This window comes from Nostoc sp. DedSLP04, assembly GCF_034530775.1.
Taxonomy (GTDB): Bacteria; Cyanobacteriota; Cyanobacteriia; order Cyanobacteriales; family Nostocaceae; genus Nostoc.
On sequence record NZ_JAVRCL010000003.1, the window covers coordinates 1 to 230,686 of the forward strand.

Annotated in this window: 196 protein-coding genes and 3 pseudogenes; 100 read left to right on the top strand and 99 right to left on the bottom strand. The window is 41.0% G+C overall.

Features of this window, described 5'->3' with window-relative positions; genetic code table 11:
- Positions 1–283 (top strand): annotated as a pseudogene (locus RMX89_RS02275) (hypothetical protein); the annotation flags it as partial.
- A 68-nt stretch (positions 284–351) separates the two neighbouring features.
- Here the strand turns inward: RMX89_RS02275 and RMX89_RS02280 are convergent.
- A complete protein-coding gene (locus tag RMX89_RS02280) occupies positions 352–1,308 on the bottom strand; it encodes an ABC transporter substrate-binding protein (protein ID WP_322687764.1) in 957 nt (318 codons plus the stop codon).
- Positions 1,309–1,402: 94 nt separating this feature from the next.
- Here RMX89_RS02280 and RMX89_RS02285 point away from each other — a divergent pair, with 94 nt between their 5' ends.
- Complete coding sequence (locus tag RMX89_RS02285; RefSeq protein WP_322687765.1) at positions 1,403–2,848, top strand: MFS transporter; 1,446 nt, start codon at positions 1,403–1,405, stop codon at positions 2,846–2,848.
- 200 nt (positions 2,849–3,048) lie between these two features.
- On the top strand, positions 3,049–3,852 hold the full coding sequence (locus RMX89_RS02290; protein ID WP_322687766.1) for a phytanoyl-CoA dioxygenase family protein: 804 nt from the start codon (positions 3,049–3,051) through the stop codon (positions 3,850–3,852).
- Positions 3,853–4,171: 319 nt separating this feature from the next.
- On the opposite strand, the gene RMX89_RS02295 is transcribed toward RMX89_RS02290, so the two are convergent.
- The 5 genes from RMX89_RS02295 to RMX89_RS02315 form a co-directional block, all read right to left on the bottom strand.
- Positions 4,172–5,083: a beta-1,6-N-acetylglucosaminyltransferase gene (locus RMX89_RS02295; RefSeq protein WP_322687767.1), complete on the bottom strand. Its 912-nt coding sequence runs from the start codon at positions 5,081–5,083 to the stop codon at positions 4,172–4,174.
- Positions 5,084–5,470: 387 nt separating this feature from the next.
- Positions 5,471–6,523, bottom strand: coding sequence for a D-alanine--D-alanine ligase (locus tag RMX89_RS02300; RefSeq protein ID WP_322675535.1), 1,053 nt, complete (start codon positions 6,521–6,523; stop codon positions 5,471–5,473).
- Between the two features lie 236 nt (positions 6,524–6,759).
- Positions 6,760–8,157, bottom strand: a complete 1,398-nt coding sequence (locus tag RMX89_RS02305; RefSeq protein ID WP_322687768.1) for an ATP-grasp domain-containing protein — start codon at positions 8,155–8,157, stop codon at positions 6,760–6,762.
- A 59-nt stretch (positions 8,158–8,216) separates the two neighbouring features.
- Positions 8,217–9,050, bottom strand: coding sequence for an O-methyltransferase (locus RMX89_RS02310; protein WP_322675537.1), 834 nt, complete (start codon positions 9,048–9,050; stop codon positions 8,217–8,219).
- Between the two features lie 4 nt (positions 9,051–9,054).
- The gene (locus tag RMX89_RS02315) at positions 9,055–10,284 is read right to left on the bottom strand and encodes a sedoheptulose 7-phosphate cyclase (protein ID WP_322687769.1); all 1,230 of its coding nucleotides are present in this window, start codon (positions 10,282–10,284) and stop codon (positions 9,055–9,057) included.
- Between the two features lie 2,332 nt (positions 10,285–12,616).
- Between RMX89_RS02315 and RMX89_RS02320 the strand changes: the two genes are divergently transcribed.
- Both RMX89_RS02320 and RMX89_RS02325 read left to right on the top strand, forming a co-directional pair.
- The gene (locus tag RMX89_RS02320; RefSeq protein ID WP_322675540.1) at positions 12,617–13,108 is read left to right on the top strand and encodes a hypothetical protein; all 492 of its coding nucleotides are present in this window, start codon (positions 12,617–12,619) and stop codon (positions 13,106–13,108) included.
- Between the two features lie 1,401 nt (positions 13,109–14,509).
- Positions 14,510–15,616 (top strand): response regulator, encoded by a 1,107-nt coding sequence (locus tag RMX89_RS02325; RefSeq protein ID WP_322687770.1) that lies wholly within the window; start codon positions 14,510–14,512, stop codon positions 15,614–15,616.
- A gap of 131 nt (positions 15,617–15,747) precedes the next feature.
- Here the strand turns inward: RMX89_RS02325 and RMX89_RS02330 are convergent, their stop codons facing one another.
- The gene (locus tag RMX89_RS02330; RefSeq protein ID WP_322687771.1) at positions 15,748–18,333 is read right to left on the bottom strand and encodes a GAF domain-containing protein; all 2,586 of its coding nucleotides are present in this window, start codon (positions 18,331–18,333) and stop codon (positions 15,748–15,750) included.
- Between the two features lie 595 nt (positions 18,334–18,928).
- Positions 18,929–19,897, bottom strand: a complete 969-nt coding sequence (locus tag RMX89_RS02335; protein ID WP_322687772.1) for a hypothetical protein — start codon at positions 19,895–19,897, stop codon at positions 18,929–18,931.
- Positions 19,898–20,477: 580 nt separating this feature from the next.
- Between RMX89_RS02335 and RMX89_RS02340 the strand changes: the two genes are divergently transcribed.
- The 5 genes from RMX89_RS02340 (at position 20,478) to RMX89_RS02360 (ending at position 27,800) form a co-directional block, all read left to right on the top strand.
- Positions 20,478–21,371, top strand: coding sequence for a hypothetical protein (locus RMX89_RS02340; protein ID WP_322687773.1), 894 nt, complete (start codon positions 20,478–20,480; stop codon positions 21,369–21,371).
- Between the two features lie 12 nt (positions 21,372–21,383).
- Positions 21,384–22,361, top strand: a complete 978-nt coding sequence (locus RMX89_RS02345; RefSeq protein WP_322675545.1) for an SDR family NAD(P)-dependent oxidoreductase — start codon at positions 21,384–21,386, stop codon at positions 22,359–22,361.
- A gap of 87 nt (positions 22,362–22,448) precedes the next feature.
- Complete coding sequence (locus tag RMX89_RS02350) at positions 22,449–22,793, top strand: hypothetical protein (protein ID WP_322687774.1); 345 nt, start codon at positions 22,449–22,451, stop codon at positions 22,791–22,793.
- A gap of 93 nt (positions 22,794–22,886) precedes the next feature.
- Positions 22,887–25,226 (top strand): cation:proton antiporter, encoded by a 2,340-nt coding sequence (locus RMX89_RS02355; protein WP_322687775.1) that lies wholly within the window; start codon positions 22,887–22,889, stop codon positions 25,224–25,226.
- A gap of 783 nt (positions 25,227–26,009) precedes the next feature.
- The gene (locus RMX89_RS02360) at positions 26,010–27,800 is read left to right on the top strand and encodes a diguanylate cyclase domain-containing protein (RefSeq protein WP_322687776.1); all 1,791 of its coding nucleotides are present in this window, start codon (positions 26,010–26,012) and stop codon (positions 27,798–27,800) included.
- Positions 27,801–27,988: 188 nt separating this feature from the next.
- Here the strand turns inward: RMX89_RS02360 and RMX89_RS02365 are convergent, their stop codons facing one another.
- Positions 27,989–28,207, bottom strand: a complete 219-nt coding sequence (locus tag RMX89_RS02365; RefSeq protein ID WP_322687777.1) for an Hfq-related RNA-binding protein — start codon at positions 28,205–28,207, stop codon at positions 27,989–27,991.
- A 69-nt stretch (positions 28,208–28,276) separates the two neighbouring features.
- Here RMX89_RS02365 and dapF point away from each other — a divergent pair, with 69 nt between their 5' ends.
- Complete coding sequence (gene dapF / locus RMX89_RS02370) at positions 28,277–29,116, top strand: diaminopimelate epimerase (RefSeq protein WP_322687778.1); 840 nt, start codon at positions 28,277–28,279, stop codon at positions 29,114–29,116.
- Positions 29,117–29,211: 95 nt separating this feature from the next.
- On the opposite strand, the gene RMX89_RS02375 is transcribed toward dapF, so the two are convergent.
- The 3 genes from RMX89_RS02375 to ada all read right to left on the bottom strand — a co-directional run bounded on the left by RMX89_RS02375 (position 29,212) and on the right by ada (position 31,992).
- Positions 29,212–30,204 carry a DMT family transporter gene (locus RMX89_RS02375; protein ID WP_322687779.1) on the bottom strand — a complete coding sequence of 331 codons (993 nt, stop codon included), beginning with the start codon at positions 30,202–30,204 and terminating at the stop codon, positions 29,212–29,214.
- A gap of 86 nt (positions 30,205–30,290) precedes the next feature.
- On the bottom strand, positions 30,291–30,929 hold the full coding sequence (locus RMX89_RS02380) for a DNA-3-methyladenine glycosylase 2 family protein (protein ID WP_322687780.1): 639 nt from the start codon (positions 30,927–30,929) through the stop codon (positions 30,291–30,293).
- Complete coding sequence (gene ada, locus RMX89_RS02385) at positions 30,913–31,992, bottom strand: bifunctional DNA-binding transcriptional regulator/O6-methylguanine-DNA methyltransferase Ada (RefSeq protein WP_322687781.1); 1,080 nt, start codon at positions 31,990–31,992, stop codon at positions 30,913–30,915. The genes RMX89_RS02380 and ada overlap by 17 nt, the downstream gene beginning before the upstream one ends.
- A gap of 311 nt (positions 31,993–32,303) precedes the next feature.
- Between ada and RMX89_RS02390 the strand changes: the two genes are divergently transcribed.
- Together RMX89_RS02390 and RMX89_RS02395 are read left to right on the top strand one after the other, a co-directional pair.
- The gene (locus tag RMX89_RS02390; protein ID WP_322687782.1) at positions 32,304–34,925 is read left to right on the top strand and encodes a PAS domain S-box protein; all 2,622 of its coding nucleotides are present in this window, start codon (positions 32,304–32,306) and stop codon (positions 34,923–34,925) included.
- A 63-nt stretch (positions 34,926–34,988) separates the two neighbouring features.
- Positions 34,989–36,767, top strand: coding sequence for an ATP-binding protein (locus tag RMX89_RS02395; RefSeq protein WP_322687783.1), 1,779 nt, complete (start codon positions 34,989–34,991; stop codon positions 36,765–36,767).
- 106 nt (positions 36,768–36,873) lie between these two features.
- Here RMX89_RS02395 and RMX89_RS02400 read toward each other — a convergent pair whose 3' ends face one another.
- Complete coding sequence (locus RMX89_RS02400; RefSeq protein WP_322687784.1) at positions 36,874–37,479, bottom strand: hypothetical protein; 606 nt, start codon at positions 37,477–37,479, stop codon at positions 36,874–36,876.
- A gap of 145 nt (positions 37,480–37,624) precedes the next feature.
- The gene (locus tag RMX89_RS02405; RefSeq protein ID WP_322687785.1) at positions 37,625–38,194 is read right to left on the bottom strand and encodes a Uma2 family endonuclease; all 570 of its coding nucleotides are present in this window, start codon (positions 38,192–38,194) and stop codon (positions 37,625–37,627) included.
- Positions 38,195–38,310: 116 nt separating this feature from the next.
- Between RMX89_RS02405 and ureE the strand changes: the two genes are divergently transcribed.
- The 3 genes from ureE to ureG all read left to right on the top strand — a co-directional run bounded on the left by ureE (position 38,311) and on the right by ureG (position 40,132).
- The gene (ureE, locus tag RMX89_RS02410) at positions 38,311–38,757 is read left to right on the top strand and encodes an urease accessory protein UreE (RefSeq protein ID WP_322687786.1); all 447 of its coding nucleotides are present in this window, start codon (positions 38,311–38,313) and stop codon (positions 38,755–38,757) included.
- Positions 38,732–39,424, top strand: coding sequence for an urease accessory protein UreF (locus RMX89_RS02415; RefSeq protein ID WP_322687787.1), 693 nt, complete (start codon positions 38,732–38,734; stop codon positions 39,422–39,424). The genes ureE and RMX89_RS02415 overlap by 26 nt, the downstream gene beginning before the upstream one ends.
- A gap of 111 nt (positions 39,425–39,535) precedes the next feature.
- Positions 39,536–40,132 carry an urease accessory protein UreG gene (ureG, locus tag RMX89_RS02420; protein WP_322687918.1) on the top strand — a complete coding sequence of 199 codons (597 nt, stop codon included), beginning with the start codon at positions 39,536–39,538 and terminating at the stop codon, positions 40,130–40,132.
- Between the two features lie 320 nt (positions 40,133–40,452).
- On the opposite strand, the gene RMX89_RS02425 is transcribed toward ureG, so the two are convergent.
- The 4 genes from RMX89_RS02425 to RMX89_RS02440 form a co-directional block, all read right to left on the bottom strand.
- On the bottom strand, positions 40,453–42,339 hold the full coding sequence (locus tag RMX89_RS02425; protein ID WP_322687788.1) for an ABC transporter ATP-binding protein: 1,887 nt from the start codon (positions 42,337–42,339) through the stop codon (positions 40,453–40,455).
- A 235-nt stretch (positions 42,340–42,574) separates the two neighbouring features.
- Positions 42,575–43,318 (bottom strand): class I SAM-dependent methyltransferase, encoded by a 744-nt coding sequence (locus RMX89_RS02430; protein ID WP_322675168.1) that lies wholly within the window; start codon positions 43,316–43,318, stop codon positions 42,575–42,577.
- A 336-nt stretch (positions 43,319–43,654) separates the two neighbouring features.
- Positions 43,655–44,227, bottom strand: a complete 573-nt coding sequence (locus RMX89_RS02435) for a single-stranded DNA-binding protein (RefSeq protein WP_322687789.1) — start codon at positions 44,225–44,227, stop codon at positions 43,655–43,657.
- A gap of 272 nt (positions 44,228–44,499) precedes the next feature.
- Positions 44,500–45,756, bottom strand: coding sequence for an FAD-dependent oxidoreductase (locus RMX89_RS02440; protein WP_322687790.1), 1,257 nt, complete (start codon positions 45,754–45,756; stop codon positions 44,500–44,502).
- A 302-nt stretch (positions 45,757–46,058) separates the two neighbouring features.
- On the opposite strand from RMX89_RS02440, the gene RMX89_RS02445 reads away from it, so the two are divergent.
- Complete coding sequence (locus tag RMX89_RS02445) at positions 46,059–47,402, top strand: ABC transporter ATP-binding protein (RefSeq protein WP_322687791.1); 1,344 nt, start codon at positions 46,059–46,061, stop codon at positions 47,400–47,402.
- Positions 47,403–47,469: 67 nt separating this feature from the next.
- Here RMX89_RS02445 and RMX89_RS02450 read toward each other — a convergent pair whose 3' ends face one another.
- From RMX89_RS02450 to fldA, 4 genes are all read right to left on the bottom strand, one after another.
- Positions 47,470–47,775: a DUF5615 family PIN-like protein gene (locus tag RMX89_RS02450; protein ID WP_322687792.1), complete on the bottom strand. Its 306-nt coding sequence runs from the start codon at positions 47,773–47,775 to the stop codon at positions 47,470–47,472.
- Positions 47,772–48,002 carry a DUF433 domain-containing protein gene (locus tag RMX89_RS02455; RefSeq protein ID WP_322685343.1) on the bottom strand — a complete coding sequence of 77 codons (231 nt, stop codon included), beginning with the start codon at positions 48,000–48,002 and terminating at the stop codon, positions 47,772–47,774. The genes RMX89_RS02450 and RMX89_RS02455 overlap by 4 nt, the downstream gene beginning before the upstream one ends.
- A gap of 181 nt (positions 48,003–48,183) precedes the next feature.
- Complete coding sequence (locus RMX89_RS02460; protein ID WP_322687793.1) at positions 48,184–48,933, bottom strand: alpha/beta fold hydrolase; 750 nt, start codon at positions 48,931–48,933, stop codon at positions 48,184–48,186.
- Positions 48,934–49,005: 72 nt separating this feature from the next.
- Positions 49,006–49,518: a flavodoxin FldA gene (fldA, locus tag RMX89_RS02465; protein WP_322685341.1), complete on the bottom strand. Its 513-nt coding sequence runs from the start codon at positions 49,516–49,518 to the stop codon at positions 49,006–49,008.
- A 535-nt stretch (positions 49,519–50,053) separates the two neighbouring features.
- Between fldA and RMX89_RS02470 the strand changes: the two genes are divergently transcribed.
- Both RMX89_RS02470 and RMX89_RS02475 read left to right on the top strand, forming a co-directional pair.
- Positions 50,054–50,272: a hypothetical protein gene (locus tag RMX89_RS02470; protein WP_322675176.1), complete on the top strand. Its 219-nt coding sequence runs from the start codon at positions 50,054–50,056 to the stop codon at positions 50,270–50,272.
- 47 nt (positions 50,273–50,319) lie between these two features.
- On the top strand, positions 50,320–50,988 hold the full coding sequence (locus tag RMX89_RS02475) for an HAD family hydrolase (RefSeq protein ID WP_322675177.1): 669 nt from the start codon (positions 50,320–50,322) through the stop codon (positions 50,986–50,988).
- 474 nt (positions 50,989–51,462) lie between these two features.
- Here the strand turns inward: RMX89_RS02475 and RMX89_RS02480 are convergent, their stop codons facing one another.
- The 3 genes from RMX89_RS02480 to RMX89_RS02490 form a co-directional block, all read right to left on the bottom strand.
- Complete coding sequence (locus RMX89_RS02480) at positions 51,463–53,991, bottom strand: mannose-1-phosphate guanyltransferase (protein ID WP_322675178.1); 2,529 nt, start codon at positions 53,989–53,991, stop codon at positions 51,463–51,465.
- A gap of 247 nt (positions 53,992–54,238) precedes the next feature.
- Positions 54,239–56,098: a glycosyltransferase gene (locus tag RMX89_RS02485; RefSeq protein ID WP_322687794.1), complete on the bottom strand. Its 1,860-nt coding sequence runs from the start codon at positions 56,096–56,098 to the stop codon at positions 54,239–54,241.
- Positions 56,099–56,200: 102 nt separating this feature from the next.
- A complete protein-coding gene (locus RMX89_RS02490; RefSeq protein ID WP_322687795.1) occupies positions 56,201–57,439 on the bottom strand; it encodes a glycosyltransferase family 2 protein in 1,239 nt (412 codons plus the stop codon).
- Positions 57,440–58,349: 910 nt separating this feature from the next.
- Here RMX89_RS02490 and RMX89_RS02495 point away from each other — a divergent pair.
- From RMX89_RS02495 to RMX89_RS02540, 10 genes are all read left to right on the top strand, one after another.
- Entirely contained in the window at positions 58,350–59,273 is a 924-nt protein-coding gene (locus tag RMX89_RS02495; protein WP_322687796.1) for an energy-coupling factor ABC transporter permease, read from the top strand.
- Positions 59,266–59,919, top strand: coding sequence for an energy-coupling factor transporter transmembrane protein EcfT (locus RMX89_RS02500; protein ID WP_322670687.1), 654 nt, complete (start codon positions 59,266–59,268; stop codon positions 59,917–59,919). Before RMX89_RS02495 ends, RMX89_RS02500 begins: the two co-directional genes overlap by 8 nt.
- Positions 59,920–60,011: 92 nt before the next feature.
- Positions 60,012–60,776 (top strand): ABC transporter ATP-binding protein, encoded by a 765-nt coding sequence (locus tag RMX89_RS02505; RefSeq protein ID WP_322687797.1) that lies wholly within the window; start codon positions 60,012–60,014, stop codon positions 60,774–60,776.
- Between the two features lie 165 nt (positions 60,777–60,941).
- Entirely contained in the window at positions 60,942–61,418 is a 477-nt protein-coding gene (locus RMX89_RS02510; protein WP_322670689.1) for a hypothetical protein, read from the top strand.
- A gap of 300 nt (positions 61,419–61,718) precedes the next feature.
- The gene (locus RMX89_RS02515; RefSeq protein WP_322687798.1) at positions 61,719–63,626 is read left to right on the top strand and encodes an iron uptake porin; all 1,908 of its coding nucleotides are present in this window, start codon (positions 61,719–61,721) and stop codon (positions 63,624–63,626) included.
- 140 nt (positions 63,627–63,766) lie between these two features.
- Positions 63,767–64,966 (top strand): hypothetical protein, encoded by a 1,200-nt coding sequence (locus tag RMX89_RS02520; protein ID WP_322687799.1) that lies wholly within the window; start codon positions 63,767–63,769, stop codon positions 64,964–64,966.
- 78 nt (positions 64,967–65,044) lie between these two features.
- Positions 65,045–65,269 (top strand): hypothetical protein, encoded by a 225-nt coding sequence (locus RMX89_RS02525; RefSeq protein ID WP_322670692.1) that lies wholly within the window; start codon positions 65,045–65,047, stop codon positions 65,267–65,269.
- 185 nt (positions 65,270–65,454) lie between these two features.
- Positions 65,455–66,111, top strand: a complete 657-nt coding sequence (locus RMX89_RS02530) for a DUF1361 domain-containing protein (protein WP_322670693.1) — start codon at positions 65,455–65,457, stop codon at positions 66,109–66,111.
- Positions 66,112–66,339: 228 nt separating this feature from the next.
- Positions 66,340–67,512: a hypothetical protein gene (locus RMX89_RS02535; RefSeq protein ID WP_322687800.1), complete on the top strand. Its 1,173-nt coding sequence runs from the start codon at positions 66,340–66,342 to the stop codon at positions 67,510–67,512.
- A 50-nt stretch (positions 67,513–67,562) separates the two neighbouring features.
- Positions 67,563–68,381 carry a hypothetical protein gene (locus tag RMX89_RS02540; RefSeq protein WP_322687801.1) on the top strand — a complete coding sequence of 273 codons (819 nt, stop codon included), beginning with the start codon at positions 67,563–67,565 and terminating at the stop codon, positions 68,379–68,381.
- 40 nt (positions 68,382–68,421) lie between these two features.
- On the opposite strand, the gene RMX89_RS02545 is transcribed toward RMX89_RS02540, so the two are convergent.
- Positions 68,422–70,773, bottom strand: coding sequence for a putative PEP-binding protein (locus tag RMX89_RS02545; RefSeq protein ID WP_322687802.1), 2,352 nt, complete (start codon positions 70,771–70,773; stop codon positions 68,422–68,424).
- Positions 70,774–71,443: 670 nt separating this feature from the next.
- On the opposite strand from RMX89_RS02545, the gene RMX89_RS02550 reads away from it, so the two are divergent.
- Positions 71,444–71,905, top strand: a complete 462-nt coding sequence (locus tag RMX89_RS02550) for an MgtC/SapB family protein (protein ID WP_322670697.1) — start codon at positions 71,444–71,446, stop codon at positions 71,903–71,905.
- Between the two features lie 146 nt (positions 71,906–72,051).
- Here RMX89_RS02550 and recF read toward each other — a convergent pair whose 3' ends face one another.
- Positions 72,052–73,176 (bottom strand): DNA replication/repair protein RecF, encoded by a 1,125-nt coding sequence (recF, locus tag RMX89_RS02555; protein WP_322687803.1) that lies wholly within the window; start codon positions 73,174–73,176, stop codon positions 72,052–72,054.
- 83 nt (positions 73,177–73,259) lie between these two features.
- Positions 73,260–76,118, bottom strand: a complete 2,859-nt coding sequence (locus RMX89_RS02560) for a cation-translocating P-type ATPase (protein ID WP_322687919.1) — start codon at positions 76,116–76,118, stop codon at positions 73,260–73,262.
- 439 nt (positions 76,119–76,557) lie between these two features.
- Between RMX89_RS02560 and RMX89_RS02565 the strand changes: the two genes are divergently transcribed.
- Positions 76,558–78,228: a transglutaminase family protein gene (locus RMX89_RS02565; protein ID WP_322670700.1), complete on the top strand. Its 1,671-nt coding sequence runs from the start codon at positions 76,558–76,560 to the stop codon at positions 78,226–78,228.
- A 72-nt stretch (positions 78,229–78,300) separates the two neighbouring features.
- On the opposite strand, the gene RMX89_RS02570 is transcribed toward RMX89_RS02565, so the two are convergent.
- The 4 genes from RMX89_RS02570 to RMX89_RS02585 form a co-directional block, all read right to left on the bottom strand.
- A complete protein-coding gene (locus RMX89_RS02570) occupies positions 78,301–78,996 on the bottom strand; it encodes a hypothetical protein (protein WP_322687804.1) in 696 nt (231 codons plus the stop codon).
- A gap of 73 nt (positions 78,997–79,069) precedes the next feature.
- Positions 79,070–79,765: a hypothetical protein gene (locus RMX89_RS02575; protein WP_322687805.1), complete on the bottom strand. Its 696-nt coding sequence runs from the start codon at positions 79,763–79,765 to the stop codon at positions 79,070–79,072.
- A gap of 64 nt (positions 79,766–79,829) precedes the next feature.
- Positions 79,830–80,546 (bottom strand): hypothetical protein, encoded by a 717-nt coding sequence (locus RMX89_RS02580; RefSeq protein ID WP_322687806.1) that lies wholly within the window; start codon positions 80,544–80,546, stop codon positions 79,830–79,832.
- Between the two features lie 230 nt (positions 80,547–80,776).
- Positions 80,777–81,640: a PD-(D/E)XK nuclease family protein gene (locus RMX89_RS02585; protein ID WP_322687807.1), complete on the bottom strand. Its 864-nt coding sequence runs from the start codon at positions 81,638–81,640 to the stop codon at positions 80,777–80,779.
- 146 nt (positions 81,641–81,786) lie between these two features.
- Between RMX89_RS02585 and RMX89_RS02590 the strand changes: the two genes are divergently transcribed.
- The 4 genes from RMX89_RS02590 to RMX89_RS02605 all read left to right on the top strand — a co-directional run bounded on the left by RMX89_RS02590 (position 81,787) and on the right by RMX89_RS02605 (position 84,278).
- Positions 81,787–83,211, top strand: a complete 1,425-nt coding sequence (locus tag RMX89_RS02590; protein ID WP_322687808.1) for a phosphoglucomutase/phosphomannomutase family protein — start codon at positions 81,787–81,789, stop codon at positions 83,209–83,211.
- 131 nt (positions 83,212–83,342) lie between these two features.
- Complete coding sequence (locus tag RMX89_RS02595) at positions 83,343–83,618, top strand: LapA family protein (RefSeq protein ID WP_322685324.1); 276 nt, start codon at positions 83,343–83,345, stop codon at positions 83,616–83,618.
- Positions 83,619–83,631: 13 nt separating this feature from the next.
- Positions 83,632–83,838: a DUF433 domain-containing protein gene (locus RMX89_RS02600; protein WP_322687809.1), complete on the top strand. Its 207-nt coding sequence runs from the start codon at positions 83,632–83,634 to the stop codon at positions 83,836–83,838.
- Entirely contained in the window at positions 83,835–84,278 is a 444-nt protein-coding gene (locus RMX89_RS02605) for a DUF29 domain-containing protein (protein WP_322687810.1), read from the top strand. Before RMX89_RS02600 ends, RMX89_RS02605 begins: the two co-directional genes overlap by 4 nt.
- Before the next feature lie 46 nt (positions 84,279–84,324).
- On the opposite strand, the gene RMX89_RS02610 is transcribed toward RMX89_RS02605, so the two are convergent.
- Positions 84,325–84,567 carry a CopG family transcriptional regulator gene (locus tag RMX89_RS02610; RefSeq protein ID WP_322687811.1) on the bottom strand — a complete coding sequence of 81 codons (243 nt, stop codon included), beginning with the start codon at positions 84,565–84,567 and terminating at the stop codon, positions 84,325–84,327.
- A gap of 214 nt (positions 84,568–84,781) precedes the next feature.
- Here RMX89_RS02610 and RMX89_RS02615 point away from each other — a divergent pair, with 214 nt between their 5' ends.
- Positions 84,782–85,195: a mCpol domain-containing protein gene (locus RMX89_RS02615; protein ID WP_322687812.1), complete on the top strand. Its 414-nt coding sequence runs from the start codon at positions 84,782–84,784 to the stop codon at positions 85,193–85,195.
- On the top strand, positions 85,158–85,907 hold the full coding sequence (locus tag RMX89_RS02620; protein ID WP_322687813.1) for a hypothetical protein: 750 nt from the start codon (positions 85,158–85,160) through the stop codon (positions 85,905–85,907). Before RMX89_RS02615 ends, RMX89_RS02620 begins: the two co-directional genes overlap by 38 nt.
- A gap of 201 nt (positions 85,908–86,108) precedes the next feature.
- On the opposite strand, the gene RMX89_RS02625 is transcribed toward RMX89_RS02620, so the two are convergent.
- The 3 genes from RMX89_RS02625 to RMX89_RS02635 form a co-directional block, all read right to left on the bottom strand.
- The gene (locus tag RMX89_RS02625; protein ID WP_322687814.1) at positions 86,109–86,306 is read right to left on the bottom strand and encodes a DUF433 domain-containing protein; all 198 of its coding nucleotides are present in this window, start codon (positions 86,304–86,306) and stop codon (positions 86,109–86,111) included.
- A 122-nt stretch (positions 86,307–86,428) separates the two neighbouring features.
- Complete coding sequence (locus RMX89_RS02630) at positions 86,429–87,139, bottom strand: hypothetical protein (RefSeq protein WP_322687815.1); 711 nt, start codon at positions 87,137–87,139, stop codon at positions 86,429–86,431.
- A 150-nt stretch (positions 87,140–87,289) separates the two neighbouring features.
- Positions 87,290–88,015, bottom strand: a complete 726-nt coding sequence (locus RMX89_RS02635) for a Uma2 family endonuclease (protein ID WP_322687920.1) — start codon at positions 88,013–88,015, stop codon at positions 87,290–87,292.
- A 413-nt stretch (positions 88,016–88,428) separates the two neighbouring features.
- On the opposite strand from RMX89_RS02635, the gene RMX89_RS02640 reads away from it, so the two are divergent.
- Positions 88,429–91,029, top strand: a complete 2,601-nt coding sequence (locus RMX89_RS02640; RefSeq protein ID WP_322687816.1) for an ATP-binding protein — start codon at positions 88,429–88,431, stop codon at positions 91,027–91,029.
- Between the two features lie 8 nt (positions 91,030–91,037).
- Positions 91,038–92,012 (top strand): DUF4351 domain-containing protein, encoded by a 975-nt coding sequence (locus tag RMX89_RS02645; RefSeq protein WP_322687817.1) that lies wholly within the window; start codon positions 91,038–91,040, stop codon positions 92,010–92,012.
- 186 nt (positions 92,013–92,198) lie between these two features.
- Here RMX89_RS02645 and RMX89_RS02650 read toward each other — a convergent pair whose 3' ends face one another.
- Entirely contained in the window at positions 92,199–93,776 is a 1,578-nt protein-coding gene (locus RMX89_RS02650) for an NAD(P)H-quinone oxidoreductase subunit 4 (RefSeq protein ID WP_322687818.1), read from the bottom strand.
- A 486-nt stretch (positions 93,777–94,262) separates the two neighbouring features.
- Here RMX89_RS02650 and RMX89_RS02655 point away from each other — a divergent pair.
- Positions 94,263–94,478, top strand: a pseudogene (locus RMX89_RS02655) (hypothetical protein).
- Between the two features lie 22 nt (positions 94,479–94,500).
- Here RMX89_RS02655 and RMX89_RS02660 read toward each other — a convergent pair.
- Together RMX89_RS02660 and RMX89_RS02665 are read right to left on the bottom strand one after the other, a co-directional pair.
- Positions 94,501–94,728 carry a type II toxin-antitoxin system MqsA family antitoxin gene (locus tag RMX89_RS02660; RefSeq protein WP_322687819.1) on the bottom strand — a complete coding sequence of 76 codons (228 nt, stop codon included), beginning with the start codon at positions 94,726–94,728 and terminating at the stop codon, positions 94,501–94,503.
- Complete coding sequence (locus tag RMX89_RS02665) at positions 94,725–95,012, bottom strand: DUF4258 domain-containing protein (RefSeq protein WP_322687820.1); 288 nt, start codon at positions 95,010–95,012, stop codon at positions 94,725–94,727. Before RMX89_RS02665 ends, RMX89_RS02660 begins: the two co-directional genes overlap by 4 nt.
- A gap of 442 nt (positions 95,013–95,454) precedes the next feature.
- On the opposite strand from RMX89_RS02665, the gene RMX89_RS02670 reads away from it, so the two are divergent.
- Positions 95,455–96,324: a hypothetical protein gene (locus tag RMX89_RS02670; protein ID WP_322687821.1), complete on the top strand. Its 870-nt coding sequence runs from the start codon at positions 95,455–95,457 to the stop codon at positions 96,322–96,324.
- Between the two features lie 37 nt (positions 96,325–96,361).
- On the opposite strand, the gene RMX89_RS02675 is transcribed toward RMX89_RS02670, so the two are convergent.
- From RMX89_RS02675 to RMX89_RS02690, 4 genes are all read right to left on the bottom strand, one after another.
- On the bottom strand, positions 96,362–96,982 hold the full coding sequence (locus RMX89_RS02675) for a hypothetical protein (RefSeq protein ID WP_322687822.1): 621 nt from the start codon (positions 96,980–96,982) through the stop codon (positions 96,362–96,364).
- Between the two features lie 256 nt (positions 96,983–97,238).
- On the bottom strand, positions 97,239–99,341 hold the full coding sequence (locus tag RMX89_RS02680) for an NAD(P)H-quinone oxidoreductase subunit 5 (RefSeq protein WP_322687823.1): 2,103 nt from the start codon (positions 99,339–99,341) through the stop codon (positions 97,239–97,241).
- The gene (locus RMX89_RS02685) at positions 99,341–99,475 is read right to left on the bottom strand and encodes a hypothetical protein (protein WP_322687824.1); all 135 of its coding nucleotides are present in this window, start codon (positions 99,473–99,475) and stop codon (positions 99,341–99,343) included. The genes RMX89_RS02680 and RMX89_RS02685 overlap by 1 nt, the downstream gene beginning before the upstream one ends.
- Positions 99,476–99,594: 119 nt before the next feature.
- Entirely contained in the window at positions 99,595–99,981 is a 387-nt protein-coding gene (locus RMX89_RS02690) for a thioredoxin family protein (protein WP_322670715.1), read from the bottom strand.
- 179 nt (positions 99,982–100,160) lie between these two features.
- Between RMX89_RS02690 and RMX89_RS02695 the strand changes: the two genes are divergently transcribed.
- Positions 100,161–100,334, top strand: a complete 174-nt coding sequence (locus RMX89_RS02695) for a hypothetical protein (RefSeq protein WP_322685314.1) — start codon at positions 100,161–100,163, stop codon at positions 100,332–100,334.
- A 257-nt stretch (positions 100,335–100,591) separates the two neighbouring features.
- On the opposite strand, the gene RMX89_RS02700 is transcribed toward RMX89_RS02695, so the two are convergent.
- A complete protein-coding gene (locus tag RMX89_RS02700; protein WP_322687825.1) occupies positions 100,592–101,308 on the bottom strand; it encodes an NnrU family protein in 717 nt (238 codons plus the stop codon).
- A 212-nt stretch (positions 101,309–101,520) separates the two neighbouring features.
- Here RMX89_RS02700 and RMX89_RS02705 point away from each other — a divergent pair, with 212 nt between their 5' ends.
- From RMX89_RS02705 to RMX89_RS02725, 5 genes are all read left to right on the top strand, one after another.
- The gene (locus RMX89_RS02705) at positions 101,521–102,534 is read left to right on the top strand and encodes a LysR family transcriptional regulator (protein ID WP_322670717.1); all 1,014 of its coding nucleotides are present in this window, start codon (positions 101,521–101,523) and stop codon (positions 102,532–102,534) included.
- A 225-nt stretch (positions 102,535–102,759) separates the two neighbouring features.
- Positions 102,760–104,160: a protein kinase domain-containing protein gene (locus RMX89_RS02710; RefSeq protein ID WP_322687826.1), complete on the top strand. Its 1,401-nt coding sequence runs from the start codon at positions 102,760–102,762 to the stop codon at positions 104,158–104,160.
- Between the two features lie 28 nt (positions 104,161–104,188).
- Complete coding sequence (locus tag RMX89_RS02715) at positions 104,189–105,235, top strand: PstS family phosphate ABC transporter substrate-binding protein (protein ID WP_322687827.1); 1,047 nt, start codon at positions 104,189–104,191, stop codon at positions 105,233–105,235.
- Between the two features lie 71 nt (positions 105,236–105,306).
- Complete coding sequence (locus RMX89_RS02720; protein WP_322687828.1) at positions 105,307–106,704, top strand: ABC transporter substrate-binding protein; 1,398 nt, start codon at positions 105,307–105,309, stop codon at positions 106,702–106,704.
- Between the two features lie 303 nt (positions 106,705–107,007).
- Positions 107,008–108,054, top strand: coding sequence for a PstS family phosphate ABC transporter substrate-binding protein (locus RMX89_RS02725; protein ID WP_322687829.1), 1,047 nt, complete (start codon positions 107,008–107,010; stop codon positions 108,052–108,054).
- 56 nt (positions 108,055–108,110) lie between these two features.
- On the opposite strand, the gene RMX89_RS02730 is transcribed toward RMX89_RS02725, so the two are convergent.
- Entirely contained in the window at positions 108,111–108,830 is a 720-nt protein-coding gene (locus RMX89_RS02730) for a Crp/Fnr family transcriptional regulator (protein WP_012412419.1), read from the bottom strand.
- A 525-nt stretch (positions 108,831–109,355) separates the two neighbouring features.
- Here RMX89_RS02730 and RMX89_RS02735 point away from each other — a divergent pair.
- A complete protein-coding gene (locus tag RMX89_RS02735; protein ID WP_322670722.1) occupies positions 109,356–110,192 on the top strand; it encodes a DALR anticodon-binding domain-containing protein in 837 nt (278 codons plus the stop codon).
- 185 nt (positions 110,193–110,377) lie between these two features.
- On the opposite strand, the gene RMX89_RS02740 is transcribed toward RMX89_RS02735, so the two are convergent.
- The 4 genes from RMX89_RS02740 to RMX89_RS02755 form a co-directional block, all read right to left on the bottom strand.
- Complete coding sequence (locus tag RMX89_RS02740; RefSeq protein WP_322687830.1) at positions 110,378–111,229, bottom strand: Cof-type HAD-IIB family hydrolase; 852 nt, start codon at positions 111,227–111,229, stop codon at positions 110,378–110,380.
- A 273-nt stretch (positions 111,230–111,502) separates the two neighbouring features.
- Complete coding sequence (locus tag RMX89_RS02745) at positions 111,503–112,207, bottom strand: choice-of-anchor E domain-containing protein (RefSeq protein WP_322687831.1); 705 nt, start codon at positions 112,205–112,207, stop codon at positions 111,503–111,505.
- 582 nt (positions 112,208–112,789) lie between these two features.
- A complete protein-coding gene (locus RMX89_RS02750; protein WP_322687832.1) occupies positions 112,790–114,166 on the bottom strand; it encodes a dihydrolipoyl dehydrogenase family protein in 1,377 nt (458 codons plus the stop codon).
- Between the two features lie 240 nt (positions 114,167–114,406).
- Positions 114,407–115,231, bottom strand: coding sequence for an alpha/beta hydrolase (locus tag RMX89_RS02755; RefSeq protein WP_322687833.1), 825 nt, complete (start codon positions 115,229–115,231; stop codon positions 114,407–114,409).
- 328 nt (positions 115,232–115,559) lie between these two features.
- On the opposite strand from RMX89_RS02755, the gene polA reads away from it, so the two are divergent.
- Complete coding sequence (gene polA, locus RMX89_RS02760) at positions 115,560–118,505, top strand: DNA polymerase I (protein ID WP_322687834.1); 2,946 nt, start codon at positions 115,560–115,562, stop codon at positions 118,503–118,505.
- A gap of 131 nt (positions 118,506–118,636) precedes the next feature.
- Here polA and RMX89_RS02765 read toward each other — a convergent pair whose 3' ends face one another.
- From RMX89_RS02765 to RMX89_RS02775, 3 genes and pseudogenes are all read right to left on the bottom strand, one after another.
- On the bottom strand, positions 118,637–118,828 hold the full coding sequence (locus RMX89_RS02765; RefSeq protein WP_322687835.1) for a hypothetical protein: 192 nt from the start codon (positions 118,826–118,828) through the stop codon (positions 118,637–118,639).
- Between the two features lie 114 nt (positions 118,829–118,942).
- Positions 118,943–119,293, bottom strand: a pseudogene (locus RMX89_RS34425) (class I SAM-dependent methyltransferase); the annotation flags it as partial.
- A gap of 51 nt (positions 119,294–119,344) precedes the next feature.
- On the bottom strand, positions 119,345–119,521 hold the full coding sequence (locus tag RMX89_RS02775) for a hypothetical protein (RefSeq protein ID WP_322687837.1): 177 nt from the start codon (positions 119,519–119,521) through the stop codon (positions 119,345–119,347).
- Positions 119,522–119,590: 69 nt separating this feature from the next.
- On the opposite strand from RMX89_RS02775, the gene RMX89_RS02780 reads away from it, so the two are divergent.
- The gene (locus tag RMX89_RS02780) at positions 119,591–120,526 is read left to right on the top strand and encodes an ABC transporter substrate-binding protein (protein WP_322687838.1); all 936 of its coding nucleotides are present in this window, start codon (positions 119,591–119,593) and stop codon (positions 120,524–120,526) included.
- A gap of 164 nt (positions 120,527–120,690) precedes the next feature.
- Positions 120,691–121,263, top strand: coding sequence for a hypothetical protein (locus RMX89_RS02785; protein WP_322687839.1), 573 nt, complete (start codon positions 120,691–120,693; stop codon positions 121,261–121,263).
- A gap of 216 nt (positions 121,264–121,479) precedes the next feature.
- On the opposite strand, the gene RMX89_RS02790 is transcribed toward RMX89_RS02785, so the two are convergent.
- The 5 genes from RMX89_RS02790 to RMX89_RS02810 form a co-directional block, all read right to left on the bottom strand.
- Positions 121,480–121,917, bottom strand: coding sequence for a hypothetical protein (locus RMX89_RS02790; RefSeq protein WP_322687840.1), 438 nt, complete (start codon positions 121,915–121,917; stop codon positions 121,480–121,482).
- Between the two features lie 261 nt (positions 121,918–122,178).
- Positions 122,179–123,147 carry an FTR1 family protein gene (locus RMX89_RS02795; protein WP_322687841.1) on the bottom strand — a complete coding sequence of 323 codons (969 nt, stop codon included), beginning with the start codon at positions 123,145–123,147 and terminating at the stop codon, positions 122,179–122,181.
- A 172-nt stretch (positions 123,148–123,319) separates the two neighbouring features.
- A complete protein-coding gene (locus tag RMX89_RS02800; RefSeq protein ID WP_322687842.1) occupies positions 123,320–123,757 on the bottom strand; it encodes a ferritin-like domain-containing protein in 438 nt (145 codons plus the stop codon).
- Positions 123,758–123,936: 179 nt separating this feature from the next.
- Positions 123,937–124,974 (bottom strand): helix-hairpin-helix domain-containing protein, encoded by a 1,038-nt coding sequence (locus RMX89_RS02805; RefSeq protein WP_322685297.1) that lies wholly within the window; start codon positions 124,972–124,974, stop codon positions 123,937–123,939.
- Between the two features lie 183 nt (positions 124,975–125,157).
- The gene (locus RMX89_RS02810) at positions 125,158–126,183 is read right to left on the bottom strand and encodes a multicopper oxidase domain-containing protein (protein ID WP_322670734.1); all 1,026 of its coding nucleotides are present in this window, start codon (positions 126,181–126,183) and stop codon (positions 125,158–125,160) included.
- A 702-nt stretch (positions 126,184–126,885) separates the two neighbouring features.
- Between RMX89_RS02810 and RMX89_RS02815 the strand changes: the two genes are divergently transcribed.
- The 4 genes from RMX89_RS02815 to psb27 all read left to right on the top strand — a co-directional run bounded on the left by RMX89_RS02815 (position 126,886) and on the right by psb27 (position 130,594).
- Complete coding sequence (locus RMX89_RS02815) at positions 126,886–127,077, top strand: CbtB domain-containing protein (protein ID WP_322670735.1); 192 nt, start codon at positions 126,886–126,888, stop codon at positions 127,075–127,077.
- A 300-nt stretch (positions 127,078–127,377) separates the two neighbouring features.
- Positions 127,378–128,547 (top strand): hypothetical protein, encoded by a 1,170-nt coding sequence (locus RMX89_RS02820; RefSeq protein WP_322687843.1) that lies wholly within the window; start codon positions 127,378–127,380, stop codon positions 128,545–128,547.
- A 270-nt stretch (positions 128,548–128,817) separates the two neighbouring features.
- Positions 128,818–129,963, top strand: coding sequence for a 7,8-didemethyl-8-hydroxy-5-deazariboflavin synthase subunit CofH (gene cofH / locus RMX89_RS02825; protein WP_322687844.1), 1,146 nt, complete (start codon positions 128,818–128,820; stop codon positions 129,961–129,963).
- 226 nt (positions 129,964–130,189) lie between these two features.
- Positions 130,190–130,594, top strand: coding sequence for a photosystem II protein Psb27 (gene psb27 / locus RMX89_RS02830; protein ID WP_190240755.1), 405 nt, complete (start codon positions 130,190–130,192; stop codon positions 130,592–130,594).
- A 176-nt stretch (positions 130,595–130,770) separates the two neighbouring features.
- On the opposite strand, the gene RMX89_RS02835 is transcribed toward psb27, so the two are convergent.
- Complete coding sequence (locus RMX89_RS02835; RefSeq protein ID WP_322687845.1) at positions 130,771–131,385, bottom strand: hypothetical protein; 615 nt, start codon at positions 131,383–131,385, stop codon at positions 130,771–130,773.
- 218 nt (positions 131,386–131,603) lie between these two features.
- Positions 131,604–133,262: a tyrosinase family protein gene (locus RMX89_RS02840; RefSeq protein ID WP_322687846.1), complete on the bottom strand. Its 1,659-nt coding sequence runs from the start codon at positions 133,260–133,262 to the stop codon at positions 131,604–131,606.
- 718 nt (positions 133,263–133,980) lie between these two features.
- Here RMX89_RS02840 and RMX89_RS02845 point away from each other — a divergent pair.
- Both RMX89_RS02845 and RMX89_RS02850 read left to right on the top strand, forming a co-directional pair.
- Positions 133,981–134,364 carry a hypothetical protein gene (locus RMX89_RS02845; RefSeq protein WP_322687847.1) on the top strand — a complete coding sequence of 128 codons (384 nt, stop codon included), beginning with the start codon at positions 133,981–133,983 and terminating at the stop codon, positions 134,362–134,364.
- 212 nt (positions 134,365–134,576) lie between these two features.
- Positions 134,577–136,073 carry a family 10 glycosylhydrolase gene (locus RMX89_RS02850; RefSeq protein ID WP_322687848.1) on the top strand — a complete coding sequence of 499 codons (1,497 nt, stop codon included), beginning with the start codon at positions 134,577–134,579 and terminating at the stop codon, positions 136,071–136,073.
- 111 nt (positions 136,074–136,184) lie between these two features.
- Here RMX89_RS02850 and RMX89_RS02855 read toward each other — a convergent pair whose 3' ends face one another.
- From RMX89_RS02855 to RMX89_RS02870, 4 genes are all read right to left on the bottom strand, one after another.
- On the bottom strand, positions 136,185–136,811 hold the full coding sequence (locus tag RMX89_RS02855; RefSeq protein WP_322687849.1) for a chloramphenicol phosphotransferase CPT family protein: 627 nt from the start codon (positions 136,809–136,811) through the stop codon (positions 136,185–136,187).
- Positions 136,812–137,129: 318 nt separating this feature from the next.
- Positions 137,130–137,726 (bottom strand): molybdenum cofactor guanylyltransferase, encoded by a 597-nt coding sequence (locus RMX89_RS02860; RefSeq protein WP_322687850.1) that lies wholly within the window; start codon positions 137,724–137,726, stop codon positions 137,130–137,132.
- A gap of 108 nt (positions 137,727–137,834) precedes the next feature.
- Positions 137,835–139,892 (bottom strand): thioredoxin domain-containing protein, encoded by a 2,058-nt coding sequence (locus RMX89_RS02865; protein WP_322687851.1) that lies wholly within the window; start codon positions 139,890–139,892, stop codon positions 137,835–137,837.
- Positions 139,893–140,248: 356 nt separating this feature from the next.
- Positions 140,249–140,404: a hypothetical protein gene (locus RMX89_RS02870; RefSeq protein WP_322670745.1), complete on the bottom strand. Its 156-nt coding sequence runs from the start codon at positions 140,402–140,404 to the stop codon at positions 140,249–140,251.
- A gap of 478 nt (positions 140,405–140,882) precedes the next feature.
- Between RMX89_RS02870 and clpP the strand changes: the two genes are divergently transcribed.
- Positions 140,883–141,494 carry an ATP-dependent Clp endopeptidase proteolytic subunit ClpP gene (gene clpP, locus RMX89_RS02875; RefSeq protein ID WP_322670746.1) on the top strand — a complete coding sequence of 204 codons (612 nt, stop codon included), beginning with the start codon at positions 140,883–140,885 and terminating at the stop codon, positions 141,492–141,494.
- A gap of 942 nt (positions 141,495–142,436) precedes the next feature.
- Here clpP and RMX89_RS02880 read toward each other — a convergent pair.
- A complete protein-coding gene (locus RMX89_RS02880; RefSeq protein WP_322687852.1) occupies positions 142,437–143,291 on the bottom strand; it encodes a hypothetical protein in 855 nt (284 codons plus the stop codon).
- Positions 143,292–143,392: 101 nt separating this feature from the next.
- Positions 143,393–144,277, bottom strand: a complete 885-nt coding sequence (locus RMX89_RS02885) for a hypothetical protein (RefSeq protein ID WP_322687853.1) — start codon at positions 144,275–144,277, stop codon at positions 143,393–143,395.
- A gap of 1,028 nt (positions 144,278–145,305) precedes the next feature.
- Between RMX89_RS02885 and RMX89_RS02890 the strand changes: the two genes are divergently transcribed.
- From RMX89_RS02890 to RMX89_RS02900, 3 genes are all read left to right on the top strand, one after another.
- A complete protein-coding gene (locus tag RMX89_RS02890) occupies positions 145,306–147,660 on the top strand; it encodes a ribonuclease R family protein (protein ID WP_322687854.1) in 2,355 nt (784 codons plus the stop codon).
- A gap of 17 nt (positions 147,661–147,677) precedes the next feature.
- Positions 147,678–148,298, top strand: a complete 621-nt coding sequence (locus tag RMX89_RS02895; protein WP_179065018.1) for a flavin prenyltransferase UbiX — start codon at positions 147,678–147,680, stop codon at positions 148,296–148,298.
- A gap of 291 nt (positions 148,299–148,589) precedes the next feature.
- Complete coding sequence (locus RMX89_RS02900) at positions 148,590–149,291, top strand: LapA family protein (protein ID WP_322683450.1); 702 nt, start codon at positions 148,590–148,592, stop codon at positions 149,289–149,291.
- 19 nt (positions 149,292–149,310) lie between these two features.
- Here RMX89_RS02900 and RMX89_RS02905 read toward each other — a convergent pair whose 3' ends face one another.
- Positions 149,311–149,505 carry a hypothetical protein gene (locus RMX89_RS02905; protein WP_322683364.1) on the bottom strand — a complete coding sequence of 65 codons (195 nt, stop codon included), beginning with the start codon at positions 149,503–149,505 and terminating at the stop codon, positions 149,311–149,313.
- 797 nt (positions 149,506–150,302) lie between these two features.
- Between RMX89_RS02905 and RMX89_RS02910 the strand changes: the two genes are divergently transcribed.
- On the top strand, positions 150,303–150,848 hold the full coding sequence (locus tag RMX89_RS02910) for a shikimate kinase (protein ID WP_322687921.1): 546 nt from the start codon (positions 150,303–150,305) through the stop codon (positions 150,846–150,848).
- Between the two features lie 11 nt (positions 150,849–150,859).
- Here RMX89_RS02910 and RMX89_RS02915 read toward each other — a convergent pair whose 3' ends face one another.
- A complete protein-coding gene (locus RMX89_RS02915; protein ID WP_322687855.1) occupies positions 150,860–151,483 on the bottom strand; it encodes a Uma2 family endonuclease in 624 nt (207 codons plus the stop codon).
- 500 nt (positions 151,484–151,983) lie between these two features.
- Between RMX89_RS02915 and argB the strand changes: the two genes are divergently transcribed.
- Positions 151,984–152,880 carry an acetylglutamate kinase gene (gene argB, locus RMX89_RS02920; RefSeq protein ID WP_322687856.1) on the top strand — a complete coding sequence of 299 codons (897 nt, stop codon included), beginning with the start codon at positions 151,984–151,986 and terminating at the stop codon, positions 152,878–152,880.
- A 71-nt stretch (positions 152,881–152,951) separates the two neighbouring features.
- On the opposite strand, the gene RMX89_RS02925 is transcribed toward argB, so the two are convergent.
- Entirely contained in the window at positions 152,952–153,407 is a 456-nt protein-coding gene (locus RMX89_RS02925; RefSeq protein ID WP_322687857.1) for a hypothetical protein, read from the bottom strand.
- 169 nt (positions 153,408–153,576) lie between these two features.
- Between RMX89_RS02925 and RMX89_RS02930 the strand changes: the two genes are divergently transcribed.
- The 3 genes from RMX89_RS02930 (at position 153,577) to pyrE (ending at position 155,818) form a co-directional block, all read left to right on the top strand.
- On the top strand, positions 153,577–154,119 hold the full coding sequence (locus RMX89_RS02930; RefSeq protein ID WP_322687858.1) for a tetratricopeptide repeat protein: 543 nt from the start codon (positions 153,577–153,579) through the stop codon (positions 154,117–154,119).
- A gap of 180 nt (positions 154,120–154,299) precedes the next feature.
- Positions 154,300–155,202 carry a DUF3153 domain-containing protein gene (locus tag RMX89_RS02935; protein ID WP_322687859.1) on the top strand — a complete coding sequence of 301 codons (903 nt, stop codon included), beginning with the start codon at positions 154,300–154,302 and terminating at the stop codon, positions 155,200–155,202.
- An 82-nt stretch (positions 155,203–155,284) separates the two neighbouring features.
- On the top strand, positions 155,285–155,818 hold the full coding sequence (pyrE, locus tag RMX89_RS02940) for an orotate phosphoribosyltransferase (protein ID WP_322687860.1): 534 nt from the start codon (positions 155,285–155,287) through the stop codon (positions 155,816–155,818).
- 75 nt (positions 155,819–155,893) lie between these two features.
- Here pyrE and RMX89_RS02945 read toward each other — a convergent pair whose 3' ends face one another.
- On the bottom strand, positions 155,894–156,247 hold the full coding sequence (locus tag RMX89_RS02945) for a helix-turn-helix domain-containing protein (protein ID WP_322670761.1): 354 nt from the start codon (positions 156,245–156,247) through the stop codon (positions 155,894–155,896).
- A 147-nt stretch (positions 156,248–156,394) separates the two neighbouring features.
- On the opposite strand from RMX89_RS02945, the gene RMX89_RS02950 reads away from it, so the two are divergent.
- On the top strand, positions 156,395–157,012 hold the full coding sequence (locus tag RMX89_RS02950) for an FMN-dependent NADH-azoreductase (RefSeq protein ID WP_322687861.1): 618 nt from the start codon (positions 156,395–156,397) through the stop codon (positions 157,010–157,012).
- Between the two features lie 144 nt (positions 157,013–157,156).
- Here the strand turns inward: RMX89_RS02950 and pdxH are convergent, their stop codons facing one another.
- The gene (pdxH, locus tag RMX89_RS02955) at positions 157,157–157,801 is read right to left on the bottom strand and encodes a pyridoxamine 5'-phosphate oxidase (RefSeq protein WP_322670763.1); all 645 of its coding nucleotides are present in this window, start codon (positions 157,799–157,801) and stop codon (positions 157,157–157,159) included.
- A 127-nt stretch (positions 157,802–157,928) separates the two neighbouring features.
- Here pdxH and RMX89_RS02960 point away from each other — a divergent pair, with 127 nt between their 5' ends.
- The 4 genes from RMX89_RS02960 to RMX89_RS02975 all read left to right on the top strand — a co-directional run bounded on the left by RMX89_RS02960 (position 157,929) and on the right by RMX89_RS02975 (position 161,900).
- A complete protein-coding gene (locus RMX89_RS02960; protein ID WP_322683372.1) occupies positions 157,929–159,014 on the top strand; it encodes an AI-2E family transporter in 1,086 nt (361 codons plus the stop codon).
- A gap of 123 nt (positions 159,015–159,137) precedes the next feature.
- On the top strand, positions 159,138–159,272 hold the full coding sequence (locus RMX89_RS02965; RefSeq protein ID WP_322687862.1) for a hypothetical protein: 135 nt from the start codon (positions 159,138–159,140) through the stop codon (positions 159,270–159,272).
- Between the two features lie 83 nt (positions 159,273–159,355).
- Positions 159,356–160,186, top strand: coding sequence for a ScpA family protein (locus RMX89_RS02970; protein ID WP_322670765.1), 831 nt, complete (start codon positions 159,356–159,358; stop codon positions 160,184–160,186).
- A 544-nt stretch (positions 160,187–160,730) separates the two neighbouring features.
- The gene (locus RMX89_RS02975) at positions 160,731–161,900 is read left to right on the top strand and encodes an NDP-sugar synthase (RefSeq protein ID WP_322670766.1); all 1,170 of its coding nucleotides are present in this window, start codon (positions 160,731–160,733) and stop codon (positions 161,898–161,900) included.
- 126 nt (positions 161,901–162,026) lie between these two features.
- Here the strand turns inward: RMX89_RS02975 and speA are convergent, their stop codons facing one another.
- Complete coding sequence (speA, locus tag RMX89_RS02980) at positions 162,027–164,048, bottom strand: biosynthetic arginine decarboxylase (protein ID WP_322670767.1); 2,022 nt, start codon at positions 164,046–164,048, stop codon at positions 162,027–162,029.
- A 262-nt stretch (positions 164,049–164,310) separates the two neighbouring features.
- Here speA and ndk point away from each other — a divergent pair, with 262 nt between their 5' ends.
- A complete protein-coding gene (gene ndk / locus RMX89_RS02985; RefSeq protein ID WP_322687863.1) occupies positions 164,311–164,760 on the top strand; it encodes a nucleoside-diphosphate kinase in 450 nt (149 codons plus the stop codon).
- Between the two features lie 83 nt (positions 164,761–164,843).
- Here ndk and RMX89_RS02990 read toward each other — a convergent pair whose 3' ends face one another.
- From RMX89_RS02990 to RMX89_RS03015, 6 genes are all read right to left on the bottom strand, one after another.
- Positions 164,844–165,566, bottom strand: coding sequence for a TerC family protein (locus RMX89_RS02990; RefSeq protein WP_322687864.1), 723 nt, complete (start codon positions 165,564–165,566; stop codon positions 164,844–164,846).
- Positions 165,567–166,032: 466 nt separating this feature from the next.
- Complete coding sequence (locus RMX89_RS02995) at positions 166,033–166,332, bottom strand: hypothetical protein (protein ID WP_322683374.1); 300 nt, start codon at positions 166,330–166,332, stop codon at positions 166,033–166,035.
- A gap of 751 nt (positions 166,333–167,083) precedes the next feature.
- A complete protein-coding gene (locus tag RMX89_RS03000; RefSeq protein WP_322687865.1) occupies positions 167,084–167,323 on the bottom strand; it encodes a hypothetical protein in 240 nt (79 codons plus the stop codon).
- Between the two features lie 11 nt (positions 167,324–167,334).
- Positions 167,335–167,751, bottom strand: coding sequence for a hypothetical protein (locus RMX89_RS03005; protein ID WP_322687866.1), 417 nt, complete (start codon positions 167,749–167,751; stop codon positions 167,335–167,337).
- A gap of 631 nt (positions 167,752–168,382) precedes the next feature.
- On the bottom strand, positions 168,383–168,823 hold the full coding sequence (locus RMX89_RS03010; RefSeq protein ID WP_322687922.1) for a hypothetical protein: 441 nt from the start codon (positions 168,821–168,823) through the stop codon (positions 168,383–168,385).
- 67 nt (positions 168,824–168,890) lie between these two features.
- Complete coding sequence (locus RMX89_RS03015) at positions 168,891–169,580, bottom strand: hypothetical protein (protein WP_322683378.1); 690 nt, start codon at positions 169,578–169,580, stop codon at positions 168,891–168,893.
- Between the two features lie 451 nt (positions 169,581–170,031).
- On the opposite strand from RMX89_RS03015, the gene RMX89_RS03020 reads away from it, so the two are divergent.
- The gene (locus RMX89_RS03020) at positions 170,032–170,730 is read left to right on the top strand and encodes a DUF305 domain-containing protein (RefSeq protein ID WP_322683379.1); all 699 of its coding nucleotides are present in this window, start codon (positions 170,032–170,034) and stop codon (positions 170,728–170,730) included.
- A gap of 29 nt (positions 170,731–170,759) precedes the next feature.
- Here the strand turns inward: RMX89_RS03020 and RMX89_RS03025 are convergent, their stop codons facing one another.
- Both RMX89_RS03025 and RMX89_RS03030 read right to left on the bottom strand, forming a co-directional pair.
- The gene (locus RMX89_RS03025; protein WP_322687867.1) at positions 170,760–171,344 is read right to left on the bottom strand and encodes a Uma2 family endonuclease; all 585 of its coding nucleotides are present in this window, start codon (positions 171,342–171,344) and stop codon (positions 170,760–170,762) included.
- Positions 171,345–171,460: 116 nt separating this feature from the next.
- On the bottom strand, positions 171,461–172,099 hold the full coding sequence (locus tag RMX89_RS03030) for a peroxiredoxin (protein WP_012412697.1): 639 nt from the start codon (positions 172,097–172,099) through the stop codon (positions 171,461–171,463).
- A gap of 542 nt (positions 172,100–172,641) precedes the next feature.
- Here RMX89_RS03030 and RMX89_RS03035 point away from each other — a divergent pair.
- The 4 genes from RMX89_RS03035 to RMX89_RS03050 all read left to right on the top strand — a co-directional run bounded on the left by RMX89_RS03035 (position 172,642) and on the right by RMX89_RS03050 (position 176,897).
- Complete coding sequence (locus RMX89_RS03035) at positions 172,642–173,355, top strand: hypothetical protein (RefSeq protein ID WP_322687868.1); 714 nt, start codon at positions 172,642–172,644, stop codon at positions 173,353–173,355.
- Between the two features lie 243 nt (positions 173,356–173,598).
- On the top strand, positions 173,599–176,040 hold the full coding sequence (locus RMX89_RS03040; RefSeq protein WP_322687869.1) for a DUF4350 domain-containing protein: 2,442 nt from the start codon (positions 173,599–173,601) through the stop codon (positions 176,038–176,040).
- Between the two features lie 4 nt (positions 176,041–176,044).
- On the top strand, positions 176,045–176,299 hold the full coding sequence (locus RMX89_RS03045) for a hypothetical protein (RefSeq protein WP_322687870.1): 255 nt from the start codon (positions 176,045–176,047) through the stop codon (positions 176,297–176,299).
- 76 nt (positions 176,300–176,375) lie between these two features.
- Positions 176,376–176,897 (top strand): hypothetical protein, encoded by a 522-nt coding sequence (locus RMX89_RS03050; protein WP_322687871.1) that lies wholly within the window; start codon positions 176,376–176,378, stop codon positions 176,895–176,897.
- 27 nt (positions 176,898–176,924) lie between these two features.
- Here RMX89_RS03050 and RMX89_RS03055 read toward each other — a convergent pair whose 3' ends face one another.
- Together RMX89_RS03055 and RMX89_RS03060 are read right to left on the bottom strand one after the other, a co-directional pair.
- Entirely contained in the window at positions 176,925–178,295 is a 1,371-nt protein-coding gene (locus RMX89_RS03055) for a CHAT domain-containing protein (RefSeq protein ID WP_322687872.1), read from the bottom strand.
- 108 nt (positions 178,296–178,403) lie between these two features.
- Entirely contained in the window at positions 178,404–179,315 is a 912-nt protein-coding gene (locus RMX89_RS03060; RefSeq protein WP_322687873.1) for a hypothetical protein, read from the bottom strand.
- Positions 179,316–179,826: 511 nt separating this feature from the next.
- Here RMX89_RS03060 and RMX89_RS03065 point away from each other — a divergent pair.
- Complete coding sequence (locus RMX89_RS03065) at positions 179,827–180,291, top strand: hypothetical protein (RefSeq protein WP_322687874.1); 465 nt, start codon at positions 179,827–179,829, stop codon at positions 180,289–180,291.
- Positions 180,292–180,352: 61 nt separating this feature from the next.
- Here the strand turns inward: RMX89_RS03065 and hpsP are convergent, their stop codons facing one another.
- The 6 genes from hpsP to RMX89_RS03095 all read right to left on the bottom strand — a co-directional run bounded on the left by hpsP (position 180,353) and on the right by RMX89_RS03095 (position 188,167).
- Positions 180,353–181,522 (bottom strand): hormogonium polysaccharide biosynthesis glycosyltransferase HpsP, encoded by a 1,170-nt coding sequence (gene hpsP, locus RMX89_RS03070; protein ID WP_322687923.1) that lies wholly within the window; start codon positions 181,520–181,522, stop codon positions 180,353–180,355.
- 70 nt (positions 181,523–181,592) lie between these two features.
- Positions 181,593–182,768: a hormogonium polysaccharide biosynthesis glycosyltransferase HpsO gene (hpsO, locus tag RMX89_RS03075; protein ID WP_322687875.1), complete on the bottom strand. Its 1,176-nt coding sequence runs from the start codon at positions 182,766–182,768 to the stop codon at positions 181,593–181,595.
- Positions 182,769–182,820: 52 nt separating this feature from the next.
- Positions 182,821–183,801, bottom strand: coding sequence for a hormogonium polysaccharide biosynthesis glycosyltransferase HpsN (gene hpsN, locus RMX89_RS03080; protein ID WP_322670782.1), 981 nt, complete (start codon positions 183,799–183,801; stop codon positions 182,821–182,823).
- Positions 183,802–184,071: 270 nt separating this feature from the next.
- A complete protein-coding gene (hpsL, locus tag RMX89_RS03085; RefSeq protein WP_322687876.1) occupies positions 184,072–185,727 on the bottom strand; it encodes a hormogonium polysaccharide biosynthesis protein HpsL in 1,656 nt (551 codons plus the stop codon).
- A gap of 531 nt (positions 185,728–186,258) precedes the next feature.
- Positions 186,259–187,035, bottom strand: a complete 777-nt coding sequence (locus RMX89_RS03090) for a glycosyltransferase family A protein (RefSeq protein ID WP_322687877.1) — start codon at positions 187,033–187,035, stop codon at positions 186,259–186,261.
- A 340-nt stretch (positions 187,036–187,375) separates the two neighbouring features.
- Entirely contained in the window at positions 187,376–188,167 is a 792-nt protein-coding gene (locus RMX89_RS03095) for a hypothetical protein (protein ID WP_322670785.1), read from the bottom strand.
- 153 nt (positions 188,168–188,320) lie between these two features.
- Between RMX89_RS03095 and RMX89_RS03100 the strand changes: the two genes are divergently transcribed.
- From RMX89_RS03100 to RMX89_RS03110, 3 genes are all read left to right on the top strand, one after another.
- Positions 188,321–189,220 (top strand): hypothetical protein, encoded by a 900-nt coding sequence (locus RMX89_RS03100; protein WP_322687878.1) that lies wholly within the window; start codon positions 188,321–188,323, stop codon positions 189,218–189,220.
- 14 nt (positions 189,221–189,234) lie between these two features.
- Entirely contained in the window at positions 189,235–191,157 is a 1,923-nt protein-coding gene (locus RMX89_RS03105) for a plasmid segregation protein ParM (protein ID WP_322687879.1), read from the top strand.
- A 288-nt stretch (positions 191,158–191,445) separates the two neighbouring features.
- On the top strand, positions 191,446–192,270 hold the full coding sequence (locus RMX89_RS03110) for a M90 family metallopeptidase (protein ID WP_322687880.1): 825 nt from the start codon (positions 191,446–191,448) through the stop codon (positions 192,268–192,270).
- A 302-nt stretch (positions 192,271–192,572) separates the two neighbouring features.
- Here RMX89_RS03110 and RMX89_RS03115 read toward each other — a convergent pair whose 3' ends face one another.
- Positions 192,573–193,028, bottom strand: coding sequence for an EVE domain-containing protein (locus RMX89_RS03115; protein WP_322687881.1), 456 nt, complete (start codon positions 193,026–193,028; stop codon positions 192,573–192,575).
- A gap of 134 nt (positions 193,029–193,162) precedes the next feature.
- On the bottom strand, positions 193,163–193,807 hold the full coding sequence (locus tag RMX89_RS03120) for a class I SAM-dependent methyltransferase (protein WP_322687882.1): 645 nt from the start codon (positions 193,805–193,807) through the stop codon (positions 193,163–193,165).
- A 128-nt stretch (positions 193,808–193,935) separates the two neighbouring features.
- On the opposite strand from RMX89_RS03120, the gene RMX89_RS03125 reads away from it, so the two are divergent.
- The gene (locus tag RMX89_RS03125; protein ID WP_322687883.1) at positions 193,936–195,594 is read left to right on the top strand and encodes an ArnT family glycosyltransferase; all 1,659 of its coding nucleotides are present in this window, start codon (positions 193,936–193,938) and stop codon (positions 195,592–195,594) included.
- A gap of 10 nt (positions 195,595–195,604) precedes the next feature.
- On the opposite strand, the gene RMX89_RS03130 is transcribed toward RMX89_RS03125, so the two are convergent.
- On the bottom strand, positions 195,605–197,332 hold the full coding sequence (locus RMX89_RS03130) for a hypothetical protein (protein WP_322687884.1): 1,728 nt from the start codon (positions 197,330–197,332) through the stop codon (positions 195,605–195,607).
- 483 nt (positions 197,333–197,815) lie between these two features.
- On the opposite strand from RMX89_RS03130, the gene RMX89_RS03135 reads away from it, so the two are divergent.
- The 5 genes from RMX89_RS03135 to RMX89_RS03155 all read left to right on the top strand — a co-directional run bounded on the left by RMX89_RS03135 (position 197,816) and on the right by RMX89_RS03155 (position 203,706).
- Positions 197,816–198,283: a MarR family winged helix-turn-helix transcriptional regulator gene (locus RMX89_RS03135; protein WP_094348154.1), complete on the top strand. Its 468-nt coding sequence runs from the start codon at positions 197,816–197,818 to the stop codon at positions 198,281–198,283.
- A 161-nt stretch (positions 198,284–198,444) separates the two neighbouring features.
- On the top strand, positions 198,445–199,917 hold the full coding sequence (locus RMX89_RS03140) for an HlyD family efflux transporter periplasmic adaptor subunit (protein ID WP_322670793.1): 1,473 nt from the start codon (positions 198,445–198,447) through the stop codon (positions 199,915–199,917).
- 130 nt (positions 199,918–200,047) lie between these two features.
- A complete protein-coding gene (locus RMX89_RS03145; protein ID WP_322687885.1) occupies positions 200,048–201,307 on the top strand; it encodes an MFS transporter in 1,260 nt (419 codons plus the stop codon).
- 171 nt (positions 201,308–201,478) lie between these two features.
- Positions 201,479–203,074 carry a DHA2 family efflux MFS transporter permease subunit gene (locus RMX89_RS03150; protein WP_322687886.1) on the top strand — a complete coding sequence of 532 codons (1,596 nt, stop codon included), beginning with the start codon at positions 201,479–201,481 and terminating at the stop codon, positions 203,072–203,074.
- A 50-nt stretch (positions 203,075–203,124) separates the two neighbouring features.
- Positions 203,125–203,706 carry a Uma2 family endonuclease gene (locus tag RMX89_RS03155; RefSeq protein ID WP_322687887.1) on the top strand — a complete coding sequence of 194 codons (582 nt, stop codon included), beginning with the start codon at positions 203,125–203,127 and terminating at the stop codon, positions 203,704–203,706.
- On the opposite strand, the gene RMX89_RS03160 is transcribed toward RMX89_RS03155, so the two are convergent.
- From RMX89_RS03160 to acs, 3 genes are all read right to left on the bottom strand, one after another.
- A complete protein-coding gene (locus RMX89_RS03160) occupies positions 203,703–204,482 on the bottom strand; it encodes a Uma2 family endonuclease (protein ID WP_322687888.1) in 780 nt (259 codons plus the stop codon). The genes RMX89_RS03155 and RMX89_RS03160 overlap by 4 nt on opposite strands.
- A gap of 560 nt (positions 204,483–205,042) precedes the next feature.
- The gene (locus tag RMX89_RS03165; protein ID WP_322670798.1) at positions 205,043–205,723 is read right to left on the bottom strand and encodes a tetratricopeptide repeat protein; all 681 of its coding nucleotides are present in this window, start codon (positions 205,721–205,723) and stop codon (positions 205,043–205,045) included.
- A gap of 129 nt (positions 205,724–205,852) precedes the next feature.
- Complete coding sequence (gene acs / locus RMX89_RS03170) at positions 205,853–207,826, bottom strand: acetate--CoA ligase (protein ID WP_322687889.1); 1,974 nt, start codon at positions 207,824–207,826, stop codon at positions 205,853–205,855.
- A 542-nt stretch (positions 207,827–208,368) separates the two neighbouring features.
- Between acs and RMX89_RS03175 the strand changes: the two genes are divergently transcribed.
- The 3 genes from RMX89_RS03175 to RMX89_RS03185 all read left to right on the top strand — a co-directional run bounded on the left by RMX89_RS03175 (position 208,369) and on the right by RMX89_RS03185 (position 211,157).
- Positions 208,369–209,943, top strand: coding sequence for an adenosine deaminase (locus RMX89_RS03175; RefSeq protein ID WP_322687890.1), 1,575 nt, complete (start codon positions 208,369–208,371; stop codon positions 209,941–209,943).
- Positions 209,944–210,064: 121 nt separating this feature from the next.
- Positions 210,065–210,205, top strand: coding sequence for a hypothetical protein (locus RMX89_RS03180; RefSeq protein ID WP_322687891.1), 141 nt, complete (start codon positions 210,065–210,067; stop codon positions 210,203–210,205).
- A gap of 94 nt (positions 210,206–210,299) precedes the next feature.
- The gene (locus RMX89_RS03185; protein WP_322687892.1) at positions 210,300–211,157 is read left to right on the top strand and encodes a sulfurtransferase; all 858 of its coding nucleotides are present in this window, start codon (positions 210,300–210,302) and stop codon (positions 211,155–211,157) included.
- A gap of 40 nt (positions 211,158–211,197) precedes the next feature.
- Here RMX89_RS03185 and RMX89_RS03190 read toward each other — a convergent pair whose 3' ends face one another.
- Both RMX89_RS03190 and hpf read right to left on the bottom strand, forming a co-directional pair.
- Positions 211,198–211,389, bottom strand: a complete 192-nt coding sequence (locus RMX89_RS03190; RefSeq protein ID WP_292860261.1) for a hypothetical protein — start codon at positions 211,387–211,389, stop codon at positions 211,198–211,200.
- Positions 211,390–212,097: 708 nt separating this feature from the next.
- Positions 212,098–212,745: a ribosome hibernation-promoting factor, HPF/YfiA family gene (gene hpf, locus RMX89_RS03195; RefSeq protein WP_322687893.1), complete on the bottom strand. Its 648-nt coding sequence runs from the start codon at positions 212,743–212,745 to the stop codon at positions 212,098–212,100.
- Positions 212,746–213,365: 620 nt separating this feature from the next.
- Between hpf and lipB the strand changes: the two genes are divergently transcribed.
- Positions 213,366–214,058 (top strand): lipoyl(octanoyl) transferase LipB, encoded by a 693-nt coding sequence (gene lipB, locus RMX89_RS03200; protein WP_322687894.1) that lies wholly within the window; start codon positions 213,366–213,368, stop codon positions 214,056–214,058.
- Between the two features lie 264 nt (positions 214,059–214,322).
- Positions 214,323–214,523 carry a hypothetical protein gene (locus RMX89_RS03205; protein ID WP_322670805.1) on the top strand — a complete coding sequence of 67 codons (201 nt, stop codon included), beginning with the start codon at positions 214,323–214,325 and terminating at the stop codon, positions 214,521–214,523.
- A 175-nt stretch (positions 214,524–214,698) separates the two neighbouring features.
- Here RMX89_RS03205 and RMX89_RS03210 read toward each other — a convergent pair whose 3' ends face one another.
- Positions 214,699–215,463, bottom strand: a complete 765-nt coding sequence (locus tag RMX89_RS03210; RefSeq protein ID WP_322687895.1) for an amino acid ABC transporter ATP-binding protein — start codon at positions 215,461–215,463, stop codon at positions 214,699–214,701.
- Between the two features lie 77 nt (positions 215,464–215,540).
- Between RMX89_RS03210 and RMX89_RS03215 the strand changes: the two genes are divergently transcribed.
- The 4 genes from RMX89_RS03215 to RMX89_RS03230 all read left to right on the top strand — a co-directional run bounded on the left by RMX89_RS03215 (position 215,541) and on the right by RMX89_RS03230 (position 220,502).
- The gene (locus tag RMX89_RS03215) at positions 215,541–217,040 is read left to right on the top strand and encodes an ABC transporter permease subunit (RefSeq protein WP_322687896.1); all 1,500 of its coding nucleotides are present in this window, start codon (positions 215,541–215,543) and stop codon (positions 217,038–217,040) included.
- A 473-nt stretch (positions 217,041–217,513) separates the two neighbouring features.
- Positions 217,514–219,037 (top strand): SulP family inorganic anion transporter, encoded by a 1,524-nt coding sequence (locus tag RMX89_RS03220; protein ID WP_322687897.1) that lies wholly within the window; start codon positions 217,514–217,516, stop codon positions 219,035–219,037.
- 150 nt (positions 219,038–219,187) lie between these two features.
- On the top strand, positions 219,188–219,823 hold the full coding sequence (locus RMX89_RS03225) for a restriction endonuclease subunit R (RefSeq protein WP_322687898.1): 636 nt from the start codon (positions 219,188–219,190) through the stop codon (positions 219,821–219,823).
- A 55-nt stretch (positions 219,824–219,878) separates the two neighbouring features.
- The gene (locus RMX89_RS03230; protein WP_322687899.1) at positions 219,879–220,502 is read left to right on the top strand and encodes a Uma2 family endonuclease; all 624 of its coding nucleotides are present in this window, start codon (positions 219,879–219,881) and stop codon (positions 220,500–220,502) included.
- A 160-nt stretch (positions 220,503–220,662) separates the two neighbouring features.
- On the opposite strand, the gene RMX89_RS03235 is transcribed toward RMX89_RS03230, so the two are convergent.
- Positions 220,663–221,706, bottom strand: coding sequence for a glycerate kinase (locus RMX89_RS03235; protein ID WP_322687900.1), 1,044 nt, complete (start codon positions 221,704–221,706; stop codon positions 220,663–220,665).
- Between the two features lie 15 nt (positions 221,707–221,721).
- Positions 221,722–222,054 carry a DUF565 domain-containing protein gene (locus tag RMX89_RS03240; protein ID WP_322670812.1) on the bottom strand — a complete coding sequence of 111 codons (333 nt, stop codon included), beginning with the start codon at positions 222,052–222,054 and terminating at the stop codon, positions 221,722–221,724.
- 726 nt (positions 222,055–222,780) lie between these two features.
- Here RMX89_RS03240 and RMX89_RS03245 point away from each other — a divergent pair.
- Both RMX89_RS03245 and RMX89_RS03250 read left to right on the top strand, forming a co-directional pair.
- Entirely contained in the window at positions 222,781–223,419 is a 639-nt protein-coding gene (locus tag RMX89_RS03245; RefSeq protein ID WP_322687901.1) for a hypothetical protein, read from the top strand.
- A 268-nt stretch (positions 223,420–223,687) separates the two neighbouring features.
- On the top strand, positions 223,688–225,634 hold the full coding sequence (locus RMX89_RS03250; RefSeq protein ID WP_322687902.1) for a glycosyltransferase family 39 protein: 1,947 nt from the start codon (positions 223,688–223,690) through the stop codon (positions 225,632–225,634).
- Positions 225,635–225,748: 114 nt separating this feature from the next.
- Here the strand turns inward: RMX89_RS03250 and RMX89_RS03255 are convergent, their stop codons facing one another.
- Positions 225,749–229,084, bottom strand: a complete 3,336-nt coding sequence (locus RMX89_RS03255; RefSeq protein ID WP_416211957.1) for an ATP-binding protein — start codon at positions 229,082–229,084, stop codon at positions 225,749–225,751.
- 562 nt (positions 229,085–229,646) lie between these two features.
- On the opposite strand from RMX89_RS03255, the gene RMX89_RS03260 reads away from it, so the two are divergent.
- Together RMX89_RS03260 and kaiB are read left to right on the top strand one after the other, a co-directional pair.
- Positions 229,647–230,228 carry a KaiA family protein gene (locus tag RMX89_RS03260; protein ID WP_322670815.1) on the top strand — a complete coding sequence of 194 codons (582 nt, stop codon included), beginning with the start codon at positions 229,647–229,649 and terminating at the stop codon, positions 230,226–230,228.
- A gap of 109 nt (positions 230,229–230,337) precedes the next feature.
- Positions 230,338–230,652 carry a circadian clock protein KaiB gene (kaiB, locus tag RMX89_RS03265; protein ID WP_322670816.1) on the top strand — a complete coding sequence of 105 codons (315 nt, stop codon included), beginning with the start codon at positions 230,338–230,340 and terminating at the stop codon, positions 230,650–230,652.
- Positions 230,653–230,686 lie beyond the last annotated feature (34 nt).

Consider the following 230,686-nt stretch of genomic DNA (forward strand, 5'->3'; position numbering starts at 1 on the left):
TTTTGAGGTACTTGAAAGTCGTTTTGAGGTACTTGAAAGTCGTTTTGAGGTACTTCCAAATAAAAAAACATACAATTATTTCTTGTGGGGTGGACATCTTGTCCGCCCCAAGCCTTGGGCGGGCGAGACGCCCACCCCACAAGATTGGATAATTTATTTCTTGGTAATCCCTAAAACAGGGTTTCAAAGCCTCTCTCCGCTTCGGGGAGAGGTTTGGAGAGGGGTAAAAACCATGCTACAAAACGATAAATCAAGACTTATGTATTTTTCTTTTTTCGTATGAAACCACCCTGCTTCCTTACCAAGGAAGGGGGAGAATTTAAAGCCTCTCTCCTGCAAGGAGAATTGGTATTAGTATGCTTCATCGACGAAATCCTTGGCGTTGGTTACGTCGAAGAGTCTGTCTTTGAGAATAATCCGAGGAGGAATTTTCTTGCCAGCAAAATACTCTTCCATTGTGGCGAAAACAAGCGGGCCAAAACGCGGGTTCGACTCGACACTAACACCAAGCTCACCACGAATTATCGCCTCAAGTGCAGTTTTTTGACCATCGATTGAACCGACCATTACATCCTTACCAGGCTTCATACCTGCGGATTTGAGAGCCTGGATGGCACCCAATGCCATTTCGTCGTTGTGAGCATACACTGCGGTAATGTCGGAACCTTTGGCCTGGATGATGTTTTCCATTACACGCACTGCCGCAGCCCGCGAAAAATCTGCCGTCTGCGTAGCGATGATTTTCATGTTGGGATAACTGGCGATCGCATTACGAAACCCCTTAGCCCGATCGATTGCAACCGATGAACCCGCTGTTCCTGTGAGTTCCACGATGGATGCCTTACCGTTGGTCGTCTGGGCTAGCCATTCACCAACGCGGCGACCTTGGGCGATAAAATCCGACCCAAGAAAGCTGACGAAATGTTCGCCTGGTCTTCCTGCCGCTTCACGGTCGATGAGAAAAACCGGTATTTTTGCTGCTCTCGCTGCTTCGAGGGCGGGCGTAAGACCTTCATACTCGCGTGGAGCAAGAAATATCACATCAACTTGTCGTGCGATTAGATCCTCAATGTCGGCAAATTGCTTCGATGTCTGTCCCTGAGCATCTGTCATCAGAAAATCATAAGTTTTCTGACGCTTGGCGGCCTCCTCCTTAATGCTGTTGGTTTCGGCAATGCGCCACGGCCCAATGTTTTCCGTTTGTGAAAATCCGACAATTTTTTTTGTTTTTTCGCGTATACAGCCAGACAGCGAGAAAGCCGAAACAATAATCACAACGTAGGCGCTAAATACCAATAACTTTGGCATATAAGCTCCGATATCTACAGCTCAAAAGCCTAAACTTAGTATAGTACATGTGTATGATGCGTAAATCCTAATTATTTTCTTAAATACTAGATTTATGGATTCTTCTCAAATTGAAACAGGTGCGCCTCTTTCTATAGAAATTGCTCAGATTGCTTCACCATCCCCAACACTCTCTCCTAGCTCAACACTCAGCCCTCGTATTCCTAAAGATGCTGTTCGCACCAGTTTGAGTGCTTCTACTATCGATGGTGTTTTCGCAGCACTTTTCTCTATTGGTACTGGCGCAATTTTGCTAGGTAATTTCTTGGTGGAGTTAGATGCCAGTCCAGTGGTATTTGGCATGGTGAGTTCTATCCCCATGTTGGTGAATCTTTTTCAGCCGATGGGTGCTTATTTGTCTGAACGCAGCACTAGCCGTTTTCAGTATTCGCTTCGCACTCATGGGATTGGTCGGCTACTATGGCTGATTTTAGTAATTGGCATTGTTAGCTTTAGTTGGGGAGGGCTTAATTCCAACCAATTAGTGATATTGTCGCTTTTGATTCTCGTATGCAGCAATTTTTTAGGAGGATTAGGAGCCGCATCTTGGTTGAGTTGGATGGCAATGTTAGTTCCACGGCAATTACGAGGTAGATATTTCGGGCTACGCAATAGCCTTGCTAACTTAACCGAGTTGGTCGGTTTGCCAATAGCTGGTCTTGCTGTATCACATTGGTACGGGGGAGCTATTCAAGGTTATGGGGTGGTTTTGTTCTTAGGCATTATCTTTGGAATTGTGAGCTTGGGGTGTCAGTATTTTCAGGTTGATATAAACCCTCAACTACAAAATACTTATTATGCTAACTCATCTCAAACCAGTGAGATTCAGTCGGACTTAGCACCAAATGAACCTGCTGAGATATCTGAACCAATCTCTCTGCCGCAAATGCCAACTCCTCAAAATCAGATAGATAGCAGCATTTGGAAAAACTCTAATTTTTTGGTGTTTCTACTTTATTTCGGCTCATGGACATTTGCTGTTAATCTAAGTGCCCCGTTTTTTAACCTCTACTTGCTAGACACACTGAATTTGGATGTGAGTTGGGTAACTTTCTACAACAGTCTGCGAGCAGGAGCACACATGCTAATGCTGATCGTCTGGGGTAGATTAGCAGATAAAATAGGCAATCGTCCGATTCTAATTTCTAATGGAATTCTCATTGCAGTCATACCTTGGCTGTGGCTGAAGATGGGTTCTAGTCCTCTCGATCTTTGGCTATGGTTGCCGCTGTTACACATTTTTATTGGAGCTAATTGGGGAGGAGTTGACTTGTGTAACAACAATCTTCAGATAGAGATTGCACCAGTGAAAAATCAGTCTATATATTTTGCGATCGCAGCAGCTGTTGCTGGGGCAAGTGGTGCTTTAGGAGCAACTATCGGTGGCTTCATCGCTCAATTTGCTGGGTCTTTTGGCATAGCAGAAGTATTTATTGTATCTGGTGTATTACGATTAGCTTCACTTGTGCCACTCATTGTTAAAAAAGACTTAGGTAGTTAGGATGAAATCTCTTTGTTGCGGATATGAACACAAAAAGTTGTACTCAACTTGGAGATTTATCCGCCTATAGGAAGAACTGCTAACTTCTATCTTTACTTTACAGTAATAAAGATTTATAACTTAGTGACTAAGTTAATGTCAGTAAAGCAGATTCTAGAAATCTGTTATTACATAAATCTGACTTTATTCGTTTTTTCGTAATGCTTAAGGTAGACAAATCAAAAATCACCACCCAACAAGTTGAAGCTTTCGAGCGAGACGGCGTTATCTGCGTCAAAAATGTTTTGGATGACATCTGGGTAGAACGGATGCGAACAGCCGTTGATAAGAATGTATTAATCCCCGGCCCTTTAGAAGTTAAGGGTATTCCCAGACCAGAAGGTCATGTGGAACATACCAGTAGCTTATGGCTCACCGATGCTGATTTCCGTGCTTTGGCTTTTGAATCTCCGCTAGCATCCCTCGCCGCTCAAGTCTTGAAATCAGAAAAACTGAACTTTTTGACCGACGGTTTCTTTGTTAAAAAGCCGAAAACAAACAGCCGTGTTGGGTGGCATAACGACCTACCTTACTGGCCGATACAAGGCTGGCAGTGTTGTAAAATTTGGCTGGCTTTAGATAGTGCCAACCAAGAAAATGGTCGATTAGAGTATATCAAAGCCTCTCATCAATGGGGCAAAGAGTTACGTGAAGGATCAAACCCCTCCTGGTTTGTAGAGCCAGAACCTCGCGAAATTTTGTCTTGGGATATGGAGCCTGGAGATTGCTTGGTTCATCATTTTCTGACAATTCATCATTCAGTAACCAACATATCTTCTACACAACGACGTGCAGTAGTTACCAATTGGACTGGCGATGATGTTACTTACTATCACCGCCCGAAAGCATGGCCTTTCAGACCTGTTGAAGAAATTGATTTACCAGAATTGAATTCATTCAAAACCAAAAAATCTGGTGAGCCGATAGACTGCGATATATTTCCTAGAGTTGAACTGCATCGCTAGTTGAAAATCGCTACTACTGTGTCAAGTTTAAATTGATCGAGAAGCAAGTTCGTAGTAAGTTCGCGCGATCTTCTCCCAAAGGGAGAGGCTTCTCTTTCAGAGACGCTAACCCAAAGCGTCTCCTAAACCAGGGAGTTTCCCTACGAGCGATTAATGAACTCGAAGGGTAATCCCTCTTTTAAGAAACAAGTCAAATCCTCTTCCCTTCTGCCTTCTGCCTTCTGCCTCCTGCCTTGTTTCTCAGGAGAGGGATAAGGACTATAGTCCTTATTTTTTCAACACGAAAATGCTTACTACAAACCTTCAAAATATGTAATCGCTAGGATGTAATCTTATCAAGTTCATCAAGAATGTTACTATCTATATCAATGTCAAATTTCCGAGCAAAGTGAGCAGATGATGCAAGTAAATTTGGCAAGTCTTCCATAAGCAATGTCTTGGGATGACAACCTCCATCTGACCAATCAATGTAGCGTCGTCGGTCGTTTTGCAGCTTCAGATGAGATGCATTAGCAAGTACAGTTTGAAAATACGACTCATCTGTATACTTAAGCTTACTGTAGTACAAGGTTAAGGCATTTTTCTTACTGTGAAAATCGATAATGTATTTAGCAGCTTTACTATTGGCACAAAACCATTGACTTCCACTGAAACAAGCAAGTTGTTTTGAAAAAGGAAGGAATGGTTTTGTCAATAGTGGATGTTCAAAGCATATTTCTAGATTCAGATGTGCCAGATATGTTTTTGAGTAATGAAAAGAAAATGATTTTGTACAGTATCGTTGATAAGAATTTTTCAGCCACAACATATTCGGTTTTAGATCAGATTTATAAGTTTTATATGTGATTTGCTCGTATTGAATATAGGCATCATATTGACTTGAGGCTAGTTCGTCCAATATTTGCTTTGCAGTTTTAATGGGATAGTCTGCGCCACTGAGTAATACAAACCAATCCGGTGGATTTGGAACTTCATACATTAATTGAAGTGCTTGTATTGTGGCTTCTACTAAAGTAAAATTTGCCCACTTTGTTTGTAGATGAGGGCGTACTAATAAAACATTTTTTGACAGGGTATCTACAGATAAATCACATTTTGAAAAATCATGGTGACACACAATTAGAGGATAGTTAAACATACTATTTAACTTATTTATTAGTCTGTAAATTTGTAGAGGTTTTGTATGAGTTAGTAAAATAAAACCTATAGGATTGCTGGGAGAATTAGACATTTGCTTAAGTTGTGTATATTGAAAATATTTTAAAATATGTATGTTTCTGTGAATAATAGTTTCTCGGTTGAGTGAGGTATAAGCTAATCGTCATTTAAATTGCACCATTTTCATGGTAATAAAAGCTGCAAATCTTCCCCCTTGCTCCCTGCCCCCCTGCGATCTCAATGTGCTTTCTTATATGCTTAACAGCTTAGTAACCCCTCCCAACAAGCGAGGAGCTTGCTCTGATGTACCTCATGTGATTAGGAAATGCTATAAACATTTGTTAGTAGTTGAATAAGGGTTTAGTCTAGCTGCATTCAAATAGCGATAGGAGAGCGATCGCTGATTAATGCTGCGATCGCTCTCCAACCCACTACAAGCAGGAAAACCTATAGCAAGAAATCACGAGCAATTCTGCAACACCTTTTGATTACTGCCCAAGGTTTCATTGATAGCTGCGATTAATAACTCATCTAAAGGAATTCCGGCTGCTTTCGCCATAGAGGAAATCACACTTTTAGGGGCAAAAGAACAATACAACCCGGCTTCTAAGAACCAAGGTTCTCCCTCTGGGTCGATGCGGAAGTCAAATAAACTGTAGTGGCGACAACCCAAAGCCTGATGACACTTCTTAGCTACTTGTTGAACCTTTTGGGTAATTGGATCGTTAGGGTCTACAATCCAAGACTTTTTATTATCTTTAGCAGCAAAACCCAAGTTGCCATCGTCCGTTTGTTTGAGTTTTTCAGCATGGTTGCGGATGGGTTTGGAATGGGGGTCTAACAGATACTCTTCAAGGGGTAAATTTACTAGTTCCCCATCTCTGACAATAATGCCACATCTGACTTCTCGACCGAGTTCAATAAATTCTTCTACGATGACCTCATCTGAATATTCAAATGCTTTCTTCAGGGCAGCATCATAGTCGGTAGCTTCTTTGACTAAATCCATCCCTAAAGAGTTATCGGAACTTACGGGTTTAACGATCGCAGGAGGTGTGATTGTCGGCGTGTCTCCTTGGCGAAGCAGTTCTCCACGAGGCACTTTTACCCCTGCGGCTTCAACAATTGCTTTAGTTCTGCCTTTGTGCGCCGTTATTGCCATGATATCTGGAGTATTGCCAATGTAAGGAATCTCCAGCAAGTCGAATAAAGCGCGGTATTCAGTCATTCCAGGGATACAAAACATTTGTGGTAACACGAGGTCAATGTTTTGTGCTGTTAGAAACTGTATAGCATCAGCCAGAGTCATCGGTTTGGTGTCAGCAATATCTTTAGAGCTGAGGGAAGGAGGAAATCGCCATTGGCGATCGGGTGTGATGTATGCAATTTGAAAATCATATTGCGATCGCTCTGCCATTGCTGCGAGACAGTCTTGGGCATAAAGGCGTGACAAATCACAGTAAAAATTATTGTATGCAGACCCAACTAAATGAAGGATACGAAGTACTGGCATGATTCATCTTCCTATGTATTGTTAGAATTTATATAGCGGTTCTTAGTTGAGTGGGCTATAAAAACCCCACCCCCAACCCCCTCCCCGCAAGCGAAGAGGGGGCTACGATCTACTAAATTCTTCTTCAATTACGAATTACGAATTACGAACTTGTACTGAGCTTGTCCTGAGCTTGTCCTGAGCGCAGCCTCTCGTAGAGAAGAATTACGAATTACGAATTACGAATTACGAATTATTTAATCGCCACCTAATTCCACCAGTTTGCCAATGTTAAAATCTATTTTTACCCAGCCTTTGAGTTGTTGCAGATTCTTCAGTAAAAGTAAGGGAATCTGCCAATGATGCAAAGTCAAAAATGGTACAGGATCGTCAAGACTGTAAATAGCATCAGTGCCCCGCACTAAAGTATTAACCGATGTTTGCAATTGTTTCCAGGAACGGATACCAGTTAGTCGCCAGATTTCGTGATATAGGAAGTAAGTCGGCTTGCTACTTGCTAAAGGTTCCAGAGGTGCAGCTAGGGGAGTTTTACCAAGATAGGCATCTGCAACACCAGGGTGATTGTAGAACATTGTGATTGCCGAATGGGTACGAGGATTGCATTCAATGGCGTAAACAGTACCGTCTTCAGCTTGGATAAAGTCGAAAGAAACTTGTCCAGTCAGTGCCAAACTCTTGACGAAGTGTTGCACCCATTGACGGATTTGGGGATTTTCGACGTTTTCATAGTTGATTTGAAAAGCAGAAGAGTTTGAACAGCAATGCAATCTTAATTCCCCATCCCGCACTGTACTATGTGTGCATAGCTCAATACCCGGAATAAACTCTTGCATAATCCAAGGTTTTTCTGGACTGATGGGTAAACTGTTGACAAAGGCTGCTGTCTCTTCTGGGGTGTCGCAGGGAAGTTTGGTTAAATTTAAGCGGCGAACGGAGTCGTAATCAATACTTTTTAGAATATATTTGCGGGTTTCTTGACTAAAATCGAAATTAATAACTTGTTGAGGATCTGTAATTTTAAACGATTTGGGGACAGATAAACCAAGCGATCGCGCCCGATCGGTAAAGGCAAATTTATCATCTAACATTTTGGTTATATCTGGATCGAAGTGGAAAACTTCGCAGTATTCTGATAATACAGGTTTTGCTAAAGAGTCGTAATAGCTAGCGACAGGACTGCATACAGGTACATAAACGTCAACCTTTTCTTGCTTGACGATTTCTACTAGCGCCTGGATATAGCCTTCTGGGTCTGATTGCGGAGCCGGAACTGTATAAAAACGACTTACCGCTTTTGAGAATCTATGACCAGACAACCAGTATTTGTGACCTTCAATCAAAATAACTCTGTGTCCTGCGGCATGGAAAGAACGGGCAAGTTGCAATGCTTTAGTCATCTTGGCTCCACTTACCAAGATAGTCTGAGGATGAGCAGCTACGATCGCTTTTTTCGTAAATGGCGATTGCACAATGCCCCACAGCAAAGATATCAATACTATCAACGCATTGAACGGCAAGGCTATTAGTAATAATGTCAGAGTACCAAGAGTTTTGAATAGAGCTACTACCTTAACCCTAACACCTGTTGATGATGTTGGAGATTCAGGCAGAGATAAAGAAATTGATTGTGCCATAAGTCTTTCCTTTGTGTTTATTGTAGAGACGTTGCATTGCAACGTCTCTACAAACTTTGTTACACCACGCGTCTAATTAGCGTTATACCATCTCGGATGGGTAATAGAACTTGTTCTACACGAGGATCGGCGGCGACAACGCGGTTGAACTGAGCGATCGCTTCACCGTTGGCGGTGCGTTGTTCGGGTGGTAGGTAAACTTGTCCCTGCAACAAAGTGTTATCCACACAGATTAAACCGTCGAGAGTCAGTAAGTTACTATCCAAAATGATCTGGAAGTAATCTACATACTCTTTTTTATCTGCATCAATGAAGATCAGATCGAATACTTCTTTTCTAGCAGCCAGCTTGTGGAGTGTTTCTAGAGCAGGTGCTACTTCTACAACAATTTTGTCGCCGTGGGGAGACTCACTAAAGCAAGCTTGAGCAAATTCAGCAACATAAGCATCTACTTCGCAACCGATAAGTTGCCCATCACTTGGTAATGCTTCTGCCATTGCTAAAGCTGAATACCCTGTGAACATTCCTACTTCTAGAATGCGCTTTGCTTTGGTGATATGAACAAACATTTTCAATGTCTGTCCTTCCAGATGTCCTGAGAGCATTTCTTGCTCTAGTTGACGCACTGTTTCACCATCACTGAAGCGTTTGCTCCAGTCTTCAATGCTTGTTTTTTGCGCTAATGCTGTTAATGCGCTCGATTCCGGGGTGGTGTAATCATCCAAGTAGGGATCTAAACCCGTCGCTAATTGAACTCCCTGCCGCAAAGAATCTAATATCTCTACAGGAATGTTCTTCTCTTCTGCTAATTTGAGGGTTTGCTGTAGCTGGGCTACTAAGATACTGTGTGGCGTTATCGGTCTAGCTGTTTCTCGCCCTAAAACACTCGTCATATCTTCACACCCCTACTAGCTTGCCTTTTTGACTTTCAATGTATGCGTCAACCCCTTCTCCGCCACGAGGGTATTTAGCACAAAGACGTTTGTGTTCAGCTAGGGCAGCATCAAGTTCTTCACGAGTTAGATCGTTGGCAAAGAAGCACTCACCAATCGGACGAGGCATGGCTGCGCGTTGTTTGCCATCTCGTGTCAAGCTTATAGACTGAGTTGCATACCAGAGCAAATCCCCATCTAAAAGAGGATGATCGAGTGATAAACCGATACGACTCATCAAGTCTAGGATGCGATCGCGCTCTTCTGTGGAGATATAGCCGCGTTGTGCTGCAATGGTTGCAGACAAAGCCATATCTATATTGACCGCATGACCATGATATAGAGGTATCTGAGGTGCTAATTCTAGGGTAGGACTCCAAGTGTGACCGTAGGCAATGACGCGATCGAGGTCTATTTCATGCAAGTTAGGAGTCTCTAACTCCAACATAGTTTTGATTGCTTCATAGTTAACTTTATGGGCAATCTCTTTAATTTCCGGTGTTGCATTCACATGTCCAAAATGAGTGGAAAGCAGTTCTTCGCCATATTCGTATAGCAGTTCAAAGACTTCCAAGTTAGAAACTACCGCAATTTTCACCAACTCTGCCATCCCATTGCGAACTTGAGCAGTTGGCAAGGTTTTTAAGAATGAGAAATCCAGAATCACTTTCAAAGGTGCATGATATGCTCCCAAGCGATTTTTTTCTTTACGATGATTAACTGCTACCTTAATTGCTACACCTGCATCAATTAAACCAATCAACGTGGTAGGAATGCGGATATAGTTGCTCTTGCGACGGTAAGCAGCACAAGCAAATCCAGCCACATCAGTAACTAGACCACCACCGACAACTAAAACTGGTTCTTTACGAACTAAGCCGAAGTTCGAAAAAGCGTCAACAATTTTTTCAAAGGTTGCCAGGGTTTTAGCCGGTTCTGTAATGATGATCGGAAATACTGTCAGTTCAATGTCATAGTGTCTAAAATATGACTTGATTTGATCGCCATAAAGTTCATGAACATTGGCATCAATTACAATCAGACAGCGACCAAATTTGGCGTAGCTATCTGCAATTTCTCGGTTTTCAATATCAAATGCACCGTTCACATAGACAAGACTAAAATCGATTTTTTCGTAACCTTGCACGTGAAACGCAGTTTCGGTAGCTTCAAATGATGCTTGTACCTTATTCATTGTGTTGCCCTTATTCCAATTAAAAAGTTGTGAGATTTCGGTAATAGTTGCGATTTACCCTAATGTATGCCAGCAAACAACTATGCTTTTTACCCTTTCAGATAAAAGACAGGAAAAAATTAGCTTTTAATAAAAAGCTAACGTTTATTACTGACTGGCAATGTTTTTAAACAACATCATTCATTTGAGTAAATTCTGTAGATGGGTTAACCTTTAATTCGGCATAACCTCAAACAAGTCAACTAGCCCTACTAGCAGTATATTCGCACAATACTTGCCTGCTTCTGCTGTGGATTGTTGACTTGAAATTTGGGAAATTAATCTGAATTCAGATTTATTCCACTACATGTAAATATAGTGGCTTTCCAACTGTACCATTCCGCAAAAATTTTAGTCTAGACAACTGATTGTATCGTCGATCTCCAAGCTTCAATTTGAGATTAGAACCCTGATTAATCGTTAGTTCGCTATTTATTAGCATTAGTCTCAAACCTTATATTACTAAACTCGCTACATTCTATTTGCTTCATAATAACAGTGGACTTTTAGTAAGTTTACCTGAATTTTTATTAACTCCACTATATTTGTCTCTAACAACCTTCCGATCGCTAGACTTTGCAAAACTCATATCTTAGTAAACTACTCATATTGTTTATCATTGTCTATCTCTAGGCTGACATTTGATATGACAGAAATGATTAATCCTCATCTCGCTGTTTATTTGCAAGTCTCAAACCATAAAATGGCTAAAAACAAAGATGACTTACTGCATTCTATTCAAAATGTCAGCACAATACCTCTTTGATGGGTAAAATTAATACTCAATAATCAGCATACTTTCCTTAGCAACTCCCGAAAATTCTGAATTTAAATGTATCTGAGTTCCTTGTAACAAAAGCTTAACTTTTTTAAGGAATACTTGTGTGTATTAAAGGTTTCTAAGTTTGCTGAAATTGCCTTCTTAGCCCTAAATTAAGCCTTTTCAGCTTAAACCAACAATTAATTTACTAATTGGTAACTGAAAAGTACAACACAAATCATTACATTACATTAATACAAATCATAACATCTGTAAATATATTTAAGTCAATCCACCATGCGAAGTGTACTGGATAACCAAATATCTACAAAAAATATGTCTCAAGATAGATACTTTATACAAGAATATATTATCAAAATCTATATCTAATATCGTATCCGACTAAAGATTTATCATTTAGATCGCAGTTATTGCTGGGGGAAAGAGGCTTTTGGGATTTTTGCACAGATGCGGTAATCATAAGTAATTAACCGGACTTGATATAATAGACATCTGGTGAATTTACAGGTATTTTCAGGTAAATAGACCACGCGGTAGGGGCGCAAGTCCTTGCACCCTTACGACAGGTGTGGTTCAAATACATAAAAACTGCTGTAATTATGGGTGATGTTGCTCGAAATCCGTCGCTTTTGCCGGTTATAGATGCACGTACATACAATAAACTTCTTGGCATTGTCGGGAAAAGGGGCGGGGGAAAGGGGGAAAGATTTGTTATTTTCACTTTCCCCAATAAAGATGAGTCATTTTTCCCGCAAGAGTGCAAAAAGAACTTTTGCTCATAGGTCTAATGTTTCACTTTTGCAGGCAGATTCACGGGTAAAAGCTCGCGATTTACCGAATGAACTCAACAGTACACTAATTCACATATAGGACTCATATTTTATTTTTGAAAAAAACTCAGTACAGCTTTATTCCTTCTTCCCAGTCCCCATTACCCCTTATCCCCAGAGGGGGCCCCACCATCCCCAGTCCCCAGTCCCCAGTCCCTACGATTAATTCAGAAATCAAATCAGATTGCTATAGATAGTAAAATATTGCCACGATATGCGATCGCAAGTGGCGTAGTCTAAGATATTGTGGAACACAGGCTGTTTTTATATCATATCTGCGTTCAAAAATGACAATGTTACTGTTGTGTTAGATAGCTGTCAAAGGAGGGAATGAGTGAGTGCGATCGCTTAGTTACTTTACAATAAAAAGTTAAGTATTTATAAATATTGGGATTGAGTTCATAATTAAAAAACAACCTATACATAAATAACTCTTAACCCAAGCGTATTGAGTTATAGATTCTAAAGAGTTGCTCAAGGGTTATGCTTGAGTATTTCTCGCAGAAAAAATCTATTTAAATTGCTTTTTATAAAATCTTAAGATTTCTTAACTTAGGTTAAAAAATCTTGGTATTAACTTCAGAATGTTAAGAGCGATCGCTTTGTAAAGGTTAGTTGATATTAGTTGTCAAATTGCTTGTGAAGTTAGAAACTAAAGAAATACAACACACGCAATTATTTTATGACTGCTATTTCTAACATTGAATTCAAACGACCAATTTGGCAAACCGCGATCGTATTGACCTTGGGCTTTTGGCTCAGTGCTAGTCTAGTTTTGGACTGGGTAATTATGCCTAGCCTTTATCTTTCTGGGATGATGAGTCAAGCTGGTTTTACGACAGCAGGCTATGCGATTTTTTGGAACTTCAATCGGATGGAATTATTATCAGCTGCTGTAGTGCTGACTGGGGCACTAGCTTTGAGCAAAACCCGATATCACTGGAGTATTGGCAGTATTGTTTTATCTGTGCTGCTGTTGACTATCGCTGTACTTGACACCTATTTCTTAACTCCGCAGATGTGCGCTATAGGAGTTCAACTCAACCTATTTGAAGCTGCTGCTGCTATTCCATCGACAATGAATTTACTACACGGTAGTTATTGGCTGCTAGAAGTAGTGAAGTTGATAGCTGGTGGTACACTTTTAAGCTGGTGCTGGCGGGAGCAATTTTAAGTAGATGGAGAAAGTATAACGGTGAGAATGTCCACTTATAAATCTCACGCTAAAGACGCAAAGAATTTCCTTTGCGTCTTTTCACTACATATATCTTATGGGTTGATGAATGTGATGTTTACGACAGGCTATGCCTAAGCGTACAATTTTGTATTTATATTTGTGATTTTTCAAACTTAGGATTTTTCGGATAAATTGCTACCATAAAATAATTGAGTTTTTTATAAGTGTGATTCGATAAGCAAAGATATAATTATCTTTTACTATACATTTTCAGCTTTCCCGGACATTTTAACAAATAAATATTTATAACAATTTTCTGGAAAATGATATCAATTAGTTTTCATGTTTACTTTACTGATTATCATGAAGTTTATATATTTCTGCTAATTTTTTTTGGAAATTATAGTAATCTAAGTTTTAGTGAGTATGTTACTTGTTATCTACCATCTAGCTGAAAACAGCTATTTTGCAAGGTATCTACTACTAATCAAGAATTTCCCTGTAAGTTCTTGAATTTATCACTCCAATTTGTGCAGGGTGACTATTTAGGTTCACACAACATTAAAACCCGTTTCCAGTACTTATGAAGAGATTCCCTTCTGCTGATTTAGTCGCCTGCGCATCTCACCACACACCATCATGGCGGCAATTATCAGCATCATTCTTGGGCGGAGGTTTACCATTATTGTTGTGCAAGCGATAATTTTGCCAAATCCCAAGACTAATTGCTCTACAATCACAAACTTAAGTAAGATATTGAGCTTTTGGAATGCTTAGTTTTGAATAATACTTTTTTTCTTGTGAAGTTGCCCTCAAGAATAAACTTCTTGAAAAAGTACCCAACGACTTTCGTCACGGATATAAAAACATACTTCGTCAGCGCGGAATTAATGCTTATAAGTCTTGATAGAGAAACATTTACCTTTACATCGCAGTAAATTTTAATCGCTCCAGACTTTAGGATTAGGGACAAAACACTTTTGCAAAAGAATTCAAGTATCTATAATTTTAGGCTACAAAATACGGATAACAATGATACTTTTGTGACTGATGGGCGAGAGCCAATGGTCTTTGTGTGGCACTTGAGTTACTGTTAGATTGGCTAGATTAGCTAAAGATACAGAAAACCAATCTAATTTTTGAAATACTATATCCTGGCAACTAGTCGGGCAATTTTGCTATTGGTCAGTAGCATTAATTGGTTTAGTTGTAAGTTGTGGATTATAGCTTAACAGAGATTGGTGAATTAAGAGTTGGGGGGTGTGGAATCTCTGTACTAACTCAAATATGACCGCTATATTTATCTGAATAGTGCTTTCAACAAAGTCACGCTGAATTCCGAAAAGGTAATTCACTAATTTTGCCTGCAAATGTTAATTTTATTTCAGAGCGATCGCAATGAAGACACTTCCGATTAGTAGATACAGATTTTTCCAAAAGCTCCAGCCCCTAACTTTGTTGAAAAAAATTACTGGTAAGTCGGTTACTGGTTGTTTACAGGTGTTTAGCACATCAGGCTCTTGGTCAATATATGTAGATGAGGGGAAACTAATTTATGCCAGCTACTCAGAGAAAATGTTTGAGCCGCTTTACAGAAATTTGCAACGTTTGAGTCAGCAAATTTCTACTCTCCCTGACGGAATCAAAGATCAGTTGCGGGCGATATTTGAAACTGGTATTGAAAATCAGGCAATACCGAACCCAGATTATCTGGCTATTTGTTGGTTAGTCAATCAGAAATATATCAGTTCTTCTCAAGCAGCAATGCTGATAGAGCAATTAGCGCTAGAAGTTCTAGAGTTATTTCTGAATTTAGAGGAGGGAAGTTATGAATTTATTCCTGAGAGTTTTCTAGATGATATGCCAAAGTTTTGTCATCTAAATGTTCGTTTATTAGTTGAACGATGTTTAACGCCCCAAAATGTTCGCGTTAGCGTCTCTGAAAGAGAAGCGGTTTATCGTCAAACATCATCAAGTTATCAATCACATACCTCACAATTTTTCCAAATAAATGAACTACAATCTAAAGCCAAAACTACGCCAAAATTGCCTAAAATACACAGCTTTAAACCAGCAGCCTACTCGATTAATACTAATGAATACAGAGGTCAGCAAATCATCCAACCGCCTGCTGACAGAAAAATCTACACAATCTTGTGTATTGATGACAGTCCTACGGTATTGAATGCTATTAAAAGTTATTTAGATGAGCAAACCTTTTCTGTTATCGGAGTCAATGATTCTTTAAAGGCTCTAATGCAGATTATCCGTATAAAACCCGACATAATTTTGTTGGATATATCCATGCCTAATCTCGATGGATATGAACTCTGCTCTTTGCTGCGTAAACACTCATATTTTAAAAATACACCTGTGATTATGGTGTCAGAAAAAGTAGGATTTCTAGATAGAGCTAAAGCGAAGATGGTCAGAGCATCAGGCTATTTAAGTAAGCCTTTTAAACAAGGAGATTTACTAAAAGTTATTTTTCAACATATTGTTTAATTTCCTAATATAGCAACTCACTCCATTTAAACATGCCTATTATTTTAGATATTTAAGACAAATAATCAGTTAATCTATATCTTCTTTAAAATTGGTATTAGTTACAAGCCCTAATCGAAAAGTCGGTGGAGTTATTTTTCCTGAAATGTCCAGACTCCTTCATCCCAATCTGATTCTGTTGGGGGTGATTGTAACCAATGCTGACAACGCAACAGATGCAACATAGCAGCTTTGTCCTGGCTGTCTGCTGCCAAAACTAGGGCAAATTCAGCTCTAGCACGGTTAAAATCGCGTTTGAGGTAATATTCGCGTCCTTTGTGATAATGCTCAATCACTTGCAATTTTTCGCTTTCAATTGGATTGGAACGCAAACCCAGTAATTCGTATATGGCTACTGGTTCGTTTCTACCCTTAACACGAATGTAATCTAGTTCCCTAGCCCAAATATTATCTTGGCAAGGTTTAAAAGTGTTATGGCTAATAATAATATCGCAACCATACTGTTTACTAACACTTTCTAATCGTGAGCCAAGATTAACGCCATCACCAATGGCGGTAAATTCCATCCGTTTACTAGAGCCAATATTCCCACTAATCACGGTATCTGAGTTGATGCCAATACCGATTTTAATTCTAGGCTTATTATCTATATGGCGACGTTGATTAAATTCGTGTAGGCGATCGCGCATTTCTAAGGATGTTTGTACTGCCATCCAAGCGTGTTCTTCTAATGGTAGAGGAGAACCAAATACAGCCATGATGGCATCGCCGATATATTTGTCAAGAGTGCCTTTATGTTTAAAAACTGCCTCCACCATTGATTCAAAATATTCATTGAGCATACTCACCACTTCTTCTGCTTCCAAGTTTTCTGTTAATGTGGTGTAGCCGCGAATATCGGAAAATAAAATCGAAACTTCTTTGCGATCGCCTCCGAGTTTAGCATCATCTAATTTCAGCAATTCTTCGGCTAATTCCTGGGTCATGTAGCGGTACATTGTACTCTTGAGCCGCTTTTCATCACTAATATCTTCCATCACTACCAGCGCTCCCCGGACTTGCTCTTGGTCGCTAGCATCGGCAATGGTGTTAATCGATAAATTAATACTATGCTGCTCTGTACCAGTGCCGATAAGCGTGCGATCGGGGTAATATTGTTGACGACCTTTTAAGTCAACTGCATGTAAAGCATCCTGATACCACTTGCTAAAGTCGCCTTCTTTGATGCCGATCGCGTCAGTAACTAATTTACCTTCTAAACGGTCATCTACTCCCAGTCCTAGCAAACGTTGGGCGCTTTCATTGGCGGCGATAATTAACCCAGTTTTATCAGTGGACACCACGCCATTGGAAAGACTACGCAGAATATCCCGTTGCATTTGTTCTTGTTGCTTGACTGTGGCAAATAACTGAGCATTTTGCAGCGCGACTCCCGCTTGAATATTAAAAGCTTCCATGAACTCTTCATCGTTGCGGTCAAAGCTAGCTTGGAAGCAGTCGGGAGCTTTGGGCCAATCAGCTGGATTATAAGGGGGAAAATCCCCGGATTTCTTTTTATTTACGAGTTGGGTAACACCAATCAGTTGTTGATCGGCATTAAATACTGGCATACAAAGCAAGCTACAGGTGCGATAGCCATTTTGCTGGTCTAGTTTTTGGGCTGTCTCTGAGTCAGGATCATAGTACAAATCAAAGCCAATATTCAACTTCTTACCAGAAGCCGCTACTATCCCAGCAAAGCCTTTACCTACAGGGACTCGTAACTCTTTGGTTGAACCATCATCCTGAGTGATTTTCGTCCACAATTCATCACGATCGTGGTCTATTAACCATAGTGTACTGCGATCGGCATTCATCAGTTCCTTGGCTTCATCCATCACCCGCTTCAGGGTGTCTTCTAAGTCAAGACTGCTTTGAGAAAGTGACTTGATTGCCTTCATTAGCGCCGCTACTGCTCTTTGTTTTTGAGTAGCTACATAAAAAGAGCGCGAGGACTCTAAAATCAGACAAATCGAAGGAGCAAATTCTTGAAATAATTGTTCGTCAGCACGGGTAAAACCTTTGGTATCAATGCGCTCTGCAAGTGGAGCATCATAATGATTCTTAGATTTTAATTTATTCAGTAATTGCACTACTGCAACTAATTGCCCATGTTCATTTAAGAGTGGCAAAGCTAGCATGGTGTAGGTGCGATAGCCAGTTCTCTTTTCTTGTTCTTGGGCAAAATGCGATCGCGGATCGTTATAAAAATCAAAGGGAATATTGATAACTTCTTTAAAAGTGGCGACTTCACCACCAATACCTTTATTTGCGGGAATGCGAATTTCTAAAGAGCGACCGCCCTCGCCCTCAGCTAAAATTGACCAAAGTTCTTGTTTTTCTTCATCCAATAAAAATATTGTCGTTCGGTCTGCCCCCAGTAATTCCCCGGTTTTCAAGGTAATCGAATGCAACATTTCTTGCAAAATGGTTTCAAACCCATGCGAATCCAGCATTGATAGGGTTTGATGGACAATCTGTAATTTTTGCTCGACATCCTTAACGACCTGTTTAAAAGTATCTTGAGTCAGGGGAGCAAGAAACGTAGAAAAAGTTCCTTGTCTTGTGGCAAGAGCACCCACAGGAGCAGAATTTGCTGTTAATTCGAGGTTTTCTTGGTTGTTACCACCAATAATTAAATCGGTGGTTTCCCCATAACTTCCTTGATACGCTGGCATAACTGGTATTTTATCTAACAGAATGAGGTTTTAGATTTAACAATGAGATTAAATTTATGTAAGTGGTGTTAAAAGCAACAATTGCTTGACATTATCCATAGTTTAATCGCTTGTTTAGCCAGCGTCATCCTGTGAATAAACGCTCAAGTTGATTACCAACAAGCATGGCTTGACCAAAACCCCTTCCCACTGCGATCAATAGGGGGTTAGACCCCTCACATAAACGAGAAAACAATATTTTCCACAGGCGAGAGATTGTTAGTGTAGCCTCATAATATTTTTCAGAAACAGACTAATGAGCATTGCTGTATCCGTAAGATATAGTCGATTTATCTGAAAATAGCTGGATGATGTAAGTGATTATACGTAAACTCTTCTTGCTCAACTGCGATCGTTTCCTGTCGCAGATATGTTAGCTGGAAAAAGAAGTGTTGAGTAAAAAATACTAGTACAGGTCGGCGGTAATAAACCACTTTATTTGTCTGTTATGATGCCTGTGTCCGACTACCAGAGCAAACGCATCTTATTTCCTAATAAAAAATAAACATATAAAAGCACATTTTTTTGGTCTAATCGCTCCCTTCTTTACATAATATCATTCAGAATCAGTACTCGAAAAAGGATTTGTACAATAGAAAGAATAAGGATTATCATAATCACGATAGTGAGGTACTGTAAACTTATTATTATCTTCAGAAGCTTTGATTCGGCAATATGGTTCTAAGTTGAGGTCTATCATATAATCGTTACCACCTCCTAAAGTAGATTTAACTTCTTTAGTTTTGTTTGAAATCGAAAAATGACAAACCCATCGATGTACTGGATAAGCATGTGGTTTGTTTGTTAAAATTTCAGCCCTTCCTGGTTTTATAGTATCTCCTTTACTCTTGTCAAAAAGAGAGTTATCTTTAGCATATTTTTGCATCTGTACTACTATAGTACTGTGCTTACATACTTCGTTCATTTCCATTTTTTTATCAGCACTTTTCTTAGTATAATCTTCATTAATATATTCACCAAAAACAGGCGTATATCTCAAATAAATGTCCCTTTTAGATATATTTTTCTTTTCATCTTCTATTGAGTATTCACAACTAAATGGTAACAGATTCACATTTTTACTATCCTCAAATGCTTTATATGAACCAGTTACAATACCTGATTTTTTCTTGGTTTCTAATTCTTCTTCTATCAACTTTATAGTTTCTTGACATATTTTATTTTGGTAAGTTGAATCAGAAATTCTATTGATTATAAAATTTTGATATAAATTTCCACCCGTTAAAAATACAATCAAAAAAATTAATGAATTGGCAATAAAAGGGTGATTACTTAAAAAATGTGCAAAAAATGTATTATTTATAAACTTAAAATAAGGAGAATTAGGAAATATACTGTTAAATAAGTGATAAATAATATTATTTTGCTCAGAAGAATTTTGATCTGGTGTATTAGAAGAGTTTGGGTCTGGTGTATTAGAAGAATTTGGGCCTGGTGTATTAGAAGAATTTGGATCTGGTGTATTAGAAGAATTCGGATCTGGTTTCTTAGGTGTATTAGACATAACGTTAATTTTTAATTATTTGGATATTTTTTCATTTAATTGAAAACATTGAGAATAAGAAGAAGTTTACTCCAGTTATCAAAAGTGATGTTCATGCAAGTACATTGAGTCTAATGACGACCCATTTGGTTAAAATCCCTATCTGCTTTAATACAAATCCTAAATTGTTTATTACGCTTTCCGAGGAAAAAATCTATCTTAGGGAATAGTTAAGAATGAGAGGCCCTAAGGTCGATAGAATAAGCTTTTCAAGCCAATGCATACTAAGTATATACACTGTCTTCAAAGTATCCTATTTTTGCCATTACCCTTAAGTCACCACCTTTAGATTTACTTTATAAATAGCCTATAAAGACTTTATTCCCTACTAGCAACTTGCTTATCCATCAATTTACTCTTGACAGAGTACTACTAGCTCATAAATATTCATTTTTCTACAACTAGAGTTAATTAAAAATATTAAGCACAATATTATCTCAGCCAAACATAAATATAAAATCAGATTCAATCTTTGAGTTGACCCATATTTACATGGGATGGAACATTCACCCTATTGTTATCAATCCACAGGATTATTTTAATGAAAAAATTAAAGACTCAAGTATTTTTAGGCTTGACAGGTGCATTTTTGGCAGTCGGATATTCCAGTTTGCTAGCTAGAGAAATTCCCATACAGAGTACATCAAACCTCAGAAAGAATTTAGTAGCGCAATTAGAAACTAATCCAAATGTCAATGAGTATTTGGAGAAAAATAAACCAGAAAGTTATAACGCGCTGAAAAGGCAGTTAGATGCAGCGATTGAGGATGCAAAAAGACCGAGTGAAGATAAAGTCATAAAAAATCTTTGGTCATTGTCAAAAACTAATCCTCAAATAAAGTGGAGAGAAAATAACGGCAAAATTGAATATTTGATGGCGAGTTGGAAATATGTCAAAAACCCAATAGAGGATTGGAAAGTAGGTACAAAAAAAAGTATAGAAGCAAGGACTTGGTTAACAGCCGTTCCTCAAGTTAAGGAATTTTGTCAAAATTGTAAGGGGATCGGTATAAATATTCCCGGTAATATTATGCTTTCTCTAAGGTTACAGCAGTATTTAGGCTTAATTTTAAATAGAAATTCCAATAAGACGCATTTTGTCGAAATGTGGGTGAAAGCTGAAGATTTAAGTAGACCATGTGTCGATCCAGAAATTAATGATTCTAGTTGTAATGTTTTTAAAATCCCGATTTCTGCTAGTTATCCGATTTTGCAAGAGATATACACAACTTCTTATGCCGTTGCTAGTCAAGAACATTATCCTTGGACGGGTTTAGGTTACACCTATGATTGGGGAAATCCGAAAAAACCTCGTGAAGGAGCTAGTGAATTTCTGATCGACGGAACTAAAGAAAAACCGATAGAAGTAGAAGTTGTTTCAGTCACAGCCACGAAAGAATATTGTAATAATCAATATTTAACGCTAAAAAATTAGAAATGAGCGCTCATGAAACACCTTGAAGGTAAAGTGGCTTTGGTAACAGGTGCGACGCGGGGAATTGGTAGAGGAATTGCCATTGGTCTTGGTGAAGCAGGTGCAACTGTATACGTCACGGGTCGCAGCCTCAACAACTCTTCCAGTGAAGGAGTTTCAGGAAGTCTTAGTGAAACGAAATCAGCCATTGAGGAAGTCGGTGGTGTATGCATTCCCGTCCAAGTAGACCACAGCGAGGATGAGCAGGTGCGTTTGCTTTTCGATCGCATTCAAGATGAGCAGAATGGACAACTCGATTTACTGGTAAATAATGCTTACTCAGGAGTTCAGGCATTAAAAGACGCTCAAGGACAGCCTTTTTGGGATTCTGAACCAAGTCTTTGGGATGCTAGCAATAATGTTGGTCTTCGCAGCCACTATGTTGCAAGTGTTTTTGCAGCTCGGATGATGACTAAGCGTAACTCTGGATTAATTTGTACTATTTCCTCGTGGGGTAGTATGTTTTATCTGTTTAATACAGTTTATGGTGTTGGCAAAGCAGCTTGCGATCGCCTAGCTGCTAATATGGCTGTTGAGTTAGAACCCCATAACGTCACTTCTGTTTCTATTTGGCCGGGTATTGTTGGTACTGAGCTTTTTTCTAGTTTTGCTTCCCAAATGAATCAAACAAATGCTACTGACCTGAAAACCTCATTTTTAAGCGATCGCTACAACTGGGAAACTCCCTTATTTACTGGACGAGCGATCGCTGCACTTGCTGGTGAGCCAAATGTTATCCGCCGTACAGGACGCGTGCAGATTGTTGCCGAACTGGCTAAGAAATATAATCTTGTAGATGAAAATGGGCATCAGCCCGCATCATTACGCTCTCTGCGTTTTGTACTGCCTGTTGCATTGCCTGTACTGAGAAAGTATTTATGGCTCATACCCGATATTAAAGTGCCGTGGTCGCTACTATTATTGAATGCCCTCGGTTCGCCTAAAATTTAATGGGCATTGGGCATGGAGCCAGAAGAGATGCGTCTTAAATAATGCAACAATAAGTCTTTGATACTCGTGCATGAGTATTTGAACTGGATGAATCCACCTTTTTACTCCGTTAACGAGTATTTGAACTGGATGAATCCACCTTTGAACTCCGTTAACGAGTGTTTGAACTGGATGAATCCACCTTTTTACTCCGTTGACGAGTATTTGAACTGGATGAATCCACCTTTGAACTCCGTTAACGAGTGTTTGAACTGGATGAATCCACCTTTTATCTCCATCAACGAGTATTTGAACTGGATGAATCCACCTTTTTACTCCGTTGACGAGTATTTGAACTGGATGAATCCACCTTTGATACTCGTGAATCAAAATACCTGCAAAAACCTTGATGTATCCTTTCTGCTCACCTACTGTCTGCCCCTTTTAAGATAAGCAAATTTTGCCACCCCTTCAGCAAACAAGCTGTTTGAGATTGTAAAACTTTGTATTCTGAATTAATAGGTCTTAATAGTTCTTTTAAAACTGGTGCAAGAAGATTTTCGGTTAATTGTTGATTTAGTTTTAGTTCTAGGCGTTGCAGCCTGTGGCGGACTATTAGCGGCACTTTTGCAACAACCCGTGTTGCTGGGGTATCTCATTGGGGGGATAGTCATTGGGCCAACGGGACTGGGATTGATTAAAGAACTGATTCAAGTAGAGACTCTGGCACAGTTCGGGGTCGCCTTTTTGTTATTCGCCTTGGGTGTGGAATTTTCCTTTGCGGAACTCAAGAAGGTAAAAGCGATCGCTCTTGGTGGAGGTGGACTCCAGATTGCTTTGACGATTTTGGTGACAGTTTTAGTCTGCGGGTTAAGTGGAGCCTGGGGAGCCTTACCTGCGAAGGGGATGTTTTTGGGGTGTATTCTGTCCCTGTCTTCCACAGCGGTTGTCCTTAAGTGCTTGATGGAGCGTAACGAAACAGAAACGCCCCACGGGCAAGTGATGCTGGGAATTTTAGTTGTTCAGGACTTGGCACTAGGACTAATGTTAGCAGTCTTACCAGCCCTCAACCAACCAGCAGAAACTATTGGCATTGCTGTCCTAACAGCGTTAGGTTCGATTGCTTTATTTGCTGCTGGGGCTGTAGCTGTGGGGATTTGGCTGATACCGCCTTTGTTGCAACTGCTAGCCCGTACCGAAAGTAAAGAACTATTTTTATTAGGGGTTGTAGCCCTGTGTTTAGGCATTGCCCTGTTGACAGAGCATTTGGGACTATCCATTGAAATGGGGGCATTTGTCGCGGGTTTGATGATTTCTGAGGTAGAGTACGCCGACCAAACCCTGACTTATGTCGAACCACTGCGAGATATCTTTGCCAGTTTGTTTTTTGCCGCCATTGGGATGTTAATTGACCCAGTGTTTTTGTGGAACAACCTGGAATTAATTTTGGTATTAGTGGCAATAGTTTTCGTCGGTAAATTTTTGATTATTACGCCCTTAGTGAAACTGTTCCGCTATCCTTTGAAAACAGCCATAATCGCCGGTTTGGGATTGGCGCAAATTGGGGAATTTTCTTTTGTTCTCGCTAGTGAAGGGCAGTCTTTGGGGCTGGTGTCTCGACAAATATACTTATTAATTTTGGGAACTACCGCAGTCACTCTGATGCTGACTCCTTTTGTACTGCGGCTAGTGCCATTTTTATTTAACTTTGCCGAATCAATGCCTTGGTTAAAACCGTACTTAGAAGAAGATGAGGTGCAGGATGTGTCGGAAGATTTGCCTCTCAAAGACCATGTAGTAGTTTGTGGTTATGGGCGAGTCGGCAAGAATTTGGTGAAGTTGTTGCAGCAACACGACCTACCTGTGCTAGTAATCGACCAATCGGAGAGGAGAATTCAGCAGTTGCGCGAGGCTGGGGTGTCTTATGTCTATGGTAATTGCGTTAGTTTACACGTTTTGGAAACTGCCGGGGTGAATCATGCCAAAGGAATGGCGATCGCACTCCCAGATCCCATAAGTACTCGTCTTTGCTTGAAACGCGCTTTAGAATTGCGCCCAGAATTAGATTTGGTTGTCCGTGCTACCCAGGATAAAAATATTGAGGTGCTGTATCAATTGGGAGCCAGGGAAGTTGTACAACCAGAGTTTGAAGCTAGCTTAGAAATGGCAACCTATTTATTGACTGGCTTAGGCTTGTTGTCGCCGCCTGTAGTCCAACGAGAAATGCAGCAAATCCGCAACGATCATTATTTAGATTTGCGCCCAGAGCGCTCTGCAACTGAAGTTGCTCGTGATTTGCGCCAAGCCACCCGCGATTTAAATCAGCGCTGGTATCCTCTGCCATCGAATTCGCCCTTAATTGGCATGAGCATAGAAGAAGCAGATATGCGCTATTTAACAGGAGTGAGTTTGATGGCGATTCGCCGCGCTAACGGCGAAGAAATCGATTATCCCAAAAATCAAACCAAATTGGCAGAAGGCGATCGCTTGCTGGTAGTGGGAGCTGATGAAGAACTGGCAGCTTTGGCAGAATTCGCTAAGGGACAAGTGGCTGTTCCCGGAGAAAATAGTGCTTGTCAGTGGGTTACAGTCAATGCAGACGCGCCAACACTAGGTAAAACCCTTGCAGATTTAGATATCGCCAAGCAATATGGAGTCCAAGTACAAGCGATCCGGCGAGATGGCAAGTTTATCCGCTATCCTGATGGCGGCATGGATTTGCAAGTCGGCGACCAAGTATTATTATGTGGCGGCTTGACAGGTCTGAGTCAACTACAACAATTGTTTGCGATCGCAAATTCAGTACCCCTGTCTATCCCAGTGGTGAAAGCTGGTGAAGCAGAAGCGCTCAAAGACTTTTTACCTGCCGATAGAGTGACTGATTGAACTTTAAGACTCCGCAAATTTAAAATTCGGCTTGCCCCACACCCTCGTCGTTGGGGTCAATCCAAAATCCAAAATCCAAAATCCAAAATTGATTGACTGCTCTAAATTTACGTGAGTTCGATGAACCTCTCCCTCCTACAGGGAAAGGGAGCAACGAGGAATTAGGGTTTTAGCTCTTTTCTGGGTGTCCAAGAGGGGTTGGGGGAGAGGTCAAAAAAGGGCTTGTCGAACTCACGTTAAATTTTGATTCTCTTTTGCAGAAAAGTATTTAATGGGGTCATCTGCTTGATTTTTGTCAATCGCAGAAGTTTTTGGTCTATTGAATTTGATTACCTTGTTTGAGAAGGAACTTCCAAGAAATAAATTATTCAAATAAACGAACCACTCCAGACACAGAGAACACAGAGGAATAAGGAGGAGAGAGTTTTTTCGCCAGTTTTTTGAGTGAGTATTTTTTTATTTGGAAGTCCTTAACTGAATCTATCTAAGAACTAAGTTTTATTTTTTACAAATTTATTCTGTCTTTACAATACTTTTTTATCTCATATTTTCAGTTATCAGATACTTTGGCGATAATGATATTTACTGTACTGTATTTACAGTACTTTATCCCAAATTATTTGTGATAAAGCTTTTTAAGACTTAATGACAAAAGTCAGATGAAGAGAAGCGATCGCGAAACTTTCTTACGCGATAATGGTTATAAACTAAGAAAAACTACGTTTTTACATCGTTGTAGCTATATTTTTTCATTTTTAAAATATTACTGAAATTATACTTATAATGTTGTACACAAGTTTACGTATTATTACTAGAGCATCTGCTAATTTACTCTGTAAGCTTTTAGGACAGCCTAGTGTTAGTAATTTAGAAACTCAACTCCATGAGAAACAAGTTCAAATTCAGCAGCTAGAAGAGCAAGAAAGGGCGCTTTACCGAGTTATTAGTAAAATTCGAGCTTCTCTTGAGTTAGAAACAATTTTTCGTACAACCACAAAGGAAACTTGCAAGTTACTCCGAGTCGAACGGATTGCCGTTTATCGTTTCTATGAAAACTGGGGTGGAGAATTTGTTAGCGACTTTGAGTTTGCAGAGACTGGATGGGATGATGTAGATACATTAGGAAAAAATACAGTTTGGAATGACTCTTATCTACAAGAAAATCAAGGTGGACGGTATCGTAATAATGAAACTTTAGTTGTTTCAGATGTTTACGCAGCAGGCTTATCTCAATGCCATTTAGAAATTTTACAACAGTTCCATATTCGAGCTTATGCAACTGCATCAATTTTTGTGGGAAAAAAACTGTGGGGAGTGCTTGCTGCTTATCAGCACTCACAGCCACATGAATGGAAACAATTAGAAATTCAGTTTCTGTCTCAGATTGCGACGCAGTTAGGATTTGCAGTTAAACAAGCAGAATTTTTAGCTCAAGCAGAACAAAAAGCAGCAGAACTGTATAAAGCAAATCAGCAGCAGGATATTCTGTTTAATTTAGTTGCTGAAATTCGTGAATCTCTGAATATAGACATTTTATTTAAGACTACTGTACGAGAAATTCGTAAGGCTCTACGGAGCGATCGCGTCAGTATCTTTCGATTTGATCTGGGATCGAACTATACCTCTGGTGAATTTGTCTCCGAGAATGTATTGCCTGACTACGATTCTACGATCGCCATTAAGGTAAAGGATAATTGTTTTGGTGAAAAATATGCAGTTGCTTATCACCAAGGGCGTATACAGGTAGTATCAGATATTTATCAAGCTGGGCTAAAAGATTGCCACATTCAACTGTTAGAGCAATTTCAAATCAAGGCACAAATTGTTGCACCTTTAATGAAAGGAAAAACTTTATGGGGATTACTATGCGTTCATCAGTGCCATTTTCCGCGCGAATGGAAAAAGTCGGAAATTCAATTTATCCACCAGTTAGCTGCTCAGTTTAATGTAGCTTTAGAACATTCTGAATTATTAGAGCAATTCCGCTCTCAAGCTAATCAACTTGCTCAAGCAAACAATGCTTTAGAACTAGCAAATTCTCAGTTAGAAAAACTTAGTAAGCTAGATGCTCTAACCCAAATCGCCAACCGTCATTGTTTCGATCAGTTTTTAGTTCAGGAATGGGATCGACTAAAACTAAGTGAAAATTATTTATCTTTAATTATATTTGATATTGACTATTTTAAGAATTATAACGATTCTTATGGACATCTAGCTGGGGATGAATGCTTAATACAAGTTGCTCGTGCAGCACAATCTGTATTAAAGCGTCCTACCGATCTACTAGCTCGTTATGGTGGTGAAGAATTTGTTGTAATTTTACCAAATACGAACGAATCAGGTGCGATTAAAGTAACTAAGTTGATTCAAAAATCTATTCAAGAATTAAAGATTCCCCATAAAAATAATAATGGGTTTCAATATTTTGTGACCGTCAGTTTAGGTGTTGCCATTCAAAAACCAACAGATAATAGTTCATCTCAAAATTTAATTAACGCCGCCGACAAAGCTTTATATAAAGCTAAAGAACAAGGACGTAATCGGTGGGTTTGTGCTGCAAAAACCTGGGTCTAGTGATGAAATAATTAAAAATACACAACTATAATTATGGGATACAAGCCCACAATAAATAAAGAATTGCTTCGAGATGCGAGGTGCAAGGCATCTTTATTCCAAGCCCACGGCTTAAGCCGTAGGCTTGAATTTTTAATCCGAGTGAAGCAAATGATAAAGCGATAGGTTGTGGTGTTTTTGCCTCACTCCTAACTCACTTTCGGCTTGATGTAGGCGATCGCTTGTTTCCAAACGGTGGTTTGCTGGCTGTTTTCATCCGCAATACAGATACATTGTGGATCTTGCCATAAAACTTTTCCTGTGAGTACATCACCAGTCAGCAGCTTTAACTCTATTGGCGTTGTTTGTTTAATCAGGTTTTGGACTTGTCTAATGCTGGGTAAAGTGGTGTCAAATTCGGTAAGCATTTTTAGTAAAGATGAACCTACAAGGCAAAATAAAGAGTAACTAATCCTTGATAATTCATCCTTGAAGAAATGGCAATCGAATTTACTAAGTATCATGGTCTAGGCAACGACTTTATTTTGATTGACAATCGCTCGTCATCTGTGCCTGTAGTGACTCCAGAGCAAGCCATCAAGTTGTGCGATCGCCACTTTGGTATCGGTGCTGATGGTGTAATTTTTGCCCTACCTGGAGAAAACGGCACTGACTACACTATGCGGATTTTTAATTCCGATGGTTCTGAACCAGAAATGTGTGGTAATGGCATTCGCTGTTTAGCTGGCTTTTTAGCAGACTTAGAAGGGGAATCCCGAAATCAAGACTCATATCGCATTCATACTTTGGGTGGTGTAATGACTCCCCAACTTTTATCTGATGGTCAAGTTAAAGTAGATATGGGTTTACCCAGGTTACTCGCTAGCGAAATTCCTACCACTCTTGCACCCGATGAAGAAAAAGTTATTTCTGTGCCGTTAGAGGTGGCGGGGCAAACTTGGGAAGTCACCTGTGTAAATATGGGAAATCCGCACTGCATTACCTTTGTGGAAGATGTCGCAGCAATTGAGCTAGAAAGCATCGGCCCAAAATTTGAGCATCACCCAGTTTTTCCCCAACGCATAAATACCGAATTTATTCAAGTGGTACGTCGTGACTATTTGAAAATGCGGGTATGGGAACGGGGTGCTGGAATTACCTTAGCTTGTGGTACTGGTGCTTGTGCTTCCTTGGTAGCTGGTGTGCTAACCGGGAAATGCGATCGCACCGCCACTGTAGAATTACCTGGTGGCCCCTTGGAAATTGAATGGTCAGAAGTAGACCAACGAGTTTACATGACAGGCCCGGCCCAAAAGGTATTCACTGGTAAACTGTAACCAGCTTCTCATTGGCATTACTCAAGTATTTCGAGGTTTGTAGTAAGCACTTTAGTGCTTAGAAAATTAGGACTTTAGTCCTTACTACAAACTTTTTAAGATTCATTTTCTGCTGAAGATTGCATATGGGTATTAACTTTAGATTGCACAGATTCTTTATTAGAAATTGCGAGATATATACCCCCTAAAATTAGAGCCAATCCTAACAAGTTAAAAATACTCAAGTTTTCCGAGAAAAGTATCCAAGCAAGAATCGCAACAATCACAGGATTGAGTAGTAAGAGTAAAGAGATAAATCCTGATGAAAAATTTTTGAGGCTGTATACAATTAGCCCATGACCCAAGGCTTCGCAAATAGCAGCTAGCGCAAATACTACTAACCACCCCGACAAAGTAACTGGGAAAACTTGTTTTTCCAAGATTAGCACTACTGGTATCATCAATGAAGTTGCGATCGCACAGCGCCACACGAGAATGGCGATCATTGAAAACTTATTACCAATCTGCTCGATAAGTAAAAAGTTTGCTGCATAAAATATCGATGAGATGAGGGCAACAGCATCACCTGTAATATTATTATTAGAACGCAATAAATCTTCAAATCCGACTGCGATCGCACCGATTATAGCTAAGATTAGACCGATGATAAATTTGCGCCCAAAAATTTGATTAAAAAATAGCCATCCTCCTAAAGTAGTAAATAGCGGATTGAGGCTACCTAACGCATTAGCATTCGCAGCACCAGTCTGAGTTAACGCCCAAGTCCAAGATAATCGACCTAATACATGAACTAGACCCACTGCGATTAAAAGCGCTATCTCTTTGGTTGGATAAGGCTGTGGTAATACAGGTTTATCATCTGTAATTTGAGTTCGTACTTGGTTAATTCCACTCCATAATCCAAAGATAATAGTCGCTATCCATAAGCGATTAAATAATGTAGCAACAGCGCTCATTTCTCTAACAGCGACTTTAATAAATATTGCTGTTGAAGATAAAGCTAATAATGCAATTATTACTATGATTATCGGCAGGATTTTTGAAGTTTTATCATTTTCTGGTGTTAGGCTTAATTGATTTTCTGCCATTTAGTTTATATTTATTATACGAACTGCCATCTATCTCTACGAGACGCTTCTGGGTTCGCGCAGCGTCTGGTTAGAGAAGTGAGCAATTATTTGGGATTATTCAGGTAATAATGCCATAGAAGTCTTGCCGCAACTGCTCGCCACGGTCGCCAGTGCTGTGTCATTGCTTCTAGTTGCACTGGTGTTGGACGCGTCGCCAAGTTTTTGAGTTTTTGTAGAGCAATTGCGATCGCTAAATCGCCTTTAGGAAAGACATCAGGACGTTGCAGCGCCATGAGCAAATAAATATCAACTGTCCAGTCTCCGATACCTTTGAGACGCTTTAACTCAGTTCTGATCGTATTTTCGTCCATTCTTTCCAGCTTGCTGAGGTCAAGCTGACCAGTTGCAATAGCATTCGCCAACCCACGACAGTATAAAATTTTTTGCCGACTGAATCCAATCGCTCTTAATTGAACATCATCCAATATCAGAAAATTTTCTGGTGTCAGAGTGACAACAACCCCACATAATCTGGTAAATATAGCCTTTGCAGCCGCTACAGAAACTTGTTGTTCCAGAATGATGCACAGAAGTGTTGTAAAACCCGCTTCTCTTTTCCACATCGGTGGAGGCCCCAGTGTTTCTAAAATCCGAGCCAAATCGCGATCGAGTTTGGCAAGCACCATTAAACCACGGGTAAGACTTTCTTCTGTCAACGATTCTAGTTCAGGTGTTTGAGTCATCTTTGAGAAATTTCGATTCTTGTGTAAGCAGTTTTTGTTTGCGCTCAATTCCCCAGTGATAACCACCAAGACTGCCATCACTCCGCAGCACCCGATGACACGGTACAATTAGCGCGATCGGATTAGCGCCACAAGCATTACCTACAGCGCGGACTGCTTGGGGCTTGGCAAGATTACGGGCGATATCAGTGTAAGTGCGGGTTTCGCCATAAGGAATTTTTTGTAATGCTTGCCAAACCTGTTTCTGAAATGCTGTCCCACGAACATCAAGTGGTAAATCAAGATTTGTTTCACCTCCTGCAATGAAGTCGAGGATTGCTTGTATCCATTCCTTGTGTGTGCGATCGTCACGCACGATCTGCGCTTGGTAAAATTCCTGGTTCAAAATGTGTTCAAGCTTGTCTGCTTCATCACCTAGTTTAACGGCACAGATACCCTTCTCTGTTGTTGCCACCAGCAAATATCCTAGCGAACATGGAGCGATCGCATAAACAATGTTGATTGTTTTTCCAGCTTGTTGGTAAATTTTTGGTGTCATTCCTAATTGTTTAGGTGCTTTCTCATACAGTTGACTACTTGAACCATACCCAGTATCGTAAACTGCATCAGCAATTTCTTCCCCCGACTGAAGACGCTGTTTCAATCGCTGGCTACGCAGCGCATCTGCATATTGAAAAGGCGATACACCAATTATCTGCTTGAATATTCTTTGTAGGTAACTAGGACTCATTTCTACCTGAGAGGATAATTCCGATAGGGTTGGTATGCGATCGACTTGTGCTTCAATATATCGACATACTGCTAAGATTTTGGCTGTATTTGGAACTATTTCAGATTGTGGTTGACAGCGCTTACAAGGTCGAAAACCTGCAATTTCAGCATCTTGTACCGACTGAAAAAAACAAACTTGATTCCGATTCGGTCTGCGACTAGGGCAAATAGGTCGGCAATAAATGCCTGTAGAGCGAACACCGTAAAAAAACTTACCTTCAAAAGCGGAGTCTCGATTGAGAACTGCTTCCCATAGTGTTTCTTCTAAAAGTTGTGTCTGTTGTAATTGCATTCATCGCTCCTCAAATCTATTGCAAAGTACCCCGACTTTGGATTGCCCATGATTAGTTTTTGCCTTTAGGTAAAACTAGATTAAATGTATCGTTCAACTACTTTCTATCTGATTGTTGCGATCGAAGTTGATTATCTCAGGGTATTCTGTCAGCACTCCTAAAGTCATTCGCTTTTTGACAAATGGTTCACCCGATTGGGTGAATGCGATCGCAGCATCCAGAACTACGCTGAAAGTATAGCCACTTTTTTGCTCTTAGCGATGTCTACGACGGGCTACGCCTACGTGCTGACAGCTAAAAAACTTTTACAATGGCTATGATTACCTTGAATATTATGCCAATTGCTTATATATCAAAGGGTCTAAGAGTGGATGAAATTGTAAAATCATCGCAGAAACCAGATTTTCTACCAGAGAAGATCCCCCTGCTGGAAACAATTGCTGCCAATTTACCGGGAATGATTTTCCAAATTCTCCAACGGCAGGATGGTTCTGTATTTATTCCTTATATTAGTTCTGGTTGTAAATATTTGTATGAATTAGAACCAGAGGCTATACAGCCAGACTTTCAGATGTTATGCAAACTGATTTATCCACAAGATATAAAAGCTTTTACAGAATCTATTGCTGTTTGTCGTACTACTCTTACACCTTGGCATTGGGAAAGTCGGATTGTTACGCCTAGTGGCAAACTTAAATGGATTCAAGGTACTTTGCAGCCAGAATTACAAGCAGCAGGTGATTTTCTTTGGCATGGCTTGGTTATGGATATTACAGATCGAAAACAAGCCCAAGAAAAATTGCTTGAGAGTGAGGCACGATATAAAGCAGTTTTGGATGCTATCCCCGATTTGATGTTTCGCATCAGCCGCGATGGCGAGTATCTAGATTTAAAAAGTGAGGGTGCAAATATCACTCTTTCGAGAGAAGAAATAGTTGGAAAAAATTTGCAAGAGTTATTGCCGAGTGATGTTGCAGCTATTAGCCAAGTAGCGATCGCTAAAACTTTAGATTCGGGAATTTTGCAAACTTGTGAATATCAACTACCAACATCTTTGGGAAACAGAGATTATGAGGCGCGATTGGTAGTTAGTGGTACAGATGAAGTACTAGCAATTGTCCGAGACATCACAGATCGCAAACAAGGGGAAGTCGCTTTACAAAATCTTGCCCAAAAATTTGCTAAAGCTTTTAGTTGCAGCCCCGATTCAATTACCATTAGCACGCTGCAAGAAGGACGCTTTATCGAAGTTAACGACAGTTTTGTGAATCTTTCAGGTTATGGGCGAGATGAGGCAATTGGTAAAACTTCTTTTGAATTAAATCTTTGGGTACACGATCGCGATCGCCTAAACTTAGTGCAAGAGTTGCAAAGCACGGGAGTTGCTCGTAACTTAGAAATTGATTTTCGGAAAAAATCTGGCGAGATAATTACAACGCTGCTGTCAGCCGAAGTCATTGATTTGAATGGTATTCCTGCCATTTTAGCAGTGCATCACGACATTACAGAACGCAAACAAGTAGAAGCACAATTACGCTTTTGTGCCCAACGCGATCGCTTGTTGGCAGAAACCCTAGTGCGAATTCGATCTTCACTGAAATTAGAGGAAATTCTTCAAACCACCGTGACGGAAGTCAGGCAATTTCTGCAAGCAGATCGAGTTTTCATTGGTTTAAATAATGCTAATTTAGGAGTCAAAACTCTTGCTGAATCAGTAGATCCTAAATATCCATCAGTTTCAGGTTGGTCTACTAAAGATGAAGCTTATCTACAAGAATTAAGAAACTTATTAAAAGATAATCGTGTGCGTGTGGTTGAAGACGTAACGCAAATATCAGCATCTCCCAAAGTAAAAGCACACTGTCAAAAATTCCAAACGAAGGCTAGCTTGGCTGTACCAATTATGCTAGGCAATGAATTATTTGGGGCGTTAATTGCCAATCAATGCTCAGGGCCGCGTCATTGGCAGCCAATAGAAATTGATTTGTTACAGCAGATGTCAGAACAGCTAGCGATCGCGATTCAACAAAGTCAGATATGCCAAAAGCTAGCAGAACTCAACACTAATTTAGAATACCAAGTCCAAGAACGGACAGCACAGTTGCAGCAGAAAATGCAAGAAGTTGAAAATTTGCATCGTGTCAAAGATGTTGTTTTGCACACAGTTGCCCACGATTTACGAACTTCCGTGATGGGTAACTTGATGGTGTTAAAGAATTTGTTAAATCAAGGGCAGGGGAGCAGGGGGCAGGGAGACAAGGGGACAAAGGGACAAGGAGGACAAGGGGACAATGAAAATAACCTTGCCCAATGCCCAATGCCCAATTCCCAATCCCCAATCCCAATATCTCGCTCAATCATCGAGCGAATGATTCAGGGCAACGATCGCCAACTAACAATGATTAACTCATTGCTAGAAATTAATTCCTGTGAAAAACAGGGTATTGAGATCAAACTCGAACCAGTGCAATTTAGCACCTTACTGGGAAGTACATTTGCCCAGTTGGAACCCATGCTGACACAAAATCAAGCGACTCTGAAGAACTTGGTTCGGGCAGACTTACCGTTAGTCATGGCAGATGAGATTCGATTGCAGAAAGTTGTGGTAAATTTGATCGCACATAGCTTACAAAATAATCCGCCAGGATTAAATTTTACCCTGAGCGCCACCGTTGAAGGGGGAATGATTCGCACTCAGATTCAAGATGACGGTGTGGGAATGAGTAAAGTAGAGTGCGATCGCCTCTTCGATCTGCATGTCCGCGATCCTCAAGATTGCTGCTCTACAAGCATTGGCTTAAAAATGTATCTTTGTCGGAAAGTTATTAAGGCGCATGGCGGCGAAATCGGGGTTATAAATAACCGCAAGCGTGGGTTAACTTTCTGGTTTACACTACCTTTAGCAACTTCATCCGCAACAAATCGCCCATAAATCACCAAAAAATGAGAGGGTGTTATTTATGGCAATGTTGAGTAAAGGAAACACCCTCAAGATATGGGCAAAGTTGCTCGGATGCTATTGGCTACTCCATTGACAACAGTGCAAAGGTGGTGGAGAAAAACCTTTTTTGCACCAACAACTGATGAAATCGTTACTCTTTACAGAGTTTGGCGTAACCGTTTTTTGTGGCAAAGATTACGTTTATGGTTATGGCTGGCGCTGATTTGTCTGTTGTCTTTTACTTTGCGAGACATTTACGGCCTGTTTTTTCCATTTGCAGAGTTGCAGCCGTTGCCAGAAGTACTTAGAACTCAACGCCTGGTAATTAATGTTGCAATGCTTGCAAGTATAATTATTTGCTTTGCTTTACATAAAACTAAATTAGGTCGTCATCGTCCAGATTTATTATTTTTGGGGTCTTCTTGGTCACTTAGTTTAGCGTCGCAGTTGTTTGCAACCATCAGAGGTTTCGCACTACCCGATACCATCGGCTGGTCGCTGTTGTTCTTGAGCCAAGCTGTGTTGATGCCTGTTTGCTGGATTCTTCACTTGCTGACTCAAGTGAGTGTGCTGATTTACTATTTCGGTGTGAATACAGTACTTGGGCTAAAAACACCAATCCCCGACCACCCAGAAATATATAATGTAACGTTCATTTTATATATTTTCTGGTTTTGTACTATATGTGACATCGGTGTTTATCTGTACGATCGCCTGCAACGCTCTGAATTTTTCGCCCGCCAAGAACTAGAATCTGCCTACCAAAAACTCAAAGTTGCGGAAGCTAAATATCGCAGCATTTTTGAAAATGCCGTTGAAGGAATTTTTCAAAGCAGTCCCGATGGACGTTACATTACGGCAAATCCGGCTTTAGCGAGAATTTATGGCTACTCCTTAGTAGACGAGGTGACAGCAAATTTTACTGATATTGAACAATTGTACGTTGACCCGAACCGCCGAGCAGAATTTGTGCGCCTGATGGAAAAGTATGGCAGCGTTTCCGATTTCGAGTCCCAAATTTATCGTCAAGACGGGAGTATTGTCTGGATTTCCGAAAAAGCTTATACAGTCCGTGATGAACAAGGAAAACTGCTTTACTACGAAGGTTTGATTGAAGACATTACCCAGCGCAAGCAAACTGAAGAAGAACTACGAGTGTTTTTCCATGCAGTTTCCCACGACTTACGCAACCCAGTACTAGGTACTTTAATGGTGTTGAAGAATTTGCTGGCCCGTTCAGAGGAAAATATTACGATTTCCCGCTCAATTTTAGAGCGAATGATTCAAAGTTGCGATCGCCAACTGAAATTAATTAATTCGTTGATGGAAACTCACATCAGTGAGGTGCAAGGTGTTGTTTTACAACGTCAAACCGTACAATTACTGCCAGTTGTCGAAGCTGCGATCGCAGATTTAGAGCCATTGCTAGAACAAAATCAAGCCAAGCTGACAAATCTAGTATCCGCAGATTTGCCATTAGTGAATGTAGATCCCACGCAACTATGGCGAGTTTTTTCTAACTTAATTGTCAATGCTTTGAAACATAATCCTCCAGAATTGCTTTTGACAATCAATGCTACCCGTCAGGATGACATGATTTATTGTACTGTTAGTGATAATGGCGTGGGCATTAGTCAACAACAAAGCGATCGGCTTTTTGACCTTTACTTTCGGGGTACAAGTATCGGCAATTCTGTAAGTTTGGGATTAGGATTGTATCTATGTAAGCAAATTATCCATGCTCACGGTGGCGAAATTGGTGTGAACAGTGCATTGAATGCAGGGGCAACATTTTGGTTTACCTTACCAATTAGTAGCCCATTTACAGAGTGAAGTTGTTAATTAAACCTTTTTGTTATCAAAAATATTTTTTTAACGAACCAGGAAGCAAGAAGGAAGAAAAGGAGTAATTTTGTGATGAGATAGAAGAGTAATAATTCTAATTTTTATCATTCATCAGCCTCACAAATAACTTACCTAATGCAGAAATGCAAACATTGATATGAACTACATCATATCCACTAATCGGAATTCCAGTTGAGGAGACTTCTGTCAATCCAGATCCAATTAAATTTCCTAAATAATCACTATTATTAGTATTGTTGATTAACTTATTTAAGTCTTCGACAAAGGCAATATTTACAGCAGATGCTAACCGCCTGAAAGTTTCTAGATTAATTTTTTCTTTTATGAGATTTAAAAATAACTCAGCTAGTATTTGAGTTTTGTCTAAATCATCAATTCGGTCAATAATTAAGACTAAACACTCACCTAACTTTGATTTTTTTTCAGGTTCATCATCTAAAGTTTTGAGAAAACTCTGCTTTTCTCTCAGGGTAACTTTGTCTAAATATAAAAGGAATTTTTTTATCTTTGTTAGAAATATGCGATCGCTAACAGTTTTTCCTATATTAGCAGCCTTCATGGCCAAGCTAAGAAAGGGAATGTCTTTAAGCAGCCCATCTTCCATCAAGGAGTCAATAACCACTTCTGCGATCTCTGTAAATAACTCAAGTGATTGTGAAGTAATTTCTGAGTCTTTCATCTTTGTAAGTAGCTAAACAAAATTAATTACATAGTTTTTACCAAATTTTCTGAGGATTTTTTCAACAGATGCGATAAAAGGTTCTCAATTTTTGTAAGTATCTATATCTAGCAGGTGGTTTCCATAAATATTATCGAATTTGCGATTATTCAGGAAAAAAGAAACGAATAGAACAACAAAATCCGGGTAAAAGTGGCGATGTTATTTCATCATCGCCTAATAAAGTAGCAACTAAAACCAACTGTGCTTTTTCTCGCCGATAAACTTCAACTTGTTTAGTGAAGCGATCGACAATCCAATACTCACGCACGCCTTGAACTGAATACAGTTTCAGTTTTGCTTCCTTGTCTCGAAGTTCGTTTTGTTTACCTGGGGATAAAACCTCTATTACTAACTCTGGTGCGCCTGTCAAATGTCCTGCTTCATCTTCAATTTGCGCCAGTCGTTCTCGACTTACCCAAACTACATCCGGTATAACGCTATCTGCTTGCGAAAAAATCACGCCTGGAGCCACAATTGTTTCCCCTAAACCACTCAAATCTGACCAAACATCGAGTTTTCGAGCAATTTTTACACTAACTTGTTGATGACGGCGGTGAGGTGGGCGAGTCACAAAGAGTTCTCCATTAATAATTTCATAGCGCGTCCACTCATTTTCGGGTAGAAGCTCTAAATCGTGAATTGTCCAGCGTACTCCCTCAATGGCTTGGTTCATAATTGTCCCCATTTAGCTCGTTGCCTTTGTTTAATTTTATCTTTTCTTCCGGCAAGGCAGATATTGTATTTAAATTAGAACCATAATGAAAAGCAAAAGTTCAGGCGAAACTCTGTATGCTGACATTTACCCAACTTAAACCACCTAATTACGATGCCGCTGTTGCTTTTACTCTGGCGCTAACAGCAGAAGAACGCACCCGCAGTCGTCATCGCTTTGAAACGGCAGATGGTAAGGTTGTGTTTTTACATTTACCCAGAGGAACTGTTTTACACGATGGCGATATTCTGCAAGAAGAAACCCATAGCAGTTTAATCAGAATTACTGCCAAACCAGAACTAGTAATGACTGCTTTTGCCCAAACATCACTTTTATTATTACGGGCAGCATACCATCTAGGAAATCGCCATGTACCTGTAGAAATTACTCCAACTTATTTACGCTTGTCTTCAGATTCAGTTTTACGCACTATGTTGGAACAATTGGGGTTAGAAGTTAAAGAAGAAATTTTACCGTTTCAGCCAGAATTAGGAGCTTATGGACAACACCATCATCCTCACTGATAGCCATCTTTTGAGTATTTTGCAGCTGGCTAGCCCTGCTTTACCTGTAGGAGCATATAGTTATTCTGAAGGTTTGGAAATGCTGGTAGAAAATGGTATGATCGCTAACCACACACATCTCAAAGATTGGTTAAAAGCAGAGTTGCTCTACGGGGCAATTCGGTTAGAGGCGGCGGTGATGGTACGATCGCAGCAATCCGTAAAAATGAATGATTTAGAATCGCTATGCCGTTGGAACCTGTGGTTGTCGGCTGCTAGGGAAACAGAAGAATTACGTGCCTCTAGTTGGCAAATGGGGCGATCGCTCATCCAATTACTTGGTAAACTAGAACCGCAGATTATGCCTATTGCCAATGCTGTGGGTAATCCTTGCAATTATGCGATCGCTTTTGGTATTGCCGTTGCCCATTGGCAAATCAGCATCCAAGCCGCATTACTCGCATATCTGCATAGTTGGGCAAGTAATTTGATTACTGTTGGCGTGAAACTGATCCCCCTTGGACAAACCGCAGGACAGCAGTTATTGCTAGATTTGCAACCATTACTCAGTGCTGCGACATTAGAAATTCTCGCGTTGGATGACGATCAACTCGCCTGTTGTAGTTGGGGTTTATCGCTGGCGAGTATGCAGCATGAAACGCAGTATACAAGGTTATTTAGGAGTTAGTCAAAATAATTCGTAATTCGTAATTCGTAATTCGTAATTCGTAATACTTCGACTTCGCTCAGTACAAGTTCGTAATTCGTAATTATTACAAAGGACAAATGACAAATGAAAATAAATGCATTTCGAGTGGGAGTTGCTGGGCCAGTGGGTTCGGGGAAGACAGCTTTAGTGGATGCTTTGTGTAAGGGGTTGCGCGAGCAGTATCAGGTTGCGGTGGTGACGAATGATATTTATACTCAGGAGGATGCTCAGTTTTTAGTGCGTTCTCAGGCGTTGGCTAGCGATCGCATTTTGGGTGTAGAGACTGGTGGTTGTCCTCACACTGCTATCCGCGAAGATGCTTCGATGAATTTGGCGGCAATTGAACAATTAGAAGAACGTTTTATCGATTTGGATTTGGTCTTTTTGGAAAGTGGCGGCGATAATTTAGCTGCTACTTTTAGTCCAGAATTGGTGGATTTAACAATTTACGTCATCGATGTTGCGGCTGGTGATAAAATTCCCCGCAAGGGTGGCCCCGGTATTACTAAATCTGATTTATTGGTGATTAACAAAACTGACCTAGCACCTTATGTTGGTGCAGATTTAAGTGTGATGGAACGAGATGCTAAAAAAATGCGCGGCGATAAACCTTTTATTTTTACTAATTTAAAAACTCACTCTGGACTTGCAGATGTAATTAACTTTGTTTGCACCAATATCTGTTGAAAAAGAATTCAGAATTCAGAAGTCAGAATTCAGAAGTCAGAATCAAGACAATTAAATCTGACGTGAGTTCGACAAGCCCTTTTTTGACCTCTCCCCCAACCCCTCTTGGACACGGAGAGGGGAGCCAAAACCCGAATTTTTCGTTGCTCCTCCCTTTCCCTGTGGGAGGGAGAGGTTCATCGAACTCACGTTAAATCTGCATATTTAATGGGTGTGTAAAAACGCCGTTTATTCAGATGTTTGCATCGCTACCCCTTGGCTATGCGCCACTTGTACAGAATTCATGCTCAATTCTGACTCCTGACTTTTGAATTCTGTTTCTATAAAGCCTTCTGATGACGACTTCGCACCCGTTCAGCACTACCGGTAGGAATCGCAGCAATTAATTTTTGCGTGTATTCCTCTTTAGGTTCTTGGTAGATGCTTTCGGCTGTCCCTTCTTCAACAATTTTACCGCGATTCATGACTAAAATGCGATCGCTCATAAATTTCACTACACTTAAATCGTGAGAAATAAAGATATAAGTAAGCTGAAAGTCTGACTGTAATTCTTTGAGAAGATTTAATACCTGCGCCTGTACTGAAACATCTAGCGCTGAAACTGACTCATCGCAGATGATAAACTTAGGATTTAACGCCAAAGAACGAGCTATGCAAATCCGTTGGCGTTGACCGCCAGAAAACTGATGAGGATAGCGGTTAATCGCATCTGCACTCAACCCCACCCGTTCTAAAAGTTCGACTACTCGCTGTCGTCGTTGTTGTTTTGTCTTCCCAACAGCGTGAATTAACAAAGGTTCCATTACCGCGTCCCCAACCTTCATTCGGGGATCGAGGGAACTAAAAGGATTTTGGAAGACTATTTGCATTTCCCGCCGCAGTTTTTGCAACCGTTCTCCTTTGAGACTAGTAATATCTTGTTTCTCAAAGATAATCTGACCACTCATCGGTTCAATTAATCGCAGCAAGGTTCTGCCAAGGGTCGTTTTACCGCAACCAGATTCTCCCACCAAACCTAGTGTTTCTCCTGGTTTAACATCAAAAGAAACGCCATTAACTGCCATATTATAACTTTTTATACTACCGAACACCCCACGCACTGGAAAACTAACTTTCAGGTTGCGGATTTGCAGCAGGGGTTCTTTCTCATTAAAGTTTGCCAATCTTGCAGCAATCTCTTCTTTGGTAACTTCTGTGGGTTGTGCGGGTTCTTTCGGCTGAATTACTACTTGTCCCGTTGGCGTCTCTTCTGCACTCATGTAGTCGGAAACAGTGAGTAATTTTTGGGGACGGCGGTTGAGTGTGGGGCGACAAGCTATCAAACCTTTAGTATATGGATGCTTGGGACTACTGAAAATTTGCCCAGAAGTACCAGATTCAACAACTTTACCTCTATACATCACCGCTACTTGGTCAGCAATTTCTGAAATTAGCCCCAAATCGTGGGTGATAAAAATCATTGCCATGTCACGGCTTTGCTGCAATTCTCGCATTAACTCCAAAATAGTCGCTTGCACCGTCACATCCAAAGCTGTGGTTGGTTCATCGGCGATTAAGATTAATGGGTTGCAAGAAATTGCCATTGCAATCATTACCCGTTGCAACTGACCTCCAGAGAGTTCATGAGGATAGCGTTCCAGCATGGCTTCTTTGTGTTCTTTAACCAACTGTGCCAACTTTGGCCCATCTGGTTTAGATAATTTGGCGTTGGTTTGATGCCAAGTTTCGATATACTGCTGCTGGATATCCTCATCGCTAGGTAGAAGTTTAACCTCTTGCAGACCTGCGATCGCAATTTGTCGTGCTTGGGCTGCTGACACATTTTGATGCCGCATAATCGCTTCTGTTAGCTGAAACCCGATGTTATAAACCGGATTAAGCGAACTCATCGGTTCTTGAAAAATCATGGCGATGTCGCCACCCCGGTGTAACTGCATTTGCTCAGGAGGCAATGTTCCCAAATCGATGGGGTTGCCATTTTCCTGCGGACGAAACCAGATTTCACCGCCACTCACTATGCCAGGAGTTTGCAACAAACCCATCACAGCTAAGGCTGTCACCGATTTACCACTCCCCGATTCTCCTACTATTCCTAGAGTCTCACCTCGATGCAGCGCAAAGGAAATACCATCCAAAGCTCTGACAGTGTTGCCATCACCGGGAAATTCAACTTGGAGATTGCGAACCTCTAGGACAGTTTCTCTCATAGGAGTTGGGTAGGAATATTATCTTAAAATTATTTGGATTTTAACAATAGTTTTGATCTATTATGTGCGTAAATTTGGTTTTTATACTCTCGGCAGTGTTCACTGCTAAAACTTTAACCACAATTGACATCACATACTTCCACAATATACATACATTTGCGATGTAGAACTGCTTGCGATCGTTCACAAGTACAACTTACAGTTAGCCATTATCTGCCGAAGTGCGAGACTTTATCTATACTTTATAAGCAATAACCAACAGTTGAGGAGCATCAAAACCACCCTGAAGCACAAGGTCGTGTACGATCTGCCATCCCTTTCGAGTAAACAACAATTCCCAAAACGATGGGCTGGATTCTGAGTATAGTTGTCTCCAGTAAAGCAACTCACTACGAGTCAAAAAACACTGGTCACAACGGTAATAATCTACACAAAAACCTGTTGTTTCCAGAAGCGTAAATATTTGCTCGTGAGTGAAAGCATGAAGGTGGTATGGATCAAAATGACGCGTTTCACCTAGTGGTACAGACATCATCAATATACCATTGCTAGTTAAATAATTACTGAGTTGTCTTAAAAAATAGGTCGGATTTTTTAAATGTTCTATCGTCTCAAAGGAGATAACAACGTCAAAAGGCTCTGAACACTCAAATTGCTCTGCATCAGCGCAAATGAACTCTATTCCGGGTATTTGGTAGTGTTTATTAGCATATTCCACAATCTGGGAGCATATATCAACTCCAACTACACTGCTTGCGCCTGCCACACGAAGCATTTGGCTACCATATCCACTGCCACATGCTATATCTAGAACTCTTTTTCCCAAGACATACTTAGTTGCAGTTTCGTAGCGTCCAAGATGTAGCTCCACGATCTTGCGACTAGCCGAATCGTTAGCCATGCGTTTGGGAATCAAGCGTTCCCAAGTTACAGCCAGGTTATCCAAAGCTTCAACTGAACTGCTAATAAAGTTACTCATATAATTTACGGTTAACAAAGCGCTAGTGTTTTATTGTGAGAGTTTTCAATTATACATAGCTGCCAGTAACTCTAACCCTGCCTTCACACCAAGTACTCTTGTGTACGATCTAGCTAGGGTGTTGATTTTGTTGGAAATACCATCAGAATTTCTCATGTAATTTTTGTGTCGTTAGCAGAACCAGATAAATGCAGAATTAGTATCAGCGATGCCTCACGACAAAACCCAAAGCGTCAACGCAGACAAAAAAATAGCACATCTTCAAGGATGGCTATTTGTAGAAATTATCTAATGTAATGTTAGTTAGTAAATTGAATACACGCTCAACTACCAACTTTAGAACGGAATATCATCTGGATCTGGTTCTTCCTCTTTCACTGCTGGATAAGTAGTTCGCTCATAATTTGTGGATTGGGGTACGGGTTCGTAAGTTTTCGTTTGGGGAGCAACGCCAACAGGATTTGTCGCTGGAGTAGGTGCTGGACGTGGTGACTCGTAACTGGGAACCTCTTTCTGTGCTGGACGAGATGCTGATGGTTGTCGAGGAGCAGTTTCAGTAAATGATGGAGTTACGTTTGTTGAGGGTAATGGATCGGTATTAAAACTACCTCCAACAGATTGAATTTGTTGTACTGTCAATTCAGCGCGTTTTTCTTTAAAACCTTCTTGACGATCGACAGTATTCATAGTTAAACGTCCTACCAAGATGACGCGATCGCCTTGGTGGTAATTTTGCTGAATTTCTGTCGCTAAATTCCCCCAGCCGACAACTTTCAGGGTGGCTGGCGGATCTTCTGGTTTCTGGGAATTGGGAAACTGCACCAGCATTTCCGTGACTCCCAGATTATCTGCTGTATAACGGAGTTGCGGCTCGTTCATAATTTCCGCCATCAAAACGCAGCTGTTCATTAAAATTACTCCTGACTGCAAAAAGTACTGATTGAAAAAGAGGGATTTTTCTATGTAGTGCCAATTAATATCTAAATATGTTTAATTGTTTGCATTTTTTAATAATGCGTGAGTTTTTAGTCCTTTCTAGCATAAAAGCCAAGCGATCGCTTTGAACAGCATTGAGTATACTGTTCGCCACCCTCGCTTGACTAAATTGAGCATTCAATTCTGCATAGAGTAGTATAATTGTACCACTAAGTTAATTAAATAGAAAAATTTCTTGCCAAGAATTAAGCCTTGACGCGAACTGGAAAAACACCCAAGGCGATCAACCTGGCTGGAAGGTCGCGCAAGATGGGTAAGCGCAAAAATCCGGGTGGTACAAAGGTGCGATTTGAGGTGATAACCGGGGCCAATACCCGCTTTTGGATAAAAGTTTGAAACGCCTGAATAATGCGTGTGGGCAATTCGCGTTGACGTTGTACTTTTGCTAGGTCGCTAAGTTGTACTTGTCGGTTCTTGAGCGGTTTGCTGAGTACATTCGCTGCAACTACAGCATCTTGAATCGCGTAGTTAATCCCAACTCCACCCACAGGGGACATTATATGAGCTGCATCACCAATGAGTAATAGTCCTGGACGATACCAGCGTTTGACGCGGCTGGACTCTACTGAAAGAAAAGCTACTTGTGACCAGTCATGTAAATTTTCGATGCGTTGCTGGAATTCTGGTACTACTTCCACAACCGATTTTTTTAATTCCTCCAAACCCGCAGCCCTTAGTTGTTGATAGCCTCCCTTGGGGATGACATCGGCAACTTGCCACTCATCACCACGGTCAAGCATGGCGATTAGCTTACCTTGACCAAAGCGCCCCATTCCCCCTTCAGGGTCTTCTGGCTGACGCGGTAGGCGAAACCAGAGGACATCCATTGGCGGCGAAGTTTCGATGGATTCAAACTCACCCAAGTGGCGTAAACGTGAGTGGCGACCGTCTGCACCCACTGTCAGTATTGCCCGGATTTCATGCCAACCACCGCCTCCTCGATAGCGGACACCTTGAATTACGCCATTTTCACTAATTAATTCCTGCACATTCGCACCCATTACTAGATGGAAACTAGGATATTTTTGTGCTTCTTGGGTGATGAACTCCAAGAATTTTACCTGGGGAAGCATTGTAATGTAGGGATAATGGGTTTTCAGATGGCTAAAATCTGCGAATGTGAGAGTATCTTGAGGAGTTTGAATACTAATTTGGCGCATTTTGGTATGGGGAAGTTCTAACAAGCGATCGCTAAGTCCCAATTCCTCCATAATTTCCATCACCGATGGATGAATCGTATCGCCGCGAAAGTCGCGATCGAAGTCTTTGTGTGCTTCCAGCAGCATCACCGAAATGCCTTGACGCGCTAACAACAGCCCCAATACTGCTCCTGCTGGCCCTCCACCCACAATGCAACAATCTGTAGTTTGTACGTCTACAATGTCATGGACAGGATTAATACTTGGGTCTTGAGAAATATTTTTAGGTACATCGGTAGTCATCACAACACCTCTTGATAGCCCTAAAATTCAGGATAGTTTGCTTTTGATAATGCAAGCTGTTTTTTTAACTTTTCGTATTTACCCTGAAGGTGTATTATGATGGGCGCTAAACTGTCATTGGTCATTAGTCATTAGTCATTAGTCCAAATCCAATGCCCAATGACGCCACTTGCTCCACTTGGTGAGCGAGTCCGGTCTTGTTGTTTCAACAAAGAGGAACTCGCGAACCCGAAGGGGGAGACCCCAAGACCGCAGTGGCTTCCCCATGCCCAATGCCCAATCCCCAATGACAATAATTAGTTGTGTCCCAAGTTATTTTAGAAAACGTTTATAAAAGTTTTTCCTCGCGTAAAGGGGAAAGTGTTACCTCACAAACCCAATCTCCTCTCACGCCTGGGGAAAAAATCGATGTAGCCCAAGAGCGGGCGGAAAGTGTCAATGTTTTGCGGCGGATTAATCTAACGATCGCAGATGGCGAGTTTATGGTGCTGGTAGGGCCTTCTGGATGTGGTAAAAGTACCTTGCTGCGGTTAATAGCCGGGTTAGAAACGATGACTGGCGGTAATATCTGGATAGGCGATCGCTTAATCAATGACCTACCACCCAAGGAACGCGACATCGCAATGGTGTTCCAAAATTACGCCCTTTATCCTCACATGACGGTGTATGACAACATCGCTTTTGGGTTGCGCCGCAGGGAAAGCAGGGGAGCAGCACTTCGGCTACGCTCAGTGACCGAGGAGCAGGGGAGCAGAGGAGATACTTCCTCGTCTCTTTATTTTCGGACGTGGGCGGAAAATCTTTTTGTAGGAGCGACCAGAAAGTTTCCTAAAGGACTGCGCTACATTTCTGACAAAGAACGGGCGGTGAACGAGCAGGTGCGTAGTGTTGCTCAACTGTTGCAAATCGAAACATTGCTGAATCGCTTACCCAAACAACTATCTGGCGGACAAAGACAACGGGTTGCATTGGGAAGAGCGATCGCGCGTGACCCGCAAGTATTCTTAATGGATGAACCACTTTCTAATTTAGATGCCAAACTGCGGGCGGAAACCCGCGCCCAAATTGTCAAATTGCAGCGCCAATTGGGGACAACGACAATTTACGTTACCCATGACCAAACAGAAGCGATGACAATGGGCGATCGCATTGCGATTATGTCTGAGGGTAAAATTCAGCAAGTTGCTTCTCCCTTAGAACTTTACAACCGTCCTGCCAACCTTTTTGTAGCAGAGTTCATTGGTTCGCCACCGATGAATTTTATTCCTGTAGAATTTCATGCCCCGCAGTTGATTACTTATTCCCAGTTTCGTTTCACTCTCCCAGAGGTTTGGGCAAAAGCCTTACAAAAATATGATGGGAAAACTCTAATTTTAGGCATCCGTCCAGAACACTTTAACTTGAGTATGCCTGCAACCAAAAATCTACCAGTGCAAGTAGATTTGGTAGAGAATCTCGGCAATGATTCCTTTCTCGCTGTTAAGATTGCCGAACCAGGATCTAAACCTGGTACTACAGCGAATTACCTACAAGTGCGAATACCACCAGACCGATTTGTACAACCTGGTGAGCAACTTTGGTTATCGCTAACCCCAGAGAAAATTCACTTTTTTGATCCAGAAACCGAGTTAGCAATATTTCCCTAAGACTATCCGCGCCTAATTGGTAGAATACGCACCCTAGATTGAGCTTGGTCAACAGTGACCAATGCGCCTATTCTAGTGAAGACTCAAACTGATTCACGGCTGAAATAACTAGATTTTCAATACTATTCGGCAAAACATCCTGGGTACGAACCTGAATAACACTGGGAGTATCGGCACCTGTAGCAGCTAGTAAGGAACCGAAGTCTAAATCGTGAGTAAAGACGATATATTCATTAGTTCTTGCCCACTGCATAATTATTGAATCTTTCTCACGAGGATCGCCAACTGTAGACCAGTGGACAGAGGAGATATTATACCTCTCAAAAACCGCAACCCAATCAGGAGAAAGGTTCATATCAATCAAAATTTTCATGCACTTCTAAGAGGGACTTCAATCTCTTCAGCCCGCCATGCAGCGTAGGCAAGTGCCTCATAGATGTCGGCTTCTTCGAGGTAGGGATATGCTTTGAGAATGTCGCTATTACTGTGTCCAGATGCTATTAACCCGACGATGGTACCAACAGTAATACGCATTCCCCGAATACAGGGTTTGCCACCCATCACTTCAGGATTGCGAGTAATTCTAGTGAGATTTTGCATAATTTTTGTAAAGTATTATATTGAGCATTTTAACTTTCACAAGTGCGATCGAATTGGTAAAAAAGTGCTTTCAACTGTAAAGTAGCGATGCCTACGGCGGCAAGCTACGCACCCCATTACACCCCAAATTTCATCGGTGCGTAGCCGTAAGGCTGTCGTCAGACATCGCACCTCAAAGTTACTAATTTATAGAAGTGCTAAAAGATAGTGCAGATGCTTCTAGTAAATGCGGATGGTGACTTTGCCAAAAACTCAAAATTTGTTCGCCAACCTGTTGAGGATAAAAATAGTGAAAAAAATGATACCCTTCTGGGTATTCCCAGAGTTTATCTTCTGGCTTGAACCAATTTAACCAGTCATGCAATACAGTTGAGTTGACTACCGGATCGCTCTTGCTACCACATACCATCATTGGCATAGAAACTCCACCTTTGGGTAAATAAACCAACTTAAATAAAGAGTGTGACGTGGGAGATTGTTCTAAATCTTTATCTAAGGCAGCTACTAACTTTTTAGTGGTATGAGGTGGTTGATTGCCAAATAGACTGCGAACGCTGCTTGCTAGAATTAGTTCACGGCTGATGCTAAAAAGTTGTCGTTGAAAGTAATAGTGAGCTTGCCAATTGTTTGCAGGTTGAGCAGCTACAGCCAGCAGAGTTAGCGATCGCACTTTTTGCGGAAATCGCCGCGCAAAGGTTAAGGCGATCGCACCACCCATAGCATGACCTGCTAAATGCACGGGGCCGCGGCATTCTAAAAATTCATACAGTAAATCTACAGCTTGATCTATGGAACTGGCTTCATCTTTAGTTTGCTGATATTCCCACTGAGCAATATTTATATAACTAGATAAATATTCAAGTAATGGTTTATCAAAACGCTGCAAAACAGGACTGGCACTTAACCATAAAACATCAAATGAATCAGACATAAATACCTATAACTTCTAAATTAAATTATCAGTTTAAACAAAGGCGTACAGCTAGCTGTACGCCCTAAATCTCTACAAACCAAATTCTGTTTTTAACTGAGCAACCCAAGTTTTAATTCGCTCGTCTGTTAAATCAGATTGACTACCTTCATCAAGCGCCAATCCGACAAATTTGCCATTTCTCAAAGCTCTAGAATTCTCAAAGTCATATCCCTCAGTTGGCCAGTAACCAACAGTTTTACCGCCCCGTTGGGAAATCTTTTCTTCCAGAATTCCTATTGCATCTTGGAAGTTATCGGCATAACCATATTGATCTCCATCACCAAAATAGGCAACTAGCTTTCCACTAAAATCTATTTCATCTAGATCGGAGAAAAAGCCTTCCCAATCGCTCTGAAGTTGACCAATATCCCAAGTAGGAGAGCCAATAATCAGCAAGTCATACTCATCAAAAGTACTACTATCCGCCTCGTAAATGGGATGTAATGTTACAACATCACCACCAAACTCATCCCGAATTTTTTCAGCATCAGATTCAGTGTTGCCAGTTTGAGTCCCGTAAAATAAACCAATTTTTTTTGACATATTGACACCTGAAAAATAAATAGTTGTGTGCTCTGCTGAAAAGTCGCCCTGAGAGGTTGGTTAATCTGCCCATCAAGGCATCTACTCCAGTGTTTGAACAGCCACGCAAGTCAAAAGCGTTATCTTTTCAGAAAGTTTGCAAATAGCTGAAATACATGACCCGCTTAATGAGTATTAGTCTCAATAACTCTGAAGATATACTACCAGAATAATTGAGAGTCTTTTTCATTTAGATGGGTAAACTTTTGTTAAGTATTTCAGGAAACAAACCGAAAACTAGACGAGGCAGCAAGAATTCTCATACCTTAATTGGTCAAAAACTTCGCACTGACTCGAATAGGAGTATTGAGATGAACGCCTGAACAAAAGAGTTTAGACTAAAAGCGATACAAGACTCGATCTTGCAGAAGTTATGCGATCTTGTCCTTTGGCTGCTTTAAATACGGCAACTCAATCAAGTTACCGTATTTTTATATTAAGAGTGAATAACGCACTCTGCAAGAAGATAGTTTAAATCAAACGGAAATTGCCCCTTATGCCAAAAGACTGGTTTGAATGGCACGATCTCTACAATAGTGAACCAACATTGCAGCAGCGACTGCAAATTGTTCGGGAATATATTTCTCATAGCTTGGATGCATCTTTACCGGGAATCATTCGTGTAGTCAGTGTTTGCGCGGGTGATGGGAGGGATTTATTCGGGAACGCTATCAAAGCACTCCCGTGCAAAAGATGTGTACGCACGACTTGTTGAACTTGTCTAGATTAGAATTACTGAAAAAAGTAACTGTTCGTTAAGCTATGACAAATTTGGAATTGATCATTTTTGATTGCGATGGTGTGTTGGTAAATAGTGAACCGATAGTGAATCGTATTTTTGCCGAAACATTAACTGAAGGTGGATTGACAATCACCTATGAAGAAGTCACCCAACAATTTATGGGGAAGTCATTGGCAACTTGTTTGGAGATTATTAAGAAAACCTACGGAAAACCAGTTCCTGCTAAATTGCTTGAACGCTGTAAGGAACGAGAAATCGCTGCATTGCAACAAGAACTCCAAGCAACTGAGGGAATTGCTGCCGTTTTAGAACAGATTACATTGCCAAGATGTGTAGCATCGAACAGCAGTCCTCGGCATATTCAATTCGTTTTACAATTAACGGGATTGTTGCATCAATTTGATGGCAAGCTATATAGCTCTCATCATGTTGAACGCCCTAAGCCCTTTCCTGATGTGTATCTGTATGCGGCTAGCCAAATGGGTAAGACTCCAGAAAATTGTTTGGTAATCGAGGACTCGGTAACGGGGGTGCAAGCAGCATCTGCCGCCCGAATGCAGGTATTTGGTTATACTCCACGAAGTAATCAAGGCAATTCTTCGCATCACGATGCTTTGATTGCCGCAGGAGCAAAGCTAGTTTTTGAGGATATGTATCAATTGCCGATTTTATTGAAATTGTGGAAGTGATTTTAAAGTTTTTGTGGGATATCACTTAAGGTTTACTGAACCCAGGACAATCACCTTATTCATTCTTATACTGTCCAATTTTCTGAAAATTTAGGATATATTGTTGACGACTTTTTTAGCTTAGGTAATCGCCTAGAGTCTGATGAGTCACATTTTAAAAATAAGTGTATTTTGTAAATACGCCCAAATGTAGAAATAAACGACCAATACCTGAAAGTATTCAGTTTACTCTAACTAAATTTCTCGAATTTGGATAGTGGACAGTTCAACTTTAGAGGCATTATTTTGTAACGGAAAAACAACGAGGCTCCAACCAATTTTTCTTCCGAACGCCTTCTCAAAATCTTTTGACAACTACCTTACAGCCTTAATTTGTGACGAATGGGCGGGTGGTCAAGATAATTCGTAGTTCGTAATTAAAGAATTCAATTACGAATTACGAACTTGTACTGAGCGTAGCCGAAGTATTACGAATTACACTTCGGCGGGTTGATATTCTTGTTGTCTTTCCACAAAAGTCTGAACACGGGTGCGGTAGTTTCTCACAGTCTCATCTACCCATTCGCGATCGTTGCTATTTGCATACAAATGCACCAGTGGTTCGCTGGCATCTGGTAAAACTAACAGCCAACTGTCATCGTAGGGTTGACAAATTTTCACTCCATCAATTAATTCTAGATTTTGGGCTGGGTGAGTTTCTACCAAGTAACGCATCAAAGCACCCTTAGCTGTCCACGGGCAACGGACTGTATAACTTTTGTGAATTACACGGGGCAATTCTGACCGCGCCGCAGCAAGCGATCGCTCCTGGATAGTCAACATCTCAATGATCTTGGCAATGCAGAACATAGAATCAAATCCCGGATGCAGTTGCGGGAAAATAAAACCAGTATCTCCACTACCTCCCAACACCACATTTGGGTTTTTCTGGCAAGCCTCCATTAAAGCTGTAGGGTTGGCTTTAGTGCGAATCACTCTGCCATCATGGCGACGGGCGACTTGTTCAATAGCACTGGAAGCATGAACTGGTACAACTACCGTTCCTCTGGGGTTAGCAGTTAATATCATGTCTACCATCAGTGCTGTTAACATTTCCCCGCGAATTGGGTAGCCTGATTCATCAACTAAAATTAGCTGTTCTCCATTAGCGGATACTTGCACCCCAAAGTTAGCTTTTAATGCCTCCACTACATGACCTAACTGAGTCAGCAATCCTTCGCGATCGGTGATTGACATTGCCGTTTTATTGACACTGGCATTCAATACCACTGCATCAGCGCCAAATTTATCCAACATTTGGGGTAAAACTGCCCCTGATACTGCATAAACATAGTCAATCACCACTTTTGCCCGACTGTTGCGGAGTGTATGAACATGCAATAGTTTCTCAAAAGCAGTGCAGTAGCGCTCCATGACTTGGCTAGGATAAGATACATCGCCAATTTCATGAATTAGTGCCCGCCGCATATCTTCCTTAAAGTAAGCCCCTTCAATTTTCTTTTCTAGGGCTTTGGTGATATTAATGCCCTTGGCATCCATGAATTCAATCAGAATATAGTCAGGGCGGTCTGGGTGTACCCGGACGTGGATACCACCAGCTACCGACATTGTGGGTATAACTGTACGGGCGATGGGGATAGCTGTAGCATCAAGGTTTTGAATGTCAACACCTACCGACATTAAACCTGCAATCAGCGATCGCGTCACCATCCGAGAGACATTACGCTGGTCGCGGGAAACCGTTACTTTAGAACCAGGTTTCAAAGTAGAACCGTAAGCAGCTCCCAATTTCACAGCAAATTCTGGAGTAATGTCGATATTAGCTAATCCTTGAACACCACGTTGACCGAATAAATTTCGTTGGGCAGTGTTCCCCCAAATTAAGTTAATGTTTAAAACTGCCCCTGACTCAATCTTTTTACTGGGCCAAACGCGCACACCAGGGCTAATTTGGGCTTCTTCTCCTACCGTAGAAAGCGAACCCACAACAGCAGCTTCTAATACATGGGCGCGGCGGTCTACACGAGTGCCACGGGAAATTACACAGGCAGAAAGATGTGCTTCATCGCCAATAAATGCCCCATTCCACACGATGGGACGTTTGAGATTAGCATCAGCACCAATAGTGACATTATCCCCAATTACGGTTCCTGCCTCAATCTGTACTCTTGCCCCAATACGGCAATTGTCACCAATCACAGCCGGGGTTTCAATCACAGCCGTGCGATCGATGTAAGTATTTTGACCTACCCATAATTCATGAGAAACTTCTTTATAGGCAAAATCCAACTGGACTTTTCGATCTAACGCGTCATACTGAGCTTCACGATAGGCATCTAAGTGACCGACATCACACCAATAACCTTGAGCAATGTAACCATACATTGGCTCATCTTTTGCTAGCAGTAAGGGGAATAAGTCTTTAGAAAAGTCACATTCAACGTTTGCTGGCAGATATTCCAAAACTTCTGGTTCGAGAATATAAGTACCAGTGTTGACGGTATCAGAAAAAATTTCACTACTAGAGGGTTTTTCTAAAAATCGCCGAATCCGGGCTTCCTCATCAGTAATCACCACTCCAAATTCAATCGGGTTGGGAACCCTGGTTAAAATCAAAGTAGCTTTTGACTGTTTTTGTTTGTGATATGCGATCGCCCCCGTCAGGTCAAAATCTGTTATGCTATCCCCGCTAATCACTAAAAAGGTTTCATCAAGAAGTTCGGCAATGTTTTTTACACAGCCTGCTGTACCCAAAGGTTGGTCTTCTTCGACAGCATAAGTCATCTGAACGCCAAAATCGCTGCCATCTTGAAAATAGTCTCGCAAGACATCAGGTAAATAATGCAATGTTGCAATAACTTCTGTAATTTGATGTCGTTTGAGGAGATTGATAATATGTTCGGCAATTGGTCGATTTAGAATCGGCACCATCGGTTTTGGCAGATCGCAAGTTAACGGGCGAAGCCGCGTTCCCGAACCTCCTGCCATCAGTACTGCACGCATAAATCCTCCTTAACTAGTTACAGCTTTCGCTATTTGAAAAACGTGTCAGATATATTTTGTTTTTCTTTCTCTAGTCTCCTATGGATATTGAGATTTGAGGAACTTCCACAAGATGCATATAGATTGGGCATTGGGGATTGGGGATTGGGGATTGGGCATTGGGCATTGGGGAGAAACTTGTTCAATATTTCTCCCTGTTATCTTTCTCATCCCCCCAGTCCCCAGTCCCCAGTCCCCAGTCCCCAGCTTATTGGCAATGATAAAGTTCATATTCGTAGCCGTCTACGGGTTGCAAAGATTGAGTATCAGATATAACACATGTTTTCGCGGTTTCGGCTACGGGTGCGTGAAAGTTTACCAGCCACAAGTCAAAAGGTCGTGGTAATTTTTTTAAAGTATTTTCCAGAGCAATGGTGGAAGCATTCGGATCTCGATCTTGATGAGCAAGGAGAAACAGAGGATTTTGGAGTGAATTTGTAAGTTTAATCTCCCTGGCAACTCCCATCATTTCCCCAGTGTGTACATAAGTTTTGTGGGTGGTGGCAATCAGTACTGGTGTTGGGGATGTTTGTTGAATTAGTTGCACAAACAGGTCAGGACGATAATATTTTTGATAGCCGAGATTGCAAACTACTGTAACTGCACTGAAAAATCCCATTAACCAAATTAACATTACGGCTTTTTTCCCGTTTATTCCCCATTTACCTATGCTTGTTATCCCATTTTTCCCTGGCTCTGTTTCCATCTGGGGAGGATGCCAACAAACTGCGAGACTTGCACCTAGTAAAACCACGATCGCGGGAAAGTAAACAAAGTTATATCTAGCACCCCTAGTAAGGTCAATACCCAAAAAGTACGTAAAGATAAAGAATATTGCGATCGCACTGATAACGACTCCAGCAAGTACCTGAATCATCATCCGGCTTTCTGGGTGCTGTAGTTGAATTTTAATCCCACGCAGCAAAATTGGTACTGCCCAAATAAAGAAAGTCAGCATCACTATTCCAGAAGGAATCACAATCAAAGCTTGAGAAGATTCAACTGGTAATAGGGAAATCATGGCAATCAATGTTCCTAAAGCTTGAAAAATTGGGCTTAACCAATCTAGTCCAACGCGCGAACCTCGAATCCACTCGGTCAAAGCACCACGATTTTCATTCTCTAACAAGGTTGGTATCCAAATTAAACCCGCTACACAAGTACCTATGACAACGGCATAGATACGCCGCCAAGGAGGAGAGAAGAAAAGAGAAAATTTGCTGCTATTTTGCAATTGAAGCCAAGCCAGAAAAATCAAAATTACGACTTCTGTGCAAAGGGTAAGGCTGAAAAAATAATGAGTAGCAATACCTAAAGCATTAATTCCTATCCAGAAAAGTGCTACCCATATAGGTAAAGGTGTGCGGTTTTGAATATGACGTGTGGCAATTACTAAGCAGGTGAGGGAACCAATTACCCATAATATTGCCAAAGTATAATGACGCGCTTCTTGTGCTAAAAATACGCCATAAGGTGATACTGCCATCATCGCAGCAGTCAAGTGTCCCACTAATGACGAACGAAACGCTACTCTACCTAATACGTAAACACACGGAATGGAGGCAGCACCGAATATCGCTGGTAGCAATCGCGCACCAAACAGCGATATTAATCCTCCATCGCTGTTAAATAACTTCATCCACAGGTAAGCCAGCACAAAATACAGTGGTGGATGATTATCTTGTGTCGCTAAGTTATGAATGACATCACCAATAGTTGCAGCTGGGTTTAGTTGCAGTGGTTGTAATAGGATATCAGGTGCGATCGCTCGATCGAGGGGAACTGATATAAAAGTATTCCCCAAGCTAAACACCAAGGTGGCAAACTCATCAGTCCAAGGAGGCTTTGCAGTCAAGTTGATTAGGCGCAAGCTGATGCCGACAATCAACCATATTAAGATCGCCAAGAGATGAACCCAGAAAGGAGGAAGGCGATGCCAATTATGCCAATGCTTGCGTTGTGAGCCAGAGTTTTTATCTGCCAAAGGCAGGAAATGTATAGCAGATGCAGGTAGCAACGAGATAATTTGTTTGTAAAAATAAAATGCACCTTGGAAAAGAACTCTCATTGCTGGGCCTCACAGTCATGGATTTGTAGATTTGACGTTTGAGATTTAAGTTCGTTCTAAAATCTAAAAACAAAAATCTAAAGCTCAAATCCCTCGTTGTGATTATTTCACGTCTGTGACGCGCCAGCTAAGTTTCAAATTAACCCAGAAATTCCAAATGGTAGCAACTGCGATCGCGATCAACTTAGCTAAATACTGATTTATTTCCAAGATATTATAGAGAAAGTTAATTATTAGAGCTTGTAATATAACTCCTGCCAAACAGACCGCACTGAACTTCAAGAATCGCTTGAAACGCTGATGCGAAGCACGTTGCCTCTGAGAAATATCACTAAAAGTCCATATATCATTCCATAGGAAATTATTTACGATTGCCACTCCGGCCGAAAGAATCGTACTGCGGGTTAAACCTAAATGAATTACAGTACGCAGCAAGTGAAACACCGTTAAATCCACAAACACACCACTAAAGCCAACAAACCCAAAACGGACAAATCGACCAATGGGGAAATTGACTTTTCTTTGCAATCGTCCTACTTTACCTGTGGAAAGCCGCAATCGCACTAAGTGGTGGATGTAATCTATATATTGCTTCCATGTCACCTTACTCTCGCCTTCTTTGCGTTCGCAGAATACATACCCAACTTCGGCAACTTGGTCTACTTTTCCGCGGCCAATTACTTCTAGGAGAATTTTATATCCAACTGGATTGAGTGTTACACCTGCGATCGCACTCCGACGCACCATAAAATAACCACTCATCGGATCAGTAACTCTGCCCAATACCCCCGGTAAAATTACTAAGCCTAACAACTGAGCGCCACGAGACAAGAAACGCCTAACAACACTCCAGCTACTAACACCGCCTCCTTCTACATGACGGCTAGCTACTGCCAAATCTGCTCCTTGCTCAATATTAGCCAACAGTTGTATTAATACCTCTGGTGGATGCTGCAAATCTCCATCAATCACCCCCAACACACTGCCTGTCGCTGCTTGCCATCCACGAATCACTGCTGAGGATAGCCCTCGTTCCTGTTGGCGTCGCATCACTCGCAACTGGGGGTATTCTGTCGTTAAAGATTGCGCTATCTCCCAGGTTCGGTCTGGGCTATCATCATCTACCACTATTAGTTCATACTTTCCTGCAATAGATTCATCCAGTAATTTACTCAATATGCTGACTACATTCTTAATATTGTCACGCTCTTTATAAGTAGGAATTACTAGAGAAAGATGAATAGAATTATCATCTGTATCCACGGGGTTGGGGGGCAACTCTGAAATCTTTAGCGGGCCAGTTGATACTGTTAACAACGAGTTTGATGAGTTTGTTTTCATATTCCAAATTGCAAAACGAGGGTGTGTAAAGTCCGTGGAAAATAGAATCAAACATCTGGTGACTTTATTGATTGAACCTAGTTACTCAAAGGTTGAGGAATCCTTTTGTTACAGTTAGTTGCCCTGAAAGTTTAGTAATTTCCGCACTTTGATTTCTAGTATTTTCCTAAATTTCATTTAAATTTTACATTTTACCCCTTATTTTTATGATATTATACGAAAAATTACGTATTTTTAGCAAAATATCTTGTAATTTTAAGTAAACTAAGTCAGCAAATATACAGGTTATTCAGCATATCTTTATAATTTTTTAATAAGACTACAGGGAATATTAATTTAGTATGGAGTATCGGAAATTTGGTTAATGTGCTTATACATTATTGTTTTTACATCAAGGTAAAAATAAAGTGCAAATGTTGATTACATAAGCTCGTTCCACCCATAAAAACTTATTTTTTGATGCAATAAGGAATTAATTAAACACTACAAAACCAAAAAATCAAAACATATTTTGGAGAAATAGTTAGAGCTATTTCTTAAATGTAAGAATAGCTATAAATTTCTGTTTGATTTTTGAAAAAACGAACTACTCCATAAGGTAAGAGGTAGTTAAATTTTATTTACGATCTCTTTTTCGGAGTAATTTGATCGACAAAATGAGACGAGATAAGTACAGTCCCATTCTGTCAACGTTTAGCAATATAAAAAATCAGTTTAACAAAAATTAATATGTTACTAAATAAGTATAGTATTTAGTAGAGACTCGATTGAAAATATGTCAAAAGTAACATTGTAAAATCCCCCGATAGGGCATTGCAAAAAAGAGAAAAATTTTGTTTGTTATTAAAATGATGGCGTAGTTTTATTGCTTGTTTTGAATAAATGAACCTCTAAAAATACAGGGTAGATCATGCATATTCCTGATGGATTTGTTTCTATTCCAGTGGCCGGGGCTACTGGTTTAGCGAGTGTGGCAGCGTTATTTGTTGCCTTCGGGCGATCGCAAGAGGCTTTTGGTATTCGTCGTGCCCCAATATTGGGATTAACCACCGCCTTTATTTTTGCTGCCCAGATGATCAATTTTCCAGTAGCAGGAGGTACTAGTGGTCACTTGTTAGGGGGAACCTTAGCTGCGATCGTTTTGGGCAGTCCTTGGGCTGGAACGTTGTGTCTTGCCACAGTTTTAATTATTCAAGCCGTGTTATTTGCTGATGGTGGCATTACAGCCTTGGGAGCAAACATTTTTAACATGGCAGTAGTTGGGGTTTGGGTTGGCTGGGTTTTAACCGAAACCTTGCAACGGCTGTTTGGAGGGTCTAAAGGGCGCTTACCCTTGGCTGCTGGGATCGCCGCTGGTGTGAGTGTAGTGGTAGCTGCGATCGCTTGTGCCATTGAATTAGCCCTCTCTGGAACTGCACCGGTAGCGATAGTTTTACCAGCCATGACTGGCGTGCATATTTTGATTGGTATTGGCGAAGGAATGATTACTGGGGGTGTGCTGACTTATCTGGCCACCGCTCGACCAGATTTGTTACCAGGCGAACAGCACGAGTTTCGTGGCTGGTCAGTGCCTATTGTTACCATTTTTTTGATTGCAGGAGTGTTGTCACTCTTTGCCTCAGCATGGCCCGATGGTTTGGAAAAAGTTGCTGAAAATACAGGCTTCATCCACTTAGCCAGTAAAGTACGGATAATTGTGCCGACTCCCTTAGCTGACTATGGAATTGAGGGTTTAGGGCCAATTGGCACTAGTATCGCTGGGCTGGTGGGAGCTGCGGTTTGCTTTGCTGTTGCCTTTGGAATTGCCAAGGTAGTGAAACCGAATAATGCTTAAACTTTCCTTACCGCTACGCTTACAACTGTCTCTAGCGATCGTGGTGGGAGCAGCTTTATTAAAGCATCATGCCTGGTATGGACTAAGTGTATATGGCGCGATCGCACTTTTATGGGCTTGCTTCTTGCGCGTACCAATTCGCCAATTAGGAGGATTACTCGGCACAGAATTGATTTTTTTGTCATTGCTAGCATTGCCCTTGGGATGGGAACGAGCCAGTTTTTTGCTAGTTCGTTCCCTGGTTTGTCTGGTGACGATGAATAGTTTTTTGTTAACCTTACCGCCCCACAGTTTCGGCATTGCCCTGAAAAGCTTACCAGTACCAGCACCTTTAAAGGAAAACTTGTTATTAGCTGGGCAATATATGGAAATTTTGCTCTCAGAAGTAACGCGGATGCGGCGCAGCGCTCAACTACGCGGTTTGAATGGAACTACGGGATGGTTGCGCTATGCCAGTGCAGCCATGATTGGAGCTTTGTATCTCCGCAGTCTAGATCGAGCCGAGCGAGTCTATGCGGCAATGGTAGCTCGTGGTTACAACGGACAATTACCCATAGATTCTACCCTTAGACCAAAAGAACGTTTTGCCTTATTACTAGCTTGGGCGATCGCTGCTAGTGTAACTCTAACTTCTTACAAGATTTAACCCACTCGTTAGTACAGACGCGACTAATCGCGTCTCTCACTAAAACGCGATTAATCGCGTCTCTACTCCCTTACATATTGAGTTTGTAAATTTTGAAATCATTAACTTCTAATCCTCAATTATCAACCGATAATCCCGATGCAGCCGTAGTCGAGGTTAAGAACCTGGTGTATGCATATTCCCACCAGGAGCCAGTATTACAGGAAATATCTTTTACCTTGAACAAAGGCGATCGCGTTGCATTGATGGGAGCAACAGGTTCTGGAAAAAGTACCTTGTTGGAGAACTTAATCGGCTTAAAACAACCGCAATCTGGGAAAATAACGATTAATGGCATTCCTGTAGAACCACAAACTTTACCCCAAGTGCGTCGTCAAATTGGCTTTAGCTTCCAAGATGCCAACGACCAACTATTTATGCCGACTATCTTAGAAGATATTACCTTTGGGCCACGTAACTATGGAATCAAAGCAGCAGAGGCTAGCGATCGCGCTAGGCAGTTATTAGCTGATTTTGGTCTAGAAGCCTACGCTAATCGTTCCGCCCACGAACTTTCTGGTGGACAAAGACGCCTAGCCGCCCTAGCCTCAATTTTAGCCCTAGAACCAACAATTCTAATTTTGGATGAGCCAACTAACGGTCTCGATCCAGCATGGCGTCGTCATTTGGGGCAAGTATTATTAAAGTTACCTGTGCAAGCGATTTTAATTGCTTCCCACGATCTAAATTGGTTAGGCAGAGTCACTCAACGCGCTTTGGTACTGTCTGGTGGTCGTATTCAAATAGACAGCGATATTCAAGCACTGTTACAAGATGGTGCTACTTTAGACCAGTTGGGTTTGCCGATAGATTGGTGATTTGGGCATTGGGCATTGGGCATTGGGCATTGGGCATTGGGCATTGGGCAGGGGAGCAGGCGAGAAATTACAGTAAGTTTTTCCTCCTTGCCCCTCTGCCCAATCCTCTCATTTACCCGTAATATTGGATACTATATTGTGGGTTTTATTGCTGTTGGGGTGTTAATGTCTGTTTTACGTAAATATACTGTTCTTGCTCCTGTGAGCCTAAGTATTGCTTTGTTAGTTGCTAGTTGCAGTGACAATAAAGTTTCTCAGTGTCAGCGACTAATTCGAGTTGTGAATGCTGGAACTTCTCTAATTGATAAAAATAAAGGAACGCAAGTGATAACTAGCATACAGCTATCTAAAGATTTAGACTTTGTAACTAAATCCATTGGAGAACTGAAGCTAACAGATCCGAAGCTGAAAGAATTTCAAAGCAGTTTTGTGAAAATTTTTCAAAATCTTAGTCAAGCGATCGCCAAAGCAGGTAAAGCGCTTGGTGCAACCAAGACAGCACAAGCCTCAGAATCTGGCAGAGAAAAAATCCAAAAGGCTAGAGCCGAAATTGATTCAGCACTGACGACAGCTACAACTCTTGGCAAACAGTCAGATACATTAGTGAATCAGATGAATAAGTATTGTAGCGAGCCAGAATAATCTATCTGGGGCATTGGGCATGGGGCATGGGGCATGGGGCATGGGGAAGAGACAAGGTAGACAAGAAAAAAGGAAAAGACTTGTTCAATAATTCCCCCTTGTCCCCTTGTCCCCTTGTCCCCTTGTCCCCTTGTCTCCCCTGCTCCCCTGCTCCTCTGCCCCTCTACTCCCCTGCTTTCCCTTGACACTCCGATACAGGGTAACTTTTATCACTTTTTTTCCAAAAAATTTCCTGATATACACCAACTTTATCTGTCAAAAGAAGTATTGGTGCAAGTCAAATGAAATACCAGGAGTGATATGAGTCTACTGATGGCGAGTGTGCTGACAACAGTGCCAATATCTGCGGTAAATTTACCAGAAAAGTCCGTAATTCTGCCAGAAAACCCGGTGCAACAGTCAACACAGGATAATTTATCTCAAGTTGTCTCACCTGCTGAAATTACACCACCTGAATTCGTGCAACCAGATATAACTACCTCGTCAGCAATAAAAAATAAGTACGAGAATATACTTAGAAAAAGTAGAAACAAAATTCAATTTATCAGTTCCCCTAACTTACCTGAATTAAAAGATACTCAACCTGTAACAGAAGTTGTACAGAACCAGGAAAGTACAGAAGAATTTTCCCAATCTCTTCATCCTCCAGACTCAGACAATCCAATGTCTCAAGTCACTTCAGTATCGCAACTCCAGGACGTGCAACCCTCCGATTGGGCTTTTGCTGCTTTGCAGTCTTTAGTAGAACGCTATGGCTGCATTGCGGGATACCCTGATGGGACTTATCTGGGAAATCGCAGTATCAGCCGTTATGAATTTGCGGCTGGTTTAAATGCTTGTTTGGAGAAGATTAACGATGCGATGCCTGCGGTGGTCACTGAGCGCAGCCGAAGTGCGGGCTACACCTACGCTAACAATAAAATTAATACTGTTAATAATGAAGATTTAATCTTGCTGCAAAGATTGCAAGGCGAATTCAAAGCAGAGTTGCAGCAATTACAGCAGCGTATCGAGGTTGTGGAAAAGCAGACTAGTGAATTACAAGGTAATCGCTTTTCCACAACTACTAGGTTATTTGGTCAAGCAATTTTTAGCGTCCAGGGAACCAATAGCCCCGATGTCGATTTATTTCCGAGAGATGGAGTACCTGAACGCCAGGGAAAAACCAATCTGACTTTCACAAGTAGCGCCCAACTAACCTTAGCAACTTCATTTACAGGGCGAGATTTGCTGTTAACAGGGTTGTCTGCGGGTAATTTGGGTTCTAATGCATCGTTGTTATCTACCAATATGGGGCGGTTGGGATTTGAGTCAAATACAGACAACAATCTAGTTGTTAGTGACTTATCTTATCGATTTCTCGCCTCGCATAACTTGGGAATTGTCGTCGGTACGGCGGGAGTCAATCCAATCAACACCTTTCGCGGTATTAGCCCTTTAGAAGGTTCTAGCGATGGTGCAATTTCTCTATTTGGTCAGCGGAACCCGATTTTAAGTATTGGTAACGGCAGTGGTGGTATAGGCTTTGACTGGCAGATTAGCGATCGCATCAGTTTACAAGGCGTTTATAGTGCCGAAATTCCCAGTTTTCCTGGCGACACCAAGCAGGGCGGACTATTTGGTGGTAGATATACTGCTGGCGCTCAGTTAAGTTTAGCACCCACAAATAACATCGATGTCGGCGTACATTATCTTTATTCCCACTCCCCAGATGGCTTATTGGGAGGTGGTATTGGCGATTCGCAACTGATTTCACCTTTTGCAAATCCTACAGCTTTCGATACTCAAGCAATTGGTGCTACCGTTGCTTGGCGAATTAACCCTAACTTGCATTTGGGCGGTTGGGGCGGCTTTACTTCTTCCAAGCCATTTAAACTTTCGGGAAGTGTAGAAACTACCAACTGGATGGTATTTGCAGCTTTTCCTAATTTGTTTCGTCCTGGTAATTTAGGGGGCGTTCTTGTTGGACAACCGCCCAAAATTACTTCCAGTACTTTACCCGACGGCTTCAATTTTCCCAACTTTTCTGATGGGGGGACAGCAGGTGGACGTAGTGACACATCAATTCACGTAGAAGTTTTTTACCGCGCCCAACTGAGCGACAATATCGCCTTGACTCCAGGCTTATTCGTTATTTTCAATCCCGATCACAATGCCGCTAACGATGCATTAATCGTTGGGACATTAAGAGCAAGTTTCCGGTTTTAATTTTGTACTGATGTAAATGTAATAAAATATGCTGTTCTACTACCGATTAATTCAGTATTAGATGCTTTCATTACCTGATGAGAGCAAGGAAAGCTCGTGCGTGTTTTTTTTTGATACGTGATTAAAGGAGCAAGTTTTTCATGAAATTAAATTCATCAGTTCATTTGGGTTGTTTTCTTGTTAGCAGCAGTTTAGCCGCAGTCTTCATCGGTTTAAGTGGAACAAATGCTTCGGCTCAAATCACAATTCAAAGCACTGGCACATTATCGGGTACTATCCAACTTCCGAGAAATAATCCCAATTTCAATCAAAGCACTACTCGCATTGATACAGACGACACGGGAACTTACTCGCGGAACTTAGGTACTAAGAACAATCCTAATTATGTTCCTATATACAAGTCAGACTATGTGCAGGTACAAACACGCTCTGATGGTAGTCTGCATTATTTTGTTGACTTTAAAGGCATTCCGATTGTCTCCTTTAATGGCGTTCTCACTTCGCCGATTCTCTCTGGCGGTGAGTTGACACCCTATAAATACCAAGGACAATTGGCAGGAACCACATTTCAAGGAGTAGTTCAGGATGAATTTAATCTCACAAAAGCCTTATACACTGGTACTGTCACCGATCCAAACACTGGAAACCAGTATCAGGGCACTTTTGAAGTGAGTGGATATGGAGTCCGATATAGCGATCGCAATGGTAGCGCCACCCCCACAGTCTTTGATTTCAAATCCGATCTCCCAGGTTCGCCAAAGGTGACATCTTTGGAAATGACTAACGCACCTCTGGCAAGAATACAAATCAAAGTACCTGCAACTGCAACTCTCATAACTCCTACACCAACTACTGGTAGTGGTAGCATACCCACTCCCCCACCAGTAATTAGCAGTGGTAGCACACCCACTCCCCCGCCAGTAATTAGTGGTGGTAGTACACCCATTCCTCCATCAGTAATTGATGGTAGTGCGATCGCCCCTACACCTGTAGTTAGTGATGGTAGTGCGATCGCTCCTACACCTGTAGTTAATGGTGGAAACACATTCACTGTTTCGCCAATGGTTGATGGCGGTAACACATTTACTGTTACACCAATAGTTGATAGTGGCGCTTCCTCGACACCTACAACGTACACATCTGGGTCGAATTCACCATCAATTTCTACTACACCTAATATGGAATTGAGTAACAGTAATTCCCTAGAGGTCAATCAAGTAGTTGTCAACCCTGCAACCCTTGTTCAAGCCGCTTGTTCGCAAGATTCTGCTAAGAGTTGTACAATGCCCACTTTACCAAAACAAGCGATCGGCCCTCGTAGTCGAGTGCTACTGCGTTAGTTAGGGACTTTTCAATAAAAAATATCCAACTACTTCTTGTGGGGTGGGCGTCTCGTCCGCCCCTAACCAAAGGCTAACTTGACAAAAATTCTGAATGCTTCTGGAACTCTAGCAGGGCAAAATGAAATCAATATAATAGTTAGCACAGAGGCATACATTGCAATTAAAAAAGCCCACCATCATATATTCGCGGCGTTTTTGTTGCTCAGACTACCTTTCGGTGGTATCTTTTACCCTGATGATTTTCTGGCTATACTAGTAGACTTAAGCCGATTGATTGATAAATTTCATCCTCCAGCATAAAATACACAAAAACTCTAAATTTTGGACATATATCAGTATGCATTTACCTCTAACTAACACAAAAATATTGTCTGATGTTGGAGAAAATTAATTTTCTTGGAGGCTACAAAAACTTAATCGATAAGGTTAACACTAACACTACAAAGTAAATCTACATCAATCAAACATCTTCCGAGTAAGCACCTATGAAAGAAGAATTGATAGCCAGAGTTGTGCAGGTCTTGCGAATTAATATGAGTTGGATGACTTGGAATTTATTTCTGGCTTTTATACCTTTGGCTTTGAGTGTCTGGCTATTTCGCATGAGGCGCGGCGGCACTTGGCTTTGGTGGCTAGGATTCTTAGTTTTCTATGCTTTCTTACCAAATGCACCATATTTGTTGACCGATGTAATTCACTTGATAGATGATATTCGCACGATTCAATCGGTGTGGATGATTACTTTAGTACTTATTCCTCTGTATTTGCTAGTAATTTTAAGTGGATTTGAAGCTTATGTAATATCGTTAATTAATTGGGGTCACTATTTACATCGTATTGGTAAGAGCCAATGGATTTGGCGCGTTGAGACAATTACACATTTTCTCTGTGCTGTTGGTGTTTATTGGGGGCGATTTTTGCGTTTCAACAGTTGGGATTTTATTACTCAACCCGATGCTGTACTTACCAAAGGAGTAGAAGAAATTCTGGGAAAACAACCCCTGGTGATTATTGCTATCACCTTTGTGGTACTTGCAGGTTTGTACTGGATTATGAAACGAGTAACTTTAGGTCTTAGCCAATCAAATAGCAGAATAGGGATAAACTCAGGACGCACAAACTCTAATACGCCAAACATTTGATCTATGTGGGAATTTTGGCTTTTAATTTTGGGATTTTAATTAGTAATTCCCTTGATGAATATTGCCTATCAAAAGAAAGATGCAATAAAACCCTCCTTGAGGTGAAATAAACTCAGAAACAAATGGTTGAACTTCAACGCCATCACCTGAGAATAACGTCGTATCAGATCGTTAAATATTGATGGTCTGGTCTGATGTATCTAGTCATATTGATAGGAGGGATATAATATGCAATTAATCTCGAAAGAGGAAATCAAGACATTAATAGAACAGCCAAAAGGAAATTGTGTTTCAATTTATATGCCAACGCACCCAGCCGGGCCAGAAGTGCGACAAAACCCAATTCGCTTTAAAAATTTGGTCAGGGAAGCAGAGGCTCGTTTAATTGATGCGGGTTTCGAACAGGAAGAAGCGATCGCATTGTTGGAAAAATCCCAGGAAATTGATACCCAAGAGTTCTGGGAGCAAATGGGAGAGCAAGGGCTGGCGATTTTTATTTCTGAAAATATTTTTCGTTATTATCCCCTACCAATTGATTTTCAAGAGTTGGTCGTAGTTACAGACCGCTTTCACATCAAGCCACTGCTGCCAATTTTAAATGGCAATGGTCGCTTCTATATCCTGGCTTTGAGCCAACAAGATGTTAGGTTCTTTGAAGGAACACGCTACAGTGTCAAAGAGGTAGAAGTAGAAAATCTCCCTAAAAGTGTAGATGAAGCTCTGCAAAGAGACGATACTGCTAAAGAAGGTCAGTTTCGCATCGCAACATCAAAAGGGGGAACCTCCAATACTTTTTCGCAACCAGGTACGTTTCACGGACAGGGAAGCCCTGACAGGGATAGACGCCAAGAAGACATCCTCCAATTCTTTCAAATTGTCGATCGCGCATTATACGAGAAACTGAAATTGCAAAAAGCGCCTTTGGTGTTGGCTGGGGTAGAATATCTCTTGCCTGTGTATAGACAAGCAAATACTTACCAGCATTTGATGGATGAAGCTATCACTGGTAATCCAGAAATTCTCAGCGCCCAAGAGTTACATGACCAAGCTTGGCCGATTGTCGAGGCTGATTTCCAAAAGTCACAGCAAGCAGTTTTGGATCAATTTCACGAACTGTTTGGTGGTGATACTGGTAAAGCATCTAACAACCTCCAAGAAGTTATCTCAGCGGCTTATTACCAACGCGTGGATTCATTACTAGTTGCAGTTGGTCAGCAACAGTGGGGTTTATTCGATCCAACCTCAGAAACGGTTTATTTGCACCCAGAAAAAGAAGCTGGTGATGAGGATTTGTTGGATTTTGTTGCTGCTCATACCTTATTAAATGGCGGCACGGTTTACGCTGTTCCCTTTGAAGAGATTCCGTATAGCACAGCCGTTGCGGCAATTTACCGATATTGACATTTTGATGGTGTTGTATAAAGTTGAATCTGCTATATACAACACCAACGATGATTACTATTCGCTCCTTTAGCAGTCAATCTCTGATCGGTTTAGCTGTTTTAAGTGCAACGGCTATATTTACCCAGACGGCAATAGCAGAAACAATAACTGGGCAATCAGGCAATGTGCGGGCAGAAATATCTTACGAAAAACCAGAGGAATATCAGTATAAAAATATCCGCTTGAAAATTATCCGGGCGGGTAAAACTGTTTTGGATCAAAAACTGCCGCAAGAAGATGAATATGACAGACCTGTGGGGAATATATCTGGACAAGAAAACAACTTACCAGTGCGAGACTTGGACGGTAACAAAGAACCAGAAATAATTGCCGATTTCTTTACAGGTGGAGCGCACTGTTGTACTTATTCATTGATTTATCGTTACGACAGCAAATCTCAAAAGTATATTAAGATTCGTCATGAATGGGGCAATGGTGGCTATCAACTCAAAGATTTAGACAAAGATGGATTACCAGAGTTTGACAGTCGAGACGATCGCTTTGCCTACGCTTTTACAGCTTATGCTGCTTCTGCCTACCCCCTGCAAATTTGGCGTTATCGCCAAGGTAAAATGGTCGATGTGACTCGTAGCTATCCCAAATTAATCTCCAATCATGCCTCAGAGCTATGGCAAACTTATATCCAGGCACGGCAACAAGGCGATGATGGCAAGGGCTTTTTAGCAGCTTATCTGGCAGATAAATATCTGTTGAATCAAGGACAGGATGGATGGGGGCGAGTGCAACAAGCTTATAAAAAAAGCGATCGCACCAAATTCTTTGCCGATTTACGAAAGTTTTTGCGCGAAACTGGCTACATCAAATAAATTAGCAGTGAGCAATTAATTCCTAACTCCTAACTCCTAATTAATTAAGTTTTCGGCGTGCTGCTGCTAAAATTAGACGTTGTTCAGCACGAGCGATCGCTTGATATGTTCGCTCGACTGCTTCCGGTTCAACAGAAATGGAAGTTATACCCCATTCCACTAACTTATCGATGATTTCTGGATAGAGAGCTGGTGCTTGACCGCAGATTGAACAAGGTATATCGGCACTTTGAGCCATTTGGATCAGTTGAGCGATCGCACTCATAACTGCTGGATGACGTTCATTAAATACTTTTGCTAGCTGTCCTTGTTCTCGATCCACTCCTAGCAATAATTGGGTCAGGTCATTTGTACCAATAGAAATTCCGGCCACACCTGCTTTTACATATTCTGGTAATAAAAACAAGACACTTGGCACTTCTGCCATCATCCACAATTGAAACTGCGCCACTTCGGTTAAAAAAGCTTGCTCAACTTTGCGACGGCAAAAAATAAATTCTTCTACAGTCCGCACAAAGGGTAACAGTAGGTTTACATTGGTGTAACCAGCTTGTTGTACGCTTGCCAAAGCTTTCAATTCTAGGTCAAAGACTGCGGGATTTCGTAAATAGCTAAAGGTGCCGCGTTCACCTAACATCGATTGTGGCGAAGATTCTAAACTATCACTCAATGATGGTAAATCTTGCGATCGCCAATCTAAAGAACGATAAAAAACTGGTCTTGGGGCAAAGGCACGAGCAAATTGCATAATCTGCTCAGACCATAGCTCTAACAATTCTGCCTGACGCCCGCTTAAAATCCAACTATTAGGATGTTGCCCGTTCAATATATTTAGTACCATCAATTCGGAACGTAACAATCCCACTCCATCCACAGGCAGGTTTTGCACTTGTTCTATTAAAGCAGACTGACTCAAGTTAACCAGCAATTGGGTAGCAATCATAGGTAGATGAGACGTAACAGCAGAATGAGGCGCTTTCGAGTTGGGGCGATCGGAGGTAAGAAGATTTTCTTCTCTTCCTTTGTCCATCTCTTCCTTTGAGTCTGCTTTGATGCGATAAACTTCTCCTCTGTCGCCATCAAGCAGCAATCGTTCGCCAGTTTGGATTAAAGTTGTGGCAGATGTTGCGTTTACTACTGCTGTGATACCTAATTCTCTAGCTAGAATTGCCGCGTGACTGGTTAATCCCCCTTGTTCAGTGATAATACCACCAACTTGTTGCAATAATGGCAACCAATCAGGTGTAATCGTTGGAACTACTAAAATTACTCCCTTCGGTAGTTGTTCGGGTTTCTGTTGCGGATTAGTAATTACTAGGGCAGTGGCTACAACCCGTCCTCCGGCTGCTCCTAGTCCCCGAATCAAGTGTGAGTGGGGAATCATAGATTGCGAAGGATTAACTTGTGTGATGTAGAGCTTACCAGATGTAGTTTGCCCAGCGAGAGTCCATTTAATGGTAAAAGTTTTACCTAGTTCACTTACCAGTTGAGTTCCCAGAGTAATTATTTGTTGTAAGTATTCTTCTTGTAAAGAGTACTGTTTTTGTTGGGCTTGTGGAATTAAATAAGTAATCAGACAGGTGCGATCTGGTGTTAACCCTGAGTTCGGCACGAGTCGCAAAAAAATTTTAGATGCTGCATCATCAACACCATAAGCCAGCATTTTATTGCCCAGTTGTTGCTCAAGTACAGCCCCAGTTTCTGGTTGAATGTAGTAAACATCTGGCTGTATTTCGCCAAGAGCGATCGCAATTCCTAATCCCAAAGTAGCTTCAATTTCCCACCCAGAGGTATTGGTTGTGAGCGAGCCACTGGCGATCGCATTTTCAACAGGTTGCACCAAAACTGCGAGATTAATTTGTTGCAGATTAATTCCTGAGTGCTGCCAATATAATAGACTCCGGGCCCGAAATATTTGACTCCAGGTTCGTTTTAGAGCCAAAGCGATCGCTTCCGGTTCGCACTGGCAAAATACTGACTCCAGTAAACCCGATATATTGTTGTTTATACCTGGAGTAGCAGTTGATACTGTCAAAGAAGGTCGAAGAATTAAACAGCTAGTTTGCCATTCTCTAGCGGCTTGAAAAATTGTACTTACCCACTCCTGGGTTACAGTCGCAGTCAGAATTTCTTGGCGCAAGCGACTAGCAACCTGCTGAAGTTGCCGCCAATTAGTGACATCCAGGTGTAGCGAAGAATAGGGTAAGTCAGCTATTAATGATTCTGAACTATTGAGATTTTCGAGAAATTGCCGCAAAATTTCTGCCGAAACCACAAAACCAGGTATCACCGGATAGCCACGCTGGATAATTTTGCTCAAGTAAAAGGCTTTGTCACCTACTTTGGCACGGTCTTGTAGTTTAATTTGATCTAGCCAGTAGAGTTTATTCACTCAATTTGTTAGTTGTCTATTTGTAGCCACAGCCATTTCTTTTTGGTATGTTATCAGGTTAATCCACTGACTTCTGAATAAAAAGTACTCAGGACTTACAGCAGTTTTCTTTTGGATAAATTACAAAGTTACGGGTTTTGAAGCAGGATAGAGGAGAATTCAGAATTAAGGAGTCAGAAGTAAAACAGGCTTGATAGCTGGCTTTGAGACGAATCGTTGTGTACTTCAGTAATTTGAAATACGCTGTATAGCTGATTTGCTCTACTTATACATACCCTTATCATATTTAATTGTTCAGTGTATAGGTTAATCTAACAATTTAAGGTATAATTCTCTAGCTAAGTCATTTTAAATAGCCAAAAAACTATTTAATAAACTTAAAATTCATCTAGTTTGCCCAAATTACGATCGTTGCCACAATCTAATAATGCAAATCTCCATTCATTGACCAGAACAATATCTTATTGAAAAATAATCCTAATAATGGAAAATATTAATTCTCAGTTTCAAAACCATTACTGAATTGATAGAATCCAAATATGAGATAGGTTATTGCACTATACCCATTGGATTAAACTCCATTAATAAAACATTAGAATAGTTTTGGACTTTTTTAGAAAAATATTACAATTTAACTTAGAATATAAAATTCTCCATATCAGACTAAACATTGTCAAACACTTACTACCTTGCAACTGATGATTGGCTGAATATCAGCTTCCGACTATGTATTGCATTGCTTATTGGAGCAATCATCGGCTTAGAACGTCAAATTAGACGCAAACCAGCTGGTTTAAGAACTCATATACTGGTGAGTTTAGGTTCAGCCTTATTTACTTTAATAATCATGCAAACAGGAGGACTGCAATCTAGTCCTGATGCACTTAGCCGTGTGATTCAAGGGATTGCAGCTGGTGTAGGATTTCTCGGTGCTGGAGAAATTGTGCGTCAATCTTCCCAAGAGTCACAGCAACTTGAAATTCACGGACTCACCTCAGCAGCTGCTATTTGGGTTTCTTCTGCATTGGGAATTACTGCTGGCTGTGGTTTATGGCAGTTAGGATTAATCGGCGCTATGCTGACTTTTTTAGTTCTCAACGTTTTTAAAAGGTTTGAAAAACGAAATCAATAATTAGCTATCTATTATTTTTAATAAAAAATATGCTTAAGAAATATAGAGTTATTGAGCTTCCTAATTTACCTTTATCTGAAAATATGAATAAGGGAATACCAGATAATCATACGAATTACAAATTACTATAAATATGATTTTTAGAATTATTGATGTTGCATTATTTCTCCTGCCTTCACAAGAAGGATTTGTGAAGATTTCAACCATTGGGAATCAAAAGAACCCAAATGAGTAGTAGTAATCAAGGTTTGAAAGCGGTCTTGAATGGCATCAAGCAATTGATTTTGGCGGGATAAATCTAGTTCGGCAAGAACATCATCTAGTAATAGTAATGGTGGCTCTTTGACGACTTCTTCAATTAATTGTAATTCGGCTAATTTTAAAGCTAAAACCAGCGTTCGTTGCTGACCTTGAGAACCGTATTGACGAGCGGGTGTCTGGTTAATCGTTAATTCTATTTCATCTCGATGGGGGCCGACAAGAGTCGTGCCTTGGTGCATTTCAGCTACAGATCGCTGCTGAATTTTTGCTAAAAAAGCTTGCTGCACTTCTTCTGGTTGGTTATCCTCTAAAGGAATATTCGGCACGTACTTGATTTGGAGAACTTCTGTACTGCCGCTGATACTGCCGTGCCAAGTGGTAGCAATGGGGGCTAATCTTTGGATAGCGCGATCGCGTCGTCTAATTACCCTAGTTCCTGTAGTAGCTAACTGTGCATCCCACAGCGCTAGTTCTGATTGTAAAGACGTTGCATCCAACGTCTCTACATGGCGTTTTAAAAAGGCATTGCGCTGGCGTAACACATGGTTATACTGCTGCAAAATGTGAGCATAAACTGGTTCGAGTTGAATTAATAGTGTATCTAACCAGTTGCGGCGACCTTCCGGGCCGCCGCGTACTAAGTCTAAATCCAAGCTGGAAAATTGGACTGCATTGAGAACGCCAAGAAAATCCATTTGACGGCGGATAGATTCGCCATTGAGAGCAACGCTACGGCGACCATTGCGGCGCAAGGTCAAGGTCAGGTCGCTAACACCTGTTTGTCGCTCAAGGGTGGCATTAATTTGGGCTATGGCTTCTCCTTCTTGAACTAAATCGCGATCGCGGGTTATGCGGTGCGATCGCAATGTCGCCAGCAACTCCACCGCCTCCAACAAATTCGACTTTCCCTGAGCGTTATTACCTACCAAAATTGTTTTGGCAGCAGTAAACTCAACCTTTTGGTCTTGATAATTGCGAAATTGTCGGAGGTTTAGAGTTTTTAGGTACATAAGTTCAATTTTGGATTTTAAATTTTAGATTTTGGATTGAAGATAAATCTAAAATCTAAAATCTAAAATCTAAAATTTCTTTTTCAAACGGCCTTCTTGCCCATAATCCGCAAGAATATCTTCTCCGCTTCAATCCACACGAACATTAAGGCGCTGAAGCCAATACAGACCCCCAATTCTTGCATATTCAGGTAATGAGTACCAAAGAAATCTCGCAGGGGTGGGACATAAACTAGCATCAACTGCAAAATCGTGGTGACGATAACAGCCGCTAGTACAAAGATATTTGAGAAGGGATTCATCTCAATGGTCAGTCGGTTGTTGGAGCGAATGGCGATCGCATGACCCATTTGGGCAATACACAAGCTGGTAAATACCATTGTTTTCCAAGTATCGCGATCGCCTTGATAGCCTGGGGCATGACTATGTTGATAAGCCCACCACATTAAGGCAATGCTGATAATGGCAAAGATGATGCCAATGCGAATCATATAAGAACCCAATCCCCTAGCGAAAATGCTTTCACGGGGACTAAAAGGCGGACGTTGCATCACATCCGGTTCTGGAGGTTCCACAGCTAATGCTAAGGCTGGTAAACCATCTGTCACCAAGTTCATCCACAAAATTTGTAAGGGAGTTAGGGGAACGCCTCCCAAGCCGATTAAGGGTGCGGCTGCAATTGTGAGAACTTCACCAATGTTACTGCCCAAGATGTATTTAATAAAGCGGCGGATGTTGGTATAAACAACTCTGCCTTCCTTGGTGGCGCTGACAATGGTGGCGAAGTTATCATCAAGTAACACCATGTCACTCGCTTCTTTACTGACATCAGTGCCAGTAATGCCCATTGCAATACCGATGTCGGCTTGTTTGAGGGCTGGGGCATCGTTGACACCATCACCTGTCATCGCTACAAATCGACCCCGGCGTTGCAGTGCTTGGACAATTCGCAGTTTGTGTTCAGGGGAAACTCTGGCATAGATGCTTACCAAGTCAACGTTTTGCTCTAATTCCTGGTCAGTCATCCGTTGCAATTCTTGACCTGTAAGTACCCTATCGCCTTCTTGGGCAATTCCTAAATCGGTGGCGATCGCTCGTGCTGTTAATTGGTGGTCGCCAGTAATCATCACTGGGCGAATACCTGCTTCTCGACACTCTTGCACGGCTGCTCTGACTTCTGGGCGTGGCGCATCTAGCATTCCCACCAATCCCAGCCATACTAAGCCTTGTTCGGATGTCTCGCTTGAACTTTCTGGGGGAATTTCTGCCAGGGGTTTGTAGGCAAAACCTAGCACCCGGAGACCTTTACTCGCCATCAGGTCATTTTCTGCCAAAATTTTCTGGCGTTGTGCTTCGGTTACAGTACCCGTGTCATTACCCAAATGAATCTGAGTGCAACGTGCCAAGATTAATTCTGGAGAACCTTTGGTAAACATTAAATAAGGTTCCGATTGCAGAAAACCGGCGATCGCTGGGTCAACACCTCTCGAAAATGCTTCACCTGTGGCGACTCTCTCCACCTGAGCGATCGCGCTCATCCGCTTTCGTTCTGAGGAAAAGGGAAACTCCGCTACGCGAGGTAACTTACTGTTCCACTGGTCTTTTTCAATTCCCGCTTTTCCCGCCAGGGTGAGTAATGCCCCCTCTGTCGGATCTCCCAAAATTGCCCATTCACCTTGTTCTTTTTGCAATACGGAGTCATTACAAATAGCACAGGCGACTGATAACGCGGAAATTTCTGGAGATTCCTCTAAGGAAATTTTTTGACCGTTTAACTGGAAGTCCCCTGTGGGAGCATAACCTTCGCCGGTGACGCGAAAAGTTTTGTTATTGGTGGAAATCGATTGCACCACCATTTTATTTTGAGTCAGGGTGCCAGTTTTATCAGAACAGATGGTAGTTACAGAACCCAACGTTTCCACTGCTGGCAATTTGCGAATCAAGGCATTTTGGCGCACCATTCGCTGGGTTCCCAGTGCCAAGGTGACGGTAATTACAGCTGGTAAACCTTCTGGCACTACAGCAACCGCCATACTCAAGGAAACTTCTAAGAGTTCTTGAATATTTTTAAAACCTCCGTCCCTGATCACACCGCCAACGACGACGATCGCTACCAGAATTAAAGAACCTGTAACTAGGACATTACCCAGTTGAGTCATTCGCTGCTGTAAAGGCGTAGGTTCACTTTCCACCGCCTGCAACATGGTGGCAATTTTGCCTAGTTCTGTAGTCATGCCGGTGTTAGTCACCAGAACCTTGGCACGTCCTTGGACTACTTCAGTTCCTTGATACACGACATTGAGGCGATCGCCTAATGATGTTTCCTCCGGCAATTTTAGTGATGCCTGTTTATTCACCGCCTCGGCTTCACCAGTTAATGCCGACTCACGCACTTGTAAATTAGACTGTTCGATCAAGCGTCCATCTGCGGCTATCTGCATCCCAGCTTCCAGCAGCATGACATCCCCTGGAACTAGTTCCTTGGCTGCTATCTCCACCAGTCTGGTGTCACGGATGACGCGCACTAAGGGAGAGGTCATTTTTTTCAAGGCTGCCAAGGCTTTTTCAGCGCGGCTTTCTTGGACGTAGCCAAGTATGCCATTGAGGATAACAATTGCTAAGATAGCGATCGTATCTTTAAATGGCACTTCACCAGGCTTCAAACTGCCCGATCGCAAAGCCATTAGGTCTAAAAACCCAGAAATCAAAGCCACGCCAATCAGCATCAACAACATAATGTTCTTGAACTGATCCAGCAGAATTTCCCAAGCACTACGGCCCGCAGTTTCTTCAAGTTCGTTGGGGCCGTATTTTTGCAATCTCTGTTGAGTTTCTTGGGGTGTTAAGCCGCTGTCTGCATTACTATCAAGCAGGTCTAGCGCTTTATCAACTTCTAAACTATGCCAAACGGCGGCACCTTCAGGCAGAGAATTAGCAGACATCGTGTAGGTCACAGCAAATGGTTACAAAATTCGATCATAATTTAGTGATGGCAGGAATTCCATCTTTTAAAGTTACATTAAGGCGCTCGCCCAGTTGTATGAGTGTATCTGTAATTCTTAATATTTGTAAATTCCTCCTATTTTCAGATAGTATTATTTCTCACGAAAGAGTTTTTCGGAACACATTGTACCGATAATTATTAGTACCTCGCTGTAAACGTGGCGATCGAGAACCATTAATTGATGTACTTGGGTTCGAGCAACGCCCATTGTGGGTAGTCTTTTAACTCAGCACTCTTCATCCGCCCCAATCGGGGGAACCATTGCTCGACTGGGATTTTTCCATCTCAAGCAATTGGTGTTACCACGCTAAAACCGTTGAGTCATGTTTCCTCCCCTACCTAAAGGTGAGGGTTTTTTACACTTACCATAAGGTTTTATGAGTTTTGCACTCCCCACTTTGACCGTTAGCCAGATGTTTGGGCAAAGAACAATTCGGCCGCTTACTGCTGCTACCCTGTGTGGCATTACTTTCATTAAAGATAGACTGATTGCCATTGACAGTATTAAAGGGCATCTACTAGAAATCGATCCCACCTCTGACAACAGCAAAATTCTCAATCCCCATCAAGTTGAAGAATTTACCGATGTCACTGGTCTAGCGGTGTGGGACGATACGCTGTGGGTAAGCCGAGAAAATAGTGTTTATTTGTGCAAGCTGAATGCTTTGGATCTGGAACATTTTGTAACATTGCCTTATGCAGCTGATGGCGTTGCTGTTTGGGAAACAACAGTTTATGTAAGTTGCCAAAGGCTGGGCTACATTCTGGTTTTTGACCGCCAAACCCGAAAAGAGATTACTAAATTTTATGCCCCTGGAGTTGGGATAGAGAATTTGGCAGTCAACCAAGAAATGCTATGGATTTGCGATCGCACCGAACAATCAGTTTACGCGATGGACAGAGCCACAGGAGAGTTGCAATTCAGCGTCCTGACACCCTTTGAATGTCCTACGGGCATAGCGCTCCATAAAAATGACGAAACAGGCAAAGAAAGTATTTACGTCGCCTACGCCTCAGAGGAGCCTTATATCCGGGATAACCCCAATGCCGATCCGAGTCATGAGCTAACATTCCGCGATCGCACTTTTATTCACCCTTTGTATTATCATTACGATCCAGATAAGCGTTACGCCCTCTCTAATGGCTATCTGATTGAAATGTCCTACGCTGAGGAAATTGCACCCTTAGACGAGGTTTATTTACCCGATGTCGAATGGCGCATCGCCTTACCATCCGAAACTGAGCGTCAAAAGGTCAAACACGTTGAAGCCATTGGTATACCCTTCACCGAAGAAGTAGTACAGGGGCAACGCGTAGCAGTCTTTAAATTTGATTCTCTTGCCCCAGGAGAACGGCATATATTTGGCTGGAAAGCACTTTTGGAAGTTCGCGGCATCAAGTATCGCATTACACCTAGAGATGTAGAGAATATACCTAAATTATCTTCAGAATTAGAAACACGCTACCTAGTGGACGACGACGATTTAGCAATGGATACTACAATTGTTCGCCGTGCCGCCAGAGAAGCGATTGGTTCTGAAACCAATGTGCTGCGCAAAATGCACAGCATCCGCAACTACGTTTATGATGAGTTATCCTACGGTATTAAACCTTACATTGACACGCCAGATACAGTTTTAGAGCGGGGTGTTGGTTCTTGTGGTGAATATGTCGGCGTTTTACTTGCTTTATCCCGTTTAAATGGCATTCCCTGCCGTACCGTAGGCAGGTACAAATGTCCTCCCCATAGTGACTTCGTAGGAGTACCGCTACAACCTGATTTTAATCATGTTTGGCTAGAATTCTACGTCCCCAATTTTGGCTGGTTGCCAATGGAATCAAATCCTGATGATATCGGTGAAGGTGGCCCTTATCCAACGCGATTTTTTATGGGCTTATGCTGGTATCACATTGAAATTGGCAAAGGCATCACCTTTGAAACTGTGACAAGCAAAGGTGAACGGCTAACCAAAGAAGATATCCCCATTGGCGATTTAGCGATTAATCATATCCGGTTCACAATTCTTAAAGAATTACCGGACTTTTGAATTCGAGAAAGACTACGAGAAAGTGAGTAGGGTGTGTTATGCCGTAGGCTAACGCACCTTAAAACTCTCTGTTTAACCGCAAATTTCGTCTACTTCTAAACTCTTATTCCTATTCAAGTATTCTTCAAACAATTCAAAAAATTTCTGTAGTGCCTCATGCTCGTCTACAGAATAGAAAAGAATTATTTTAGACCATGACTGACCTGACTTAATTCCATATTTTTCTTCAACCCATGATTGAAAACCTTCAAATTCCCTTTCTGGCTCAGTTGGGGGTACGCCAACTTCTCTTCGAGCCAGACTATATCCTCGCAGAAGCATATCAAGTCTAGTAATTGAATTTCTGCCTAAAAACATTCCTGGTCTTTTCTTTATATTACTTGGAATCTCGTTGTAAATATCAAACCGAGGAAACCTCATATCCTCACTAAGCCTTGAAATGCCTTCAATTTCTTGAATTTTTGAATTATTTTTCTGCTTTAAGAACTGCTCAAATTCTTCAAAAAATCTATTAAAAGCCGCTCGTTCACTTCCACAGCAAGAGAGAATTATCCCAGCCCAAGACCGACTCACATTAGTTTTTGCTCTTTCTTGTATCCACTCTTGAAACCCTTCCATTCCACAAGAGCCTATTGTAGTAAATCCTAGTTCAATTAGACTATCTATATACCCATTTAAGAATGAATGAAGACAAGTAATTGATGGCTTGTCTATGTAGATAACTGGATTTTCTTTAATCTTTTGGAGAAGTGTAGAAAGATTCATCATATTGATTACTCCAATTTAATTTAAGGGCTAGAGTGTATTATGCTGTAAGCTAATGCACTTTAATAATTTCTGCTTAACCACTATTTTTGTCTATTTCTAAACTCTTATTCCTATTCAAGTATTCTTCAAACAACTCAAAAAATTTCTGTAGTGCCTCATGCTCGTCTACAGAATAGAAAAGAATTATTTTAGACCATGACTGACCTGAGTTAATTCTATATTTTTCTTCAATCCATGATTGAAAACCTTCAAATTCACTTTCTGGCTCAGTTGGAGCTACACCAACTTCTCTTCGAGCCAGACTATATCCTCGCAAACGCATATCTAGTTCAGTGATTGGACTAGCTCCAAAATACATTCCTGGTCTTTTCTTTATAGCACCTAGAATCTCCTTGTAAATATCAAACCGAGGAAACCTCATATCCTCACTAAGCCTTGAAATTCCTTCACTATTTTGACTTTTTGAATCATCTTTCTGCTTTAAGAACTGTTCAAATTCTTCAAAAAACCTATTAAAAGCAGCTCGTTCACTTCCAGAATAAGAGAGAATTATCCCAGCCCAAGATTGAGTCAGATTAGTTTTTGCTATTTCTTGTATCCACTCTTGAAACCCTTCCATTCCACAAGAGTCTATTGTAGTAAATCCTAGTGTGATTAGACCATCTATATACCCAGTTAAGAATGAATCAAGACAAGTAATTGATGGCTTGTCTATGTAGATAACTGGATTTTCTTTAATCTTTTGGAGAAGCGTATAAAGCTTATTCATGCCAGCAACCTCTAATTTGATGAAGATTTATTAATTGAACAGCCACATTGCGCTTTTATTGAAGTCAATCTTTCTTATCATGAGGGGATGAATTATCTGGCGGTATATCAGCACGAACCACATCGCTAATCCATTCTCCCTCAATATTATTGTTAGAATATTTTGCATAATCATCCCATGTCATGGTGTCGCCAGTTGAGTATTCATAAACGACTCCACGAGTTTGATTATTACCATCTCCATCATTTAAATGAATCCAGGTTACATAATCACCAGATGGAGGATAACCACCACCAAATTCAATACCTGGAGGTTGAGCTAAACTTCTAATTGCCCCTGGCGCAGGTCGCCAACTCCGAAAGTGATGAGTTACAAATTTGTCAGGAGAACCAGACTTTCTGTAATGTACTGTTTGATGAAATTTGTAATTATAAAGAACTGAAGATTGACCTTGTGGGCCACAAACTAAATTAAGTGGATAAAAAGAACAATATCTCTCCTGAGCTTTATTTTGAACCTGCTCATTTTGAGTTTTAGTTGTGCTAATTGTAGCCTTAGCAGTAGGAGCTAATTCCGAGCCAGCAGCAGCACATTCAGGTTGAACAGCACAAGCGTCTAGAGACGACAGCAATGCATAAACAGGTTGAGATAAAATCCCTTTAAAAATGATAAGTAAAAGAAATGTTGAAATTCCTACTAATCTAAATACGGATTTATTTGTGGTTAATCGCACTAATCCTAACTCCTTACAATCAAAGATAAAAATCGATGTATTTGACATCTAGGTTGTCTGATAGGAGAAGAAAATCAGTCCAGTAAAAATACGAGTATTTAGTAGATTGTTTTGAAAATTGAACTAAGGTAAATAAGTAAATTAATTAGGGATTTCCAAGAAATAAATTATCCAATCTTATGGGGTGGGCATCTTGCCCGCCTTTGACTTTGACTGTGGGCGGGCGAGACGCCCACCCCACAATCTAATAGTTGTATATATTTTTATTTGGGAGTCCCTTAGCTATTAACTCTTACACTTCTTAAACTAGGTAATGGATATGATTGATGCTGCTTAAAATCGGCAAACTCACAGATAGAGTTAAATGGGCAAAAGCGACAGTGAGAACCAGGATTAGGAGGGAATATTTTACTAAAATTAGTTGTTTCTTCCTGATATTTTTGCAAATCGTGCTGGTGCTTGTGGGCAATATTCGCCAACTCAAATTTTAAGGATTCTAATTCACTACTATTAATACTAATTAACTCTGACTTTTTACATATTTCTAAATTATAAAATGATGCAACAGCTTCTTGCCCAGGGTAAAGATAACGAGCAGCTAATAAGTAAACTAATGCCTGTCGTTTGTCAAAAGCGGACTTACCAGTTTTGAAATCCAAAATATGTATAGTGCTATCAGATTCAATAAAAACGCAGTCCATAGCCGCGTATAAGCGAAAGCAATAATCTTCTTGTTCAACTACTATCGGTTTCGGAAAGCCTTCATCACCCGGTGTTAATTGGATAATATCTTTATCCAAAAGCAACGGCGAATCGTGATATTTTTGCAAAATTTGCAGTACGCGTTGCTGGACTTGAACGCTTGAGTTGCCTAATTTAAGTAGCTGGGCAACTCTTTCTACACCATCTGCTTGCTTCAACAGATGCCTGTGATGATGAAACTCATAAACGCCTTTTTGAGCCAGTATGCCAATACGCTGGGGCGCAGTGGCTTGCATTAAAAGGGCTTTGACTTGTGGTTCGTGTTGCCGTGCTTTGATAAACCCCCGTCTCATCTGGCAATGCCAGCGTTCTTGCCCAGTCGCTGGGGCAACTAGAGACCAAAGGTGATAACTGGCAAAAGGTCGATCGGGGGTTGACATTGCTCAGAAACAGTGAGAGAAAATACGGTGGGGAGAAGTTTAAGCTAAGGCTTGCTTAGAAAAGAACTTCGGAGGATACTTGCTGCTACACACGCTTTGCGGGAAGCTTTTATAGTACTGATAATGTACCGGAGCAAGTGGCAAAAATGTCTAGCAAGATAAAATTTGGTACCGATGGATGGCGAGGGATTATTGCCGATGACTTTACTTTCCCCAATGTGAGAAAAGTAACAAGGGCAATCGCCACTTACTTAGAAACAGCCTATACAAAAGATAGACCAGTACTTATTGCCTACGATACTCGCTTTTTAGCTGACCAGTTTGCCCAAACAGCGGCCCAAGTATTAGCAGACTTGGGTTGGACTGTAAAAATTACCGATCGGGATTGCCCTACACCAGTAATTGCCTACAATGCCCGTCACCTAAATTCCGCTGGGGCGTTAATGTTTACTGCTAGCCATAATCCAGCACCTTACTGTGGAATTAAATATATACCCGATTATGCTGGGCCTGCCACTCCAGAGATTACTGATACTATTGTGGCAAATATAGAAGGCGCATCGGATGAGTTGCCTGGGAGCAACCCATCAGGTTCAATTTCAATTTTCGATCCGAAACCAGATTACCTGCAATTTATCTACACTCTACTTGATGTAGAAAAAATCAGAAGCGCTAATTTAAAGGTAAAGTACGATGCTTTGTATTCTACCTCTCGCGGTTATTTAGATGAAGTTTTGCAACATAGTGGCGTTCAATTAGAAAGTTTCCACGATTGGAGAGATGTTTTATTTGGCGGTGGAATGCCTGAACCCAAAGGAGAACAATTAGTTGAGTTAGTGGAAGCAGTAGTTCGAGATCGAGCTGATTTGGGCTTGGCGACGGATGGAGATAGCGATCGCTTTGGTATCGTTGATGAACAAGGAAACGTCCTTACTCCGAATACTGTGCTGCTACTTTTAGCACGTCATTTAATCAAAAACAAAGGTAAAACCGGCGCCATAGTCCGTACTGTTGCTACAACCCACCTGCTGGATAATTTCGCTGCTAAAAATGGGCTGCAAATTTACGAAACAGCAGTTGGTTTTAAATACATCGGCGAAAAAATGCGGGAAACTGCCGTTTTAATTGGTGGAGAAGAATCAGGTGGTTTGAGTGTTATTGGGCATATTCCCGAAAAAGATGGGGTATTAGCCGATATGCTGGTGGCAGAAGCGATCGCCTATGAAGGCAAACCGCTAAGTCAACTTGTTAAAGAAGCGATCGCTGAAGCCGATGGCCCACTTTACAACAACCGCCTAGACTTGCACCTCACAGAAGCCCACAAAACCGCCGTCATCGACTCCTTTACTAAAAATCCACCTACAGAAGTAGCTGGCATTAAAGTCAAGGAAGTGGGGCGTAAAGACGGTATTAAGCTGTATTTAGAAGAAGGTAGCTGGGTTTTACTGCGTCCTTCCGGTACAGAACCACTGGTACGCGTCTACCTAGAAACCAACACTCCCGAAAAACTCACCCAAATCGCCCAAGAGTTAGAGAGTGCCATTGCTAAACTAGAGGCAGTAGCAGTTTAATTTGTCAGAGTTAGGAATTAAAAGTTAAGAGTTATGAATTAGGAGTTAAGAGTTGTAAATTAACAATTCTTAACTCCTCATTTTTAATTTCGAGCAAAATATAACTCCTAACTCCTCATTTAGATCAAAGTATGAAAATCGCGCCTTTTTTGACATCTCTAGTTGTAGCGGTTTGGGTAATTGCGATCGCAATTATTTCAGTCCAAAATGCTACACCCGTATCGTTAAAATTCTTAACATTCCAATCGATTCAGATACCAATGGGTTTAGTGCTAGCTTTTAGTGCCGTTATCGGGTTAATTGGCATGGCGCTGCTGCAACCTCTGTGGGGACTTGCTGGTATTAGGCAGAGTAATTCTCGATTGGAAGACGATGCGGAATTTTTTGTTGACGATGAAGATTTTTGAGGTTTGAAGCTTAGTGCAGTATCAAAACATTATTACAATCGAACCAGGAAAACGAGGTGGTAAGCCTTGTATTCGAGGAATGCGAATTACTGTATACGATGTTTTATCTTATCTTGCCTCTGGGATGACCTACGAGGAAGTGCTTGATGACTTTCCTTATTTGACACAAGAGGATATTTTGGCTTGCCTAAGCTATGCGGCTGATCGAGAACGGCTATGAGTGCAACTTATAAAGCAGATTTTAACTTGTGGATTGAACAGACAGCCCAACTATTGCGATCGCATCACTGGCATGAGGTTGATGTAGAACATCTGATTGAAGAGGTTGAAGGCTTGGGCAAAAGTGAACGACGGGGTATTGCTAGTCAACTAACTCGCTTACTTTTGCATTTGCTTAAATGGCAATATCAACCCCAGCGTCGCTCAGATAGTTGGCTCGATTCGATCACCGATTCTCGCACCCAAATTGAGTTAGCGATAGAAGATAGCCCTAGTCTTAAGAGCTATCCTACAGAGCAGCTTGAGGAAAGTTATCAAAGGGCACGTCACCAAGCAGCCAAGCAAACGGGGATAGTTGTATCCGTGTTTCCAGAAGAGTGCCCATATTCTGTAGAGTTAGTGTTAGATGAAAACTGGCTACCGGAAGTAAGCGATATTTAATAACTGTAATTCTGACTGTGTGGGATGAAGCGCATTACGCAGCCATTTAATATACATTGGTGAGTTTTGTAAAAGTCGCTTTTACTTCTTCATCATCGGCAAAATCTCCAGCATCCGCTTCAGCAATCCCCTTTTGAATTTCCTCAGTTTGCCACTGATACATCTCTAGATAAGTGGCTACCGCTTCATTAAGTATGTAGCTGCGATCGCAATTCATTGCAACTGCGCTCGCATCAAGTGCAGCTTTGCGATCGCTATCTATCCGAAACGTAATTTTTTCTTTGCTCATTATCTTATGAAAGTTGTCTTGCATAGTCTTAATATTGCAATATAAAATAATAGCTATCACTATTTTCTCAGTTTAAAATTCCACATCCACATCGTTAAAATCCTTAATATTCCAATCGATTCAGATATCAATGGGTTTAGTACTAGCTTTTAGTTTAGAAATAAGTTATTACTGAGATTATTGACAACCACATTATTATTGGATATTTTTGTCTATGGTATCTCTATATCTTGCAGCAGATGGTGACGACGTTGGCCGAAAAATAGAGTTTTTTATCGTCACAGATCAAATGGAGCTATTATCAAATTTTTCTCATAACTTCCAATCATCTATGTTATGGTTGGCAGAAGCTCTATCAGATGAATTTAATGCACAAATAATATTTAATGGTGGAGATAGCTTACTTGCAAGGTTACAATCTGATACAATATCGGTGAGTAGATTAGAAAGTTTAAGAATCGAGTTTACTAGCTTTTCAAAGGCTACATTATCCTTTGGAATTGGTGATAATTCACGTCAAGCTTATTTTGCACTGAAATTAGCTAAAGCTACTGGGAAAGATCGAATTGAAATATTTCAGGAATATACAAGTGGCGAAACAACTACTCCTTATCATTCAAAGCGATAATCCGGGACTTTACGTCAATATCTTAACGCACTGTATTCAAGTCAGGGGTGTTCGAGATGTTTACTTTGGAGTCAACGAAGGAGCTGTAGGTAAACTTTCAGAAGTCAAAGATCAAATTAGAAGAATAAGGGATAAATTTGAAGAACTTTTAACCGATCATAATGAATATCAAATTGCATATAATTCAATGTTATCTTTAGCTTCTATAGAAGAAAGAATTATAAAAATTTTATTTGTAAATCCAGAAGTTTCAATCAAAAACATAAAGAAAAATTTTCCTGATTTAAATAATTTAATTGTTGATATTTCTGGATGTAATAAAAAAGTTTCTAGTGATATCATATCATCTTATATATCAAGTGGAATACAACATGTTTGTTGTTTTGAACTTGATGATAGAGTTTACTCGAAAGAGTGGCGTACAAAAGGTTTGAGTAAAATGTATCATGATATACATCAAGATATAATTTGCTACGAATATATTGACTTTTCTGAATCTGGCACAACAATAAAAAGTTTTAATCGTATGCGTTCGCAAGGAAAAGTTATAAAACTTCTACTTGTAGTTTCTATATTTCTTGGGGTTATGGTTTTTGTGTTAATTCAGCAACAGCAAAGCGTCTTAGCTCAGTACGCAGCCGTTACACTTGCACTGATAACTGGATTAGGTCTTTTTAACGATATTTTTGGTGTTGTTGATCGCTTAAAGTAATTCGATAATTATAATTGCTCGTTGTCATTATGATTGGATTAATTTAAAAAATCCAAAAAATTTATGTATTTTTATAAATTACACTACTTCTGCAATTGCCGTTATCTCTAATAAAAACCTCAATGCAATGGACAAGCGATCGCACTCAGCCAGACACTAGAATATTATTCGCAATCTTGTAGAGATGATTGGCGATGAAAATTAAAGCAATAGACAGGCTTGGATATCTTCGAGATCAAGATCGGGAAAATCCTCTAAAATCTCAGAAACACTGACATTCTCAGCCAGCATTTCTAAAATATCACTCACACGAATCCTCATGCCTCGAATACAAGGACGACCACCACACTGACCAGGAGTTTGAGTAATGCGAGTCAACAAATCAACCCTTGAGTTCATGCAAGTATTTTAATATCGGGTACTTTTATTTAACTCTAATTCTGCGATCGCAATTATCCCAGCCTAGCATCTCAGTGTAGCAATAGGGCGATCGGAATTATCCTAAGTTCACATAACAGCACCTAAGTTGGACAGTTTTGGGTTAGTTGTAGCTTCAGATAATCAATGAAATCCAGAATTTCTGTATCAGTGAGTTGTAAACGCGATCGTTTACCATATTTTTGCTGTAAATATTCCCTTCCCTGCTCTGGAGTCCAATTTAACTGGGCTAAATATGTGTCACTTTGAGCTATCAAAACTGCATGAATTTCTGATGACGTTGTATTAGCAGATATTTGGATTTCATCTTGATGTAAATTTTGAATACAATTAATTTTTAAACTTACTTTTTGTCCTAAAGCTTGCCAGTCAATTTCCCTGTGTCCATTCCAGCTAACACCTATAGAACGATAAGTGACTGGATTATAAATTGCACAAAATACAATTGTTCTCTCTCCAGGACTAACTGCGATCGTCAATGGATGATGCAATTGTTCAGAAGTCAACGCATCAAGTGAAAGCAACAAACTTTTAGAAAAGTAAGATTCACTTCCTGAGCGAATAACATAAGGTTTGTCTGCCAGAATATGCAAATCAGTTTTTTCTGCTTCTCCATGTGAAGTTTCGACTTTTTTATTAACTTCTATCCCTGTTATCACCCCAGTCAAGGCTCTCTCATAAATTGGGATTTGTCTTGTATCATCGGATAGCATATACCAGCAGTGATCCGATTCTTTGCTAACAAAAACATATTGAGGTTTTGGGACTGCTCCAAATCCTAATTTAACTTCCATATTTTTGATGAAGGTTTTGGTAAATATATTTATTGAGCAATCAATTATGACGATTTGTACCGTCAAGCTATTAGTTGCTTTACAGATATAATTCCCTACCCAGGAAGCTAATTAACATTAAGGCAGCAAAAAATACAAAATTTGGTGAATCTATAACAAAGTTTCGGGATCGACGACACCTAACGCATTTAATCTTTCAATTAACATTTTCACCTGCTGTTCTGCTTCCACTCGTCGCTGTTCTTCAAAAGCTGTACGTTCTTCGGCTTCCCTGATGCGTTCTTCTGGTGTCAGCAATCTTTGCCCTTCTTCGTCATACCAGTAGAGCCACTCTCGTACTATACCTTGATAAATTCCTCGTTCTCGTCCAATTCCTAAACCAATTTCTGGTAGCCAAACGGGATTTCCTGACATTAAGATATATTCCCCATCGACTAAGCGATACACTTCCAAAGGCGACTTTTTCCGCCGCAGGGGACTATACACAACGTAGTACAAAATTCCTAAATTTTTGGCATAAAATTCTTTCTTGATGCTATATTCTTCTCGATATATTTGAGAAACAACTTCTAGCGCTAAAATTGGCAGTTGCTTTTCTTCCCACAGCACATAACTTAGGCGTAAATCTTCATCAACGAAGCGTTTAACTCCTAAGCTGAGAAACCCATCAGGGACAATAGCTGGTTTGTCAGGGTGATAATAAATACCCATATCAACACCAAAGAACCAATCCCAGCGATCGCACCAAACTAAAGCCAGGATCGTTTTCAGCAAGCCGGGAATTAAATTTTGGAGTTCATTATCCACAGCAGTATCATCTGAGTCGGGTAATTCTTCGGAAGATGGCAAACAATGGAGTGGATTGTAGTTTAACATGAGCCGTTTTGCCAAATCTGATTCTAGGTAGATTGTACGTAATCTATTGATGTGTAATGTGCGATCGCAGCACAATAAAGAAAAACCATTTTTAGCGTAGACATCACCTGATGTTGCTTTTCTCAGTAGCAAAATACTTATAAGTGTAAAATCTTTACATCAAACTCGTGGTTTTTCGGTACTGATTCTCAGAGTGTCTAACTGACAATAGCAAAAAAGGGCGGAACTTTGTTCAACTAGAACATTCCAGAAGTCGCAGAGTATGCAATTTCATGGTGAATTTGGTAGCTGGGCTGATTACCTATATCTACCAGGAGAAAAAGTCTTCTCTCAACCTTGACTCAGAAAACGTGGCGTAGTTGGAAATTAGCTAATTTTCAGCCCAATTTTTGAGTTGTACCCAAGTATCAAATATGTCACCACAGATCCATTCACGAGTTTTAATCAAAAACTTCCTAACGGTTTTTTTGCCATTATCAGCGTTAGTTGGGGTTGTTATTGGGACTATCTATTATCAACAGGTACAAATCGAGCAAGTTATGCTCAAAACAAATGAACTCCGTAAGGTAGATTTACAAACTAAAGTCATCAGTGGAGACTTTCACTCGGTTGTTTCAGATTTGATGGTTATCTCTAAACAAAACGAGCTAGAAAGAATTTTAGACGGAGTGGATGGGCAACGACAGGCACTTTCTCAAGAATTCTTATTATTTTCTGGATATAAAAAACTCTACGACCAAATTCGCTTTTTGGATCGATCGGGTAAAGAAATTGTCAGAGTCAACTTTAACCAGGGTGAACCAGCGATTGTCCCCGAAGAAAAATTGCAAGTTCAAGCCAAGCGCTACTGGTTTAATGACACTTTGCGGCTAAACCAAGGACAAGTATTTGTTTCTCCCCTTGACCTGAATATCGAACGAGGTCAGGTTGAACAACCCTTGAAGCCAATGATTCGCTTTGGCACTCCCGTTTTCGATCGCCGTGGGCAGAAACGAGGCATTGTGGTGTTAAATTATTTCGGCGCAAAACTGCTGGACAATTTTAATCGAGCTTTCACTAGCGCCTCTAGCCAGGGAATGCTACTGAATGCCGATGGCTACTGGTTAAAAGGAGCGAAGCCTGAAGATGAATGGGGATTTATGTTTCCCGATCGCAAAAACCGCACTTTTGGCACAGCTTTTCCTCAAGCATGGCAGCAGATTTCTCAACAAGAATCGGGACAATTCCAAACTGCTGAGGGAATGTTCACTTTTACCACAGTTTACCCACTTGTCGAAGGGCAAAAATCTAGTACGGGAGCAGGACAAGCTTTTGCGCCAAGCCAAAATCAAATCGATCCTAAATCCTATCACTGGAAAATTGTCTCGCGGGTATCGCCAGAGACGTTGACGACCAAATCAAACCGATTTTTGAGTCAATTGCTACTGCTATATGCTGGATTAGTAGGATTAATTGGCATTGGTTCTTGGCTACTAGCAAGAGCTAGTGTCAATCGTAATATTGTCCAGCTAGAGTTAAGGCAATCTGAAGTTGAATTGCGAAAGCTAGTTGAACGAGAAAAAATTCTTAAAACTCGTCTATCTAGTCAAATTCGCAACTCGCTGGATCTAAATACGATTTTGAGTACAGTAGTAGTTGAAGTTCGGGAACTGCTCCAAATCGATCGATGCCAATTTTTTTGGTGTCATCAAGAAGATGAATCTACTAGCTTGGAACTGAGTCAGCAAGCTTGCGCTCCCGATTTAACAGAACCTTTAGGCTGTTCTCCTATCCAGAATGTGGAAGTGCTGAGTGAAGCTGTTATGCAAGGGAATTTGCTTTGCTTTGATAACATTGCGACAGATTCATGGCTTGATTTCAAGAGTCGGAATTTACTTGTGACATTGGGCTTTAAGTCTCTACTAACAGTTTCAGTTCAAACTCAGTCGGGTCACTTGGGTGTGATTGTCTGCGAACATAGTAGAGAGCTTCGCCCCTGGAGTGATGATGAGGTGGAAATTATTCGAGGCGTGGCTGACCAGTTAGCGATCGCTATTGACCAAGCCCAATTATATAATCAAAGCCGCGCTGCTACTGCTGCTGCTACTATTCAGGCAGAACAACTCAACCAAGTACTACACAATCTCAAACAGACTCAAGCTCAACTGATTCAGACCGAAAAAATGTCGAGTTTAGGTCAATTAGTGGCGGGTGTCGCTCATGAAATCAATAACCCAGTTAACTTTATCTACGGTAATTTGACCCATGTAAGTGAATATACACTGGGCTTATTGGAACTGGTAGAACTTTATCAACAGTCTAATGCTCATTCAACACCTGAAGTACAAGCTCATATAGAAGCGATCGACCTTGACTTTATGGTTGAGGATCTACCTAAAATACTAATTTCAATGAAAATGGGAGCTAATCGCATTCGTGAAATAGTTCTTTCCTTGCGGAATTTTTCTCGACTTGACGAAGCAGATATGAAGCCTGTCAACATTCACGAAGGTATTGATAGCACACTACTGATTTTACAAAATCGCTTCAAACAAACGTCTGGAAATCCCGGAATTGAAATAGTCAAGGAATATGGTGATATTCCCTTAGTAGAATGCTATGCCGGACAATTAAATCAGGTGTTTATGAATCTGATTGGTAATGCCATTGATGCCCTGGATAGTTATAACAGTAAGCGAACTCTGGAGGATATAGAAACTAAACCCAGCCAAATTGTAATTCGTACTCAGTTACGCAACTTAGATCGGATAGCTGTAAAAATTGCAGATAATGGCCCTGGCATGACCGAAGCAGTTAAGCAACGATTATTTGACCCTTTCTTTACTACAAAAGCCGCAGGTAAAGGCACCGGATTAGGATTAGCAATTAGCGCTCAGATAGTCACAGAAAAACACAACGGAGCTATTTGGTGTATTTCCGAACCTGGACAGGGAGCAGAATTTTGGGTTGAGATTCCGATTAAGCAAAGTTCTAAACTAGCGACTGCAAGTACTGCTAGTCTATCCATAATTTGAAAAATGACATGACTAATATTAGCGATGTCTACGACGGGTTGCGCCTACGCGGTGATTTTGATAGCCCTTGGAAAGAAATTATAGAAGCTTATTTTCCCCAAGCAATGCATTTCTTTTTTCCAGAAACTTCTGCATTAATTGATTGGGAACGTCCCTATGAATTTTTAGATAAAGAATTTCAACAAATAGCTCGTGAAGCTGAACAGGGTAAGAGATATGCCGATCAATTAGTCAAAGTTTGGCAAACCCAAGGGGAAGAACTATGGTTATTAATCCATGTGGAAATTCAGGGACAAAAAGAAGATAACTTTGCCAAGCGGATGTTTACCTACAACTTTCGCATATTTGACCGCTTCGATCGGCCAGCAATAAGCCTTGCTATTCTTTGCGATCCAAACCGCGAATGGCGACCAAGCAATTACAGCTACAATTATCCCAATACTAGCTTAATTTTTGAATTTGGCAGTATTAAACTTTTAGATTATGAAAATCGCTTTCACGAGTTAGAAAATAGCGATAATCCATTTGCAACTGTCGTCATGGCGCATTTGAAAACACAACAGACGCGCTCATCACCCGAACAACGCAAAATATGGAAATTTAGCTTAATTCGCAGACTATATGATTTGGGGTTAGGAGAGCAGGATATTCGCAATCTGTATCGATTTATCGATTGGGTTATGATATTACCAAAGGCATTGGAAAATCAGTTTTGGGAAGAGTTTAAACAATTTGAGCAAGAGCGGACTATGAGATACATAACTACAGGTGAGCGCATCGGCTACGAGCGCGGAAAACAAGAAGGTGAACAACAGCTTATTTTAAGGTTAGTACAAAGACGAGTGGGAGAATTATCACCACAATTACAAGAGCGCATCAAATCTCTTTCTTTAAATCAATTAGAAACCCTTGGCGAAGCTTTGTTGGATTTTACTGCTATGGAAGATTTGCTTAACTGGTTGCAAACAAATCAATCAGCTTAAAATCTATTTTTATGAGAGTTGTAAAAAATACATTTCATTATTTAGCAATACAAAGTTTTTTTAACTCAGTTCGATGGGTTATTTTTTATTTTACTGAATCGAACATTTCGAGTTAGTAACAAAAAGGGCAGGTACAAAACCCGCCCTAAAAGTAATCAATATTTAAACTAAACTAGCGATCGCAACTTAATTACCAATTTGAGGCGCACTCAAAGAAACCTTTAGTGCGTCGTCTTTTTGCTGTGCTAATGTCGGCACGGAATCACGCAATCTTGCGGTCAGTTGTACAGTTGTAGCGTCATACATCTGAGTCAGCAATTTTGGATAGAAACCAATACCAATAATTGGAATTAACAAACAAGCAATGATAAAAACTTCGCGGGGTTCGGCATCTATCAAAGCTTGGTGAGAAACTAATTCCTCGTTCTCTTTACCGTAGAAAATTTCTCGCAACATCGACAGCAGATAAATCGGAGTTAAAATTACTCCCACTGCCATCAAGAACACCACGATAACTTTGAAGGTAGAGCTATAAGCATCGCTAGTAGCAAAGCCGACAAATACCATTAATTCTGCCACGAAACCGCTCATTCCTGGCAGTGCCAAAGAAGCCATTGAACAGGTAGTGAACATGGCGAAAATCTTCGGCATTCTCTTGGCAACACCGCCCATTTCATCCAACATTAGGGTGTGAGTGCGATCGTAAGTTGCGCCAACCAAAAAGAACAAACTCGCCCCAATTAAGCCGTGGGAAACCATTTGTAATACTGCCCCACTCAATCCCAAATCGGTAAAGGAGGCGATACCAATCATCACAAAGCCCATGTGAGAAATTGAGGAGTAGGCAATTTTTCGCTTCAGGTTGCGCTGGGCAAAGGATGTCAAGGCAGCGTAGATGATATTAACTACCCCCAAAACCACCAACACTGGTGCAAAAAGAGCGTGGGCATCGGGGAGCATTTGGGCATTCATCCGAATTAAGGCGTAACCGCCCATTTTCAAAAGAATACCTGCCAATAACATGTGTACGGGGGCTGTAGCTTCACCGTGGGCATCAGGTAGCCAGGTGTGCAAAGGAATAATCGGCAACTTGACGGCGTAGGCAATCAGGAAGCCAGCATAGACGGCAAGTTGGAAATTGAGGGCGAAGTCTTTTAAACCGAGCGATCGCATGTCAAACGTCACCGTATCGCCGTAAAATCCCATTGTCAGGGCAGACAGCAAAATAAACAGCGAACCGCCTGCGGTGTATAAAATAAATTTAGTCGCTGCATACTGTCGTCTTTTGCCTCCCCAAATCGACAGCAGAAAGTATATCGGTACTAGTTCCAGTTCCCACACCAGGAAAAATAACAGCATATCCTGGACGGCGAACACGGCAATTTGACCGCCATACATCGCCAAAATCAAGAAGTAAAATAGCTTCGGCTTGAAGGTGACAGGCCAAGCTGCTAAAATCGCCAGCGTGGTAATGAATCCAGTCAAAATAATTAGGGGCATAGATAAGCCATCTGCCCCTACTGACCAATTCAAATCTAGTTGGGGTACCCAGGGGTAACTCTCGACCAACTGCAAATCTGGATTGGAGAAATCATACCCAGTATAAAAAGCATAAACAATTAGTGCAAAATCTATCAGCCCTACGATGAGGGAGTACCAGCGCACTGTTTTGCCTTCTTTATCCGGGATGATGGGAATCAGTAGTGAAGCGGCTATAGGCAACAGAATAATCGTCGTCAGCCACGGAAAATTAGCTGTATTCATCACAATTCGTCTGCTATCAAAATCATGTTTGGCAAAAAGTCACTAGTTATTAAGTAACAGCTTTTTGGGGATTTCGTCTTCCTCGTTAGGTTGATTTAATTAAATTAGCAATCCCCTATTTTTCCTCTTGGGAGTCTTTTTTGACATTTGCGGGTGCGGGGTGTGTGTTGTGATACTCCCAGTCAAGTCAAAAATTTACCCTAAAAAAGTTGGTAAAATTATAGTTTAGGGGTGCGATGTCTACGACAAGCCGCTTTGCGTCTACGCGTAATCCAACCCATCGTTAAAAATACACGATGCTGTTTGGTGGTTGTTGAAAAAAGCGATTTTGTGCAAAAAAAGCATAGCACGAGGAATAACCATAATGATAATCGCACAAATTGAAAGCCATTTTCCCGGCTTGAGAGCTTTGGGACTACAGTAAGCGATTTGATTGAGTTTTTTTTAGTAAAATAGACAGGGAAACTTGATAAAGGAAATTCGATTATGTCATCTCCAACGATCGCTACTGTAATTAAGATGATGGAATCTTTATCTGAAGATGTGCAAGAAAGAGTTGCAGAACATCTCCGAGAGTACCTAGAAGATTTGTAAGATGAATTGAAATGGAATAAATCATTTAAGAAAACTCAACAACAACTGATTGCATCTGCCCAATCTGCTAAAAGAGAGATTGCAGAAGGACTCGCAAAACCAAGCTAAAGCAGAAACGCCAATAATAACACTAAGCTGCATATCTAATAATCTCTAATTCTGCTCCATTATTAATAGCTGACTCTGCTTTTTCTAAAACCTGTTCTGTAACTGCATCACTTAAATAATATTCACCGCAGTTATCACAAATTTCTGCTGGAACTTTTTTTAAAACAATAATACATTCATCTCTTTCTAATGTCACAGTTACTAAACCAGGTTTAGTTTCTCCATGCTGACAAATTACGCATCTCATCATCTTTGTCTCCTAGTTGTAAAACCATCTAACCAAATATTAGCATCAGGAATATAAGCTGTTACTACATATCCTGTCTCTGTAGCTTCATCGTAGGAAAATACAACATGAATTGGTTTACCTTCTATAAAATCCAATATTAGATAACTGGGGTAGGGTATATCATCAGGATTTTCTTCTATCACTTCTCCATAAAAAATGACATTTTTTACTTCTTTTTGACTGATGCGACGATAAAACATTTGTTGGATAGCATGACGGGAGAAAACTAAATTTTGACAATACATGAATTATTTTTTAAAATTATAATTATTGAGAAATTTATTATTTTGCTAAATTTCGGCTTCTATTAATTGGTAGGGTAGGTTACGCTCTAGCTAACCCATCATGAGTATTGATAATTAATGGTGGGTTACGGCGCAAAAAGATTATTCTATTTTACCTCTTTATCGCGATCGCCAAATTCAAATTGACATTGAACCCATTATTGATCAGTTACAGGCTAGAAATTTTATTGGTGATCAAATCTCTGGGATAGACTTGACCGTTTTTAAAGTTCGAGCAAAAAATAGTGATATCCCGACAGGCAAAAGTGGTGGATATCGCGTGATCTATCAAGTTGTCTCACCTAAATGTATCTTATCTTCTACTCCGAGAGTACCTGGAAGATTTGCAAGATGAAGCTCTAATAAGTTATACAAGTACTGTTGTTTAAGATGTAACATTTAAATGTCACTTCAATTTCCTGATTCATGGCGCTTTAAATCTTCACCAGATTCAGTTATTCCTAATACAGCGATTGATGAATTTGAGACACTTATTGGCATAATAGTAGCTCAGGGAAATCGCTGGGAGTTACTGGAGTATTTTAAAGAGTGTTTTGCCCATGCAGTAGGCTCTACGAGTGTCTGGAGTAATTCAGAGAGTTGGGCAAGCACAGATTTACGGTCATCTTTGGAAAAGGCGGCTAAAAACTCACCCCTGTTTCTGGAGGCGTTCTACGAGGCGTGTGAGAATCTTCGGGATAAATATGCAATCCCTGACATTGAACGTATCAACTGTATTTGTCTTGAACATAAGATTGCTTATCAAATCCATCCACCAAAACTTGTGAAGCTATCCGAAGGTGAAGAAGCTATCCCTGTGGCCGAATCGCCATCAACCTTTACTGAGTCTGCAAAGCAACTCATTACTAAGTCTCTAAGCCGTTCTGAACAACTACTGATTGAAAATCGGTCTAGAGAAGCAGTTCAAGAACTGCTTTGGATTCTAGAATCAATTACAACTGCTTTTAGAGGTGAGCAATTACCATCTGGCACAATAATAAAAGGGACATACTTTAACCTAATTGTGAAGGAACTCCACAATGCAAATGAAGGGACAGCAATCAAGTATATATTAAAATCTTTAAAAAGTTTACATGGTTATCATTCGTCACCAACTGGTGGTGGTGGTCGGCATGGACTTGATCTAAAAGAGGGCAAACCAATCACTCTTTCTGAAAGTCGCTTATTCTGTAATCTTATTCGTTCTTACATTTCTTTCTTTCTTACCGAGTATGAAATACTCATAAATAATGATGTGTCGGACAATTTATAACAATGTGTTGCAGCGAACTTCAGCGACAATCGATTATTCAACTAACAGACATCAGAAAAACTTTGTATTTATTTGATATTTGAACCTTTCCTTGCTCACTTAAGCATTTAATAGCATTGTAGTTTCCAAACCGCGTATGTCCTTCTAAAAGCTGGTATGGGCAATTTAATTCTGCATAACTTGGTATATTAATCATATTTTCAGTTTCTAATACAATTATTGGAACTCGCCAAGTTCCAAACTCCCTCCAATAATCTTTATCCTCATCAGTGCATGATAGATGCTCAAAATTTGATATATGACTTTTGCGGTCTACATAATCCTTAAAGCCTGAAAATATCTGCACTTTAGAAAACTCTTTTTCAGACCAATAAACAAGGTTAAAAGTCACTTGATGGTAATTAATCCAGCCATAGTTATTTACCATATCCAAGTCATAGATATGCTCAAATTGCCACTGAATAAGTACGTCTATAGGAATATTGTTAAATATTGATATTATCCTTTGTGAATATTCTAGAGGTGTTTCATTAGATGGGTCAAGTCGATAATTAAAGTTGAGTTTTGGCTTGAGTTGTTTCCATGTATTATGACTTCGTTCCCAAACTTCATCATCTGGTATATAGTGCCGCCTGATTCTGATCTCTTCTTCTGTCATAAATAATTAAATGTTCTGAACGATTTTATTCTTTGAAGATTATTAAACATCTTGAAAAAATCAGAGCGGAACTAGCAAAGCTAAACTTTTATAGGTTGTATTAAAAAATTTTGGTCATCTTTTGAAACTCAACTCTCAATTTCTCCGCGTGCCTCTGCGTGAAATAAAAAAGATTTAGTTTACTTACCTGAAAATGGTTGTATCACAGAATTCAATAAATAATGTAGGGGCGGACAGCCGCCCACCCCGATTAAAATTAGGTAACACCAAAGACAATCACTAAACCCAAAACCGCCCCAAACACAATCAAGGCATAGAATTGAGCGCGACCGTTTTCTAGGTACTTCAGACCTTCACCACTGACAAGGGTGAAAAAGCCTGTGAGGTTAACAGCACCATCTACAACGCGGAAGTCAACTTCCATAACTTGTCTAGCTACGCGACGCAAGCCGAGGACAAAAACCCGATGGTAAATGTCATCAAAGTACCACTTGTTGAGGGATAACTCATAAAGTGGTTGGATTTTAGCAGCGATCGCAGCCGGGTCAATTTTACGGCTCAAATACATCAGCGAAGCCAGGGTAATCGCAATCAAAGAAATTCCGACTGAGGCACCCGCCATGATGTAGAATTCCGTCGGATTAAACTCGGAAGCCTTTTCTATAACTTCGGAGAGAGTTTCGCTAGGAGGAAAGATAAACTCTTCAAAATAATTGGCGTAGGGAGTTCCCACCAAACCAATCAAAATCGAAGGCACAGCCAACAGTGCCAACGGCAGCGTCATTGTCCACGGCGATTCGTGGGGAGAGTCGCTGTGATGCCCGTGGGAGTCATGGGAATCATGATGCTGACTAGTTGCCGCCAATTCTCCTTTCTTCATTGCCCCAGGCCCAAAATTCGGGACAGGTTCTTCTGACTCTAATTCCAGGACAATTGTCGCCGCAGCTTTCTTGAGTTTTTCCTTGATTTTCTCGTCAGTACCCCGGAATTTGCCTTCAAATGTCGAGAAATACATTCTAAACATATAGAAAGCTGTAATCCCGGCAGTTAGCCAGCCGATAAACCAGAGAAATGGGTTAGCCTCAAAAGCCTTCCCTAAAATTTCATCTTTTGACCAGAAACCAGCAAAGGGTGGAATACCAGAAATTGCCAAGCAACCAATTAAGAAAGTCGTTGCTGTGACAGGCATATACTTCCGCAGTCCACCCATCAAGCGCATATCTTGCGCTAAGGCGGGGTCGTGTCCAACGACACCTTCCATACCGTGAATTACTGAACCTGAACCCAAGAACAGCATCGCCTTGAAATAGGCGTGGGTCATCAGGTGGAATAGTCCAGCACTGTAGGAACCTATTCCCATTGCCATCACCATGTAACCGAGTTGGGAAATGGTGGAATAAGCCAAGCCCTTTTTGATGTCGTTTTGGGTAATGGCAATGGTTGCCCCCAAAAACGCCGTAAACGCCCCAGTAAAGGCAATGACATTCATTGCGGCTGGAACGTCTTCAAATACTGGGTACATCCGGGCAATCAGGAAAACACCAGCCGCCACCATTGTTGCCGCGTGAATCAAGGCAGAAATGGGGGTGGGGCCTTCCATCGCATCTGGTAGCCAGACGTGGAGGGGAAATTGGGCTGATTTTGCAACTGGGCCTAAGAAAACTAAAATCGCAAACAGGACAGCGAGAAAATTGCTGATAGAACCTGATTCGACAAGTTGGGCGAGGCGATCGCCCATGATATTAAAATCAAAGCTTCCTGTTGCCCAGAACAGCCCCAAAATACCGAGTAATAGACCAAAGTCGCCCACGCGGTTCGTTACAAACGCTTTTTGTGCGGCATCTGCTGCTGACTTGCGATCGAACCAAAAGCCGACCAGCAAATAAGAACACATCCCGACCAGTTCCCAGAATATATAAATCTGTACTAGGTTGGGGCTGACCACCAGACCTAACATTGAAGAGCCAAACAAACTGAGATAGGCGTAAAACCGCACGTAACCGGGATCGTGAGCCATGTAGCCATCGGTGTAAACCATGACTAACAACGCTACGGTTGTTACAATCACCAGCATTAGGGCTGTCAGGTGGTCAATAGTGTAGCCCATGCTCAGGTGGAAATTACCTGCCGCCGCCCACTCAAAGGTGCGAATATAAGACGGGTGTCCTTGAATTTGACTCCATAACAAGGCAAGCGACAGCCCCATAGCTGCTCCCATCATGGAGATAATCACCACAGCGTTAAGCTGGCGGAGGCGGTTTGTCACCTGATTCAACGAGATTAACCCTAGACCGACCAGCATTGCCCCAAGAAGAGGGAACACCGGAATCAGCCAGGCATACTGATAGATTACTTCCATCACTGACGCCTACTTTTAAAATTCTTGATTAGCGTGTCGAAACTGTTAATAATTGTGACTACACCCTTTAGGATAAAATAACCCACCCAAGACTGATTGGGTGGGGTATTAAGCATGGTTTTAGATTTGGTCATTGGTCATTGGTCATTAGTCATTAGTCATTAGTCATTGGTCATTGGTCATTAGCCCTATGCCCTATGCCCTATGCCCTATGCCCTATGCCCTATGCCCTATGCCCCATACCCAATATCCATCAGGCCGATCGGCATTCTAAGTCCACTGTTTTTGAACTTTTGTAGATTTTGGGGTAATTGCTGTAGCTGGCTTTAATCTCTTCTAAAGCTAGACGTAAATCTTCTTTGCCGCGAAAGCATTCCAAGCGATGGCGAATAGTGCCATTTTCAATCAATAGTAAAGTGGGTAGTGATTTTAGCCTATAGGTAGTAGACAATTTAAAATTTTGATCGGCGTTAACCCCAACTAATTTAATTTCATCGCCGCACTGGGACTGAAATTGCAACAACAGCGGGTGGATAACTCGACACAAGCCACACCAAGGTGCTTCAAAGTTAACTAAAACAGGAATAGGAGATTCTAAAACTTCTTGAGTAAATGTCCGCTCACTAACCGACAACACCATGACGCCTCTTGGATTATAAGGTTTTTATATCAAACTAGCTATCAGTACTGAATTGAGTAGTGCTGAGTTCCGAGTTCTGCTTGCTGAGTAGAAGTCCATGACAAAAAGTTAGGGGATTGAATGAGGAACTCGTTTCTTTTTTTTTAGAGTAAAGCGGGGATTGGGATTACTTGCAAGCAATGAATACTAAGTTGCTTGCTTTTACTCAGAACTCAGGACTCAGCACTGCTTCAGTGGAGGATTGGCAAGTCACTAACTGCCGATCGATGCTTTCAGTACAGAAATTTCAGGACACAGAATCATTGGCAAAAATTGAGCGCGTTAATGTGTCTCTGACAGAAAAGCGACCTTAGAAGTCGCGTTGGCTTTTTTGGATGTTAAACTCCTGATTGCCGTGACCGCCTGGGGATTTGATTGAATCTGCCACTTTCTTTCAAAGAAAGGCAACTGACCAACGACTACCAATAATAAAATCTCAAGCTGACTGAACGCACCCCCACTGTTAGATATTTGAATTTATCCTACATTGATTTGGAGCAATTGATCAGCTTGATCGGGTGAAATTTCCATCTCTTTCTGATTTTATGCTGACACTGGGGATCGTCTAAAGTTACCATCCTATACTACTCGTTGCTTCCAATAACAGAGGGTGTGACCACCAAAGCAAAGCTATAAAAATGGCAACTCCCAAATATGCAGGGCGGAGAAATTCCTGCCATTTGAGAGATTGACGCCCGTCGATAATTGCTTTAAAGGGAATAATTGAAGTCCGCTGTTTGGCAATTTCAAAAGCTTCTCCATAACGATCGCTCAGGCGGCGATCCCCGTGCCAAACCCCAAACACGTGATGCAATATCAATCCAATGGAAGTCACAAGGGTAAAAGTAGTACCCAGCCAGAGAGTGTGGGCAACACACCAAATTATTTGTCCTACCATCTGGGGATGACGGGTAATCCGAATAATTCCTGTTTCGTAGAGATGAACTTGGGGCTTTTGAATAGCAGCAATTTCTAGTAGATTGAAGGTAGCAGGATATAAAAACAAAAACGAGATTGCTGATAGCAGCCAAACAAATTCTCGCACTCCTGGCACCCCTTGTACCTGCCAAATTTGCAAACCATCATAACGGTGCCCAAAAAAGTAAATAATTAATATCACAGCCAACGGTAGGCTGACTAATGCAAAGAGAATGCGATAAAACCTTGGGCCAATATATTTTTCTGCCCAAGGGCGTAAAGCAGCGCCTCCACTGTGAGCGATCGCAAAAACTATTTGTAACCCCAGTATGACAAAATGACTGGGTGTCAACCAAGAAATCAGCAGCATATACACAGGTGAAGTAATTTAAAGAAAACTGAATTCAGTACAACCAATACCACAAAGTATTCAAAAGGGGACTTTAGTCAAGATGTTGTGCTACTGTCTTTTTCGAGTCAATCCTTCAAGTTTAATATGCAACAAATCATGTCCAACTGATTGCTGCCAAACCGGATTTATTACGTGCATCTGCTCCTTTAAAAGTTTGTGGGTTGAGCCTTATGTCTGACCTTCCTTTCACTTTAGATCAGTTACGTATCCTGAAAGCGATCGCCCAAGAAGGAAGCTTCAAGCGTGCCGCTGATAGTCTTTACGTCTCCCAGCCTGCCGTTAGTTTACAAGTCCAAAATCTCGAACGGCAACTCGATGTCCCCTTATTCGATCGTGGAGGACGACGTGCCCAATTAACCGAAGCTGGGCATCTACTCTTAAATTACGGTGAAAAAATCCTCAGTCTCTGTCAGGAAACCTGCCGCGCGATCGAGGATTTACAAAATCTCCAAGGTGGTACTTTAATTGTCGGTGCTTCTCAAACCACTGGCACTTATCTTTTGCCCAGAATGATCGGTATGTTTCGACAAAAATATCCAGATGTGGCAGTGCAATTACACGTCCACTCAACTAGGCGAACTGCTTGGAGTGTCGCTAACGGACAAGTCGATCTGGCAATTATCGGTGGTGAAATTCCTGGTGAACTGTCAGAATCTTTAGAAGTGATTCCTTACGCTGAGGATGAACTAGCGCTAATTTTACCTGTCTTTCATCCTTTTACCAAACTTGAAAAAATCCAGAAAGAAGACCTATATAAATTACAATTTATTGCTTTAGATTCCCAATCAACTATCCGCAAAGTAATTGACCAAGTGCTAGCACGCTGTGAAATCGATACCAGACGTTTTAAAGTTGAAATGGAATTGAATTCCATTGAAGCGATTAAAAATGCTGTGCAATCTGGTCTAGGGGCTGCCTTTGTTTCAACTAGTGCGATCGCTAAAGAGTTACAAATGGGCGTTTTGCATCGTACTCCCATTGAAGGCGTTGTCGTCAAACGGACGCTGTGGCTGATTTGTAATCCCAATCGCTATAGATCAAAGGCCGCAGAAGCCTTTAGTCAAGAAATTTTGCCCCAGTTTGCTAACCCAGGATGGAATCAAGATGTGTTAAAATTAACACAAAAAAGTCTAGTGTTAACTACATTGGAGGTAGCAACACCCACCTCATTAGGTGAAGACTAAAATCTAGTAATTAGTCCTTTGTCATTTGTCCTTTGTCCTTTGTTCTTTGTAAATACGAATGACCTTTCGGGTGACGCTCGTGCCTCGCTAGCGCTGCGAAGACAGCCAGTAGCTCATGGGAAAACTCTCTATGTACCCTTCGCTGGCTCACCAATGACCAATGACCAATGACCAATGACCAATGACCAATGACCAATGACTAATGACTAATGACTAATCACGAAAATGGAAGTTTACTGCACTCGTTTGCGTTGTCCACGCCCACAAAACTATTTTGCCGATTTAGATGATGTTACGACACTGAAAACAACCCAGCAAAAGTATTGCACTACCTGTGGTATGCCATTGATGCTAGATGGTCGATACGTGCCAACTAAACTGCTGGGAAGAGGCGGGTTTGGAGCAGCATTTTTGGCACGCGATCGCCGAATACCAGGAATGCGTCAATGCGTGGTTAAACAGTTTCAACCATCGGGAAATTTAACTTTAAATCAACTGCAACAAGCACAGTTGATGTTTGAGAGAGAGGCAGAAGTTTTAGCACAACTTGGTAACGATCACGAGCAAATACCTGATTTATTTGCCTTCTTTCCAGTGATAGTTAATAGTTTGCAACCAGGACAGCAAGACCAATTTTTTTACTTGGTGCAAGAATACATTGATGGGCAAAACTTAGAGGAAGAATTAGTTCAACAAGGCAAATTTTCTGAACAGCAAGTGTTGGAGGTGCTGCAAGAAATTCTGAAGGTACTAAAGTTTGTCCATCATAGAGGCATTATCCACAGAGATATTAAACCCTCTAACATCATGCGCCGTCGCGATGGTAGACTTTTTTTACTAGATTTTGGCGCAGTTAAGCAAGTAACAAATGTTGCACTGGGTTCTGCCGCTTCTTCCACAGGAATTTATTCGATGGGATTTGCACCGCCTGAGCAGATGGCTGGGGGTCAAGTATTCCCATCTACAGATTTATACGCATTAGCTGTAACTCTTATTACCTTGTTGACAAATCAGGAAGCAGTTAAACTATTTGATGCCTATAGCAACCAGTGGAAATGGCGATCGCAAGTGACTGTTAACCCTCGCCTTGCTGACATATTAGACAAAATGCTGCTACCTGCTGCTAATCAGCGTTTCCAGTCAGCCCAGGAGGTTATAGATGCACTTAACTCACAGCCTCTAACCCCTATACAAATTAATTCGCCCTCTGTAACACTTCCGCCACAACCGTCAAAAGGTTCTAATCCCGTCGTTCCCCGCCGTCCGCCAACTCAGCCAGCATTTTCCACATTGGAATTATTGGGTGGGGCGGCATTTAGTGGATTTGAGGGTGCATTGATCGCGATCGCTCTCTTCAGTCTAGTAAAATCACCAATAGTTACTTTGACTACTTCTGCCTTGATTTTAGGTATACTAATTTTTGCCCAAACCAGGCGGTGGATTGAAAAGTTCGATTTATTAATTATTCCCACAATTACTTTTGCAATTATTTTTTTTGTCCCCTTTTTACGGGGAGGTCTTGACGTGCCGTCAGTGGTGATTTTAGCAGTTGGAGCAGGCTTAGTAGCTATTTCATTTACAGCCGTATTTCGACTTATTTATAAATTATTATCTCTCTTACTTTAAAAAACTTCTGGTGCTAACAGCTACATAAATGTCTCAGAAAAACGAAACGCTTAGTCTTTTTTTAGCCGTTATCATCACTATTGGTTTAATCTTTAGTGGTCTATGGTTTCTTATGGAACGGTGGGCGCAATTAACTGGAACTGTTCCTAAAACTTCCGGGAATGGTAACACAGGTAATCCCATAAACCAGTTTGCCAACAATAGATGTAACGTCCCAAACCTCCCAGAAGGGATATTTAACTATGGTGGTAGTACAAGCTGGGCACCCATCCGTAAAGACGTAGACTCCGTACTAGAAAGCGTTTGTCCTCAATTTACTTTACGCTATACTCAACCTGCTTCAGGTCAAGCAGGATCTGGAACTGGGATTCGGATGTTGATAGATAATCAACTAGCTTTTTCTCAATCTTCTCGCTCAGTTAAAGCTGAAGAAAATGCCGAAGCCAAACAAAAAGAATTTGGTTTGAAAGAAATTCCAATGGCGATTGATGGCATTGCGATCGCAGTTAACCAAAATCTTAATATCCTTGGTTTAACTGTCGCCCAACTTAAAGACATCTACACTGGAAAAAGTACTAATTGGCAACAAGTAGGCGGGCCAAATTTACCAATTAAAGTCTACTCTCGCAGCAAAGAAGCTGGAGGTACAGTGGAATTCTTTATCGAAAATGTTTTAAATAAAGAGAATTTTGGTGCAAATGTTAGTTATGTTGGCACTACCACAGAAGCAGTACGAAAAGTAGCGGCGAATCCTGGCGCAATTTATTATGCTTCTGCCCCAGAGATTGTACCTCAATGTACGATTAAGTCCCTACCATTAGGGCGAATTAGCGGTCAATTTGTGCCTCCTTACCAACAACCTGTTGTATCTCCATCTGAATGTCCCAATAAACGTAACCAGTTGAATAGTCAAGCATTTCGTAGTGGAGACTATGCAATTACTCGCAATTTATTTGTAATCATTAAACAGAATGGTCAAACAGACCAGCAAGCTGGCGAAGCTTATGCAAATTGGCTGCTGACACCTCAAGGTCAAGAACTGATCGAAAAAGCTGGATTTGTTAGAATTAAATGATAGAAATGCTTAGATTTAGCCAAAACCAAACAATTAAATAATAAATATTTTTTCTTTATTCAAATTTGTTCATGTCACAAAAAAATGAAACCAAAATTTTAGCTTTGACTCTGCTGCTGACAGTTGGCATAGTTGGCGGTGGTTTTTGGTGGTTTACTAACAATGGGGTCAAAATTGGTAATACCAACATTCAAAATCAACAACCAGGCAACAATTCATCCTTGCAAGAGCGCATTAGTTTTGGGGAAAAATCTTTTACTCCGAGTGACATTTCTGCTGTGAAAAAAGAAGGAGTACAGGCGATCGCAGCTAAAAGTTATGATAAAGCGATCGCTAATTTCACAGATGCCCTAAAACTCAACCGTAACGATCCAGAAACACTAATTTTTCTGAACAATGCCCGAATTGGTTCTTCCAAGAGCTACACCATTATGGCTTCTGTACCATTTGGCACTGACCCTAATGCTGCTTTAGAAATTTTGCGTGGCATCGCCCAAGCCCAAAATGAAATTAATACCTCTGGAGGAGTCAAGGGAGTACCGTTAAGGGTAGGGATAGCTAACGACGATGACAATCCAGAAGTAGCCAAGCAAATCGCTTCTAACCTAGTCAGTAATTCAGAAGTATTAGGTGTAGTTGGGCCGAATACTAGCGATTCTACCTTAGCCGCAGGTACTATTTATACTTCAGGACAACTTGTAGCAATTTCCCCTACCAGTACATCTGTAAAAATTTCTAACTTTAGTCGCTACGTTTTTCGCACGGTTCCTAGTGATTTTATGGCTGCTAGAACTTTAGCCAACTACATGGTGAGAACTTTGCAGAAAAAAAATGCAGTGGTTTTCTTTAATTCTCAGAGTAACTATAGCCAGTCTTTAAAGTCCGAGTTTGTCTCATCTGTTTCCCTAGAGGGTGGACAAGTATCCAGCGAATTTGATTTGTCTCAGGTGGGTTTTAGTGCGGTTAAAAGTCTAGAACAAGCAACTAAGCAAGGTGCAGAAGTCTTGATGTTAGCTGCTAACACTGAAACTCTGGATAAAGCGCTGCAAGTAATTCAGATTAACCAAAAAAAGTTAACTCTGCTGGCGGGAGATGATGTTTACACCGCTAAAACTTTAGAAATTGGCAGAGAACAAGCTGTGGGGATGGTATTGGCAGTTCCTTGGCATATTGATGGCGCTCCCAAATCAGATTTTCCTCAAAAATCCCGGCAGTTATGGGGCGGTGACGTAAGTTGGCGAAGTGCCCTTAGCTATGATGCCACTGTAGCTCTGATTGAGGCATTAAAACGCAATCCTACACGTTCTGGAGTCCAACAAGCGCTCTTATCCTCTGACTTTTCTGCCACTGGTGCTTCTGGTACAATTCGGTTTTTAGCATCAGGCGATCGCAATGCCTCAGTGCAACTTGTAAAAATTGTTCCTGGTTCTCGCTCTCGCACTGGTTATGACTTTGAACCAGTGCGTTAATCAGCCATAAAAAATTAAAAATTAACCAATTGTTAACCTGGTAAAACCCTCAAGATGAGAAATTGAGTTTTATGGGGAAAATTCTTAGTATCAACTAACAACTTATCCTCACCAACACTCAAGCCTTGAGAAGAGAGACGATTAATCCAGGGAAAATTTATTATACCTTGGGATCTATTGTAGTCAGAAGTGAGGATTTGTCAGCATTTTTAACAAAACATCCGTCCTCCAAATACAATCTCAAGTAGCAAGGACTTGTCAAGTCAAGCACTTGTATTGATTGGACGCGCGGGTAATTATACTATGTCCCAAAAAAATGAAACAACTATTCTTGTATTATCCATCCTAATCACCGTCGGGCTAATAGCTGGCGGTTTTTGGTGGTTTACTAGAAAATCTGGTGTCGATCTAAATACAATTAATTCTGGTAGCACCAAAACGCCCCAAACCGGATCGGAACAACCTAGTGGCAATACTTTCACTTCAGTAAAGGATGTTCCTACAGGATTATTCAATTACGGGGGCAGTACATCTTGGGCACCGATTCGACTAGTTGTCGATCCGGCAATTCAAGCCGCGCGGCCAGAGTTACGGCTGCGCTATGTAGAACCCAGCAATGCATCGCCTGGTTCTGGTACTGGCATTCAGTCCTTGATAGACGGTCAACTAGCCTTTGCTCAGTCTTCCCGACCAGTTCTAGATCCGGAATTAAGCCGTGCCCAGCAGCGTGGGTTCAGTTTGAAACAAATTCCTGTGGCAATTGATGGTTTAGCACTTGCAGTTAACCCCAACCTGAATATTCCAGGACTAACGGTAGAACAGTTAAAGTCAATTTACACAGGCAAAATCAATAATTGGAGCCAGGTGGGCGGCCCCAATATCCCGATCAAGCCCTATTCCCGCCGCATTACTGATGGCGGTACTGTCGAACTTTTTGTCCAAGACATCTTGGGTGGTCAAGCTTTCAGCTCCAATGTAGAATTTATCTCCACAACCACCCAAGCCTTGCAAAAATTGGCTGATAGTCCTGGTAGCATCTACTACGCTTCTGCCCCAGAGGTGATTCCTCAATGCTCAATCAAGGCCTTGCCGTTGGGGCGCACGCAAGGGCAATACATTGCTCCATACCAAGAACCTTCTGTCCTCCCGTCTGAATGTCCTGGTAAACGGAACAAGTTGAACATTGAGGCATTTCAATCAGGAAAATACCCGATTACCCGCAATCTGTTTGTGGTGGTCAAACAGAATGGTCAGACTGAGCAGCAAGCAGGTGTCGCTTACGCCAACTTACTGCTGACTGAGCAGGGACAGCAACTGATTACCCAAGCGGGATTTGTCAAAATTCGCTGACAAGAGCGAATTGCACTCAAGACAGAGTGGCGGAAATCGCCGCTCTGAACTGTACCTTAACCAGCTCTATTAATCGACTCTGCTGGCAAGCAAATGAGATTATCCCCTTGAGTCAAGATTAAACCACGTTGACGTAGCTTACCCATCAAGCGGGTGACGGTGACACGAGTTGAACCAATCGCGCTACCAATTTGGGCATGAGTGAGGGGAAAAGGCAGACAATAACCGCGAATCACATCAGGATCGGTGTCGCTCATTGCTGGCTCTCCATATTCCTCAATTAACAATGTGAGAAATCCTAAGAGTCGGTCAATTGTGCGGCGTTGTCCCAAGGCACTCAGCCACAGCAGCTTACGCTGGTGCTGATACCTAAAGGCATCCATAACTTCGCGACGGAAGTGAGGCCAATTGTCTAAATCATGCCAGTACATCCACAGCACCGCAGTTTGATCGACATGGGCGTAAGCCTGGAGTGTGAATGGTGACTGAGCAACAATTTCAAATGGCTGTCCCGCTCCCACAAAACCCAAGAACGCTTCTTCTGGAGTTCTGTTGATTCGTCGAGACGTTAGCTGACTAGCAGTCGCACTAACTTGGGCGGTTCCTACCATGCGGATCGCACCCCTTTGCACCAAATACAGCAATCCAGGCCGGGCTGGAATGCGCTCATCTTTGCTAAAGGTGCGGCAGCGATAGTGTTCTTGAGCCCAGTCAAGAATGCGTTGCCAAGTCAAAAAAGGCCGTGATGCCTCAGAAAAGGAGGATGGAGATTGCATAGGTAACAAAGAGCGTTCGGCTGAAGACAAAGACGTAAATAAAAGGGTGCAAGGAGTGTCTTTGTGTTGACGAGGCAGGCTTAACGCCTAACAGCGCCAGCCAATCCAAAGAATAGAAAGCAAATTACTCTCTACTCTTTTGTTATACTTCCTACTGTACAATGGTGGTAGTAAAGTTTACTTACTATTCATCGATTATTCATCAAATTTTATCCTCTTCTCATTTTTCTTCATCTAAATTAAATTTATACCGCAAGATAGATGGCAGAAATGTAACAAATATATCTTACATGACTATTTAAATATTATTACGTGCATTATAAATTACCAGTTAGCAAATATACGTCAATCAAACAGCTATTATATAGTTATCTAATAAAATCGATAAGCATTGATACTTATAAAACAGAAAGTGAATGCATAAAAGACGAAAAAATTCCTCTATATAAAGGTAGAGATGACAATAGAGTTTTCTATACCTCAAGTGTGTCTTTGCGACTATCAAAATCTCAGAATCGAAAAGCGATGGAGCTTGCCAGTGCGATCGCTTCAGATTTATCAGGGATTTGTGAGGACGTTTTTAGCATCCAAATAGTTCCCCCAGGTCGGATAAATTTTGAATTAACTCACTCAGCCTTAGCGACTTGGTTACAAAGTCTCGTAGTTGGGAGTTGTTGGGGAGCAGGGGAGCAGGGAGAAATCAATTCAAAATTCAAAATTCAAAATTCAAAATTGTACCCTTACAGGGAAGCAAGCTACGCGCAGCGTCTCATAGAGAAGAAAAACATTGACAGAGATGAAGGAACAAGGATAATAACTCATGCCCAATGCCCAATGCCCAATGACGCCACTTGCTCCACTTGGGGAGACCCCAAGACCGCAGTGGCTCCCCAATGCCCAGTGCCCAATTCATTGTTTGCTATTGAATATGCTCATGCACGCTGCTGTTCGCTAGTGCTGCTGGCTCATCGAGAGGGGTTGATTAAACTTAGAGAACCGATTCCAAATACTAGTCCAGCTTTTTGGGATGTTATTTTTCCTAACCCTCTACCTTGGCTTAATTGCGACGGAACACTACAACTCAATCACCCAGATGAGCGCCGTTTAATTGGCGAATTAATACAAGTGGTAGACAACATAGAGTGCCCTGATGTTAGCGATTCTGTGAAATGGGAAAAACTAGCGCTGAATTTGAGCCAAGCTTTTGAAAAGTTTTGGTCTAATTGCCGGATTTGGGGTGAGGTGAAAATTACTTCACCAGAGCTAGCCCAAGCTAGACTCGGATTGCTCATGGCTACTCAGTCAGTATTAAAATTTGTTCTAGAGGAAAATCTGGGGGTTTTTGCGCCTTTGGAGCTATAAATCGGTAATGTCGCTTAGGTAAAAATAAAAACTTTTTATATAGCTATTGACTCAATGCACCACCTCGGATACATTAGCTCTTGTGTGAGGAGCGAACCAGCAGGGGCACCGAGACGAAACACGGCCAGTCGTCGGTGTCCTTTCTGATTTGTATGGGTTAGATTTGAAAAAATGCTTTCATTTCACTACAGCAAAAACTTTTCAATTGCTACTGCTGCCCCATGTTCCTCTACGCTAGGAGCTACCCAATTAGCGATCGCTTGCACTCCTGCTGGTGCGTTGCCCATAGCTACACCAAGTCCGGCATACTCCAGCATTTCCACATCATTGAAGTTATCACCAATCGCCATAACGTTGGCTAATTGTAATCCCAGCAATTCTTCGGCTAGGTAACGTACAGCAGTTCCCTTATTTACAGAAGCGTTAGTTGCTTCAAAAAAGGTAGCAACAGAGGTTGTCATATAAAGTTCAGCGGGTGTGTATTGTCGGCGCAAATTTCCTAATAACTTATCGATTACGTCAGTGTCATCAGATAAAGCAAGAATTTTTGTCGGTTCATTCGTTAAGGCTTGACGCAAATCACCCACAGGAATCGCAGTAATACCAGAACGTTCTGCATAAATTTTGGTTTCTCTGGTTAACTCACGGACGTATAGTTGATCGTTGATGTAAAAGTGAACAGATAGAAGCGATCGCAACTCAGGCTTTTCAAAATAGTCGAGTAACTGGTGGGCGATTTCTCTAGAAACAACCCAATGGCGATGAATTTTTTGGGTGATTGGGTCTTGAATCCAGGCTCCTTGATAGGCCATTAATGGTAGGGTAGAGCCGATATCTTGGTGGAAGCGCAAGGCTGAACGATACATTCGACCTGTGGCGATCGCTACTTGAATTCCTAGTGCTTGCGCTGCAAAGATTGCTTGCTTTACAGGTTCGCTGATAGTGTTAGAGTGTCCAGCGATCGTGCCATCTATATCCAAAACTAGTAGTTTAATGTCTTTTGCAGCAGCCTGACGATCGGTAGATGCTTTCTGCATAATTTTCTAAATTTTAAGTTCCAGTAAGAGGTTAACAGGCTCTGGCGACCAGTGGGGAGTCAGATAAAAAATTAGGTTCTCTAATCAACCACTTCATATGAATAATTATTTATGGCGATCGCCAAGGATAGAATTTTTTAAATCTTATGAAAAATTCAGCCTAATAGGCACAATAAAAAACCCGATTCTCGAAAAAATCGGGTTTTTTAATTTAAATTAGAGAGTTTGCTTGATAGATAGGATAGAAAAAATCTACCTATTCAAGAAAGTCTATTAATTAAACATCTTGATCCAGCTTTTTTTGCGTTGTGACAACAAACAAAGCCCAGCAATTAAACCAATTCCCAGTGTGGCAGAAGACTCAGGTACTGATTTCACCTCATCGTAGTCATAAGTTACATTGATACCTGCTTTGGCATAAGTATCAATATAGGATCTCATGTTGCCCGAACCCGTAACTACTGAGTTAGCTAAAGCTGAGAACAAAAAGTCTATGTCGCCATTACCAGTGAAAGACTGCAATAATTGGGTATTGGTGAAAGACTGAGTAGCAGATTGTGTGGCAGTTAAATTAGAAATAGTCTTTCCAGAGGTGCCACTATAATCAGTGATGCCGTCATATTTAGCAGCTTGATAACTCGATATATCTTGTGGATTGAGGGCAAACAGAGACTGATTATTTAGTTTTAAACTGAGTTGACTAGCAAGATTTACTGTTACCTGAGTCGCGGTTGGACTCCTGTTTTCAAAACCTGCATTTCCAAGTAAGTCGCCAGTAAAACTTATCGTTACACCCTTGAGTGTGCCCAAAGATGAGTCAAATTTTTTGACGCTCAGAGGTGCATCAATGATGTTTGTGAAATCGTAATTAGTGGAACTACTGTAAGAGAGAGAAGCTGCATTAGCTGCTCCAGATGTTGCAACAATTCCTGCCAAAGTTGTGGCAGCAGCTAGAGTGTTGAATAGTTTTGTTGTCATGGATAAAAGATGCCTTTCTGAAACGAATCATCACGGGATTACTAACCTATTTCTAACTCTGAAACTTTGCTTGTAGTCTTGATAAATACACGTAACTTTATGTAAAGTTATTATGTTTAAATTCCTTCAACAAATGGACTTTTTCAACGGTATATATAAAGTTTTGTTAAGGTAAAGTAGTTTTGATAGTGGTAATCTGATGTCGAAATATTAAGCTAGTTTTTGTTGGTTCCTGAGATGTAAGCTAGGTCAACCTAATTAAACATAAAAGGCTCAGGAGATAGATCCTCGAATTCTGGTAATAAGTTAGGGATCTAGTTACTATCTGTTTACTATGCTTATACTCACGTACTTAATTGGGCTGGTATACCTGCCAAAAGTTGGTTCTACTTGGCTTCCGTACTAAAGGTGCAAATATGTAGACGTTAAGCTGTATAAAAAGCACAAAAAAGCTCATTAGTACCAGGGGTAAATGAGCAATGGAAACAGAGAACAGTTTTGTAGCCGAGTCAGGAGGATGTCTTCCTGGCTAAGGCATCTACTTATTAATGCCAATTGATGTTGTGCCTCAATAAAACCTCTTCACATATTCGGACACCCTGGCATATTATCTCCAAGCAGCAACCGTGCCAGACTGGGTAAAGCTTCACCATAGGTGGGATGGATGTGAACCGATCGCTCTAACAATTGCCAGGTGGCTCCTGCTTCTATCAGGGATAAAAAAACATGCACCAGTTCAGCAGTTTCGTAGCCCACCAGGGTTGCTCCCAGAATTTTGTCTGTGTCGCTGTCGATCGCCATGCAATAAAATCCGAGGTCATGCCCCCACTCGATCGCACGCGCAATTTGGTTCATAGGTAACGTGACAGCACGCGCGTTGATGCCTTGTTTCTGAGCCTGTTCTAAGGTCATACCCACTCGCCCCACCTGGGGTTCTGTGTAGACCGCATAGCCAAGAACGCGATCGCTCCGTGTCCGGTTTTCTCCACACAAAATTGCTTTTAAGCGGCGATAGTCCTCCCACGACACATGCGTAAAGGCAGGCTGTTTGGCAGCATCCCCGATGGCATAGACTCCAGAACAGGTGGTGTGGAACTGGTCGTCAATTTTAATAAATCCTCGATCGTCTAGCTCAATTTTGCTGGCGGTTGTATTTAATGCACTTGTATTCGGTTTCCGTCCAATCGCAACCAGCAACGCTTCTCCTTGAAGTTGTTCGCCACTGCTCAGGGTCAGCCTAAACAGATTATTTTCATGGGCAACGTGATTTACATTAACTCCAAAGTGGAGCGCAATCCCATCCTGCTTGAATGCTTCTGCTAAGACCTCGCTGACATCAGACTCTTCCTGTCCGAGGACGCGATCGCCCCGGACAATTAAGTGGGTTTGACTGCCCAAACGCGCTAGTCCTTGTCCCAATTCCAAGCCAATATAGCCGCCTCCGATCGCCAATAAACGGGGTGGTAAGGTGTTCAAATCAAAGAAGTTGCGGTTGGTTAGGTAAGGAGTTCCTGCAAGTCCGGGAATGTCAGGAATCAGCGAGGACGTACCCGTGTTAATGATTACCAGAGGAGCCTGAAGGGTAACATCCCCACCTTTGACCGTCCGTTCACCCACAAAAGCAGCTTCGGCACAAATGACTTTGACACCCGCAGTCTCCAATCGTTGGCGAATCCCTTGATTAAAGCTGCTGCGGATTCCCCGAACTCGCTCCATGACAGCGGGAAAATCCACTTCTACTTCCGTGTGGATGCCTAACTTCTTAGCTTGGCGCGATCGCCCTGCTGCATGAGCCGCTGCTAAGAACGCTTTGGACGGAGTGCAGCCATAGTTGATGCAACTGCCACCTAAAGCATCCCGCTCAAACAAGACAACCTTACGTCCCTCATTGGCAAAATCAGCCGCCAGTGGAATGCCTCCTTGACCACTGCCGATGACAATGACATCTGCTGTTTCCATCAATGCAAAACTCCTTGGAGATAGTTTGCTTTCATCAGATTCTTACACTCAAAGTTAAAAACTCTCTGGCTATTAAGGTAGGTGTGGATTGAGTTATGACATTTAAAGCTAGCGAAGTCCACCCGCGATAACTACAACGCTTGCACCTTCAGCTACCAGATGTTTAGCGATCGCGGCCCTGATGTCTTTAGATGCACCCATTGAGATTTTTAACAGTGATGTCTCACATCCTTGCCCACATCAGGATTTGATAAATTCCAGCAGGTCGGCGTTGATCTGTTCCTTGCTCGTATCGCCTAGAGCGTGCGCTCCCCCAGGATATATCTTCAAAGTCGAATTCTTGACGAGCTTTGCAGACAGGAGGGCAGAAGCACCAATCGGCACGATCTGATCGTCATCACCATGAATAATCAACGTCGGCACATCAAACTTCTTCAAATCCTCGGTGAAATCTGTTTCCGAAAACGCCTTAATGCAGTCATAGGTGTTTTTATGTCCAGCCATCATCCCCTGCATCCACCACGAATAGATTAGCCCTTGGGAGACTTTGGCACCGGGTCGATTGAAGCCAAAGAATGGCCCACTGGGTACATCTAGGAAGAATTGCGATCGGTCAGCCAACAACGCCGCCCGAAAGCCATCAAAGACCTCAATGGGTAGCCCACCCGGATTTGCCTCCGTCTTGAGCATGAGTGGCGGCACCGCGCCCATCAGCACTGCCTTGGAAACGCGCTTGGTGCCATGCCGTCCAATGAAGCGCGCCACTTCACCACCGCCGGTAGAGTGTCCGATCGTCACCGCATCCTTAATATCCAGCGCCTCGAAAAGCTCTGCCAGATCGTCAGCGTAGGTATCCATGTCATTGCCATTCCAGGGTTGGCTCGACCGTCCATGACCGCGACGATCGTGCGCGATGCAGCGGTAGCCGTGTGAGGCGAGAAAAAACATCTGCGATTCCCAAGCATCCGCGCTCAGTGGCCAGCCGTGGCTGAAGACAATAGGCTGTCCTGTGCCCCAATCCTTGTAATAGATTTGCGTACCATCCTTAGTCGTGATTGTACTCATGTGGCTCCTATGTAAATTGTGAGCGTTTCCCAATTTGTATCTGGTTCGGATCGTAAAGATAACTGCATTAGCGATCGGCAACTTATCGATAAATTGCTACTCAATCAATTGATACATAACTGATTTCAGCACTCTTATTTTGATGACCTGATTGCTTGCGAAGGTGGCTTATCTACTTTTAAATCAGTTGTCTGACTCAAGTTCTTTAATTTAAGATACCAGTTAACTGAGGGCTTACCCGCTTCTTGACATCAAGAAGTAACAATAAAGGTAGCCAAAGCTTTGAAATTGCTAACTATGTGACAAAGCTTCTGGCTAAAATAGGTCTATGTCTGAAACTTTTACTTCTGCAACTGCAACACGTCCCACGTTCATCCTCGTAGATGGGCACTCTCTCGCTTATCGTTCATACTTTGCTTTCGCCAAAGGGCGAGATGGAGGACTGCGTACCAAAACGGGGATTCCTACCAGTATATGTTTTGGTTTTGTGAAGTGCCTGTTGGAGGTAATGGCAACACAACAGCCTCAAGCAATGGCGATCGCTTTTGATTTGGCTGAGGCAACTTTTCGCCACGAAGCGGACGATACTTATAAAGCCGATCGCCCGGAAACACCAGAAGACTTCATTCCCGACTTAGCAAACCTACATGAGCTGCTGAATGGCTTCAATCTACCCTTTTTCACTGCCCCTGGTTTTGAGGCTGATGATGTTTTGGGAACCCTAGCACAGCGAGTCACTGCGGCTGGTTATAGGGTGAAGATTCTCACTGGCGATCGCGATTTATTTCAACTGATCGACTCTGACAAAGAAATCACTGTTCTGAATTTTAGTCCAGATGCCCTAAAACGCTCAACAAATAGCATCACAGAATTTGAAGCAGAACAAGTCAAAGAGAAGATGGGCGTTTTACCTTCACAAATTGTTGATTTTAAAGCTCTTTGTGGTGATAAATCAGATAATATTCCTGGAGTGAAGGGAATTGGCGAAAAGACAGCAGTGCAGTTGCTAAATACTTATGGTTCACTTGAGAATGTTTATGCTGCGTTAGATGAAATTAAAGGCGCAACTCAGAAAAAACTAGCAGCAGGTAAAGAAGATGCCGAGAAGTCTCGCTATTTGGCAACCATAGTTTTAGATGTTCCTATAGAATTTGATTTAGAAGATTGCAAATTAAAAGGGTTTGATACAAACGTTTTATCACCAATTTTAGAAAAATTAGAATTCAAGTCTTTTTTAGGCAGAATAAACGACCTTCAGGAGCGTTTTGGCGGGCAAGTTGAAGAAAAACAAGAAGCCAAAGTAGACGCAAGTAATACTAACTTTACTAACTCAGAATTTAGTGCTGATGAAGATAATGATTTGTGGTTTTTCAGTGCTAGTGATACAGCCGCCGTTCCACAACAATCTACTTCTCCAATTACACCACGCATCATCAATACCGAAGCCAAATTAACTGAGTTAGTGAAACTTTTGCAAAAATTCACTAATCCAGAAACACCAGTTGCTTGGGATACTGAAACCAGTGATTTAGAACCAAGAGATGCTGAGTTAGTAGGAATTGGTTGCTGTTGGGGGACGGAACCAGATGAAGTAGCCTATATTCCTGTGGGGCATAAAACTGGAGAAAATTTGAGTAAAGATTTGGTGCTAGAAACATTACGCCCAATTCTCGAAAGTGCCGATTATCCCAAAGCTTTACAGAATGCCAAATTTGACCGCTTAGTTTTCAGGTGTCAAGGAATTAACTTAGCGGGAGTGGTGTTTGATCCCATGCTGGCAAGTTACATTCTAAATCCCGATTCAAGCCATAATTTGATGGATTTGTCGCAGCGATATTTGGGATTGATCGCAAAAAGTTACTTAGATTTAGTTCCTAAAGGCAAAACTATCGCTGATATAGATATTCCCGCCGTCGCAGATTACTGTGGGATGGATGCTTATTCTACCTTTGGTTTAGTGGTGAAATTGCGTGAGGAACTGGAGAAAATTCCAGCTTTGTCTAAGCTATTAGTGGAAGTGGAACAGCCACTAGAAGAAGTTTTAGCGCAAATGGAATACACAGGTGTTCGCATTAATTCAGCTTATTTGCAAGAACTTTCGCAGCATTTAGAAACAGAGTTAGCCAGGTTAAAAGAGGAAGCAACTGAAATAGCTGGAGAAAATTTTAACTTGGGTTCTCCTAAACAGTTGAGCCAAATTTTGTTTGAAAAATTGGGCTTAAGCACTAAACATTCTCGGAAAATTCAAACAGGATTTTCTACAGATGCAGCAACACTAGAAAAACTTCAAGAAGATGATAACACTGGCTTTGTTGAGGCGATCATTGAGTATCGCACTCTATCTAAATTAAAGTCTACTTATGTTGATGCGTTACCTGCATTAGTGCGTCCAGATACACAGCGAGTACATACTGATTTTAATCAAGCAGCAACATCAACTGGGAGGTTATCTTCTTCTAATCCGAATTTGCAAAATATCCCCATTCGCACAGCATTTAGTCGCCAAATTCGGAAGGCATTTTTACCAGAAGCTGGTTGGTTAATGGTGGCTGCTGATTACTCACAAATTGAATTGCGGATTTTGGCTCATTTAAGTCAAGAGCCAATATTAGTACAAGCATATCAGCAAAATGAAGATGTTCACACTGTTACCGCGCGGTTAGTGTTTGAAAAAGAAAATATAACGTCAGAAGAACGAGGAATGGCAAAAACTATCAATTTTGGCGTGATTTATGGAATGGGTTCTCTCAGGTTTTCGCGCTCAACTGGGATAGATAAGACCATTGCCAACGAGTTCATTAAGCGGTTTAATGAACGATATCCCAAAGTTTTTGCATATTTGGAACGAGTGAAAAAAGAAGCGATCGCTCTTGGTTATGTAGAAACTATTTTCGGTCGCCGTCGCTATTTTGACTTTACTCATAACAGTTTACGCAAATTAAAAGGCAGCAACCCAGAAGATATCGAACTGAGTAAATTGAAGAATTTGGGTGCTTTTGATGCAGGTTTATTACGCTCCGCGGCTAATGCACCAATTCAAGGTTCTAACGCTGATATTATCAAAATTGCAATGGTAAGATTGCATGAGGTTTTGAAGAACTATCAGGCGCGTTTGTTGTTGCAAGTTCACGATGAATTAGTGTTTGAAATTCCCCCTAATGAGTGGGAAGAATTACAACTACAAATTAAATCGGTGATGGAAAATGCAGTGCAGTTGAGTGTTCCTTTGCTTGTAGAGGGGCGTGTTGGTGAAAATTGGATGGAGACGAAGTAAGTTGAACTGGGGATTGGAAAAATTACATTAATAATTGTCAAATTTTCTTCAAATTGCTAAGAAGCCAGCCTTTCTTGCTATTTTCCACTGCCTCGCAGACCAAGCCGGTGGAAGTCCAATCGAGCGAAGGGTTATGCGGCATTCTTCGGTTCTCGGCCGGCAGAGATCAGAAGGAAGGGTGGGCGGTGAAGTTCGCTAGCCCATTCTGGATGTTCTTCTATCTGGGCGGGACTCGGCCCCCACTCATCGATCGCTAAGATGTGAAAGCCAGCAGCAAGCAAGAGATTGACATAGGTTGAAATCGTTCGATGCTGCTTAGTCACGCCTGGGGCAAGCCAATTCGTGACGCGGGGGCCTTCAATGAGGTACTGGTCGAGTGGCCAAACTCGCGCGCCGGAAAGGAGGGTTTCCCACGTTGCATTCGCGGGCGCCGTGAATATAGGGTGTTCAACTGAGAAGATAAGTTTGCCGTGCGATCGCATTGCGTAAAAAAGCGTGTCCAGAAGTGCAGGCAGTCTTTTGACATAGTGCAGTACCAAGGAGCTGTACACCAAGTCGAAAGCAGCTGGTGGAAGAACCAACGTTTCTAAGTCCGCACGTTCAAAGGTTACATTGGTCAGCTGGGTCTTGGCACGTGCGCGGGCGAGCATTCGCTCGGACAGATCAACGGCAAGGACGGACTCTGCACCAGACTCAGCAGCCCACCGGGAGAACCAACCAAAGCCGCAGCCGAGATCAAGAACACTGAGGGCTTGGAGCGGCGGAAGTAGCCTCCGAAGGGCGCCCATTCAGGCGCACCGTCCAAGCCATGTATCGATCGGGGAAGTTGACCGTATGCTTCAAAGAAGAACTGGTCGTCGTAGATGTTCTGGGCCATGAAGGAACTGTTCGTGATGATCGGGCTTGGTGTGACACCTAACTATAATTATTGTACGGAAAGTTCCCGTATAATCTATTTCTATATATAGATGGCGGTTAAGCCTTAAAAACGACTCTATTTTCAGCGTGGTTTTCATGCTCTATACCTTATTCAGCAGCCGATATAGCTATGTTGTCACCCGTTAAGTCATATAAGGAATTTTAATATGCATCGTCGTTGGTTCTTATCTGCTTTTGCAATTTTGTTGAGTATAGTTTTAGTTGCTTGCACCACTGTAACTACTCAGCAACCACAAACCAAAGTGGAAAATACTACTGAGACGACTAACACAAACTCTCAGCAATTACTAAAAGGTTCAGCAAAAAGAGTTGTTGCTCTTTCTTCACTTTCTGCTGACATTCTCTCCCGACTCGATCAAACAAAAGTTGTCGGAATCACTGGTAGTAAATTATTTAAGAATGACTCGATATTCAAGGATATTCCCCGCGTTAGCGAAGGTCAAAGTCCACCAAATTTAGAGAAAATAGTAGCGTTAAAACCAGATTTAGTTATTGGTGCTGAAGGTTTTTCTAACATCCCAATTCAAAAAATTCAGCAGCTAGGTATTCAAACTTTGCTTACTAAGGTGAATAGCTGGGAATCTCTAGAAGAACTTACTAAAAAGCTCGCCGAGTTAATTAATGCCGATCCTCAGCCTTTGTTAAATCGTTACAAAACGTTCTTACCAGATAAGCCAACTCAGAGTCTTTCAACACTAGCACTGGTTAGTCGTCAACCAATTTTAGCACCAAATAAAAATAGTTGGGCAGGAGATTTGCTGGCGAAATTCCAGGCGAAAAATATAGCAGCAGATTTACAAGGAAAAAGTCCAATCGGTGGCTATGTGACGCTTTCGGCTGAGAAAGTTTTAGAAGCAAATCCAGAGGTGATAATTTTAGTTAATCCTCCACAAGGAAATTCGGAAGCGACGCTTTTAGATTCTTTGAAAAAGGAAAGTTTTTGGCAGCAACTACAAGCAACTAAAAATAACCGAGTCTATGTATTTGATTATTTTGGCTTAGTGAATCCGGGTAGTATAGATGCAATAGAAAAGGCTTGTCAGCAGCTTAAGCAAGCGTTATTTGCACCACAGCCCACTTAGTAGCTCAATACTGGGAGAAAAGTCAATCAAGGATGCATTTATCGGAGGTGATTTTAGATAAAACCCTGATAAAACAAGCTTTTCAGCGTCAGTATGTTTTCAAAAATCAAATCTGAGTTCTATATTAAGGAGTATTATTTACTTATAGATATCAGTATTAAAAAATGCAGATTGCTAAACTTCTCAAAAACTTTTGCCGATGGGTTCGTTTGTTCTTGATAAGTAGACTTGATAGACCTTCAGACAATTTAGTTGTTATTATAATTAGTCTAATACCACTCATTTTTAACTGGAATTTAAATTGGTCAAGTAAAATTATTTTTGAGTTTGACCTATTCAACAAAATTACCACATTATATTTTTATATCACACCTTTATTGCTATTTATCAATAGCTTTTTGTTCAAAGAAGACTTGCTAAAATTTTTTAGTATTCTAGTAGCAGGATTTTTTGGCTGTTTCATTCTTTTTGTGTTTCTTGTACAATTAGCTCTAGGTAATCACATCAATCTTGTTGAGCGAGTAGAATGTCCAAATGGTAAAATTTTTAGTGTTTATGAGAACTTTGAACCGAGTTTTATCACTTCTGATGACGCTATTTGCCGATTTGAGTTACAACAAGAGAGAATTTTTATAGGAGTTATTAAAAACAGTAAAGAAGTTGTAAAAAAGAACTGCCAAGTTAATACTAGAGAACCTAGTTTTCCAAACTGTCTTATAAATGCGTGTACCCGATAGTAAGACAATATGAATTTGACAATTACTATGATTACTTCAATGTTCAAATTACTTTGAAACTGCTGCAAAGCATCTTTATTGTTATTTTATATTAAAAAATAATTAATAAATTCGTGTTTTAAAGCATTCTTTGCACTCAATATTATTACTCAACAAGACTTTGTATTACAAAGCAGTTAAATCAGGGCGCTTCAGCTTTTGCATCTGTCAAACTAATTATTTACAGTGTTGTTGAAGAAGAGATATAGCTAATTCAAAACTGTTAGGTTGAGTTTGCACTGCATAGGCTTCTTTTTCTAAATCTTGTCGTTTGACATCGGTATAGCGTCTAAAAAATGGTAGAGCATAATTGCTTGGTTGAATGTCTAAACCTAAAGTTTTTATTTTTCCTTTTCCGGCACATACTTGGGCTGCATGAACAGTTTCATGGATTAGTGTTTGAATACCAATATGTAACTCAAACACTACAGGATTAATCCAGATTTTTTTGTCAGCTTCTCTTAGTAAACCATAAGCTCCTCGCTTTGGTGGTAGTGCAATGATTACCTGAAACCCTTTCTTTTCTAGTTGATTTTTTAAATCTAAAAATTTTGTTTCTTGATTGGGTATTTGAGAAAGTAACAGTAAGAAATTTAATATAAAAATTTTGCTCATTTACTTTTTTGATATACCAATTCAATTAATGATTGCAACACATCCTTGGCTAAAGACGCGATTCATCGCGTCTCTACAAATAGTTAATTTGTTGCATTATTTTTTCAAATCGGTATTACTTGAAAACATTTGTATTCAATTACAGTGACTTTAACTAAGGCAGCTACTTCTGGATCGACATTAGCGTAGCGATCGCAAAGCCGATTCCCAGTCTATGACTGGGAATAAGGAAGACTGCAAACTAGGTAACTGACTGTGCTTTTAATCTTTTGCAGAACTAATTGGTTTTTGACCAAAAGGGACACTCTTTTTACCTTCAGGAGAAGCACCCCCAAGGCTGCGGAAATACAGCCCTCCAATGGTGAGTAAAAATACCACATATCCCACTGCTTGCACAAGATAGAGATTATCTCTATAACCAAATAAAGATTTGAGAATAATCCCAGGAAACTGTTCGTCAGGTAAGATTGTGGAAGTATTGGAAACCATAGGCCCCAAAATACAGGAGTGGACTTTTGTAAAACGTTCGTAATAGAAACAAAGGCTTTCTGTGGCACGACTGCTAAGGGCAAGATTAGCCACAGCTTCGTCAAAATGTTTCAACGCTGAAACTACCAATCCAGCGACAATCAGCACTAATAAAATGCCCATTACCTGGAAAAACTGGCGGATGTTAATTTTGACACCCCATTTAAATAGCAGCACCCCAATGGCAGATGCGGCTACCAAACCAGCAATAGCGCCCAAGGCTGGCATTAATCCCTGTTGAAAATTAGCTGCAACGAAGAGAACAGTTTCAAAGCCTTCGCGGACAACGGCAATTAAAATTAAAGTAAAAACACCCCAGCCAGCATTTGAATTTTGTGTCAGCGCTTCTGTTACTGCTCCCTCAACTGTAGCTTTCATGAATCTGGCTTGTTTAGTCATCCAGATTAGCATCCAACTGAGCATTGCGATCGCTAATACACTAAATACACCTTCTAGCGCTGGTTCAACAACGGTGGTGTATTGAGGATTCGCGGCTCCCAGTACTTGAATTATCCAACTGAATAGCACACCTATTAAGGCACTGACGACAATGCCAACGCCGACACCAGCATATACCCATGAATTGAGTCGAGATTGTTTAGCTTTTTTTAGCAAAGCTAGCACAATACCAACAACAAGGGCAGCTTCCACTCCTTCTCGAAGTGTTATTACAAAAGTAGGTAGAGCAGTACTAAAATTCATCTTTTGTCCTTTGTCTTTTGTCTTTTGTCATTAGTCCTTTGTCCTTTGTCATTAATCCTTTGTCCTTTGAATTTATTTTTGACTAATGACCAATACTTCGACTCACTTCGACTACGCTCAGGGCAAGTCGCTCAGTACAAGTGACTAATGACTAAGGACTAATGACTAATGACTATGAACCAAAATCGCGTAGCATCTTTTTCAGTTCGAGATTATGCATCTCTTCTTGTCCAATCATACCGCGAGCGAATTCTTCAAGGTAAATGCTGGCATTGGTGACAGTTTCGAGCAATTTTTTATACAGATCCAATGCCTTTTTTTCATGGGATAAACTTTCTTCCAAGATATCCTTGACTTTATGCTGGTAGGTTTCTTCCATTGGGGCGATTTTCAGGGAGGGATGCCCATCTAAACCGGTAAGAATTTCTCCCACTTGTTCGGCATGAAGTAAAGATTCAGTTGCCTGTGCTTTGAAAAAAGCCACAATTGGAATACGGTTAGGGCCAGTTACCATCAAAGAATAATGTGTGTAGCGCACTACTCCTGCTAGTTCAAATTCCATGATGGCGTTTAGCAGGTCAATAGTCTTTTTATGGTCAAGTTCTTGCATCAGTTGTTAGTTAAAGTAACGAAGGGAGTGTAATTAGTTAGGAGTTAGAAGTGAGGAGTTGGAAGTTAGGAGTTAGTAATTTGGGATTCATAACTCATAATTCATAATTCATAACTCTTAACTCCTAACTCCTAACTATTTTAAACTCCTTAACCTATACTTCCCATTAAATTAAAGTGTTATCGCTGTGCTTGGGTATTGGATTTGTCAACCACTTTTTGAGAGTTTTCCTCAATGGTTTTCACCAGTTTGGTAACATCATTAGGAATTTTTACTGCTTTTGCTGGTGGGATGGCGGCGGGCCAAACTTTTATTAGTTCAGCAAAACTAGTGTCGATCGCTTTGTGTGCTTCGGGATCTGCTTGAGCTACTTGACTAGAAATTCCTTTGTATAATTCATTGGCGTAAAAGACAAAACCACGGGAGTCTTGATACTCAATTGGCGCGGTTACTTTACCATTTGCGATCGCCGCACCATATTCGGAGTTAGCCGAATCTAGTAGTTCGTTAATTACTTGGAGCGCAAATCCTGGTTTTGAGCGTTGATCTGCTGGCAAAGCTGCGATCGCTCCATCAACTGCTTGCATTGAAGAAGTAAAATTAGTTTTAACTTTGCTATCCTTCGGACTAGATTTCACTAAATCTTGCAAACTCACCAAAGTTGTCTTAAATTCTTTGACTTTGCGTTCATTAAGTTGATCTTCCACATCAACGTAAATCTCCTCAACTGGATGCCCAATATGAGGTTCTGCCTGTTTCGGCTGATTCTGATCTAGCAGTTCTTTGGCTACCAAAAGATGCCCTTTCATTAAGCCTAATTTAGACATATAATCAACATCTTTTGCCTCACCTGTGAGTACTACTTCTTGAACGCCAACCTGGTCTTTAATTTGGTCGAACTGTTCTTGAGTAATTATTTTTTTAGTAACTAAATCTTCTGGTTTCCCATAAGGACGACCTGCCTGGATTTTGTTAGATAAAGCTGGAACACCTAGTTTGGCTTCAAACTTATCTAATTCTGACAATATAGCGCTATTAATGTTAATTTTTTCTTTGCTACCGTGACCACTATGACTGTTATTACTTACTGCCTCTGTAGCTGGAGTGCTAGCAACTGGTGGTGATGGATTTTCTGCGGTTGGGGTATTACTACAAGAACTCAAGGTAACTATTACCGCTGCTGCTGCTGCTAAACATATATAACGAAGTTTTATCATCTTTGCTCCTCGCACAACTAAAAAGGTATTAATTGAAACATTTCAAACTATTACTCAAACTATTACTAGAAAGTAGTTTGTTTGACAGATTGTCATAGATTTTACTGTTGCATATAATGAGATTTTTTATCAACTAGTTTGCTAAAATTTTAATAAATTAATTACAAATTACTAAGAATATTGTCAAGAATGTTTAACATTATTTTGAGAGTTACTATCAGCAAGTACTTCAAATTGACCCATGCAACCGTTTTCTGCGATCGCATCTTGATGGGGATGGAACATATACTTACCTGGATAACGAAAAGCAAATTCTAAGATGTGCCTTTCTGCGATACCCATCGTAATCACATCTGCTTTCTCACTAGCAGTCATAGTCATGCCGTAGCGATAGACATCAAAAAAGTTGGCGTGGAGATGAAACGTCACTGCCGGATCGTATTCAATGATGTTGAGGACATACAGCCGAATCAACTGATCTTTGTAAATGCGAATCGGGTTATGCATGTAATAGTGGGGCAGACCGTTGAAGGCGTAATAATCGTTATGGCTATCATCATTCACGTCATATCCACCCATCACTAGTACGATTTCATCAGCTGGGGGACGAGGAGTCGGTGGATCGATGATAAACATTCCGTACAGTCCCTTGGCAATGTGACGGGTCACTGGTTCAATATGGCAGTGGTATAAATGAACGCCATAAGGTTCAGCATCAAATTCGTAGATTGTGGCATTACCATTGCTGATTGGGCGAACACCATCCATTTCTGCTGGATGAACGCCATGAAAATGTAAAGAGTGAGAATGTCCAGCGTTGTTGAGAAATAGTACCCGGATGCGATCGCCCTGTTTTGCCCGTAGCGTTGGCCCTGGTATGCGACCGTTTAAATCCCAGATGTTGTAAGAGACAGCACTATTGAGTTTTATGATGGAAGAACCAGCAGTTAACTGAAATTCTCGGATAGTCCGCCCATTTTCTTGCTTCACTGTCCCATAATCAAAATCTCTCAACATCTTCATTGGGTTAGTAACGTCGTCTGGTGCTGACCTATCGAATGGCGGCACTTTAACGATTGACTTACTTGGTAGATTTAGCATTTGCCAAAGTCCAGCTGCACCAGTTATTCCAGCACCTGCTAGGCCCAGCTGCAATAATTGACGGCGGCTCCAAGGTTTTCCGTTACTTAGAGCGAAGTTGTTGGGCATGACATTTCGTTACGGTTAGCGCCAAAAAAGAATTGCAAAAGATTTGCAATTGCTTTTAGATATTAGAGGAATTAATAATTATTGTCAATAATTTTTCAGTGCTTCTAAATTGCCAGTTAAGTTGTTAAATCTAGATCAAACTCTAAAAACTATCGCAATATTTTTGTGGTTTTAACTGTATTTATACGCTTAGTTATGTATAAATAACATTTACACAAACATAGCTATTTCATACATATTCCTGATATTCTTATTGCTTCAGCAATACTTACAGTATAAACAATGAGTATAATAGCACCTTGAATATAGACACAAGCAAGAAACTATTGCTAGTCTTTAGTGTATTGAATTGGTTTAGAGATAACATAAGTTACCTTTATTCAAGGATTTTTGAATGCTTGGCAATGTAAGAACTTTTAATTTTTAATTTTTATCTGTTACCTTCGTGTTAGCAACGCTGAAAATGCCGTCACTCAAAATCATGTGTCATTCTTTTGTTATTTGTATGGACTTTATGTGTAGATTTCTGCATCGCGATCTACCAATGTCAAAGGATAGTATAGTATTCACTAAAGTCGAATTACACAATACATTTGATACACACTTGTCAAATACAAAGTTGATGGTATATCTTTTTGCAATCAAGCGGCGTTATGCCCTTTGATTGATGAATTACCCAAATTTATTATTAGGAGGTCAAAAATGACTAGTTTTTCTCATATTTCACTATTGCAGAAGACCGCAGGTATTACCTTATCCAAACCTGTTCAGGTAACGCTTTATATGCTCTTATCTTCTTTAGTTATCTGGACTGTTTTATTCTCCACCTATCCTGCGGTTCATAACACAGCACACTCAGCGCGTCACCACACATTAGGCGTTGCATGTCACTAAATTATCATAATCACAAGATTTTTAGGTGCATGAAGCTTTGCTACATCACATAACAAAGTTACGACGCTAAAATAGTGCAAATTTCGCGCCAGTTTTTTGCTGGGAAATAACTTTTAGGTTTTGTAGAGATGCTTTATCATCTCTACATCACCTTAACTGATTTAAGATGATGTCTGATTTTTGACTAATTCTTTGACTGGGATTTTTTTACCTAGTAATAATCTGGAGTAACTTTCATCCACTCCTATCAATGCTTAACTTGCAAAAATTACATAAGCTTCACATTTACCGTAAGTTTTTATGAAAAAATATCGACTTTTTGGAGTTATCAGCGCTGTTTGCATTGTTTTGTCAGTTCTTTATTCCTTTGTGGGAAATTCCCAAGTTCCTACGTCCAGAGTCCTACTTTCTACCAACCCACCTTTAGAACGTATTCTCCCCTTTGAAGCAGAAGCAGAAAAACTACAATCTCCTGTTACTTTGACTTTACAAGCTGTTGATGCTGCGGGTAAATCTTTAACAAATGCCAAAATTAATTTACAAATTCTGACACCACCGCGTAATCCTTGGTTAACAACAGATTTTCCCATTGTTGAGGGGACAAAATTGTTGGAAATGAATGCTAATGCACCTGATGGAAAGCTAGAAATTCAGCAGATGTTACCCATCCGTGGTAATTACCAACTGTTAGTTAAAGTGTCACCTTTAGTAGCAAACACTTTTGCTGCTTATGAACAAAGTTTAAATATTAATGTCCACGAAAATCCCATCAAATATAAATATTTTGCTGTAATTGCAGCTATTTTACTGTCACTTGGATTGTTGGGTGGTTGGATTATTGGCGGTCAAGAAGAACTACAACAAGGAGAAATTGCACCACAGTCAGTTCGCCTTTTATTAAGTGCATTAACTGTAGTGGCTATAATAACTCTATTAGTTATCAATATTAGTGCAGAAGTTGCAGAAGCTCATGGCAGCGAACATCACTCAACTAGTACCGAAGCCATTGCACCATCATCTCAAAAATCTCAGGGATTAGAAATCAATCTAGAGGGAGATAAAAACGCAACTGTCGGAAAACTTGCGAATTTAGCGTTACAAGTGAAAGATACCGCAACCGGACAACCCATAACAGATGTAGCATTGCAGATAAAAGCGATCGCTACAGAACACAATTTAACAGTCTTTGACTACAAAGGTATTCCCGACGAACAAGGTAAATTAACATGGCTAGAACAATTTTTTGATGGTTCACCCCACAAAATCGAGGTGGAAGCCACTCCTATACCAGGATCTAGCCGTCAATTTACACCAGTGAAGGTAGCGCAGGAAGTTGAAGTTGAAGCGATCGCACCACCAATCTACATCCGATTAATTGGTTTATTTTACTTTACAACCTTTGTCGGCATTGGTATGGCGATTGGATTGTTAATACAACATCGACGAAAACCACAAGCAAGGACAAATTAGTAATATCATTGTACTAAAAATTCCTGCTAATACAAAGATGTAGATTAATCTATTAAAATAGTTGTGGTTGAACCACAACTATTTTTTTGTTAAGGAGTTTTATCAACTATAAAAAGTAGTGTTATGGGATAAAATAAGCTCTTTTAACAGCTTTCAAGGTAAAACTTATGTTCAAATTTGGGATTTTCAATAAATTAGTATATTTATTAAGTAGAATTTTATTATTTACAAGCTCATAAAATTAAGATTTACCGAGAAATTAAGAAAGTAATGCTGACAAAAATTGCGTTTGAAACAATTCTGGAACGTGCTTTGATGGGATACGACTTATCCCCCGAAGAGGGAGTCGTATTATTACAACAAACAGAGCCAGAGGCGATCGCAGCAATACGTACTACATCCGATACACTCTGCCACACACAAGCAGGCGATACTGTCACCTACATAATTAACCGTAATATTAACTTTACTAATATTTGTGAGCAGCACTGTAGTTTTTGTGCATTCCGTCGAGATGATGGTGATGCCGATGCATACTGGTTAGATTCGGCGCAAATTTTGGAAAAGGCGACAGATGCAGTAAAATGGGGTGCAACAGAAATCTGTATGCAGGGGGGATTAAATCCACAAGCACTGATAAATGGTAAATCTTTGCCCTACTACCTCAAAGTCGTAGAAACCATTAAACAGGAATTTCCCCACATACATTTACATGCTTTCTCTCCCCAAGAAGTGCAATTTATCGCCAGACTTGATGGACTGGAATATGCTGAGGTGATTACTGCTTTGCGCGATGCTGGTGTTGGCTCAATGCCAGGAACAGCAGCGGAAGTGTTGGACGATGAAGTAAGGCGGATATTGTGTCCAGAGAAGATTGACACAGCCACTTGGCTAGAAATTGTTAGCACTGCTCACAAATTAGGCTTGCATACCACTAGCACCATGTTATCTGGGCATATTGAAACCCACGAACAGCAAATCGGACATTTAGAAAAATTGCGATCGCTCCAAAAAACCGCTATCAATCGGGGATATCCAGCCAGGATCACAGAGTTTATTTTATTACCCTTCGTAGGTCAAGAAGCGCCCAAATCCTTACGTCGCCGTGTTGGACGCGATCAACCAGTTTTAAGTGATGCCCTGCTGTTAGGGGCTGTAGCGCGGATTTACTTAGGTAATTGGATTCCTAACCATCAGCAGAGTTGGGTAAAACTGGGGCTTGCAGGCGCGACAGAAGCCTTAGCTTGGGGTTGCAACGATATCGGCGGCACATTGATGGAAGAACACATTACCACAATGGCAGGTGCTTTGGGTGGTACGTGTATGGAAGTGGAAACTTTACAAACTGCGATCGCTTCTTTAGGAAGACCTTACCAACAACGGGATACTCTTTATCAAAAAGTTATTAGTCGTTAGAAATTGGGAATTAGGCATTGGGCATTGGGCATTGGGCATTGGGCATTGGGCATGGGAAAGAGGCAGAGGGGAAAGATTTACTACAACTTCTCCTCTGCTCCCCTGCTCCCCTGCCTCCCCTGCCCCTCTGCCTCCCCTCCCCTGCACTCCACACTCTTCACTCAATTGATCCCCAAGTTACCAATCCAAGATAGGATGGACGTTGATTTACGTATTCTTTTACTTAATGCATATGAAGCGCTATTGGTCGCGTTTGCTTGCGCTGGTTTTGGTTGTAGCTATCGGCTTAATGGGTTGTTCTGGCAGTCCAGATAGTTTGACTGGGGATTATCGTCAAGACACCTTAGCTGTGGTCAATATTATGAGACAAGCTCTGGATCTTTCACAAGATTCACCAGACAAAGCAGCAATTCAAGCAGAAGCGCGTCAAAAAATTAATGACTTTTCAGCTCGCTACCAGCGGGTTAACTCTGTTTCTGGTCTTGGCTCGTTTACAACCATACGAACAGCCCTCAATTCCCTAGCTGGACATTACAGTTCTTACCCAAATCGTCCTGTACCCGAAAAACTCAAAAATCGTCTAGAAAAAGAGTTGCAGCAGGTAGAGACAGCGCTAAAGCGTGGCGGTTAACTATTTAATTACTAGTTCGTAATTCGTAATTCGTAATTAAAATGGCTACAGAGCTAACACTGATTATAAATATGAATTACGAATTAGTTTTACCACTTTGTTAAGTTGATCTGAGTCAAAGTTGAAAATTTTCAATTTTGTTTATGTAGCCACAGCTGCACACAGGCTCAAGCGACTCATAATTTTGATAGTGCAACCCGATCGATAACAAGCTCTGTGCTTGAATGACCTTGGTCGCGAATGAAAGTCAATGTTAAATTTGGAATTTTTGACGGTTTTACGCGCTTTTGCACCTGCTTAATTAACTCAGGTGTAATATCAAAATTAAACTTTTTTATACCTTGGTTTGGACTTGGTACATCAAAGAAATTAGCTGAACCGATATAGTAAGTATCGATATCAGCGATCGCTTTGAGGCTTGGTAAATTAAGATAAACGCTGTAGTTTCCTATTGGCTCACCCTGATAAGCGACTTGAATTTCCAACAGATAAACTTCCTCAGACCTAGCCGTACCAATTTCCAGAGGGGTAGATAAGGGAAAAGTTATTTGCGTTGGTGCCAATGGATTATCTGTCAACTTTGTTTTAACCTGTTGAGAGGAAATAAACTTTGCTTGCTGCTGCTCTTGAGTTGCAAGATTAAAGGATGATTGGGTATTCACTAAAACCTCATCTTTCCAATTAATTTGGCGAATATTATTTTGAGATACCTGTACGTGTGTATTATTTAAATTAAGTATATTCAAAATAGTAAATATGATTAAAAACAGAGTAAAAATCAGCTTGGTCATAATTTAACTATTCATAATGTAAGTTCTTTGTCAATAGTTACTTACTGTTTATTAAATTTTACTGCAAAGATAACAGAATGGTGTTGTTGGCAAATTCAGTAGCTTAGTGACAAATAGATGAAAGCGATCGCATACCTCATATAATTGAAGCGAGATAAACGCGATCGCCTTGAATTCACTTAAAGTCTTTCAAACTGCTTATATAAGTCAGATTTTAGTTACGCTAATTTGCGTAGCGTAATATTCTCAATGTAAATTTCCTGCGAACGAGCAGTACTATCTGAGACAAACTTTACCTCTATATTTTCTGTTTGAGGCTCTTTCAATTCAGATAACTGTGCATTCACTTCTTTAGTGATATCAAAAACAAAGGTTTTACTGTTTGCATCTTCGCCATGCACATCAAAGAAGTTAACAGAACCAACATAGTAGCGATCTATATCGCTGATTATGCTAGAGATCGACTTGGTACGGGGCAAATTGACATAGACGTTATAGTTGCCGATTGGTTTTTCTGTGAAAGACAATTTAACTTCCAACAAATATAATTCCTGTCCCACAGATTCGTTTGCAGTCCGAGCGTCTAAGAATACTGGAATTTTTTGCAGAGGAGTAGATAATGGCACAGTCACATCTGTCAATTTATTTAAGCTCTGATGAAGTTGTTGCCCATCAGCCAGAACAGAAACGGGTGAGGCTAGTCTAGCCCTCAATTCTGTTGGTTTTATGACAACGCTTTTAACAAGTGCTACTTTTGCATCTGGATCTAGGCGATCGTATTTATAGTCCACACTATAAACTGCATCAATGACTGATTGAGGAGTGTTGTGACTCACTAGATTACCATCTTCATCAGCAAAGGTATAGATTGGGGCTAAATTCGATGGTAGGGGCAAATCCTCCGGTTTCGCTTGTCTAGCTTCTTTTTGTTCTGGGTTTGTTGGTGCTTTTTGCCAAGACTCCCAATAGCGATCAATGCTAGAATGATGTATCCAAAAGATAGTATCGAATCCAGCAGTACCAACATCTCCCATTAGCCCGATTTGAGCGGGAGCAGGCTGATTATTCCAGATAGGATTGGCTGCATCACCAACATCACCACCTATGTAACCATGCATTTCACCATGAGGTGAATTCTCAATTTGATTACTAAAATTGAGAGGCGATTGATTAAAAATATTAGTCTTGTATGCTTTGTTTTTATCCTTCTTAATCTGTTGTTGTTCGATTTGTTCAACCGCTCCACCAACAAAATTGAGGACACTATTTCTCAAGTTTGTATATAGAGAGCTAGATGTGATAAATTCCGGTGGCATGGTTCTTTTGTCTGCCCTAGTGTAGTCCCAGTATGGAATTGCAAATTGAGGATCTTTAGAGAGTTTACGAACAATTTTTTCAAAGTAAACTAGGTAAAGTCGATGCCAAGGTAAAAAGTTCTTGCCAGCAATTTGAGCTATGGGTAAGTTTAAATTTTGATCTTGTCTTCCATGAGTGCAATGTTGCCAAGCCTCTAACAGTTTTTGTACCTCTTGTTGCTGCTGTGGATCGTTGAATGCAGCTTCAGTATATTTGTTACAGAGTGAGTTACTCTGGGGAAAATTACTCAAACCTGGAGTCCAATGGATTGCACCTTGGTAATACCAACTTTTAGAATCTTGACAGGCCAAAGCTCGCATTTGTGCCAAGGCATTTGCCAATGAGTTTAAATCCTTTTTACCTTTTTCAGAGAAAACACTACTGCGAGTATATTTTATCTGCTTGATCTGCACACCTTGGACATTTGGCTGGAAAGATTGGGCATAGGCTTTACTTGGCCCTAGCAGGATGCTGACAGTAGTAAATATTGCTAAAATCAAAGCGATCAATAATTTCTTCATAATTTTATTGAGAGTTTGAGTAGCACAGCAATATACGGATATAATCTAAGATATTCCGCATTTTTAAATATTTTCGAGTTGATTCAGCTAGAAAAAATAAGTATTTGATTCCAGCTGCTACTTAGGCAAAATGCTAATATTCCTCTCACAACAAAAAACTACTAATTTATCAGAGTTTTTAAATGGGGAATATACATTGATATTAAGTATGACAGTATGTCATATTTTATTAAATCAGAAAAAAATAATTATGTATTTATTGTGTCCAGAGTTTATTCTATTTAACAAAATACTTAAGACTTCTAAACATAGCGGGTCAATACTGTGTAGGTTTTGAGAAAAAGTAAAAGGAAAAATAAAAAAGCTTTAACCTAAACTCAATTCCAAGTTAAAAATGCTTTAGCCTAAGCAGTATTGATAGTACAATATGCTTGGCTTAAGGGTTATTGGTGTAGATAATTGGTCTTTCAAGACGCCATTTATTGCGTCTCTACATCTGGGTTTTCTTGCTCATTCTGAACTGTATTGATTGATAGTGGGTGGAGATTGAATGGTTAACTTTCGGCTGCATCTTATTTTTGAGAAATAACTGCTCCAAGGTACAGAGAAGTCTGAGTGGCAGCTTTTTTCACTCAGAACTTTGATGGAGCTAGGGGAATATAGAGTTTGAGAGCTATTTTGCGTAAGCCTCCGAAAGACAAGGAAGGAAGAAGTAGCGTTGATTGCACAATTTGGAGTTCCCCAAGCGGCGAAACCCACGCTCCCTAGAGCCATTCATCCCGATAACAGACCGCTATTTGTGGTAGGGTTAATCAACAGTGAGCTTAGTAGTGAATGCATTGGTGCTATACCAATCGCCACAGAGCCAACTGTTCTGCCTAGTCAATGGCAGTCGATTAAAGTTATAGCTGAAGCTGAAGGTGCATCCAAGTTAGTTACTGAGTCAGAGAGTTTATTATTTTACATATCTAAATTTTCTCAAACTTTTGTAGTGGGCTGGAAAGCCAGCTCAGTTAGCAACTTCCAGTTTAAAAAACATCCCATCCCTGCGGGATGCTTTGCGAACGTAGGAGTACAATGTCTAGAACCCCTAGAAATGTAAAAATAATTTTGGATAATTTATTTTTTGTCAGTTCCTTAATGTAATTTCAATGTGGAACAGCTTATAAAAAATATGGCAACAGAAATACGTGTTTAGGAGTCTTGAAAAAGTAGGTTTCAAAATCTTTGTTACTGAACTATAAATTTTGATACACATTGCCCACAATTATCTAAGTTGGGGCCGATGATTATTGTGTCCATCTACTGCTAGATATGTCTAACCGTCCCTTGAACTTTGCAAGATCGATATTATTTTGGCGGCGCTTATTTGCTGTTGTTTTTACTAGTAGTTTTTTGCTACCCAACTTGGGAAGCGAACCAGCAAAGGCGCAAGTAACTGAGTATTGTCAGTTATCATCAGCTGCGGCGCAAGAAAAAGAAAACTTACGTTTGTCAGCGCTTAAAGGCAAACAAGATGCTCAAACGCGCTACCAAAGCATAATACAAGAACAGGCGCAGAAATTAAAGCAATGTCGCTCTCGAACTTGGCCGCAAACCCAAGCCCTTTGGTTACGCTTGTATCCCTGTGACGTTCAGCCAGGAATAATCGATCAGATTATGGATCGCATTGTTAATCGTGGCTATAACCAAGTTTATATAGAAGTATTTTACGATGGGCAGGTACTTTTACCAGCAAGAGCTAACCCGACGGTTTGGCCTGCTGTAATTCGCACTCCAGGGGCAGAAAATATTGATATACTCGCTACGGCAATTAAAAAAGGTCGGCAACGTGGTTTGAAGGTCTATGCCTGGATGTTTACCACAAATTTCGGCTATACTTACGCCCAGCGCCCAGATAGAGAAAGTGCGATCGCTCGTAATGGCAAAGGTCAAACAAGTTTATATGTGGTAGATAATGGCTCTCAACTATTTATCGACCCCTACAACCCACAAGCAAAACGAGACTACTACAAATTGGTACAAGAAGTTTTACGCCGTCGTCCAGATGGCTTGCTATTGGATTACGTGCGTTATCCTCGCCAAGCTGGAAGTGATTCTATCGCCACTAAAGTTTCAGATTTATGGCTATTTAGTCCCGCAACCCAAGAAGCTTTATTTAAACGGGCACAGAATTACAAAGGGCTGGACTTGATTCGCCGCTTTTTGAGTAAGGGATTCGTCACTCGTGGAGATGTAGCTGAAGTTGATAAGCTTTATCCCCAGGAAGGAGAACCCCTTTGGCAAGGACGCATCCCACTAGCGCAAAAGTCAATCCTGCCTGCAACCGATAGACAACCAGTTTTACAATGGGAGTTGTGGCAGCTTGCCGTTGCCCACGCTATGCAAGGAATTCTAGATTTTGTCACCATCGCTAGTTACCCTGCAAAGCAGCAAGGTGTTTCTACAGGAGTGGTGTTTTTTCCTGATGGCAACCAAACTGTTGGACAAGGGTATGATTCCCGTTTACAACCTTGGGATCGTTTCCCCAATACATTAGAATGGCATCCTATGGCTTATGGGAATTGCGGTAATGCCAGTTGTATCGTGTCGCAAGTGCAAAGGGTTTTGAGTATGGCAAAACCAGGTACACAGATAATCCCAGCTTTAGCCGGTCAGTGGGGAAAATCTGTTAGTAATCGTCCATCCCTAGAGGTGCAAATGCAGGCACTCCGGCAATTTGCCCCCCAACTGAAGGGAGTTAGCCACTTTGCCTATTCTTGGCAATATCCTCAGAATGATAGCGATCGCAAATTCTGTCGAGTTAAGTAGACTTTTTGCAGAATTAGTAAAAAGGGATTGAATTTCCCTTTTAACTTTTAACTGATAGAATCACACACTTTACAAATTCATACTAAATATAGTTAACATCATAACTACAGCTTAAGTATAGTGTGTAGCGAGTCGTTGGAATGCCGAGGGTGCTGGACTATCTGCGAGGTACTGGCGTATTATCTCAGCACACGCACCTGGGCTTAACAAAGAGGTATCAACTTCAAGGTCATAGATGCCAGGGATGTGGACTTCACGTTGCCATAACTGAACCGGATGTGGTATTGGGGAGTCAGCTGTACTTCCCACATTCGACCCGGTGTTTTGTCGTCGTTCCATAATGATCTCGATCGGGCAGTGAACGCCTACAAACAAAACCGGCAATCCCTTCAAACGTCGGGCACTATCAGCCAGAATACCCCGCTTTATTGCGTAGGCGTCATGGTGTCCGACATCAACCACGACATTCAGACCCAAACGGCTGTGGGCAGCGATAGACTCATACATAGCACTGTAAAGAATGGGAACAAAGGGTTCGATGTCCTGGCGTTCTCCCCCTGGCCGCAAACCGATCCCAGGCAGGTATCGTGCGGGAGTCATTTGCATAAATCTATCAACACCCAAATTCATCCACAGACCATCAAATGTCTCCTGAATCACTGCGACAATGCTCGACTTCCCCGATCGCGGGACACCATTCAGGATGATAATCTGTCCTAACTCCTGTGTCTGCCCCATGATTCCTCCTAGCATCCTTAATACATATAGTTAGCAGTTCCACGTTAGGGCTAAAACGTTGAATAGGCAAGAATTCAGGAGTCAGAATTTAGAATTCAGAATCAAGACGCTGTGCGTAGCGTCTCTGAAAGAGAAGCCTCTCGAACGCGAGTGCATTTACTTTTGGGAAAAGAGAAGGCTTTACGCTGCGCTATCCGCCAGTTCTACAGAATTCAGAATGAATTTAGGACTCTTGAATTCTGTTCGATTGTCCGAAAAATGACTTTATTACCAAAGTTTCGGCAGGTTCAGTTCACGATTAAGTCCCTACTTTTCAACTCAATTTAAAGCCAAGTCCTCTGGTGTATTACAGTTAAATAGCATTTCGGGTTCTTCTAAGGGCAAAACTTCTACCGGATATTGCCGAAGCCACTGCTGAAACGATCGCCCGCCTTGGTTGATAAACTCTAGGAGTTGTGGCAGACAGCGACGGCGATAGAAACCACACAGAGGCTCCCAACCTTTGGGATGATAAGCTAAAGCTGCGATCGCATTATCCCCCACGCGATCGAGTTGAGTTATCCAATCTTGCAACACCTCAACCCGCAACCTCGGTAAATCGCAAGCTAGCAGCAGCACCCATTCTGTCTCGACTTCGGCTAGCCCTTGAGCAAATCCAACTAGAGGCCCGTGGGCTAAAGATTCTCCAGACAAAGGCACTTCTCGGATAAACTGACAACCAGGCAAAAGCAAGTCTTGATAGCGTTCTGGCCAGGGAGTTACTACATAAACTGTATCAGCACAGCTTTGAGCAATCCCACAAACTCGCTGCAACAATGGTATCCCTTGAATGGAAATCAAGGCTTTATCTTGACCCATCCGAGAACTCTTACCCCCAGCTAACACAATCGCTGTTAATTCGCTTCTGGTCGTCATAGTTATAGATCGAATTGGGGTCTGGGTACTAGTAACTGAGGATTAGGCACTAGAGAGGAGAATAATACATATTCAATGCCCAATGCCCAATGCCCAATGCCCAATGCCCTATGCCCTATTTTGACTTTTCTCCACTTGCTGCAATAAATGCTCTACGCTTTCTGCTGGTGCCAGACACTTCAAACCTTGGCAAACTAACCCAACGCTTCTCTCTGGTAAATCAGATATTATGGCAAACACAGCTGCGGGTAAATACTTGGGGATCAAAGCGTTGATTTGCTCAGTGGTGCTGCGAATCAAGGTAGAGTTACGATACCAATCCAAAGCTGTAAACAAGCTGGGACAAGCTTGGGGAGCGCGATGCATTATACTCCTAAAAGCTTTCAAACCAAGTTCCGCTAAATCCAAATAATCTAGATTATCGGTGAGTAGGGCCAGACGCACAAGGTTAGCGATCGCAATTCCATTAGCTGATGGTGTCGCATTATCAGCGTAACTGCGCTCTCTGACAATTAAATATTGACTAGAATCTCTTGATGTGTTATAGTAACCACCCAATTCTACACTCCAGAGAAATTCGTTAAATTCATTTTGGATAGCGATCGCATTTTCTAACCATTGCTTATGCTCTGGGTTGCAAGCTTGTAAATCCAAGAGAGCTTTAACAAACAAAGCATAATCTTCAGACTGCGCTAAAACGGTTGCTTCTCCTTGATAGTTGAGTCTCTGGAAACGTTCATTGACAAACTGATTTTCCAAAATAAAATTCGCCGCTCGTGCTGCTAATTCCAGATATAACGGTTCTTGAAAAACCCCAGCAGCCTTAGCCAGCCCAGAAATCATCAAGCTATTCCAGGCGACAATCATCTTTGTATCTGTCACCGAGGGAATGCGACCTGGCCAGTTAGTAGTTTTTGCTTCCTGGTTGTTACGAGCTGGGGGAAAAGTTTCTAGTGACTCAGAATTAACGCCATAACGGACGGTAAACAGCTTACTCAGTGCCATTTCCAGCGTTACACTCAGTTGACCTGAATTCCTTCTTTGTAAAACATTACGTCCTTCAAAGTTGCCGTTAGGCGTCACCGTAAACTGCTGTTGTAATGCCGTTAATTCTTCAGGCGTTAACAGTTGTTGTAATTCGCTGTAACTCCAGACGTAAAAGGCTCCTTCTTCTGGTTCTACTGCCGTGGGAACAGTGAAGCTGTCGGCATCTTGAGCAGCATAGAAGTAACCTTCAGGCGCAGTCATTTCCCGCCTCAGCCATTGTACAGTTCCAGCAACCGCCCTCTCAAAGGCTAGCTCTTGTACTCCTGCACTCCATAAAGAAGCCAGATACTCGACAATTTGTCCATTGTCGTAAAGCATTTTTTCAAAGTGGGGTACTGTCCAAGTCGGGTCAACAGTATAGCGATGAAAACCACCGGCTACATGGTCATAAATGCCCCCTAGCGCTAAGTCTAGTCCTCGCTGGGTAGAAACTTGCTTGCCATCATAGCGAGATTCAAAATTAAATCGAGTTCCCCGCAGCGCTAATTCTGTGTAGGGAATCATCGGAAAGCTATTGCCAGATTGATTAGGAGTAATTACACCTGTGCTGGTTTCCCAACCTTGGCGGAGTAATTCCCGGTCTTCAAGCTCATCTGTTGTACCGTCTTGCAATACCGCAGACGTGAGCAGAGACTCAATAATTAAGGCTTTGCGTTGCTGTAATTCTGCTTTTTCGGTGTCGTAATAACGGCGAAGGGCTTGCAACACCTGCAAAAATCCCGGACGACCATAGCGCGGGTCTACAGGAAAATAAGTACCAGCGTAAAAGGGCACTAAATCTTCTGGGGAAAGAAAAATATTTAAAGGCCAACCCCCTTGACCGCTCATCATCTGCAAAGCTTGCATATAGATGCTATCGAGGTCAGGTCTTTCTTCCCTGTCTACTTTGATGGGAAGATAATTGGTATTCATGTAGTCAGCGATCGCAATATCAGAAAAAGCCTCGCCTTCCATGACAGTACACCAGTGGCAACTAGAATAGCCAATGGAAAGAAAAATCGGTTTATTTTGCGCCCTTGCAGTTGCAAGTGCTTCATCACACCAAGGCCACCAATCAATTGGGTTTTCGGCGTGTTTGCGGAGATAGAGGCTCTTAGCTTCAGCAAGGCGATTAGTCATGATTAAATGCAATTAGTTGCCTTCTTTGCTCAGTCTACCCTGTTCTTAGGAGTGTGAGCCTAGACAGCTATATACATTAAGTAAGAAATTCAACGAGCGAATTATCCCTTTATTTTTAATCTCGCCTAAGTAAGTTGGTGTAAAAAAATGCAGTTTTGTAGTCAGCGCTAATTACAAGGCAATTAATTATCCTTATATAAGGGACATATAAGGGACTTTCAGCGAACGTAGGGGTGCAAGGCTTTGTGCCCCTACAAATCTACAAATAATTTTGGATAATTTATTTTTTCTCAGTCCCTAATAATTGGGTTTATCTACACCTACTTACTTACACCACTACAACTTATGAAACATTTTTATTGAAAAGATCGCAATAGCAAGCTAACAATATTTGGTGGTGTTTCTCGCACAGGTGATGCTGTCTTTGTTTGTATTAAAGTATTTGGGCTAAGTCCTGCTATCAGATGGAGCAAGAAGGTGATGATGGCGGCTTGCATAAGTTTTTCCAGCATGGCACGTCTCTCTCTGAATGGATAGCATTTCAACTGTGACTGGTTATTCTAAATACACCTCGTACTCCCGATTTACCGAATCTAACAAAAATAACTTGATAAATGCCGAAGGAAATCCTAAAAAAATGTTTAAAATGTTACTGGTAGTTAACATAATTTCCTAAGCAAATCGGATTTCGGTTATCGGTTTAATCAATACATCGCCAAGGTTGTACAGCAAAGTCCGAGATATAAGATTGGCGACAATTGAAGTTTTTTGATTTATTCTTCCCTAAACCGGAATATTTTCTTAGACAGCTTTTGTCGCTAAAAAGTGCCCTTGGAGGTTGAATCTATTGCAAAAGCAGATTTTGCTCCTTTGGTGAATCAGACAGAATAGCCAAGATTTACTTATATCTACTTAGCAATAGTAGAGATCAGCCCCAGTTTCGTGCTGTCACCGATAAAATGTATTTAAAGTAGCCACAAACACGCTTCCATGATTCCTATCGTTATTGAACAATCGGGTCGAGGTGAACGCGCCTTTGACATCTACTCACGGCTGTTACGTGAGCGCATCATCTTTTTGGGACAACAAGTTGATAACAATATTGCCAACTTGATTGTTGCCCAACTGCTGTATTTGGATGCTGAAGACCCGGAGAAAGACATTTATATGTACATCAATTCTCCCGGTGGTTCGGTGACGGCTGGTATGGGCATTTTTGACACTATGAAGCATATTCGCCCTGATGTCTGTACAATTTGTACCGGATTAGCAGCGAGTATGGGTGCTTTTCTCCTCAGCGCGGGTACTAAAGGTAAGCGGATGAGTCTACCCCATTCTCGGATTATGATTCATCAACCTTTAGGCGGCGCTCAAGGACAAGCGACTGATATTGAAATTCAGGCGCGGGAAATTCTGTACCATAAGCGGCGGCTAAACGACTATTTAGCTGAACATACAGGTCAACCAATTGAGCGCATTGCTGAAGATACTGAACGTGACTTTTTCATGTCGCCAGAAGAAGCCAGAGACTACGGTTTGATTGACCAAGTGATTGACCGTCACGCCGCTGGTAGCCGCCCAGCAGTTGCTGTTCTTAATTAATAGTCACGATTGGTAAATGATGATTTACCACTTTTAATTTCCTTAAACCCTAAAAATAACCCCTTTTCATAACTGAAGAGGGGTTATTTGACTTACAGCAGTTTTTATGTATTTAGACCACAATTATGAGACCTAACCCCCAGCCCCTTCCCTACTAGCGTTGGGGAGAAAATCAAAGCCTCTCTCCTCGTAGGAGAGAGGAATGGAAGTGAGGCCTATTTGTGGTTCATTTACCTGAAAATAGCTGTAAAAACTCGATTTGAAAGGGTCAAGATCCTATTTGTCGAGATGAAGGTAGTCTCAATCCGGTAGCAGATATTGAATAAATTCCAACTTTTGATTGTCTGAAGATACACATTTCGATCCTGACATAGGATCGTCAAAAGTTGGGAATAACCATAATTTGTCGCTTTACACTAGCCTCAAAACTAGTTTGCTGGAGTAGAGCGATGTTATCAAAACAAACTTTTTGTGACTAAATAATACCAAGCAATTCACTAATTGTCTACTTTGTCAATGCATAAGTTCTAGTACTCTGCCAACCCAAAAATGCGCTTGTGGAGGTTGGGGAAAGGTTAAAGGGGAAAGGGAAAGGGATTAAAAACATGAGTCCCTTTTCCCCTTACCCTTTACCCCGCTTGCGTTCCCAAGGCGTACTACTAGACGAATCAATTCTGGATAGCCCAGGTGCGGTACAATTTCAATTCGCACACGAGGCATAGTTAATCACAGTTTTATTTCCGCTCAAATAATACTATCTTTGGCAAATTCGTATTAGTTATTACTAGGAGTTATGCAAAAATTGCTAAAAAGCTTAATTTATCGAACCACCTTCTCTGTGAGAGGCTGACGCCAACGCGCAGCGTATCGAAAAGAAGAGCGCCGAGAATTCGTAGAGTGTGCGTAACTCCTAATTACAAATGAAGAATCACAAATGACTAATCAAAATCCCGCTATTGGGTCTGGCTGAGATTGTAAGTATTTGAGGAATCCGTGTAGTTCTTCTTCAGTCAGCAAAGTCCGCCCGCGCTTACCATAGGTTTCAATCAGATGTTCCCGTCCTTGTTCTGGTGTCCAGCCTAAGCGCTGGATTTCGACATCAGTTTTAGCAATTACATCCGACAAATCTGCTGGTGTTGGTTGAGATGCAAGGGATGCAAGGTATTGCCAGAAGTCTAGTAATTCTGCTTCTGTCAGCAAAGTACGCGATCGCTTACCATAAGTTTTAATCAGATGCTCCCGTCCCCGTTCTGTTGTCCAGCCTAAACGCTGCATTTGGACATCGGTGTTAGCCAATATCTGAGATAAATCCTCAGAAGATATTCTAGTAATTACATTGTCTGATTCTTCTGAGTATGTAGAGAAATTTTGGAACTCTTCATATTCTGCATCAAGATTGCTGGGGTATTCTACTATAGGTTGAGCTTCAAAATATTTGAGTAATTCTAATAGTTCTTCTTGAGTAGGCGAATTCTGACTTTGCTTGCTAGAAGTTGTTGTAACATACTCCTGTTCCTCCTCTTTCATCCAACATAACCGTTCGATTTCAGAATTAATTTGTCCCTGCTGTTCCATCCAACATAACTGTTCGATGTCAACATTAATTTTGGCACTCACAACTCGATTTAATGGTTGAGATTCAAGGTATTGAAGGAAGTCTAGTAATTCTAATTGTGTCAGTAAAGTTCGCGATCGCTTCCCATAATTTTTTATGAGATGTTCCCGTCCCTGGTCTATTGTCCACCCTAGTCGCTGCATTTCAACGTCTGTTTGAGCAATTACTTCAGAAAAATTCACAGGTCATAGCTTCCTTACTGTTTCAAGAGCCTATGTTATTAGTCATTAGCCCTTACAAATGACTAATGACCAATGACAAATGACAAATGACAAATGACTAATCAAAATCCCGCTATTGGGTCTGGCTGAGATTGTAAGTATTTGAGGAATCCGTGTAATTCTTCTTCAGTCAGCAAAGTCCGCCCGCGCTTACCGTAGGTTTCAATCAGATGCTCCCGTCCCTGTTCTGGTGTCCAGCCTAAACGCTGAAGTTCGACATCTGTTTTAGCAATTACATCTGATAAATCCACTGGTTCAGCTTTTTTCTTTCTCTTTCCTGTCACTGACGGGGTAGCGACATTTTCTTGAGGACTGTAACTCCGGGGTGTAAATGGTGTGACATTGTTGGCAGAAATTGCCGGAAAGGTTTGATTTTCTGGCTGGTTATCAAAATTTATTTCCAAGTTCTCAACTGGCGGATCGAATTCTAGCTCCTGCTTGGCAGTCATCGGAAAGTTTTGACCTAAATCCTGACTATAGGTATCGTTTAGAGGCGCAGCATTGCTGTACCCGTATTGTTCCTTACTATTTGTTACTACTTCTGGTTTGATGTTCCGTTCTTTGGAAGGCGGTATAGAGATTTCTTTGTCGCTGACTGCTGGCCACTGACTACTAACAAAATCCTTATCTTTGGCCGAGGAATAAGCAGCAGGCTCACTCAATCCACCTTTAGTATTCAAGTCAGGATTTAGCTGTGCTGGGGAAACTGGACTTGAGGTCAACGCCACTGATTCTAGTGGCGCGTTTGTAATACCCAAAACTATCAGTGCCCTGGTTCTAGCTTGGTCTTCTGCTGCTTCGACTGTTTCTGCTGCTGCCATACCCGTAGCACGGGTTACGCCTTCAATTTGCACGCTTGCCCGAACAATATATTTTCCTTGAAAAATTTGCACTAATTCAGAAATCAAACTGCCTTTGGGATACAAGCTCTGGAATTGAGCCAACATAATACTGCTACCAATCTAAATATTTTTAATAACGGCGTTGATACTGCTTGTATGTTTAAGCTCTATCAGCTGCCCTTACTTTAATTTACATCCACTCGATACCCAGGATGCCTGCCAATATTGCATTTATTCATTTTTAATTGCCTACTATGTATTATCAGCTTCTTGGCAGGCGATGAGTAGGTATAATTCTCTCCTCTAAGCCGTCAAGGTGATATTCTTACTTTGCCTGGTGTCCCAATTGTAGCAGTAGCTCTTTTTTGACGAAATTTTTGGTCAGTGCTAACTTATCTGGGTAGTCTTGCTTGCAATGCTATACTGATTACCCAAGTCTATATCTAGAACTATTTTCTGGAAGTGCGCTCTAAATCTACAATAATGGAGATAAGGTTCGCCCTCGCTGCTTATTAAGCTGCTTACCTAATTGTTACCGATTCTACATGTGGGAAAATTGGGTTCACCAGCAGTTCCTCCTAGTTAAAAATCAGAGTTTAATGGCGTAAAATTACCTTCTCTCTAGACAATCAAACACCTGTAGTTTCCACGCCACTTGACGGCAGTGCGGTCTTGGGGAGACCCCAGACGCTCGCAGACTCGCTAAGGCTTTTAGCGTCTCCCCTTGGAAAAGACCGCAGTGGCTCCCTTGCATAGCGCTTTTGGGCAGTATGGATTCTCTAAACCCAGCTTCTTAAAAACCCGTCGCGTAATTAACTAGCGGGGCTAAATTTTAATCAGGTGTGCAATCTTAAGTTTGGTTAGGTGAAGGGACTTGAACGCAGGCGAATTCTGAGAGCATCGTGCAGTGAGAAGTTTGTAAACGCCCAGAGTTGTCCGTGGGTCGGCTTCTTTGCAAAGGAACTGCGGGAGTAGTTTCCCCCTCTTACTGGGTCGGGCTTCCTTTCCTTAGAACTTAGGAAGCTTGCTTCAGAGCAATTAGTTTCCAGCTTGTTTCTGTAAGCCGTGAGGGTATACAGAAATGAACCAGATTAAACAACAAATGATGTTTTGACCAAAGGTCGGTTCACTGCATGGAATTTTCAATCGCTACACTCCTTGCCAATTTCACCGATGATAAATTGGTAGCTCGGAAGGTTTTAGAAAAGAAACTTGGCTGTGAAGATGAAAAAAGTTTACAAAAACTTCACATTGCCTTAGATGTTCTGGAAAAAATCGGTATTTTAGTGAAGGAACGGGGCAAGTACCGCCGTGTCTCAGAAGAGGGAATAATCGAGGCAAAACTCCGTTGTTCTAGTAAAGGTTTTTGCTTTGCTATTCAAGATGTGGAAGGAGCCGAGGATATTTACATCCGCGAAAGTCATCTGAGCAATGCTTGGAATGGCGATCGCGTTTTGGTGAGAGTTCTCAAAGAAGGCAGTCGCCGTCGCTCTCCCGAAGGTGAGGTGAAGCTGATTCTCGAACGCTCTAACCACACTTTACTGGCACGAATCAAGCAGGTAGAAACTGGTTTTCGGGCTGTGCCTTTAGACGATCGCTTACTGTTTGAACTCAAGATTCAACCTAACGGGGCGAAGTTAGAAGAAGCGATCGATCATCTGGTTCATGTGGAAGTTTTGCGTTACCCGTTGGCACAATATCCTCCCCTTGGTCGAGTGGTGCAAATCCTCGGTAGCGATGCCGAAGCCGCTGCTGATATAGATTTAGTTACGTGCAAACACGACCTTTCCCGGACTTTTCCAGATAATGTTCTAGAAGCAGCTGCGAGGTTGCCCAAAAAGCTCCTGAAAGCAGACCTGAAAAATCGGCTAGATTTACGTAATTTGTTTACTCTCACGATTGAAGGAGTAAATAGCGATACCAAAGTTATAGAAAACGCTTTTAGTTTAGAAAAAAACTTAGCTGGAAATTGGCTTTTGGGCGTTCATATCACCGATGTTTCTCACTATGTCCAACCTGATGAAGCCTTAGATAGAGAAGCACTCAAACGGGGCAAATCAGTATATCTAGGAGAATTGGTGTTACCAATCTTGCCCCCAGCAGTAGCAGAACGCTGTTCTTTAGTACCTGGGAGCGATCGCTTAACCATCTCTTTTTTAATTACCATCGATCCCCAATCGGGAGAAGTGCTGGAATGGGAAATTCAACCCAGTGTAATTAATGTCGAAACTGCACTGACTACAGAACAAGCCCAAGCAATTCTCACAGGTGAAGTTGAAGATAAATCATCACAGGTTTTCCAAATCCTGCAAGACCTCCAAGCCTTGCAAACTGCCGTGAAACAGGTACGGTTAAATCGTGGTAGCCTCCAGTTGAATCTGCCGCCTAGCCAAAACGCCTATTATGATGAGGGGATTCTCGGCGCTGTGGTGGTGAATGATTTACCAGTGCGATCGCTACTCACGGAGTTGGTGTTATTAGTTAATCAACTGTTTGCAACTCACTTAAACGCCCTTGGTGTTCCGGCTATCTGGCGAGTTCAAGGTACTCCTGATGTTGAAGATGTCCAGGAAATGCTGAAATTGGCAGTCAATTTAGGCGTTGACCTCACATTAGATCCAGAAGTTGATATCCAACCCTTAGATTACCAACATTTGACCACAGCTTTTGCTGAATCTCCCTCCGAGCAAGTTCTTACTTACTTGTTACAAGATACACTGAAGCCGTCTGCATACAGTACCACCAAAGGATCTCACTTTGGTCTGGCATTACCGCAATATGTCCACTTTAGCGCTCCCTTGCGGCGGTTCCCAGATTTGCTGATGCAGAGAGTGTATTACACGCTACTAGAAAACGGACGCGATCGCCGCAATACCCGTGTCAGAGAGCGGGTTAACCTACGCCACTCTTCTAGCCACGAGGAAATTAACTGGAACGTTTTACCCCCAGAATTGCAACAAGAACTGCAAAGCGATTTGACCAGGGTAATTGTTCAAATCAACGACCGAGAAAAAGAAGTCCAAGAAGCCGAAGCCGATTTAGCCGGACTGCAAAAAGCCCAACTGATGAAGCAACGCATTGGTCAGGTATTTCAAGGCGTGATTACCGGGGTTCAATCCTACGGTTTCTTTGTGGAAATTGAAGTGCCTGCGGCTGAGGTGGAGTCCAGCACTAATCATGGTGTGCCTTTGCGGGTAGAGGGATTGGTACACGTCAGTTCTCTCAAAGATGATTGGTATGAATATCGCGCCAGACAACAGGCACTGTTTGGGCGCAAAAATCGCGCTTCTTATCGACTAGGCGATCGCGTCGCCGTCCAAGTTAAGAGTGTCGATTACTACCGTCAGCAAATTGATTTGGTAACAGTAGGCAGCGATGGCGTCGCCAAAGGTTTAACTGGCAATGATTCTCGTGACGACCTTTCAGACCTATACTTACCAAATGATATGGAGCCTGATGACCTAGATCCTTACTCTGAGGACGAGTAAAATCCACTAGAAGTTACGTGTCAAATAACACTAAACCTTTAATTTTAGGCGTATCGGGCGCATCTGGTCTGATTTACGCTGTTCGCGCGATCAAATTTTTGCTAGAAGCGGAGTATAGCATTGAATTAGTTGCCTCTAAATCAACTTACATGGTTTGGCAGTCAGAACAGGAAATTCGGATGCCACCAGAACCAACCGGGCAAGAACAATTCTGGCGAGAGCAAGCTGGTGTTGCACTTGCCGGTAAACTCCGGTGTCATCCTTGGAGCGATGTCGGAGCCGGAATTGCCAGCGGTTCCTTTGCCACTCTGGGGATGATGATTATTCCATGCAGCATGAGTACAGTAGCAAAGCTAGCGGTTGGCTTGAGTTCCGATTTACTAGAACGGGCAGCGGATGTCCAACTCAAAGAAGGGCGAAAGCTGGTTATTGTCCCGCGTGAAACGCCTTTTAGCCTCATCCACCTGCGTAACTTAACTTCTTTAGCAGAAGTTGGAGTTAGAGTTGTCCCCGCTATTCCCGCCTGGTATCACAATCCCCAAACCATTGAGGATTTAGTTGATTTTGTAGTTGCCCGTGCTTTAGATCAACTAGATATTGACTGTATCCCAATTCAGCGGTGGCAAGGTCGTCGCTAATACCCTGAGTAGATTTATTAGACCTCTTGCAAAAATATATTTTTCCAAGACAGGGAAAAGGGTAAAGGTTAAAGGGGAAGGGTTTTGAGTTTCTTTACCCTTTTCCCCTTCACCTTTACCCCGACAAATGCCAAGAAGTCTATTGTAAATTTCACAATAGTCTTAAAAAGGTAATGATAGAGATGGCTGATAGTGTCAGTAGTCAGCGAACAGTAATTAGTGAAGAATAACTAGACCGATCGCTGACTATTGATAATTGACTGCTGATAATTGACAACTGACAAAATTGCTATGGCTGTAATTCGCTTAATTCTATTGGTGGCAGTACTGGGAGGACTAACGCTGTTATTAGTCCAAAATTTCTCACCTGCCCTATCGCTAGTATTTTTGGGCGTGCGAACTCAACCATTACCACTAGCGATATGGATTTTGTTCAGTACTGCCACTGGTGCTTTCACATCGATATTGATTGCTACCTTATTTAATTTATCCAATTATTTTGTAGCAGGACAACGCCAAACTCCTAACAGAAGAACCGCCCCTTCAAGTCGTGCGAAGGCAACCCAAAGAGAAGAACCGACATCTCGCCCTGCCAGTCCTCCACCACCAGCTAGTAAAAGAGAAGAGTCTAGCAGTGAGGGATTTGATGATTGGGAGACAAATAGCAGTAGAGATGATGATTGGAACTTTGATGAAAAGTCAGAAGAAGTGCCTATTCCTAATTCTCAAGCTCAACAACCTAAAGACTCAACAACTTACGAACGTCAATCAGAAGCCAAAAGCACTTCTCGGTCTGGTTCAGTTTACTCCTACAGCTACCGCGAGCCAAAAAATACGGCTGCGGGAAAAACTGAATCAATTTACGATGCTGATTACCGAGTAATTATCCCCCCTTACCAGCCGCCAACTACCAATCAAGCCGATGATGATGATTGGGAATTTTTTGAGGATGATGATGATTTTGAAGATGATGGTAAACGCCCCCGTCGGTGAGATGTAGCAGGCTACATCTCTATTTAATGCCACACCGTTCTCTAGATTCCTGCTTGACCCTACCAGTCATGGCAGCTTCTTGCAAAATCATGAAAGCATTAAAATCTTCCAAGTCATATCGGGTAGTCAACAGTTGTCGTAGTTGATCTTCAGCTTCAACTGTCAAATAACCAGTTACTAAAGCTCTTTCTACAACGTCACGAATTCGAGTCATGGTTGACACCTCATTCATACAATATTTATTCATTCAGGCTTATTGGGGTGGAATATGCAGTAGTCTTTGTGTCGAAATTTCAATTTTTTTGCAAGGTTTTTTTGGGCGATCGCGGTAAATCAGTCATTATTTACACCTTTATTAGAAACATTTAATTGAGCGGGTCTTGTTATAACTGAACTTTTAGAATAACGACCCTGTGCTGTTAGAAACACAGTATTATGTATACTTAAAATTAACCATCAGAGTAAAAACCCTGATTATTCAGATAGACAGATATTGTTTAAATAAAGTTTCAAACAAGCTAGGTTAATTTTTTGGTTAAGCATAGGCATTACTATACAGCAATTACCTAGTTACTTCAGGTAAATTACTACATTCCTAAGAAATTGATGAGTTATTACTGATGGTAATTTCACAGAAGAATCGTTAATTTATTGCCTAAGTTACTTTAAATAGATTAATAACGGTAATTATGTCATTTCGTTCCTCTTAAAATAGAAGATGAATTTGCAGATTTTAAAAATAATTGGAAGTTAGAAAAGTTATAAGTAAATTTGAGAGAAACAAAGTGAAAAACTTTGATATCTGTTGAAAATAAATTTATTGAGGTTTATTTTGTTTTTGTATGCCTGCGGAAATTACTAATATCGGCATCAAGTTGTAGTAGTAAACTATTAGAGTTTGCGCGATTATGTATCAAACTCCGTATTTTTAAGTCCTAGATTGAATCGTTGAGTTTATAATTTAAAGCTGTGACTCAGCACTCAAAACTTATAATTGGAGCGAAGCAACTGGTGAGCAGCTTATTACAAGGAGTCAACCTGTACTTAATTGGTATTATGGGCGTTGGTAAGACGACAGTAGGGCGCTTACTAGCAAAAGAACTGGGTTATAGGTTTGTAGATACCGATGGTGTCATTGTCCAAGCAACAGGTAAATCTATCAATCAATTATTTGCAGAAGTTGGTGAAGCCAGGTTTCGCCAGTTAGAAAGTGACGTACTTTCACAAATTTGTGCTTTTACAAAGTTGACTATCGCAACCGGTGGGGGCATTGTATTGCGGCGAGAAAATTGGGGTTACTTGCACCACGGTTTGATAGTGTGGCTAGATACGCCAGTGGAGATAATTTACAGTCGTTTAGCTGAGGATACCACAAGACCACTGCTGCAAGATATCGATCCTAAAGCTAAGTTGCGATCGCTCCTCGAACAACGAACACCACTTTATTCTCAAGCCGATTTGCACATCACCGAGCAAGAGGGAGATACACCTGAAGACGTTGCCAAGCGAATACTTGAGGCAATTCCTAGCGTTCTCAAAACACAAGTTTCTCATTAAGAAGACTCAAATTACCAAATTTTGCCCATCCGTAGGATAAATCTTGGTAATTCTGGATTACCATTAACTGCTTCGGGATTATCCAAAATTTCAACTTCTCGATTCGGACGATAAATGTAGACTTTTCGATTTTGCCGATCGATTAACCAGCCTAGTGATGCACCGTTATCGATGTACTCCTGCATTTTCTCTTGTAATTTGATCGGGCGATGTCTACGACGGGCTACGCCTACGCTAGAGGAGCGTAACTCAATTACAAAGCTGGGACAAATTGGTGCAAATGAGGCTTTTTGTGCATCTGTTAAGGCGTTCCAGCGCTCCAGTTCAATCCAAGAAGCATCAGGGGAACGCATCGCTCCATTAGGTAGCGTAAAACCTGTACTGGAGTCAAAGCCTATGCCAGTGCCATCTTGTTCAGTCCAATTCCCAAGCTGTGCAGCAATGTTAAAGTTACGGTTGCCCGTATCTGAAAAAGCTGGTGGCATAATGATGACTTCCCCATTGGCAGTACGCTCAATTCGTAAATCTCCATTGGCTTGGCAGAATTCATAGAACTGCTCATTTGTCATCTGCACAAGGGAGGGGAAATTTACCGTTAGGGGTGTGCTTTCAGTTTGAATTAGCAGCGTAGTCATTTTCATTCCCTAGCTTCAGCCGAATGGTTTCAATTCTAGAGGTTTGAAGCAAGAGCATTGGTTGTGATAGCAACAAGTCGAACAATTTCCAAATGTGGAATTAGCTTTTGCTTGGACAAGAGACAGAAATGCTCCCCTTGTTTTAGGACAGATGAATTTTTTCTTAGAATTAAATGTATGTTTTTATCGTGCTGAGTTAGCATCTGAGATTAGCCCTAAATAAAATTATTTGTTTGTTTCCAATAATTCGGTTTGCGCTTACGATGCGCGATGTCTGATAGCAAGCCGCAAAGCGTCTACGCAACCCCAAAAACCTGCGCTTTATTAAGTTGTGGGTGACGCTGCCTACTATCCTGGCATTTTAGTGTTAAATCTCCATAAAGGGATCGATAGAACCCAAAAAGCTTATTTTGCTCTTGGCAGCTATGAGATATTGTTACAAGGTACAAAGTCTTCTACACTGACTGAAATAGGTTTTAACTCTCTCTGTTAGGCTCCTCATGACGGTCAACGATTCTGAATACATCAGGCAAGCTGAAGCCACTCGTGTACGTGTACTCAGCGAAGCACTACCTTATATTCAACAATTCGCCGGTCGCACTGTTGTTGTCAAATATGGTGGCGCGGCAATGAAAGATAGCACACTCAAAGACAAAGTTATCCGCGATATTGTATTCTTATCCTGCGTGGGCTTGCGTCCGATTGTAGTACACGGCGGTGGCCCAGAAATTAACAGTTGGTTAGATAAGCTGGGCATCGAACCACAATTTAAGAATGGTCTGCGAGTCACTGATGCCGCCACAATGGATGTGGTGGAAATGGTTTTAGTTGGTCGAGTTAATAAAGAAATTGTCTCCTTAATTAACCAAGCTGGTGGTTTGGCTGTCGGACTTTGTGGTAAAGACGGTAATCTATTTACTGCCCGTTCCCAAGGTCAAGAAGGCATTGGTTTTGTGGGAGAAGTCAGCAATGTAAATATCAAGATTTTGGAAACCCTCGCTAGCAATGGCTATATTCCGGTAGTGTCTAGTGTCGCCGCAGACGAGACGGGGCAAGCTTATAACATTAACGCCGATACCGTAGCCGGGGAAATCGCTGCTGCATTAGGTGCAGAAAAGTTAATTTTACTGACCGACACCAGTGGAATTTTAAAAGATTACAAAGACCAATCTACTTTGATTCCGAAAGTAGATATTCGTGAAGCCCGCGAGTTGATTGCTGATGGTATAGTTAGCGGTGGGATGATTCCCAAAGTGAATTGCTGTGTGCGATCGCTTGCTCAAGGAGTCCGTGCCGCACACATCATCGATGGTCGCATTCCCCACGCGCTGTTACTGGAAATCTTTACTGATGTTGGGATTGGGACGATGATTCTCGGTTCGCAGTTTACCTATTAGAGTGCCGAGTGCTGAGTGAGAAGTGAGGAGTGAGGAGTAAAGAGTTCTTATTATCCCCTCATCTCCCTACTCTACCGGGGATAGGTAATAATAACCCGCGATCGCCCACCGCTAAATGGTGTACGAGGCCATGAATTATTGATAATTACTGGATTAACTAGGGTTGAATCTCGAATTGTTGGATTGATCGGCGTGAAATTTCTCACGTTTTGCCTAAACTGGGGATAGGAATAATCGCGGTAATTATTGCGTTGTGGTATCAGTCCTGTTGTTGGGTCTACAAGCATAGGTGTGGGAATCGGACTACCATAAATAAAGGAACCCACAGAAGGCGATCGCCTGACTCCATAATCATAACCACCATCATTTACGAACACACGCTCGGCGGAATGCGATCGCCTGACTCCATAACCACTATCAATCACGAACGCGCGCTGGGCGGAAGCTGGAGCAATGCTTACACCCATCACTGCTAAAGTCATACCTGCTAAGAGCCAATTCAGTTGCGAATGCTTGATTTTCAACATAATTTTGCTCACCTGCATTTGATACCAGAATTTTTAATCAGAAAATAGTCGCAGCTACTTAGTTAAATTTTAGAAGTTTATCCACTTTCAGATTGCCAGCTTTTGAAAAGATTCCAAAAAGATTGCTGGCATTGGCAAAATGAAAATAGTGCTAATTTTTGTATAAGACGTGAGTACAGAAAGTCTAGAAATTGCTAAAACCCGCTACCAGGCTGGGAAAGTTGCCTTTGAGAATGGGCAATACCGTGAAGCCGTAGAAAATTTAGAAAAGGCCAGCGCTTTATTAGCTCGTAATTCTCGTCTTGGGGGCGAAGTAGAAATTCATCTAGTGACAGCTTATGAAGCGGCTGGACGCACGGATGATGCGATCGCTCTTTGCGAAAGACTCAAACGCCATGCTCATTTTGAAATTGGCAAACAAGCGCGGCGGATGCTTTATATCTTAAAAGCACCAAAGCTGAAAAGACCCAGCGAATGGATGACCGAAATCCCCGATTTGGGCACACTAGCCGATAATGAACTCAAAATTTCTGTACCTGCTAAGTCTTCAAAATCTTCTGGGGAGCAAAAGCCAAAACCTGCCGAGCCAGAATTCGTTGACCTCAGTCAGGTCAATACCAGAGATAATCGCTTTATCTGGGTGGCGCTAATTGCCATTGGTTTAACCATCTCGTACTTGGTTTGGTTGAATTTTTCCGGAACTCCTGGCTGATAATAATTTTGGATTTTGGATTTTAGATTCTTGTGGTTTATGCTTCACCCAGAAGGGTTGAGGCATGAACCAAAATCCAAAATTTAAAATTTTTGAGCTTTATCCGCTTATCGGTGGGGTCAATCCAAAATCCAAAATTTAAAATCCAAAATCTGTTGACTTTTGGGGAGATTTATAGTTATGAATTCTTCAATTTTCGGAAAGATTTTCTTGTGGTTAGTCAGATCGTTTAATTTTGTGTTGGCAAATCTGAAATTGCCCTTACGACTGAATGGTCGAAATCGAATGAACCGCGTCTTTCCCATCCGAAATCCTATTCTTTGGCTAGTGCTGTTAACATCTCTCCTACTGACTGGCTGTGTGAAGTACGATGTGGGACTTAACTTTGACAACTCAAATAGTGGCGAACTAGTACAGCATATTAAGTTGGGAGAACGGCTAACCAGTTTTAGCGGCGATTCGGTGTACGAGTGGTTAAAGAGCATAGAACGCCGCGCCCGTGAACTTGAGGGTAAAGCACAGCGAGTTTCCCCAGAAGAAATCATCGTCACAATTCCTTTTAGCAGTGGTAGGGAATTGCAAGAGAAGTTCAACGAATTCTTTAACTCCCGTGCGAATCAACCCTCTGAGTCTGTACAGAGCGAATCTGACTCAGGACTGCCGAAAATTGAATCAAACGTCCTCTTGGAGGAGAATAATTTTTTACTTTTAGTCCGAAATCGGTTGATTTATGATTTGGATTTGCGATCGCTCTCTCTAATCGCTAGCAAAGGTAACGTCCTAGCTAATGCTGGTTCAATTCTCGATTTGGAATTTAGTTTAAAGACTCCTTGGGGAGCCAAAAATATTCGACTAACTGAAACTGCAATTGAGCCAGAAAAAAATGGCAATAAATTAGTGTGGAAACTCCAGCCTGGTGAGCTAAACCACATAGAAGCTGTTTTCTGGCTTCCTAGCCCCCTTGGTATTGGTGGGTTGTTAATTATTCTGTTTGTCTCAGGAGGATTGTACTTGAGATATAATTTCATGCCAGATCCCAGAATTCAGTTTCCTCCCAAAGTAGCAGCAATCCAGGAACAGTAGACTATTTATCTGTTAAATATTGTTAGCGAAGCCGATGCATTTTCCATCGGCTTTTTTACCTTTTCCCCAGCTTTTTGTAAAAATGAGTCATAGCGAATTAGCCAAAGAAATTGTTCGTGTTTCCTATTTGAAAGGCGAGTTTCGGTTACGTTCTGGTCAGATATCTGACCATTACTTTGATAAATATCAGTTTGAATCTAATCCTTTGTTACTGAAGCAGTTAGCTAAAGAAATGGTAAAAAAGATTCCACCAGGAACAGAAATTTTAGCAGGACTAGAATTAGGAGGAGTTCCTTTAGCAACAGCAATTTCATTAGAAGTTGAATTACCAGTTGTCTTTGTTCGGAAGACAAAAAAAGAATATGGTACTGAGAAGCTAGCAGAAGGAATTGATATCCAAGGGAAAAAATTGTGTATCATTGAAGACGTGATTACAACAGGTGGTCAAGTTGTAAAAAGTACCGAAGCACTGCGTAATCAGGGAGCGATCGTGGACTTTGTACTCTGCGTAATCTGGCGCGGAAGAACGGAAGACAACAGCCTCGAAAAAGCTGGTATTCAAAAACTTCCTCTATTTGATATGGAAGAGCTTTCAGTATGGATGGAACTGTCTTGAAGCCCACAATTAAAATATTTTAGACAATAGTTCTAAAAATACTTAGGTTTGAGATAAAACTTGTGTAATTTCAGCTTAAACATTACTATTGCTATGTTCTCGTTGTTCGCTGCCATACCAACGTTCAGCAAGTCCATTGAGTTGATGAAGGATTTCAATGAGTTCCTGTCCGCGTTCTGTAAGACCGTAAGTGACTTGAGGTGGGATAGTTGGTTCATACTGGCGATAAATAATTTCTGCTGCTTCCAGCATCCTCAGTCTTTCTGTCAGCATTTTGGTTGATATGCCTTCTACTTGGCGCTTCAATGCACCAAAACGAGTAGGCCCGCGATTACACAACACCCATAGTATGTACATTGTCCAGGGGCCCGATAATAAGGACATCAAAATACTGATTGGGCAAGCATCAGGATTTGTAGAAGCAGACATCGATAAGTTAGCCAAAATTATCCAATAGTTACTTTATAGTAACTACTTTACTTTAGTAACTAGTTACTTTTAGTATCTGATGTAATGCTTTGAAATAAAGATTTAAAAAAAGTAAAAGCAGAAATCCTAGTTAATCAGGAGATATTTGTGGTAAACATTCTACATATTGATTCCAGCCCCCGTGGTGAACGATCGCACTCTAGAGAATTATCTAAGGAATTCGTCAGTGCTTGGAAGGCAGCACATCCTGAAGATGCGATCGCCTATCGAGATTTAGGGCATCACCCAGTTCCTCACGTTGATGAAGCTTGGATTGCGGCGGCATTTTCACCACCAGAAACCCATACTCCAGAATTAACTGAGGCAATTAGGATTTCTGACGAACTGGTTGATGAGTTTTTGGCAGGCGATCGCTACGTCTTTGGAGTGCCAATGTATAACTTCAATATACCTTCCACTTTTAAGGCTTACATCGACCAAATCGTTCGCATTAACCGGACTGTTGCCTTAGATGCTCAAGGTTTTAGAGGGTTAGTCGAAGGTAAAAAGGCAGTTATCATTACAGCTCGTGGCGGTGACTTTAGCGCCACCTCCCCAGCCGTTGCCTACGACTTCCAAGAACCCTACCTGCGGACGATTTTCGGCTTTATTGGGCTTACAGACATTCAATTTATTAACGCTAATAGCCTGAATGAAGGTGATGCTCGTACCCAATCTCTATCAGAAGCACGAGCAGCAATTAAAGATTTGATTACTCAGTGGTAATGTGATACGGGGCATTGGGCATTGGGCATTGGGCATGGGGCATTGGGCATTGGGAAGGAGGAGGCAGAAGGCAGAAGGCAGGAGGCAGAAGTTCTTTAATTTTGAATTTTGAATTTTGAATTGATTTCTCCCCCTGCCTCCCCTTCACGGTGACAATCGCTCAATCTTCCAAGTGCCATTATCTAAACGGCTATAGAGCAAGCGATCGTGCAGGCGGCTAGGGCGTCCTTGCCAAAACTCAATTTCTGTAGGGATAACTCGTAAGCCTCCCCAATGAGACGGTCGAAAAATCTCTTGATTTTCATATTTGCTTTGGAATTCCTGCAAGCGTCGCTCTAAGACTTCTCGACTTTCTATGACCTCGCTTTGATTAGATACCCATGCACCCAGGCGACTGTTAGCTGGGCGACTGTGAAAATATTGGTCAGACTCAGTTTCGGAAACTTTCTCCACATACCCCGAAATTCGAACTTGACGTTCCAGTTCTGCCCACCAAAAGACTAAAGCCGCTTGGGGGTTTTCTGCTAATTCTTGTCCTTTGTGACTGTTGTAGTTAGTAAAGAAGGTAAAGCCCCGTTCATCAAAATCCTTAAGCAGTACCATTCTGGCTGAAGGCTTACCGTCTGGTGTGGCTGTGGCAATGGTCATGGCATTAGGTTCAGGGAGTTGTGCTGCTAGAGCCTGATCGAACCATTTTTTAAATTGGATAAAAGGATTGAGTTCTACTTCGAGTTCGCTCAAGCCTTCCAAGGTGTAGTCTTTGCGAAGACCAGCTACAGTTTTGTCCATTGTGATTTGTTTCCTTGCTATCAGATACGCTTATATATATCTTTGTTAAAAATATCTATGATGATAATCAGTGCCATCAAGAATTTTACAAATTTTCTCAAGGAATATTTAAAATAGGTTGCGTCAGATGCGCCGTTCAGCCTCCCTTCAACGCTTGTTAATTTATGGTCTGAGCGGTCCGATTATCGCTCTCAATATCTGGTTGCTGTCTGTACTTTTTCGCTATTTCCAGCATCCCATTACTGTCTTGAGCATTGCGGCGATTCTGGCTTTTCTGCTCAATTACCCGGTTAAGTTCTTTGAACGTGCTCAGATCACCCGCACTCAGGCGGTGATCGTAGTTTTACTGGCAACATTAACCCTGCTTGGGATTTTGGGCGTTACCCTAGTACCGTTGATCGTCGATCAAACAATCCAACTGTTAAATAAGATCCCTGATTGGTTAACCGCCAGTCAAGCAAACCTAGAGCAGTTTGAGATGTTGGCAAAGCAACGACGTTTGCCAATCGATCTGAGGGTTGTGAGTAGTCAAATCAATGCCAACATTCAAAATGTAGTGCAACAGCTAGCTTCTGGTGCAGTAGGATTTGCTGGAACACTACTTTCTGGATTAGTTGACTTAGTGTTAGTCATTGTGCTTGCATTTTATATGCTTTTATATGGCGATCGCGTCTGGTATGGTCTGATCAATCTTTTACCCTCTAACATTGGAGATCCCCTCACCACATCCTTGCGCTTAAACTTTCAGAACTTCTTCCTTGGGCAGCTGTTACTAGGATTGTTCATGGTGCTAACCCTGACACCAATTTTCTTAGTTATAAAGGTGCCTTTTGCCCTGTTGTTTGCCATTTTAATCGGTATTTCAGAACTCATTCCCTTTATTGGGGCGTCTCTCGGTATTGGTCTGGTGACAATTTTAGTACTACTGCAAAATTGGTGGTTAGCAGTTCAAGTTGCGATCGCGGCAATTCTCATGCAGCAGCTTAAAGATAACTTGTTAGCTCCCAGGATACTCGGTAATTTTATCGGACTCAATCCCATTTGGATTTTTGTAGCTATTTTGATGGGATTTGAGATTGCTGGCTTGTTAGGGACAATTGTTGCTGTTCCAATTGCTGGTACTATTAAGGGCACTTTCGATGCTATTAAGAGCGGCAAGCCGAGTGATTTTGTCTCAACTGTCACTATTGCCCATGATTCGCCTCCTGATTAAGGGGGCAGGGGGGACAAAGGGACAAGGGGGACAAGGGGACAAGGGGGAATTATTGAACAAGTCTTTTTCTTATCTCTCCCCTCTTCCTTGTCTACCTTGTCTCTTCTCAATGCCCAATGCCCCATGCCCAATGCCGAATGCCCAAGGTCAAAAGTTGCACAATCTAATCTCACAATTCACAATGGTGATCGATTACAAATTTTAGAGGATATTGCCAGCAGGCAATTTCTGAAAAAAGAAGCGCAAGCGAATGTATAGAGTATACGCTTTGCCAATAGTCAATTAATTTAGTCTTGAATTTACAGTCTTTTGATTCTCATTAATTAACTTAGAACCTGTTGATGGAAGCTTCCGAGCTGTTAGAAACAATCACATTTTTGATTTACCAAGCCGAGCAGGGGGAAATTGATCCTTGGGATGTCCAAGTGATCGAGGTGATTGACCGCTATTTAGAACTGATGGCACCGGGGGCAATAACAAGAGGCTATGAAGCGGACTTGTCTCAATCTGGACAGGCATTTTTATCAGCATCAATGCTGGTATTATTCAAGGCAAATACCTTGATGCAATTGTCAACAGTAGGAGATGCACAAGATGGTGTAGAAGATGATGCCTTACTGGAAGGTGAGGACGGTGTATTACATCAGGGTCATCGTCTACCCTTAGAACGGCAATTGCGTCGTCGTCCAGCGGCAATGCCACCACCAAAGCGTCGGGTAACTCTGCAAGAGTTAATCGAGCAATTGCAGATTATGGCTAACCAACTAAAACTGGTAGAAAAAGTCAGCAAACCTATCCGTCCCAGGCGTCAACCTAGCGTTCAAAGTATGCGAGAGGCGCTGGAGTTAGCTCACCAAGAAAATCTGACAGAAGTCGCTAAGGAACTGGAGCAGGTGTTGAATTTGTCTGCAAAAGAGCTAAGTTTAGAACAAACTTGGTTGAATTTAGAACAACTTGTAGAGTTGTGGACTAAGACAAAGCTTCTTAACCAAAATGGGTCTGGACACGAGTCTAAACACAGTAACCTAGTTAGCGTTTTCTGGGCACTACTATTACTCTCGGCTCAATCGAAGGTAGAGCTATTTCAAGAGGATTTTTATCATGAAATTAAAATTCGCTTAATTAGAGATTCAGCTAATATCGGCAAACCTTTTGAGAACCCGATGAACTAAGAAAGTCAAAAGTGGAGGCAGGAGGCAGGAGGCAGGAGGCAGAGATAGAAACTGTTTATATGTGATGCGTAAGTCCTGCATTTTGTACCTCATCTACTTGTAAACTGCTGTATTGTTGCTTTTTGGTGAAAAGTGACGCTCTTGTGTTGCTAACAGAGCGCCGGAACCGACGATCCGACTTTTCGCTTTGTCACGGATAACAGCGCCCTATATTTATGCATGAAGAGACAAAACAATTTAAATCAAAAGTGCGGGCATCAAGATTTAAGACTTCCTGGTTAGAGAAATAGGAATTTATTTATGGGTTTTCCTCCTGCCTCCAGCATAGCTGCTTCCTTTGTCATAGATTTTTGATTCAGCCGCAAAATCCGAGTAAATTGAAAAGATAAGCGATCGCTTGTCATCTAAGTATATCAATGGTTGTAATAACCACTAAATTCCTGTTATCCCTATTCTGGGGGATGACTTAGAGCAGAAATAAAAACTGATGATAAAGTATCACTCGATGAAAGTAAACTGGCTTGTGGTTGAGGAATAAATTTTTATGAAAGCGATGATTCTCGCGGCTGGCAAGGGTACTCGCGTGCGTCCGATTACGTACACTATGCCCAAGCCGATGATGCCCATCCTGCAAAAGCCAGTGATGGAGTTTTTACTAGAACTGTTACGCCATCATGGATTTGACCAGATTCTAGTCAATGTTAGTCATTTGGCTGAGGAAATAGAAAACTATTTCCGTGATGGTCAGCGGTTTGGAGTGCAAATTGCCTATTCCTTTGAAGGGAAAATTGATGACGACGGTAAATTGGTGGGCGAAGCGATAGGTTCAGCTGGAGGGATGCGACGCATCCAAGATTTCTCACCCTTTTTTGATGATACCTTTGTAGTTTTATGTGGTGATGCTTTAATTGACTTGGATTTAACTGCGGCGGTTAAATGGCATAGAGCTAAAGGGTCGATCGCTACCATTATCACTAAATCTGTCCCCAAAGAAGAAGTTTCTAGCTATGGTGTGGTTGTGACTGACGAAGAAGGTCGTGTCAAAGCTTTCCAAGAAAAACCTTCAACTGAAGAAGCCCTCAGCACCAACATCAACACAGGTATTTACATTTTTGAGCCAGAGGTTTTTAACTATATTCCCTCTGATGTTGAATATGACATTGGTAGCCAATTGTTTCCCAAATTGGTAGAAATCAAAGCCCCCTTTTACGCCATTCCTATGGACTTTGAATGGGTAGATATTGGTAAAGTTCCAGACTATTGGCGGGCGATTCGTGGTGTGCTGCTGGGTGAAATCAAAAATGTACAAATTCCTGGTCATGAAGTCGCCCCTGGTATTTACACTGGCTTAAATGTCGCCGTAAATTGGGACAAAGTGGATATCACAGGCCCAGTTTACATTGGTGGGATGACAAGAATCGAAGACGGAGCTAAAATTGTCGGCCCAGCCATGATTGGCCCCAATTGTTGGATATGTAGTGGCGCAACAGTGGAAAACAGCGTCATTTTTGAATGGTCGCGCTTGGGACCTGGAGTCCGGTTAGTCGATAAGCTGGTATTTGGACGTTATTGCGTAGATAAAACTGGCGCTGCGATCGATGTTCAAGCTGCTGCTTTAGACTGGCTGATTACCGATGCCCGTCAGACACCGCCATCACATACCCCTGTTGAGCGACAAGCGATAGAGGAATTGTTGGGGACAAATACAAATTAAAGTTAGGAGTTAGGAGTTAGGAGTTAGGAGTTAGGAGTTAAGAGTTAGGAGTTTGGAGTTATTATTTCATATTTCCCTCTTCACTTCTAACTTTTAACTTTATTCCTAACTCTTCACTCCTAACTCCTAACTATTTAAGTACGTATATCTTCTAAGACTCTGCTCGTAGGTTTGCAGTAGTCGTTGAGATTCTGCTAGGGTGATGCGCTTTTCTTCTAATGCTTTCTCGCAACGCTGGCGAATGTTTTCTACCATATCTTCGGAGTCATACTGGACGTAGCTTACTACTTCGCTCATCGTGTCACCTTTGACAACGTGTTCAATTTGGTAGCCTTTGGGCGTTAATTGGATGTGAACGGCGTTGGTATCGCCAAACAAGTTGTGCAAATTCCCCATGATTTCCTGGTAAGCTCCATTCAAGAACATTCCCAAATAATAGGGTTCTCCGGGCTTGTAGGTGTGCAATTCTAAAACCGACTTGACATCGCGCAGGTCAATAAAGCGGTCGATTTTACCATCACTGTCGCAGGTGAGGTCTGCTAAAATTCCCCGCCGTGTTGGTTCTTCATCTAAGCGGTGGATTGGCATGATCGGGAATAGTTGGTCGATCGCCCAGCAATCTGGTGCCGATTGGAACACTGACATATTCACGTAGTAGATGGAAGCCATGATTTTCTCTAGGTCTTCTAGTTCATCGGGTACGTATTCTTCCTGTCTAGTGATGGTAAGAATTTTTTGACAACAAGCCCAGTAGAGACGTTCGGCTTTAGCTCGTTCTCTGAGGCGTAAAATTCCTAAGTTGAAGCGGCTGATGGCTTCTTCTTTGAATTGTGTAGCGTCGTGGTAGAACTCCTGATAATTCTCTTTGTTAATGGATTGGTAAGTTTCCCAAAGATAATTAATAATCGGGGATTCTCCCTCTTGTGGAGGTTCTGGGTTGTCGAGAGGGACATCACTAGTACTAAGAACATCAAAAATCAGCACCGACTGATGGGAAGCGATCGCTCGTCCACTTTCACTAATCAGTGTTGGTACGGGAATCTGCCGCTCTGCACAGGTATCTTTTAACTCTGCCACGATGTCATTGGCATAGTTCTGCATGTTGTAATTTTTCGATGCATAGAAGTTGGTTTGAGAGCCATCATAATCTACGCCCAAGCCGCCACCAACATCCAAATATTTCATATCCGCCCCCAGCATTGCCAATTCCACATAAATGCGGCTGGCTTCTTGGATAGCATCTTTAATTACATTAATGGCAGAGATTTGTGAGCCGATATGGAAGTGCATCAACTGCAAAGAATCGAGCAGGTTAGCTTCGCGTAACTTGTCAACAGCCTCGATGACTTCAGGCATTGTCAAACCAAATTTAGCGCGATCGCCACTAGAGGTTCCCCAACGTCCCATACCTTGGGTACTGAGTTTAGCACGAACACCTAATATCGGCTTAATGCCTAACTGGCGATTGGCATCAATTACCAAATCAACTTCTTCAATCTGTTCTAAGACGATGATTGGTGTTTGCCCTAGTCTTTGGGCTAACATTGCCGTTTCGATGTATTCTCGGTCTTTGTAGCCGTTGCAAACTAACAATGCTCCTGGTGTATCCAACACAGCTAGAGCAATCATTAATTCTGGCTTGGAACCTGCTTCTAAACCAAATTGATGGGGCTTGCCAAATTTCACTAAATCCTCAATCAAATGCCGTTCTTGATTGCATTTGACAGGAAACACACCACGATAGACACCAGGGTAATTATAGCGGGCGATCGCTTTGGCAAAACAAGCATTCAACCGCTCAATCCGGTCTTCCAAAATATCGGAAAAGCGAATCAACATGGGAAGTCCCAAGTTGCGCTGTTTCATGGAGTTGACCAATTCAAACAAGTCAAGAGATCCCCCGCGATCGCCCTTGGGTGACACGGTAACGTGACCAGCAGCGCTAATGGAAAAATAAGGTTGTCCCCATCCTTCAATGCGGTACAAGGCTTCGCTATCCTCAATTTTCCAGGAGCGAGGTAAATCTCCTGTGGTAGTAGGACTCGGTGGTAACAGTTTTTTTTGTTTATGATTTTTCACTTCAGATTTTTGTCCATTGGACGGTACTTGTACCACCTCGTCAGATGTAGCAGTTGACTCAACACCCATTTCTTCCTAACCTCTGTTTTTCACCCATGAGTTAACAATTTAGCGCATTCATTTAGGAACGTATATGCACCCAAGGATAATTTCTGAGATAAACTCTGATTGGTCAAGAGTCGTATGTCATTAGTCATTAGTCATTAGTCATTGGTCATTGGTCATTAGTGCAAAACCCTTGTACTCAAGACAGAGGACGACAAAGGACGAAGGACAAAGGACAAAGGACAATTGACTAGATAAAAACTTTATTAAGCTTTGGGAGATAGTAATGGAGCGCACATTTTTAGCAATTAAGCCTGATGGCGTCCAGCGGGGACTAGTGGGGGAAATTATCCGTCGCTTTGAAACTAAAGGTTTTACCCTAGTTGGTTTAAAGTTACTAAAAGTCAGTCGGGAATTGGCTGAACAACACTATGATGTTCACCGGGAACGTCCCTTTTTTGCTGGTCTAGTCGAATTTATCACTTCTAGCCCAGTGGTAGCAATGGTATGGGAAGGTGATGGTGTCGTTGCATCTGCTAGAAAGATTATTGGTGCGACGAACCCTTTAACAGCAGAGCCAGGAACGATTCGGGGCGATTTTGGTCTGAATATCGGTCGCAACTTAATCCACGGTTCTGATGCTCAAGAAACCGCGCAACGGGAAATAGCCCTATGGTTTAAGGATGAAGAATTAGTCAGTTGGCAACCACACTTATCGCCTTGGTTGCACGAGTAAGACATTAGGGACTGGGGACTGGGTACTGGGGACTAGAAACTAGTTATTTCCCCCTGCCCCCTGCCCCCTGCCCCCTGCTCTTTTTATTTCGAGACTTCGCTCTTTTCCGGTTCTACTTGGGGCAATTCAGTGTCAACACGCTTAGAAAATCCCCAGCCTAAAATTAGGAAGATAGCAGCAATCATGATCCATTCTGGTGGAACTAAACTATCGTTCACCACTTTCAACAACAGGCGCAAGCCTACCAAGGCGACAGTTACATAGCCTGCGTCTTCTAGGTTTTCATATTCGTCTAGCCAACGGATAAACAATCCCGCCATGAATCGCAGCGTAATAATACCAATTGTTGCACCCGTCAGCACTAGCCATTTTTCTTGAGAAACTGCGATCGCAGTTGTCACGCTATCCAAAGAAAATGCCAAATCTGTAAATGCAATCACGGGTATGGCTTGCAACAATGAATTAAAACGCGGCCCGTGATGGCGATCGTCTTCACTTTGTTGAGAGGTAAAGTGTTGGAATACCAACCAAAGCAGATAAGCAGCGCCCAATAATTCAAATTGCCAGAATTGTTGTACCCAAGTGGCAGCGAGAATCAGGCTGATTCGCAGCACATAAGCAACGACTAAACCAAAGTTGAGGGCTTTACGCTCCAGTTCCTTGTCTTCCAACCCCCTAGCGATCGCAGCCAAGGCGATGGCATTGTCGGCAGATAACAGCGCCTCTAAAACCACCAGGATCAGCAGAACTATAGGGGCTTCAATGGTGAAATGAAAGTCGAGGTAATCAAAAATTCGGTCTAGCATTCCGGGTTTCTCAAGCAGAAAAAATTAAAATTTGACAAGAACAGAGATTTGCATATTAAAAAGCGCAATAAATTGCCACTCTAATTCAGCTTAACGTGGTTATGGTGCATTTTGAAGAGGGTTAAATGTGTGCGATCGCCCTAAGAGTGGGGTGATTTGCGTATAAGTCAATACACCCAAAGTTTTAACATCTAGTTTAGTGCGATCGCAATGGACATCTGAAAAACCTCTCTCTAAATCTCTCTCCTTTTAGGAGAGAGACTTTGAATTTTCCCCCTTCCGGTGTCGGGAAGGGGGTTAGGGGGTTAGGTTTTCGTGGACTTTTCTAGATAACGTGAAAAGTCAGGCGCTATTTTCTGATTAAAATCACTGCTTTTTGGGTTTAGCACATTGCTAAACCCCTACGACAGATGAAGTTCAAGTAGGGTGCGTTGCGCTGCACGACAACGCACCATCTTGATATATCCTATTGCATTAAAATCTGACGGATTAAAATACTCATTACCTCGCCTGGGTTGGCGGTTGGTAGTAGCGGACTCCAATCGCCGATGCTGGCGTAGCCAATCACTTGCAAATAGTGAATTGTGCTAGTAACTGCTTTTGGAGAACCTATTAATAGATGTTTAATCGGTTCTCTTTTCGGTAATTGATTTTCAGAAGATTGATTCAGAATGAGTGTATTTAAGTTTTCGCCATCTAAGTACTGTTGTAATTCTGATTCGGCGAACTTCTGATTTTTTACAAACTTTTGTACTTGTGTCATCATTGTAATTGTCTCCCAGAATGGGGGTTTACAGAAAGGCGATCGCAGATTCTTGGCAGAGGGCGATCGCCTTTCTTATTTGTATATTAAAGTATAACTTTATACTTGTAAAATCTTAAAACAAAAATAAATTAACAGTTAAAAGTATTTATTTGTAGCTACAATTATTTTTTTGCTGTCGTTATTTGGTATCTATAACTAACTTATAAAAACAAAAATATCGTCATAATTTATGAATATTTTTTTATGAATAACACACTTCTACAACGCATTACTTACAGCAGATTTTAACTTTGTGAGGTACAGAAATACCCCACCTGCGCGATAGCGCACCCTCCCCTTACCAAGGCTACGGTGTAGAGACAAGTCTTTCTGACCCCCTCTAACTCCCCCTTATAAAGGGGGAGAACCGGACATTTCCCCCCAATGCATCGGGGGGATTAAGGGGGGTAAATCGGGATTTGTGCTTGATTACCAAGATGTGTGTACACCGTAGCCTTACCAAAAGGAGGAGGTAAACTTGCTCAATTTCCCCCCTTTATAAGGGGGGATTAAGGGGGGTGTCGTTCATCGAATTCGAGGTGTCGTTCATCGAATTCGGGGTGTCGTTCATCGAATTCGGGAAGTCGTTTATTGAATTCGGGGAGTCGTTCATCGAATTCAGGGTGTCGTTCATCGAATTTGGAGAGTCGTTTATTGAATTCGGGGAGTCGTTTATTGAATTCGAGGAGTCGTTTATTATTTTTGTTGAATTTTAATTTGAAACAGCCAAAATTGCCGCGTTGTCATTTTGCAGCAACTTTTTATGTAGTTCTACAAGTTTCTCATCCCGCCTGACAAAGTTGGCGACACCCCGATAAGGAATATTATTTGGAGGAGATGAGTGTAACTGCCCAGTAGGGGAATTGTAGATACGAATATCGCCTTGATAAACTGTTCCACCCTCAACCTGAGTTTGCCAGCCCTTGGCATTGTCTTGGTTGCTTTGGTTCATGATGGCTCAATTCAAGAATTGGGGCGTGCATGATGAATGTTAATATCGCCTTGATAAACTGTTCCACCCTCAACCTTAGTTTGCCATCCCCTGGCATTATCTTGATTGATTTGGGTCATAGTGCTTTTGTCTACTATCTTACCAGCCTCTATTTCACGAGCCAGTGTTTCTACTTCTTTAGCAAACTCCGGTTCTTCGTGTAAAATTATCTGCAAGTAAGCAGCAACTCTGTCTAAATCGGGTTTCGAGCCTTTTTCAGCAGCAACGAGGGCTGTTTCTGCTTTCCGATTTCCCCGTAACTTCTCCCAAATCTTTTTTCGCAGCTCGTCCATTTTTACCAGGGCTGCTTCAGTGAATTTTTCGATAGTTTTCTCAAATGCTTTGGTAAAAGCGAGGGTTGCGATCGCACTAGCTGTGATTGGTTCCAAAATATCCTACCTTATCCAGCGACATCTTCATTGATGCATACAATAACAGATGTTTAGATTCCAGAAAGATAAAGGCTAATCCAGTTTTTCTGGTGAAAGTCGGGTTTACCTTTAAAGGAAAAACTTTCAACGTTATTAACCAAAGTTTTAACCTGAGTAATCAATTGCTTTCACATTCATAAGACAATATTTAATCTTTGTTATAAATGCTTAAACCTTTCTTATACATACTAGAACGCGAGTAACAATTGCTTCAACATTCATAAGACAATATTTAATCTTTGTTATAAATGCTTAAACCTTTCTTATACATATTAGAACGTGAGTAACAATTGCTTCAACATTTGCAATAAATGCTCAAACATTTCTTATACAGGCTGGAACGCAAGTAACAATTGCTTCAACATTTGTAATCAATGCTCAAACCTTTCTTATACAGGCTGGAACGCGAGTAACAATTGCTTCAACATCCATAAGAAACATCTAAGTTTATAATTATAAGCGTCCCCAGCCTTCGCTCATCCTACCTCGCCTCTGTACAAGATTTTTATCCAAAATCTACGTTGACGGACTAAATATGACAAATGTAAATAACGTCTGGAAGCAATTTACTACAATTTAATTCTAAATTTCACAAAATCTCTGTTAACTTTCCCACAAGAGTATTTGCTAAATCCAATAACCTGATGTCATCTGTATCAACACTATTTCCTTCACCAGCTAACAAGTGTATTACAGCAGATAACCTATCATTGGTTTGGGAATTTCTCCAAGATTCATCTAAGTTTACGGCAAAATCAAACAGCGATCGCTCTCCTAAATGCTCTCTTACTTTCACAGCTACACTATCATTACTTACCAGAAATTCTTTGATAGTATCTAATTGAAAATTACCTAATATTTCATCATGTCCCCACGTTTCTAGCCAGTCTCCCTCCACATCTTCAACGTAAATATTCACAAAATCAACCCCATAAGTTAGCCAGTTTTGCTGCATTTGTCGCGCCGTCGCTAAAGCCTCAGCAAATGTATCTACTTGATTGTTGCAGTGAGTTTCTCTTTTATTAGGCATAAAAGCTGTAATTAGCACGTAAGTATATAGGCTAGACACAAATCTGAAATATGAAATTCCTGAAAAATCACGAAAATTTTAAATATTTGCCACCAGAAAGGTAATCACTGTTATACAGGGCCACGTTGACTAACTGGTTGACAAAATTAGCATCTTTGGGATTGTAACTTAAGAACAGCCCCCTCTCGATTTCCCACGATCGCAGTGTATTTTGCCAAGCTTCATACTTTTGGTGATTAAGTTCTTCACTAACACTGGTAACTTGAATGCACAGTGGTTGATTGTTACGACTAACAATTAAATCTGTTGCCATTGAAAGGTCGGCTATATAACGCTGCCAAAAACTACCTTCTCGCTGAACAATATCTTGGGCTATCGATCTAATGATATCATCATCAACCTGATTAAACTCGCCTGCCATTAATTTTTGTTTCCAAATATAAAACTTGGAGTCACTTGCATTGAACCATCTGGGAAATAAATAACCATACCAATATCTCTCAATCGGCGTCATCAGCTCGAACTTTGCTTTTTGTTCCTCTTCTGAAGGTAAGGATTTAATCATCAGCCAAATCGTGGAATCTGTAATCACCTCTAGCAGAAAGGCAATTACAAAGGGTTTTGCAGTCAGAGAACCTGGCTTGATGTCTTTTACCCAACGATTGATTTCTTCTAATCTTCTCGCTAGATTATGATCTATCGAGGAGGCTTGCTCGATAAGGGACTTTAACCGATCCTTAATTTCTGTTGCTTGCAAACGATGCCCTACTTTCAGAAGATTACACTTTTTTACACATTGATAACTAGATTTTAACTTGAAAATGTATTTAATTAATTTCCTCGTGTCATCATAATATTCTCTAGGTCGATGCCCTGTATACGTAAAGCCTCCCGCAGTCGAGCAATTTCTTGCTCTGCTTGTTTAGCGCGTTCTTCTGCCTCTTTGGCACGTAAACGTTCTGGTTCAAAATAACTTAGTTTTCTGAAATACCGTCAGCAATCGATTTTACAGTAGCAGGTTCAGACATTAGAGATCGCTCGTAAACCCGATAAATCTCCTATGTACCGAGTATAGGCATGAGCAACCAGTGCAATGAGAAACAAAATCCCTGGCTTTATAAAAATAAGTTGTCGGGAATCTTTAGATTTTATCTTAATTTCATTGGATTATTAGATCGTTAAAATTAGAAATATGTTAAGTAAAATTTATGCAACTGCTATTTTTAAGGAATGGCTTTTTAGCGCTAACTTTTGCTGCGATCGCTTCAACTGGTGGGTTAATTACAGGCTGTAACAATACTGCTTCCCAGAACCAAAGCCAAGCGCCAAAGGAAACCACCAGCAATGCTAATGACAAGCAGATGATGAATCACGGTGGTGGCATGATGAATCACAGTATGGGAATGGATTTAGGCCCAGCCGATGCTAATTTTGATTTACGATTTATCGACGCTATGATACCGCACCATCAAGGGGCTGTGGAAATGGCGAATGTTGCGCAACAGAAATCAAAACGTCCTGAAATCAAAAAGCTAGCAGACAATATCATCAAATCGCAAAACCAAGAAATCACTCAGATGAAGCAGTGGCGACAAACTTGGTATCCCAAAGCGGGAGATAAACCAATGGCTTACAACAGTCAAATGGGCCACATGATGGAAATGTCATCTGACCAAATGAAAACTATGATGATGAGTCAAGATTTAGGTGCAGCTGATGCGGAATTCGATCTGCGCTTTATCAATGCGATGATTCCTCACCATGAAGGGGCTGTAACAATGGCGCAAGATGCCTTAAGTAAGTCTAAGCGACCTGAAATCAAGAAATTAGCCCAAGAAATTGTTAAAGCCCAAGATATCGAAATTAAACAAATGCAACAGTGGCGAAAAGCTTGGTACAACAAGTAATATTATGTATTCTGTTCGATAAAATTTTCTCACCAAATTTTACTCATATTCAAAATAAACCCAGGCAATACCAACTCGCCGCTTACACTAGCAGGATTATCTAAACATTCTTCTGGCAATCCAGGACGATAAATATAAACTTTACGCTGCTTACGGTCAATCAACCAACCTAACTGTATTCCTGGCTCATTCATATATTCCTCCATTTTTTCCTTTAAAGTCTGGAGGTTGTCGCTAGGAGATTTGAGTTCGACCACAAAATCTGGACAAATGGGAGCAAACTTTCGCTGCTGTTCTGGAGACAGAGCATTCCAGCGTTCTAGTTTAATCCAGGAAGCATCTGGAGAGCGTTCTGCACCTGTTGATAGCTTAAACCCAGTACTAGAGCTAAAAGTTATACCTGTACCATCTTGTTCTGACCAAACCCACAATTGCCCAAATATGTTACCTTCTCGATTTCCTGTCTCTGAACCAGTAGGAGGCATAATTACTAATTCTCCAAATTTATTGCGCTCAATGCGTAAGTCACGATTCACCTGACAGAATTCAAAAAATTGTTCGTCTGTCATTTGCATTGATGACGGAATTTGCAAAACCAAAGGAGATGAGAACATAAGGATTTCCTCCAGCTTCAGATACCTAGCCCAATGACTATATTCTCACGCAAAAAAACAAAGGCGCAAAATTATATCTTTGCGCCCTTGCTTTTTATCAGAAATCATTTTCAGATTTACTTGTTAGGCTGAGGAGTCATCCGCAGATAGGGTTTGATTTCCTCATAACCTTTGGGGAATTTCTCTTTAAGTACTTCTGGATCTTTCAGTGAAGGGACAATTACAACATCCTCTCCATCTTTCCAGTCAGCTGGTGTCGCCACGCTGTAATTATCAGTCAATTGCAGAGAATCAATCACCCGCAAAAGTTCGTCAAAGTTACGTCCTGTGCTGGGAGGATAGGTAAAACTCAGGCGGAGTTTCTTATTGGGGTCAATCACGAAAACCGATCGCACTGTCACAGCCGCATTAGCATTGGGGTGGATCATGTCGTACAGATCGGCAACCTTGCGATCCGCATCCGCCAAAATCGGGTAGTTAAGAGTGGTGCTTTGAGTTTCTTCAATGTCTCCCACCCAGCCTTTATGGGATTCTACGTCATCAACGCTGAGTGCGATCGCTTTGACATTGCGCTTGTCAAATTCTGGTTTAAGCTTGGCAACTGTGCCAAGTTCTGTTGTACAAACAGGTGTAAAATCAGCAGGGTGAGAGAACAGCACAACCCAGCTGTCACCTGCCCATTGGTAAAAATCGATGTCGCCGTGTGTTGAGGCTTGCGTAAAGTTGGGTACTGTGTCACCTAGACGGAGAGCCATGTGAGATTCCCTGTAGTTAGAAAAGCATATATATTCTAGTATGCCATCATGACATAAAACCCCTATTTCCCAGTCGGAGTTTAGCAGTTTGAAACAAAATTTTAGGTTGTCAGCGCTTTCGGATAAGGGACGAAAAAGAGGTAAAAACTATTAGACCTCTTGCAAAAATATATTTTTGCACTCTTAGGGGAAAGGGTAAAGGTTAAAGGGAAAGGATTTTAAGTTTCTTTACCCTTTTCCCGGACAAATGCCAATAATTCTATTGACTAAATTTCATATGTATGCATTTAATTAATATGTCTTCCCTATAGATTTTTCTTTACATAGAGGATTGCAAATATCAGGGCGATAGATGGCTACAAGCTATTGAGGTCTCGGCTTATTGAGTTGCAATATTTCCACACTATTGCAGAATTACGAGAAACTTTTTTAGCATAGATACAAGATTTTGAAAAATTTATAACTTGTTAAATAATTATTTTTATAACGCAAGTATTGAGGATAATAAAGACTACAAAATATTTCTTATTTTTGAATAACTTATGATGATACTAACCTTTTTAGTGATTGGTGTTATCCTCAGCACAACTGCGAGTTTTGTTTTTGAAGTTCCTTGGTTGATGCCAATTTTAGGTGCTGCTGTCCCCTATCCCATTTTCTTTTTACAAGTGCGTCGTCAAGAATATAAAAGTGCTTTTTGGTGGATGTTATTGTGGGGAGTTTTGCAGAGTATTGCCGTGATTATAGCAACAACAATCGCGCCACAAACAGCAGCAAAAGTCATTCTCCGCGGACAGTCATACACTACAGAGATGTTCCACTGGATTCGCACGGGAGAAGGTATGGAAGGAACAATCCGTTTATTTTTACCAAACCATTTATTGCACTACGGAATTTTTTGTATTCTCTGCGTTATCACCTTAAGTAGTGCGGCATTGATATTCGGCACTTGGATGCTAAACTACATGAATTTTTATGTTGCAGAATTAGTAAAAATCAGTGCTAAACCCTGGCTAGCAGCTATTTTAGGGTGGTATCCGTGGTCAATTTTGCGGATAATCGGGTTTATTGCAACTGGGGTGGCTTTAGCTGCTTTAGGATTAAATCTAATAACTCGCATCAGAGGCGAAGTTCCAAAGTCTCCCTTTGCGAAAACTTATATGTTGATTGGAATTGGTTTTGTGATTGCGGATATCGTTGTGAAAGCGGTTCTAGCGCCTATTTGGCAAAAACTTTTGTTATCTGCATTGGGTTAAATTCATTTGTTTTCCTGTAAGAGCGATCGCCAAAGGTGTAAACACCTAGTATGGGTAGAGTTTAAGGCTTTAATAGCAGCCACAAGGGTGAAGTTGTTGACGGTGGCTATAAAGTCATTGATTTCACTCAATATGGACTTTTTTATAAACTACTTGCCAAGCTCATAAAATCTACTATACTAAGTGTTTCAGATGGCACTTAAGACAATACAATAAAAGCTCATTGATGCACTTAAAACTCCAGTGATAAAAATTCTATTTGATGAATCTCATGACCAGTTGTCCTGTTCACAGTCGCAGGGAGACAATACTCCAAAAGAAGCATGGACAATCCTGTGCAGTCAGGTAAAACAGTTATTTGGTGATAATGCAATCTCCTTTAAAAAGGAACTGCTGACTCGTCAGGTACTTCAAGATTTTCAGATGCTAATTCTGGCTGCTCCTAAATCTCCTTTGAGTGCAGAGGAAGTGAAAGCAATAGTTAGTTTTGTCAAACAAGGAAACTCACTTCTAATTGCAAGTGACCAGGAATCGCTTGTTATAAAAGATGACAGCATAAATTTTGTCTTAGAATCTTTAGGATTACGCTTTGAAGAGTTATTAAATCATCCTCCAGAACAAGTATTTAACTTATTACCACACTATATTAGTTCTGAAGTATCTCAATTAAAGATTAGAGAGCCTGTTTATATCAAAACACTATCCAATTCTCCTTATCCAGTTGATATAATTGCTACTTTGCCTGATACTGGCAAAACTTTACTCGCTGCGCTGGAAGTGGATGGAAGTAATCAATCAGGACGAGTAGCAATTTTAGGAAATTATTTAATCTTTAGCGATAAATATATTGATACTGGTAATAACAGAAAACTAGCATCAAATATCCTTTGTTGGCTAGCTCATCAAAATTCCTTAGACTGTCGTGATGCTCGTATTGCTACAGAAGTAAATTACAAACAAAGTGCAAAATTTTCAATTGTTATTGCTAACCCCAAATTGCAACGTTTAGAGAATATAACTTGTGTGTTAGAGTCAGATACAGATATTCTAATTCAAGAACCAAGCAAAAAAATTCGTTTTCTTCCAGGGAACGGAAAAACTCAATTGCAATGGACTGTTATTCCTCAGCAAATAGGACAGCAAACTCTCAGATTAACTATAGATATTCCCGAACCAGGTAATTCAGAAACTAGTAAAACCTCATCTTTGTTTCTCGCTCCAGTTGCTCAATTCCAGTGTATACCAGATGCAGAATTTGACCTTGTATTCCTCAATCTTCAAGGAAAAGCTCAAGAAATTGTCGAAACTGGAGTTACTTTTGAAGTACAGGCGATCGCTCGTTGGAAGAATCATGCAAAAGCTGTTCCCTTAAGAATGCAGCTAGAGTGTCCCCTAACTCATATTAAAGTAGAACAAATATCAACAGAACGATGGTATTTGACAGTCTTAGATCCAGGGGATTGGTTAATTACTCTCCATATCAGCTATATTAATCAAAAAATTACTCGCCTGGTTCATGCATATCCATCTGCAAAGACCAAAATTGAAAAAATACAACGCGACGTAGTGACACCCTTAGCAGCAGAAATTCATTATCAAGTATCTCAAATACGCCAAGAGTTTGATAGTGAAGAAATACGAGAAATTCCCTTTGAATTGTTGACTCCTGAAGAACAAGTCAATCGCCTTTATAACTACAGTACCAAAGAGCAACTCCTAGAAGCTCTACAAGCAGCCAGAGCTGAAACTAAGCGTTTTTCACCACTAGTTGAAAAATTACTACAGTGGATTGCGCCTACTTATTCACCCCTATATGGTTGTTGTATTCCCTACGATCCAAAATTAGCAGCACATCTTGTCAAAGAACATCAATTTTTTGAGCAACAGTTAGCGTATAATTTCCAGGGTATAGAGGGAGATGAGCATTACGGTCAAACATGGCTAGAAGGTAATATTGCAGCCTTACTTTTACATGAAAAGTACGGTCACGGATTTTTCTACAAGCATACAAAAGTAGGACAGCAACTAGCAATCTTATACAGTCATGGATTGCTTCGTAAAGTGGATAGCGAAGGATTGAAATCTCCCTATCCTAGACTTCTGCATCAGGAATACAAGTCAGAAATTGAAGCTCTGCATCAAAGTAGTATTATCCTGAATGAAGGATTTGCTACATGGATGGAGTTAACTATACTACGCCGTCTCAAAGGGAGTGTCAGTCAAACAGTTTATCGGCGTAAAGACTTCTTGTTTAACTACGACGAGTATTTAACATTTCTTCAAAAAGACAGCGCCTACTTTCAACGTTTTGAACCTTTCTACCCTTCAAGATATCAGGAAGGATATGAATATTTAGAGGAGATTCAAACCAGCTTTGGTGCAGAATGCGGCTCTAAGTGTGTGGTTCAGGCTGTAATTAAAGCAGCAGACGTAGATTTTGGCATTATTGAACACAGTGGCAGGGTAGAATTTCTCCTACCTTCTGGTAAGATTAAGGAAGACTTGTTGAACGAAGATGATGATAATGTTACCTCACCAACTGAACGCCTAAAAACCATTTGGAAGTTACTGAGGAAACACGTTAATGAAATTCGTGCCGAACAACAAAAGTTGCAATGCCATCGTCATTGTTTACACCCTGATTGCCCAGTAAATTTAGTGATAAAAAAATACTTGGAGTGTTAAAAATATGGATAATTCACTAGAACGAGATATTAAAGAAATAGAGGACGAACTTTCAGGACAAAGGAAGAATAATTTCATAAAATGTGTACAAAAACTAAAATATCCAAATTCTAGACCATGGCCTATTTCTGATGATTCATTGAGTGGTGTTCAGAAAGCTGACCAAGATTGTAAAAATTGCATAGAAAATTCTGGATCATCACGAAAAAAAATAGAAAGCTGTATCAAAAGACTACTTACTGAATATCCCAGACATTAAGATTTTATTGTATATATCCTTCGGTTAAGAATTGTAATTAATATACTCTATATACTAGTAAAGAGGTGCTGCAATTTTGAGTAGTGACCAAGAGTTTTTTATTAAAATTAACGATATTATCGGCAAAACCTGGTTAGCAACTTTAGACGATTCTGGAGGCTATGTACTCTCCCTTAAGCCTATTGAGCAGAACAATTCATCGCCTGTGTTACCGGAAACAGAAAAACCGGAAAAAAACATATTATTAGAAAATAACTTACCAAATATCCCAAGTTCAGAAAACCCGGAAAAAAAACTAAATCAATCTACTAATGGGGACTCAGAATCACCAGAGGAATCTAATGCAATAAAGAAAGAATTATGCTTGGAATTTAATAGAAACTTACGAACACAAGAAAATTGTCAAGATTTTGTAGAACAAATCAACAATAATAACAATCTAATAGATAGTGATATCTTGCCAATAAGATATGAAGAATTACGAGGAAAACTTTTATCTGAGAAAATGATAAGCTTAATTCAAATTTTCCGAGAGCGAGGTAAAATCAAGCAATTACAACAAGTTTATTATATTTGTAAGAAATTTAAGAGTTTATAACAAAAACTATCATTTTATTATTTGTCTTCAAGTAAAATATTCAGGTTTGAAATCCTTTATTTTATCAACTAAATCTTTAGTATCCTTCTCTGCTTTCAACTTAGAAATTAATGTCTTTACCTTCTCCTGTTGCGTTTCTCCATTAAGTTCTTGATAAACTACATCACCATAACTATATAAAAGATAAATTAACTCATCTGAATTAAAAAGAGTGTTCATAGCTTTCTCTAATTCTGATGGCGAATTTCTTAAAACTTCAGCATCAAATTTATTAGGCTTTGGTCGTGGCATAATGTTGCCATCACGCGCACTCATGTACAAAACAGGAGTTCCAAAATCTCGATTAGTATAAAATTCTGAGTCAATGGGGTGCTCGCGTGCAATTTTTCTGCGACCTTGCTGCATAGCAGCGTCAACTGACTCACCCTTCGCTAATGCTTGATAAAATGCTTCACTAAAAAATGAAGCAACTGCGTTATTTAATGGATATTGCATGGCAATAACAGCTGGAATTTCATTTCGAGTTAATTGTGGAGCTAACCCTGCATAGTTTGCAGTAAAATCAACTTCACCACCTTGACAAGCTTGAAGTATAACTAAGCGGGGTTGAAAATCACTAAAAAATTCTCCAAACGTCCTATCAGAAACCCACTCTACTTTTTTAGCACTATTAACAAGAGTAATTTCTCCTACTTGCTCTTGCGAATCAAATCTTCCATGTCCAATGTAGTGAAGAATATGAGGTTTAATATTATTGATTTTTGCCAAAACTTCTTGTTTGTTTTTATTTCTTAAAACCTCTAGATCAATTAAATAGCTATTTTTGAGATTTTCAATTACTTTTATAGTCAGGTCTGGCAATACTTTATCAATTCCTTCTTCTTCTGGCTCAGAAGTGACGCATAAAACTTTTAAGGAATCTTCTGTGATATTAAGATTACCTCGTCCTGAAGCACTGGAAATGTAACGAGATATAACTAAGTGGGGGTCATCAACAATAAAAAAACCTCTTCTAGTTTCACTACCAGGATAATAAAGAAATTCCCAAGGTAGACCAGCTAACTCGTTCGCTTCTCCACGGAAAACTAATTGAAGTCTATATCGCTTGGGATTTTTGGTTTCTTTAGATTCTCGAATTTCTTTGATAATTTCCCCTAAAGCATTGTCTACACCTTTATTAAATAAGCATTTATACAAAAGTGTGCCAAATTCTTCAAATGCTTGACGTTTTTTCAGTTTTTTCCCACGTAGTAAATTTTCAAATTTAGCAATTTTTCTACAAATAGGAGCTAGGTATAAATTGCCAAAATCGTCCCTACCTGTATCTTGATTGTGAAAACAAACTCTGTCATAATTTTCCACTATTATTTGGCACTCAACATATTTATCACTGCTCATTTTTAATAATCCTAGCAATTTTTGACATATGCGTTGTTTTTACTATTTGCAAGGTGGCTTTTATCGCCTATCCTCAATAATTAAAATTAGTTATTTAAAGATAAATCATTATATACTAGGAGTTATATTCCATGTTTCCGAATATTTAATGGGAGCGCCTTTCTCAAAAAAAGTTCTGGCTTTGCTAGAAAAAATACGCATTAAATCGCCTAAATTTTCTATTTCGGCAGTCCAGAAATTGGGATGATGGTAAGCTTGAAGTGCAGCATCAATCTTAACTTGCTGGACTGATTTTGGTACCTGTAGGACTACTATCAAAGTGGGGTGGTTATCTTGAAAGAATTCTGCACCATCAATACGCCACATCACTTGAGAGTCACCGGGGTTATTATGCGTTATTTGGGCTGTCTTTAAAGAGTAAGTAAAAGGCTCTAAGGTTAATCCAAAATTACTTTTTATATTTAAATTAGCACCTATATTAGTTGTAACTTTTGCTTCCTCAGCTTGTAGATTTATTTGTCCAGTAGTAGCTTCAAATTCCAGATTTTCTCCTATGCATATTTCTATATTACTGTTAGTTTTAAGTTGTTGTTGAAATTTGCGATCCGGTAAAATCATCAGAGCTTTTGGTTGCAAGTGTGCTTCTGAAAATTCCGAATGAAATTCAACTATACACTCCAGCTTTTTGAAATACCAATTAGGGGGTAGAGATAAAGTGATAGGAAAGTGAATCCAATAAAATTTGTAATTTTGGCTGAGTTCTTGGAATTTGTGAGGCACAGTTCTGCCAGAATCCGTAAAGTCGCTTTTGGAAAGCTTGTCAACGTCAGGATACTTAGCAAATTTCGCTATTTCTTGATTAAGTTGCGCGAAAAGACGCGAAGTGGGATTATTATCTGGAGTTTGACCTTGACTTTCATCGCCTAACTCGGAATATAAAGCATTTAATTCGTCTAAAAACTGTGATCGCTCTGTTCCATCAAAGTCAAAATCGAAGCCCAAGCTGTTAGGGGTATTCATAGATCCTCTATTAAAATAATAAAAGTACTAACAGGCAAAAATCCCACAGTGACGATTTCGTGTGTTTTTTCTAACATCTACTAAGTAATGGAAGTATACTACTTGAGTAGTATTTTGTATATATTTTTTCTTTTTATTTAACAAAATTTCTATTTAGTTAAAATTTATACTAAAACAGTTTAATGGTAACAAAGCCGATCAATGCGTTCGTCAACAACAGAAAGCCTGATGTGCTGCGATCACAGGAATTATTCATTTCCTCTATTGGTTTATCTGAAAAATAGTTGCGCCAGATAAATATGGACTTACTTGTTCGTTCTTTTTTAGCTGGATGAAACTTAAGCAAGGTAAGAATTTGTAAGGGTGCAACAGCATATAGTGGGGAAACTGCTATTGTCTTAACTGTTTTTGTTCTTTATTCTACATTCAACCCCTAATAACAGTTAAAATGAATAAGAACCCACATCAATACGTAGTTACTTAATAACTAAGTTTAGGGGCAATACCAATTATGAGCATTGAAAAAGGCGATAGGGTTATAACTCCGAAGGGACAAGGCGAAGTAATTGACGCTAAAGTTTATAACGGAATACTTTCAGTCTTCGCAGATCCAGAAATTAAAGTCAAGTTAGATACTTCTGGACAAGAAAAAGATTTCCATCAAGAAGATTTAAAATTAGAAACTAAAAAACCAAGCTCAAAAGAGGCGATTGAGGCAGTAGATAAAATTAAAACACAACTTAATAAAATCCCTAATATGCCAACCAGAGAGAAAGGAGAGTTACCTAATCATCTAGAATATTTTAAGGAAGATATTCAAACTAGTAATGAACTCAAAAAACAGTTAGCACTGACAAATTTAGACTATGTAGATAAAACACTTGAAGTACTCAGAAAAACAGATTCTACAGCAAATTGTTGGAAGGAAATAGAATCTAATTTGAAGATATTACGCTGGTGGACTAGAACAAAATAACAATGTTCAAGCTGTCATCTTACGCAAAAAATACAGGTGTCACCCAATTTAACTCATTTGATTAAGTTGCCAGAATTTTTTGGTAGGCTTGGATTGTTTGCTTGGCGATCGCATCCCAGCTAAAATTTTCCAATGCATATTTTTGGGCATTTAATCCCCGTCGTTGGCGTTCTGCGGGATTTTCCAAAGCCTCTTGTAGTAACCCTACCAGTGCTTGCACATCTGTTGCGCCTACCCAACCCGACTCGCTATCACGTATCTGTTGACAAATATGTACTTGGTCAGAAATGACTACGGGTACACCTGCAACCATCGCTTCAGCTATAGCAATCCCAAAATTTTCGTAGTAGGAAGGTAAGACAAATAAATCAGCAGCTTGTAGTAAACTAACTTTGAGTTCACCAGAGACAAAGCCTGTAATTGTAGTGTGCGATCGCAATGGTGAATTTTGAATTTGGGATATTATCTTTTGTTCGTAATCTGGTTCTTGAGGATTAGTTCCAGCTAAAACAAAATGAAACTTATAACCAACCGCTAACAGCTTTTCTAGCGCCGGAATCAACAAATTTAACCCTTTTTTCGGGTCAATTCGTGACATAAACAGCACCAACGGTACATCTTTTGGTATTTCTAGCTGATTACATACATTTTTAATAGAAGATTGACGGGGAATCACACCCAAGGGAATCACCAAATCTGGTGTAGATACTCCAAATCGTTCTGATATTTTAGCTTCTTGGTCGCTGGTAAAATGAATTGCAGCCGCACTAGCTAAATTTTGACGTTCTATAATTGCGACATAAAGCTGTTTTAATTGCTTTTTCTTCTGTAAATCAGCCGGATCGAGAGTACCCAAAGGACGGAAAATATAAGGTAGCTTTTGCTGACGACACACAAGAGCAGCAGCACTAATTATTGGCGAGAATAGAGCGTGAATATGTGCTATGTCAAACTCGTGAGCGTGACGTTTTAACCAGTTTAATAAATCGAGGGAAAATTTGTAGCGACGAAACGGCGCACAACGAAAGTAAATTATTTCATAGCCATCTTGTTTAATTGGGCGATTTAAAGGGACATCTAGAGGTGTTTGACCATTATCGCCATTACTATCAGTTGTGAGAATTGTAACTTCTACTCCCTCTTTTACTAACGCTGGAGCTAATCCAAGTACCATTTGACTCGGCCCACCGTAAATTAGAGAAATTGAGGGAACAATTTGTAACACTTTCATTTTTTTGTCATTTGTCATTTTTCTTTTATCCTTCGTCATTTGTCCTTTATTATTCACTAATGACCAATGACTAATTACTAATGACTAACTCTTGATAAAATTCTAATTGCTGTTTAGCCAAAGCTTTATTTGTATATTGAATCATTGCTTTTTGATAACCAATTTCACCCAGAGTATGAGCAAAATCTGGTTTATCCATTAATTGAACTAAGCAATTAGCAAGAGCTTGAATATCACCTTCAGGAAATACTAAGCCAGCATCGCCAATTACATAGGGAATTTCCCCGGAATCAGAACCAATTACAGGAACTTGGCAAGCCATTGCTTCAATTAGCACATGACCAAATTGCTCTTTCCAGCCAGCAGAAGTTAAGGTTTTAAACTTGTAAGTTGTTTCTGAAGGTAATACTAAAGTACTCATTAAGTTGATATAACTTGCAACCTCATCATGGGGAACACTTTCTATCAAAATTAGTCGTTCTTTAATATTGTTTTCCGTCGCAATTTTCATTAATTCACTTTGCAACTCTCCTCGTCCCAATAACAGGAATTTCCAAGGTTTATTCTTCAAAGTGGCTAAAGCTTGCAAAAGTGTTAATAACCCTTTTTCTTGGACAAATCGCCCTACAAAACCTACTACACAATCCTCTTTTTCAATGCCTAACTTAGCTGCTAACTCTGGTTGAGCTTTGGGAGTAAATAAACTTTCATCTACACCCAGTTGTGGCATGACTTTAATTGCACCTGTATATCCCCGTTGCCGCAAAATTTCTGCTCCATCCTGATTGCCAGAAATAATCCCGTGGCTGTGGTTAAGGTTATATTTTTCTAATAGAGAAATTGGTAGTTTCAGTTCATAAGGAAGATTCCACCAAGTAAAAAATATATTTTTAGACTTGAGTCCTAATAGCTGATTTAAGGCAATCATTTGAGTATAAGCCAAGGCTCTAGAACCTTGTTCAACTTGGATGATTTGCGGGCGGAATTGTTTTAATAAAAATATCAAATCAGCGCCAAAAGTAAGAAGTCCCTGATGATTTTGACTAAAATTAGAAACTGGAACTATTTTAAATCTGCCTTCATCACGGTATTCAGTTTCAATAATTCTGTTTTGTACACCGCCTGGTTTCCAGCGTTTTGGGACTACAACTGTCACTTCAATGTCAGATTCTAGTTGAGATAAAGCGCGTAATTTTTCACAGTTGAGGTCTACGATATAAGTATGACTAGCAACTAAAATTCTCATTTTTCATTTATTCTTTGTTATTCACTAATGACCAATGACAAATGACTAATAACTAAACTTGTTTATCCAATCGACTGTAAATTTGACCATCGTTCCAAAGTGATTGAATGACAGTACCCAAGGCTTTGAAAAAACCCAAAATGTAGAAAATACCGCGAGTGGCAATTTTGATGGGGGAACCACTTTTATGGCAAGGTGGGCGTCCGAGAACGTGACAGTCAAATAAACGACCATATAAACGCAAAGCTTGAGTTGCAGTCAGGTTTTTCAGCCCCAGTAAAAAATGATTGTGGTAAAAGGTGAGTTGATATTTTAGCGATCGCATACTAATATCGTGACAACCCCCTGTTTCTTCGCCTAAATGCACCAAATGGGCTTCTGGGTCGTACCAAATCTTATACCCCGTCTGTCTTACCCGCAAACAAAAATCTGACTCTTCGCGCACTGCACTACCGCGAAACCTTTCATCAAACCTCAATCCATACTTGGTAAAAATTTCGCGGCGAAATGACATATTACAACCCCTCGCTGTCAGCACTTGTTGGGGTTTGATGGTATGTACTAAATCAATATGATACCAAGCAATTCCTGGGTCCATAGCTTCGGGAGGCAAATATTCAATCTCTAAATCTCCTCTAGAATCACCTAATTTCATTCTGTCAAAAACCCGACCGGCTACAGCCCCCACCTCTGGATTTTGCACATAATTTTTCGCATGGGCTGCTAACAATCCAGGGGTTAACTGAACATCATCATCAATAAACAATATTATTTCACCAGATGCCCGCCGGACAGCATAATTCCGCGCCCCTGGCAAACTTGCCCAATCTAAGCGCAACCATTTAATTTTACCTGCCTTTGCCATCTCTTCTAGGTAGGCTTGAATTTCTGGTTGGTGTTTTGGAGTTTGGTCTACAATTAAAACTTCAAAATTTGGATAATCCTGTTTTAAGACATCCACAATGCTATCGCGTAGTGCTTCTTCTCGTCCGTAGGTTGCAATAACTACAGTAACTAATGGCCAATTATTCATAAATTTTATTAAGTAATTTTACTACCTATATAATAGCCTTGTAGAAATTAATTTTCATGAAATTCAGTAAGTGGCTATTGCTTTAATTTACATACTGTATTTTCACGGATTTTGGAAAACCTCACTTTCATTCCTCTTTCTGACTACGAAATTGCTTACCCATCAATAAGTATCATCGAAAAATAAGTGTATGGCGAGAATTTCGAGGTAGGTTTGAAATACTGAGGTATTTTTGACCTCCAATCATATCTTTGGCCATTTTTATTTCATTTAAATTGTTTTTAGACGTTTTTTCTTCTTTTTTTGATCGGGGTTAGCTTCTTCCTTATCTTGTTTCTCCAGTTCTGGTAACTTAAAAAGAACTCCCGCAAAAAACCAATAATAGGCCGCGACAGGATCGACATCCAGAGGATAGTAGTAAGTGTTGGTGCTAATAAACAATATAAACACCCACAAAGCTGCTCCGGAACTACGGAAATTACGGTTCTTTATGGAGCGATAGGTTTTAAAGCCCAGAATTGTTAAACTTGTTACCAAACCCAGAAACGATAGTAATCCAAAAATTCCTACTTCATAAAGTACTTTGGGGTAGTAAGTTTCCACAAGCTTAGTTTGGCCCATCACACGGGCAGAGTTTGTTGCTCGTCCTAAGCCGCTTCCCAATGGCCCGTCTACGTTTTTCCAATTTTCTTCAAATTGCTGGATGATAAAATCTTGAGGTGGTGAAGCGTTCCAACGACTGATAAAACTCTCGGTTCTCTCTTGTACGACAGCAGGGTTACTCACCATCGCAATTCCCAGAATGAAGGCAAGTCCCACGCCTATGGGGATAAATCGTTTCAGGTTGCCAAGTTGTCCGGTAAGCAATAGCAAAATCCCGAAACAGATTGGTACTAAAGCTAAGGCGATTCTCTGCCCAGAGATTACAGCATCGATAAAGACTCCCACTATAGAAGCTAAACCGATAATCCGCCATATTGGCGAGGGGTCGGTGAAGCCGGTGGCAAAGGTAAAAAAGGTGCTAGAAATTAAAAACCATGCCCACTGCCAAGGAGCTACAAATGTCCCTGGTAGGCGAATAACCCCTTCTTCGGGACTATATACTAGCGCTCCACCAAAATAACATCGGGCTTCGAGTGTTGCTCTAAATAAGGCATCTCCTTCAAGACCTCTAGTACCCTGACATACACCAGTTAGTAGTAAAAAATATTGAATAAATCCCAGCGCGCAGCAAATCAGTGTAAGGACAATTTGGAGGCGCAATAAAAATAGAAAATCCCGCTTATCGCGAATTAGATAGTAGGCACAACCAATCAGAGGGACATAGCCTAAAAATACTTTTAGTCCCAGAATTCCCATACCTAATGGTATTTCTGGGGGTGCTTTTTCTAATAGTCCTGCACTAGGCGGGTTAAATTGCTGTCCACCATTAACAAACAACAGTGTTAGCAGACTGCAAGCCAAAACAATATAAAGTGGGATTTTAATGCCTTTGGGAATAATTATCGGTAGCCCCTGTCTACGACAAGTCTGCCAAAGTCCAATTAGCGCTGGAACGTAAAAGGCATCTTTAGCTAATTGGAGTATGGGACTATTGCCCAAGTAGTAGGTGACAGTACCTCCCACAGGTATGTAAATGATGAAGGCATATAGGGCTTGGCGTGGATATTTGTAGGAAAGGGACATGACTATTATCCCTAACACGCCAGGGACTGCTGCTTTAATTCCAGCTACGAAAAAAAGTAGAATGCCAACGAAGACACCGCCAAAAATGGCGATGGTGAGTAAGCTAGTGAGTTCTTTACGTACTTGGGCAGATTTGCGCTTCTGGGCTAACTGTTCTTTGAGACTAAGGGTAGAAGTTTCCTTTTTAGCCTGCTTTTTTGATTTTTTAGATTGCTGAGATTTTGATTTAAATTTTGGCATAGTGGCACTGTAGCCTATCAGCCTCGCAAAAGACTCCATTATATAGGACTAATATTTGATTTTAAAATACACGTAGGGGCCAGTGCGTTGCGGAGGTTCCCGATGCTTGAGTACTTGCTCTAAGCGTTGGCGCAGCCTCTGGTAGAGAAGTCATGCCTTGGCGTACCCTTACAGGGAAGCAAGCTACTGACGTGGCAAGCTTAAAATAATGTGAGTTCGACAAGCCCTCTCCGTGTCGGAGAGGGGAGCCAAAACCTTAATTTCTCGTTGCTCCTCCCTTTCCCCGTGGGAGGGAGAGGTTCATCGAACTCACGTTAAAATAATGCATTAGACGTAGGTTGGGTGGAGCGGAGCGCAACCCAACATATATCAGGATGTTGGCTTTGGCAAAGCCTCTACCCAACCTACAATTTTTTGCAACATTTTAGCCTTGCCATGCCACTACGGCACAATTTCAAGCTTTTGGTGCGTTACACTTTGCTAACACACCATATAAGACTATTTATGAGATGAGATTTTTCCAAAAACAATTTAAAATTCCGATAGTTGAAAAATCTCTCTGGATTGTTGTAATTTGTATAATCCAAATTCATCTTTCAATGATTGATTTAACAATTTCCGATTAAAAATGCTAAATCTTAATCTTGTTGAATTGTTAAAAAGATTTTCTCCTGTTTCCAAAATATAAACTGCACCTGGAAATGGTAATGATTTAATAGCTTTTGCTTTGCTCTTTAAAATATCTCTGACTTTAGCGTGATCTATATAATATTTATAGTATCCGTAGCCACGATTATATTCTGCGGTTTCTGGCAAATCATTCAAATCATATCGAATAATATTACAAGTTCCACACATTTTATAAAAATTGCTTCTCTTGATATATATGTAATCACTGCCTTCTTGATATTTATAACCTTTATTTATAAACCATCCATTAGAATCAGGGTGTTGTTGAACAAATTTGGCTAAATTTCCACTAACACAATCGTCAGCATCAACTGTCATAGTGTGAGTGGGAGAAAATTGACGAGCATACATTAATCCTTTTAAGATTTTACGCCCTTTGTCTGTGTCTCCTTTGGCTACAGGGCTAGGCTCGTTTGGAAGTGAAAAATCAACTGTAATGTATGTTATATGAGGATGAGTAAATTCTATTTTGGGCTTTTCGTTACAAACAACAATAACGTGAAAGTTAGGTGAGGTTTGATTGCAAACTGATTTAATACATCTTTCAAATAATTGTGTAACACGCTCCCAGGAATTGGAAACTTGTGCACTTTTGAGTGGGATAACAAAAACAAGCACTATATTTTATCAGAACAAACAGCTAGGAATCTCGAAGCAAATAATAACACGCTAAGACTGACGCTAAGACTAAATGTCAGTAGATCGAAAAGTTTTGTAAGTTGACGAAAGAATCAGGGTTTCAGACGAGGTTTTGATGTTGACGATCGCGAGCGATGTCTACGACGAGCTACGCCTATGCTTGTACTGCATCCTTAAACCACCAACAACGCTCGTTCCTTGAAAAGCAGACTCTAACAGGATTCCGGCAAATTGTGTTCCTAAACTCTAATTAACGGCTGGTAAGGGTTCTGGAAAACTTTTCGGTCTACTGACAGTAACAGAGGCCAATTACCCGATTTCAGGCAATTCGAGTTACTTGCTGATTCACACGAGGACGGCCAAAGCGTTCCCAAGCACTCCCTCCTCGCAAAAATAGCTCTAAAAAGCGCAATGGTTCCCCTGAATCGCCTCTTGACCAACCGGAACTACCAGGAGCAAAGGCTAAAGTTCCTTCAGATACCTTGAAACTGCCATCAGAATATACCGCATCACTAACCACATCTCCAATTCGGATTACGATCTTGCTTTGAGGCTCCAAGTTAAGCGTATGCGCCCCAATAGTTGTTTTAATGTTGCCGTAGCCATCAATCCAGGCAATGCGATCTGATGGAACATCTGGAATTTGCTCACTCTTGAGGCTATCTCCCAGAATGCTAAAATCTTCATTCATAATCGCAGCCGCAGCCGGAGGAAATACATCTCGTGAGCGAAACTGCGAACCACCACGGGAAACGTTGACCACTCGCAACTCCTTTGTATGGTCTTTGATAAAGGAGAGGGTGTAGCCTGCATTCACACCCACTACTTTTACACCATTGGATAGAAGGGCATAAGTTAGACCTTCACCTTCATTATCTCGACGAGCTTCAGGATCGTCCTGACGAGGCGCACAGTTGTGATAAATTAGGCGATCGCTAGGCCCAGGGTTAAGTCCTAGTTGGGCAATCCAGAATCCCGTTGCCAAGGTACTGAATGCTGGAACCGAAAGCAAATGAATTTGGGCATCGGGAAAAGCCATCAGCAGACGTTGTGTGACTTCTGTAAATGCCGGATCTCCTGTACCGTAGTCTGCAATGACGCAGATAAACATTCTGCTCCTCCTTTTGATGGGGTAATTTGCAATCAACCTAATTCATAATTAGTAATTATGAATTATTTCGTCATTATCTGATTACAAGGTGAAATGAAAAAATGAGTATTCATTTCACTCCTAATTAATAACGTTAAAGTCTTAGTCAACGCAATGAAAACAATTACTTCACTTTTTAGCGAAGAACGCAACCAACTCCAGATAGATATTGATAACACAATCGGCATTGAGCAAATAGTTAAACTGGTTCAAAACCGACTCGATAATCTCGAAAGAATTTACATTGAAAAGCTTAATTTGGCTCAAGTTCGTCTGGCTTCCTTTTTCTTGGATACGCTACGGCAGTCTATCGCCACTCTGGCTGCGGCTAACTATCTTCAAGTTGCTCCAACAGAACAAAGGCAAATTACTAATACAGGGACAAAGTTGTTTAGCAGCAGATTCATCCTGAAACTGCTAAAGGGACTAATTTATATAGGCATCTTAGGTTCGTTGTTTTCTTTAACTAAAACTACCCCAGGTGCTTGGATGGCTATCTTATTAACCTCTCTACTTATAGGATTAGAAATTGTACTTCAACTCGAATTAAACAACCAGCAAAATAATTCTATATCTGAAGGACTATTGGAATTACCTCAACCGATTCTCCGGGTTGATAGCAAAGTATTTCTAGATCACCTTGGCGATGCTCTCAACACTATCGACCTAGCAGTAGCTAGAGTAGGAGAATCAAATAAACATGAAGGCGACTTAGCAATAGAAGAACTGCCAGAACTATTGAATTTTCTCCAAAGACTAATGGGCGCATCCAAACTTGATAAACCTCAAATGGCTTATGAACTGGCGAAACTTCTGCCACAGATTTTAATGTCTCAGGGAATTAACGCTCAAATTTACCGATCGAATAGCGATCGCGAGTATTTTGACTTTGAGCCAAGTATCGACCCCGATACCAAAGAACACGTGACTCTAACGCCGGCTTTGTTAAAAGGCGATCGCTTGATTAGACGCGGTAGGGTAATTGAACCAGCATATTCCTCTGCTAGAGAATAATAGACAATAAGGGTATGGAAATTTTAGAAACAATCGGTTTTGATTTGGGACACGGTGAAACGGCTGTAGCGAAAGCGATCGTGGAAAGCATCGAACCTCCCCAAATGCTGGAGATAAATAACAAGAAGAACCAAATTACAGCCCTTGGTTGGCATCCCAAACTCGGTTATCTGGTCGGGGAACAAGCATTAATTCAAGCTGGCGTTACTCAACTGACAATCTCTTTCAAGCAAAAACCCAACAACGATCCCAAATATCGAGAAACAATTAGCACTTTTGTGGCAACCTACTACCGCCTTTTGAAAGAAAGCAAACAACTTGCAGGTGGGGAAAGTAGCTATTTTTACATTGGTTGCCCTTCAGGATGGACAATTAGCGATCGCACCGAATACCAAAAGCTGCTTCAAGAAGCTGGCATTCCCCAACTAAATGTTGTGCCCGAATCGCGGGCTGCTTTCATGCAAGCCAAGGAAGCCGGGAAGTTGGAGTATGACAAACTTCTGGCATCGGTGCTAATTGTCGATATTGGTTCTTCAACCACAGATTTTACTCTGGTTAAAAGTTTAGAAGAAATCCCGATAGATTTCGGGAGTAATACATTGGGAGCATCCCTAATTGACAAAGCTATTTTTGCCCGGACTCTCGCCAACCACGAACAAAAAGCATTACTGGAAAAAGTATTTCAGGAATATCCCCATCACCAAGCTCGTTGTGAACTTGCTTGCCGCAAAGCTAAAGAAGATTACTTTTCTAATGAACAGCTATACAGCGATCCTGCATCCTTTGCGCGTGGGTTCGAGTCAATCAACGAACAGATTTATTTTATTCCTCAAGTGAATAAATTGATGATCGAGGAAATTTTAAATCAACCCTTACCTGAACTGGAAAATCATAGTTGGATTAAATCATTTCGCGATTCTTTAACCGAGGCAAAAGAAAAGCTGGAAAAACTTGGAATCGTGCCCAAACTTGTGCTGATGACTGGCGGTGCATCTCGAATGAAGTTCACGCATGTTCTTTGTCAGCAAATGTTTCCCGAACCAGAAACGCTGCTTCGCCCCGATCCAGAGCCAGAAAGGTGCATTGCTATGGGTTTAGCACGAGTAGGGCGATGGGATCTGCGTGCTGCTGCTTTTAAGCAAGAAGTGAACAAACTATTTACCTCGAACCAGCTTAAAGGTTTGATTGAAAGGCATATTCCAGAGTTAATCGAATCACTAACTAAGCCTTTGGCGGATGGCTTGATTGTCAACGCAGTGAAACCAAGTTTAAAAGATTGGCAAAAAAACAAAATACGGACTTTAGCCGATTTGGAAACAGCTTTGATCGGTCGGGCAGAACAGTGGCTCAAAAGCGATCGCGCCGTGCAGATAATTAATCATCAATGCGCTTCTTGGTTTAGCAATAAAATCCAACCCGATTTAGCCGCACAAACCGATCCAATCTGTCGAAAGTTCCAGATACCTAGAAGCAGCTTAAGGTTCCAGGATAGTATTGACCCAACTTTTGTTAACCCAGAATTACAAATTGGAGATGCTATCCTAGCTGAGACAGTAGCATTTATTGTCAATGTAGTAATTGGTGGAGGCGCTGTGGCTAGCATCATTACTCTCATCCTAACTGGGCATTTAACCTGGCCGATTGCACTAGTATATGGGGCTTCGTTGATGGCAGCAGGAATGGAGCTAAATCGTAAGGGTGTTCAAGAAGTAATTAAGACAAATATAGATGTACCTAGTTGGATTCGTTCTAATTTTTTGAGCGACAAAAAAATTGAGGATATATGCGATCAAATAAAGCCGGAGTTAGAGAAAGTTCTTCAAGAACAACTGACAGCAAATCAAGAAGCTTTTGACAAACTGATTGTCAAAGTTGAGCAAGGACTTCAAACAAGCCTTTCCACTAAGGTTCAATCTTGCATAATTCTGATTCAATAGTGGTGATGAGTGGCAGGAAATATAGCTTTTTAAAATTATTATGACATCGCCTATGTATTTTAAAAAAGTGGCAAGAGATAGTTAGAGTACTGGCAACGGCAAATAAATAGGAACACAACAGGAACAACTATAGCATTTCCTAATCGATGTACATCATAGCCCCCTCCTTGCTTGCGGGGAGGGGGTTGGGGGTGGGGTTCTCATACCTCACAAAAGCAGATAAACGCTATATTTCATCTAATTTTTCTACTTAACGGTGATTTCAATATGTAACCTGTTCAAAAGTCAATGATTCAAACAATAGTTGTCTTTCTCATTATTGGACTGATTATTACTGGGATTTTAGTCAATCCGATTTTAGTCAAAAGACGAAGAAACCGTCTCAAACATCGTCCTTTTCCTCCACTGTGGAATGCCATTATTGAGAATAATCTTTCCATTTATCTGTGTCTTTCTCCCGATGAACTCAGACGACTTCAGGGACATATTCAAGTATTCTTAGCAGAAAAGCAATTTATCGGCTGTAGAGGATTACAGGTGACAGAGGAAATGAAATTGACTCTTGCTGCTGTTGCTTGTTTACTTCTATTAAATGAACGGGGGCAGTACTTCCCCAGACTTCGTTCAATTTTGGTGTATCCCAACGCTTATTTTGTTCAGGAAACGAATTCCGTCGGAAAATATGTTGTTGAGGAAAGGCGTGTGGCCAGACTGGGTGAATCGTGGACAAATGACCAAGTAGTAGTGTCTTGGGAACAGGTGAAACAAGACATTAATAACTGGAGAGATGGACGTAATGTTGTGCTTCATGAATTCGCCCATCAATTAGATCAAGAAGATGGTAAAGCTGAAGGAGTTCCGATACTGCAAAACAACTCAGACTATGCTATTTGGGCGAAGGTGATGACAGAAGCATATCAGCAACTTTGCAATGATGTTCTACAAGGTGCAAAGACGGTAATGGATAGCTATGGCGCAACAAATCCCGCAGAATTTTTTGCCGTAGCGACTGAGACATTCTTTGAAAAACCGCACCAATTGTTATCAGAGTATCCGGCACTTTATGAGCAACTACAACGTTACTATCAATTAGATCCTGTGCAATGGGTGTGAAGGAAGTCGGCAAGAATAAATTACATTATGTTCAGTTAATCAACCTTCCTTCAAAATATTTTACGAATTATGAATTACCTTTGCGCAGCGTTAGAGGATGTTTGAAAAGTATTTTTCGTCACATCAAAGCCTCGGAAACCTAACCCCCCTAGCCCCCCTTCCCTACGAAGGAATGGGGGTTTCAAAGCCTCTCTCCGCTTCGGGGAGAGGTTTGGAGAGGGGTTTCTAGTGTATACTTTACGACTTTTCAAACATCCTCTTAGCGACGCAGGAGCGTCATTACGCATTACGAATTATTTTAACTAGGAGTTTTTCATCGCCAGAATCTTCAAAGCGACTGCTTCAGGGACAGGCATCACCGATAATCGATTTCCTTGTTTCACCAACATAAACTCTTCGGCGCTAAACTTCTCTTTGAGTATTGATAGCAAGATGGGGTTAGAAAAAGCCTCAACAAATTCCACTACAACTGTTTGCCAGCGAGGTGATTCGGAACTTGATTTCGGGTCGTAGTATTGACTTTCTGGTTCAAACTGGGTCGGGTCAGCAATATCTTTTTTCACTACACGCATTAACCCAGCAATACCGGGAGGATTAGTGCCGGAGTGATAAAAAAAAGCTAAGTCTCCTTCATCCATAAGGCGCAAAAAGTTGCGAGCTTGATAATTGCGAACGCCGTCCCAGATAGTCTGTTTCTGCTGTTGAAGGTCAGCAATGCTATAGGCTTCTGGTTCTGATTTCATTAGCCAATAATTCATCTACAGAAATTATGTATATACAAAAGTATTTTAATTTTGAGCAGGTAAGTAAGTTCGTAGTAAGGACTTTAGTCCTTATTTTCTAAGCACTAAAGTGCTTACTACAAACTCTCTTATACTAGTGAATATTTGACTTAACTGCGGGAAGCTATGACAGCATAAAATGGATCTCCTCCAGCTGCACCCAACCACTGTAAGATATTCGGTAATGTTGATTTATGAACTATAACTTCTGCGGTTGTAAATCCTGGAACTGAGGCAAAATAAGCTTTGACTAATTCTACTCGCTGCGCCTCTGAAGCCTCCCGCCAAGCTTGAATCGCCTTTTCAAAAAACATTCGGTTAGAAAAGCTGATAATTGCAACACCGCCGGGTTTCAAGATGCGGTAAATCTCGGAAAATACTGCTTCTGGATATTGCATATATTGCACAGATACGCAATTGAGAACAGCATCAAAATTTTCATCTGGTAAAGGTAGCTGCGGATTTTCATTAAGATTTTGCACAAAGTAATGATTTAAGCGGGGATTTCGTGCTAATTCCTCAGCGTTGAGTCCGTGTCCTTCCACATGGTCAAACTGCATCTCTTCTGGTAGATGAGACACCCAACTGCTCATCATATCAAAAATGCGGGTGTTGGGTTTGAGGCGATCGCGGTATAAATCCGTTAGCTGTTGAATAAATCCTTCATCGACATGGGTAACGAAGCGAGGATAGGCGTAGAACAGTTTATCGTCTGTGTCATCTAATTTCAGGCGCTGATTCGGTCTTAACTGCATAAATCTCTGTTTTGGAGTACTGTTTCCGAAATTTGCGGCAATTTCAGATACTTTTTCACAAACACTATGTAACATATTTTAATAACAGCAGGATACCTAAATAGCAGCATTCAATTTTTATCAATTTAATGTTATATAAACTACACTTCTTACAGCATATTTGGCGACAAATCCGCCTAATCGCATCATTGCCCTATTTTAGTTTGTTAGTTTGGATACTGCCCTTATTACTATTTACTTCTGGACATAATAGCCTGATGGCACATGATGAAGCGCTTTACGCATCACGTGCGCGTCTGATGTTTGATTCTGGTAATTGGATAGCTCCTTGGGAAACAGCACATCATAAAACTCCTGGCCCTTATTGGTTAATTGCCAGTTTCTACAAGCTGTTTGGTATCAGTGATACTAGTGCGCGTCTTCCTAGTATGATTGCTGGCATTTTTAGCTTGTGGCTGGTGTATGAAATTGGCAAAATTATGCTAGGCAAAAAATTAGGTTGGCTAGCTGCTGCAATTTTAAGTGTGGAATTTCTCTGGCTACAATACTCTCGCTTAAGTACACCTGATGTACCGATGGTTCTCTTGGTGCTTTTAGCTATTTTGTCTTTAATAAAAACGGAATTACATCCCAAATATCGCTACTGGTGGAGTTTTCTAGCTGGTTTAAGTTTAGGTTTAGGCTTCTTAGTTAGAAGCTTTATGATTTTCTTGCCAATTATAGCTTTATTACCTTATTTAATTTGGGAAAATCGCCGTCATCGTCATCTTACTAACCCAATTTTATATTTAGGTTTTTTCGTAGGTTTAATACCTAGCTGTATTTGGCTGTGGTTAAGCTGGCTACACTATGGAAATAATAGTTTTGAGGAGTTAATCAAGTTTGTTGTACAACTAAGTTCTGAAGAGCGGGAGTCTAATGGGCTACTATTCTATGTCTGGAATATTCCTGTAAAAGCATTTCCTTGGGCTTTTTTCGGACTTTTAGGTTTGTTTTTAACTCTCCGTCGTCCTATTCCTTGTTACCAGTTAATATTAGTTGGTTTTCCACTTGTTTTATTTGTAGAAATTAGTATTTTTAGCACTCGTCTATCTCACTATAGTCTTTGCCTTTATCCGTTCATCGCTTTGTTTGCATCTGTGGGTTTAAGTTGGTTAGGCAATATTTACCAGACAGGAATTCCCCCACACTTCCCTCTTCAAAAAAGTAAAAAAAAGATATTGAACCTTTTTGCAAAGAAGAATCTTCCCCGAAACCTCAGTTATGGCTTGGGTGGATTAGGTGTTTTACTTGTTATAGCGAGTATTGGCATTTTCAAATGGGGTAGTTCTGATATCCGCAAGTATGCAAGTATTGGCTTGGCTATGGGCTTGGGTTGGTTAATTTTACCTGTGGTGTGGATTGCTCGTTACCACTTTGACAAAAAGTTTCTCACAGCGCGTTATTGGATTGCAGGTTGGTTAATTCCCTGTTGGCTGGCCTTGGCGGCGATAGGTAGCATAGGTCTCTTAAGTAATTATAACTCTGGTTTAAAAACTTTTTTACAACAAAGTGCGATCGCTTCAATTCTCCAATCTCATCCTACGTACTATGTGGAGATGGACGCTAAAACAAAAGTACTGCTTAATTTCTATCTTCCTACTCGCCCTCAACCAGTAGTCTCTATTTCCCAAGTACCAGCTTTGAGCTATGCTTGGATTTATGCTAACCAGTCTTCTCAATTATCTCGACCTCACCGCATTATCGGCGCTGTCAAAGAGTACCAGTTAATTCAAGTTCTTCCATAAGACATTATATTCAAGTCTTTGCTACTGCTTTGATACATTCTGTTTTCAGAAGAACTAAATTATCAGTCTCAATAACTGCACAAGAGTTAATTAATGTTGCTAAAACAGGTAGAGCCTTCTGTAAATTTGCGTTCGCTTGTTGTGCCGCTGGCTGATATTGTTGTAGCCAAGTGTTTTTAGTTATATATTCTGGAAGGAATGCAGAACGTTCTAATAACCAAAAAGTTACGTGGTATTTTTGAATAAAGTCTTTAATCTGATTAATATCATCAGTATATTGGGCATTAATTAGGTCAATCATCCGCTGGCGAAATTGAGCGTAATATTTTGTATGGATCGGTAATGCATATTCTTTACCCACCAAAATTGTTCTTTGAGCAAAGATGGGTATGTTATCTGCTTCTTGGGAAGTAGAAGCTATGACAATATTTTGCGGTTGCTTTTGCAAAAAATTATATAATGTTGGGGCTTGACCTGCTAAATAAGGGGTTTTGGGAAAAACTTTTAAGCTACTAGGGTACAAAATGAGTCCTGCACCAAGGATCGTAATAGTCCCCAAGATTAAAATTTGTCTGCCATTTTGTCTCGACCATCGCAATGTAGCATCTAAAATTAAGGTAATAGAGATTGCTGCTGCAAGAGCAAGTACTACCTTAAAAGTATGATGGGTGTATCGGCTAGGCCAGTGCAATTTAAAAGCTAAGGCATGGGCAGTAAAAAACATGATTAAACTAGCTATTACTACCTGTAGTAATAGTTTGACTTCATCCTTTACTTGTTTGGTTAGGAGAAAGTGATACTGGAATTTCAGGATAATTGGTAATAATAAACCAAATAATAGTTGAGGAGGTGCAATTAAAGCAAAAAAACCGCTATCTCTACCATCAAACCAATAACTAATAATATTATGAGTAAAATACCTGAATCTTCCTCCATCCCAGTACTCTGGCATAGTTCTCGCAACAGCAGCAGTAATTGTCGGGCCAAATTGTGATGATTGAATAGTATAAGGTAAAATTAGGATGCCAGCAGTTATAGTGGCTGCTACAAATAAAATAAAATCTTTTCGATTATGAGAAATAGTTATCTGCCCATTATGCCAGCGAAATAGTCTCAAAAGTAAAATTAATAAATTGATAAAACCTATGATAGGGTATATTAAACATTGAAGCGCAAATACAATTAATATACCAAATACTGAAGAGCGTATTAAATAATATATAAAAGCTAAAACCAGGGGATAAATAAAATCTCTAGGTGTAGCAGAAAATAGGTCATCATGAAGGCAAAGGCTTTGATTTAAAAGTAAAGAGGCGAGAAATCCCACCATTGGTACTGGTAATATCTCCATAGCAACTACAAAGCAATAGCTAGTTGTAATTAGTCCCAGTACTAATGGAAAAATTTTGCCAAATAAAATTGGATCTATATTTAAAGCTGCAATTATTTTATAAACAATACCATATCCAATTGGTGTCACCGACTGAAAATAATCAGCAATTAAATCCCCAGGAAATAAATCTGGGTTAAAGTAACGATAAATCCAAGAAATATATTCTCGTGCATCGTCGCTCACTATATATTTGCTGGTGAAAGCTTGTCGCAGCCCCATCAAAATATAACCAACAGCAAAAGTTAGACTGAGACTGTACCAAAAAATAACAGTCAATCTAGATTGATGTCGGCTTTTTTGAGTAATAGGTGTTGTTAAAAATTTTTGTAATAGTGAAATTAGCATTGTACGCGTCTATGTCTGAAGAAATTATGTTAATTAGGAAAATCAAAAGCTTTTTTCAATTTTTATGATTGTACAATCTTCAAGTACTGAGCGGTTATTTATAAAGTCAATAATTCTAGCAACGCTCTGTTTTTTACTCAGAACGAAAGGTCATGAAAGCCGAACTGTCTGGATTAAGCTGGGGACTGGGGACTGGGAAGAAGGAATAAAGGTGTACTGAGTTTTTTCACGCAATCAAATATGAGTCCTATATCTTCCCATTCATATCCAACAAGTAGCCTCTATTTCGCAAATACCAGTTTTGAGCTATGCTTGGATCTATGCTGACTAGTCCCCTAAATTACCTCGGTTTTACCGCATTCTTGGTACAGTAAAAGAGTACCAGTTGATTCAAGTTCTTCCCTAAGATAGATGTAAAGTAATTATTGCTAAAAGAAATTAGTTTAGTTAGAATAATAGTACGCACACTAAGTATTTTGCTAAATGGTTTCTACATCTAATCACTCCCCAACCTTAGAGTCGTGGCAGCAAAATCTGGCACCATATAATTTGGGCTACAGAATCAAATTAGTCTCGCAATTGCTGAGTCGCAAGTTTACTGAGAGGCTAGAACCCTTTGGATTGACGCCATTTCACTGGTTGGTGTTGTGCTGTCTTTGGCAAGAAGATGGTCTACCTACTTCTAGTATTGGAGACAAACTCAAACAAGTGGGAGGCACTTTAACAGGCGTACTAGATCGGATGGAAGAACGCGGTTTGGTGCGTCGCGAACGCGACACTCAAGACCGGCGCATCTGGCGAATCTGGCTCACGGATGCAGGAAAGGAACTAGAAGCTGTTTTACCGCCAATCGCCGCAGCCGTGCGTGATGAAGCAATGGATGGTATTTCCTTTGCCGATCGCGAACTGTTTTCCCAAATCTTGAATCGAGCGATCGCTAACCTGTCTTAAAGATGATTTTATAATCACCCGACCGGGGGAGGCAGTGTAAAGATATGTTTTGAGATAATATTACGCATACTAAGGAATAAGGATTTTTTTCCGGGAAAACTACGCATTCTAAATAAACGACTATTAATCAAGTTATTGAACGGGCAAACGAGGTAAGAATCATGGGTGCTAATACTTTAAACGGACGCAACGGACACAAAACCCCAACTTTAGAAAAAGAAGTGATTCCCGATTTAGAGACTTTAGAAACTGTTACTACAGAGACATCCACAACAGCAGAAGCACCTGTTGTAACTCCTGAGACGGAGAAAGAAGTTCCAGCAAAACCGAAGCGGAAAAGACCGACTGGTTTAATTTTGGCAGGATTAGGCGTAGGTGCGATCGCCGCAGGTACTTTTGGTCTTCACTACTGGCAATACGCCTCTACCCACCAGGAAACAGACAACGCCACCGTCGCGGGAAATATTCACCAAGTTAGTAGTCGCATTCCCGGAACTGTAAGTGAAGTGCTGGTGAATGACAACCAACTGGTGCAACCGGGACAATTGTTGGTGAAGTTAGATCCACGGGACTATGAAAGTAAGGTGCAACAGGCACAAGCCGCCCTCGAAAATGCTCGTGGTCAAGCGCAAGCTGCTCAAGCAAATATTGCTTTGAGTTCACAAACCACCACTGGTAAGACAACTCAAGCGCAAGGAGATGTCAGTGGTGCAGTAGCAGCAATTTCTACAGCTCAAGCAGCAGTCCAAGAAGCTCAAGCTGGGATACCAGCAGCGCAAGCTGAAGTCAGACTAGCCGAAGCAGGAATTCCTGCCGCCCAAGCGCAGGTAGCGCAAACAAATGCGAATTTGGAAAATGCCCAAGCAGATTACAATCGTTACAACCAGTTGTATCAATCAGGTGCGATCGCTCGCCAGCAGCTAGACGCATCCAAGGCCGCTTTTAACGTGGCTACAGCACAAAGGAATGCTGCTCTTCAGGGAGTACAACAAGCTCAAGCCAGGTTAGCCTCTGCGAGAGTTGGTGTTGCCAAAGCCCAGTCTCAACTAGCACAGGCGCAAGAAAATGTCACCAACGCCCAAGCTAAATTGGCAGCATCTAAGGGAGGATTGCAACAAGCTACCGCAGGCGGACAAGATACCACAGTCAAACGCAGTCAATACGAAGCGGCAAAAGCAGCGATCGCGCAATCAGAAGCATCGCTCAAAGATGCACAATTGCAACTATCCTATGTAAATGTTACCGCCCCCAGTGCTGGACGGGTAGGTAGAAAAAACGTGGAAGTTGGCAACCGCGTTGCAGCAGGAACACCATTAATGGCGATCGTGGATAACAGCTATTGGGTAGTTGCGAATTTCAAAGAAACTCAATTAGAAAAGATGCGCCCAGGAGAGCCAGTAGAGATCAAGCTAGATAGTTTCCCTCATCACACCTTTATCGGTCGTGTTGACAGTATTTCGCCAGCTTCCGGCGCTCAGTTTGCCTTATTGCCACCGGATAATGCTACAGGTAACTTTACTAAAGTTGTCCAACGTATTCCAGTAAAAGTAGTTTTCGACCAAAAGAGCATTCAAGGATATGAATCGCGGATTACTCCTGGGATGTCTGCGGAAGTTGCGGTGGAAGTCAAGTAATACCAAATCGGCTGAAAACAGATGAAAAACCTCCTTCTACCTATGACATTCTCCTACATCTAAAGAGAGGCGTATAGAGATCGGGTGAAATGATATCTATGAAAGCAGATTGGTATAAAACAAGCCTGAGATGAAAAAACCGCTACTACCTGCATTAAGGTCAAGAAACTACCAACTGTTTTTTGCTGGGCAAGGTATTTCCCTAATTGGGACGTGGATGACGCAACTTGCCACAATTTGGCTAGTTTATGACTTGACAAAATCCCCATTCATGCTGGGAGTTGTGGGATTTTCTAGTCAAATTCCTAACTTTTTTTTAGCTCCCTTTGGTGGAGTATTTGTAGATCGCTTTTCTCGGTATCGTACCTTAATTGGTACGCAAGTCTTGGCGATGATTCAATCGTTAACATTAGCAGTGCTGGCGCTAACTGGAGTGATTGAGGTATGGCACATCATCGCCTTGAGCTTGTTTCAAGGATTTATTAACGCCTTAGATGCGCCAGCCCGTCAAGCTTTTGTGCCAGAATTAGTTGAACGCAGAGAAGATTTAGCCAATGCGATCGCGATTAATTCCACGATGTTCAACGGAGCTAGATTAATTGGCCCTGCGATCGGGGGTTTATTAATTGCTGGCGTTGGAACTGGCTATTGTTTTTTGATTGATGGTTTGAGCTACGTTGCTGTAATCGCCGGTTTATTGGCGATGAAAGTTAAACCTTGGAAAAATTCGGTAACTGATGGTAATCCCTTGCAAAAAGTCAAAGAGGGATTTGTATATGCCTTTAGCTTCCCACCCATTCGCTCCATCTTATTGCTATCAGCTTTAGTCAGCCTGATGGGACTGCAAAACACTATTCTCGTCCCCGTTATTGCCGAACAAGTTCTCAAAGGTGGTGCAGAAAGTTTAGGGTTTTTGATGGCGGCATCTGGAGTTGGAGCCTTAACTGGTGGTATTTATCTAGCTACGCGCCAAACAATCTTAGGAATTGGGAAATTGATTGCTCTAGCTCCAGCAATTTTAGGAACTGGTTTAATTGCCTTTTCTTTATCTAGATTTTTACCACTCTCTTTATTTACAATGTTATTTGTTGGCTTAGGAACAATTCTTCAGATTGCTGCTAGCAACACATTTTTACAAACCATTGTTGAAGACGATAAACGCGGGCGATTGATGAGCTTATACACAATGTCATTTTTGGGAATGATTCCCGTAGGTAATTTATTAGGAGGTTTCCTAGCAAGTCGTATTGGCGCTCCTAACACTTTAATGATTGATGGGATAGCTTGTATTTTAGGGTCAATTATTTTTAGCAGACAGTTACCTGCTTTAAGGAAAATAATGCGTCCAATTTATGAGCGAAAAGGCATTATTACAGCTCCAGAAGGTTAAGATAAATAGCCGCATTTAAATTTAATATTTATGTTAGCGAGGCTTGCTATAGTAATTATTTTTTGATTTTTAGTGTTGCTGATTCAAGCTCACGCATAGGCAAAGAACATATTAGTATAAAATTCAATAATAAAGTTTTTTGCTACTTCACCTTGAGACTGGAACAAACTTATGGCTAATACAGGTGTAATTCGTCAGCAAGGGCAAAATCCTGCTTTACCACCAGAGCATGTACCGCTAAAAATTTGGATTGGCGTATTAGCCAGTATGCTTGGTGCATTTATGGCAGTATTGGATATTCAAATAACTAATGCTTCGCTGCAAGATATTCAAGCAAGTTTAGGAGCAACTCTCGAAGAAGGTTCTTGGATTTCTACCGCCTATCTCGTCGCAGAAATTGTGGTAATCCCTCTAACAGGATGGTTATCACGAGTATTTTCTCTGCAACGTTATTTATTAGTCAATACTGCTCTCTTTATCTTCTTTTCTATATGCTGTGCTTGGGCATGGGATCTGAATTCCATGATTTTCTTTCGCGCCTTGCAAGGCTTTAGCGGAGGAGTTTTAATTCCCACTGCTATGACAGTTGTCTTAACAACTTTACCCCAATCCAAACAATCAGTCGGACTGGCCGCATTTGGGTTTAGTGCAGTTTTTGCACCCTCAATTGGCCCGACATTAGGAGGTTGGTTAACCGAAAATTTTGGTTGGGAATACAACTTTTATATCAATGTAATTCCAGGAGCATTAATGCTGGCTGGGGTTTGGTATGGAATTAAGCAAGAAAAACCCCAAATTAATTTACTCAAACAAGGTGATTGGTGGGGAATTATTGCGATGGCTATTGGCTTAGGTTCCCTACAAGTTGTTTTAGAAGAAGGTAGCCGTAAAGATTGGTTTGGTTCAGCGTTGATTGTGCGCTTAAGTGTAATTGCGGCAATTTTTTTGGCAATATTTTTCTTTATAGAATTAACTCGTAAACAACCATTTATTAATTTGCGGCTTGTATTGAAGCGAAACTTTGGTTTAGCCAGTATTGTAAATGTGTCGCTGGGGATAGGATTGTATGGTTCAATTTATATTTTACCGTTGTATCTTGCCCAAATTCAACAATACAATGCGCTGCAAATTGGTGAAGTATTAATTTGGGCTGGTATTCCTCAACTGTTTATTATTCCTCTCATCCCCAAATTGATGCAACGCATTGATGTGCGGTTAATGGTAGCTGTTGGTGTAACGTTGTTTTCCATCAGCGCATTTATGAACTCAGGAATGACTAATCAAACAGGATTAGATCAGTTACGTTGGTCGCAATTTGTGCGTGCAATGGGACAACCCCTAATTATGGTGCCACTGACTTCTATCGCTACTGCTGGTTTGAGTCCGAAAGAAGCAGGTTCGGCAAGTGGTTTATTTAATATGATGCGGAATCTAGGCGGTTCTATTGGAATTGCTTCTTTAGCGACTTTATTAGCAAACAGAGAGCAATTTCACTCGAATAGATTGGGTGATGGAGTATCTTTATATAACCCAGAAATTCAACAACGAATTGACCAAATGACGCAATATTTTGTCAGTAAAGGAGCAGATTTAAATACAGCCCAAAATCAAGCGATCGCATCTATATCCAACATCGTCCGCCGGGAAGCATTTGTAATGGCTTTTAACGATTGTTTCTACTTTATTGGTATTGCATTATTACTCAGTGGGATTGCTATTTTATTCCTCAAAAAGGTGAAGCCAAGTGGTGGCGCTGTTGCTCATTAGATTTGTGTTCTATCGGTTAAAATGTTTGATAAAACTACTAAGGTACTAAAATGGTCATTAGCCAAAGTGAGTACTATATCTCCCCAGAAGAATATTTAGAAGGCGAGAAAGTAAGTGAAATCAAACACGAGTATATTGATGGGCAAGTCTACGCAATGGCAGGGGCAAGTGATGCTCATGTAACTGTAGTAGGAAACTTGTTTGTACTGCTGCGAAACCATCTCCGGGGTAGTGCTTGCCGTGTCTATATGTTAGATATGAAAGCACAAATTGAGGTCATAAATCGCTATTTTTATCCCGATGTGATGGTGACTTGCGATCCACGAGATAAAGAATTTGAATATTTTAAGTGCTATCCTTCCTTAATTATCGAAGTGCTTTCTGAATCAACCGAAGGCTATGACAGAGGGAAGAAATTTGCCAGCTACCGACACTTAGAATCACTGCAAGAATATGTGCTAATTTCACCAGATAGAATGAGTGTAGAATGCTTCCGCCGCAACGAACAAGGACAGTGGGTACTTTACCCTTATGAACAAGAGGGAGAAGTGCATTTAGCTAGCGTTGATTTTCGTTGTGCGATCGCAGAAATATATGAAGATGTAATATTAGTAGATGAGAATATTTCCTAATCTAACATTTCTGGATCAATTCCTAAAGCATTGAGTTGTTCAGCAGATAGCGATCGCAACTTCTCTGTAATTAAGAGCCGCTTTTGTCGTTCAGTTTCAACGTTTTGTCGCTCAACCACAGCACGTTCCTCACCCGTTAGCAGTAAATTTCCTTGTGTATCCCACCACCGCAACCAAGGTAAATCTGCATTTTGATAAAATCCTTGCCAGATTCCTAACTCTACACCCATAGGAGCAATTGGGTAATGTCCTCGTTCATTGGGTTGCATCAGTTGATAAGTATTATCGAGTAGGTGGTAAACTTCTACTTGAGCTTTTGCTACTTCATAAATTCCATAATAAGGCACTCGAATTGCCTGCTCATAAACCCAAAACTTACCAACATTTCCACCTTCACCTTGAGATGGCGGTGTGTTATCTCGTTCTTCTGAACCATCTCCAGAGACAAATTCAATCACAATTAAGGGCGCAACATACTCCTTCCACAACACATAAGAACGGCGCATTTTACCGTTAAGTGTCGGTGGTACATTGGGTACATAAAACCAGTCTGGTGCTTCAGCCCCTTTCTCAGGAGGATCTGTTAATCGCCAGTAGATACCAGAATCTTGTCCAATACAATATTGACTGTCGGGATGAAGTTTCTCTAAAACAGGTTTAATTGAATCTGTAATTAAAATGCTTTGCGGATGCTCTTGAAGATTTTTCACGAATGTACCATCTGAGTCTGGTAACTGAGTGTGATCGGGTAAAGTTAATGCCGATAAGGAAGTCATAGGCTTTAACGAAGGTTTGTCTGATTTTTATTGTAGATTGCTATTTTGCTATTTTTGAATAGACATATGACTAAGTTAGATGCCATTTATATAACAAAAGTCAATCTTTCTATATGAAAAAAGCTATTACGATTACTGCGGATATTCTCTATATCCTCACAATCATTCGCATTCGGCTTAACTATAGACAATAGAAAATGAGAACCTATTGCTCGTAAATCGTATGGTATTACATGAGTTGGTATATCAAAAATCCATCCTATGCCTGCCCATGCAGTATTTTCTGAACGTTCCCAGATTACCCTTGTGTATCTCCCATCCATGTGAAAAATCACTCTTACAGTTTCTCTGGCTAACAGAAATATTTCATTCATGACAATACAATTATTCTGTTTTGATGCTTTTGAGAGGGTGGGATAGCCCACCCCACAATCATTACAAACCAAATGCAAAATTCCGCAGTAATAGATGCATAATACCCGATCGCATTTCTGGAAAAGCATCCTTAAAGCCGATCGCAGCAACTCTTTTTAACTTTTATCCACTGAATAATATGGTTCTCAGGAAACACTAGGCTCATCAGCAGTTTTGATCTCTTTTAAAATTCGTTCTACTTGGTTAACTTTTTCACCTCTATTCTGTTCTTTAAAAATATTTAAAGCTTTTTCTAAAGAAGATAGCGCCTCGTCTTTTTTATTTGTTTGCCACAATGCTATTGCAAAATTAGTCAGCCCTTCGCCATAATTAGGATTAATTTCCAGAGCTTTTTTATATTCAGTAATGGCTTCTTGCCAGCGACCTTGGCTTGCGTAAACAACACCGATCGCATTGTAAGCTAGAGCGTATTTTGGCTTAAGGCGAATGGCTTCTCGATAAGAACTAATTGCATCTTCCGGTTTCTTTTGCCGAAAAAGTACATTTCCCAGTTGAAAGTGTCCGAAAGCATCTTCTGGGAATTTTTTAATTAATTTGCGTAAATTTTCCTCTGCACCTGTTAAGTCTCCCTGACTAAATAAACCATTGGCTTGTTGCAGGAGTTGCGATCGCTCTGGTGTATCTGTACCTGAAGATTGGGCGATTTTTTGTGGTTGTCTCTGTGCAAACTGTTCTGGCGAATGCAAAGAAACTTGTCCAGGAACCGCTAACACTAATGGTGATATTCCCATTACACTGATAATACTCAGCATCATGCAGCCAACAGGTTGAACAAATGCTGATTTGGATTTGCACTTCACCTTCATCGCCCTGAATGCCTCAATAATGTTCTAATCTTTATGATAAATTGGCCTGCGTTAGCGCGTAATGCATCACAAGAGAGACGATAAGGGCGCACATATATATGCGCCCTTATTAAGCTAATTTGGAATTATTTACACACCTTCTCGTAACTTATCCAACACACCCCGATCTTCCAATGTCGAAGTATCTCCAGATACCTCTTGTCCAGCGGCTAGATTCCGCAGCAAGCGCCGCATAATTTTACCCGATCGCGTTTTGGGCAAAGCGTCTGTAAAGCGAATTTCTCCGGGACGTGCGATCGCACCGATTTCTTTGACAACGTGCTGCTTGAGTTCTTTACTCAGTTCTTCACTTCCCTGATAAGTGCCTTCTAAAGTCACAAAAGCCACTACTTCTTCACCCTTAAGTTCATCGGGTTTACCTACTACCGCCGCTTCTGCAACTGCTGGATGCGAAACTAAGGCTGATTCTACTTCCATTGTACCGAGTCGATGCCCTGAGACATTCAGTACATCATCCACACGACCCATTACCCAGAAGTAGCCGTCTTCATCAAGTCTTGCGCCATCACCAGCAAAGTAAGTATAGTTCCCATCTTTGGGTGGAATGTGTTCCCAATAGGTGCGGCGGAAGCGTTCTGGATCGCCGTAAACTGTCCGCATCATTCCTGGCCAGGGATGTCGCACCGCCAAATAACCACCTTCCTTATTGGGTACGGTGTTTCCTTCTAAATCCACGATATCTGCAATAATTCCAGGGAAGGGGAGGGTTGCTGAACCGGGTTTAGTGGGAATTGCTCCTGGTAGCGGTGTAATCATGATACCGCCGGTTTCTGTTTGCCACCAAGTATCAACTATTGGACAACGTTCTCCACCAATTACTTTGTGATACCACATCCAAGCTTCGGGGTTAATCGGTTCGCCGACGGTTCCCAGCAAACGCAACGAAGACAAGTTTCGCGCGTTGGGATGTTGTTCTCCCATCTTAATAAATGCCCGAATTGCCGTAGGTGCAGTATAAAAAACATTAACGCCGTATTTTTCAATTACATCCCAGAAGCAGCCAGGATTAGAAGTCCGGGGCGCACCTTCATACATCACTGTGGTTGCACCGTTGGAAAGCGGGCCGTAGACAATGTAGCTATGTCCCGTAATCCAACCGACATCTGCGGTACACCAGTATACATCTGTGTCTTGTAGGTCAAAGATCCATTTGGTGGTGATATGGGTATACAAATTATAACCAGCAGTTGTATGCACTACACCCTTCGGTTTGCCGGTGCTGCCAGAAGTGTAGAGGACAAACAGCATATCTTCACTGTCCATCGGTTCGGCGGGACAATCTGCTGATACACCTTTTTGCAAATCATGCCACCAATGGTCGCGTCCACCCAACTGCATATAAGTTTCTTGTCCGGTGCGCTTGACAACGAGGACATTTTCTACACTGGGAACAGCACCATCAGCCAAGGCTTTATCTACCTGTGCCTTGAGAGGAACGATCGCATCTTTGCGCCAACCACCATCAGCCGTAATTACTAACTTGGCTTGAGCATCAATTAAGCGATCGCGCAAAGCTTCGGCACTAAAACCACCAAATACTACGCTGTGGGGTGCGCCGATTCTGGCACAAGCTAACATGGCGATCGCAGCTTCGGGAATCATTGGCATATAAATACCAACGCGATCGCCTTTTTGTACGCCTAGTTGCTTCAATACATTGGCAAACTGGCAAACTTCCCGGTGCAGTTGGGCGTAGGTAAGGGTACGGGAATCACCTGGTTCTCCTTCCCAAATCAATGCGGCTTTATTTTTGCGCCAGGTAGTAAGATGTCTGTCAAGGCAGTTGTAAGAAATATTCATCTTACCGCCAACGAACCACTTAGCAAAAGGTGGTTGCCAATCTAATACTGTGTCCCATTTTTGGAACCATTGTAATTCTTTTCCAGCTAAATCTGCCCAAAATTGCTGCGGATCGGCTTTGGCTTGGTCGTAGAAACGCTGATAGTCATCCAGACTTTTGATATGGGCGTTATGCGAGAATTCTGAACTAGGATGAAAAAGGCGGTTTTCTTGTAGGATTGATTCTATAGTTGGTTGAGACATGATTACATTTACGAGCGGTATTGTTACTGAAAACTATTTTTAGCTTAGTTGTGCTAGACGCTGTTTAGATTTTCGTTAAGCTAGATAAAAATTGCTGAGTTATTTAGTTTACATTCATTTTCATCTAGAACTTATCAGTTAATACCATTATTAAGTCTGAATGAATCTCCAGATGCAATAGAGTTATTAAGGAATGCATCCCAGTTTTTATTTAGCACTGAGAGAATAACTATCATTGCGTACTCCTACAGAGAAGCAAGCTACGCGCAGCCTCTTGTAGAGAGTAGGAACTACGAACGTAAGTGCGTGTCGCAGACAAGCAATCGCATGGACTAGTTCTTAGTTGGAGATTTTGCGGCGGATTGTGCTGGCAATACTAATGTTAAAAAATGATAAGTTCAGATTGAACTAAATAAAATTAATTAATACGTATCTATCTTAGGTTATAGTTTATTTGGCTTCTAAAGATTGATAGTTGATGGTTTTAAACAGCATGATAACTACACTCATACTGGCCATGTTTTACAAAAAAATAAATCTATATGCATAGACGAGCGCCCTTATATTATTTATTTTTAGGAGTATTAACGAGTTCTAGCTGTTTTATCTTCAGTGTAGCAGCCCAAGTCCCATCTAATTCGCAGCAATCCTCGACTCGGAGTGAAGCTCAAGCTGCTAGTTGGTTTGAAGCCCATCGTGCCCAGTCAGGCGCTTTACGAGCATTTGTACAGCGAATGCCGAAGGGAGGAGATATCCACAGTCATCTCAGCGGGGCTGTGTACGCAGAACACTATCTGGAGTGGGCTGCCACCGATGGGTATTGTGTGAATCCAAAGGTAGGGGCTTTAGTTGAGCCTAAAGCTTGCGGTCAGGACAGTAGCTATTTTCCAGCTTCAGAATTGTTAAACCGAACATCTATTTATGATTCCTTAATAAATCGTTGGTCTACTCGCAACTTCCAATTTGCTGGTAAATCAGGACACGACCAATTTTTTGAAGCTTTTAGTGGTTTTGGGACAATATCAGACTCTATGAGCCGTCGGGATGATATGGTCGCGTCAGTAGCAAATCGAGCAGCTTCGCAGCATATTAATTATCTAGAGTTAATGCTTACTTTTCAGGGCAGTGAGGTTCGACAGCTAGGGCGTGAAGTTGGTTGGAATAAAGATTTGCAAGAGATGCACCGTCAATTGCTCAAACGAGGATTAACCAAGCTAGTGACACTGGGTAGCCAGCAATTTGCACAGTTGGAGGGCGAAGTCTCGAAAACACTCGGTTGCAGCACTCCATCAGCACAGCCTGGATGTGCAGTGACGGTGCGCTATTTGCAGCAAACGACAAGAACAAAGTCGCCTGTTGAAGTGTTTGCTCAGTTAGCTTATGCCTTTGCACTAGCTTCATCAGATTCGCGGGTAGTTGGCATCAATCTTGTCGCCCCAGAAGACAACCCGATTGCACTGCGCGACTACACCCTGCAAATGCAAATGCTGCAATTTTTCAAACGTCAATATCCCGATGTTAAGGTCGCACTCCATGCAGGAGAGTTAACTTTCGGTTTGGTTCCGACTGAGGATTTACGTTTTCATATTCGGCAAGCTGTAGAAGTGGCACAGGCATCTCGCATCGGACATGGCGTGGATATTCTTTTTGAGGAGCGTCCCTTCGAGTTGATGGAGCAAATGCGGCGACTCGGCGTATTGGTCGAAATCTGCCTGACCAGTAATGAAGTCATTTTGAATGTCCAGGGAGATGAGCATCCTTTTAGGGAGTATTGGAAGGCTGGAGTACCACTGACCCTTGCTTCAGATGATGAAGGCATTTCCCGGATTGATTTGAGTCATGAATATCTGTTAGCGGCAACGAGATATGGACTGGGATATAAAGACCTCAAGCGACTGGCTCGCAATAGCTTAGAATATAGTTTCGCTACGGGAAATAGTCTCTGGAAGTCGCCTGAGTTTAAGGCAATGGTTCCAGCTTGTGCAAGCGATACCCCTGGTGAAACCTCTGTTTCTCAAGGGTGCAGTGCTTTTTTGCAGAAGAACGATCGCGCGCGGATTCAATGGCAGCTAGAGTCGGAATTTGCTCGGTTTGAGCCATTGCAGAACTGGCTTTGAGTGATTTTCACGAAAAATGTAAAGCGACAAATTAGAAGTCAAGTTTTTCATACCTGCAAGCTTTACTGGAAACAATACCTTTGCCAAAATTTTTCTTGGTACAAATGAAGCTGAGTTTGCAATGTTAGTTAGCGATCGCTACCAATGTCAAGGTTTAAAAACTGAAGTACTTAGAAGGTTGCTGCAAGTAGGGCGTGATGAACATTTAACGCTAATTGTGGACATTCTGACTGAAAATTCTGCAATGCAAGTTCTTTTGTAACATTCAACATTTATTCTTCTGTAATTTGCACTCCAAAATGCAAATCTACCAAGGGCGATAATGCCTAATGGTACAATAACAGAAGCATGAAAGCGTGAATAAAAAACTCCTCATTTCTCCTCAAGAAGTCACGTCACTGTTAGCAGAAAAATCATCACAGACTGTGATTATCGATACGCGAAGTCAAGAAGATTATGATATTTCTCATATTTCTCAAGCCATAAATATTAGAGATTTTTTCACCTATCTTTTAGAGAATTCCTCCCCAGCAGGATTAAAGGAATTGCAAGAGTATTTTGCAGAAATCATGAGCAGGGTAGGAATATCTGGTGCAGAACATTTAATTGTGTATGAAGATACTTTAAATAAAGGTTATGGCCAATCTTGTCGAGCAGCTTTCTTACTGAAATATTTGGGTTGCGCTCAGGTATCTATTTTACATGGAGGATATAGAGCATGGCTCAAGGCAGGATTACCTACTACCGATGAAGTACCGAAGCGTGAAAGCAGCATATTTAGATTGCATCCCAATGCTGACATAATGGTGACTACCACAGAGATGTTGCAAGCAATTGAGAATCCAGCAATTATTAAATTAGATGTGCGCGATCGCAATGAATGGCTTGGGTTGAGTTCTTCTCCTTACCATCCTGATTTTTGTCCCCGCAAAGGTAGAATCCCTAACTCTGTATGGTTAGAATGGCATCATCTGATGAATTCTGAATCGGAAATCCCTACGTTCCGATCGCCAGATGAAATCCGAGAAATTTGTCAGTCAGTAGGTATTACTTCAAAGTCAATTGTGTACATTTACTGCTTTAAGGGTTCAAGGGCTGCGAATACATTAATAGCCCTTGAAGAGGCAGGAATTTCTGCTAGAAATTATTTTGGCTCTTGGAATGAATGGTCTCGTGATTTTTCACTCCCAATTGATAGCAGAGTCATGCAATGAGGGTATAAACCTGACTTCTGAATTTTGAATTATTCTTCAATCAGACATCAACATTTATCTGTTCTATTTGTCTCGCGGCTTTATCCCAAAGCTTTGCTGATGTCTCATCTTGCCAATGAGTTCTCAGATTTTCCGCTTTTTTATGACATATTCGTTCTAACATTTCTAATATTGCGGATAATGTCAGTTGATTAATTAATGATTCTAAAATCTCCATATATTCTTTTTGCATGATATTTACCTCCTTAATGTCATTCAATATATGCCAACAAAACCCACTTGCTCTTAACCTTTGCATTAAGATTTGTTGCAAAATGGTATTAATATTCTGTTAGCTTATATATGCAGTTTAACCTATTCTGAATACTCAATTTTGAAAATTTATTTTTAATAGATGAAAAAACTGTTTAATTGAAATATTTGCTCACAACTTTCTCAAATTGTGTATCTAACTTACAGCGATTTTCAGGTAAATGAACCATAAATAGACCTCTCTCCAAACCTCTCTCCTAAAAGGAGAGAGGCTTTGATTTTCTCCCCTTCCCTACAAGGGAAGGGGCTGGGGGTTAGGTCTGATAATTGTGGTCTAAATACATGAAAACTGCTGTAAAAATAGGGTTGGATAAATAAAAAGTATTCGGTACTATGGATGCAAAGTGAAGCAGATGTGGCTATGTTTTGCGCAGTACAACACAAAAGTCTGATGTCTACTTCCAAACTAGAGAAACTGTCAATCTTTACTATCTAGCTTGTGCAGACATCATCTAGAAAGTTATGGATAAGTTTGCTATTTTAAAGTGAAAATCTTTTCTAAATATCTGAAAACTTGGCAAAACTTTGCGAAATGATGAAATGGACATTGGAAAAGGCAGAGGTAGAGAGGGGAAAGACCTACTGCAATTTCTCCCCTGCTCACCTCATCTCCACTATTTCCCAGTGCCTATTTACTAGAATGCGACTTTTCCGGCATGACTATATTAGTATGGCTTGCCTTGCCATTTTTGCCGTTAGTATTCCCGTTACCATTGCGGGGATGGATGACACCATAACCGCCGTGGTTACGTTCGTAAATTACATTAATCTCTCCAGTTTCAGAATTATGGAACATATAAAAGTCGTGTCCCACGAGTTGCAGTTGTTCTAGAGCTTCTGCAACAGTCATCGGCGGCATAGAAAAATATTTGGTGCGGACGACTTCGTTGGGCAATTCGGCGGTGCGATCGCCAATTAAATCTGTTACTATCGACTCTGGAATAACCACTTCTGTTGGTTGAGCATGAGTTTTGTGGTCTTGACGCCGTTCTTTATATTTCCGCAGTTGACGCGCAATTTTATCTGCAACTAAGTCAATGCTGGCATATAGGCTCTCGCTGCTTTCCTCGGCACGAATAACGCTACCATTAGCATAAATAGTTACTTCAGCCGCTTGTCTTGGATTAATTCGGGGATTCCGGGCGACGCTAAGATGCACATCTACTTCATTTGTAATGCTTTGAAAGTGACTAACTGCTTTTTCAATTTTTTGATGTACATACTCACGAATCGCATCGGTGATTTCAATATTTTTGCCGTGGATGACAAGCTTCATGTAATACTCTCCCGCTGAATATTTTAGATGTGTGAATTTGCTTTGTATGAAAAGAAATTGCGGTAAGGTTTATTACTCCCGCCAAAACAAATTGTGAACTATATTGTATCTACTGCTGTTAAGCTATCTCTCAGGTTGCTGCATCTGAGGAATTGTCAAGTATACCCTTGATTTACCTCCTCATCTCTGCGCTGATGTCTTATTGTATATCCAATTAGCACTCAAGAGTTGAGAAAATCTAATTGTAGCTCCTATGACTACCTTTTCCTTTAAAGGAATGCTTACAGAACTGTTGATATTTGCTCCTTCTGTGTTGGATTGAGGTTTGCTTGCTGTTGTTCAAGAATACAAGGTTCTGTGGAAGTTTGATTCTGTTTGAAATGCAAACAATGATATTAAAGTCATCAGCCAGTACATTCTTCCTTATTGTCTTGGCATAATGCTTATTGCAGAGAATTCCTCCTAAAACCTATTGAGGTTAATATTCAAGCTAGCACTTTGTTTTTTCTAATGCATCTTCCCTTGACTTTCCTTTAAAATCCTTTGCAAAGCTTGACAATTTTTGATTCTCATTAGGTAACTTGAAATATATTTAGTTCTTTATACGGTTGAATTTTGGGATGATCCATAGTACCAGATCGCAAAAAAACATTTGTTTGCTGTATAATCAAGGATTAATGCCTTACTTAGAAGCTCATGGATGGCAGCGATCGCTTCTAAGCGATCGCATTCATGACCCAAGTCTAGATGACGTGTTAATTTTGCTAGAACATCCACCTGTCTACACTTTGGGACAAGGAAGCAACTCAGACTTTCTCAAATTTGATATTGACAAAGGTGAATACGATGTGCATCGAGTTGAACGAGGCGGTGAGGTTACTTACCATTGTCCCGGTCAACTCGTGGGCTATCCAATTTTAAATCTGCAACGTTATCGGAAAGACCTCCATTGGTACTTACGGCAACTCGAAGAAGTAATAATTCGTCTATTGGCAATTTATGGATTGCAAGGAGAAAGAATTCCGGCTTTTACTGGCGTTTGGTTGCAAGGGCGAAAAGTTGCGGCTATTGGTATTAAAGTCAGCCGTTGGATTACTATGCACGGCTTTGCGTTAAATGTTTGTCCAGACATGACAGGCTTTGAGCGCATTGTACCCTGCGGTATTTCTGACAAACCTGTAGGCAGTTTAGCCGAATGGATTCCAGGTATCACCTGCCAAGAAGTGCGTCTTTACATAGCACAATCTTTTGCGGAAGTCTTTGGCGTGGAATTAGTAGAATCTCAGCCTCAAGGGTTTTTCCTGTCTGATTAAATTCCGCTTGTAATATGTAATAAATACTATAGCAGTCCTATTTAAATTGTGAGACACTTAGGAGAGTATAGCAGTCCTAAATCATTTGTGAAATATTTTTGGAGTTGGCTGTCATTGGTCATTGGTCATTGGTGATTAAAAAAAGGACAAATGACAAATGATTTAAAATTTTAAATTGGTATAACTGCGATTGTCAAAGCTATAATCCGATTATTTATAAACTTTTATACTAACTTTTTACGGCACTCAAGCACAACTTTGCGCGTGAATTACTCAAATAATCTCCAGCTATATGCCCCATCCATAACATCTCTCAGAGAACGTGATTGGACAGCTTTGATAGAACTATTTGATAGAGACGACGGTGATGAAATTGAAGCCGACATCAGCGGTAGTTTATTTTGGTTAATACCTGAACCTTGTTGGGAAGACGATCCCTTTGATTTTTTGCGTGAGTACCTTTAAAGAGTAGACCTCTTGCAAAAATATATTTTTGCAAAATAGGGAAAAGGGTAAAGGTTAAAGGGAAAGGATTTTGAGTTTCTTTACCCTTTTCCCCTTCGCCTTTACCCCGATAAATGCCAAGAAGTCTAGTGATGAGTGAGGAGTTTAAAAGAAGTTTTTAATTACGAATTACAAATTACGAATTACGAATTATTTGAAGGCGACTTAGGAAAATACGTAGGCGATCGCTTTGGGGATTGGTTAGCACTTCATAGGCTGGGCCTTGTTCTGTGACAATACCTTTGTCTAAAAATATCACTTGATGGGCTACTTCTTTTGCAAATTGCATTTCATGGGTGACAACTACCATTGTCATCCCTTCTGTGGCTAATTGTTGCATTACTTGCAGAACTTCACCGACGAGTTCGGGATCTAGGGCGCTGGTGGGTTCGTCAAATAGCATGATTTGGGGATTCATACATAAACTACGAGCGATCGCTACTCGTTGCTTTTCTCCGCCAGAAAGTTGTTCGGGATAAGCAGAGGCTTTGTCAGATAAACCAACTTTTTCTAAATATAATCTCGCTAGTTGCGCGCTTTCTTTTGGTGTTTTACCCAAGACTTTACGCGGTGCAAGTGTCATATTTTCTAAGACGCTGAGATGAGGAAACAGGTTGAACTGTTGAAAAACCATGCCTACTTGTGTTCGTAGTTGCCGCAGTTGGCTATAGTTGACAGTGGGTCGGGATAAGTTAATTCCGTTGATAATTAAACGCCCTTTGTCAATGGTTTCTAAGCGGTTGAAGCAACGTAGTAGGGTACTTTTACCACAGCCGGAGGAACCAATAACTGCAACGACTTCTCCCCGATTGATTTCGCCGGTAATTCCTTTGAGGACTTTTAGGGAACCAAAGTTTTTTTCGATATTCTCAAAAATAATGACGGGGATGGTATTATTCATTACTTATATAAAGCTGTTCTACAGTTGATTGTAATATTTTAATAAACCGCAAAGGCACAGAAGGAGAAGAAAATAATATGGCTAAAGTTGGTTTTATGCGTTGGCTGTATTTATGTGTCTTCGTAGGTTTTAGTTGTTTATTACTGATTAGCTGTGCTGTGAACTCTAGCGCGGGGAAAACTTTGCGGGTTGCTACAGAACCGGCGTTTCCACCTTTTGAGTTTCAAGGAAAAGGTGGCGAGTTGCAGGGGTTTTCCATTGATTTGATGAATGCGATTGCTTCTTCTGCTAACTTGAAAGTGAATTTTCAAAGTCTGCCTTTTGATGGGATTATCCCCGCTTTGCAAGCTAAAACGGTAGATGCGGCTATTAGTTCGATTACGATTACTGAGGAGAGGGCAAAAACGGTTTCTTTTTCCCGTCCTTATTTTAAGGCTGGGTTAGCGATCGCAATTCGCGCAGATAATCAAAATATTACTGGTTTTGACAGTCTCAAAAATAAAAAAATTGCAGTACAAATTGGCACAACTGGGGCTGCAAAGGCTAAGAATATTCCTGGGGTGCAAATTCGCAGTTTTGATTCTGCACCCTTAGCTTTGCAAGAATTGCTTAACAGTAATGTAGATGCGGTAATTAATGATGCACCTGTGACTTTATATGCAATTAATACAGGCAATCTTCAGGGAATTAAAGTAGTACAGAAATTGCTGACGGAAGAGTTTTATGGAATTGCTACAGCTAAAAACTCGCCAAATTTGACATTGATAAATAATGGCTTGGATAGAGTGCTGAAAAATGGCACTTATTCTCAAATTTACCAGAAATGGTTTAAAGTTGAACCACCATCACTACCAGCTAAATCACCATTTGAGAATCAAACTAACGCTGGCGCATCTAAAATATTAACTTCAATTAGGGTGATATTGCAGGCTTTTCCAAGTCTATTGCAGGGTGCATTGGTAACGTTGCAATTGACAATACTTTCGGTAGTATTTGGTTTAATTGGCGGTTGCTTAATTGGTATTGTTCGCCTTTCTCATATTGCACCTGTGCGTTGGTTGGCGAGGGCGTATGTAGATTTTTTTCGAGGAACGCCTTTGCTGGTGCAAATTTTTATGATTTACTTTGGTTTACCAGCAATTTTACAAGAACTTGGTTGGACATTTTCTATCGATCGTCTAACTGCTGGGGTAATTGCCTTAAGTTTGAATAGCGCTGCATACATTGCCGAAGTTGTTCGTGCTGGAATTCAATCAATTGAACCAGGACAAGCAGAAGCAGCAAAATCATTAGGTTTGAGTTCTGTGCAAACTATGAGTTATGTAATTTTTCCCCAAGCTTTCCGGCGGATGATTCCACCTTTGGGCAATGAGTTTATCAGTTTATTGAAAGATACTAGCTTAGTTTCTGTGATTGGGTTTGAAGAATTACTACGTAAAGGACAGCTAATTGTTGCTGATAACTATCGCGCTTTTGAAATTTACGCAGGTGTAGCAGTGGTTTATTTGTGTTTGACGCTACTTTCTTCCCAAGCATTTAGCCGATTAGAAGCTTGGATGAATCCCATCAAGCGCTAAGAGACTTTCAAAAATAATTTCTCAAAATCCAGAGAATGATAATCAATATGCTTGGAAAGCTAATTTTTTGGGATAGGTAGCAGTTGGGGTTAAAATCCTTAAGAGAAAATCCAACTTAATAAAATGTGTTCTAATATACCTTTTTTTCAGGTAATTCTAATCCATTGTTTAATTTAACTTAATACTTTGCTACAAACCCAATAAAAAAGTTATGTAACATCAATCAGATAACAGTATTGTTATCATGGACTTGTAATCATTAAGAAATGTAAATAGTAACTATAACCGTAAGTCAATTTAACTTAATGATTTTGTGCTTGCTATTTCAGGGCTGAGTATGTCAATACAATTTTGTTGCAATTAAAACTCAGTAAATAGGTTTGAACTATTCAATGCAAGTCTAGTTTCGGCTGCATTGTAACAGTTCACCTTGGCAGCCAAAAATTAAAAACTTTTCATTAGAGGAGAAGCAAATGAGAAATTTGAAAGCAATCATAGACAAATCCTCATTGACTAGTGAAGTACCGGCATCATTTGTGGTGTTTCTTGTCGCCCTTCCTCTTTGCATGGGTATTGCGATCGCTTCGGGACTTCCGCCATCTCGCGGCATAGTTACAGGAATAGTAGGCGGAATTATTGTTGGTGCAGTTTCCGGTTCTCCACTGCTAGTTAGTGGCCCGGCTGCTGGACTGGCGGTGGTTGTTGCAGAAGTAGTTCAACAATATGGCATTGAAATGGTTGGGCCAATTCTGCTGCTAGCGGGTTTAATCCAATTACTCGCAGGTATATTTAAACTTGGTCAGTTGTTTCGCGCCATGTCACCGGCTGTCATCTATGGAATGCTTGCAGGTATTGGGATATTAATCTTCGCTTCCCAATTTCATGTGATGTTAGACGACCAACCGCGTATACACGGCATTGAGAATTTAATTTCGATTCCCAACACGATTTACAAAGCTTTCTTTTCTATTGATGGTAGCGTTCATCACCTTGCAGCACTCATAGGTGTAATAACTATTATCAGTCTTCTGCTGTGGGAAAAATTTAAACCCAATAGTTTAAAGTTGATACCTGGCGCGCTTGTCGGCGTTGTCATTGCCACCTTCATAGCTACAGTGTATCGATTACCGATTCAGTATGTTGATGTACCTGGAAATCTGGCACAAGCAATTCAATTACCAACATTTGCCAGCTTACCACGCTTAATTCAGGCACCAGTTTTGCTAGATGCGATCGCGATCGCATTCATTGCTAGTACAGAAAGTTTACTTTCAGCCGTAGCAGTAGATCGATTGCATACTGGGACAAGAACCGATTTCGATCGCGAATTAACAGCCCAAGGAATTGGCAACGTTATATGTGGGTTCTTGGGTGCTTTGCCGATGACAGGAGTGATAGCCCGCAGTTCTGTAAACGTAGAAGCTGGTGCTAAAACTAGATTATCGACGATGCTTCACGGTTTATGGCTGTTAATTTTAGTAATTGCAGCCCCAACCTTGCTCAAAATAATTCCCATTTCTAGTTTGGCAGCAATTCTAGTTGTTACTGGTTACAAACTAATCGAAGTAGAACATATTCGCCAGTTAAAAAAGTATGGACGTTTTCCTTTAGTAATTTTTGCTGCCACTTTAATCGGGATTGTTGTTACTGACCTAATCACAGGTGTTTTAATTGGTATTTTGTTGACAGGAGTTTTACTAATTCACAAAATGTCTGTACTGAATATCCAAGTTATTAAACACGAAGATAATCAGCGAATAGACATTTATTTACAAGGTGCGGCAACATTTGTGAGGCTACCAAAATTGGCGAACATTTTAGAACTTGTGCCTCCAGGAAGTGAATTGCATGTTTATATGCAAGACTTGGCTTATATAGATCACTCTTGTCTAGATTTACTATCGGTGTGGGGAAAACAACAGGAAAAAATGGGAAGCACTTTAACTATGCAATGGGATCGTCTGATAGATCGTAATCGCAAACCATTTACTCTGTAGTAGTCAAGCTAGATTGAATTTGCTTCACGGTAGGGTATCACAGCTGTGCTACCCTACCAATTGTTTGTATTCTATGTAATCAACCAAGGGTTAAAATAGGTTTTATATAGGGAATTTGGATTGAGTTGCACCTGAATTAACCAAAAATATATGACAATTCTCAACGCTCGTAATTTATCTTTAGAAGAAGTTCAGCGTCTGTTTGGCTTTCAAGAACAGTACAGTGACTCATTTTCTAACTACTTATCTTTAGAACCTCTCATAGAAGCAGAACAGCAGGAACTTCTGCAAATTAGAAATGACTTTCGACGCTACCTGACAGCCGGTAAAGTTTCTGAAGGTCAGGTAAAGTTTCTTGCAGTTGCGCCTTTACTAAGATTAGCTGGCTTTTATCGCTATCCGATCGAGATTGTTTTGGAAGAGAATATTGCTGATATTGAAATTGAAGATGAAGATATAAAAATTAAAGGGAGGTTTGATATTTTAGCTGTTAATAAAGCTAAAACTACAAAACCTCAAACATATTTTTGGGTACTGTTGATTGAATCTAAAAATTGTCAAGTTGATATATCAACAGGTTTGTCTCAGCTACTTAGTTATGCTTATAAAAATTTAGATAATCAAAAATCAGTTTGGGGATTAACGACTAATGGTAGAAGTTATCAATTTGTCTATATCGAACAAGGAAATCCCCCTATTTATTATCTGTTGCCAGAATTAAATTTAATGGAAAGAGAACGTTCAAGTCAGTTACTACAAGTTTTAAAAGCAATTTGTCAACTTTAAAAGCATTGATGATTAAAACAACATATAAGCCAAGGTAAAAATTAAGGTAAAATTTATGATTCAAGCCATACCCAAACTAGTAAGCTTTGAAGATTTTGCAGCTTGGCGTCCTGAAGGCGGAAGATACGAATTACATAATGGTGCAATTGTTGAAATGCCTCAACCAACTGGCGAACATGAAGATGTTGTTGGTTTTATCGCTAGAAAACTAACGGTAGAATTTGACAGATTAAATTTACCTTATATAATTCCCAAAACTGTGCTGATAAAACCTGTGAATTCGGTTTCTGCTTATTCCCCAGATGTGTTGATATTAAATCGTCTTAATTTAGTAAATGAGCCGCTATGGAAAAAAGAATCAACTGTATCATATCCGGCATCAATTCCTTTGGTAGTTGAGGTAGTTAGTACCAATTGGGATGATGACTATTACACAAAACAAGGTAAGTATGAAGGTATTGGAATTCCTGAATATTGGGTTGTAGATTATCTCGGTTTAGGCGCTAAAAAGTTCACTGGCAACCCCAAACAGCCTACTATGTCTATTTATCAATTAATCGATGGTGAATACCAAGTTACTCAATTTAGAGGTACAGATCGCATCGTCTCGCCTACTTTCCCAGAATTGAATTTAACCGCCGAACAGATTTTTCAAGCTGGAGATATCCCAAGTAGTTAAAATTACCGAGAGAGCTTTTTATAAGTTATCTAATTACGAATTACGAATTACGAATTACGAATTAGTATGAGACTAGCTTGGGATGAATGGCAAGCAAGGGATAAATCACGCTTTGAGCAAATTATAATGTTTTTAGCTGATTTGCTTGAGAACTAACGCCCTAAGTGCGATCGCAATACACTTGACCAAAGCTACGATCGGGATTAATCTCAATCACCATATCAACCACTGTCGCATCTCTTAACAACGGCGTGATGAATAATTCCGGGTGCAGCGATCGCCAAAAATAATTGACAAATTGCTCTATCTGTGCATTGCTCATCCCCGATTTCCCCGCAGCAATCATCTGTTGTTCTGCCTGTTTGCGCCACTCCAAAGAACACCGATAATCGATGGGATACAGCACAATTAAACTGTCCAATCGCTCCCACAGTGGTAAATAATCGTGGAGGCGAAGATTCATCTCACGGGCAAATGCTCTATCTTCATCTGTGACAATTGGCGGTGGCGCAGTATCAAATAAATCAGGATTGATTGGTCGCACACCCACAAACCAACCCTCAAATAGTACAATATCTACATCCGCCACCATTTCTGGATTAGTGCGATCGCCAGCACCTCCAAAAGCAGATTTATCAAAGCGGGGAAGCATCACCGGGCTTTGCAACTCACGGATTTGATCTAGTACATTTAAGCCTAAGTCTATATCGTGAGTTCCTGGTGGGCCGCGCCAAATTAAGCGGGGATCTTGCTGTGTCAAAAGCAAGCGATCGCTGTAAGTTTTATACAAGTCATCCAAAGATAAACTCACAGTCCTGTATCCCAAATGATCGAGAATCAAAATGAGAATTTTGGACATTGTGGTTTTACCAGTGCCTTGTCCTCCCAATATTCCTTGAATCAGGGGGTGTCCCAACTGTTGGCGCTGCGATGCTAGTTTTATCCCCAAAGGTAGCCACAAGTCCCACAATACCTGTAACATTTCCTGGGGTTGTACTTGGAAAGTTGCTTGACAGAATTCGCTAAAAGCTGGAAAGACAGATTTTAGTAAATGCGATCGCCTTTCGATCATTTCATCAGCATTTTCCGGTGCGATCCCAAAAGCTTTAGCCCTTAACCGATCTGCCAGTGCTGCTTCTCTTGCTTCCTGCTTCCAAGTTTCCCCCAGCCCATTGGTTGCCAAAACACTCAGCCACAAATTCATAAATTCTCCATCTGACTACGATCCCAGCTTAAAAGCTTCGAGAAACAGGCTGTAGATGAAACCAACTTTCAGGAGATTTAGTGAGTCTATCAAGAGCGATCGCCGATCCAAAAAGCTGCGACTATAAAATATTCTGCTGGTAATTTCCGTTAACAGTACTAAAAAACCAGCTGCTACAATGTCTAACTCTGCCCGTTGTCCAGCTGTAGTGGAAACTGCGTTTCCCAGAAAAAAACCGAACAAAAAACTAATTATCAGCAACGATAGTCGTCGCCAAGGATTTAAAAACCATTGCCCAAAGCGCGTAGCAATGCCATCGAACAAGTTATTGAGACGAGTGTTTTGCATCAAAGGGACTTTTGGGAAAAGTCAAGATATCTTTAAATATATCTATATTAATGTAAGAAGGATATTGGTTTTAGCATCAGCTTGTTTGTTATTATTGTAGATATCTACTGGAATTGCAGTGTTTATTCAAATTTGACTATTCTATCATCTTCTTCAGAAATACAGTTTCTTAGAGGATGTTTGGAAACAATAAATATTTAGTTTGCTCCTCACGAGCAAGCCTGAAAAAATGGGAAAATGATTCAAAATTCCCCTTTTTTAAGGAAGCTAGTTCGTTAAGCGCGTTTGCTGACTTGTATTCATGTATGAAAGTAAGCTCCTCGTAGGGTCTCCCAACAGGAGAATAAACTTGCGTAGATTTAGAAAGGAGGATCTTTAAGCACTGACGTTTAGCAAAGGACGCCTTGTTGAGGCTGCTAACGGTTTCAGGAAACTTTTATTTTTTTTATAGAAATGAGTTGGTTTAATAGGTATAAAATTATCTTGTTTTTATCCATACTTACGGTCAAAAACCAAAGTAATGGATGTCTGGATCTCTTGTTTTTCAAACATCAAAGAGATTATATCCTTCAAATATTTTCTAATCAAAATGATATTTATCATACATTCCTCTTCCTAATTTGAGGAAAGTCTATATTCGGCTATTTTGTGTGATTGCCTTTTGGGATAATAGGCTACTATTTGGTCAAGCCTAGACAAAATATTTATTTCTAAATAACTATCAATATGAAATCTTCAGTGTATCGTAACGTCGGTATTACAGCTTTGTGCTTGGGACTGCTTGTTGCTCTGGTGGGATGCTTTGGACTGAGCGTATCCTTTGAGTCCACTAACCCAGATACAAACCCAGATACATCTTCACAACTGCCAACAGAAACTCAAGAGTGGCATACAACTTCGGTTGTACCTGAAAAAAGTCTTTCCACTAGCTTATCTACTCCAGTACCTACCCCAACCAATCGAGTAGAACATAGCAATAAAGAGAATACTTACCCTGTCTTGGCAAAGCGTGATAAATCAACAAGCATTGCCAAGGATCGAGGTACTTTGCGAATGAGCAATCGAACAAATCAGCCTGTGCGGCTGGTTCTACTGGCACGAGAGTCAGTAGCAAAAGGAGCTAGTAAAAAACAAACTCACTACGATGTACCGGCACATTGGGATTTTGCTCCCGAAGAAGGTAGTGAGAAGGGACTGGTTCTATCCCTACCTCAGAATAATTTAAAGCTGGAAAAGGGAGATGTTTTAGTTGCTTTTGCACAAGATGGTTCCCGTCGTTACTGGGGCCCTTATATTATTGGCGAAACTCAATTACCTAAGTGGAATTCCCAAAATAGAGAATGGCAACTTGTGCTGAGTCAATAGACTTATTGCAGAAGTGCTTTTTGCACTCTTGGGGGAAAAGGTTTTGGTTAAAGGGGAAGGGGATAATACAGAACCTTTTCCCCTTACCCTTTTCCCACAATGCCAAGAAGTCTAATAAATATGCTCAAACCTTTATTTTTACATCCTTACCCTACAGTTGGTAAAGTGTTAAGTAATGGATAGAGGAAAATTGTTGAATTAAAAACTCCGAAGAACAAAAGATAGATAACCAACGACTATTGATTAGTGATTGTTGACTATTGACTAAATGAGAATGAAATTGAGTGTTAAGCACACTGTTGATCGGTGGTTCAACAAAATAGCAAAAAATCCAGCCTTGAGTCTAACTGTGTCGATTTTGTGGTTGATAGTGGTTGGTTGGGTGGCTTTTGGGTGGAATTTGGGCAATACTGGCTTAATTGATGAGACAGAGCCGCTTTTTGCCGAAGCTTCCCGCCAGATGTACGTTACAGGTGATTGGATTACGCCATTTTTCAATGGTGACACTCGTTTCGATAAACCTGCTTTGATTTACTGGTGTCAGGCGATCGCATATCATCTGATTGGCGTGAATGAATGGGCAGTACGCCTTCCTTCTGCGATCGCCGCATTCGGCTTAGTTTGTTTAGCTTTTTACACCATCCAGTGGTATCTGGCTAAACAAGACGAATTAGAGCAAGTTTCACGTCCTACTCGTCGCTACTTAACATCTTTTATAGCAGCAGCGTTGATGGCACTCAATCCCGAAACTATTATTTGGGCGAGAACGGGTGTCTCTGATATGCTGCTCACCGGATGTATGGCATCGGCTTTGTTATGTTTCTTTCTAGGGTACGCAGGGAAGGAAGGGACTGGGGACTGGGGACTGGGGATTAGGAAACTGGGAACAGAGGGCAGTGGACTGAGGAGTGAAGAGAAATTTTCCCAATCCCCAATCCCTAATCCCCAATCCCTATTCCCTAATAAGTGGTACTTAGCTTTTTATGTGCTGATTGCTGGTGCAATTTTGACCAAAGGGCCAGTGGGAATTGTTTTGCCGGGGCTAATTGTTGCCGCCTTTTTGCTTTACGTGGGTAAAATGCGAGAGGTGTTGCGGGAAATGCACCTTCTTGTAGGTATAGTGATAATTCTCGCTTTGTCAGTGCCCTGGTATGCTTTAGTAATTTGGCGCAATGGCTGGAATTACATTAACTCCTTTTTTGGTTATCACAACCTAGAACGCTTTACAGAAGTAGTTAATGGTCACTCAGCACCTTGGTATTTTTACTTTTTAGTCGTGCTGTTGGGTTTTGCACCCTACTCAGTGTATTTACCAGCTTCTATAATCAAACTAAAATTTTGGCAGCGATCGCATTGGCGATCCCTTGAACGTTTTCAGCAATTTGGTTTATTTGCCTGGTTCTGGTTTGCTAGCATCTTTGCCTTTTTTTGCATTGCCGTCACTAAACTCCCTAGCTACGTATTACCTTTAATGCCAGCAGCAGCAATCCTGGTAGCCCTGCTGTGGAGCGACCTTTTTTCAGATACAGAGACACGGCAAACAATTCCTTCCCCCTCTCCCACTTTGCCCATCTCCGCGTCTTTGCTGCGAATAAGTGGTTGGGTGAATGTAGTATTTTTATCAATTCTGGCAACAGCACTGCTCAACATAACCCAGATACTAGGTACCGATCCAGCTATAAGTAACTTCCACGAACTAATTCAAAAATCTGGTTTACCAGTAATCGCGGGTATAATTTGGCTAGTTTCTGCTGTTTTGGTCGCGGGTTTATTATTGAGTCGCCGCTGGAACTACATTATCAGTATTAATTTAATCGCGTTTGTGGCGTTTGTAATTTTTGTCTTAACGCCTGCTTCGTTTTTTATCGATCGAGAACGTCAATTACCCTTAAGGGAATTGTCTGCGGTCATTCTAGAAGCAAAACAACCAAACGAAGAATTGATCATGCTTGGCTTCAAAAAGCCTAGTGTGGTATTTTACAGCCACATCCACGTAAATTATTTAAAATTTCCCCAAGAGGCTGTAGAGCATATTAAAAACCAGGCTGCTAAAGGACTAAAACCTTCCTCAGTGCTGCTGTTAGCCGAACAGAAAAAGTTTTTACAAATGGACTTACAGCCAGATGATTACAAGAATTTATCAACCAAGGGTGCTTATAACTTGGTTCGAGTTCCTTTTAAGAAAATGAAGAATCAAAAAATAGATATATCATAATTAGTCATTAGTCATTAGTCATTAGTCATTAGTCATTAGTCCTTAGTTATTGGTTATTCACAAAAAACGAAGGACAAATGACTAATGACAAAAAACCAACGATCAATAACCCCATTAACATTTGCTATTGTAACCATTGACAGCTAAAGCTTGATTGATTTGGCTTAATAGGTCTTCCATTGATATCGATCGCGGTAATATTTGGGTAGCGATCGCACCAACAACAGTTTCTATCGATTCCACACTATTTTTCTTCTGCTTGTCAATTTCCCGATCGGCTACCCCATCCTGGAAACTGGTTTTTGAGCGATTTAATCGCTGATTTAGTACCAAAATTGGTGGCAACTTTAAAGGCGAATCTCCTAATGTTTTTAGTGCTTTGAGCACATCTTTGTGGATAGAGGTTTCTCCTAAACAAATTAGCAATAAGTCAACGCTTTCGTGGCGAATCTGTTGCAATACTTCTGCCCAACAAGGACTCATTGCGGCTTTGAAGCCTGCTGTTTGCAGGTATTGAATTAAAGCTTGAAACCATTCAGATCCCCGTTCAGCAGTTTCACTACTAATTGAGCAATTTTTTTCTGTCCGATAACCCTTAGCTGGCTTACGTCTTATCTGGGGGAAATCCCGCAGCATTGTTAAATCCACTACTAAGATGTTGGGAGGGCAGCAAATACCAGAAGCAATTTCTAGTACTGATAGTAAAGCATCTGTTTTCTCGGTGCGACTGCTGTTGTCTTTCGCAAATGGTGTTAAGTAAGGAAATACAGATAGCCCTGGTATTTTAGAAGCGATTAAAGTAGTTGCGACATCGCAAGTAACCAGTGGTATAGCTGCTAAACGTGGATGTCCAATTAGTTGTTGCAAATAAATTTGCGCAGTGGTACTTTCGACATCTAGCAAAATCACATCAAACTGCCATACCCGCGCCAAAAGTTCTGCCTGATCTAGATCATCTACTTCAATCACTCGGTGTTCTCGAAGTGAGGGGTGGGGATTGACCGATTCTAACTGGGGATTCACCAACCTGAGAATTCGCAGTGGGGTTTTAGTTGGGATAATTGCACTATTATTTGACCCTATCTGCGGCATTACTTGTGCAGTACATAATTTTTCGAGAACCGGTGCTAAGACCTGATGCTCTACTGGCAAACTTAAGAAACCATCGGCTCGGTTAGCAAATGCTTGCTCTTTTTCGGCTGCCGTCGCGGTGACAATTACAGATATATGACGGGTTGCAGCGTCAGATTTTAGTAAAGTCAGTACATCCCAGCCTGATAGCAGGGGTAGCAACGGATTTAAAAATATCGCTATTGGTTGCAAGCGCCGCGCTTTTTCGACCGCTTCTGTCCCCGATCGCGCAATCACTACGCGATATCCTAAACCTTTGAGTTGTTCGGTCAAGTCTTCAATATATCGAGCTACTGCTTCGACTACCAAGACCAACCGTTGCGAACTCGCAAGATGATGCTGTATGGGCGTACTAACTTGCTGACGAGCGGCGGCGAGATTTTCCCGTGTCGGTTGATATCGTGTCTCCTCGGCTTCTCTGATTCCCATATCTGGTTCCGAAAAGCCTGTTTTCGGGGGACTGGGTGGCAGAAGTAGGGTAAACTGGCTACCTTTACCTTCACGCGATAAGAAGCTGACATCTCCTCCGTGGAGGCGAGCCAAGGCGCGAGTTAATACTAGCCCCAAACCAGTGCCTTCAAATTGCCGGGTGAGGGGATTTTCTAGTTGTTGGAATTTTTGAAAGATTAAGTGTTGCTGGTGTTCGGGAATACCAATTCCTGTATCCCAAACTGTAAAGGCAATCCATCCTTCCCAACGACTTACCCGCAGCCCAATTTCGCCAGATATTTCGGTGAATTTAAAAGCGTTGGAAAGTAGGTGTACTAGCATCTGGCGTAAGCGCAATTCGTCTGCCACCATCTGATCTAAACCTAGTTCAATGGAAAGACAGAATTGAGGAGCAGATGAACGGGCATTTGCAGGTGGCGGGGCAGATGTCGCTTTGGTGGTTTGAGTGTGGATAGCTTTGGCTTCCGATAGGGCGCGATCGCACACAGCCTGAATTTTCACCGGAGTCAGCGTCAAATCCATTTGTCCCGTCTCCATCCGGGTCAAATCTAAAATGTCATTCACCACACTCATCAGGTGGCGTCCGCTTTGATGAATCAGTCCGGCATAACGGGCTTGACGCTCGTTAAGTTCTCCTAACTGCTGATCCACTAGCAAGCGCGATAATCCCAAAACGGCAGTTAGGGGAGTTTTGAGTTCATGACTAATACAAGCTAAAAACTCGTCTTTTAACCGATTTAGTTGAATTAAATCGGCATTCTTCGCTGCTAGTTCTTTACAAAGTTGCTGCTGTTCAGTGACATCAGTAGCTAAAACCAACCACAAATCAGTGCTGAGTGCAATTTCCTTTTCAGCACTCATAACTTTAAATTCAGGATTATCTAAGGGAATTTTGGCAAACTGCCAGATTCGCTCTTGACCATTTTGCATTTCGACAACGCAGGTACAAGTACCCACTTGACTATCTAGATAGCATCGGCTGTATGCAGCATCACCTGATGCTTCTTGCTGAATCAGTTCTTCTTCATCAGTATGCTCATTCTCCCTACCATTGGGATGAACCTTGATTGCTGGTTGGGTGGCATATTCTGCTATTTCGGAGCGTTTAGGGGCAAGTATTGCCTCCACCTGTTGCCTAACCCCTTCTGGATCTTTTAAGGTTCCTAATTGCTGCCACCAGGCGGGATTTCGCGCTACCACCTCGCCAGTACCGGTTTGCAACATCAAAGGCCAAGGCAGTCTTTCTAGCAAGTGTACTAATGGCTGATGTCCTAATGACTTGGGTTCGTTTGGCCGACCATCATATTCATGGCGATGTTCGCTAGACTTTTGTAAGCCAGCCATACGTTCCTGAGCTAGCGATCGCAACAGGCGCGAACTATCCAATAGCCCCAAATATCGACCCTCGGAGTCAATCAGCGCCCAATCTAAGTTTTGGGCTTTTTCGACTTGTGAATCGCCCCAGCGCAAGCTTAATCGCTCTACACGCTCCGAAGCTGATATTGTCTGTATTGGCTCAATTAGACCTTGACCCCAGGTAGAGAGCGATTGGTGTAAATTTAGATTTTTATCGTCACTTTGTGCTAATAATTTTGGGATTAAACGGGCAGAATACAGCAATCCGATGGGGCATTGCTGTTGATTCACTACTACCAAGCGATCGCACTGCTCTTGCTCAAAAATCTCCAACACCACTGCCAGAGAACTTGTTTGGGGGCAGCTAGGTACGGTTGCCTGAAAGTTATAAAGCGGGTAATCTAGCATTAACATAGGGATTTGGGGGTCATTCTTCCTGTGGAACCCTCCGGCATTTCCATCTGCCAGTTGATGGTCTTTTCGCCTGAAGTCATATCCTCTAAGAAGACTCATATAAGCAACTCTGGTTATTTCAACGCCATTAAAACAACGGGATTTCCCCTAACGGACACGGGAATTGCAAACGAGTGCATTTTTCTAAGAGGCGACGTTTCTAATTTTTAGCAACTAGCCAGCCTCCCCAGTGTCTTACTGGTATTTAAACTCCTCATCGATAGCGACGGCTAAGACAATTATGGCCCCAAAGATTCGCTTTAGAACCTTGAGGAATTATAATGATTTGGAATGCGACAATCCTTTAAGTTCGTTTAAGTATCTTATCAAGGAGCAAAATAAAAAAATCTATCTATTTATATACATAAGTATGTAAATCATGAGTTAATTACTGTATCTTGCAATGCCGACGGATACCTCATCATCAAAGACCTACTAAGTTCTATCAGTTAGTTGCTCCACTAGAATGTTGAGTGCCTAGCACTATCTGCTCGCCTAGAGCGTTATTTTGGGGTTAAATCAGCACTTTACTGCACACGCAGTATTCCCCTACAAGCGTTAGCCAAACTTATCAGCCCGCGTTTCTTGGTCAGGGCGATCGAGGAGATATATTCAAGAATAGATGTTATTACCGATCTTGATTCTGCTATCTAATATTAACAAATGCTTAAATAATCCAGTTGACTTAGCCAACCAAAAAGGTTTGAGTAAGTGGCTGTGGCAATTGATAGACGCAATTATTGCTCAATTTTGCTACTTACCTGTTGCTGTAACAAGCTCTGGAACAATCAACTATTTACCAAATTGGCTGCTACTAAATCCAAGTAAGGCATACACTCTTCAGTACGTTTATGTATTTGCCAGTCAGATGCAAAAAAGCCAGCAGTATTTTCAGGAGATGACTCCGGCAGAAAGAGAAGGATTATTAAGACAGCTTAAAATAGATTATAGCCTAATTCTTATAGATTATTTTACTACAGACAAAACCCTCAAAGATAAAATTGATAAATTTATCAATACTATATTTTATGCTAATATTCCTGTGCCCCAAATAATCGAAATTCATATGGAGATAATTGAAGAATTTTCTAACCAGCTAAAATTAGAAGGTAGGAGCAATGAAACTTTACTTGATTACCGCCTAACGTTAATAGATATCTTGGCTCACCTGTGCGAAGTCTATAGGAGTTCGATTTCTAGATAAAATAAATGAAATTTATTGCTCTGTGTTCAACTGGGAACAAGCTACAACTGTGAGTAACGATGCATAGAAAAATATTGTATTTCTCTGATAATGATTAGTTATTAAGTATATGAATAAAGCCAGAAAAACCTACGTTCTCAAGCTTTACGTAGCAGGTAATACTCCTAATTCAGTCCGGGCATTAAAAACACTTAAAGAGATTTTAGAACAGGAGTTTGAAGGGGTTTATGCTTTAAAAGTGATCGATGTACTGAAAAGCCCGCAACTGGCGGAAGAAGATAAAATATTGGCCACACCAACATTATCTAAAATTTTGCCTCCACCCGTTCGCAAAATTATTGGGGATCTTTCAGATAGAGAAAGAGTGTTGATTGGATTGGATTTGCTCTATGAAGAACTGAGTGAAGAAGACTTTGAAGAGTAAATTTTTCATCATAAAAAATTAATTCAAAATTTTA

Excerpts from the sequence above, each read along its gene's own strand:
- RMX89_RS02365 (WP_322687777.1), bottom strand. The coding sequence starts at position 28,207 with ATGCTTACCGAATTTGACACCACTTTACCCAGCATTAGACAAGTCCAA.
- cofH (WP_322687844.1), top strand. The coding sequence starts at position 128,818 with ATGCTGACAAAAATTGCGTTTGAAACAATTCTGGAACGTGCTTTGATG.
- RMX89_RS03250 (WP_322687902.1), top strand. The coding sequence starts at position 223,688 with ATGAGAATGAAATTGAGTGTTAAGCACACTGTTGATCGGTGGTTCAAC.
- RMX89_RS03125 (WP_322687883.1), top strand. The coding sequence starts at position 193,936 with ATGTTATATAAACTACACTTCTTACAGCATATTTGGCGACAAATCCGC.
- RMX89_RS02415 (WP_322687787.1), top strand. The coding sequence starts at position 38,732 with ATGGACAACACCATCATCCTCACTGATAGCCATCTTTTGAGTATTTTG.
- RMX89_RS02490 (WP_322687795.1), bottom strand. The coding sequence starts at position 57,439 with ATGAAAACAAACTCATCAAACTCGTTGTTAACAGTATCAACTGGCCCG.
- RMX89_RS02870 (WP_322670745.1), bottom strand. The coding sequence starts at position 140,404 with ATGCTGGAAAAACTTATGCAAGCCGCCATCATCACCTTCTTGCTCCAT.
- RMX89_RS02380 (WP_322687780.1), bottom strand. The coding sequence starts at position 30,929 with ATGACTCAAACACCTGAACTAGAATCGTTGACAGAAGAAAGTCTTACC.
- RMX89_RS02990 (WP_322687864.1), bottom strand. The coding sequence starts at position 165,566 with ATGCTAGACCGAATTTTTGATTACCTCGACTTTCATTTCACCATTGAA.
- RMX89_RS03110 (WP_322687880.1), top strand. The coding sequence starts at position 191,446 with ATGATTCAAACAATAGTTGTCTTTCTCATTATTGGACTGATTATTACT.
- RMX89_RS02330 (WP_322687771.1), bottom strand. The coding sequence starts at position 18,333 with ATGCCAGCGTATCAAGGAAGTTATGGGGAAACCACCGATTTAATTATT.
- pdxH (WP_322670763.1), bottom strand. The coding sequence starts at position 157,801 with ATGGACAAAACTGTAGCTGGTCTTCGCAAAGACTACACCTTGGAAGGC.
- RMX89_RS02665 (WP_322687820.1), bottom strand. The coding sequence starts at position 95,012 with ATGTATTGTCAAAATTTAGTTTTCTCCCGTCATGCTATCCAACAAATG.
- RMX89_RS02305 (WP_322687768.1), bottom strand. The coding sequence starts at position 8,157 with ATGGCACAATCAATTTCTTTATCTCTGCCTGAATCTCCAACATCATCA.
- lipB (WP_322687894.1), top strand. The coding sequence starts at position 213,366 with ATGATCCATAGTACCAGATCGCAAAAAAACATTTGTTTGCTGTATAAT.
- RMX89_RS03235 (WP_322687900.1), bottom strand. The coding sequence starts at position 221,706 with ATGAATTTGTGGCTGAGTGTTTTGGCAACCAATGGGCTGGGGGAAACT.
- RMX89_RS02860 (WP_322687850.1), bottom strand. The coding sequence starts at position 137,726 with ATGACGACCAGAAGCGAATTAACAGCGATTGTGTTAGCTGGGGGTAAG.
- RMX89_RS02455 (WP_322685343.1), bottom strand. The coding sequence starts at position 48,002 with ATGCAAAATCTCACTAGAATTACTCGCAATCCTGAAGTGATGGGTGGC.
- RMX89_RS02820 (WP_322687843.1), top strand. The coding sequence starts at position 127,378 with ATGAAAAAATATCGACTTTTTGGAGTTATCAGCGCTGTTTGCATTGTT.
- RMX89_RS02540 (WP_322687801.1), top strand. The coding sequence starts at position 67,563 with ATGATTACTATTCGCTCCTTTAGCAGTCAATCTCTGATCGGTTTAGCT.
- RMX89_RS02615 (WP_322687812.1), top strand. The coding sequence starts at position 84,782 with ATGGTATCTCTATATCTTGCAGCAGATGGTGACGACGTTGGCCGAAAA.
- RMX89_RS02295 (WP_322687767.1), bottom strand. The coding sequence starts at position 5,083 with ATGTCTAATTCTCCCAGCAATCCTATAGGTTTTATTTTACTAACTCAT.
- RMX89_RS03245 (WP_322687901.1), top strand. The coding sequence starts at position 222,781 with ATGAAATCTTCAGTGTATCGTAACGTCGGTATTACAGCTTTGTGCTTG.
- RMX89_RS02375 (WP_322687779.1), bottom strand. The coding sequence starts at position 30,204 with ATGGCAGAAAATCAATTAAGCCTAACACCAGAAAATGATAAAACTTCA.
- RMX89_RS02325 (WP_322687770.1), top strand. The coding sequence starts at position 14,510 with ATGAAGACACTTCCGATTAGTAGATACAGATTTTTCCAAAAGCTCCAG.
- RMX89_RS02390 (WP_322687782.1), top strand. The coding sequence starts at position 32,304 with ATGGCTATGATTACCTTGAATATTATGCCAATTGCTTATATATCAAAG.
- RMX89_RS02395 (WP_322687783.1), top strand. The coding sequence starts at position 34,989 with ATGGGCAAAGTTGCTCGGATGCTATTGGCTACTCCATTGACAACAGTG.
- RMX89_RS03255 (WP_416211957.1), bottom strand. The coding sequence starts at position 229,084 with ATGAGTCTTCTTAGAGGATATGACTTCAGGCGAAAAGACCATCAACTG.
- RMX89_RS03135 (WP_094348154.1), top strand. The coding sequence starts at position 197,816 with ATGGTTTCTACATCTAATCACTCCCCAACCTTAGAGTCGTGGCAGCAA.
- RMX89_RS02645 (WP_322687817.1), top strand. The coding sequence starts at position 91,038 with ATGACTAATATTAGCGATGTCTACGACGGGTTGCGCCTACGCGGTGAT.
- RMX89_RS03020 (WP_322683379.1), top strand. The coding sequence starts at position 170,032 with ATGCAACTGCTATTTTTAAGGAATGGCTTTTTAGCGCTAACTTTTGCT.
- RMX89_RS02905 (WP_322683364.1), bottom strand. The coding sequence starts at position 149,505 with ATGACTCGAATTCGTGACGTTGTAGAAAGAGCTTTAGTAACTGGTTAT.
- RMX89_RS02790 (WP_322687840.1), bottom strand. The coding sequence starts at position 121,917 with ATGAGCAAAATTTTTATATTAAATTTCTTACTGTTACTTTCTCAAATA.
- RMX89_RS02865 (WP_322687851.1), bottom strand. The coding sequence starts at position 139,892 with ATGACTAATCGCCTTGCTGAAGCTAAGAGCCTCTATCTCCGCAAACAC.
- RMX89_RS02915 (WP_322687855.1), bottom strand. The coding sequence starts at position 151,483 with ATGACTACGCTGCTAATTCAAACTGAAAGCACACCCCTAACGGTAAAT.
- RMX89_RS02565 (WP_322670700.1), top strand. The coding sequence starts at position 76,558 with ATGAGTTTTGCACTCCCCACTTTGACCGTTAGCCAGATGTTTGGGCAA.
- RMX89_RS02960 (WP_322683372.1), top strand. The coding sequence starts at position 157,929 with ATGCGCCGTTCAGCCTCCCTTCAACGCTTGTTAATTTATGGTCTGAGC.
- RMX89_RS03175 (WP_322687890.1), top strand. The coding sequence starts at position 208,369 with ATGCATAGACGAGCGCCCTTATATTATTTATTTTTAGGAGTATTAACG.
- RMX89_RS02780 (WP_322687838.1), top strand. The coding sequence starts at position 119,591 with ATGCATCGTCGTTGGTTCTTATCTGCTTTTGCAATTTTGTTGAGTATA.
- RMX89_RS02585 (WP_322687807.1), bottom strand. The coding sequence starts at position 81,640 with ATGTCAACCCCCGATCGACCTTTTGCCAGTTATCACCTTTGGTCTCTA.
- RMX89_RS03065 (WP_322687874.1), top strand. The coding sequence starts at position 179,827 with ATGAGCATTGAAAAAGGCGATAGGGTTATAACTCCGAAGGGACAAGGC.
- RMX89_RS02345 (WP_322675545.1), top strand. The coding sequence starts at position 21,384 with ATGAAACACCTTGAAGGTAAAGTGGCTTTGGTAACAGGTGCGACGCGG.
- RMX89_RS02795 (WP_322687841.1), bottom strand. The coding sequence starts at position 123,147 with ATGAATTTTAGTACTGCTCTACCTACTTTTGTAATAACACTTCGAGAA.
- RMX89_RS02400 (WP_322687784.1), bottom strand. The coding sequence starts at position 37,479 with ATGAAAGACTCAGAAATTACTTCACAATCACTTGAGTTATTTACAGAG.
- RMX89_RS03025 (WP_322687867.1), bottom strand. The coding sequence starts at position 171,344 with ATGTTCTCATCTCCTTTGGTTTTGCAAATTCCGTCATCAATGCAAATG.
- RMX89_RS02495 (WP_322687796.1), top strand. The coding sequence starts at position 58,350 with ATGCATATTCCTGATGGATTTGTTTCTATTCCAGTGGCCGGGGCTACT.
- RMX89_RS03240 (WP_322670812.1), bottom strand. The coding sequence starts at position 222,054 with ATGCAAAACACTCGTCTCAATAACTTGTTCGATGGCATTGCTACGCGC.
- hpsL (WP_322687876.1), bottom strand. The coding sequence starts at position 185,727 with ATGCCAAAATTTAAATCAAAATCTCAGCAATCTAAAAAATCAAAAAAG.
- RMX89_RS03115 (WP_322687881.1), bottom strand. The coding sequence starts at position 193,028 with ATGAATTATTGGCTAATGAAATCAGAACCAGAAGCCTATAGCATTGCT.
- RMX89_RS02710 (WP_322687826.1), top strand. The coding sequence starts at position 102,760 with ATGGAAGTTTACTGCACTCGTTTGCGTTGTCCACGCCCACAAAACTAT.
- RMX89_RS03120 (WP_322687882.1), bottom strand. The coding sequence starts at position 193,807 with ATGCAGTTAAGACCGAATCAGCGCCTGAAATTAGATGACACAGACGAT.
- RMX89_RS02570 (WP_322687804.1), bottom strand. The coding sequence starts at position 78,996 with ATGATGAATCTTTCTACACTTCTCCAAAAGATTAAAGAAAATCCAGTT.
- RMX89_RS03180 (WP_322687891.1), top strand. The coding sequence starts at position 210,065 with ATGTTAGTTAGCGATCGCTACCAATGTCAAGGTTTAAAAACTGAAGTA.
- RMX89_RS03215 (WP_322687896.1), top strand. The coding sequence starts at position 215,541 with ATGGCTAAAGTTGGTTTTATGCGTTGGCTGTATTTATGTGTCTTCGTA.
- RMX89_RS02315 (WP_322687769.1), bottom strand. The coding sequence starts at position 10,284 with ATGAATAAGGTACAAGCATCATTTGAAGCTACCGAAACTGCGTTTCAC.
- RMX89_RS02745 (WP_322687831.1), bottom strand. The coding sequence starts at position 112,207 with ATGACAACAAAACTATTCAACACTCTAGCTGCTGCCACAACTTTGGCA.
- hpsN (WP_322670782.1), bottom strand. The coding sequence starts at position 183,801 with ATGAATAATTGGCCATTAGTTACTGTAGTTATTGCAACCTACGGACGA.
- RMX89_RS02405 (WP_322687785.1), bottom strand. The coding sequence starts at position 38,194 with ATGAACCAAGCCATTGAGGGAGTACGCTGGACAATTCACGATTTAGAG.
- RMX89_RS02520 (WP_322687799.1), top strand. The coding sequence starts at position 63,767 with ATGAAATTAAATTCATCAGTTCATTTGGGTTGTTTTCTTGTTAGCAGC.
- RMX89_RS02835 (WP_322687845.1), bottom strand. The coding sequence starts at position 131,385 with ATGACCAAGCTGATTTTTACTCTGTTTTTAATCATATTTACTATTTTG.
- RMX89_RS02595 (WP_322685324.1), top strand. The coding sequence starts at position 83,343 with ATGAAAATCGCGCCTTTTTTGACATCTCTAGTTGTAGCGGTTTGGGTA.
- RMX89_RS02610 (WP_322687811.1), bottom strand. The coding sequence starts at position 84,567 with ATGAGCAAAGAAAAAATTACGTTTCGGATAGATAGCGATCGCAAAGCT.
- RMX89_RS02815 (WP_322670735.1), top strand. The coding sequence starts at position 126,886 with ATGACTAGTTTTTCTCATATTTCACTATTGCAGAAGACCGCAGGTATT.
- RMX89_RS03000 (WP_322687865.1), bottom strand. The coding sequence starts at position 167,323 with ATGAACCAAAGCAACCAAGACAATGCCAAGGGCTGGCAAACTCAGGTT.
- hpf (WP_322687893.1), bottom strand. The coding sequence starts at position 212,745 with ATGAAGCTTGTCATCCACGGCAAAAATATTGAAATCACCGATGCGATT.
- RMX89_RS02630 (WP_322687815.1), bottom strand. The coding sequence starts at position 87,139 with ATGGAAGTTAAATTAGGATTTGGAGCAGTCCCAAAACCTCAATATGTT.
- RMX89_RS03210 (WP_322687895.1), bottom strand. The coding sequence starts at position 215,463 with ATGAATAATACCATCCCCGTCATTATTTTTGAGAATATCGAAAAAAAC.
- RMX89_RS02680 (WP_322687823.1), bottom strand. The coding sequence starts at position 99,341 with ATGGAAGTAATCTATCAGTATGCCTGGCTGATTCCGGTGTTCCCTCTT.
- RMX89_RS02460 (WP_322687793.1), bottom strand. The coding sequence starts at position 48,933 with ATGTCTGATTCATTTGATGTTTTATGGTTAAGTGCCAGTCCTGTTTTG.
- recF (WP_322687803.1), bottom strand. The coding sequence starts at position 73,176 with ATGTACCTAAAAACTCTAAACCTCCGACAATTTCGCAATTATCAAGAC.
- RMX89_RS02840 (WP_322687846.1), bottom strand. The coding sequence starts at position 133,262 with ATGAAGAAATTATTGATCGCTTTGATTTTAGCAATATTTACTACTGTC.
- RMX89_RS03060 (WP_322687873.1), bottom strand. The coding sequence starts at position 179,315 with ATGAATACCCCTAACAGCTTGGGCTTCGATTTTGACTTTGATGGAACA.
- fldA (WP_322685341.1), bottom strand. The coding sequence starts at position 49,518 with ATGTCAAAAAAAATTGGTTTATTTTACGGGACTCAAACTGGCAACACT.
- RMX89_RS03045 (WP_322687870.1), top strand. The coding sequence starts at position 176,045 with ATGGATAATTCACTAGAACGAGATATTAAAGAAATAGAGGACGAACTT.
- RMX89_RS02700 (WP_322687825.1), bottom strand. The coding sequence starts at position 101,308 with ATGCTGCTGATTTCTTGGTTGACACCCAGTCATTTTGTCATACTGGGG.
- RMX89_RS02720 (WP_322687828.1), top strand. The coding sequence starts at position 105,307 with ATGTCACAAAAAAATGAAACCAAAATTTTAGCTTTGACTCTGCTGCTG.
- RMX89_RS02800 (WP_322687842.1), bottom strand. The coding sequence starts at position 123,757 with ATGCAAGAACTTGACCATAAAAAGACTATTGACCTGCTAAACGCCATC.
- RMX89_RS02470 (WP_322675176.1), top strand. The coding sequence starts at position 50,054 with ATGCCAAAAGACTGGTTTGAATGGCACGATCTCTACAATAGTGAACCA.
- RMX89_RS02435 (WP_322687789.1), bottom strand. The coding sequence starts at position 44,227 with ATGAACAGCTGCGTTTTGATGGCGGAAATTATGAACGAGCCGCAACTC.
- RMX89_RS02705 (WP_322670717.1), top strand. The coding sequence starts at position 101,521 with ATGTCTGACCTTCCTTTCACTTTAGATCAGTTACGTATCCTGAAAGCG.
- RMX89_RS02500 (WP_322670687.1), top strand. The coding sequence starts at position 59,266 with ATGCTTAAACTTTCCTTACCGCTACGCTTACAACTGTCTCTAGCGATC.
- RMX89_RS02560 (WP_322687919.1), bottom strand. The coding sequence starts at position 76,118 with ATGTCTGCTAATTCTCTGCCTGAAGGTGCCGCCGTTTGGCATAGTTTA.
- RMX89_RS02535 (WP_322687800.1), top strand. The coding sequence starts at position 66,340 with ATGCAATTAATCTCGAAAGAGGAAATCAAGACATTAATAGAACAGCCA.
- RMX89_RS02900 (WP_322683450.1), top strand. The coding sequence starts at position 148,590 with ATGGCTGTAATTCGCTTAATTCTATTGGTGGCAGTACTGGGAGGACTA.
- RMX89_RS02660 (WP_322687819.1), bottom strand. The coding sequence starts at position 94,728 with ATGATGAGATGCGTAATTTGTCAGCATGGAGAAACTAAACCTGGTTTA.
- polA (WP_322687834.1), top strand. The coding sequence starts at position 115,560 with ATGTCTGAAACTTTTACTTCTGCAACTGCAACACGTCCCACGTTCATC.
- psb27 (WP_190240755.1), top strand. The coding sequence starts at position 130,190 with ATGCATATGAAGCGCTATTGGTCGCGTTTGCTTGCGCTGGTTTTGGTT.
- RMX89_RS02285 (WP_322687765.1), top strand. The coding sequence starts at position 1,403 with ATGGATTCTTCTCAAATTGAAACAGGTGCGCCTCTTTCTATAGAAATT.
- RMX89_RS03030 (WP_012412697.1), bottom strand. The coding sequence starts at position 172,099 with ATGGCTCTCCGTCTAGGTGACACAGTACCCAACTTTACGCAAGCCTCA.
- RMX89_RS03155 (WP_322687887.1), top strand. The coding sequence starts at position 203,125 with ATGGTCATTAGCCAAAGTGAGTACTATATCTCCCCAGAAGAATATTTA.
- RMX89_RS02440 (WP_322687790.1), bottom strand. The coding sequence starts at position 45,756 with ATGACTACCGATGTACCTAAAAATATTTCTCAAGACCCAAGTATTAAT.
- RMX89_RS03225 (WP_322687898.1), top strand. The coding sequence starts at position 219,188 with ATGACAATTCTCAACGCTCGTAATTTATCTTTAGAAGAAGTTCAGCGT.
- RMX89_RS03055 (WP_322687872.1), bottom strand. The coding sequence starts at position 178,295 with ATGAGCAGTGATAAATATGTTGAGTGCCAAATAATAGTGGAAAATTAT.
- RMX89_RS03260 (WP_322670815.1), top strand. The coding sequence starts at position 229,647 with ATGTTATTACCGATCTTGATTCTGCTATCTAATATTAACAAATGCTTA.
- RMX89_RS02725 (WP_322687829.1), top strand. The coding sequence starts at position 107,008 with ATGTCCCAAAAAAATGAAACAACTATTCTTGTATTATCCATCCTAATC.
- argB (WP_322687856.1), top strand. The coding sequence starts at position 151,984 with ATGACGGTCAACGATTCTGAATACATCAGGCAAGCTGAAGCCACTCGT.
- RMX89_RS02310 (WP_322675537.1), bottom strand. The coding sequence starts at position 9,050 with ATGACGAGTGTTTTAGGGCGAGAAACAGCTAGACCGATAACGCCACAC.
- RMX89_RS02965 (WP_322687862.1), top strand. The coding sequence starts at position 159,138 with ATGCCCAATGCCGAATGCCCAAGGTCAAAAGTTGCACAATCTAATCTC.
- RMX89_RS02485 (WP_322687794.1), bottom strand. The coding sequence starts at position 56,098 with ATGAGAGTTCTTTTCCAAGGTGCATTTTATTTTTACAAACAAATTATC.
- RMX89_RS02590 (WP_322687808.1), top strand. The coding sequence starts at position 81,787 with ATGTCTAGCAAGATAAAATTTGGTACCGATGGATGGCGAGGGATTATT.
- RMX89_RS02290 (WP_322687766.1), top strand. The coding sequence starts at position 3,049 with ATGCTTAAGGTAGACAAATCAAAAATCACCACCCAACAAGTTGAAGCT.
- RMX89_RS02850 (WP_322687848.1), top strand. The coding sequence starts at position 134,577 with ATGTCTAACCGTCCCTTGAACTTTGCAAGATCGATATTATTTTGGCGG.
- RMX89_RS02675 (WP_322687822.1), bottom strand. The coding sequence starts at position 96,982 with ATGACAGAAGAAGAGATCAGAATCAGGCGGCACTATATACCAGATGAT.
- RMX89_RS03035 (WP_322687868.1), top strand. The coding sequence starts at position 172,642 with ATGATGATACTAACCTTTTTAGTGATTGGTGTTATCCTCAGCACAACT.
- RMX89_RS02575 (WP_322687805.1), bottom strand. The coding sequence starts at position 79,765 with ATGAATAAGCTTTATACGCTTCTCCAAAAGATTAAAGAAAATCCAGTT.
- RMX89_RS03140 (WP_322670793.1), top strand. The coding sequence starts at position 198,445 with ATGGGTGCTAATACTTTAAACGGACGCAACGGACACAAAACCCCAACT.
- RMX89_RS02625 (WP_322687814.1), bottom strand. The coding sequence starts at position 86,306 with ATGAACTCAAGGGTTGATTTGTTGACTCGCATTACTCAAACTCCTGGT.
- RMX89_RS02855 (WP_322687849.1), bottom strand. The coding sequence starts at position 136,811 with ATGGGGCAGACACAGGAGTTAGGACAGATTATCATCCTGAATGGTGTC.
- RMX89_RS02640 (WP_322687816.1), top strand. The coding sequence starts at position 88,429 with ATGTCACCACAGATCCATTCACGAGTTTTAATCAAAAACTTCCTAACG.
- clpP (WP_322670746.1), top strand. The coding sequence starts at position 140,883 with ATGATTCCTATCGTTATTGAACAATCGGGTCGAGGTGAACGCGCCTTT.
- RMX89_RS02785 (WP_322687839.1), top strand. The coding sequence starts at position 120,691 with ATGCAGATTGCTAAACTTCTCAAAAACTTTTGCCGATGGGTTCGTTTG.
- RMX89_RS02735 (WP_322670722.1), top strand. The coding sequence starts at position 109,356 with ATGGAGCTTGCCAGTGCGATCGCTTCAGATTTATCAGGGATTTGTGAG.
- RMX89_RS02510 (WP_322670689.1), top strand. The coding sequence starts at position 60,942 with ATGTCTGTTTTACGTAAATATACTGTTCTTGCTCCTGTGAGCCTAAGT.
- RMX89_RS02340 (WP_322687773.1), top strand. The coding sequence starts at position 20,478 with ATGAAAAAATTAAAGACTCAAGTATTTTTAGGCTTGACAGGTGCATTT.
- RMX89_RS02890 (WP_322687854.1), top strand. The coding sequence starts at position 145,306 with ATGGAATTTTCAATCGCTACACTCCTTGCCAATTTCACCGATGATAAA.
- RMX89_RS02280 (WP_322687764.1), bottom strand. The coding sequence starts at position 1,308 with ATGCCAAAGTTATTGGTATTTAGCGCCTACGTTGTGATTATTGTTTCG.
- RMX89_RS02970 (WP_322670765.1), top strand. The coding sequence starts at position 159,356 with ATGGAAGCTTCCGAGCTGTTAGAAACAATCACATTTTTGATTTACCAA.
- ndk (WP_322687863.1), top strand. The coding sequence starts at position 164,311 with ATGGAGCGCACATTTTTAGCAATTAAGCCTGATGGCGTCCAGCGGGGA.
- RMX89_RS02335 (WP_322687772.1), bottom strand. The coding sequence starts at position 19,897 with ATGTCTAATACACCTAAGAAACCAGATCCGAATTCTTCTAATACACCA.
- RMX89_RS02430 (WP_322675168.1), bottom strand. The coding sequence starts at position 43,318 with ATGAGTAACTTTATTAGCAGTTCAGTTGAAGCTTTGGATAACCTGGCT.
- RMX89_RS02975 (WP_322670766.1), top strand. The coding sequence starts at position 160,731 with ATGAAAGCGATGATTCTCGCGGCTGGCAAGGGTACTCGCGTGCGTCCG.
- RMX89_RS02740 (WP_322687830.1), bottom strand. The coding sequence starts at position 111,229 with ATGCAGAAAGCATCTACCGATCGTCAGGCTGCTGCAAAAGACATTAAA.
- RMX89_RS03105 (WP_322687879.1), top strand. The coding sequence starts at position 189,235 with ATGGAAATTTTAGAAACAATCGGTTTTGATTTGGGACACGGTGAAACG.
- RMX89_RS02300 (WP_322675535.1), bottom strand. The coding sequence starts at position 6,523 with ATGCCAGTACTTCGTATCCTTCATTTAGTTGGGTCTGCATACAATAAT.
- RMX89_RS03130 (WP_322687884.1), bottom strand. The coding sequence starts at position 197,332 with ATGCTAATTTCACTATTACAAAAATTTTTAACAACACCTATTACTCAA.
- ada (WP_322687781.1), bottom strand. The coding sequence starts at position 31,992 with ATGCAATTACAACAGACACAACTTTTAGAAGAAACACTATGGGAAGCA.
- RMX89_RS03230 (WP_322687899.1), top strand. The coding sequence starts at position 219,879 with ATGATTCAAGCCATACCCAAACTAGTAAGCTTTGAAGATTTTGCAGCT.
- RMX89_RS02350 (WP_322687774.1), top strand. The coding sequence starts at position 22,449 with ATGAATCCACCTTTTTACTCCGTTAACGAGTATTTGAACTGGATGAAT.
- RMX89_RS02715 (WP_322687827.1), top strand. The coding sequence starts at position 104,189 with ATGTCTCAGAAAAACGAAACGCTTAGTCTTTTTTTAGCCGTTATCATC.
- RMX89_RS02995 (WP_322683374.1), bottom strand. The coding sequence starts at position 166,332 with ATGATGACACAAGTACAAAAGTTTGTAAAAAATCAGAAGTTCGCCGAA.
- hpsP (WP_322687923.1), bottom strand. The coding sequence starts at position 181,522 with ATGAAAGTGTTACAAATTGTTCCCTCAATTTCTCTAATTTACGGTGGG.
- RMX89_RS02690 (WP_322670715.1), bottom strand. The coding sequence starts at position 99,981 with ATGGTGTTGTCGGTTAGTGAGCGGACATTTACTCAAGAAGTTTTAGAA.
- RMX89_RS02530 (WP_322670693.1), top strand. The coding sequence starts at position 65,455 with ATGAAAGAAGAATTGATAGCCAGAGTTGTGCAGGTCTTGCGAATTAAT.
- RMX89_RS02695 (WP_322685314.1), top strand. The coding sequence starts at position 100,161 with ATGAATACTAAGTTGCTTGCTTTTACTCAGAACTCAGGACTCAGCACT.
- RMX89_RS03190 (WP_292860261.1), bottom strand. The coding sequence starts at position 211,389 with ATGCAAAAAGAATATATGGAGATTTTAGAATCATTAATTAATCAACTG.
- RMX89_RS02425 (WP_322687788.1), bottom strand. The coding sequence starts at position 42,339 with ATGAGAGAAACTGTCCTAGAGGTTCGCAATCTCCAAGTTGAATTTCCC.
- RMX89_RS02320 (WP_322675540.1), top strand. The coding sequence starts at position 12,617 with ATGACTGCTATTTCTAACATTGAATTCAAACGACCAATTTGGCAAACC.
- RMX89_RS02515 (WP_322687798.1), top strand. The coding sequence starts at position 61,719 with ATGAGTCTACTGATGGCGAGTGTGCTGACAACAGTGCCAATATCTGCG.
- RMX89_RS02755 (WP_322687833.1), bottom strand. The coding sequence starts at position 115,231 with ATGAGTACAATCACGACTAAGGATGGTACGCAAATCTATTACAAGGAT.
- RMX89_RS03010 (WP_322687922.1), bottom strand. The coding sequence starts at position 168,823 with ATGCCTAATAAAAGAGAAACTCACTGCAACAATCAAGTAGATACATTT.
- RMX89_RS02730 (WP_012412419.1), bottom strand. The coding sequence starts at position 108,830 with ATGCAATCTCCATCCTCCTTTTCTGAGGCATCACGGCCTTTTTTGACT.
- RMX89_RS02650 (WP_322687818.1), bottom strand. The coding sequence starts at position 93,776 with ATGAATACAGCTAATTTTCCGTGGCTGACGACGATTATTCTGTTGCCT.
- RMX89_RS02480 (WP_322675178.1), bottom strand. The coding sequence starts at position 53,991 with ATGCGTGCAGTACTGATGGCAGGAGGTTCGGGAACGCGGCTTCGCCCG.
- RMX89_RS02775 (WP_322687837.1), bottom strand. The coding sequence starts at position 119,521 with ATGAAAACCACGCTGAAAATAGAGTCGTTTTTAAGGCTTAACCGCCAT.
- RMX89_RS02685 (WP_322687824.1), bottom strand. The coding sequence starts at position 99,475 with ATGACCAAATCTAAAACCATGCTTAATACCCCACCCAATCAGTCTTGG.
- RMX89_RS02885 (WP_322687853.1), bottom strand. The coding sequence starts at position 144,277 with ATGTTGGCTCAATTCCAGAGCTTGTATCCCAAAGGCAGTTTGATTTCT.
- RMX89_RS03165 (WP_322670798.1), bottom strand. The coding sequence starts at position 205,723 with ATGAAGGTGAAGTGCAAATCCAAATCAGCATTTGTTCAACCTGTTGGC.
- dapF (WP_322687778.1), top strand. The coding sequence starts at position 28,277 with ATGGCAATCGAATTTACTAAGTATCATGGTCTAGGCAACGACTTTATT.
- RMX89_RS02810 (WP_322670734.1), bottom strand. The coding sequence starts at position 126,183 with ATGCCCAACAACTTCGCTCTAAGTAACGGAAAACCTTGGAGCCGCCGT.
- pyrE (WP_322687860.1), top strand. The coding sequence starts at position 155,285 with ATGAGTCATAGCGAATTAGCCAAAGAAATTGTTCGTGTTTCCTATTTG.
- RMX89_RS02750 (WP_322687832.1), bottom strand. The coding sequence starts at position 114,166 with ATGGAAACAGCAGATGTCATTGTCATCGGCAGTGGTCAAGGAGGCATT.
- RMX89_RS02475 (WP_322675177.1), top strand. The coding sequence starts at position 50,320 with ATGACAAATTTGGAATTGATCATTTTTGATTGCGATGGTGTGTTGGTA.
- RMX89_RS03220 (WP_322687897.1), top strand. The coding sequence starts at position 217,514 with ATGAGAAATTTGAAAGCAATCATAGACAAATCCTCATTGACTAGTGAA.
- RMX89_RS02635 (WP_322687920.1), bottom strand. The coding sequence starts at position 88,015 with ATGTTAAACTACAATCCACTCCATTGTTTGCCATCTTCCGAAGAATTA.
- RMX89_RS02670 (WP_322687821.1), top strand. The coding sequence starts at position 95,455 with ATGTCACTTCAATTTCCTGATTCATGGCGCTTTAAATCTTCACCAGAT.
- RMX89_RS02580 (WP_322687806.1), bottom strand. The coding sequence starts at position 80,546 with ATGTCAAATACATCGATTTTTATCTTTGATTGTAAGGAGTTAGGATTA.
- RMX89_RS03095 (WP_322670785.1), bottom strand. The coding sequence starts at position 188,167 with ATGTTTATCTGCGTCATTGCAGACTACGGTACAGGAGATCCGGCATTT.
- hpsO (WP_322687875.1), bottom strand. The coding sequence starts at position 182,768 with ATGAGAATTTTAGTTGCTAGTCATACTTATATCGTAGACCTCAACTGT.
- kaiB (WP_322670816.1), top strand. The coding sequence starts at position 230,338 with ATGAATAAAGCCAGAAAAACCTACGTTCTCAAGCTTTACGTAGCAGGT.
- RMX89_RS02450 (WP_322687792.1), bottom strand. The coding sequence starts at position 47,775 with ATGAAAATTTTGATTGATATGAACCTTTCTCCTGATTGGGTTGCGGTT.
- acs (WP_322687889.1), bottom strand. The coding sequence starts at position 207,826 with ATGTCTCAACCAACTATAGAATCAATCCTACAAGAAAACCGCCTTTTT.
- RMX89_RS02805 (WP_322685297.1), bottom strand. The coding sequence starts at position 124,974 with ATGATAAAACTTCGTTATATATGTTTAGCAGCAGCAGCAGCGGTAATA.
- RMX89_RS03100 (WP_322687878.1), top strand. The coding sequence starts at position 188,321 with ATGAAAACAATTACTTCACTTTTTAGCGAAGAACGCAACCAACTCCAG.
- RMX89_RS02925 (WP_322687857.1), bottom strand. The coding sequence starts at position 153,407 with ATGTTGAAAATCAAGCATTCGCAACTGAATTGGCTCTTAGCAGGTATG.
- RMX89_RS03150 (WP_322687886.1), top strand. The coding sequence starts at position 201,479 with ATGGCTAATACAGGTGTAATTCGTCAGCAAGGGCAAAATCCTGCTTTA.
- RMX89_RS03145 (WP_322687885.1), top strand. The coding sequence starts at position 200,048 with ATGAAAAAACCGCTACTACCTGCATTAAGGTCAAGAAACTACCAACTG.
- RMX89_RS02945 (WP_322670761.1), bottom strand. The coding sequence starts at position 156,247 with ATGTCTGCTTCTACAAATCCTGATGCTTGCCCAATCAGTATTTTGATG.
- speA (WP_322670767.1), bottom strand. The coding sequence starts at position 164,048 with ATGGGTGTTGAGTCAACTGCTACATCTGACGAGGTGGTACAAGTACCG.
- RMX89_RS03160 (WP_322687888.1), bottom strand. The coding sequence starts at position 204,482 with ATGACTTCCTTATCGGCATTAACTTTACCCGATCACACTCAGTTACCA.
- RMX89_RS02605 (WP_322687810.1), top strand. The coding sequence starts at position 83,835 with ATGAGTGCAACTTATAAAGCAGATTTTAACTTGTGGATTGAACAGACA.
- RMX89_RS02360 (WP_322687776.1), top strand. The coding sequence starts at position 26,010 with ATGTTGTACACAAGTTTACGTATTATTACTAGAGCATCTGCTAATTTA.
- RMX89_RS02935 (WP_322687859.1), top strand. The coding sequence starts at position 154,300 with ATGAATTCTTCAATTTTCGGAAAGATTTTCTTGTGGTTAGTCAGATCG.
- ureE (WP_322687786.1), top strand. The coding sequence starts at position 38,311 with ATGCTGACATTTACCCAACTTAAACCACCTAATTACGATGCCGCTGTT.